General features: G+C 62.6%; 198 protein-coding genes, 1 tRNA gene and 2 pseudogenes. 82 read left to right on the top strand and 119 right to left on the bottom strand.

All coding sequences use genetic code 11. The features are described from left to right. Positions 1–76: 76 nt before the first annotated feature. From AC54AF_RS05465 to AC54AF_RS05485, 5 genes are all read right to left on the bottom strand, one after another. The gene (locus AC54AF_RS05465; RefSeq protein WP_496635702.1) at positions 77–418 is read right to left on the bottom strand and encodes a FlxA-like family protein; all 342 of its coding nucleotides are present in this window, start codon (positions 416–418) and stop codon (positions 77–79) included. Positions 419–529: 111 nt separating this feature from the next. Beyond that, positions 530–1,099: a dCTP deaminase gene (gene dcd, locus AC54AF_RS05470; RefSeq protein WP_035819543.1), complete on the bottom strand. Its 570-nt coding sequence runs from the start codon at positions 1,097–1,099 to the stop codon at positions 530–532. A gap of 133 nt (positions 1,100–1,232) precedes the next feature. Beyond that, complete coding sequence (locus tag AC54AF_RS05475) at positions 1,233–2,033, bottom strand: alpha/beta fold hydrolase (protein ID WP_496635703.1); 801 nt, start codon at positions 2,031–2,033, stop codon at positions 1,233–1,235. Between the two features lie 58 nt (positions 2,034–2,091). Continuing rightward, complete coding sequence (locus AC54AF_RS05480) at positions 2,092–2,799, bottom strand: HAD family hydrolase (protein ID WP_496635704.1); 708 nt, start codon at positions 2,797–2,799, stop codon at positions 2,092–2,094. A gap of 21 nt (positions 2,800–2,820) precedes the next feature. Further along, the gene (locus AC54AF_RS05485) at positions 2,821–3,582 is read right to left on the bottom strand and encodes a sulfite exporter TauE/SafE family protein (RefSeq protein ID WP_034756294.1); all 762 of its coding nucleotides are present in this window, start codon (positions 3,580–3,582) and stop codon (positions 2,821–2,823) included. Positions 3,583–3,733: 151 nt separating this feature from the next. On the opposite strand from AC54AF_RS05485, the gene AC54AF_RS05490 reads away from it, so the two are divergent. Next, positions 3,734–4,663, top strand: a complete 930-nt coding sequence (locus AC54AF_RS05490; protein WP_496635705.1) for a LysR family transcriptional regulator — start codon at positions 3,734–3,736, stop codon at positions 4,661–4,663. A gap of 67 nt (positions 4,664–4,730) precedes the next feature. Here the strand turns inward: AC54AF_RS05490 and AC54AF_RS05495 are convergent. The 5 genes and pseudogenes from AC54AF_RS05495 to AC54AF_RS05515 form a co-directional block, all read right to left on the bottom strand. Continuing rightward, positions 4,731–6,389, bottom strand: a pseudogene (locus tag AC54AF_RS05495) (DNA internalization-related competence protein ComEC/Rec2); the annotation flags it as partial. A 58-nt stretch (positions 6,390–6,447) separates the two neighbouring features. Then, a complete protein-coding gene (locus tag AC54AF_RS05500; RefSeq protein ID WP_494807625.1) occupies positions 6,448–6,702 on the bottom strand; it encodes a hypothetical protein in 255 nt (84 codons plus the stop codon). 21 nt (positions 6,703–6,723) lie between these two features. Then, complete coding sequence (locus tag AC54AF_RS05505; RefSeq protein WP_496635706.1) at positions 6,724–8,163, bottom strand: hypothetical protein; 1,440 nt, start codon at positions 8,161–8,163, stop codon at positions 6,724–6,726. Then, positions 8,150–9,292 (bottom strand): ATP-binding domain-containing protein, encoded by a 1,143-nt coding sequence (locus AC54AF_RS05510; protein ID WP_494807627.1) that lies wholly within the window; start codon positions 9,290–9,292, stop codon positions 8,150–8,152. The genes AC54AF_RS05505 and AC54AF_RS05510 overlap by 14 nt, the downstream gene beginning before the upstream one ends. A 14-nt stretch (positions 9,293–9,306) precedes the next feature. Beyond that, the gene (locus tag AC54AF_RS05515) at positions 9,307–10,680 is read right to left on the bottom strand and encodes a serine/threonine protein kinase (RefSeq protein WP_496635707.1); all 1,374 of its coding nucleotides are present in this window, start codon (positions 10,678–10,680) and stop codon (positions 9,307–9,309) included. A 194-nt stretch (positions 10,681–10,874) separates the two neighbouring features. Between AC54AF_RS05515 and AC54AF_RS05520 the strand changes: the two genes are divergently transcribed. Both AC54AF_RS05520 and AC54AF_RS05525 read left to right on the top strand, forming a co-directional pair. Then, complete coding sequence (locus AC54AF_RS05520) at positions 10,875–11,480, top strand: tyrosine-type recombinase/integrase (protein ID WP_496635708.1); 606 nt, start codon at positions 10,875–10,877, stop codon at positions 11,478–11,480. A gap of 570 nt (positions 11,481–12,050) precedes the next feature. Next, positions 12,051–12,380 carry a hypothetical protein gene (locus tag AC54AF_RS05525; RefSeq protein ID WP_496635709.1) on the top strand — a complete coding sequence of 110 codons (330 nt, stop codon included), beginning with the start codon at positions 12,051–12,053 and terminating at the stop codon, positions 12,378–12,380. A 752-nt stretch (positions 12,381–13,132) separates the two neighbouring features. Here the strand turns inward: AC54AF_RS05525 and AC54AF_RS05530 are convergent. Then, positions 13,133–13,564 carry a hypothetical protein gene (locus AC54AF_RS05530; RefSeq protein ID WP_496635710.1) on the bottom strand — a complete coding sequence of 144 codons (432 nt, stop codon included), beginning with the start codon at positions 13,562–13,564 and terminating at the stop codon, positions 13,133–13,135. A 490-nt stretch (positions 13,565–14,054) separates the two neighbouring features. On the opposite strand from AC54AF_RS05530, the gene AC54AF_RS05535 reads away from it, so the two are divergent. The 3 genes from AC54AF_RS05535 to AC54AF_RS05545 all read left to right on the top strand — a co-directional run bounded on the left by AC54AF_RS05535 (position 14,055) and on the right by AC54AF_RS05545 (position 16,255). Beyond that, a complete protein-coding gene (locus AC54AF_RS05535; RefSeq protein ID WP_496635711.1) occupies positions 14,055–14,243 on the top strand; it encodes a hypothetical protein in 189 nt (62 codons plus the stop codon). 326 nt (positions 14,244–14,569) lie between these two features. Then, positions 14,570–15,619: a hypothetical protein gene (locus tag AC54AF_RS05540; RefSeq protein ID WP_496635712.1), complete on the top strand. Its 1,050-nt coding sequence runs from the start codon at positions 14,570–14,572 to the stop codon at positions 15,617–15,619. Between the two features lie 57 nt (positions 15,620–15,676). Further along, positions 15,677–16,255 (top strand): hypothetical protein, encoded by a 579-nt coding sequence (locus tag AC54AF_RS05545; RefSeq protein WP_496635713.1) that lies wholly within the window; start codon positions 15,677–15,679, stop codon positions 16,253–16,255. 22 nt (positions 16,256–16,277) lie between these two features. Here the strand turns inward: AC54AF_RS05545 and AC54AF_RS05550 are convergent, their stop codons facing one another. The 3 genes from AC54AF_RS05550 to AC54AF_RS05560 form a co-directional block, all read right to left on the bottom strand. Beyond that, positions 16,278–16,688 carry an AbiU2 domain-containing protein gene (locus AC54AF_RS05550; RefSeq protein WP_496635714.1) on the bottom strand — a complete coding sequence of 137 codons (411 nt, stop codon included), beginning with the start codon at positions 16,686–16,688 and terminating at the stop codon, positions 16,278–16,280. A 177-nt stretch (positions 16,689–16,865) separates the two neighbouring features. Beyond that, positions 16,866–18,701, bottom strand: a complete 1,836-nt coding sequence (locus AC54AF_RS05555; RefSeq protein WP_496635715.1) for a recombinase family protein — start codon at positions 18,699–18,701, stop codon at positions 16,866–16,868. A gap of 164 nt (positions 18,702–18,865) precedes the next feature. Further along, positions 18,866–19,303: a hypothetical protein gene (locus AC54AF_RS05560; protein WP_496635716.1), complete on the bottom strand. Its 438-nt coding sequence runs from the start codon at positions 19,301–19,303 to the stop codon at positions 18,866–18,868. A 350-nt stretch (positions 19,304–19,653) separates the two neighbouring features. Here AC54AF_RS05560 and AC54AF_RS05565 point away from each other — a divergent pair, with 350 nt between their 5' ends. After that, a complete protein-coding gene (locus tag AC54AF_RS05565) occupies positions 19,654–20,025 on the top strand; it encodes a helix-turn-helix domain-containing protein (protein ID WP_496635717.1) in 372 nt (123 codons plus the stop codon). Between the two features lie 136 nt (positions 20,026–20,161). On the opposite strand, the gene AC54AF_RS05570 is transcribed toward AC54AF_RS05565, so the two are convergent. Further along, positions 20,162–20,953 (bottom strand): ComEC/Rec2 family competence protein, encoded by a 792-nt coding sequence (locus AC54AF_RS05570; protein WP_496635718.1) that lies wholly within the window; start codon positions 20,951–20,953, stop codon positions 20,162–20,164. A 195-nt stretch (positions 20,954–21,148) separates the two neighbouring features. Here AC54AF_RS05570 and AC54AF_RS05575 point away from each other — a divergent pair, with 195 nt between their 5' ends. Both AC54AF_RS05575 and AC54AF_RS05580 read left to right on the top strand, forming a co-directional pair. Further along, positions 21,149–21,982 (top strand): class I SAM-dependent methyltransferase, encoded by an 834-nt coding sequence (locus AC54AF_RS05575; RefSeq protein WP_496635719.1) that lies wholly within the window; start codon positions 21,149–21,151, stop codon positions 21,980–21,982. An 85-nt stretch (positions 21,983–22,067) separates the two neighbouring features. After that, positions 22,068–24,053, top strand: coding sequence for a helicase-related protein (locus AC54AF_RS05580; RefSeq protein ID WP_496635720.1), 1,986 nt, complete (start codon positions 22,068–22,070; stop codon positions 24,051–24,053). A gap of 3 nt (positions 24,054–24,056) precedes the next feature. On the opposite strand, the gene AC54AF_RS05585 is transcribed toward AC54AF_RS05580, so the two are convergent. From AC54AF_RS05585 to AC54AF_RS05640, 12 genes are all read right to left on the bottom strand, one after another. Further along, a complete protein-coding gene (locus AC54AF_RS05585; RefSeq protein WP_496635721.1) occupies positions 24,057–24,530 on the bottom strand; it encodes a T6SS effector amidase Tae4 family protein in 474 nt (157 codons plus the stop codon). 1 nt (position 24,531) lies between these two features. Continuing rightward, on the bottom strand, positions 24,532–24,921 hold the full coding sequence (locus AC54AF_RS05590) for a Rap1a/Tai family immunity protein (RefSeq protein WP_496635722.1): 390 nt from the start codon (positions 24,919–24,921) through the stop codon (positions 24,532–24,534). Between the two features lie 193 nt (positions 24,922–25,114). Continuing rightward, positions 25,115–26,356 (bottom strand): PQQ-dependent sugar dehydrogenase, encoded by a 1,242-nt coding sequence (locus AC54AF_RS05595; protein ID WP_496635723.1) that lies wholly within the window; start codon positions 26,354–26,356, stop codon positions 25,115–25,117. After that, a complete protein-coding gene (locus tag AC54AF_RS05600; protein ID WP_496635724.1) occupies positions 26,353–27,159 on the bottom strand; it encodes a TatD family hydrolase in 807 nt (268 codons plus the stop codon). The genes AC54AF_RS05595 and AC54AF_RS05600 overlap by 4 nt, the downstream gene beginning before the upstream one ends. A 25-nt stretch (positions 27,160–27,184) precedes the next feature. Next, positions 27,185–27,904 (bottom strand): lipoprotein-releasing ABC transporter ATP-binding protein LolD, encoded by a 720-nt coding sequence (gene lolD, locus AC54AF_RS05605; protein ID WP_496635725.1) that lies wholly within the window; start codon positions 27,902–27,904, stop codon positions 27,185–27,187. 16 nt (positions 27,905–27,920) lie between these two features. Then, the gene (locus AC54AF_RS05610) at positions 27,921–29,186 is read right to left on the bottom strand and encodes a lipoprotein-releasing ABC transporter permease subunit (protein ID WP_496635726.1); all 1,266 of its coding nucleotides are present in this window, start codon (positions 29,184–29,186) and stop codon (positions 27,921–27,923) included. A gap of 65 nt (positions 29,187–29,251) precedes the next feature. Continuing rightward, positions 29,252–30,529: a lipoprotein-releasing ABC transporter permease subunit gene (locus AC54AF_RS05615; protein WP_496635727.1), complete on the bottom strand. Its 1,278-nt coding sequence runs from the start codon at positions 30,527–30,529 to the stop codon at positions 29,252–29,254. A 94-nt stretch (positions 30,530–30,623) separates the two neighbouring features. Then, positions 30,624–31,916 (bottom strand): TolC family protein, encoded by a 1,293-nt coding sequence (locus tag AC54AF_RS05620; protein WP_496635728.1) that lies wholly within the window; start codon positions 31,914–31,916, stop codon positions 30,624–30,626. Continuing rightward, positions 31,916–33,229 carry an HlyD family type I secretion periplasmic adaptor subunit gene (locus AC54AF_RS05625; RefSeq protein ID WP_496635729.1) on the bottom strand — a complete coding sequence of 438 codons (1,314 nt, stop codon included), beginning with the start codon at positions 33,227–33,229 and terminating at the stop codon, positions 31,916–31,918. Before AC54AF_RS05625 ends, AC54AF_RS05620 begins: the two co-directional genes overlap by 1 nt. Further along, positions 33,226–35,379, bottom strand: a complete 2,154-nt coding sequence (locus AC54AF_RS05630; protein WP_496635730.1) for a type I secretion system permease/ATPase — start codon at positions 35,377–35,379, stop codon at positions 33,226–33,228. The genes AC54AF_RS05625 and AC54AF_RS05630 overlap by 4 nt, the downstream gene beginning before the upstream one ends. Before the next feature lie 96 nt (positions 35,380–35,475). Further along, complete coding sequence (locus tag AC54AF_RS05635; RefSeq protein WP_496635731.1) at positions 35,476–36,147, bottom strand: PEP-CTERM sorting domain-containing protein; 672 nt, start codon at positions 36,145–36,147, stop codon at positions 35,476–35,478. A gap of 101 nt (positions 36,148–36,248) precedes the next feature. After that, positions 36,249–39,761: an SdrD B-like domain-containing protein gene (locus AC54AF_RS05640; protein ID WP_496635732.1), complete on the bottom strand. Its 3,513-nt coding sequence runs from the start codon at positions 39,759–39,761 to the stop codon at positions 36,249–36,251. 393 nt (positions 39,762–40,154) lie between these two features. Between AC54AF_RS05640 and AC54AF_RS05645 the strand changes: the two genes are divergently transcribed. From AC54AF_RS05645 to AC54AF_RS05675, 7 genes and pseudogenes are all read left to right on the top strand, one after another. Next, the gene (locus tag AC54AF_RS05645; protein ID WP_496635733.1) at positions 40,155–41,207 is read left to right on the top strand and encodes a hypothetical protein; all 1,053 of its coding nucleotides are present in this window, start codon (positions 40,155–40,157) and stop codon (positions 41,205–41,207) included. Continuing rightward, complete coding sequence (gene recJ, locus AC54AF_RS05650; RefSeq protein WP_131689006.1) at positions 41,204–42,904, top strand: single-stranded-DNA-specific exonuclease RecJ; 1,701 nt, start codon at positions 41,204–41,206, stop codon at positions 42,902–42,904. Before AC54AF_RS05645 ends, recJ begins: the two co-directional genes overlap by 4 nt. A 263-nt stretch (positions 42,905–43,167) precedes the next feature. Beyond that, positions 43,168–43,743, top strand: coding sequence for an RDD family protein (locus AC54AF_RS05655; RefSeq protein ID WP_496635734.1), 576 nt, complete (start codon positions 43,168–43,170; stop codon positions 43,741–43,743). A 17-nt stretch (positions 43,744–43,760) separates the two neighbouring features. After that, positions 43,761–44,168: pseudogene (gene fos / locus AC54AF_RS05660) on the top strand (fosfomycin resistance glutathione transferase); the annotation flags it as partial. A 90-nt stretch (positions 44,169–44,258) separates the two neighbouring features. Continuing rightward, positions 44,259–44,696 (top strand): MbcA/ParS/Xre antitoxin family protein, encoded by a 438-nt coding sequence (locus tag AC54AF_RS05665; RefSeq protein ID WP_496635735.1) that lies wholly within the window; start codon positions 44,259–44,261, stop codon positions 44,694–44,696. 2 nt (positions 44,697–44,698) lie between these two features. Continuing rightward, on the top strand, positions 44,699–45,397 hold the full coding sequence (locus AC54AF_RS05670; RefSeq protein ID WP_496635736.1) for an RES family NAD+ phosphorylase: 699 nt from the start codon (positions 44,699–44,701) through the stop codon (positions 45,395–45,397). A 51-nt stretch (positions 45,398–45,448) separates the two neighbouring features. Next, on the top strand, positions 45,449–45,769 hold the full coding sequence (locus AC54AF_RS05675; protein WP_131689010.1) for a DUF2288 family protein: 321 nt from the start codon (positions 45,449–45,451) through the stop codon (positions 45,767–45,769). 64 nt (positions 45,770–45,833) lie between these two features. Here the strand turns inward: AC54AF_RS05675 and AC54AF_RS05680 are convergent, their stop codons facing one another. The 4 genes from AC54AF_RS05680 to AC54AF_RS05695 all read right to left on the bottom strand — a co-directional run bounded on the left by AC54AF_RS05680 (position 45,834) and on the right by AC54AF_RS05695 (position 50,668). After that, complete coding sequence (locus AC54AF_RS05680) at positions 45,834–46,556, bottom strand: ABC transporter ATP-binding protein (RefSeq protein WP_070219979.1); 723 nt, start codon at positions 46,554–46,556, stop codon at positions 45,834–45,836. Positions 46,557–46,566: 10 nt separating this feature from the next. Then, positions 46,567–48,519, bottom strand: a complete 1,953-nt coding sequence (locus AC54AF_RS05685; RefSeq protein ID WP_496635737.1) for a branched-chain amino acid ABC transporter ATP-binding protein/permease — start codon at positions 48,517–48,519, stop codon at positions 46,567–46,569. Positions 48,520–48,526: 7 nt separating this feature from the next. Further along, positions 48,527–49,417, bottom strand: a complete 891-nt coding sequence (locus AC54AF_RS05690) for a branched-chain amino acid ABC transporter permease (protein ID WP_496635738.1) — start codon at positions 49,415–49,417, stop codon at positions 48,527–48,529. Positions 49,418–49,510: 93 nt separating this feature from the next. Further along, a complete protein-coding gene (locus AC54AF_RS05695; protein ID WP_131689013.1) occupies positions 49,511–50,668 on the bottom strand; it encodes an ABC transporter substrate-binding protein in 1,158 nt (385 codons plus the stop codon). A 366-nt stretch (positions 50,669–51,034) separates the two neighbouring features. On the opposite strand from AC54AF_RS05695, the gene AC54AF_RS05700 reads away from it, so the two are divergent. Together AC54AF_RS05700 and AC54AF_RS05705 are read left to right on the top strand one after the other, a co-directional pair. After that, positions 51,035–51,943 carry a hypothetical protein gene (locus AC54AF_RS05700; protein ID WP_496635739.1) on the top strand — a complete coding sequence of 303 codons (909 nt, stop codon included), beginning with the start codon at positions 51,035–51,037 and terminating at the stop codon, positions 51,941–51,943. 24 nt (positions 51,944–51,967) lie between these two features. After that, positions 51,968–52,381 carry a hypothetical protein gene (locus AC54AF_RS05705; protein WP_496635740.1) on the top strand — a complete coding sequence of 138 codons (414 nt, stop codon included), beginning with the start codon at positions 51,968–51,970 and terminating at the stop codon, positions 52,379–52,381. A 22-nt stretch (positions 52,382–52,403) separates the two neighbouring features. On the opposite strand, the gene AC54AF_RS05710 is transcribed toward AC54AF_RS05705, so the two are convergent. The 3 genes from AC54AF_RS05710 to AC54AF_RS05720 all read right to left on the bottom strand — a co-directional run bounded on the left by AC54AF_RS05710 (position 52,404) and on the right by AC54AF_RS05720 (position 58,181). Further along, a complete protein-coding gene (locus AC54AF_RS05710) occupies positions 52,404–55,454 on the bottom strand; it encodes a heparinase II/III domain-containing protein (protein WP_496635741.1) in 3,051 nt (1,016 codons plus the stop codon). Between the two features lie 208 nt (positions 55,455–55,662). Next, positions 55,663–56,151, bottom strand: coding sequence for a tetratricopeptide repeat protein (locus AC54AF_RS05715; RefSeq protein ID WP_496635742.1), 489 nt, complete (start codon positions 56,149–56,151; stop codon positions 55,663–55,665). Beyond that, positions 56,148–58,181 carry a bifunctional 2',3'-cyclic-nucleotide 2'-phosphodiesterase/3'-nucleotidase gene (locus AC54AF_RS05720; RefSeq protein ID WP_496635743.1) on the bottom strand — a complete coding sequence of 678 codons (2,034 nt, stop codon included), beginning with the start codon at positions 58,179–58,181 and terminating at the stop codon, positions 56,148–56,150. Before AC54AF_RS05720 ends, AC54AF_RS05715 begins: the two co-directional genes overlap by 4 nt. 202 nt (positions 58,182–58,383) lie before the next feature. On the opposite strand from AC54AF_RS05720, the gene prfB reads away from it, so the two are divergent. The 3 genes from prfB (at position 58,384) to lysS (ending at position 61,734) form a co-directional block, all read left to right on the top strand. Further along, a protein-coding gene (gene prfB / locus AC54AF_RS05725) for a peptide chain release factor 2 (RefSeq protein ID WP_131689019.1) occupies positions 58,384–59,488 on the top strand; the annotation gives its coding sequence in 2 pieces (ribosomal slippage) (positions 58,384–58,464 and positions 58,466–59,488; 1,104 coding nt in all). A 2-nt stretch (positions 59,489–59,490) separates the two neighbouring features. Continuing rightward, positions 59,491–60,186: an HAD family hydrolase gene (locus AC54AF_RS05730; RefSeq protein WP_496635744.1), complete on the top strand. Its 696-nt coding sequence runs from the start codon at positions 59,491–59,493 to the stop codon at positions 60,184–60,186. Between the two features lie 18 nt (positions 60,187–60,204). Next, positions 60,205–61,734 (top strand): lysine--tRNA ligase, encoded by a 1,530-nt coding sequence (gene lysS / locus AC54AF_RS05735; RefSeq protein ID WP_496635745.1) that lies wholly within the window; start codon positions 60,205–60,207, stop codon positions 61,732–61,734. Between the two features lie 203 nt (positions 61,735–61,937). Here the strand turns inward: lysS and AC54AF_RS05740 are convergent, their stop codons facing one another. From AC54AF_RS05740 to ppnN, 11 genes are all read right to left on the bottom strand, one after another. Continuing rightward, positions 61,938–62,939 (bottom strand): Gfo/Idh/MocA family protein, encoded by a 1,002-nt coding sequence (locus tag AC54AF_RS05740; protein ID WP_496635746.1) that lies wholly within the window; start codon positions 62,937–62,939, stop codon positions 61,938–61,940. A 12-nt stretch (positions 62,940–62,951) separates the two neighbouring features. After that, positions 62,952–63,974, bottom strand: coding sequence for a porin (locus AC54AF_RS05745; RefSeq protein ID WP_496635747.1), 1,023 nt, complete (start codon positions 63,972–63,974; stop codon positions 62,952–62,954). Between the two features lie 27 nt (positions 63,975–64,001). Then, complete coding sequence (locus AC54AF_RS05750) at positions 64,002–64,961, bottom strand: 2-hydroxyacid dehydrogenase (RefSeq protein ID WP_496635748.1); 960 nt, start codon at positions 64,959–64,961, stop codon at positions 64,002–64,004. A gap of 20 nt (positions 64,962–64,981) precedes the next feature. After that, positions 64,982–65,968 carry a sugar kinase gene (locus AC54AF_RS05755; protein WP_496635749.1) on the bottom strand — a complete coding sequence of 329 codons (987 nt, stop codon included), beginning with the start codon at positions 65,966–65,968 and terminating at the stop codon, positions 64,982–64,984. Then, entirely contained in the window at positions 65,965–66,711 is a 747-nt protein-coding gene (locus AC54AF_RS05760) for a sugar phosphate isomerase/epimerase family protein (protein WP_496635750.1), read from the bottom strand. Before AC54AF_RS05760 ends, AC54AF_RS05755 begins: the two co-directional genes overlap by 4 nt. Continuing rightward, positions 66,708–67,442 carry an amino acid ABC transporter ATP-binding protein gene (locus AC54AF_RS05765; protein ID WP_496635751.1) on the bottom strand — a complete coding sequence of 245 codons (735 nt, stop codon included), beginning with the start codon at positions 67,440–67,442 and terminating at the stop codon, positions 66,708–66,710. Before AC54AF_RS05765 ends, AC54AF_RS05760 begins: the two co-directional genes overlap by 4 nt. Beyond that, positions 67,429–68,079, bottom strand: a complete 651-nt coding sequence (locus tag AC54AF_RS05770) for an amino acid ABC transporter permease (protein WP_489630688.1) — start codon at positions 68,077–68,079, stop codon at positions 67,429–67,431. Before AC54AF_RS05770 ends, AC54AF_RS05765 begins: the two co-directional genes overlap by 14 nt. Position 68,080: 1 nt before the next feature. Continuing rightward, positions 68,081–68,773: an amino acid ABC transporter permease gene (locus AC54AF_RS05775; RefSeq protein WP_496635752.1), complete on the bottom strand. Its 693-nt coding sequence runs from the start codon at positions 68,771–68,773 to the stop codon at positions 68,081–68,083. Positions 68,774–68,864: 91 nt separating this feature from the next. Further along, positions 68,865–69,671, bottom strand: a complete 807-nt coding sequence (locus AC54AF_RS05780) for a transporter substrate-binding domain-containing protein (protein WP_496635753.1) — start codon at positions 69,669–69,671, stop codon at positions 68,865–68,867. A 213-nt stretch (positions 69,672–69,884) separates the two neighbouring features. Next, on the bottom strand, positions 69,885–70,952 hold the full coding sequence (locus AC54AF_RS05785) for a LacI family DNA-binding transcriptional regulator (protein WP_496635754.1): 1,068 nt from the start codon (positions 70,950–70,952) through the stop codon (positions 69,885–69,887). A gap of 204 nt (positions 70,953–71,156) precedes the next feature. Next, the gene (gene ppnN, locus AC54AF_RS05790; protein ID WP_034782951.1) at positions 71,157–72,527 is read right to left on the bottom strand and encodes a nucleotide 5'-monophosphate nucleosidase PpnN; all 1,371 of its coding nucleotides are present in this window, start codon (positions 72,525–72,527) and stop codon (positions 71,157–71,159) included. Between the two features lie 367 nt (positions 72,528–72,894). On the opposite strand from ppnN, the gene AC54AF_RS05795 reads away from it, so the two are divergent. From AC54AF_RS05795 to AC54AF_RS05810, 4 genes are all read left to right on the top strand, one after another. Then, positions 72,895–74,343, top strand: a complete 1,449-nt coding sequence (locus tag AC54AF_RS05795; protein WP_496635917.1) for a peptide MFS transporter — start codon at positions 72,895–72,897, stop codon at positions 74,341–74,343. A 131-nt stretch (positions 74,344–74,474) separates the two neighbouring features. After that, entirely contained in the window at positions 74,475–75,161 is a 687-nt protein-coding gene (locus tag AC54AF_RS05800; RefSeq protein ID WP_496635755.1) for a UPF0149 family protein, read from the top strand. A gap of 12 nt (positions 75,162–75,173) precedes the next feature. Beyond that, positions 75,174–76,877, top strand: coding sequence for a hypothetical protein (locus tag AC54AF_RS05805; RefSeq protein WP_496635756.1), 1,704 nt, complete (start codon positions 75,174–75,176; stop codon positions 76,875–76,877). Positions 76,878–76,888: 11 nt separating this feature from the next. Continuing rightward, positions 76,889–77,041 (top strand): hypothetical protein, encoded by a 153-nt coding sequence (locus AC54AF_RS05810; protein WP_496635757.1) that lies wholly within the window; start codon positions 76,889–76,891, stop codon positions 77,039–77,041. 20 nt (positions 77,042–77,061) lie between these two features. Here AC54AF_RS05810 and AC54AF_RS05815 read toward each other — a convergent pair whose 3' ends face one another. The 5 genes from AC54AF_RS05815 to AC54AF_RS05835 form a co-directional block, all read right to left on the bottom strand. Beyond that, entirely contained in the window at positions 77,062–79,566 is a 2,505-nt protein-coding gene (locus tag AC54AF_RS05815) for a TonB-dependent siderophore receptor (RefSeq protein ID WP_496635758.1), read from the bottom strand. 95 nt (positions 79,567–79,661) lie between these two features. After that, on the bottom strand, positions 79,662–80,651 hold the full coding sequence (locus tag AC54AF_RS05820; protein WP_496635759.1) for a FecR domain-containing protein: 990 nt from the start codon (positions 80,649–80,651) through the stop codon (positions 79,662–79,664). 4 nt (positions 80,652–80,655) lie between these two features. Further along, entirely contained in the window at positions 80,656–81,177 is a 522-nt protein-coding gene (locus AC54AF_RS05825) for a sigma-70 family RNA polymerase sigma factor (protein WP_496635760.1), read from the bottom strand. A gap of 174 nt (positions 81,178–81,351) precedes the next feature. After that, positions 81,352–81,579: a hypothetical protein gene (locus tag AC54AF_RS05830; RefSeq protein ID WP_035819625.1), complete on the bottom strand. Its 228-nt coding sequence runs from the start codon at positions 81,577–81,579 to the stop codon at positions 81,352–81,354. Continuing rightward, positions 81,560–81,745, bottom strand: a complete 186-nt coding sequence (locus AC54AF_RS05835) for a hypothetical protein (RefSeq protein WP_496635761.1) — start codon at positions 81,743–81,745, stop codon at positions 81,560–81,562. The genes AC54AF_RS05830 and AC54AF_RS05835 overlap by 20 nt, the downstream gene beginning before the upstream one ends. Between AC54AF_RS05835 and AC54AF_RS05840 the strand changes: the two genes are divergently transcribed. Continuing rightward, the gene (locus AC54AF_RS05840; RefSeq protein WP_496635762.1) at positions 81,744–82,937 is read left to right on the top strand and encodes a hypothetical protein; all 1,194 of its coding nucleotides are present in this window, start codon (positions 81,744–81,746) and stop codon (positions 82,935–82,937) included. The two genes, AC54AF_RS05835 and AC54AF_RS05840, sit on opposite strands and share 2 nt — an antisense overlap. Next, the gene (locus AC54AF_RS05845; RefSeq protein ID WP_496635763.1) at positions 82,930–83,859 is read left to right on the top strand and encodes an AAC(3) family N-acetyltransferase; all 930 of its coding nucleotides are present in this window, start codon (positions 82,930–82,932) and stop codon (positions 83,857–83,859) included. Before AC54AF_RS05840 ends, AC54AF_RS05845 begins: the two co-directional genes overlap by 8 nt. Before the next feature lie 56 nt (positions 83,860–83,915). Here AC54AF_RS05845 and AC54AF_RS05850 read toward each other — a convergent pair whose 3' ends face one another. Beyond that, positions 83,916–86,183 carry an OPT family oligopeptide transporter gene (locus AC54AF_RS05850; protein WP_496635764.1) on the bottom strand — a complete coding sequence of 756 codons (2,268 nt, stop codon included), beginning with the start codon at positions 86,181–86,183 and terminating at the stop codon, positions 83,916–83,918. A gap of 211 nt (positions 86,184–86,394) precedes the next feature. On the opposite strand from AC54AF_RS05850, the gene AC54AF_RS05855 reads away from it, so the two are divergent. After that, entirely contained in the window at positions 86,395–88,719 is a 2,325-nt protein-coding gene (locus tag AC54AF_RS05855) for a penicillin-binding protein 1A (protein WP_496635765.1), read from the top strand. Between the two features lie 46 nt (positions 88,720–88,765). Here AC54AF_RS05855 and AC54AF_RS05860 read toward each other — a convergent pair whose 3' ends face one another. Beyond that, positions 88,766–89,422: a TetR/AcrR family transcriptional regulator gene (locus tag AC54AF_RS05860; RefSeq protein WP_496635766.1), complete on the bottom strand. Its 657-nt coding sequence runs from the start codon at positions 89,420–89,422 to the stop codon at positions 88,766–88,768. Between the two features lie 372 nt (positions 89,423–89,794). Between AC54AF_RS05860 and AC54AF_RS05865 the strand changes: the two genes are divergently transcribed. After that, a complete protein-coding gene (locus AC54AF_RS05865; RefSeq protein WP_496635767.1) occupies positions 89,795–90,709 on the top strand; it encodes a lipase family alpha/beta hydrolase in 915 nt (304 codons plus the stop codon). A 10-nt stretch (positions 90,710–90,719) separates the two neighbouring features. Then, on the top strand, positions 90,720–91,646 hold the full coding sequence (locus AC54AF_RS05870) for a lipase secretion chaperone (RefSeq protein ID WP_496635768.1): 927 nt from the start codon (positions 90,720–90,722) through the stop codon (positions 91,644–91,646). 3 nt (positions 91,647–91,649) lie between these two features. Here AC54AF_RS05870 and AC54AF_RS05875 read toward each other — a convergent pair whose 3' ends face one another. From AC54AF_RS05875 to AC54AF_RS05885, 3 genes are read right to left on the bottom strand one after another with little or no spacing between them, the layout of a single operon-like run. Then, entirely contained in the window at positions 91,650–94,427 is a 2,778-nt protein-coding gene (locus AC54AF_RS05875; protein ID WP_496635769.1) for an ATP-binding protein, read from the bottom strand. A gap of 51 nt (positions 94,428–94,478) precedes the next feature. Continuing rightward, positions 94,479–95,516 carry a putative bifunctional diguanylate cyclase/phosphodiesterase gene (locus AC54AF_RS05880; protein WP_496635770.1) on the bottom strand — a complete coding sequence of 346 codons (1,038 nt, stop codon included), beginning with the start codon at positions 95,514–95,516 and terminating at the stop codon, positions 94,479–94,481. A gap of 2 nt (positions 95,517–95,518) precedes the next feature. Continuing rightward, complete coding sequence (locus AC54AF_RS05885; RefSeq protein WP_496635771.1) at positions 95,519–95,851, bottom strand: MCP four helix bundle domain-containing protein; 333 nt, start codon at positions 95,849–95,851, stop codon at positions 95,519–95,521. Between the two features lie 59 nt (positions 95,852–95,910). On the opposite strand from AC54AF_RS05885, the gene AC54AF_RS05890 reads away from it, so the two are divergent. Next, positions 95,911–96,102 (top strand): hypothetical protein, encoded by a 192-nt coding sequence (locus AC54AF_RS05890; protein ID WP_496635772.1) that lies wholly within the window; start codon positions 95,911–95,913, stop codon positions 96,100–96,102. Positions 96,103–96,185: 83 nt separating this feature from the next. Here AC54AF_RS05890 and AC54AF_RS05895 read toward each other — a convergent pair whose 3' ends face one another. Continuing rightward, complete coding sequence (locus AC54AF_RS05895) at positions 96,186–97,949, bottom strand: methyl-accepting chemotaxis protein (protein WP_496635773.1); 1,764 nt, start codon at positions 97,947–97,949, stop codon at positions 96,186–96,188. Positions 97,950–98,291: 342 nt separating this feature from the next. Between AC54AF_RS05895 and AC54AF_RS05900 the strand changes: the two genes are divergently transcribed. The 7 genes from AC54AF_RS05900 to AC54AF_RS05930 all read left to right on the top strand — a co-directional run bounded on the left by AC54AF_RS05900 (position 98,292) and on the right by AC54AF_RS05930 (position 106,626). Then, the gene (locus AC54AF_RS05900; protein ID WP_496635774.1) at positions 98,292–99,227 is read left to right on the top strand and encodes a 5'-nucleotidase; all 936 of its coding nucleotides are present in this window, start codon (positions 98,292–98,294) and stop codon (positions 99,225–99,227) included. A 218-nt stretch (positions 99,228–99,445) separates the two neighbouring features. Further along, entirely contained in the window at positions 99,446–102,889 is a 3,444-nt protein-coding gene (gene mfd, locus AC54AF_RS05905; RefSeq protein WP_496635775.1) for a transcription-repair coupling factor, read from the top strand. A gap of 55 nt (positions 102,890–102,944) precedes the next feature. Beyond that, positions 102,945–103,787, top strand: coding sequence for a phosphoserine phosphatase SerB (gene serB, locus AC54AF_RS05910; protein ID WP_496635918.1), 843 nt, complete (start codon positions 102,945–102,947; stop codon positions 103,785–103,787). 98 nt (positions 103,788–103,885) lie between these two features. After that, entirely contained in the window at positions 103,886–104,614 is a 729-nt protein-coding gene (locus AC54AF_RS05915) for a hypothetical protein (RefSeq protein WP_496635776.1), read from the top strand. Beyond that, positions 104,611–105,528: a TIGR04222 domain-containing membrane protein gene (locus AC54AF_RS05920; protein WP_496635777.1), complete on the top strand. Its 918-nt coding sequence runs from the start codon at positions 104,611–104,613 to the stop codon at positions 105,526–105,528. Before AC54AF_RS05915 ends, AC54AF_RS05920 begins: the two co-directional genes overlap by 4 nt. After that, the gene (locus AC54AF_RS05925; protein ID WP_496635778.1) at positions 105,518–106,372 is read left to right on the top strand and encodes an MbnB/TglH/ChrH family RiPP precursor modification enzyme; all 855 of its coding nucleotides are present in this window, start codon (positions 105,518–105,520) and stop codon (positions 106,370–106,372) included. The genes AC54AF_RS05920 and AC54AF_RS05925 overlap by 11 nt, the downstream gene beginning before the upstream one ends. Then, complete coding sequence (locus tag AC54AF_RS05930) at positions 106,369–106,626, top strand: hypothetical protein (RefSeq protein WP_496635779.1); 258 nt, start codon at positions 106,369–106,371, stop codon at positions 106,624–106,626. Before AC54AF_RS05925 ends, AC54AF_RS05930 begins: the two co-directional genes overlap by 4 nt. Positions 106,627–106,642: 16 nt before the next feature. Here the strand turns inward: AC54AF_RS05930 and AC54AF_RS05935 are convergent, their stop codons facing one another. Further along, positions 106,643–108,532 (bottom strand): serine hydrolase domain-containing protein, encoded by a 1,890-nt coding sequence (locus tag AC54AF_RS05935; protein ID WP_496635780.1) that lies wholly within the window; start codon positions 108,530–108,532, stop codon positions 106,643–106,645. A gap of 86 nt (positions 108,533–108,618) precedes the next feature. Between AC54AF_RS05935 and AC54AF_RS05940 the strand changes: the two genes are divergently transcribed. Beyond that, complete coding sequence (locus AC54AF_RS05940) at positions 108,619–108,981, top strand: DUF4870 family protein (protein WP_496635781.1); 363 nt, start codon at positions 108,619–108,621, stop codon at positions 108,979–108,981. A gap of 37 nt (positions 108,982–109,018) precedes the next feature. Here the strand turns inward: AC54AF_RS05940 and AC54AF_RS05945 are convergent, their stop codons facing one another. Next, positions 109,019–110,185, bottom strand: a complete 1,167-nt coding sequence (locus AC54AF_RS05945; RefSeq protein WP_496635782.1) for a cystathionine beta-lyase — start codon at positions 110,183–110,185, stop codon at positions 109,019–109,021. 107 nt (positions 110,186–110,292) lie between these two features. Continuing rightward, positions 110,293–111,648, bottom strand: a complete 1,356-nt coding sequence (gene rimO, locus AC54AF_RS05950) for a 30S ribosomal protein S12 methylthiotransferase RimO (RefSeq protein ID WP_170846336.1) — start codon at positions 111,646–111,648, stop codon at positions 110,293–110,295. Positions 111,649–111,943: 295 nt separating this feature from the next. Between rimO and AC54AF_RS05955 the strand changes: the two genes are divergently transcribed. Continuing rightward, positions 111,944–113,476 carry a beta propeller repeat protein gene (locus AC54AF_RS05955; RefSeq protein ID WP_496635783.1) on the top strand — a complete coding sequence of 511 codons (1,533 nt, stop codon included), beginning with the start codon at positions 111,944–111,946 and terminating at the stop codon, positions 113,474–113,476. Between the two features lie 40 nt (positions 113,477–113,516). Then, complete coding sequence (locus AC54AF_RS05960; RefSeq protein WP_496635784.1) at positions 113,517–113,726, top strand: DUF1203 domain-containing protein; 210 nt, start codon at positions 113,517–113,519, stop codon at positions 113,724–113,726. A 72-nt stretch (positions 113,727–113,798) separates the two neighbouring features. Here AC54AF_RS05960 and AC54AF_RS05965 read toward each other — a convergent pair whose 3' ends face one another. The 3 genes from AC54AF_RS05965 to phaC form a co-directional block, all read right to left on the bottom strand. Then, complete coding sequence (locus tag AC54AF_RS05965) at positions 113,799–114,389, bottom strand: nucleotidyltransferase family protein (protein WP_176384465.1); 591 nt, start codon at positions 114,387–114,389, stop codon at positions 113,799–113,801. 198 nt (positions 114,390–114,587) lie between these two features. Next, on the bottom strand, positions 114,588–115,151 hold the full coding sequence (gene phaR, locus AC54AF_RS05970; RefSeq protein WP_131689498.1) for a polyhydroxyalkanoate synthesis repressor PhaR: 564 nt from the start codon (positions 115,149–115,151) through the stop codon (positions 114,588–114,590). A 224-nt stretch (positions 115,152–115,375) separates the two neighbouring features. Then, positions 115,376–117,100, bottom strand: a complete 1,725-nt coding sequence (gene phaC / locus AC54AF_RS05975) for a class I poly(R)-hydroxyalkanoic acid synthase (protein WP_496635785.1) — start codon at positions 117,098–117,100, stop codon at positions 115,376–115,378. Positions 117,101–117,226: 126 nt separating this feature from the next. Between phaC and AC54AF_RS05980 the strand changes: the two genes are divergently transcribed. Further along, positions 117,227–117,439 carry a hypothetical protein gene (locus AC54AF_RS05980; protein ID WP_327062285.1) on the top strand — a complete coding sequence of 71 codons (213 nt, stop codon included), beginning with the start codon at positions 117,227–117,229 and terminating at the stop codon, positions 117,437–117,439. 16 nt (positions 117,440–117,455) lie between these two features. Here the strand turns inward: AC54AF_RS05980 and pgeF are convergent, their stop codons facing one another. Then, complete coding sequence (pgeF, locus tag AC54AF_RS05985) at positions 117,456–118,241, bottom strand: peptidoglycan editing factor PgeF (protein WP_496635786.1); 786 nt, start codon at positions 118,239–118,241, stop codon at positions 117,456–117,458. Beyond that, positions 118,241–119,266, bottom strand: a complete 1,026-nt coding sequence (locus AC54AF_RS05990; protein WP_131689496.1) for an RluA family pseudouridine synthase — start codon at positions 119,264–119,266, stop codon at positions 118,241–118,243. Before AC54AF_RS05990 ends, pgeF begins: the two co-directional genes overlap by 1 nt. An 89-nt stretch (positions 119,267–119,355) precedes the next feature. Between AC54AF_RS05990 and AC54AF_RS05995 the strand changes: the two genes are divergently transcribed. Next, a complete protein-coding gene (locus AC54AF_RS05995) occupies positions 119,356–120,159 on the top strand; it encodes an outer membrane protein assembly factor BamD (protein WP_034781139.1) in 804 nt (267 codons plus the stop codon). 37 nt (positions 120,160–120,196) lie between these two features. On the opposite strand, the gene yaaA is transcribed toward AC54AF_RS05995, so the two are convergent. Next, the gene (gene yaaA / locus AC54AF_RS06000) at positions 120,197–120,967 is read right to left on the bottom strand and encodes a peroxide stress protein YaaA (RefSeq protein WP_496635787.1); all 771 of its coding nucleotides are present in this window, start codon (positions 120,965–120,967) and stop codon (positions 120,197–120,199) included. Positions 120,968–120,997: 30 nt separating this feature from the next. Here yaaA and AC54AF_RS06005 point away from each other — a divergent pair, with 30 nt between their 5' ends. The 3 genes from AC54AF_RS06005 to AC54AF_RS06015 all read left to right on the top strand — a co-directional run bounded on the left by AC54AF_RS06005 (position 120,998) and on the right by AC54AF_RS06015 (position 123,838). Then, positions 120,998–121,432, top strand: a complete 435-nt coding sequence (locus AC54AF_RS06005; protein WP_131689493.1) for a putative toxin-antitoxin system toxin component, PIN family — start codon at positions 120,998–121,000, stop codon at positions 121,430–121,432. A gap of 83 nt (positions 121,433–121,515) precedes the next feature. Then, a complete protein-coding gene (locus AC54AF_RS06010; RefSeq protein WP_496635919.1) occupies positions 121,516–122,694 on the top strand; it encodes a pyridoxal phosphate-dependent aminotransferase in 1,179 nt (392 codons plus the stop codon). 40 nt (positions 122,695–122,734) lie between these two features. Continuing rightward, positions 122,735–123,838, top strand: coding sequence for an HD-GYP domain-containing protein (locus AC54AF_RS06015; protein WP_496635788.1), 1,104 nt, complete (start codon positions 122,735–122,737; stop codon positions 123,836–123,838). Between the two features lie 90 nt (positions 123,839–123,928). Here the strand turns inward: AC54AF_RS06015 and AC54AF_RS06020 are convergent, their stop codons facing one another. Beyond that, positions 123,929–125,026 carry a serine hydrolase domain-containing protein gene (locus tag AC54AF_RS06020; protein ID WP_496635789.1) on the bottom strand — a complete coding sequence of 366 codons (1,098 nt, stop codon included), beginning with the start codon at positions 125,024–125,026 and terminating at the stop codon, positions 123,929–123,931. Between AC54AF_RS06020 and AC54AF_RS06025 the strand changes: the two genes are divergently transcribed. Further along, the gene (locus AC54AF_RS06025) at positions 125,025–125,210 is read left to right on the top strand and encodes a hypothetical protein (RefSeq protein ID WP_496635790.1); all 186 of its coding nucleotides are present in this window, start codon (positions 125,025–125,027) and stop codon (positions 125,208–125,210) included. The genes AC54AF_RS06020 and AC54AF_RS06025 overlap by 2 nt on opposite strands. A gap of 152 nt (positions 125,211–125,362) precedes the next feature. Here the strand turns inward: AC54AF_RS06025 and AC54AF_RS06030 are convergent, their stop codons facing one another. Next, entirely contained in the window at positions 125,363–125,980 is a 618-nt protein-coding gene (locus AC54AF_RS06030) for an FMN-dependent NADH-azoreductase (protein ID WP_496635791.1), read from the bottom strand. Positions 125,981–126,095: 115 nt separating this feature from the next. On the opposite strand from AC54AF_RS06030, the gene AC54AF_RS06035 reads away from it, so the two are divergent. Next, a complete protein-coding gene (locus AC54AF_RS06035; RefSeq protein WP_496635792.1) occupies positions 126,096–127,040 on the top strand; it encodes a LysR family transcriptional regulator in 945 nt (314 codons plus the stop codon). Between the two features lie 38 nt (positions 127,041–127,078). Here the strand turns inward: AC54AF_RS06035 and AC54AF_RS06040 are convergent, their stop codons facing one another. From AC54AF_RS06040 to AC54AF_RS06115, 16 genes are all read right to left on the bottom strand, one after another. Continuing rightward, positions 127,079–127,981, bottom strand: coding sequence for an alpha/beta hydrolase (locus AC54AF_RS06040; RefSeq protein ID WP_496635793.1), 903 nt, complete (start codon positions 127,979–127,981; stop codon positions 127,079–127,081). Between the two features lie 26 nt (positions 127,982–128,007). Further along, positions 128,008–129,051, bottom strand: coding sequence for a tetratricopeptide repeat protein (locus tag AC54AF_RS06045; protein ID WP_496635794.1), 1,044 nt, complete (start codon positions 129,049–129,051; stop codon positions 128,008–128,010). Positions 129,052–129,068: 17 nt separating this feature from the next. Beyond that, a complete protein-coding gene (locus AC54AF_RS06050; protein ID WP_496635795.1) occupies positions 129,069–129,974 on the bottom strand; it encodes an ExeA family protein in 906 nt (301 codons plus the stop codon). Beyond that, entirely contained in the window at positions 129,975–131,762 is a 1,788-nt protein-coding gene (gene mshL / locus AC54AF_RS06055) for a pilus (MSHA type) biogenesis protein MshL (RefSeq protein ID WP_496635920.1), read from the bottom strand. A gap of 38 nt (positions 131,763–131,800) precedes the next feature. Further along, the gene (locus tag AC54AF_RS06060) at positions 131,801–132,184 is read right to left on the bottom strand and encodes an MSHA biogenesis protein MshK (protein WP_496635796.1); all 384 of its coding nucleotides are present in this window, start codon (positions 132,182–132,184) and stop codon (positions 131,801–131,803) included. Next, positions 132,169–132,858: a type II secretion system protein M gene (locus AC54AF_RS06065; protein WP_496635797.1), complete on the bottom strand. Its 690-nt coding sequence runs from the start codon at positions 132,856–132,858 to the stop codon at positions 132,169–132,171. Before AC54AF_RS06065 ends, AC54AF_RS06060 begins: the two co-directional genes overlap by 16 nt. Continuing rightward, the gene (locus AC54AF_RS06070; RefSeq protein ID WP_496635798.1) at positions 132,858–133,520 is read right to left on the bottom strand and encodes an MSHA biogenesis protein MshA; all 663 of its coding nucleotides are present in this window, start codon (positions 133,518–133,520) and stop codon (positions 132,858–132,860) included. Before AC54AF_RS06070 ends, AC54AF_RS06065 begins: the two co-directional genes overlap by 1 nt. Beyond that, positions 133,517–134,476: an agglutinin biogenesis protein MshI gene (locus AC54AF_RS06075; protein ID WP_496635799.1), complete on the bottom strand. Its 960-nt coding sequence runs from the start codon at positions 134,474–134,476 to the stop codon at positions 133,517–133,519. Before AC54AF_RS06075 ends, AC54AF_RS06070 begins: the two co-directional genes overlap by 4 nt. Positions 134,477–134,607: 131 nt before the next feature. After that, complete coding sequence (locus AC54AF_RS06080) at positions 134,608–135,066, bottom strand: agglutinin biogenesis protein MshP (protein ID WP_496635800.1); 459 nt, start codon at positions 135,064–135,066, stop codon at positions 134,608–134,610. Next, positions 135,063–135,950 (bottom strand): prepilin-type N-terminal cleavage/methylation domain-containing protein, encoded by an 888-nt coding sequence (locus AC54AF_RS06085; RefSeq protein WP_496635801.1) that lies wholly within the window; start codon positions 135,948–135,950, stop codon positions 135,063–135,065. Before AC54AF_RS06085 ends, AC54AF_RS06080 begins: the two co-directional genes overlap by 4 nt. Before the next feature lie 7 nt (positions 135,951–135,957). Beyond that, positions 135,958–136,503 carry a type IV pilus modification PilV family protein gene (locus AC54AF_RS06090; protein ID WP_496635802.1) on the bottom strand — a complete coding sequence of 182 codons (546 nt, stop codon included), beginning with the start codon at positions 136,501–136,503 and terminating at the stop codon, positions 135,958–135,960. After that, entirely contained in the window at positions 136,493–137,146 is a 654-nt protein-coding gene (locus tag AC54AF_RS06095; RefSeq protein WP_496635803.1) for a pilus assembly FimT family protein, read from the bottom strand. The genes AC54AF_RS06090 and AC54AF_RS06095 overlap by 11 nt, the downstream gene beginning before the upstream one ends. 44 nt (positions 137,147–137,190) lie before the next feature. Then, positions 137,191–137,661: a prepilin-type N-terminal cleavage/methylation domain-containing protein gene (locus tag AC54AF_RS06100; RefSeq protein WP_496635804.1), complete on the bottom strand. Its 471-nt coding sequence runs from the start codon at positions 137,659–137,661 to the stop codon at positions 137,191–137,193. Positions 137,662–137,740: 79 nt separating this feature from the next. Further along, the gene (locus AC54AF_RS06105) at positions 137,741–138,247 is read right to left on the bottom strand and encodes a type II secretion system protein (protein ID WP_496635805.1); all 507 of its coding nucleotides are present in this window, start codon (positions 138,245–138,247) and stop codon (positions 137,741–137,743) included. Next, positions 138,247–139,482 (bottom strand): type II secretion system F family protein, encoded by a 1,236-nt coding sequence (locus AC54AF_RS06110; protein ID WP_496635806.1) that lies wholly within the window; start codon positions 139,480–139,482, stop codon positions 138,247–138,249. The genes AC54AF_RS06105 and AC54AF_RS06110 overlap by 1 nt, the downstream gene beginning before the upstream one ends. Before the next feature lies 1 nt (position 139,483). After that, the gene (locus AC54AF_RS06115; protein WP_496635807.1) at positions 139,484–141,187 is read right to left on the bottom strand and encodes a GspE/PulE family protein; all 1,704 of its coding nucleotides are present in this window, start codon (positions 141,185–141,187) and stop codon (positions 139,484–139,486) included. Between the two features lie 208 nt (positions 141,188–141,395). On the opposite strand from AC54AF_RS06115, the gene AC54AF_RS06120 reads away from it, so the two are divergent. The 17 genes from AC54AF_RS06120 (at position 141,396) to AC54AF_RS06200 (ending at position 162,246) form a co-directional block, all read left to right on the top strand. Beyond that, positions 141,396–142,124 carry an ABC transporter ATP-binding protein gene (locus AC54AF_RS06120; protein ID WP_496635808.1) on the top strand — a complete coding sequence of 243 codons (729 nt, stop codon included), beginning with the start codon at positions 141,396–141,398 and terminating at the stop codon, positions 142,122–142,124. Next, entirely contained in the window at positions 142,121–143,563 is a 1,443-nt protein-coding gene (locus AC54AF_RS06125; RefSeq protein WP_496635809.1) for an ExeA family protein, read from the top strand. The genes AC54AF_RS06120 and AC54AF_RS06125 overlap by 4 nt, the downstream gene beginning before the upstream one ends. A 107-nt stretch (positions 143,564–143,670) precedes the next feature. After that, positions 143,671–145,629: a secretin GspD/PilQ domain-containing protein gene (locus tag AC54AF_RS06130; protein WP_496635810.1), complete on the top strand. Its 1,959-nt coding sequence runs from the start codon at positions 143,671–143,673 to the stop codon at positions 145,627–145,629. Continuing rightward, on the top strand, positions 145,626–147,059 hold the full coding sequence (locus tag AC54AF_RS06135; protein ID WP_496635811.1) for a tetratricopeptide repeat protein: 1,434 nt from the start codon (positions 145,626–145,628) through the stop codon (positions 147,057–147,059). Before AC54AF_RS06130 ends, AC54AF_RS06135 begins: the two co-directional genes overlap by 4 nt. Positions 147,060–147,066: 7 nt before the next feature. Then, positions 147,067–148,770 (top strand): GspE/PulE family protein, encoded by a 1,704-nt coding sequence (locus AC54AF_RS06140; RefSeq protein WP_496635812.1) that lies wholly within the window; start codon positions 147,067–147,069, stop codon positions 148,768–148,770. Beyond that, on the top strand, positions 148,770–149,975 hold the full coding sequence (locus AC54AF_RS06145; protein WP_131689351.1) for a type II secretion system F family protein: 1,206 nt from the start codon (positions 148,770–148,772) through the stop codon (positions 149,973–149,975). Before AC54AF_RS06140 ends, AC54AF_RS06145 begins: the two co-directional genes overlap by 1 nt. Positions 149,976–149,982: 7 nt before the next feature. Then, entirely contained in the window at positions 149,983–151,545 is a 1,563-nt protein-coding gene (locus AC54AF_RS06150) for a hypothetical protein (RefSeq protein WP_496635813.1), read from the top strand. Then, positions 151,542–152,225 (top strand): hypothetical protein, encoded by a 684-nt coding sequence (locus AC54AF_RS06155; RefSeq protein ID WP_496635814.1) that lies wholly within the window; start codon positions 151,542–151,544, stop codon positions 152,223–152,225. The genes AC54AF_RS06150 and AC54AF_RS06155 overlap by 4 nt, the downstream gene beginning before the upstream one ends. After that, the gene (locus AC54AF_RS06160) at positions 152,222–152,644 is read left to right on the top strand and encodes a hypothetical protein (RefSeq protein ID WP_496635815.1); all 423 of its coding nucleotides are present in this window, start codon (positions 152,222–152,224) and stop codon (positions 152,642–152,644) included. The genes AC54AF_RS06155 and AC54AF_RS06160 overlap by 4 nt, the downstream gene beginning before the upstream one ends. Continuing rightward, entirely contained in the window at positions 152,641–153,363 is a 723-nt protein-coding gene (locus AC54AF_RS06165) for a hypothetical protein (RefSeq protein WP_496635816.1), read from the top strand. The genes AC54AF_RS06160 and AC54AF_RS06165 overlap by 4 nt, the downstream gene beginning before the upstream one ends. Beyond that, complete coding sequence (locus tag AC54AF_RS06170; protein WP_496635817.1) at positions 153,360–154,070, top strand: prepilin-type N-terminal cleavage/methylation domain-containing protein; 711 nt, start codon at positions 153,360–153,362, stop codon at positions 154,068–154,070. Before AC54AF_RS06165 ends, AC54AF_RS06170 begins: the two co-directional genes overlap by 4 nt. Further along, positions 154,070–154,843 carry an ABC transporter permease subunit gene (locus AC54AF_RS06175; protein WP_496635818.1) on the top strand — a complete coding sequence of 258 codons (774 nt, stop codon included), beginning with the start codon at positions 154,070–154,072 and terminating at the stop codon, positions 154,841–154,843. Before AC54AF_RS06170 ends, AC54AF_RS06175 begins: the two co-directional genes overlap by 1 nt. Continuing rightward, complete coding sequence (locus tag AC54AF_RS06180; protein ID WP_496635819.1) at positions 154,843–155,565, top strand: hypothetical protein; 723 nt, start codon at positions 154,843–154,845, stop codon at positions 155,563–155,565. Before AC54AF_RS06175 ends, AC54AF_RS06180 begins: the two co-directional genes overlap by 1 nt. 89 nt (positions 155,566–155,654) lie before the next feature. Then, a complete protein-coding gene (locus AC54AF_RS06185) occupies positions 155,655–156,227 on the top strand; it encodes a prepilin-type N-terminal cleavage/methylation domain-containing protein (protein ID WP_131689344.1) in 573 nt (190 codons plus the stop codon). A gap of 27 nt (positions 156,228–156,254) precedes the next feature. After that, positions 156,255–156,617 carry a YgiW/YdeI family stress tolerance OB fold protein gene (locus tag AC54AF_RS06190; RefSeq protein WP_496635820.1) on the top strand — a complete coding sequence of 121 codons (363 nt, stop codon included), beginning with the start codon at positions 156,255–156,257 and terminating at the stop codon, positions 156,615–156,617. A gap of 233 nt (positions 156,618–156,850) precedes the next feature. Then, positions 156,851–161,326, top strand: coding sequence for a PAS domain-containing protein (locus tag AC54AF_RS06195; RefSeq protein WP_496635821.1), 4,476 nt, complete (start codon positions 156,851–156,853; stop codon positions 161,324–161,326). After that, positions 161,323–162,246: a diguanylate cyclase domain-containing protein gene (locus AC54AF_RS06200; protein ID WP_496635822.1), complete on the top strand. Its 924-nt coding sequence runs from the start codon at positions 161,323–161,325 to the stop codon at positions 162,244–162,246. Before AC54AF_RS06195 ends, AC54AF_RS06200 begins: the two co-directional genes overlap by 4 nt. Here AC54AF_RS06200 and AC54AF_RS06205 read toward each other — a convergent pair whose 3' ends face one another. From AC54AF_RS06205 to AC54AF_RS06225, 5 genes are all read right to left on the bottom strand, one after another. Beyond that, positions 162,247–162,702 carry a MaoC family dehydratase gene (locus AC54AF_RS06205; protein WP_496635823.1) on the bottom strand — a complete coding sequence of 152 codons (456 nt, stop codon included), beginning with the start codon at positions 162,700–162,702 and terminating at the stop codon, positions 162,247–162,249. Then, positions 162,695–163,183, bottom strand: a complete 489-nt coding sequence (locus AC54AF_RS06210; RefSeq protein ID WP_496635824.1) for a MaoC family dehydratase — start codon at positions 163,181–163,183, stop codon at positions 162,695–162,697. The genes AC54AF_RS06205 and AC54AF_RS06210 overlap by 8 nt, the downstream gene beginning before the upstream one ends. After that, positions 163,180–164,325 (bottom strand): acyl-CoA dehydrogenase family protein, encoded by a 1,146-nt coding sequence (locus AC54AF_RS06215; protein WP_496635825.1) that lies wholly within the window; start codon positions 164,323–164,325, stop codon positions 163,180–163,182. Before AC54AF_RS06215 ends, AC54AF_RS06210 begins: the two co-directional genes overlap by 4 nt. A gap of 16 nt (positions 164,326–164,341) precedes the next feature. Continuing rightward, positions 164,342–165,532: an acyl-CoA dehydrogenase family protein gene (locus AC54AF_RS06220; protein ID WP_496635826.1), complete on the bottom strand. Its 1,191-nt coding sequence runs from the start codon at positions 165,530–165,532 to the stop codon at positions 164,342–164,344. Positions 165,533–165,696: 164 nt separating this feature from the next. Then, entirely contained in the window at positions 165,697–166,284 is a 588-nt protein-coding gene (locus AC54AF_RS06225) for a TetR/AcrR family transcriptional regulator (RefSeq protein WP_496635827.1), read from the bottom strand. Positions 166,285–166,440: 156 nt separating this feature from the next. On the opposite strand from AC54AF_RS06225, the gene AC54AF_RS06230 reads away from it, so the two are divergent. Continuing rightward, positions 166,441–167,649, top strand: a complete 1,209-nt coding sequence (locus AC54AF_RS06230) for an MFS transporter (protein ID WP_496635828.1) — start codon at positions 166,441–166,443, stop codon at positions 167,647–167,649. A gap of 12 nt (positions 167,650–167,661) precedes the next feature. Here AC54AF_RS06230 and AC54AF_RS06235 read toward each other — a convergent pair whose 3' ends face one another. From AC54AF_RS06235 to alaC, 4 genes are all read right to left on the bottom strand, one after another. Then, the gene (locus tag AC54AF_RS06235) at positions 167,662–169,251 is read right to left on the bottom strand and encodes an aspartate:alanine exchanger family transporter (protein WP_496635829.1); all 1,590 of its coding nucleotides are present in this window, start codon (positions 169,249–169,251) and stop codon (positions 167,662–167,664) included. 238 nt (positions 169,252–169,489) lie between these two features. Continuing rightward, positions 169,490–169,996: a hypothetical protein gene (locus tag AC54AF_RS06240; protein WP_496635830.1), complete on the bottom strand. Its 507-nt coding sequence runs from the start codon at positions 169,994–169,996 to the stop codon at positions 169,490–169,492. Positions 169,997–170,235: 239 nt separating this feature from the next. Beyond that, the gene (gene metE / locus AC54AF_RS06245; protein ID WP_496635831.1) at positions 170,236–172,524 is read right to left on the bottom strand and encodes a 5-methyltetrahydropteroyltriglutamate--homocysteine S-methyltransferase; all 2,289 of its coding nucleotides are present in this window, start codon (positions 172,522–172,524) and stop codon (positions 170,236–170,238) included. 364 nt (positions 172,525–172,888) lie between these two features. Beyond that, positions 172,889–174,106, bottom strand: a complete 1,218-nt coding sequence (gene alaC, locus AC54AF_RS06250) for an alanine transaminase (protein ID WP_496635832.1) — start codon at positions 174,104–174,106, stop codon at positions 172,889–172,891. A gap of 309 nt (positions 174,107–174,415) precedes the next feature. Here alaC and AC54AF_RS06255 point away from each other — a divergent pair, with 309 nt between their 5' ends. Continuing rightward, positions 174,416–175,099, top strand: coding sequence for a pentapeptide repeat-containing protein (locus AC54AF_RS06255; RefSeq protein ID WP_496635833.1), 684 nt, complete (start codon positions 174,416–174,418; stop codon positions 175,097–175,099). A 163-nt stretch (positions 175,100–175,262) separates the two neighbouring features. Here AC54AF_RS06255 and AC54AF_RS06260 read toward each other — a convergent pair whose 3' ends face one another. Continuing rightward, complete coding sequence (locus AC54AF_RS06260) at positions 175,263–176,477, bottom strand: MFS transporter (protein WP_496635834.1); 1,215 nt, start codon at positions 176,475–176,477, stop codon at positions 175,263–175,265. 119 nt (positions 176,478–176,596) lie between these two features. Between AC54AF_RS06260 and AC54AF_RS06265 the strand changes: the two genes are divergently transcribed. Next, complete coding sequence (locus AC54AF_RS06265) at positions 176,597–177,523, top strand: LysR family transcriptional regulator (protein WP_496635835.1); 927 nt, start codon at positions 176,597–176,599, stop codon at positions 177,521–177,523. A gap of 198 nt (positions 177,524–177,721) precedes the next feature. Here the strand turns inward: AC54AF_RS06265 and AC54AF_RS06270 are convergent, their stop codons facing one another. Then, positions 177,722–179,989, bottom strand: a complete 2,268-nt coding sequence (locus AC54AF_RS06270) for a carboxy terminal-processing peptidase (protein WP_496635836.1) — start codon at positions 179,987–179,989, stop codon at positions 177,722–177,724. A 521-nt stretch (positions 179,990–180,510) separates the two neighbouring features. Between AC54AF_RS06270 and AC54AF_RS06275 the strand changes: the two genes are divergently transcribed. Together AC54AF_RS06275 and AC54AF_RS06280 are read left to right on the top strand one after the other, a co-directional pair. Beyond that, complete coding sequence (locus AC54AF_RS06275; protein WP_496635837.1) at positions 180,511–182,481, top strand: methyl-accepting chemotaxis protein; 1,971 nt, start codon at positions 180,511–180,513, stop codon at positions 182,479–182,481. 51 nt (positions 182,482–182,532) lie between these two features. Continuing rightward, positions 182,533–182,805 (top strand): putative signal transducing protein, encoded by a 273-nt coding sequence (locus tag AC54AF_RS06280; RefSeq protein WP_496635838.1) that lies wholly within the window; start codon positions 182,533–182,535, stop codon positions 182,803–182,805. A 126-nt stretch (positions 182,806–182,931) separates the two neighbouring features. Here AC54AF_RS06280 and AC54AF_RS06285 read toward each other — a convergent pair whose 3' ends face one another. Continuing rightward, positions 182,932–183,480, bottom strand: a complete 549-nt coding sequence (locus AC54AF_RS06285; protein WP_072453233.1) for a thymidine kinase — start codon at positions 183,478–183,480, stop codon at positions 182,932–182,934. Positions 183,481–183,770: 290 nt separating this feature from the next. Here AC54AF_RS06285 and AC54AF_RS06290 point away from each other — a divergent pair, with 290 nt between their 5' ends. Both AC54AF_RS06290 and AC54AF_RS06295 read left to right on the top strand, forming a co-directional pair. Next, the gene (locus tag AC54AF_RS06290; protein WP_496635839.1) at positions 183,771–185,162 is read left to right on the top strand and encodes a pyridoxal-phosphate dependent enzyme; all 1,392 of its coding nucleotides are present in this window, start codon (positions 183,771–183,773) and stop codon (positions 185,160–185,162) included. Further along, positions 185,159–186,340, top strand: a complete 1,182-nt coding sequence (locus AC54AF_RS06295) for a trans-sulfuration enzyme family protein (protein ID WP_496635840.1) — start codon at positions 185,159–185,161, stop codon at positions 186,338–186,340. The genes AC54AF_RS06290 and AC54AF_RS06295 overlap by 4 nt, the downstream gene beginning before the upstream one ends. 104 nt (positions 186,341–186,444) lie before the next feature. Here the strand turns inward: AC54AF_RS06295 and AC54AF_RS06300 are convergent, their stop codons facing one another. Next, positions 186,445–188,646, bottom strand: a complete 2,202-nt coding sequence (locus tag AC54AF_RS06300; protein ID WP_496635841.1) for a penicillin acylase family protein — start codon at positions 188,644–188,646, stop codon at positions 186,445–186,447. A 14-nt stretch (positions 188,647–188,660) separates the two neighbouring features. Beyond that, positions 188,661–189,500 (bottom strand): hypothetical protein, encoded by an 840-nt coding sequence (locus AC54AF_RS06305; RefSeq protein WP_496635842.1) that lies wholly within the window; start codon positions 189,498–189,500, stop codon positions 188,661–188,663. Positions 189,501–189,612: 112 nt separating this feature from the next. Between AC54AF_RS06305 and AC54AF_RS06310 the strand changes: the two genes are divergently transcribed. The 9 genes from AC54AF_RS06310 to AC54AF_RS06350 all read left to right on the top strand — a co-directional run bounded on the left by AC54AF_RS06310 (position 189,613) and on the right by AC54AF_RS06350 (position 202,777). Beyond that, positions 189,613–190,059 carry a DUF2939 domain-containing protein gene (locus AC54AF_RS06310; protein WP_131689435.1) on the top strand — a complete coding sequence of 149 codons (447 nt, stop codon included), beginning with the start codon at positions 189,613–189,615 and terminating at the stop codon, positions 190,057–190,059. A 125-nt stretch (positions 190,060–190,184) separates the two neighbouring features. Next, positions 190,185–190,688, top strand: coding sequence for a DUF2939 domain-containing protein (locus tag AC54AF_RS06315; protein ID WP_496635843.1), 504 nt, complete (start codon positions 190,185–190,187; stop codon positions 190,686–190,688). An 86-nt stretch (positions 190,689–190,774) separates the two neighbouring features. Then, positions 190,775–190,987 carry a hypothetical protein gene (locus AC54AF_RS06320; RefSeq protein WP_326456655.1) on the top strand — a complete coding sequence of 71 codons (213 nt, stop codon included), beginning with the start codon at positions 190,775–190,777 and terminating at the stop codon, positions 190,985–190,987. A gap of 484 nt (positions 190,988–191,471) precedes the next feature. Beyond that, positions 191,472–193,202, top strand: a complete 1,731-nt coding sequence (locus AC54AF_RS06325; RefSeq protein ID WP_496635844.1) for a methyl-accepting chemotaxis protein — start codon at positions 191,472–191,474, stop codon at positions 193,200–193,202. Positions 193,203–193,637: 435 nt separating this feature from the next. Beyond that, positions 193,638–195,920: a TonB-dependent receptor gene (locus AC54AF_RS06330; RefSeq protein WP_496635921.1), complete on the top strand. Its 2,283-nt coding sequence runs from the start codon at positions 193,638–193,640 to the stop codon at positions 195,918–195,920. A gap of 102 nt (positions 195,921–196,022) precedes the next feature. Further along, a tRNA-Leu gene (locus AC54AF_RS06335) sits at positions 196,023–196,106 on the top strand. 91 nt (positions 196,107–196,197) lie between these two features. Further along, positions 196,198–196,542 (top strand): hypothetical protein, encoded by a 345-nt coding sequence (locus AC54AF_RS06340; protein WP_496635845.1) that lies wholly within the window; start codon positions 196,198–196,200, stop codon positions 196,540–196,542. Positions 196,543–196,930: 388 nt separating this feature from the next. Further along, positions 196,931–197,332, top strand: coding sequence for a hypothetical protein (locus AC54AF_RS06345; protein WP_496635846.1), 402 nt, complete (start codon positions 196,931–196,933; stop codon positions 197,330–197,332). Positions 197,333–197,734: 402 nt separating this feature from the next. After that, positions 197,735–202,777: a diguanylate cyclase domain-containing protein gene (locus AC54AF_RS06350; RefSeq protein WP_496635847.1), complete on the top strand. Its 5,043-nt coding sequence runs from the start codon at positions 197,735–197,737 to the stop codon at positions 202,775–202,777. Positions 202,778–202,804: 27 nt separating this feature from the next. Here the strand turns inward: AC54AF_RS06350 and AC54AF_RS06355 are convergent, their stop codons facing one another. The 16 genes from AC54AF_RS06355 to AC54AF_RS06430 all read right to left on the bottom strand — a co-directional run bounded on the left by AC54AF_RS06355 (position 202,805) and on the right by AC54AF_RS06430 (position 221,164). Next, positions 202,805–204,304, bottom strand: a complete 1,500-nt coding sequence (locus tag AC54AF_RS06355) for a nucleobase:cation symporter-2 family protein (protein ID WP_496635848.1) — start codon at positions 204,302–204,304, stop codon at positions 202,805–202,807. A gap of 464 nt (positions 204,305–204,768) precedes the next feature. After that, on the bottom strand, positions 204,769–205,023 hold the full coding sequence (locus AC54AF_RS06360) for a hypothetical protein (protein ID WP_496635849.1): 255 nt from the start codon (positions 205,021–205,023) through the stop codon (positions 204,769–204,771). 113 nt (positions 205,024–205,136) lie between these two features. Then, entirely contained in the window at positions 205,137–205,487 is a 351-nt protein-coding gene (locus AC54AF_RS06365; RefSeq protein ID WP_496635850.1) for a hypothetical protein, read from the bottom strand. After that, the gene (locus tag AC54AF_RS06370) at positions 205,484–205,981 is read right to left on the bottom strand and encodes a glycoside hydrolase family 19 protein (protein WP_131689414.1); all 498 of its coding nucleotides are present in this window, start codon (positions 205,979–205,981) and stop codon (positions 205,484–205,486) included. The genes AC54AF_RS06365 and AC54AF_RS06370 overlap by 4 nt, the downstream gene beginning before the upstream one ends. Positions 205,982–205,995: 14 nt before the next feature. Continuing rightward, complete coding sequence (locus AC54AF_RS06375; protein WP_070313495.1) at positions 205,996–206,424, bottom strand: hypothetical protein; 429 nt, start codon at positions 206,422–206,424, stop codon at positions 205,996–205,998. A gap of 67 nt (positions 206,425–206,491) precedes the next feature. Next, complete coding sequence (locus tag AC54AF_RS06380; protein WP_496635851.1) at positions 206,492–208,318, bottom strand: hypothetical protein; 1,827 nt, start codon at positions 208,316–208,318, stop codon at positions 206,492–206,494. Then, complete coding sequence (locus AC54AF_RS06385) at positions 208,318–209,148, bottom strand: hypothetical protein (RefSeq protein ID WP_496635852.1); 831 nt, start codon at positions 209,146–209,148, stop codon at positions 208,318–208,320. Before AC54AF_RS06385 ends, AC54AF_RS06380 begins: the two co-directional genes overlap by 1 nt. Beyond that, the gene (locus tag AC54AF_RS06390; protein ID WP_496635853.1) at positions 209,145–209,633 is read right to left on the bottom strand and encodes a DUF4376 domain-containing protein; all 489 of its coding nucleotides are present in this window, start codon (positions 209,631–209,633) and stop codon (positions 209,145–209,147) included. Before AC54AF_RS06390 ends, AC54AF_RS06385 begins: the two co-directional genes overlap by 4 nt. Continuing rightward, entirely contained in the window at positions 209,633–211,627 is a 1,995-nt protein-coding gene (locus AC54AF_RS06395) for a hypothetical protein (protein ID WP_496635854.1), read from the bottom strand. The genes AC54AF_RS06390 and AC54AF_RS06395 overlap by 1 nt, the downstream gene beginning before the upstream one ends. Beyond that, a complete protein-coding gene (locus tag AC54AF_RS06400; RefSeq protein ID WP_496635855.1) occupies positions 211,624–213,093 on the bottom strand; it encodes a hypothetical protein in 1,470 nt (489 codons plus the stop codon). Before AC54AF_RS06400 ends, AC54AF_RS06395 begins: the two co-directional genes overlap by 4 nt. Continuing rightward, complete coding sequence (locus tag AC54AF_RS06405; RefSeq protein ID WP_496635856.1) at positions 213,090–217,727, bottom strand: phage tail length tape measure family protein; 4,638 nt, start codon at positions 217,725–217,727, stop codon at positions 213,090–213,092. The genes AC54AF_RS06400 and AC54AF_RS06405 overlap by 4 nt, the downstream gene beginning before the upstream one ends. A 51-nt stretch (positions 217,728–217,778) precedes the next feature. Next, positions 217,779–218,189 (bottom strand): phage tail assembly chaperone, encoded by a 411-nt coding sequence (locus AC54AF_RS06410; protein WP_496635922.1) that lies wholly within the window; start codon positions 218,187–218,189, stop codon positions 217,779–217,781. Further along, positions 218,123–218,566, bottom strand: coding sequence for a hypothetical protein (locus tag AC54AF_RS06415; RefSeq protein WP_496635857.1), 444 nt, complete (start codon positions 218,564–218,566; stop codon positions 218,123–218,125). Before AC54AF_RS06415 ends, AC54AF_RS06410 begins: the two co-directional genes overlap by 67 nt. 73 nt (positions 218,567–218,639) lie before the next feature. Further along, entirely contained in the window at positions 218,640–219,845 is a 1,206-nt protein-coding gene (locus tag AC54AF_RS06420; protein WP_496635858.1) for a phage tail tube protein, read from the bottom strand. A gap of 341 nt (positions 219,846–220,186) precedes the next feature. After that, on the bottom strand, positions 220,187–220,729 hold the full coding sequence (locus AC54AF_RS06425) for a hypothetical protein (RefSeq protein ID WP_496635859.1): 543 nt from the start codon (positions 220,727–220,729) through the stop codon (positions 220,187–220,189). 24 nt (positions 220,730–220,753) lie between these two features. Next, positions 220,754–221,164: a FeoC-like transcriptional regulator gene (locus tag AC54AF_RS06430; RefSeq protein ID WP_496635860.1), complete on the bottom strand. Its 411-nt coding sequence runs from the start codon at positions 221,162–221,164 to the stop codon at positions 220,754–220,756. A 149-nt stretch (positions 221,165–221,313) separates the two neighbouring features. On the opposite strand from AC54AF_RS06430, the gene AC54AF_RS06435 reads away from it, so the two are divergent. Continuing rightward, positions 221,314–222,027, top strand: coding sequence for a S24 family peptidase (locus tag AC54AF_RS06435; RefSeq protein WP_496635861.1), 714 nt, complete (start codon positions 221,314–221,316; stop codon positions 222,025–222,027). Positions 222,028–222,071: 44 nt separating this feature from the next. Here the strand turns inward: AC54AF_RS06435 and AC54AF_RS06440 are convergent, their stop codons facing one another. The 6 genes from AC54AF_RS06440 to AC54AF_RS06465 form a co-directional block, all read right to left on the bottom strand. Next, positions 222,072–223,958: a propionate--CoA ligase gene (locus tag AC54AF_RS06440; protein ID WP_496635862.1), complete on the bottom strand. Its 1,887-nt coding sequence runs from the start codon at positions 223,956–223,958 to the stop codon at positions 222,072–222,074. A gap of 76 nt (positions 223,959–224,034) precedes the next feature. Then, a complete protein-coding gene (prpF, locus tag AC54AF_RS06445; protein WP_496635863.1) occupies positions 224,035–225,225 on the bottom strand; it encodes a 2-methylaconitate cis-trans isomerase PrpF in 1,191 nt (396 codons plus the stop codon). 122 nt (positions 225,226–225,347) lie between these two features. Continuing rightward, on the bottom strand, positions 225,348–227,942 hold the full coding sequence (acnD, locus tag AC54AF_RS06450; protein WP_496635923.1) for a Fe/S-dependent 2-methylisocitrate dehydratase AcnD: 2,595 nt from the start codon (positions 227,940–227,942) through the stop codon (positions 225,348–225,350). 11 nt (positions 227,943–227,953) lie between these two features. Next, the gene (gene prpC, locus AC54AF_RS06455) at positions 227,954–229,108 is read right to left on the bottom strand and encodes a bifunctional 2-methylcitrate synthase/citrate synthase (RefSeq protein WP_131689781.1); all 1,155 of its coding nucleotides are present in this window, start codon (positions 229,106–229,108) and stop codon (positions 227,954–227,956) included. An 81-nt stretch (positions 229,109–229,189) separates the two neighbouring features. Beyond that, positions 229,190–230,077, bottom strand: coding sequence for a methylisocitrate lyase (gene prpB / locus AC54AF_RS06460; protein WP_496635864.1), 888 nt, complete (start codon positions 230,075–230,077; stop codon positions 229,190–229,192). A gap of 331 nt (positions 230,078–230,408) precedes the next feature. Beyond that, entirely contained in the window at positions 230,409–230,657 is a 249-nt protein-coding gene (locus AC54AF_RS06465; RefSeq protein WP_076571626.1) for a hypothetical protein, read from the bottom strand. Positions 230,658–230,686: the final 29 nt, after the last annotated feature.

Here is a 230,686-nt window from a genome sequence, read left to right on the forward strand (position 1 = left end):
ACGTTATTGAAAGCAACGCTGGGAGCGTTCCCACATCTGACGGTGACATAGCCTTTTTTTATGCCTGGAGATGCTGTTAGGCCTGCGTATCGATGATGCTGCCCAGGGTCGACGCGCTTGACTTGGCCGGACTCGTTGCCGTATCGGCGCTACTGGCCGGCTGAGACTCTTGCTGCGCCGCCTTCTGCGCGGCGGCCGCCTGTAACTGGGCAATTTGCGCCTGCAAGGCCTGGATTTGCTGCGCCAGCTGCTGCTGCAGCTTTTGCGACGCCTCCGTCTGCTCACCCTTCTGCGATTCCGTCAACTGCTTTTGCGCCGCCGTGATCTGCTTTTGCAGCGCCGCGATCTGCGCACCGCTGCCTGCACTGGCGCTACTGGCCGCGCTGACTGCGCCGCCTGAACCGATTGCCGCTACCATACTGCCTCCTCAGTGTTTCGATACCAAGGTTAACGGCAGGCATGGGGGCGGATGTAGGGCGGCAGGTGTAAAGGCAGGTAAAGACGGCTGGCGCCGCGCCCTTCACGACAATCAGGTCTTCGGCAATGTCACGCCGACCTGGCCCTGGTATTTGCCGCCGCGGTCCTTGTACGAGGTTTCGCACACTTCATCGGACTCGAAGAACAGCACTTGCGCCACGCCTTCGTTGGCGTAGATTTTCGCCGGCAACGGTGTCGTATTCGAAAACTCCAGGGTCACAAAGCCTTCCCATTCCGGTTCGAACGGGGTGACGTTGACGATGATGCCGCAGCGCGCATACGTGCTCTTGCCCAGACAAATCGTCAGCACATTGCGGGGAATGCGGAAATACTCGACCGTACGGGCCAGCGCGAACGAATTCGGCGGGATGATGCAATAGCCCTTGCCCGACACGTCGACGAAGTTATTCGCGTCAAAATCTTTCGGGTCGACGATGGTGGTGTTGATGTTGGTAAACAACTTGAACTCGTCGGCGCAGCGGATGTCATAGCCATAGCTGGAGGTACCGTAGGAGACGATGCGGTTGCCGTCGCGTTCCTTGACCTGGCCCGGTTCGAACGGCTCGATCATGCCCGTTGTTTCCGCCATGCGGCGTATCCATTTATCGCTTTTAATCGTCATCGCAGGGGTATCTTTCTAGAATATCAGAATGGCTGGAGCCGCACGTCTGCTGCAGGCGCGGCCCGGATGGCAGGATTTTACGCGAAAATCCGCCACTGTTGGCCCTGGCAAGATGAAAATCGTTGGCGTCAGGCTACTGTTTCGTCAGCAAGGAAGTGATCATCTCGCGCACCACTTGCGCCGTCAGTTCCGGGTTTTCCATGGGAAACAGATGCCCGCCCGGCACCTGGCGGAAAAACTTGCCGACCAGCTTGCGCGTGGCCTTCAACCCTGCCTGGCGGCATTCCACCGATTCCGTGCCGCCGATAAAGCCGATGGGAACGGGAAAGCCATCCTTGACGAGGCCGCCGATATGATGCGGCAGGCTGCGGTAGACCTGCGTTTCCACTTCGCGCGTAAAGCGCAGCTGCACCCCGTCCGGATGGGGAACCAGGCCGCTGTCTATATAGTCGCGCAACACGTGCGGGGCCCAGATGGCGAACATGTCCTTGGCCGCGAAGTGTTCATAGGCAGCCTGCGCGTCGGGCCACAGCTTGCGCCGCCGGGCGGAAAAACGCGATGGCGAGAACCGTTCGCCCAGCGCCGTATTGCGCGCCAGGCGCACCAGCAAGGCGCGCCAGCCGGCCACCACGGGCGAATCGAGCAAGACCACGCAGCGCACGAGATCGGGACGCTGCTTGGCCACCATCACGCTGAGCATGCCGCCGAGCGAATGGCCGACGAGGATCACGGGCGCGTTGTAGCGGCGCTCGAGGTCGTCTATGTACTCGCGCACCAGCTCGGGCCAGCCCGTGCTGACGGGATAATCCGGGTCGTGCGCATGCATGTCGAGCGCCTGCACGGTGTAATGCTGGCCCAGCAGGCCGAACAGCTTGCGGTAGGTGCCGGCAGGATAACTGTTGGCGTGGGCGAAGTGCAGTTGCGGGAGGGTCATCGTGGGACGGAGCCGGTGAATGCGATAAACAATTGTAATGGCATGCCGGCAAGCCGTATCAGAGGAAGGCCTCTAATTTCCCAGGTGCCAGCGGGCGCGCTGGCGCCATGCCGGGCACGAACGAAGCCAGCACTTCGCCCAGCTCGACGTATGAATCGACCACGCAAAAGGCGTCGTCAAACGCATGGTGATGGTTCATCTGATTGCGCACGATGATGCATTCCAGTCCGGCCGCGTTGGCGGCGCGCAAGCCGCGCGGCGAGTCTTCCACGGCCACGCAGTCGGCCGCAGCCAGGCCCAGGCGCTGCAAGCCCAGCTGATAGCCGTCGGGCGCCGGTTTGCTCTCGCCATACATTTCACGCGTCAGCACGAAGTCGAAGTGGCGCAACAGGCCCGTGGCCGCATGGCTGATCTGGAAATGCTGTGCGTAGGCGCTTGTCACCACGCCCATGGCCACATGCGGGCGCAGCGCCGCCAGCAACGGCTCGATGCCGGGCATGGCCAGCTGGCGCGCCTGGCGCAGGCGTTGCGCAAACAGCTCGGTGCGCTCGGCCCGCAGGCGCTCGACCAGCTCGATGGCGTGGCCTTGTCCCAGCAGCACATGCCAAGCGCCGTAGTTATTGTCCAGGAACCAGTCAAAAAATTGCTTCGGTGTCAAGTCTATGCCATAGGGCAAGAGCAAGTCGCGGTTGCTTTCGTAAAACAGCTGCTCGGTATCGACCAGCACGCCATCGTTGTCCCACAGCACGCCCCGGATGGTTTTCATGGCTTGTTGTCGTTCAAAAACTTACTTGAAGAAGATGTCGTAGGACAACTTGACGATCAGCAGCACCAGCAGCACGAGGAAGAGGATGCGCACGAAGGCGGCGCCGCGGCGCACGGCGATCCAGGTGCCCGTCAGCGCGCCCAGGATGTTGCACACGGCCATCGGTGCGGCCACGGCATACACGACGTGGCCGGCAGGAATGAAGAAGGCCAGCGCCGCCACGTTGGTAGCGATATTCACCAGTTTCGAGCAGGCCGAAGCGAGGATGAAATCGAAGCCGAAAACGCGGATAAACAGGAAAATCAGGAAGCTGCCCGTGCCCGGCCCGAACAGGCCGTCATAAAAGCCGATGGCGCCGCCAATGACGATGGCCAGGATGCGTTCACGCGGGCCGATGGGGCGCGCTTCGCGCGTCGTGCCGAAATCCTTCTTGATGAAGGTGTAGATGGCCATGATGATGATCAACACCAGCACCATGGGGCGCACCACCTGCTGCGGCACATACGACACGGCGGCCGCGCCGATGAAGGACATGACGAAGGCGCTGGCCACGGCGGGCAGCACCAGCAGCCAGGGGATGTGCACCTTGCCGACAAACGAGCGGGCGGCAAACGTGGTGCCGCAGGCCGATGCCAGTTTATTCGTGCCCAGCAAGGAGGTCGACGCCATGTTCGGCATCAGGTTGAACAGGGCCGGCAGCTGTATCAGCCCGCCCCCGCCCACGGCGGCATCGATCAGGCCGGCAAAGAAGGCAAATAAACACAGCAGTGAGATGGTCAGCATGATAGGCAATATGGAATGGGCGACAGCGGCAGTATAGGCGCCATGGATTTTTCCGGATGCAACTTCAAATTGCGGAAAACGCAATCAGGCGTAACGCTTGACGGAATGCGCCCCATGCGGTCTACTGGCCTCTTTTGCCAGGAGCCGCACGATGTCGATGAAACTGATGTGGGAAATCCGCGCCTTCTGCACTGTGGTCGAAAAGCGCAGCTTCATCCACGCGGCGCGCATGCTGGGACGCTCGCCGTCGGCCGTCACGCGCGCCATCCAGTTCCTCGAAGACGCCATCGGCGCCGAGCTGATCCTGCGCACGCAAAAGCAGTTCACCCTGACGACGGCCGGCGAGACGTATTACGCGTCGGCCAGGCACTTGCTGGAAACGCAGGCCGAGGCGGAAGAGCAATTGGCGGAATTGAGCAACTCGCCGCAAGGCTGGGTGCGCCTTTCCGCGCCGGAAATCCTGTCGCTGGGCTTCCTGCCGAAAGTCGTGGCGCAATTTTCGCGCGACTACCCGAACGTGTCCGTGGACATCCATTTCTCGGATAAATCGATCGACCCCATCCAGGAAAAGCTGGACTTCGCCATCCGCGGCGCCTTCCCCCAGTCCAGCGAGCTGATCGGATACCCGCTGTGGAATTACCGCCGCTACATGTACGCCTCGCCCGACTATATAGCCCGCATGGGCGCGCCCGAGGAACCGGAAGAGCTGGCCGGCCACGACATCATCATGCACTCGGCCCCGCGCATCCTGCGCGACTGGCATTTCGTTTCCACCGAGCGCAACGTGCGCTACCAGGTGCAGCCGCGCTTCCGCTTCACGTCCGGCATCGCCACCTTCCAGGCGGCCCTGGAAGGCGCCGGCATTGTGCGCCTGGCCAGCTGGCTGGCCGAACCCGCCGTGGCTGCAGGAACGCTACGCCGCGTCTGCACGGCGTACCGGCTCACCTCATCGAAGGAGCTGGACCCCAGCATCCATGCCGTCTACGGCACCTCGCGCATGGCCAAGGGCGCGCGGCTGTTTCTTGAGTACGTGAAGAAACGGGGGATGGAGATACCGGATGAGCGGGTAACTAGCATCTGACAGGGCGTGCTGGAAGCGTTCAAGCCCCGACTCCAGTCACGATGTTTTCAAGCCTGACTCGAAGGCATTAGCGCCCATGCCAGTAACGCGGCCGACTTGCCCGATACAACGTCACGCCGATACCGTCGCCAAACGCCAGCACCACCGCTCCTTCCACATCCGTGCGCAGCCGCGCAATGCCCATCTCGCCATAGCGGGCATACACCTGCGCCTTCGGATGTTTGTAACGATTCCTGTGTCCGACCTGGAAAATCGCCAGGGTCGGATGGACGGCGTTCAAAAACGCCGGCGTGGATGACGTGCCGCTGCCGTGGTGCGGCGCCAGCAGCACGTCGGCCGCCAATTCACCGTCTGCCGAGCGCGCCAGCAATTGCGCTTCCTGCGCCGCTTCGATGTCGCCGGCCAGCAAGATCGCATGCTTGCCCGCCGTGATTTTCACAGTGCAGCTGCGGGCGTTCGGCTTCAGGGCAATGTCCGTGTGGCTGGCGGACAAGGGATGCAGCATGGCGAAGTGCACGCCTTCCCACGTCCAGCGCTGGCCCGCCATGCAGTGCAGATAGGGCCTGTGCAACTCCCGCCGCGCCTCGACGGCCGGGTGGCCATCGAACAGCGACGAGGCCAGCCAGCCCACTTGCACATTTTCCAGCAGGGACATGGCGCCGCCCGCGTGATCGAGGTCGCTGTGCGAAATGATCACGCCATCGAGCTTGCCTATTCCACGCGCGCGCAAATACGGCACGATGACCCGGCTGGCGCCATCGGAGTCGAGGCTGTAGGCGGGACCCGTATCGTACAGCAGACGGTGGCCATGCGTTTCCACCAGCACGGCCATGCCCTGCCCCACGTCGAAGGCCGTCACCCACATGTGTCCCGGCGGTGGGCTGGACGGCAAGGCCGTCAGCAGGGGAAGCCAACCCAACATGCCGGCCCAGCGATGGGGCCATCCGCGTGGCGCCAGCAGCCAGGCCGTGCCAAACAATGCCCAGCAAAAACTCCACATTGGTGGCACGGGCGCCGTCCACACGGCAAAGCGGCGCGCGCCCAGCCATTCGAGCACCTGCGCCAACATCTGCACGATGGCGTGCGCCAGCAACAGCACCCCGTCAGACAGGGGCGCAGGCAGCAGGCTGCCGGCCAAGGACAAGGGCGTGACGAGCAGGCTGATGACGGGGATGGCCAGCGCGTTGGCCACGGGGCTGACCAATGACACTTGCGAGAACAGCAGCATCGTCAACGGTACCAGCCCCACCGTCACCACATACTGCGTGTGCGCGCCCAGCGCCACGGCGGCGCGCAAACGGCGCCAGCGTCCAGCCTGCAGCGGCATGGGCGCCGTGGTGCGGCCTGCCGTCGCATACAGTATGGTGGCGACGGCGCCGAACGACAGCCAGAAACCGGGCCACAGCACGGCCCACGGATCGAGCAGCACTACCACACCCAGCGCCAGGCACAGCACGTGGACTATGCTGGTGATGCGTCCCAGCCACAGGGCCAGCGCCACCACCAGCAACATATATAAAGTGCGCTGCGCGGGCACGCCGAAGCCGGCCAGCAGCACGTACAGGAACGCGGCCAGCGCGCCGGCCAGCGCCGCCACCTTTTGCGCCGGCAACCGCAAGGGCAATTGCCAGTCGGTGAAAAACGAGCGCCGCCACAGCGCGCCCGCGCCCAGCGCAAACAAGCCCGCGATCATGGTGATGTGCAGACCCGATATCGAGATCAGGTGTCTATGAATACATAAACACTAAACGAAGCCACTTCTACGATTTTCTTCCAATTAGTTTCTAAGGAACAAGTATCAGAGAGTCCGATTCAGTAACGCGCGCAGCCCTTGCAGAATAATCAACATATTGTTTTTCAGCTGCGGAGCGTTCCTGAATCCCGCCATGCATCGTTCCTCCTATCTCCTCCGAAGATATTGCAGAGAGCCATCCGCTGCCATCTTGCGTCTTGGCAAGGATGATTTTGATTGGTCCTTTTCCACTTATCTCAAACGTAGCCGATTTCACCACTGCTAACTCATGTCCGCCTAACTTCATACTCGCCTCCAATGCGAATTGTTACGTTGATTTTTTGCTTGCCCGCTTACGCGGAGGTTTCTTTTGCTCATTAATAGGTTGTGATCCGAATAAGCCTGGCTGTATAGGGGGGTAAATCGTAGCATCTTGCGGCAAAAGCGCTTGAACATCAGCCAACAGTGTTGTTAGCTTACGAACCACATCTTCAACTTTTCCAGTATCCAATAATGGTAAAGCCTCTACTTTTTTCTCTTCCGAGGCTACTACATCGATCCGTGATTGATTTTTTCGATTTGCATCATCCGCATCGGCCAACCGAAGCTGGCATGTCGCGCCAGGAAATACCTCTATGGATACAAGCCTTGGATAAAGCTTCGGTAATTCACGTAGCCATGGCAAAGTCACACGTTGAGAAGCTATCCATTCATATTCGGCCCAACATATGTCAGCGCTAGGCGGATCTAGCTGCCTGAACCCAGCCCTAAGTTGGCGCTCCACAGACGTACAGGAACGAGCCCAGTGGGAATCCCACGCTGTTGGGCCGGCAAGACCGGCCAGAAGTCCAAACCACAAGTAAACCGCTGGGAAACCGGTGGCGTATTCGTCCAGCAAAGTTATATGGCTGGTGCCACCCCCGACGAGGAAACAAAGGCCTGCAATGACCAAAGGAATATCACCTCGCACATCTGGGTTTTTATTAAGATAAGGCATGAAATTTTCCACCGCACGCTCAAACTCTAATACCCTTTCCTCGACACCACCTTGCGCCAAACGAGAGACGGAAATATCTAAATTCTTAAATAAACTATTAAATATTTTTGGTGAAGTCTTCGCCTCCGTTATTTCAATAATTTGACGAATCCACTCCTTCTGAAAAATACTACTTGCAAAAAAATCATTGACGAAATTCCAAGCCGACCGCAGCTCACGGACGCCAACTGGACGACGAATGAATGAACGCTCCGATTCGAGCTGCTCTAATCTCTCAGCGCAAAGTTTAGATACTTTGTTATTCCGACCATAGAGGATATCTGATCGCGCTTGACAATAACTAAAGCTAGCAGTAATTCTAGAAAGCGGTAGCGACTGAAGTGATTGTGAAGCTTCGCCCTGAGCCAGTGTTTCGCCAATGATCAGAGAGGGCCAAACCAATTCTCGACCAAGAACTTGCACAGCATTTTCACAACCATTTAGTTCCGAAAAATCCTGCCAAGACAACAATCTCGCCACCTGGCTTAATGGGAATATTTCTGATGCAAAAGTAGCTATCCAAGCAAGAACCTCTTGCTTAGACCTATCATTAATAATTATTTGACTTAATACCCAATTATCTGGCCCTTGGGCAAAGCCAACATTTATATCTTCGTCAGATTTTGGTTTAGCCAAGCCGTTGCTCTCTGGAGCACTCCGCTCCAAAATTGATGGCAAATCTGTCTTGCGAACAGCAAACCATTTCATCGGGAATTCTTTAGAATATTGCATCAATATCTCCGACCTTTTCTTCTGCAAATGCGGACACAATAAATGACGGCAAACGACCAGTGTGATATACGCGCAATGACGTTTTAGCTCTAGTTACAGCCGTAAAAACTAACGTGCGCTTTCCTAAATGACCAACAAATTTTTGTGAATCTAAAATATGCACTGCCCTAAATTCCGTCCCCTTAGCGGAATGACAAGTCATTACGAAAATTCGTTTAGCTCCATCGAATTTTCTACTATCAGAAGTATGATAACCAACAAGATCAGAAAATTCTGTTTCTCCCAGCACTTCTTGAATCCTATCTAATATACCATGCTTAAAGGATGGTACCAAGATGCCTATTGTCTCATCAACAAATGCTCTTAATTGGGTTCTTATATAACCGCACATTTTCTCCAATTGCTCATCAAAGCTATCGCAAGGTTCACATGAGGCCGTAGATGGATTTTTCTTTTCCGGATAATGACTAGTGGATAGCAGCGGACTGACTCCATCTGTCGGCGGCAATATTTTATCTGCGATTTTACATATTTCAAATCCGATACGATAATGATAATTCAACCTAATCGTATTAAAATCAAATTTTTCGGCTGAAGTTATACCTTCAGCCTGAAATATACTTTGGCGATGATCTCCCGCCATGTTCAACCGAGTTGTTAGTCGGGATAAAACTTGTAGTTCCTCAAACCCAAAATCTTGCACCTCATCGACGAATATTGAATCATAATAATCCTTGGGTAAATTTACCAAGGCTTTTTGGAGTTCTTCGATATACCAGTGGCGGACTTTTTCATACAATTCGTCAGGCTCACTTTTCAAAGATGCTGGAGAAAACTCGCCCAGCATACGTTTCGCCCACCATCGAAAAGTCATAATCGATGATTCTTCTATAAGCTGCTTTGGCCCAATCCCTGTTTTAATAAATTCCGCCAACGTGCGCCCATACGTCAAGAAAAGGATATTGGTTTTTCCAGCACTACTTAAAAACTTAGAACGTAGCAATAACAAATTCGTTTTCCCGCAGCCCGGTGGACCAACCAAAAGATGATTTCCGTCCGGCTGAAGAACGATCACTCTTTCTTGTTCGGGATCTAGGTCTTTCCGTTCCTTCCACCAACTTTCCTGCATAACCCCTCCCTATCTTAAAGCACGCCTTGCTCTGGCATTTCGCCTGATGCATGACAGTCCATTGCTTTTACCAATGCATCTGCCGTGGTATTTTTTAGCTCGTGGACCGCATTCGGATCATTAGGCACATTTATATCGATTTCAATAATTTCTTTATTTGGATCAAAGAAGTGAACTGGAACATTATCATTATGCAATATTGCTTTCGATAGTAAAATACCCTTATGATCCTCATCGCGCCAATCAATCCTAAGAGATAGTCCTACAGTCAACCCAAGCCTTTGCAATTTAATTAAAATTAAAGCACTATCTTGAGGGATGTTGACGGATATTTCCTCACAAAGAACCTCATCGTACTCTTCATGCAATTGGAGTTTAAATTCTCTAACCAACGATGCGAAACAATTACGTCTAGCCAACAACACTTTACTTTTTTCCAATTCAATACCGACAGTATCTGTGCTCGAAATGGCACCTAGCCTATTACGCAATTTATCTCTAGAGCTCAATTTCGGCTGAAAATCATTCCAATTGACAACATTAAGGCGATGTGACAAATCTTTTGTCAGACAACGCATCGCTAAAGATTTAAGCCCCACATCCACATCCGTAATAGAATCAAATAAGGGCATAGTTCGGAGCACTGCCATTGCCACAACATATCTATTTTCTGACTTTATTTGATCAAAAAAAAGCGGTTGACGGGCAATTAGATCATGAAGCACTCCACCGATTTGGTAAAATGTCAAACCAAGCCAAAGTTCTGCACAAGGCTCAATCAAACGAAAAAGGTATTCTGGAGAACTATACTGCGCTGTTGCTATAAAAGGCTTCCTGCCCCCATGATCAGTTCCATCATAATCTTCTTTACTGTCGACCTCACGAACAACGCCTAAATCGATAAGAGTAAGTTTCTGAAAATCGCCAGAAACCATAACATTATGAGGTTTAATATCTCTATGCACGAGGTTAATATCGTAAAGATACCTTAACGCAACTGATAATTGACAAATCAGTCCAAAGATACTTTCACGTGGAATTCTATCTAAACATTTGCTTAGCTCGACGCCCTCCACGAATTCCATCGTAATAAAGCAAGTATCAAACTCATAATCAATACCAATAATTTCAACTAAACTGACACAACCATGGCCAATTAATTTTCTTTGCAAGTCTATTCTGTGGCGCTCAGCAGGGCCGTCTTTTTCGTCAAAAAATGACGGTTCGTATACTTTAATAGCAAAAACATTCTTTCCATGAGTGTATTTGAATACGGCCGCAGAGCCTCCAGATCCGAGATCGCTGCCAATGTTGCCCCGTCGAGAGTGGGCAAACTGTTCCGCAAGCGTTCTTAACCGCTTAAGCTGAGCTTCCGGCATTTCGGGCATATCGACAACTTTCGTTACATTGAAGAGTTATCAAGCCTACCAGAAAAATGATGTTAGTCAACATCAAATGTTTACAAATTGCATTTGTAAAACATTGCTAATGAATTCAATAACTTAGAACCAATTCAAAAAAGTGTGTACTCTCAATGTGTTATAATTTATAGTAGATATATTAATAACACTTTGAGATTTTAATGACTGCAGAAAAAAAGGCACCAGTTCTGTCTGAACAGGAATTTCGACGATCGGTCGCCACAGCCCGTATCCACGGCCAGGCGAACCGAAACGTAGCACTCCTCTACTTTTCCACAGCGCTTGGCCTACGCGCAAAAGAGATGAGCCTGCTCAAAGTAGGAGACGTACTCGCCAATAACGGAACAGTCAAAGACGAAGTTTTACTCACCAGGAACACTACAAAAGGTAGAAGGCAGCGCCTGATTTACCTCACAAACAAAGATGTTCGAAAAGCACTGATCGCTTATCTTCAGGAAAGGCGCAAAGAGGGTACGATTGCTCTCCACCCAGAAGCGCCTCTGTTCAGATCAAGAAAAGGCGGTAGTTTTACCCCTAATACAATGCAGATGCTCTTCAAACGGATATATCTCTGGACTGGACTTGATCAGGCATCTAGTCATTCTGGCCGTCGAACGTTCGCGACATCGCTGATCGAGCGCGGAGCTGACATAAAAGCTGTATCAACCCTTATGGGCCATGGGTCTATTGCTATGACTGCACACTACGTTGAGGATAATCCAGTACGCCTCCGTCGAATGTGTGAGGACGTCAAGATCGGAGTATAGACTGGCTACTTCCCCTCTCCAAGAGTTGCGCCTTCGCAAGCTAGATCTGTGTTAGCGGAGCGAAGCCAGTTACCTCGTTGAGCTTTCATATGCTTGTTTTCGCAAAATGTAGATGAAAGGTTAGACCCCTGACACCTAAGTACATGTTGGATAAGGACGTTGGAGCAAATCCGACAACACAACGCTTGACTCGAATTGCCGACTATACATGTTCGACTGAGACACACGACGAACATAGTCATAGACACGCATCTCATAGCACCATTCCAGAACAGCTTTTATGCGCCAACTGTTCGAGGATCTTTTAGTTTTAGCCCGCACTTGCTAAGTTTCAGCACCTTTAACGCTGCAAAAGATTGTTGAACGACGTTTCATAGATTCCTTTTATTGCCTAAAATTTAATTAGCTAACAAAGGGGGACGAGGGACACAAATTTATCGACGGTCAGCATTTAGACGATCACGTAACTTTGCTAGTCCCGTTACAATTTTCCTGTGTACATGCAAGCCAATCTGTATAAATTAGCAACAGAAGCTCTCGATCCTGAGAGACAACTGATCAAGGAAATTTATGAACGACCAAGATTCTCACACCGCATCTCCGAACACGACCGGGAAGAACGCACAGGACGACACACCGGTGGGGCGCATGACGTTGGCGGAGGTAGACAATGCATTGATTGAACAGGAAAAGAAAGTCAAGTTGAGTGCAGACACTATCAAGGCAAAGCTTGCTGCAAACTCTCCAATCCCGACAGCGGTGATGCGTGAACTATCTCGGGGAAATTCTCAAAAAGCACGGCTTGTAATGCGGCGTATTGCCTTGCTGGTCGAGCATGGCGATCAATCCGCAAATGAACTGATTGAAAAGTTGCTTAAAATTAAAATTTCCAAGAATTAAAAGAAGTATTTTTGCGATCTGCCTGAGATGGCGCAGGCAGACGCATAGCTCAAAGCTAGAGTCGCCCTCCTCTAGAAAACTCAGTTCTAGCACATCGAGAGAACATTTTCTAAACCGTCTCCGGCTCAGGCATTTCAACATCGTCCGCGCATAGCCAGCAATGTGCGCCCCCGCACACACCCGCGCTCGACGGGCCCCATGAGCGTCAAGGTCGCAACGCTAATGAGCACCCACTGGAAACCCTCGCTCGGTGCCGACAAGACGATTCGCGAAATCAAAAAGGCCATGCTTCATGAAGACAGCATGGCCTAACTCAACTAGAACAAACTTAGTTGATGCGGATGCGACCGCCAGTGTTGCCTAACATTCTCAACACGATTAAACCTAAACCGTGTGTATTGAGTAACGAACACGTCCTTCACTCTGCTTTGGTTGCGCATAATGCACTCCTCTAACAGTGTTAGAGGGAAATTAGCCCTTGCCTACCACAAAATCTTGTCGTAAACTCGTGATACTTATAAAGTTTGTGTAGTAGCGATGACGGCTCACCCCCAACTCGCCGAAATAAACAGGAAGCGTCAACTTCCTGCGCAAGTCAGTGAATCATTTCGCAAGTATTATCATCAAGCGAAATTTAAGATTCGCCGCTCGCAACACGTAGTACATCATGCTTTACCTCCTTTCTCATGTTCGCCTACCACGGCGTGGATTGGAACCTTGAATGCCCCTTGCCTGAGAACAAGGGGCATTCTTCATTTTTCTTCAATTTTTTGGTAACGGTGCGCGACGTTACCGCCACCTTGAAACACTTGCTTGATGTACTTCTCGTCCACAAGCTGGCCAACCAGTACAGCAACCCGATTCTGTGGCTTCTCACCCGCAAACCCATTTCCTGCCTCAACAAGGGCTTCGTGAACCTTGTTAACCGTGAACTCACGGCTACCAAGTTTTGTGATCGCAATCTTCAACAATTCCTTTTGAGGAAGGTTCTCATTCCTTGGAAGTCGGGTACGGGTGATACGTTTCACTGGGTGTGGGCCATCATTGCTGACTGGCGAAACCTTCGTCGCATGCCCCCCGTTTACCAGCTGTTCGACTAGGTCCAAAGCACGCTCTTGCTCATCGAGCAGCTTTCGATTTTCCGCAATCTTCGCCCTAAGTGCACTAAAGTTTAAGTCTTCCATTTCCTCATCCTTCACTTCAATATTGCAATGGTACTGTCGATCGGCGCCAGGAGCAATCGAAATCTCATATTTTTTTTCGACCAGGAATTAAAAAAGCATGGCATGGTATGGCCGGCTACAAAGATTGGGCATGGCCTGTGCCCACGCCCATCATTGGTCATCATGCATACAGCTCGCCCTCCCGAGAGAAGTAATAAACATAGAGCTGTATGCTGCTGATCGACCAGTGAATAGCGGATAATTTTTCTGTGTCAAAGAAGTAATAAACATAGAGCTATAGCTAAGTAAGCGCTCTAACATAACGGGGAAAACCGCAAAAAAATTTGCATGCAGGTGTATGGCGTCGTTCTTAGATCATCTGCAATACATTTGACAATGAAAAAAATCATGCAGCTCCGAGCTTCCTGAAAACCATCTATACTCCCCATTCCCTGTATATAAAGTAGTAAAGTTTGCAATTATGCACATTACACAACTACAGGAGAACACCATGAACAAAGAAGAAATAAACTCGCTGGACGACTTGAAACTGTCTGCGCTGCTGACCAACGTATTGAATGAACTGAAAGGCCGCGATTTGGTTGGCCCCTATCAGGGTCAAGCACGTAGCTTTGCGGGCTACGTCGGTAAGCTGTCGATGGCACGCTTCGCAGACAACGTGGGTGTCAAGGACGACTAAAACCGAGCTGGCTCTCATCAAGGCCAAGGAACTTACACTGAAGCGCGGATGGAAGGTTCGAGGCTATAAGACGGATGATCCCGAAGTCTTGAAGATTAGGCTCGTAGCTGGCCGAGGGCTCAGGTTCATCAACCTAAACGCCTTCGCGGCCGGTTATGATCACGTCAGTGATAAGAAAATCGCAGAAGCGAAACACGAAGTGACTATTGCGCTGGAATCTGGCGTACGCACAGCGGTTCTGAAATGGCACTGATGGGCCAAATTGGTAATGCAAGAAGTAGGAATTACCTAAGAAGATGTGCTCGAAGCATTGAAGAAAGATTGGAATGGCATTGAAGCTCACCAAACCTAACGAGGCGTACACCCCTAACCTGCATGATAAGCGGGTTCGGAAACGTGTGTCGTCTGTCCTCGCTTGGTGTGACTCAAATCTGTTTGAACACCATCCTACAAATATTCGGGCTGTCCCGAGTACAAAGAAGGGTTCGCCTTTAGCAAAAAAGCTGTCGATCACTGACGTGTTTGGCCAACAGCAAAACCCACTGTCGAAGTGGCTGCGCTACAACCTGTTGATTCAGACTGGCATCTACCAGCCAGGCAAATTGGTGTACGGTTATAGGCTTCGCGAAGGTGCTGTTGCACGTATCCGCTCGATGATGGGCGAAACAGCAATTGGACTCACCGATTTACAGAAGTACGAAAAAAACTATCAGCATGAACTATGCACCCTTGAGTTCAAGTATCGCGAGAAATCTGAGCGCCTCTGGCACGGACTACAGAACATGCGCCGCAGCGAGAAAGAAAAATTCTGGTCGAAATATTTACCTTACGACTACGACATTTCTGCCTGCGCACCTAATCTATTGGCGCAGACAGCACGCATCAGTGGACTTCCTGCTGAAAAGCTGACCGGCGTGCAAAAGTACCTCGATGAAAAAGCCGCGTTCCGTAAGCATTTCTCTGAGCTATCGGGATTGACACTGCAGCAATCAAAAGCGGTTATCAATAGCCTCTACAACGGTGCCCGTCTGATCCCGCACTACACCTGTTCCACGTTCGAACAGTTGGGCTATAACCGCGATACGCTTGAACGAATCAAAGGAGACCCGCAAGTGCAGGAAATGCTCGCGAGCATCAAAGAGATTTGGAACATGCTCAAGCCGATTGTACAAGTCGGCAAGGAAGCGAAGTGGAACATCTACTTCCGTCTTGAGCGCGAAGTCATCGACGTCGTACACGAATACCTCCGCAGCACTTCTAACGCATTTTTCAGCGAACACGACGGATGGCGTTGCGCCAAGCCTGTCGATACCGCTGCCTTATCCGCGCTAGTCCTGGAACGCACAGGCTATGACCTCAAGTTCGATAAAAATTAAAACTGCTCAGCACGTTTTCAAGTAGACTTATTTTTTTACACAGATTTCACCAAGGCTATGCCAGTTGACCAAAATCCCGACGATCCTGATGACGAAGGTTCACTTAAAAACCTGAATCGATTCCTACGATTGGTCCACAGCCAGGACGACCATGCGATGGTACTGTCTCTAGCGACCTTTATCGAGGACACGCTAGGCCGCCTTTTACTGGCTTATTTCAGAGATTGTAAGGCCACTCGTGAGCTGATCTCCGGATTTAATGCGCCAATTGGCACCTTAAGCAGCCGTATCAAAGCGGTGTACGCATTTGGTCTTGCAACTGAGGATCAGTTTAAAGACATGGAGATACTGCGAAAAGTGCGCAATCGATATGCCCATAATTGGGAAGGCGTTTCGTTGGAGCAAAATGACATTAGAGCAATGATAGGGCAGTTAAGTGGATACACCTTCGATCAAAAGCCGATCGAAGGTAGCGACCGAGAAAAGCTTTGGTCCACCTTGTCGAACGTTTGTGTTGAACTGCAGCTCTTCCTAAGTCGACTTGAGGATGGCAAAGTCAGGAAAGCCCCGGATGTAAGTCACCGCCTTACTGTCACGAAACCTACAGAGGCACCACGCCCAATTCACCTGAGCTAACCCGCACCCAATAGCCCAAGAGCTAAAGCGGTAGCTTTGGTGCGAGGTAGTTTGGATGACCTTCGGTTCGCTCACCGCGTGCGTTTGCCCAGAAGAATTTTGCATGGTGGCGATAGACGCCTGCAGCCTCCGTAAGATCAAAAGCTGTTGCCATCACTAGCGAAAGAAGAAGGCTGACAAGCTCTAAATTGTCTTTGTAGAAAGCTTCAATTTCTTGATCGGAAGCATCCACTCTCGTCTCGCTTGACTGCAATGTTTGCCGATGCGCTAGGCGCTCATGCTGCAGCGCTCGGAGCTTCTCAATCACGACGAAACTTGATCCGCCCTCGGAATATTTCTGAACTAGCTTGACGACAGCGTCCCTCTTTGGCTCTAGGGCGTCCCTCATACACTGATTGACGCCATTCGACGATTGCCCAGTGCCGCCACCCACTCAAGCCACATTTAATATGTTTGTATCATCATCCAGGATGACCTGAACCTTAGTCGTAGTTTAGGGCTATAACCCTATAGAAAGAACCTTCTTTAAGTCAAGAGGCCTCATCAGGAGACTCCAAAGAGGTTATAAACATTGCCATAGGCAGTAACTGTTTCCAGAACTTAGGACAGGTTATGCTTCGCCTAAATTTACCAGCACCTTTGACGGATCTTCAAAATCTGGAAAGACAACCCTCGTGCTACCATTTCGAGCTTTAATAACAAAAAATCGTCCTATATCAGCACGTGAAGCATAACGCCCTCGGATTCCCCGGCCTGTGCGCAGTGGTTTGGTTCGGTAAGTAGTAGCGAGATACTCATCAACCCTTCCCTCTTCCCATCCATTAGCAAGCAACTCACTTCGCAACGAAGCTAACTTCTCTGGCGCAATAAGTCTTCCTGCAGGGTATAATTTTACAGCCTCAATCAAATTCCGGATGTTTTCGGAAAGCATAGACCTAGTTATTAACCGTTGTTCACCAGTAAGCGAATTAATCGTTTCTATTGCATTCTGAATAGACTCAGCATGAGCTGAAATGTTATGCTTCGTTGTCATGAGAGAAGAAAATTCACGCTCTAAGACTATTTTTTCAGCAGACATTTTAGACAAATCTAATTCGACCTTTTTTATTCGTCGAACAATTGCGTCAGAACCTTGAGCGGTTTCGAGCGCAGATAATAATTTATCCAACCTCGACTCACAATCAATTATTGATACATTTACGGAAATTAGACGTTCCGAGACATTCATTTCTCGTTTTTTATCGACCTCTAATCTTTGCGAATCATTGAGCAACATCGGAAGATCTATCGATGAACAAAAGGAAAGAAAACTTTTCTCAATCGCATTATAATCCCACTGAACTGCATAACACCCCAATCCCCGCCTTGCACCATCACAAACAAGCACCTTCTTTGAAGGGCGCATAACTCCGCCACTATCTTCCGACCTAATTCTTTTTGCTGAAGTAGTAGTTAAAACCATAGTACTACCACAATAACCACACTTAACAATACCACTTAGCAGGTTAGGTATATCGGTGCTTTTTTTTGCTCTAGCACCTGGAAAACGGCGCTCTGATCGTAAATTTTTTAGAAGATTAAACTCTTCTTTTGTAATCAATGCCGGAAAATAGTTTTGAATCGCTTCGCCCTCCGCGCTACTCTCTCCTCTGTTCCAAATATGGGGTTGGAATTCACCATAAAGTGCAACACTGTTAATAATTTTCTGAATATATGAAGAATGCCAACCTTTTCCATGACCAAATGGCTTTTCATTTCTTTGGTTAAGCATTTTTGCAATTACTGATTGACCTAGACCAGATTTGTGCCAAGACAAAATTTCGATCACTAACGCAGCACGTTCTGGAACAAATAAAAATTCTGTTTTTTCCTCGTTGAGCTTAAGCCAACGAGGACATTGAGCCGTAAGTTTTTTCCGGTCAATATTTGATCGTTTGGCCTCCCATGCGGCTAGAATTCGACGGCTCTTAGTTACAGACTCTTCATGCGCACGAGCCATTACTGTAATTGATATTATTAAATTTCCAAAATTACTTCCGACCGACTCACTACTATAAATCATACGATCTGCCAAAGTCACGATCGTTATTCCATGACTCAAAATTGAAATAAAAATCTCAAGGGCCGCCAAGACTTTATCCCTCGAAAGTCGGTCTAACGATTCGACTAAGAGATAAGAACCTGGTGATATCCGGTGCTGTTTAATTGCTTCTAAAAAACCACCCAATGCACCGCGATCAATATTAGATCTATCGAAAGCTGATAACCCAAGATCATGCAAATGAAAACTATTATCTAATGTAAGGGAATTCTCGATAGCATACTTCTCCGACAACTCTAACTGCCTACGAAGTGAATCACCTCTTTTTTGCTCAGCCGTTGAAAAACGAACATAACTATACGCAACTGGCACGCGCCCCCCTAAAATAATAAATTCACCCCACAACTCTCCTATGCATTATAACATATTATAATTTACAATAAATCCCTATAAAAAAACAAAAAAATGGAGTGACTTTTCAGTCACTCCAATATTATTTTTAAATTTAATTTTTACGCAATTATTTCATCTCAGGCACAACATTAATCTCTTTAAGCAAAACCATTTTATTAACACCCCTCTTCGGTTGCACGTCCAAGCGCTTGAAGAAATCGCGTATCATTACCAAAACGTTCTGCCATTTGAAGCTCGTTCCTAAGAGCGAAAGCGTGTTGAGCACACCTGCCTCCCTTTGCGCTCATAGCATCAATTATTTGCCTATTCGCTTGAGCGGGCGATATTGGAGTCAATACTACTTGTTCGGCCATAACATCAGCTTGGACAGAAGAAGCCTCGTGACTACTTGATGTATGTTTTGGCGCCATGGCTCCAATTACAACCAAACCCATCCACGAAAAAGCCAGAATACGTACTAGTTTGCTATACCCACTTTTAAGCGTGAACCATGCGCCAATATACGGGATTGCTACAATTGCCCCAATCAACAACCAAGACGGTCGCCTTTTCATTTCACTCCCTTGCCCATCATTACTTATTTTGTCGTTCACGATACATTTTCCCTTCCCTAATAAACGAATGATTTATTAATAAATCAATAACAATTAAATATTATCTTCGGACTTTATCATCCAATTTAATCACTACAAGAAATATTGACCGTCGAAATTGCATTCCTCCCAACTACTACCATTTTGAAGTTTAAAAACCGAGATACACACAAGATATTTGCCAAAAAGACATTTTTTGACGCGCATACCTCAAAATCAACCCGTAGGGTTGTATTGCAACTATATACCTGTATTTTTTAGATGTAAATAGTTGATTATCACCCTTTATAGTCGTTACGAAGAAAGAGTCGATAGACCACCATTCGAGTTGGATAAAATTTGAGGTGGTTATGGCAAACGAACAAGCGATCAACAAGAAGATTGGCGACACCATTGCTCGTAAGAGAAAGATTGCAGGTCTAACGCAAGAGGAAGTGGCAGAGGGATTGAGGATTGGTACCGAGGCGTTTTCCCGTATCGAACGGGGATTAGTAAGTCCAGGGATTTTAAAACTTTATGAACTGGCTGATTTGTTTGACTGCGGCGTTGAGACCTTTTTGATCGAAGGGAGCCAAAGACCATCAGATCAAGCTGCGTACATCGATCAGATGCTCATGCGCAACTCTGTCGTAGACAGGCAGGTCATTGTTTCTGTGGTTGAAAAGCTATCGAATCATCTCAGTAAGAATGGTAGGCAAAAAGAAGGTGTCTCCTCAACATAGGTCCATGCTTTTAGCAGTCATGCGGCCATGCGGCCATGCGACTTAAGCTAAGCACTTAACGCTCCACATCGGCCTACACGATTCGAAGGACTTTTCAGCTGAATACAACTGGAGGTGAAGCACTAAAAATATGTATTCATAGACACCTTATTGAGATCAAATGGCTCACGCCCGTGCGATTGAACACTTGCCAGTCCGACTGGGCAATGGCGCGCTGGTCGCCCACCACCAGCGCCACGATCACGCCCGCATACTGCTTGCCTTCCAGGCTGCGCTGGATGCGTGCGCGCAGGGCCGCTCGGCTGGCTTCCACCACATTGCCGAAGCCGGGCACGAAGGCCGCCATGCGCACATTCGGCGTATCGGCGCGCGGCTGCGGCCGCACATAGCCCGTGGCGCGCACGCCCTGCTCCAGCAGCCACGCCTCGTAGTCGAAGCCCATGGGATTCGCATTGCCATGCGGGCGCTGCAGCCGCACCGTGAGGCGCCAGCGCTCGCCCGGCTGCACGTCGCCCACCGCGTTCGTCACTGCATCGCGAAACCCCGCGTACCAGGACAGGGCGATCAGGGGCGGCACCTTGGCGCCCACCGCCTTCTCCACGGCAAAATTGAAGCGCACGCCCTGCTCGAAGCGGTACGGCAGACTGGCGATGGTGCCCGCGACGATGAGGTCCTGCCCTTCATCGGCCAGCGCCAGTTGCGGCGCCAGGGCGGCCTGGGCCAGCCAGGCTGCCCAATAAAAGCCCAGTCCCACGCCAGTGGCAAGCGCGACAACGCAGCGCCAGCGCGCGTGGCGGCGCAGCGTCAGACTCACCATGAACCCTAAGCCAGCGATCACCCACAGCAGCGCGCCCGCGTGCGATGGCAAGCTGGCCTGCGTCTGCAAGCAGGCGGCGCCAGCGGCAAAGCCGAGTATCAGGGTGCGCATGAGAAAGCAAAATCCGCTCGCTGCGAAAGGGACTCAGATACTCTGATCGCTTTCGACTCGTTGCCATCTGATCTGGCGCAATGGTGGCGTAGATAAGAACACGCATGCACGCCATCCGGCACCACCGCAGTCGAAACTTTCCGCATGCTAAGATGACCATCCTGCGCCATGGCGCCACGACTTTGCGGACCTTGCATGACCCTACTGACAGCGGCCGAAACCTATTTGCAGGACTTTCATCAAAGGCAAGTCGGCGTCACCAGCGCCGCGTTTGCCCATCTGCCGGCCAGTTCCCGCGCCAGCAGCTGGACCTCGTCCTACGACGTGCTGACCAGCCTGATACCGGCCGTGGACACGCCATTAACCGTGCTGGACCTGGGCTGCGGCGATGGCCATCTGCTGGGTTTGCTGGCAGCCAGGCAGCAGCCTGGGCTGCAACTGCTCGGCGTCGACATGAGCCAGGCGGAACTGGCCGCCGCGCGCGCCACCCTGCCCGCCTCCGTGCATCTGCAGCAAGGCCGCGGCCAGGCGCTGGACCTGCCATCGGCCAGCGTCGATTATCTCGTCTCGCACATGGCGCTGATGCTGATGGACGACATCGAACAGGTCGTGCGCGAAATGCGCCGCGTGCTGCGCCCCGGCGGCCAGTTCGGGGCAATCGTCGGCCGCACTTTCCTGTTGGGCGAAGTGAACGACGTTTTCATGCGAGTGTTCAAGCCCATCGCCAGCACCGCGCTGCCGCCGCTGCGCTTCGGCGACCGGCGCGCAGGTTCCGAATCCGGCTGGCGCGAGCTGCTCGATGGCGCTTTCACCCATGTCGCCTTTGCCGACATCGACGTGCCATGGACGCCCACGCCCGACGAACTGTGGGCCGCCCTGACGGACACCTACGACATCGACCGCCTGGACGACGACGCCAGGCAGCGCCTGCGCGGCGCGTTTCTGGATGCCGTGGCGCCGCTGCAAGACGGCGATGGCAAGATCGCCACCGGCTGGGGCCTGCGCCTGGTGCGGGCGCGTGCCGCCTGAACGTGCAAGCGCCGAGGCCAGTCAGCACCGGCCACCGCCATCGACGGTATAATCGGCCTCGCTTACTTCAACACCCAGGCACGACATGACTTCCTCCGCACTTCCTCCCGACACTTCCACCGACATTTCCGACAGCACCGAAGACAATAACGACGCCACCCTGGTCGCGGAACTGGGGGAGCTGGCCGAGCATATCCGCCTGGTCAAGATGGAAGGCCGCGTCTTCGTGCGCTTTTCCGGCGTGGTCAAGGCGGGCCACCTGGTGGTGCCGTATGCGCTGGTGCCCGCGCAGGGCGTGCTGGCGCGGCCGGCCAAGTGGCGCAAGATGGAACGCGAAACAAAGCTGGCCCTGGTGCGCGAACGGGCCAGCGCGGCCGTCTTCGAGGAGCTGCGCCAGCATGTGATCGATTTCGTCGCCGATATCGCGGGCCTGAGCGAAGACGTGGACACGGACCCGATGGTCTTCCTGCACACCTTGGCCGACATGCAGACGTCGGAGCCGGCCGGCATGGTCTTCGACCGCATCCGCCAGCGCTTCCATCACGCCATCGAGCGCCAGCAGGAAGAACAGCACGCGGCGCGCACGCGCCAGAGCATCAACCTGGCCGAGTATCCCGCCTCGTTCGAGATGGCCCGGCGCCTGCCGCGCCGCTTCATCGCCCTGCTGGGGCCCACGAATTCCGGCAAGACGCACCGCGCCATGGAAGCGCTGGTGAAAGCAAAGAGCGGCATCTACCTGGCGCCATTGCGCTTGCTGGCCCTGGAAAACTACGAACGCCTGCAGGAAGCCGCGCCGCACGGCAAGCCGCTGGCCGTGAGCCTGATCACGGGCGAGGAGCGCAGGGTCGTCGACGGCGCCACGCACGTGGCCAGCACGGTGGAAATGCTGGACACGAAAACCGTCGTCGAGGTGGCCGTCATCGATGAAATCCAGATGCTGGCCGACCCGGACCGGGGCGCCGCATGGACGGCGGCCGTCTGCGGCGCGCCCGCCCACACCGTGTACCTGGTGGGAGCGCCGGAAGCGCGGCGCGCCATCGAGGCGCTGGCCGAGCGCCTCGACTGCCCGCTGGAGGTGCATGTCCTGAAACGCATGGCGCCGCTGTCGATGGAGCCGAGCGCCGTGCGCAAGGTGCGCAACCTGCGCCGCGGCGACGCCGTCATCGCCTTTTCGCGCCGCGAGGTGCTGATGTGGCGCGACATGATCACGGAAACGGGGCTGTCCGTGGCCACCGTCTACGGCAACCTGTCGCCCGAAGTGCGGCGCGCGCAGGCGCAGCGCTTCCGCGATGGCACGGCCGATATCGTCGTCGGCACAGACGCGCTGGCGATGGGCCTGAACATGCCGATCGCGCGCATCGTCATGACCACCTGCGTCAAATACAATGGCCGCGAAGAGGAAGAGATTTCCGCCGCGCTGGCGCGCCAGATCGCCGGACGCGCGGGCCGCTACGGCGTACATGAAGAGGGCCTGGTGGCCGGCTACGACAACGAGACGCATGAAGTGATGCGCGCCCTGCTCAAGGAAAAGCTGCACCCGCTGAACACCAGCGGCTTTGCCGTGGCGCCTTCGCTCGAACACCTGCACCGCATTTCGTCGGTGACGGGCGAACTGTCGCTGTCAAAACTGCTGCGCCGCTTCATCCACAATATCGACGTGCCGGACGGCTTCTTCTTCCCGCGCATCACGGAAGACCAGAAGGAGCGCGCCGTCTGGCTCGACACCCTGCCCTTGTCCGTGGCCGACAAGTTCACGCTGTCGCTGGTGCCGATATCGAGCAAGGTGCCGTCCTTGCAAACGGCGTGGGAACACTGGTCGAAGAATCTGTCTCAGGGAAAAACGAGCACCTTGCGGCAGCACGCGTATGGCGCAAGCACGCAGAATCTGCAGCAGGTGGAAGACACTTGCCGCTACTACTCGGCGTATGCCTGGCTCAGCTACCGCCTGCCCGAGTTCTTCCCCGATATCGCCGTGGCGCAAAACCTGTCACGCGATGCGTCGGAACGGGTCGACTCCATCCTGCGCGCGCACAATGCGGCTTCGCGCGGACGGTCGAAGAAGTTCAAATAGGCGTCAGCGCAATTCCCAGAACCACACTTCGGCGCAGGTCCAGTAGCACTCGCTGCCGCACACCTGTACGCCGATGGATGGCAGCAGGATGTCGATATGCCCGCCCGCGCCGCCCAGGTAGCCGGGAATGCGGAAGAAGGCGACGAGACCCTTGCGCTGGCCGATGCCGGCGATGGCCGCGTCCCTGCCGAACTTTTCGGGTGCGCCAAACATGGACGGGCTAGCCAGCATGTGCGCCAGCTTGGCCTGTCCCGGCTCGATCAGCGCGCCCTTGAACGGCCCCTTGCGGATGGCTATGCGGCCTTTGACCTGGACGCCGGCCTTGATCAGGGCCAGGCTGACGCGGATGGCGCAGGTATTGGCAAAGCTGTCCTTGCCGATCAAGTCTTCCCAGCCGATTTCGCCGAACAGGGTGGCCTGGTCGACGGCGGCCACGCTCGAATAGTTCTCTCGCAGCTTGATGAATGCAGGTTTCACGTCAGCCTCCCGTGGGTGATGGAGTGGAACAGGGAAAACGCCGCGCCAGGATGGCGACGACCAGGGCCGATGCGTCGCCCTGGCGGGTTCTGGCAGGCAATTTCTTCAAGTCAGCAACGACCTGCGCATCGATTTCCAGCGACTTCACGCGGCCCGTGTCGCACCACAGACGGCCCTGCGCCGCATCGGATACGCCGGCCAGGTAGCCTTTGGCGTAGCGCTGATCGAGCAGGAAGACAGCATCGGCCATCGCTCCCTTGGCCGGCCCTTCCTGGTAATACGCGATCAGCTGGTCGGCACTCAGGCGCGGCGCCGGAGGATAGGCCACGCCCTGCCCGCGGGCGCCGGGGAGGCCCAGGCTCAATACAATGAGAAGGGAGGAGACATGCATGGCCATCCATGGTCAGTGGGGAAGGTCTGGCCGATTGTAGAAGGATGCGGCTGTCCCGCACTGAGCGAGGTCAAGCGTAGGTCGGATTAGCGCGTCCGAAGGGCGCGCGTAATCCGACGACATTGTTGGCGCTACGGTTGTCGGGTTACGGCCTTTGGCCTAACCCGACCTACGTCTGCGAGGCCGGTGAACGTTACGGCGTGCCCGGCCCCGCGTAATGCAGCTTGAGGACCAGCCCATTATGGTCATCGGCCATATAGATATCGCCATCCTGGCCCTGCTTCACGTCGACGGGCGCGCCCCTGCCCTGCTTGCCCTTGCGCTCCCAGTTGCCGATCAGGTCGACGGACTTGCCCAGCGGCGCACCGGCCTTGTCGGGCAGCAGGGCCACCAGGCGGTGGCCATTGCTGCGGTAACCGTGGTAGCCGATGATCAGGCTATTCCTGTACAACGCCGGGAAGCGGCTGGCCGTGTAAAAGGTCATGCCCAGCGGCGCGGCGTGGCCGGGCAGCAAACGCTGCGGCGCCGCGTACTGGACGGCGCAAGCCGTCTTCGGATATTCGGGACTGGCGACGTTGTCGTCGTAGCAGTACGGCCAGCCATAGTGCCGGTCGGCCTTGATCAGGTTGAGTTCCTCGTGCGGCAGGTTTTCGTCGCTTTTCAGCTGCGGCATGGCGGCCTGGATGGCGTCGCGCGAATTCTCCGCCTGCCACAGCTCGCCCGTGGCCGGGTGGAAGGCCAGCGCCATCGAATTGCGCAAGCCGCGCGCATGCGTGCGCCAGCCCGTCACCGTGCCGGCCGGCCAGGCCATCGCGTACTCGCGGATGGCGCCCAGCGCTTCCGGACCTTCCGCCGAAGGACAGGCCTTGGCCGGATCGGGCGCCTTGCCATCGTTCTCGCAATGGTCGGTGCTCGAGCCCACGTTCACATACAGGTCGCCCTTGGGGCTGAAACGCATGGTCGTCAGCAGGTGCAAACCGAGGCCCGGCAGGCGCGGCGTCTTCGCCGTGCCGCCGATGATGTCGGTGAGCGCGCGCGAGGGATCGCGCAGGTCGAAGCGGAAGATGCGTCCCACCTCGCCCACGTAGACCATGCCGTCCGGTCCCTGCACGATGCCGTTCGGGCGATCGAGCTTGTCGAACAGGAGCTTGCGCTCGTAGCCGGCGCCGGCCGCCCTGCGCTGCAACAGCCACAATTTACCCTGCTTCGCCGCCCAACCCGCCATGTCCGTGACGAGGATGTCGCCGTTCGTCAGCGGCAGCACGCCACGCGGAAATTTCAGTCCGTCTGCCAGCACGGCCACGCAAAAACCGGCCGGCGTGGCGACGTCGAGGCGCGGCATGCCGTCGCACAGGGCATTTACGGCCGCCAGGGCGGGCGCCAACATGGTGGACATGCAGGCTGCCAGGGCGCCCGCGATGATCTTCTTGTTCATGAGGGTGTTTCCATCAGGGGTAATCGGGGCAGCACGGCGCGCGCGTTGGCGCTGGTGGCAAGCGCCACTTGTGCAATATCGAGGCCGCGCAGTTCGGCCAGCACGGCGCCGATGCGCGGCAATGCTTCCGGGCTGTTGCGGCCCGGGTGGATCCAGCTTGGGGAAATGTCGGGCGCATCCGTCTCCAGCACGATGGCGTCGAGCGGCAATTCCGTCGCCATGCGGCGTATCTGCAGCGCGCGGGTAAAGGTCATGGCGCCACCGAAACCGAGCTTGAAACCGAGGTCGATGTAGCCCTGCGCCTGCTGGAAGCTGCCGTTGAACGCATGCGCGATACCGCCGTTCGGGCGGATCTGGCGCGCGTGCTTGAGGACGATGTCCTGCGAGCGGCGCACGTGGGCCAGCACGGGCAGATCGAAGTCGCGGGCAATCTTCAGCTGCTCGCGCAAAAAATGCTCCTGCCTGGCGCGCATGGCCGGTTCGCACAGCATGGGGAGGAAGAAGTCGAGGCCGATTTCGCCGATGGCCACAAAATTCGGATCGGCCATCGCAGCTTGTACGGCATCGCGCAGGGCGATCAGATCGTCCTCGGTGGCGTGCGGCACGTAGATCGGGTGGATGCCCAGCGCATAGCAGGCGTTGGGCGCCGCTGCCGCCAGGTCGCGCACGATGGCGAAATTGGCCCGCTCGACGGCGGGGATGACGATCATCGCCACGCCCTGCTGCCGCGCGCGCGCCGCCACCTGCAGCGATTCGCTGCCGAATTCATGCGCGTCGAGGTGGCAATGCGTGTCGATCCACATGGCGGACTCCTGGTATTGCTCAGTATCAATAAGGCTGCAGCCCTTCGTCCGTCAGGCGCAGCACGCGGTCGCAGCGCTTGGCCAGTTCGATATCGTGCGTGACGATGACGAAGGCCGTGCCCAGAGTGCGCGACAGTTCCAGCATCAGGTCGAAAATCTGTTCGGCCGTGGCGTGATCGAGATTGCCCGTCGGTTCATCGGCCAGCACGCAGGCCGGCTGCGTGACGAGGGCACGGGCCAGGGCCACGCGCTGGCGTTCGCCTCCCGACAATTCGCCCGGCGTGTGCGTGACGCGCCTGGCCAGGTTCACGCGCGTCAGGATCTGCTGCGCCAGGTCGGTAGCGGGCGCGCGCTTCATGCGCCGTATCATCAAAGGCATGGCGACGTTGTCGAGCGCGGAAAATTCGGGCAGCAGGTGGTGGAACTGGTAGACGAAACCCAGCGAGGCATTGCGCAAGTCGCCGCGCGCCTTTTCGCTGAGGGTGGCGAAGTCCTTGCCCAGCAAGGTCACCTTGCCGCTGGTGGGCGTATCGAGGCCGCCCAGCAGGTGCAGCAGGGTCGACTTGCCGGAGCCGGAGGCGCCGACGATGGCGACGCGCTCGCCGCGGTGGACGTCGATGTCGATGCCGGCCAGCACCTGCACCTTGTAGCTGCCCTGCGTAAAAGTCTTGCCCAGGCCACGGCAGGAAAGGACAGCAGAATCAGCGGAAGCGCCGTTGGAGGCAGGTTTGTTCAGATCGGTCATGGTAGTCGTCAGTGGTTTATTCATAGCGCAGGGCTTCCGCAGGTTTGACGCGGGCAGCCCACCAGCTTGGGTACAGGGTCGCCAAAAAGGCGAGGATCACGGCCAGCACGCCGATCTTGGTGACGTCGGGCCAGCGCAGGTCGGACGGCACGGTGCTGATGAAATAGATGTCCTTGGAGAGGAACTGCACCCCCAGCAGGTGCTCGATGAAGGGCACGATGACGTCGATGTTCATGGCCACCAGCACGCCGCCGCCCACGCCCAAAATCGTGCCCAGGATGCCCACCAGCGCGCCCTGGATCATGAAGATCTTCATGATGGAACGGGGCGAGGCGCCCAGGGTGCGCAAGATCGCGATATCGGCCTGCTTGTCCGTCACCGTCATCACCAGGGTCGACACGAGGTTGAAGGCGGCCACCGCGATGATCAGGGTCAGGATGATGAACATCATGCGCTTTTCCGTCTGCACGGCGGCGAACCAGTTCGCGTTCAGCTTGGACCAGTCGCGCAGCCACAGGTCGCCCGGCATGGTTTTCTTCAATTCTGCTGCCACTTGCGGCGCCTGGTTCATGTCGGCCAGGCGCAAACGCAGGCCGGACGGGCCATCGATGCGCAGCAAGCGCTGGCCGTCTTCGATGTTGATGAAGGCGAGGCCGGCGTCGAATTCATTGTGGCCCGCCTGGAAGATGCCGCTGACGGTAAAGCTGCGCATACGCGGCAGCACGCCGGCCGGCGTGACCTGCCCCTGCGCCAGCATCAGGGTGACTTTCTCGCCGAGGTTAACGCGCAGGGCGCGCGCCAGCTCGATGCCCAGCACGATATTGAAGGTGCCCGGCTGCAGCGCCTTGAAGCTGCCCATGCGCGTCTGGCCGGCCACGTCGGACACGTTCGGCTCTTCCTCGGGCAGCACGCCGCGCACGATGGCGGGGCGCAGCGCATCGTCGCGCAGCAGCATGCCCTGTGTTTCCACGAACGGCGCGGCGCCTTTCACGGCCGGATTTTTAAAAGCCTGCGCCGCTTCCGCGCGCCAGTCCGGCATGCTGCCGCTGTTGTCGAATACTTCCACGTGGGCCAGCACGGACAGCATGCGGTCCGTCACTTCCTTCTGGAAGCCGTTCATCACGGACAGCACGACGATCAGCGCCGCCACGCCCAGGCCGATGCCGGCCATGGAAATGAGCGAGATGAAGGAGATAAAACTGTTGCGGCCACTGCGCTTGCCGGCCCGCGTGTAGCGCAGGCCGACCAGCCATTCGAAGGGAATATTTTTTAACATGCTCATTGATTCGTTAATTCTCAGGGGTCCGACCCGCCGGGTCTGACCCCAGCAGTTTGTTGATCAGCCAATTACTCATACCGCAGCGCCTCGGCCGGCTTGACGCGCGCGGCGCGCCAGCTGGGGTAGATGGTCGCCATCAGCGCCAGGCCAAAGGCGATCAGGCCGATCTGCGCCACGTCCAGCCAATGCACGTCCGACGGCACGGCGCTGATCTGGTAGATTTCCTTCGAGATGAAATGCAGGCCGAAGATGCCTTCGATGAAGGGCACGATGACGCCCACGTTCAGCGCCAGCACGACGCCGCCGATCACGCCCAAAGCACTGCCCAGCAAGCCGACCAGCGCGCCCTGGATCATGAAGATCTTCATGATGGAGAACGGCGAGGCGCCCAGGGTGCGCAAAATCGCGATGTCGGCCTGCTTGTCGGTGACCGACATCACCAAGGTCGAGACGAGGTTGAATGCGGCCACGGCGATGATCATGCTGAGGATGATGAACATCATGTTCTTCTGGCTTTGCACCAGCGCATACCAGCTGGCACTGGCGCGCGACCAGTCGCGCATCCACAGCTGGCCCGGCATCGACGCTTTGAGTTCGCGCGCCACCTGCGGCGCCTGGTTCATGTCATGCAGGCGCAAGCGCAGGCCGGACGGGCCATCGAGCTGCAGCAGCTGCTCGGCGTCCTGCATGTTGACGAAGGCCAGGCTGCCATCGAGTTCATTGTGGCCGGCCTCGAAGATGCCGGCCACCTTCAACGCGCGCATGCGCGGCATGACGATGCCATTGGCCGGGTCGCCCGCCCTTGGCTCGCGTTCCAGCATCAGGGTGACGTTCTGCCCCACTTTCACGTCGAGCGCCTTGGCCAGGTCGATGCCCAGCACGATGTTGTAGGAGCCTGGCGTGAGGTCCTTGAAACTGCCCTGCTTCATCTGGCTCGCCACGCTGGAGACGGTCGCTTCCTGCTGCGGCAGCACGCCGCGCACGACGGAAGGGCGCATGGTTTCGTCGTTGAGCAGCATGCCCTGGGTTTCCACGAACGGCGACACGGCCTTGACTTGCGGGTTGGCGTAGGCGGCGCGCTCCTGCGCCTGCCAGTTCGGCATGGAGCCGCTGGTATCGAACACCTCGACGTGGGCCAGCACCGACATCAGGCGATCCGTGACTTCCTTCTGGAAGCCGTTCATGACGGACAGGACGACGATCAGGGCGGCCACGCCCAGGCCGATGCCGGCCACGGAAATGAGGGAGATGAAGGAAATGAAGCTGTTGCGGCCACTGCGTTTCCCGGCGCGCGTATAGCGCACGCCGACCTGCCACTCGAAGGGAAATTGTTTGATGATGCTCATGCGCTCCCGCGACAACGATGATATGCGAGCGCGCAGTGTGCCACACAATGGGCATTTCATGCATCAAGTCTGCGTGAAACAGCGCACGCCGGCCCTATTTTGCCTCCTGGGCCAGGCCGAACGCGGCCAGCAGCTGCCCCGCCAGCGCATATTGCCGCATCTGCGCCAGGGTCAGACGGTGCAGCTGATCGATCCGGCGCTGCTGCAGCGTGAAGTAGCTGTCGCGCGTCTGGATGACCTGCTGCAGGTTGCGCCGGCCCGCCTCGTACTGGATGCTCCCGCCGCGCACGACGAAGGCCATCTTCCTTTCCTGCTCGTCGAGCAGGGCCAGGGTGCGCTGCGCGTTGGCGATGCGCGGCAGCATGCTGGCCAGGTCGGCGCGCGTGCCCTGCTCTGCGCGCGCCACGTCCGCCTCGGCCGCCTGGGCGCGGCTGATGCTCTCGTCGCGCTGCGCCAGGCTGCCGCCGCCGAGCGGAAATTCCCAACTCACTCCCACCGACCAGCCCCGCTGCTGGATGGTCGACGGCGGCGGCGTGGTCTTGTTATTGAGCAGATGGCTGACATTCAGATCGATTTTAGGGGCCAGGGTGGCCGCCACGCCGCGCACGCGCAACTGGGCCGCCGCCGCCCGCTCGCGCACGGCGCGCAACTGCGCCTGCTGCGTGTCGACATTCTCCAGGGCCTGCGCCGGCAGCGGCGCAAAGGCGAAATCGGCAAACTGCGCCACCGGCTCGAAGGCCAGCGCGTCGAGCTTGATGCGCGCCGCCAGCTCGTCCGTCAGCAAGCCGTCGTGCACCAGTTCCGCGTCCAGCTGGGAACTTTGCGCCAGTTCGCGGTCCACTTCCGACGATTTGCCCAGTTCCGCCTGGCGCGTCACCTGTTTCACCAGCAGTGTCACGTCGTGCAGGCGTTCCTGCGACTGCAGCAGGCTGCGTTCCAGGCGCTGCATGTCGAAATACGCTTCGGCCAGCTTTTCCGCGCTTTCCGAGCGCGCCCGCTGCACGTCGAAGGCGGCGCCCGCCATCTCGCGCTCGGCCGCATCGAGTTCGGCGCGGTCGGCGCCGCCGTTGTACACATTCCAGCGCACGCTCGCTTCCACCTGGTGCGTGCGCCGTTGCACGTCGAGCGCGCCATCGAGGTCATTGCTGCGCCCCCGCGTCGCCTGCAGCGCCGCCGTCGGGAACAGGCGCGAGCGGGCCTGCTTGTAGCGCGCTTCGGTGGTGGCCAGCGCCGCCTGCGCCGCGATCACCTGCGGGTCGCGCGGCACGGCGCGCGCCAGCAAGGCAGGCAAGCCGCGCGCGGACTGCGCCTGGAAAGTGGCCGGCGGTACCGGCTGGGCCACCGCGTTTGCGCAGGCGAATGCCATGCAGAGTAAAAAAGCACGCATCAACGCTCCTGCAGGGAGGATTGCAAGCCGCGCAGCACGGGCTTGAACACATATTGCAGCACCGAGCGGCGCCCCGTCAGGATGCCCACGTCGACGGGCATGCCGGGCGTAATCGGCAGCACCTTGCCGTGCGCCGTCAACTGGCTGCGGTCGGTACTCAGCTGCACCTCGAAATACGGCTCGTTGCGTTCATCGGGAATCGCATCCGCCCCCACGCGCACCACCTGCGCCTGCATGCGTCCATAGGTGGTGGCGTCATATGCCAGCACATTGGCCGAAGCACGCTGCCCCACGTGGATAAAACCGATGTCCGAAGGTTTCACGCGCACGGAGATCAGCATTTCCGAATCGGCGGGCACGATTTCCAGGATAGGTTTGCCCGGCTGCGCCACACCGCCGACAGTCGCCACCAGCACGCGGTTGACGACGCCGTCGACGGGCGCCGTCACGTCGCGCCGGCTCACCTGGTCCTGCTGGCCTTTCACGGTGCTGGCCAGGGCGCCGGCCTTGGTTTCGTATTCGCTGCGCTGCGCGCCCCACTGGCCGCGCATGCGCGCTTCCACTTCGCCAGCCTGCGCCTGCGCTTCGGCCAGGGTGGCCGCCAGGCGAGGCATGGAGCTGCGCAGGCTGTCGAGCTCCGTGCGCTGCTGCTGCACGCGCTGCTGCGCATTCAGGTAGTCGCCGCGCGAACCGGCGCCCTCCTTGAACAGCCTCTCCTCGATCGACAGGCTCTCCAGGGCAATCTTCAGGCCAGTGTCGAGCTGGGCGATGCGGCTGTGCGCCTCGGCCAGCTCGCCGCGCCGGCGCGTCACGCCTTCGCGCGCGGCCGCCGTGGCGGACGCGAACTCGCGCTGGCCATCGCGCCACAACTGCATTTCCTTGGCGATCAGCTCGGGCGCCTCTTTCTGCCATTCCGGCGCGAACTGGGGCGTGCCGCCCGTCAGCAGCGCATCGAGGCGCGCCCTGCCCGCCAGCGCGGCCAGGCGGTTCTGCACGCTGGCGCCCAGGTTGGCCTCGTATTGCGCCGTATCGAGGCGCAGCAGCAAGTCACCGCGGCGCACCCGCTGGCCCGGCTTCACCAGCATCTCGCGCACGATGCCCCCTTCCAGGCTTTGCACTTCCTGCAGGTGTGACGGCGGCGTGATGGCGCCCCGGCCATTCACGGACACGTCGAGCTGGGCGAAGGTGGCCCAGGCCAGCACCAGCACCAGCAATACGGCAATCAGCGCCAGCATGCGCAGAACGATGCGCTGCGGTTCGCGTTCCGGGTCCGGGTGAGCCACTGGCAGCGGACGGGCGTTCAGGGCGCTCATGCTGTGGCTCCCTGCTCCACCGCAGGCTTGGCGGCCTGGCTATTGAGCACGCGCATGACCTCATCGCGCGGGCCGTCGGCCACGATGCGCCCCTTGTCGAAGACGATCAGGCGGTCCACCAGCGCCAGCATGGCCATGCGGTGCGTGACGAGCACGATGGTCGTATCTTTCAATGTACGCAGGCGGCCGATCAAACGCTGCTCGGTGGCCGGGTCGAACATGCTGCTCGGCTCATCGAGCAGCAGCATGGGCGGTTTCGCCAGCAGGGCGCGGGCCATGGCCACGGCCTGGCGCTGGCCACCGGACAGGCGCTCACCCCGCTCGCCCACTTCCGTCGCCACGCCGTTGGGCAGTTGGGTGATGATGTCATCGAGGCAGGCCAGGCGGATGGCATCCAACAGGGCCGCATCGTCGGGCTGGCTGCGCCCCAGTTCGATGTTTTCGCGCAGGGTGCCGTGGAACAGGGTCACGTCCTGCGGCACGTAGCCGATCTGGCGGCGCAGGCTCAATGGGTCGAGCTGGGTGCTGGCCAGGTCGTCGAACAGCACGCTGCCGCTCTGCGGGCCATATTGATTCAGCAGCAGGCGCAGCAGGGTGCTCTTGCCGGAGCCGAGCTTGCCGATCACGCCGACCCGTTCGCCGGGGCGGATCTGCAGATTGAGTTTATCCAGCAGCGGCGGCGAATTCGGGTAGGCAAAGCCCACGTCGCGAAACTCGATGCGCCCGGACAGGGGCGGCGCCTGCAGGCTGGCCGCGTCGTCGTCCGTGGGCGCTTCCATGATTTTATTGAGGGCGTGGTACGACAATTTGGTCTGCTCCCAGCGTATGATCAAGCCCGCGATCTGGCTCACGGGCGCCAGCGCGCGCCCCGTCAGCATGCTCACGGCGATGATCTGGCCCAGGGTCAGCAGGCGTTCGCCCATCAGCATGGCGCCCGTGGCCACCACGGCCACGCCAGACAGCGCCAGCACGGCCGTGTTGATGTAGTTGACTCTGCTGACGATTTCGCGCGTCTCGACGCTGTTGGCGGCGATGGCCACCGTCAGGCTTTCCCATTTGCGCCGGCTCCACGCCTCGGCGCCCAGCGCCTTGATGGTGTCGAGGCCATTCATGGTTTCAAACAGGTGCGCCGTGCGCTGCGCGCTCTCCTGCATCGAGGCGGCCACGTGGCGCGCCAGGGCGGCGCGCGAGGCAAAGGCGACGAGCAGCAGGATCGGGATGGCGGCCAGGGGCACGAGCACGAGCCAGCCGCCCACCAGGGCGATCACCAGCAGGAACAGCAGCAAAAACGGCAGGTCGCCCAGGGTCGTCAGGGTCGTCGAGGCAAAGAATTCGCGCACGGATTCGAAATCGCGCACGGTATTGGCCAACGTCCCCCCGGAAGCGGGACGGCTGGCCGCGCGCAGGCGCAGACACTGGGCGAAGATGTTCGACGACAGCGCCACGTCCATGCGGCGCGACGCCGTTTCCACCAGTTCGCCGCGCAGCAGGCGCAGGGCCAGCTCGAACCCCGTCAGCACCACCACGGCGATCGTCAGCACCCACAGGCTGGACGTGGCATTATTCGGGATCACGCGGTCATACACGGCCATCGCATAGAACGGCACCAGCGCGCCGATGACGTTCAGCACCAGGGTGCCCAGCAGGGCCCAGCGGAAGACCCAGCGGTTGCGGTTGAAGACATCCCAAAACCAGCGCCCCGCCTGCGGCATGCTGTAGAGCAGGCTGCGCTGGTCGAAAAACATCACGGGCCGCACGGCCACCCAGCGCCCATCGGGCACTTCCTGGGACACTGCGGCCGCATCGAGCCAGGCACTGCCTTCGATGCCGGGCACGTGGCATTCATATTTACCATCGGTAATGGCCAGTACCACCAGCACCTGCCCTTCCCCGTTGAGCAGCAAGGCCGGCATTTCCGTGGTGCGGCGCGGCTTGTCCATCGGCAGCGCGGTGCCGGCCAGGCTGGCATGGCTGAGCGCCTGGTCGAGAAAATCGGCGGCAGCCTGGTCGCCATGCGCGCTCATGCTGGCGCGCAGGCGCTCGGCTTGCACTGCCACGCCGAAAAAGCGCGCCAGGAAGACGATGGCGTCGGCGACGGCATGGGTGGAGATGCCGGCAGAAGCTGTGGAGGTATCGGGGGATGGGGTCATGATGGATTCACAATAAAACGCTGCGGCGCGCCGGTTGGGCGCGCCGCAGCGGGAACGCTATCGCTTGCGCGATGCGCGTTAAGCGATGAGCGTTGATTAATTCAGCGCGGAGGCGCCCTTGCGGCGGCGCGCCATGAAGCCCAGCAATCCCAGGCCGGCGACCAGCATGGCCCAGGTTTGCGCTTCCGGCACCGGCGACACGCTGAGCAGGGTTTGCGAAGCTGGGTTAACGCTGCTCAAGCTGGTGTAGTTGTACAGGTTCTGGATGGCGCCATTGCCCGTGGCCACGCCCAGCATGCTGTTCGCCTGGCTGACGACGGCATTGCTCAGGTTTTTGAAGCGCAGGTCGCCCGTCAGCAGGTTGGTGTTGTCGTTATTCAATTCCCACAGGGCCAGCTGAAAGGCGGCGGCGCTGTTGGCGCTGGTCGACACATTCGCGATGGACGAGGCGTAATACCCTTCATACAGGCGCTTGACGGCATCGCTGGCGGCAAAGGCGCCGCTGCTGTAGCTATTCGAACTATTGCTCAGTGCGACATGGGGATCGAGGCAAAACGCCAGGAAAGTGTTGCTGTCATATTTGACTTCCCACAAGGTCGGCGAGATGGCGCTGCCGGAGCCAAAGGCGCCACCGGCAGCCGTAAACAGGCTGACGCTGTGCGAATCGACGACTTGCAGGTTGGAGGCGGCCAGGGCGCTGCCACTGGCAAGGGCGAAAACGGCCGCTGCGATGCTGGCGCGGGCGATCAGGTGCATGGATTTTTTCATTGCGTATTCTCTTTAAAGTGATTGGAGAGCGCCGGAGCCGCCTGCGGACAGGGGCGCCGGAACACATCAGCCAGGCGGGTACGGCCTGGTACAACAGGACATCAGGCAGCCATTTCCTGGGGCTGGGCATTCGCGTGGGCCATGGCGCGGCGCAAGAGGTCGGCCATCTCGCACTGAGCCTGGGCTTCGGCAGCAGGAGCTGCAGCGGCCGGCGCGGCGGCCACCGTGCTCACCGTGCCATCCTGGCCCAGCACCACATCGAGCGTGCTGTCGTCGCGCAGCAGGTCGGCCATGCTCGGCAAGGTGATGCCGGCCTTGGCCGCATCCTTGGCGTCGACGTTGAAATACACGTCCGTCATGTCGACCGTCTTGCCGTCGGCCAGAGTGGCGCTGCTGCGCTCGAGGTGCAGGTTGTCGTTGGCGTCGAGGAAAGGCAGTTCCGTGTAGGTCACCGTCAGGCTTGCCACGCCCGCGTCGTACAGCGACATCAGTTCGCCATCGTCCGTCACGCCGTTGCTGTTGGCGTCGCGCCAGATGCGCAGTTCGGCGAACTTGTCATCCTTGGCATCGACCACGCCGTCGTGGTTCGAGTCATAGCTGGACAGCTTGGCAAAGCCCGTGCCCTTTTCGCTGCCGCCGAACAATTCGGAGATATTGTCGATCTTGCCATTGCCATTGCTGTCGATGGCCAGCAAGCCGTCCTGGGCCGAGACCCAGCCCGACTGGATGGCGCTGCCTGTGCCCAGCAAGTCGAAGCTGCCGTGGAAATCGGCGCGGGCGATGGTGTGCACGCCGTCGCCGTTGAGGTCGATCACGATAGGTGTGATGGCCGCATCCCAGCTCATGTCGTTCTGACCCGACGCCAGTTTCAGGATATCCGTGTAGACCACGTTGGCATAGGAACCATTGCTGTTGACGTCCGAATCGATGTTGTCATTGCTGCCCACGTTCTTGGCGCCCCACTTCCAGCTGTTCATGGCGTAACCAGCATGCATGACGTTGCTCTTGTCGAATTTGAGCGAATAGCTGCCCGGATCGAGGTTGCTGAACAGATAGTTGCCGCTGGCATTCGTGTAGGTGGTAGCCAGCAAGGCACCGCTGCCGGAGTACAACTGCACCTTGATGTTGGCGATGCCTGCCTCGTTGTAGTCCTGCACGCCATCATGGTCGGCGTCGCGCCATACCTTGTCGCCCAGGCTGGCCTTGCGGTAGATGCCCGCATCCCAGCTCATGTCGTTCTGGCCGGCGGCCAGGTTGATCAGGCCCGAGCGCCCCGTGCTCGTATCGACGTCGGAATCGGCCGTGTCGCTGCCCAGATTGGCCTTGGTATAGTAAAAGCCCGATGGACGGATGACTTCCACCTTGTAGCCGCCGGCGGCCAGCTTGTCGAACAGATAATTGCCGCTGGCATTCGTCGTCGTCGTGGCGATGACCTGGTTGTACGCATTGAGCAGGTTGACTTTCACGCCCGCCACGCCCAGTTCGCCCGCATCCTGCACGCCGTTGTAGTTATTGTCTTCCCACACGCGGTCGCCGATGGAGGCCGTGTTGAGTTTCACCAGACCCGCATCCCAGTCCAGCTGAACGTCGCCCGATTTCAAGGTGACCCAGGTGGTGGTGAGGCCGCTGGCAGGATTGACGTCCGAATCGGTGGCATAACCGCCGATATCGGCCTTGGTGAAGCCGTAGCCGGCCGGCGGCACGAAGCCCAGATAGTAACTGCCGGGGACCAGGTTGCTGAACAGATAATTGCCGCTGGCATCCGTGGTGGCGCTGGCCACCACCGCACCCGAGGCGTTGTACAGATTGACTTTCACGCCGCCCACACCCGCCTCGCCCGCATCCTGCGTGCCGTTGCCATTCGCGTCGAACCACACGCGGTCGCCAATGGCAGCCGTTTTGTACAGGCCGGCATCGAGGTCCTTGTAGTTCTGGCCAGCGGCAACCGTGACCAGGCCGCTCTGGCCTGCGGCATTGATGTCGCTGTCGAGCGCATCGTTGCTGCCCGCATCCTTGACCGTCGTCAAATAGCCAGCGGGGGCGACAACGGCGATCGAATACGTGCCCGGATCGACATTGAAGTTGTAATAGCCGGTGGCATCCGTGACGGTCGAGCCGATCACGCTGCCGGCTGCATTTTTCAGCTGCACCGTGACGCCGCCGATACCGGCCTCGCCCGTATCCTGCACGCCATTCAAGTTGGCGTCGTGCCAGACACGGTCGCCCAAGGAGGCCGGCAGGGCCACGATGCCCGCATCCAGGCTATGGTTGCTATCGCCGGAAGCAAGCAGCACTTGCGCCGTCTTGCCATCGATGGCGCTGGCATCGGAATCGCGCTGGTCGTCGCCGCCCTGGTCCCGGCCCGTGAAGCCATAGCCGGCAGGCAGGCTGGTCTTGTCGAACTGGACACTGTAGGCGCCCGGCTTCAGATTCGTGAACAAATAGTTGCCATTCGCATCCGTGACGAGCGGGCTGCCGACGGCGTTGCCCGACGCATCGAGCAGGGTCACTTTCACACCGGCCACGCCCGCCTCTCCGGCATCCTGCACGCCGTTCTTGTTGGTATCGAGCCAGACCCGGTCGCCCAGCTCGGCCGTGCGGTACAGACCCGCATCGAGGCTCAAATTGGTCTCGCCCGGCGCCAGGGTGACGGGCGCCATCTTGCCGCTGGCATCGATATTGCTGTCCTTGCCCGTGTCGCCGCCCTGATTCGCCGCCGTCGGCACATAGCCGGCGGGCGCCACCACGGTCACCGAATAGGTGCCCGGATTGACGTCGAAGTGGTAGCCGCCGCTGGCGTCCGTGTTGGTGGTGGCCACCACATTGCCGGCCGTATCCTTCAGTTGCACGACGACATTGGCGATGCCCGCCTCGCCCGCATCCTGCACGCCGTTGGCATTCTTGTCTTCCCAGACGAAATCGCCGAGGTGGGCCATCGGCACCTTGAAGGTCAGGTAATGGGGCGCCAGGCTCAGGTCTTGCGCATTGCAGCCTTCCGTGCCGCCATCATCGCGCACCTTGAAACCGAGGTCGAAGTCGCCGGCCACGGTCTGGCTCGGCACGAAGACCAGGTGGCCCGCGCGGATATCGTCGATGGAAATCTCCGTGCCCACCGCAACGGCCACGCCGTTCAGCAAGACCTGGCCCGCCGTGGTGGTATTCGTGATGACGACGGACTTGAAGCCGTTGTGCTCGACGTCGTCGTGGAAGCCGAAATCGCTTTCGCTCAGCACGACGCTGCCGCCATCGACCAGGGTGAAGGTCTTGTCGGCCGCATCGGGCGCGTCATTGACGGGATCGATGATGACTTGCAGGCTCAGCTGGACGATGTCGCCATTGCCCTTGTCGATCGTCACCTGGATGGTCGAGAAGCTGCCGTTGTAGTTGGCGGCCCAGTCGCCGGGACGCACGTACACGGTGTCCGCGTCAAGCATGCCGAACAGCGGCGTGTTCTCGGTCGATTCCGTATCATCCGGCAACAAAACCGTAAAATTCTTGATATTCAGTTCGCCTTGCACCGAGTAGCCGGCCTGGATCAGCAGGTCGCGGATATCGAAATTCTTGTTGATGTCTTCGCAGACGTGGACCGTGGTCGACAGGTTGTACGTAGTCATGCGGCCTCCTGACGGCATGCCACGGCGGCGGCAGGAGCGGAAATACGGGGGGCCAGCGCGTGATCAGCCTGGCCGCGCAAAGCGGCGAATGTATACATAGGTGGGCTTCCAAGAAAGGACTTGTTTAAAAAATGAAGCCGGCAGATCTTGTATACAGTTTCGAGGGACACAGGAGCCAGACGACGCAACCACGCAGCAGGGGGTGATTGTAATTCTGATATTTAAGTTGTCGCAATTATATCCAATATATTTGCAAAAGCAAATTGATTTCTATCGGTATCAATAAAATTTTCATAATTTTTTGCGCCTTCCCGCCGCCGCCGGTGTTGCCATCTGGGGCCTGAAAATACATGCGCCTTCTCGGCCCGCACCACAATCGCCTACAATCTCGGGATGAATCAACTTACCCTCGTCCTGCCCTTCGCCTTGCCCAATGCCGAACTGGCTGCCGACCTGCTCAAGGTCTTGCAGGCGCCCGCGCTGGCGGCCCTGCTGTCGCGCACATCCACTTGCAATTTAGAAATTTTTGACAACGCCAACCGCCTGCTGCCGCATGAAGCGTGGCTGGCGCATGCCTTGGGCCTGGCGTCCGCACCCAACGGCGAGGCGGCGCAGGCGGCCTTTGCGGCCCAGGCCATGCGCGGCTATGGTCTGACGCCGGAACCGGGCGGGCGCTACTTCCTGCTGCATCCGGCCCACCTGGCGATTGCCCGCAGCCATATCAGCCTGGAAGACTTGCGCCAGCTCAAGCTCAGCGAGGCCGACGGCCGCGCCCTGTTTGACATTGCGGCCCCCTATTTCGACGAGATCGGCCAGCCCCTGGCGTATGGCGACGCAGGCACCTGGTTCATGCGTGCCGACGCTTGGCCCGACTTGCAGTGCGCCACGCCGGATGCCGCCACCACGCAAGACCTGTCCGTCTGGATGCCGGAAGGCGAGCACGCGCGCGCCGCGCGCCGCCTGCAGAACGAAGTGCAGATGCTGTGGCATGAACATGCCGTCAACGCGGCGCGCGAAGAACGGGGCTTGAAAGCCATCAACGCCTTCTGGATCTGGGGCGGCAGCCTGGCCACGGCGCAAGCGCCGCGCTGCGCCGCCAGCCTGCATACCAGGGACGCTCCCACCTGGCTGGCGGCACTGGCGGAACCATCACGGCGCGATGCCACTCCAAGCAGTGTGCTGGCAGACCAGTCCGACGCGATCATCGTGCTGGGCGGCTTGACCCAAACGGCGCAGGCGCAGGAATGGGGCATGTGGCTGCAACAGTTGCAAGCGCTGGAAGCGGACTGGTTCGCGCCCCTGCTGGCGGCCGTAAAAGATGGCCGCCTGGGCCAGTTGCGCCTGGTGCTGAGCCACCGCGACGCCTGGCTGGATTGCACCACCAGCAAGCATGCGCAGCGCAAATTCTGGCGCGCGATTACCCTGAACAAGTTGAAAGCATCATGACCCGTACCCGCATCGCCACCCGTCCCTGCCCTTACCGCGAATCCGAACTGCTGCGCCAGGGCGGCATCCACCCCGTGCTGGCCCGGCTGTACGCCTCGCGCGGCCTGTCCGACGCGAAAGAACTGTCGAGCGAACTGGCGGCCCTGATGCCGCCGTCCGGCTTGCTGCACATCGGCGCGGCCGGCGTCTTCCTGGCCGACGCCATTGCCGCCAAGAAACGCATGGTCATCGTGGCGGACTATGATTGCGACGGCGCCACCGCCTGTGCCGTGGCCATCCGCGGCTTGCGCGCCATGGGCGCCGATGTCGACTTCATCGTGCCCAACCGTTTTGAATACGGCTACGGCCTGACGCCGGAAATCGTCGAACTGACGGCGCGCGAAAAGTCGCCCGACATCATCATCACCGTCGACAACGGCATCGCCAGCATCGACGGCGTCGCCGAAGCCAACCGGCGCGGCATCCAGGTAGTTGTCACCGACCACCATTTGCCGGCCGACACCCTGCCCGACGCGGCCGTCATCGTCAACCCGAACCAGCCCGCCTGCGGCTTCCCCAGCAAACACCTGGCCGGCGTGGGCGTCGTGTTCTACGTCTTGCTGGCCCTGCGCGCAGAGCTGCGCCGGCGCGGCATCTTTGATGCGCAAACGCAACCCAAGCTCGACAACCTGCTCGACCTGGTCGCGCTGGGCACGGTGGCCGACGTGGTGCGCCTCGATACCAACAACCGCATCCTCGTCGCGCAAGGCTTGAAACGCATGCGCAAAGGCAATATGCACGCGGGCGTGGCCGCCCTGTTCCGCGTGGCGGGCCGCGAAGCGCGCAGCGCCACGCCGTTCGACCTGGGCTTTGCCCTGGGACCGCGCCTGAATGCGGCCGGCCGCCTGCAAGACATGTCGCTGGGCATCGAATGCCTGATCACGGACGATGAAGGCCGCGCCTGGGCGCTGGCGCAGCAACTGAACGACATCAACCTGAAGCGCCGCGAAATCGAGGCGGAAATGCAGGATACGGCCCTGCTGCACCTCGACGCTTTCGAACCGGCCAACAGCAGCACCATCAGCGTGTTCGATGCATCGTGGCACCAGGGCGTGATCGGCATCGTCGCCTCGCGCCTGAAAGAAAAATTCTATCGCCCGACGATTACGTTTGCACCGGGCGCGGACGGCTGGATCAAGGGTTCGGGCCGCTCGATTCCCGGCTTCCACTTGCGCGACGCGCTCGACCTGGTATCGAAACGGGCACCGAGCCTGATCGACAAGTTCGGCGGCCACGCCATGGCGGCGGGCCTGACCATCCGCGCCGACGCCTTCGAGGCGTTTTCGCAAGCGTTCGAAGCCGTGGGCCAGGCCTGGCTCAGCCAGCAGCAGCTGGAACGGGTGGTGGAAACGGACGGCCCGCTGGAAGACGCGTATTACACGACGGCCTTCATCGAGCTGATGGATGGCCAAGTGTGGGGCCAGGGCTTCGCCCCGCCCGTCTTCTGCGATGAATTTCGCGTCGTCAGCCAGCGCATCCTCAAAGAGCGTCATTTGAAACTGCTGCTGGAAAAGAACGGCGTGCGTTTCGACGCCATCTGGTTCGGCCACACGGACGCGCTGGGCGAACGCACCCGGGTCGCGTTCCGGCTCGATGCGAATGAGTATAACGGCACGACCAAGGTGCAACTCATGGTAGAGCACGCCGAACCTGCGTAGTAGCACCTGACAGTACCTACTGCGCGAAGCGCTTTGCAGCCGGCGATGCTCACCGGCTCGGGGCCCCCGTGCCCTGAAGTGCTACGTGGCCACAAGGAGCCACCGAGCCTCACTGTCGTTCGCTACGGTGTTGTCAAGTGTCGCAATGTTTCTAGTGTTATTGCCCCACCTCAATGGCGCGCCGGATAGCCAACATTTCCCATAAACAATAGCGTATCTAGTCATACAGGCAGCCGCCGGTTGCCATGATTAGGAGACATAGCATGGAATACGGGGGATTTTGGCGCCGGCTGGGCGCGTTTTTTATTGATATGGCCATCATGCTGCCGCTCGTGGTACCCATCGTTTATCTGGGAATGCCCTGGAGCCAGTCTTTCCTGCTGTACTGGCTCCTGCCTAGCCTGGCACTGAGCCTGGCCTACAATGTGGTTCTCGTCAACCGATTCGGCGGCACGCCCGGCCAGTTGCTGTGCAAATTGCGCGTGCGTATGCTCGATGGCAGTCCCGTCACGCGCCAGGCGACGCTGCTGCGCTACTCCGTACTACTCACACTAACGACACTGATCGCCATTGCCGGCATTATCGGCATCTTGCGCATCGACGAAAACGCCTACGCGGCCATGACATTCACGCAAATATCCACCCACATGGCCCGTTTTAAACCAAGCTGGTCCGGGACGCTCGAGACGCTGGCGCAACTATGGATATACAGCGAATTCGTGGTGCTATTATTTAACAAGAAGCGCCGCGCCCTGCAAGACTTCATGGCCGGCACGATCGTCGTCAAACTCCCCGCCCGCGCAGCGCAAACGCCGCCGCTGGCGACCACTCCCACCTGAAAGCAGTCCAAACTGCCATGTTGACCGGCCTGAACCACCTCACCCTGTCCGTGCGCGATCTGGCGCGCAGCATCATCTTTTACCGCGACACCCTGGGCCTGTTCCTGCATGCGCGCTGGGACAGGGGCGCGTATCTGTCGGCCGGGGATTTGTGGCTATGCCTGGCGCTGGACGGGCAAGACACGCCTGTGCTGACCAGCCCCGGTTACACGCATTACGCGTTTTCCATCACGCCCGCCGACTTCGCCCCGTTTGCCGCCCGCCTGCGCGCCGCCGGCGTGTCTGAATGGCAGCAAAACAGCAGCGCCGGCGACTCGCTGTATTTTCTCGATCCTGACGGCCACCGGCTGGAAGCCCATGCGGGCAGCCTGGCGCAGCGGCTGGCTGCATGCCTGGCAGTGCCCTATGCCAGCATGCAATTCTTTGACGGCCATGGGGCGCTGGCGCGCACAGTTGGCAGAGGACAGCAAAAATTCCCGAAAAGGAGTAATATTAATCCATAAAAGGAGTTCATCATGAATCTTGCCTATGCCTACCCCAAGAGCCGCTTCGAGCCGGCCGTGCTTGTCGACCTGAATGCCAAAGCCGAGCGCGAGCGATTGTCGCAGGCGGCATTGAAGGGTTTTTTCAAGCTGGCCGCCGCCTGGAAACTGCGCGACGACGATGCGCGTGAATTGCTGGGCGGCCTGTCCAGCAGCGCCTATTACGAGTGGAAGAAGCACCCGGACCGCGTGCTGGAGGTGGACCGCATCACGCGCATTTCCTATTTGCTGGGCGTCTACAAGGCATTGCACATCCTGTACGGCGACAAACTGGCCGACGAATGGGTGAGTTTGCCCAACAAAAATCCCGTGTTTGGCGGACGCACGCCCCTGTCGCAGATGCTGGCCGGCGGCTTGCTGGCCATGCAGACCGTGCGCAAGCTGCTCGACGCGCGCCGCGGAGGGCTGTAATCTTGCCCGCCACCGCCCATGACCAGCTGCCGCCGCTTGCCGCCCTGCGCCAGATCGACACCTGCCGCCTGATTCCCTCGCGCTTCGCCGACATGGAGGACTCCGTGCTGGCGCCTCTGGCCGAAGACGACAATCACCTGCGCGAGCTGTTCGAACTCGATAACGCAACCAACGCGCGCCTGGTGGCCGAGTACGGCGGCGCGCCAGGAATTGGCGTGGACGAGCTGGTTTTTGGCGTGCCGCACTTTCGTATCATCAACGCCGCCTACACGTATGCGCGGCCGGAAGGGGCGCGTTTCAACGATAGCGAACGCGGTGCCTGGTATTGCGCCTTCGACATGCAAACGGCGCTGGCCGAGATCATTTTCCACAAGACCGTGGAATACCAGGAAATCGACTATTTCGACGACAGCGTCAGCTACCAGTCGCTGCTGGCCGATTTTTCCGCCAGCTTCCACGACTTGCGCGGCCAGCAGCGCTATGCGGCCTGCCTCGACCCGGCCAGCTACATCGCTTCGCAAGACCTGGCCGCCATCCTGCTCGAAGCCGGTTCCATGGGCGTCATCTTCCCCAGCGTGCGGCACGCCAGCGGCACCAACCTGGCCTGCTTCCGCCCCGCGCTGGTGGGCAATGTTCGCAAAGGCGCCGCCTATCGGTTAACATGGCGGGGTACGCCGACGCCGCAGGTGGAAGCCCTGTAAGACTACGCAAGCGCGCAGCGGCACCCGACTCACCGCAACCTGATATTTCGCATGCAAACCAATCCTGAAAAAGACACCGAACTGCGCCTCAAAGTAAACAGCGAAACGGCCCGCCTGGCCTGGAGCGAACTGGAAAAACACTTCGCCCAGGGCAATGTCGTCTGGGTCGCCAATGAACTCGATCTGGTCGAAGTGGCCGTGCGCATCTCGCACGACGACAAGGCCACCATCACGCAATGGATGACCGGTGGCAAAGTGGCCAAGGTGTCGGACCAGCAGGCGCTGGACTGGCAGGCGGCCGACGCCGCGCTATGGGCCGTTGTCGTCAGCCCGTTCATCCTGGTGCAGCAGGAAAAACCGACCAAGCACTGACACTTACAGGCTGCGCTCGGGCATCGGACGCAGCCTGATAAGTTTGATAATGCGCCAGCCCGCGTCAGTGCCCGCCGCCCAGATAAGCCGCAATCACCTTCGGATCGGTTTTGAGACTCTCGGCCGGTCCATGCACGGAAATGCTGCCGTTTTCCAGCACGTAGCCGTAATCGGCCACGTTCAGGGCGGCGGCGGCGAATTGCTCGACCAGCAGCATGGTCACGCCTTCGGCCTTCAGGCGCGTGATGATGCGGAAGACTTCCTCCACCAGGATGGGTGCCAGGCCCATCGACGGCTCGTCCAGCAGGATCACTTCCGGGTTCAGCATCACGGCGCGCGCCATGGCCAGCATCTGCTGCTCGCCGCCCGAGAGCGTGCCGGCCAGCTGGTCGCGCCGCTCCTTCAGGCGCGGGAACAGCTCCAGGGCCTTGTCCAGGTCGCCCTTGATGTCGCCTTTCGGGCGCGCGCGCGTAAAGCGGGGGAAGGCGCCCAGCAACAGGTTGTCCGTCACCGACATCGAGGCGAACACGCGCCGGCCTTCCGGCGAATGGGCCAGGCCGGCACGGGCGATGCGGTGCGAATCGAGCCCCGTGACGTCCTTGCCGCCCAGGGTGACGGTGCCGGATTTGGGTTTCAGCATGCCGGAAATGGCGCGCATGGTGGTGGTCTTGCCGGCCCCGTTCGAGCCGATCAGGGTCACCAGCTTGCCCTTCGGGACGTCGAGCGAGATGCCGTGCAGGACTTCGACTTTGCCGTAGGCGGCGTGCAGATTATGAATGGTCAGCATGGTCTTCCTCTCAGTGCGCCGCTGGCGCCAGGGTTTCGGCGCTGCCGCCCAGGTAGGCTTCGATCACTTTCGGATCGCTCTGGACCAGCGCGGGCGCGCCTTCGGCGATCTTCTGGCCGAAGTCCAGCACCGTCACCACGTCCGACAGGGACATCACCACGTCCATGTGGTGCTCGATCAGGATGATGGTGATGCCATGCTCGCGGATCTTGCGGATGATGGCCATCAGTTCCTTGATGTCGGGCGCCGTCAGGCCCGCCGCCGGTTCATCCAATAACAGCAGGCGCGGATTGAGACCCAGCGCGCGGCCGATTTCCAGCAGCCGCTGCTTGCCGTACGGCAGATTGCGCGCCTCTTCGTTGGCCAGGTCCGCCAGGCCCACGAACTCGAGGATGCTGGCGGCCCGCTCGCGCGCGGCCGCCTCTTCGCGCTTGTAGCGCGGCGTGTGCAGCATCACGTCCAGCACGTTCGACTTGAAGGTGTTGTGCAGGCCCACCAGCACGTTTTCCGTGGCCGTCATCTCGCCGAACAGCTGCACGTTCTGGAAGGTGCGCGCCACGCCGCCCAGCGCGATTTCGGACGGAGTGCGGCCGGAGATCACGGCGCCGGCAAACTCCACCTTGCCCGCCGTCGGCTTGTAGATCCCCGTGAGCACGTTCATCATCGTGCTCTTGCCCGAGCCGTTCGGCCCGATCAAGCCGTGCACGGAGCCTTGCGTGACGGTCAGGTCCACCTGGTTCAGCGCCTTCAGGCCGCCGAACTGCATCAGGGCCTGGTCCACGCGCAGCAAAGGCGCTCCGTGCGATCCGCCCTGCGCAGGGTCGATCTGCGCGAACGGCGCCACGCCGTGCGAGGCGACGGCCTGCACATGGCGCCGCCCCTTGCCGATAAAGCTCATCAGGAAGCCCACGATGCCGTCCTGCAGGTAGTACACGACAAACAGCGTCATCAGGCCGAAGATGGTCAGGCGCCAGTCGACCATGTTCTCCAGTTTGTAGGAAAACGCGGCCAGGCCAATGGTGGCGACCAGGGGCACGATCACGCCGCGCACGGTGGAGCGCTTTTTCGCCAGCATGAAGGCCGAGCCGATCACGCCCAGCACGGCGGCGCTGACGGCGATCTTGCGGAACAATTCGATGTCGGCCAGCAGGCTGGGCAGCATGACGACGATCAGGGCGCCGATCAAGGCGCCCGAGCGTGTCTTGCGTCCGCCCATGATGACGGCCAGCAGGAACAAGATCGTCAGTTCGAAGTTGTAGGTATTGGGCGAGATGTATTCTTCCGAATACGCATACAGGCTGCCGGCCAGGCCCGCGAAACCGGCGCTGATGACAAACGCATACACTTTGTAGCGGTACACGGACACGCCCATGCAGTCCGAGGCGATCGGGCTGTCGCGCAAGGCTTCAAACGCCCGCCCCAGGTTCGATTTCAGGATACGGTGCACGACGATCAGCGAGACCACCAGCAGCGCGGCGACCATGTAGTAGTACTCCACCTCGGAGAGCTTGTGGCCGAACAGGACGGGCTTGTGGATCTTGATGCCCATCGGCCCTTCCGTCAGGAAGCTCATTTCATTGATCAGGATTTGCACGATGGTGCCGAAGGCCAGGGTCACCATGGCCAGGTAGGGCCCCGTCACGCGCAGGGCCGGCAAGGCCAGGATGGCGCCAAACACGGCCGCGCCCACAATACTGGCGGGGATGGCCAGCCAGAACGACACGCCCAGCTTGAATACCAGCACGCCCGTGACGTACGAGCCGATGCCGAACAGGCCCGCATGGCCCAGCGACACCTGCCCCGTGTAGCCGACAACGATATCGAGGCCGAACAGCAGGATGGCGTAGATCAGGATGGTCTCGGCCAGGTGAATGTAGTAGGGGTTCGGAATGACGATGGGGAACAGCGCGAGCGCGGCCAGGCCCGCCGCGCTCAATGCCAGCATGGTGATTTTCTTGTTCATGTGGTCCTCAGACTTTCTTGATCGCGGCTTTGCCGAACAGGCCGGACGGCTTGACGGCCAGCACCAGCAGCAGGAGCAGCAGGCCAGGCACTTCCTTGTAGCCGGTGGAGATGTAGTAACCGGTGGTCGTCTCGGCGATGCCCAGTATCAGGCCGCCGACGATGGCGCCCATGCCCGAGGTCAGGCCGCCGATGATGGCCACGGCAAAGGCTTTCAAGCCAAGTGACGCACCCATGGTGGCACCCGTCAGTGTCAGGGGCGCCACCAGCACGCCGGCAAAGGCGGCCGTGGCCGACGACAGCGCGTAGGAAAAGGTGATGACCATGCCCGTGTTGATGCCCATCAGGCCGGCCGCGTCGCGGTCGTTGGCTGTCGCCACCACGGCCTTGCCGTAGATCGATTTACGGTTGAACACTTCGACGGCCAGCATGATGGCCAGCGCGCCGACGATGACGGCCACCTGCATCTGCTGCACGTTGGCGCCAAATACCTGGAACGGCGCGGCCGACAGCGGCGACGGGAACATCAGGTCGTCCTTGCCCCAGATATTTTCCGCCACGTTCTTGAAAATGATGGCCAGCGCGATGGTCGACATGATCCAGCCGAATTCGGATTTGATCTTGATGGCGGGCCGCACGCCTATCCATTCGACAAACACGCCCTGCAAGGCGCCGAAGACGATGACGATGGGGATCATCAGGAGATAGCTCATGTACGGGCCGCCGTGGATGGTGCCCACCAGGGACAGGCCCACGAGCGCGCCCAGCATCAGCGATTCGCCCTGGCCGAAATTGAGGGTGCCGGAAGTGGCAAAGGTCAGCTGGTAGCCGAAGGCGATGACGGCATAGATCATGCCCAGCGCGATGCCGCTGAAGACGAGCTGCAGGAAGATTTCCATGGTGTTCCCCGGAAGACGAAAGATGAAAAAATGGCCAGTCCTGATTCCTCAAGGCTGGCCATTTCGCGGCGAGAGACTTGGAATTAGCCGGACTTATTTGGCAAGAACGACCTTGCCGTCCTTGACTTCGCCGAACACGGTCAGCTCGGCGCTGATCGCTTCATGGTTGGTCTTGCTGAACGGCTTGTTGTAGGTGGTGACGGCGCCTTCCACTTTTTCATTCAGGTTTTCCAGCGCGGCGCGCACTTTCGGGCCGTCCGTGCCGCCGGCCTGCTTGAAGGCCGCAGCCAGCAGGTAGATGGAATCATAGCCTTGCGCGGCCGAGACGGCCGATGGCATGCGTCCGCCCGATGGCTTGTAGGCGGCCACGTAGGCGTCGATGAAGGCCTTGCGTTTCGGCGTGCTGGCATCCTGGATGAAGGTTTGCGGCATGCGCGTGCCGTTGCCATTCTTGCCCGCGTTGTCGATGAAATTGCCCATGGCCAGGGTCCAGCTGCCGATCAGCGGCACTTTCCAGCCCAGTTTTTCCATGCCGTTGGCGATCTGCGCCAGTTCCGGTCCGATGCCGTAGGTCAGCACGACTTCCGCGCCCGCCTGCTTGGCTTTCAGCAGCTGGGCCGTCATGTCGACGTCCTTGATGTTGTATTTTTCAACGACGACGGGCTTGATGCCCTTCTTGTCCAGCGCCTTTTCCAGGTCTTCGCGGCCCAGCTGGCCGTAGTTGGTGGAGTCGGCCAGGATCGCCACTTTCTTGAACTTGCGGTTATCGATCGCCTCATGCACGATCATGCCGGACTGGATGGTGTCATTGGCCGCATTGCGGAAGATGTAGTTTTCCGGCTGGTCGGCGAATTGCTTGGTGACGATGGAGCCCGTCGCCACATTGTTCATGACGGGAATTTTCGCTTCCTGATAGAAGCGCTGCGAAGCGAGGGCCACGCCCGTGTTGATATAGCCGACGGTGGCGGCGACCTTTTCCTTGTTGATCAGCTCCTGGGCGATCTGCACGCCGCGTTCGTTCTTCGCTTCGTCATCGCGCTCGATCAGCAGCAGGGAACGGCCCAGCACGCCACCTTTGGCATTGATTTCCGCGACGGCCAGCTTGACGCCGTCGCGCATCGACACGCCCATCGGCGCGGAACCGCCCGTGAACGGACCGGACACGCCGATCTTGATGGGGTCGGCTGCCACCGCCGCCTGCGAGAAACCCAAAACCAAACTTGCCACAAGCAATTTCTGTTTCAAATTCATTGTCATCTCCTCTGATACAACGTTTTGAATGCCACGTATTTTTATAGTCGTACGCTGGATAACCGCCCCATCGATAAATCATTGTAGGTGAGTAAACATGCACCAGCAACAACTACATATGACGCGTCGCAACATGCGGAAAAGACCGAATTACCGGTCCGCTGTCAGTCTTTTGTAAGGAAAATATGACGCAAATTGGAACACACTGCACCATTTGGCAACAGCCCTGCCGCCGATGCTGGCCGCCAGGCGGCTTCGACAGCGAGCTGATCTGGCGCAATACTGCCAATGCTCAGCATGCTAACGTCGGCCATGCCAGCGCGTGCGCGCCGGTCCCATCAGCCACTGCTACCGCTTGGAGGCCCTATGCAGCGCCCGTCGAACTCATCCATTCCCCCGCTGCTACTTGGCGCCATCGCCAGCCTGCTGCTGGGCGGCTGCGCCACCAATCTGGCGCCCGTGCGCACCTTTGCCGAACAGACGCACAAGATGTCGATCCACTTCGAACCCATGCTGGCGGGCGGCGTCCATAGCTGCATGGACAAAGCCATGCGCAAGCGTTTGATCCTGGCAGAGCGTTTCGATGCGCAAGCGAGCGAACAGGCGGCGCGCGCCGATTGCGCCGCCATCGCGCAGGCCAGCGCATCGGTCGCCCGCCTGAACGACGTCCTGCTGCGCTATGCCCACACCCTGGCGGCGCTGGCCGATGACAAGCTGCCCGTCTACCAGACAGAGCTTGGCGGACTCGGCGATGCGCTGGGCGGTCTGGCGCAGCCGGGCGGCGGCGCACCCCTGCTCGATGCGGGCAAGCTGGCCAAGGTCGTCAAATTGAGCGAGCACCTGAGCCGCCTGGCCACGCAGCGCCTGCAGAAATCGGCCTTGCGCGAACTGCTCGACGAGCAGGAAGCCGTCGATATCGTCAGCAATGCGCTCAAGGAGTATGCGCAGCGCAGCTACCGCGCCGGCTTGCAGGATGAATTGCGCGACCTGGACCTGCTGCGCGGCGCCGTCGATAACGCCGCGCCGCGCGAACCGCTGGCCGCCAACTACATCCGCACGCGCTTGCACTTGGAAGGCCGGCAATTGCAGGAAAGGGAAAAGATCGTCGCCGCGTACGTTGCCGCCGTCGACGCCCTGCAAGCCAGCGTGGCCGCGCTGCGGGCCAATCTCGACCGCATGCAGGCGCCCGAGCTGGAACGGCAACTGGCGCAGTTTTCACGCAACGTAGAAGCGCTGCAGCGGCAAGCGGCGTTCTATGCCCCGGCCCGCTGGTAAGCGGCGCGCACACTGGAGTATCCCATGGCCCAACTGACCGAACTGACGAAAGACCAAAGCTACGCCATCGCCGACAGTCTGGCGCAGGCGTCAAGCCTGGTGCTGGAATTGCGCATCCGCGAACGCGAGGCGCTGGCGCCGGACGAGCGCGCGCTGCTGGAGCAATATGAGAACCACCTGGACCAGATGGTGGCCCTGTTTCGCGCGTACGGCATCTACCTGACGGCCGCAGGCGCGGAGCAGGCGCGCAGCGATATCGAGGGCGCCATCGCCAAAGGCAAGTCGCAGCTCAAGCGCATCGCCGACGTGAAGGCCGCCATCGTCGCGGCGGCCAGGCTGGTCGACCTGGGCGCCGCCATCCTGTCGCGCGACCCGTTCGCCATCGGCGAGGCGGCGGCCAGCCTGCGGGCCAGGCCTAAAAAAGACGCTCAGGCTTGACCCAGCAGGCAGGCAAGTGGGCTTACTCGATGCTGAGCACGCCCTGGTCCGAACTCAGGTGCGTGCCCGTCCCTTCCTGCGCCTCCACCAGGCTCCTGGCAAAGACGCTACCCGCCGGTACCGACGTCAACGCATAATGGGCGCCCGGCTTCAATCCCGTGGCCAGGATGGCGCCGGCGGCCAGCGGCGAGGTCCAGTCCATGCGGGCAGCGGGCGCCACGTCGCGGTTGAACAGCACCTGCAATTGTTCACCCAGCAACAACGCTTCGGTAGCGCCAGTCGCGGTCAAACGCAAGGCAGCCGGTGTGCCGGCAGGCCCCGTGCCGCCATCATTGTCAGCCACGGCCAGCACGTGCAGGAAGTACTCGGGCGCGTTCAGGGCGGGCGCCACAGGAGCCGCCACTTCCAGACGCCAGGCGCCGACATCGCTGGTCAACGATTGTTGCTTGCTGACCAGCGGCGTCTGATTGCGCCACAGGTAACTGCCATCGGCTTGGCGCCGGCGCACGGTGAAACGGCAATCTGCGCCGTTACCGGCAACCTCGCCAGTGTCGAGATTGGTCTGCGCGCAGCCATTTCCCCCTTCCTGCGCGCCACCCACCTTGCGCACGCTGGCATCGAGCGGCAGGATCGTCTGCGCCGTCAGCATGCCGCCGCCATTGCGAATGGTAACGATGCGCTCCTGGCCTGCGCTATAACCGAGCTGGTACTGGCCATTGCCCAGCGCCGTCAGGCCAGGTGCAGCGGATACGGGATCATTTGCCGTATGCAGCAGGAAGGTGGCCGGCAAAGACTGCTTGCTGCGCACGCTATCGAAGACGACAGTGACCGGCTTGCCCCAGAACGATGGCGAGCGCAGGAACAGCACATTGCGCACAAAACCGTTGGCCATATCAAGCTTGCTGGACGCATAGGCCTTGCTTGCGTTGCCGCTGGTGTAGGTGTACTGCGGCGTATTTTCGTAGCGGATGATGCCGTCCAGCGCATTCGTCCCCCCAGGGCTGATTTCCTCGATCGTCGGATAGCCCTGTCTTGGCGCATAGAACCATTGACCGCCGTCATTGCTAAATTCTCTATCGGCGCGCGCAAAACGCTCGTTCTTGTCGAATATCAGCAGCGTATTATGGGCAATGCTGCGCGTGTAGTAATTCCACCAGTGGCTGCTGCCATATTCTTCATACGAGCCGGTGTCGAGCAGCAGCGGCGCCTTGTAATTGAGCGAGAAACTGTTCTGGTCGAAGTGCTGGTGATTTTCCGCAATAAAGGACGTCGATTTGAATTCCAGTAACGTGGCATTCGCATAGTCCCAGGTATCGCGCATCAGCACCTGGCCCGACGTCCTGAAATGGCGCGACAGTTCCAGCGACTCGAGCGGCGCCGCAGGCAGTTGAACAGGCCACAACAGCCGCTCCAGTATCAAGGCATCGTGCGAACTGCGCGACGCCACGATATGCTCGCGATAAAACTTCCCGGCCACGCCATCGGCCGTATCCGTGACTGCGCCAAGGGCCAGCTGTCCTATCAGTGTGCTGCCGAGCGGCGTCGTGAAATTATCGCCACTGGCGGGAAAACTGCCGTCATGGCGCAAGCCGTAGATATACGGATAAATCAGCCTGGCTTGCCAGTCGGCCTGCAACAGGGGCGCCGTCCCCGTGCTTTCCAGCGCGCTGCGCCACAGCAGCAGGCGCTCGGGGATGCTCGATACGCCATAGGCAAAGCCCATATGGTGGCCGCCATCGACTGAAATCCGGGCGCGTGCCGCAAGAAAGCCTTTTTCGTAGTGCGCATATGACGTTTCGATCATCGGCAACACTTCCGGATGCTCGTCAACGATGGCCAGCAAGCCAACCGTGACATTATTGACGGCGCTGAACGGGTGGCCGCTGATATAGAAATTGGCGATGGAAGGCTTCGATTCGCTGCGATCCCACTGCTCATACACGGGTTTTTTCTTGCAATCAAAACTGGTGCTGGTGATATACAACTGCTGATAGCCACACATCGAGACGAACAGATTTTCGTATCCCTTGCCCGTATCCGCAGCTATCGTTTCCTTGATTCTCTGCGCCGTCAAGTCACGGTAGGTGCCGAAACCCACGGCATCGGGAACGGCGCGGGCGCCCGTTTCGGCAAACAGCCAGTCGTACAGGATGCCCATGGCCCCCACCCGTCCGCCCATAGACCACTCCCCGCCAGCGACGGGGGCCGTCACCAGCAGCTTGTCGAGATAATTCAGGGCGCCATCCAGATACTTCGCATTGCCCGTCAGGCGGTACGCCATGGCCAGCATTTGCGCACTTTCATAAATCGTGCCGCGACTGCCGGTGGCCACGTTGCACAGGTCCGGCGCGCCGCCGGCAGGAGGAAGCAGCGGGCAGGACTGAATCGTGGCCACCCGTACATTGACACGTTCGACGAAGCTGTACCATGCCTTGTTGAGCGATGCATCCATCGCCGGTGACTGCCACAATTCCTGGCCGCCGCCATCGAGCAAGCGGAAATTGCGCATGGTTTCATTGCGCCGCATGCCTATCCTGCTTATCTGCCCATCCGCCTGCCACTCCATCGGTGGCGTCGCGCCGGTGCCGTCGACCGTTCTCCAGCCCGTGGGCACGACAACGCCATTGACTCTCAGGTCAATTTTATGGGTCTGGCTATTCCATGACAATTGGATGTTCGACCAGACATCGGGTTTTAAATCGATCCTGGCGACTGACAAATATTGGGCCAGTCCATTCGCCTGGAAACCGACCTGGAAACCAATGCGTTCCCCCACCGCGCCGGCCGGGCTATCGTAGGAATCAACGTGGCGGATAAAGAAGCCATTGCGGCTCGCATTGAATTCACCAAAAATCGCCTGGTTGACGCTATCGAGTGGATCCTTGCGCTTGGCGAACAGCTCCAGGCTGATGCTGCCACCTGCGGCGGGAAATGCAGCGGGCAGATTCGGCAACTGCGGTTTCAGCACATCGAAACTGGCCTGATTGACAAACAACCGTGGATGGCCCTGCTTGATGGGCGCGGGCAATTGCGCCATCGCGGAAGTGGCAAGCAGGCAAAAAGCGCCCAGCATGGCATGCGCCATTTTCCTGGGCAAGAACGGCGCACCGCTTCCGCGGTGCTTGAACATTGTTTTCTGTTGACGAATCATTTGACTGTGCACACGGGCTCCCAGAATTATCCAGTTAATAAAAAAATCATATGGCAAATAGTGCCACATAATTTTATAAAAAAGCCAATAAGGACCGCCAAATGACAAACTCGGATAGCCGGCGGTGCTCTCAGGGTTCCGGCGGGCGGTGCCCCATCGCGTGCGTGGCCATTTTCAGGTACAGGAACGATTGCTCCTCATTGTGCGCATAACCCATGCGTCCCTCCGCCAGGGCCACGGATTTTTGCTGCAGCGCTTCCGGGTACTCCAGGTCGCAGGCCGCGTCGAGCCAGTAGCGCGCCCTGGCTTCGTCGCTGTCCTGCAGCAGGTTCGCCACGATGAACATGGCCGGCGCCACGCCGCGTTGCGCGGCCAGCTCCAGCTGCCGCAGCGCGGCGGCCGCGTCCTGCGATCCGCCCATGCCGTTCTTGTACATCAAACCCAGGTAATACGCGGCAGGCCCGCTGCCCTGCCCCGCCGCCTGCTCGAACAGGGCGCGCGCCTGAGGCTGGGTCGCGTCTCCCGCGCGCATCAGGGTCTTGGCCTGGGCCGTGACGTCCGGCCCTGCCGATGCCAGCGGCGAAACGCCCAAGGCGATGGCAAACAACAATGCCTTCATTTCGACAGGTCCACTTGATACAGCGCAAAGCCCTTGCCTGCGCCATCATCGGCCTTCAGCTGCGTCACATTGGTGATGCCGGCCGCCTTGGCCAGGTCGATCACGTTCGGCGCCGAATGGAAGACCACCGGGCCTTTCGTGGCGACTGTGGCGAAGCGCCAGCTGCGCGCCGAACCGTTTTTCGCGCGCGTGAGGTTTTTCTGCTGCGTGACGTAGGCAATCAAGAGTTCGCGGTTGTTGTCGGGCGACGCCACCACCGTCTTGCTGCCGTCGAGGCCAGGGAAATTGCCGCCGCCGCTGGCGCGGTAGTTATTCGTCGCGATGAGGAATTCCTGCGTCGCGTCCACCGGCTTGCCCTTGTACGTGAGCGCCTTGATGCGCCGGCCCGGCGGTTGCGTGACGTCGATCTGGTAGCGCACATCGGCGCTGGTGATGGCATCGAAGTTGTAGCTCGGGTGCGCCGTGTTGACCAGCTCCTGCGCTTCCAGCTTGTTCGGATCGATGGTGTTGAAGCGCTGCGCCGACTGTTCCAGCCAGGCTTTCAGGTCTGCGCCCGTCATCTTCACGCCGTACAGCGCGTTCGGATACAAATACAGGTCGGCCGCGTTGTTCAGCGCCACGTTGCCCGCCTTGACGTCCGTGTAGTCGGACACGCCGGCCGAGCCGCTCTTGAACGGCGACGACATCGACAGCACGGGCAGGTGCGCGTACTGCGGCAGGTTCGCCTTTACATACGCGGCCAGGTAGCCCGCTTGCGCCTGGTTCACCACCTCGATGGCGCTGACGTCGCCCACGTCGGCGAAATATGTCGACATGCGGAAGTCCGTGGCGCCCACGGGCGTCTGCACGTAGGCAATCGTCGCCGCGTGTTCCTCGGCCACCAGCTTGGCGATGGCCACATCTGGCGCGACATAGCTCTTGTCCGCATTCTGGATGCCGCGCGCTTCCACCGTGGTGGCGCTCTTGTCGATGACCCACCGCTTGCCGTCATGGCGCAGGCGCAAACCGATCACGCCCAGGTGTTTGCCCCACAAATTGGCCATCACGGTGGGCACGCCGTTAACCAGCCCCTTGACCTTGTCGACGCCGGGCAGATTAAACTGCGGCACCGTGCTGGCGGCGTTCGGGAACAGCTGGTGCGAGTGGCCGATCAGCATGGCGTCCACGCCCGGCACTTGCGACAGGTAATAATTGCCGTTCTCCATGGTGGGCGAATACGGGCTGTCATCGAGGCCGCCGTGCGAGATCGCCACCACCAGTTCGGCGCCTTTGGCGCGCATCTCGGGGATGAACTTTTCCGCCGTCTCGCGCACGCCCTGCGTGTAGACACGGCCTTCGAGCCAGCGCTTGTCCCAGGCCATGATGGTGGGCGGCGCAAAGCTGATGATGCCCACCTTCACGCTGCTCGTCACCGGCTTGCCATCGGGGCCGGTCGCCGTGATCTGCTTGGCGATGATGTGATATGGCGCAAACAGGGGCTTGCCCGTCTTGACGCTGTAGACGTTGGCCAGCACTTGCGGGAACGCGGGACCGGCGCAGCGCGGTTTGCTGGCGTCGACGCTGTCGACGTCAAAACGGTTGCCCGTCACCTGGCTCAAGAACGCCAGGCCGTAGTTGAATTCGTGGTTGCCGATGCCGCCGCCATCGACCTTCAGCAGATTCATGGCCTTGTAGATGGCCAGGGTCTGGTCGCAGGCCAGCGGTTTTACCAATGCCTGGTAGTCGGCCAGGGCCGTGCCCTGGATGGTGTCGCCGTTGTCGAGCAACAGGTTGTTCGGAAATTGCGCGCGCGCCTGCGCGATCAGGGCCGCAGTGCGTTCCAGGCCAATCGACGGCTCCGCCTGCAGCTTGTAGTAGTCATAACTGAGCACATTCGCATGCAAGTCCGTCGTCTCCAGCAGGGCCAGGGTGGCGCTGCTGCCGGCTGGCGTGGCCGATGGTGCCAGGGCAGGCCCGGTGGCGGCGGGCGGCAAGGCGCCGCAGCCGGCCAGCAGCAGCGGTAACAGGGCGAGACGGGGAGATTGAAGCATGATGTATTCCTGTGGAAAGACAATATCGCCAGCATCATACGCAGCACGGTAGCCATCATCAAGGCAAAAATATTGTCGCAAATACAGCAAAATCGTCATTTTATTGCCCCGTGCAGCAGCAATTGCGCGGCGGCGGCAGCGGAAACGCGCCGCGCTCGCGTATAATTCAAGGTTTGATTTCACCATAGAAGACCAGAACATTATGGAAGCCGAACGCATCAATATCATCTCCGCCCTGCTCAACGACCTGACGGTCCGCGAAGCCGAACTTCGGAGGTATCTTTGACTTCACTGTCAAGTCGGAGAAACTAGAGCAAGTCAACGAAGAACTGGAAGATCCCACCGTCTGGAACGATCCCAAGCGCGCCCAGGACCTCGGTAAAGAGAAGAAGGCGCTGGAAGCGATCGTCTTCACGCTGACCAAGGCCGATGCCGACCTGCGCGACACCCGCGACCTGTTCGACATGGCCCGCGAAGAAGGCGACGATGAGACGCTCGAAGCGATCGAGCAGGACGTGCAGGAAATCCGCAAGGTCATCGAAAGCATGGAATTCCGCCGGATGTTCAACAATCCGATGGACGCGAACAACTGCTTCATCGACATCCAGGCTGGCGCAGGCGGCACGGAAGCCCAGGACTGGGCCTCGATGCTGCTGCGCCAGTACCTGCGCTATTGCGAACGCAAGGGTTTTAAAGTTGAAATCCTCGAGCAGTCCGACGGCGAGGTTGCCGGCATCAAGACGGCCACCCTGAAGGTCGAGGGCGATCACGCCTACGGCTTCCTGCGCACGGAAACGGGCGTGCACCGCCTGGTGCGCAAGTCGCCGTTCGACTCGGCCAACGGCCGCCACACCTCGTTTACGTCGCTGTTCGTGTATCCCGAGGTCGACGATTCGATCGAGATCGACGTCAACCCGGCCGATATCCGCGTCGATACCTACCGCGCGTCGGGCGCCGGCGGTCAGCACATCAACAAGACCGACTCCGCCGTCCGCATGACCCATGCGCCGACCGGCATCGTGGTGCAGTGCCAGAACGACCGTTCGCAGCACCGCAACCGCGCCGAAGCGATGGAGATGCTGAAAGCGAAACTGTACGAGCATGAACTGCGCAAGCGCATGAGCGAGCAGCAAAAGCTGGAAGACTCGAAGACGGACGTGGGCTGGGGTCACCAGATCCGCTCCTACGTGCTGGACCAGTCCCGCATCAAGGACTTGCGCACCGGTTTCGAGACAGGCAATACCAAGGGCGTGCTCGATGGCGACATCGACGAGTTCATTTCCGCCTCGCTCAAGCAAGGCGTGTAAGGATGAACGCATCCGCTCCAGCGCAGCGCGCCTTCCTGTTCGACATGGATGGCACGATCGTCGACAACATGGCCTTCCACACGACCTCGTGGCTGGCGTTCTTTGAACGCCACGGCCATGCGCTGGACGCGGACGCCTTTTTCCGCGACACGGCAGGACGGCAAGGCCGCGAAATCATCGCCAAGTACCTGGGCGAGGAAGCCGACCATGCTACCTTGCTGGCTGAAAAGGAAGTCGTCTACCGCGAACTGTATGGTCCGCACCTGGCCACGGTGCTTGGCTTCGACCGGCTGATCGCCAGCGCGCGCCAGGCTGGCGTGGGGCTGGTGGTGGGCACGGCCGCGCCGGACGAGAACATCGCGTTCACGCTCGATGGCCTGGATCTGCGCCACCGCTTCGACGCCATCGTCGGCGCCGCCGACGTGGAACGGGGCAAGCCGCACCCGGACATTTTCCTCAAAGGCGCGCTGCTGGCCGGCGCGCTGCCTGAGAACTGCATCGTCTTCGAAGACGCGCCCCTGGGCGTGGAAGCGGCGCGCCGTGCCGGCATGCGCGTCGTGGTGCTCACCACCACCCTGCCGGCCGAAGCGTTTGCCGCCTTCGACAACGTCATTGCCATCGTGCCGGATTTCTCCGCACTCGACGTCGACGCACTGTTTGCCAGCGTGGCGCCAGCGCTGGCGCCACATCATCAATAATCACCAACGAAGAACACCATGACTACGGATATCCAAGAACAAGCCGCCGCCCCCGATGAAAACAAGATCATCGCCGAGCGCCGCGTCAAGCTGGCAGCACTGCGCGAACAAGGCGTCGCCTTCCCGAACGATTTCCGCCCCGAGCACAAGGCGGCCGATCTGCACGCGCAATACGGCAGCAAGACGCGCGAAGAGCTGGAAGCCGAACCTGTCACCGTGGTGCTGGCAGGCCGCATGATGCTCAAGCGCGAAGCGGGCAAGAAAGCCGCTTTCGCCACCCTGCAAGACGCGTCCGGCCCGAAGGCCGACGGCCGCATCCAGATCTACGCCACGCTTGACCTCACCGGCGAAGCGGCCATGGCCGCCCTGCACCACTATGACCTGGGCGATATCCTGGGCGTGACGGGCACCCTGTTCAAGACCAAGACGGACGAACTGACCATCAAGGTCGCGCAACTGCGCCTGATCACCAAGTCGTTGCGCCCCCTGCCGGACAAATTCCACGGCCTGGCCGACCAGGAAACAAAGTACCGCCAGCGCTACGTCGACCTGATCATGAACGAAGAGACGCGCCGCACCTTCAAGGCGCGTACCGCCGCCATCTCGTCGATCCGCCGCTTCATGGAAAAGAACGAGTTCATGGAAGTGGAAACGCCGATGCTGCACACGATTCCCGGCGGCGCGGCGGCCAAGCCCTTCATCACGCACCACAATGCGCTCGACATGGAAATGTACCTGCGCATCGCTCCCGAGCTGTACCTGAAGCGCCTGGTCGTGGGCGGCTTCGACCGCGTGTTCGAAATCAACCGCAACTTCCGCAACGAGGGCGTGTCGATCCGCCACAACCCGGAATTCACGATGATGGAATTCTACGCGGCCTACACCGACTACAAATGGCTGATGGACTTCACGGAAGCCGTCATCCGCCAGGCCGCCATCGACGCGCACGGCACCGCCACCCTGACCTACGGCGGCCGCGAGCTCGATCTGGCAAAACCGTTCCACCGTCTGACCATCGTCGAAGCGATCAACAAGTACGCACCGGGCTACACGCCGGAGCAGTTGAACGATGCGGAATTCATCAAGGAAGAGCTGAAGAAATTCGGCGTCAAGCCGTTCGCCACGGCCGGCCTGGGCGCGCTGCAACTGGCGCTGTTCGAAGAAACGGCTGAAGCGCAGCTGTGGGAACCGACCTACATCATCGACTACCCGGTCGAAGTGTCGCCACTGGCGCGCGCTTCCGACACGGTGGCCGGCATCACCGAACGTTTTGAATTGTTCATGGTGGGCCGCGAGATCGCCAACGGCTTCTCCGAGTTGAACGATGCAGAAGACCAGTCGGCCCGCTTCCTGGCGCAAGTGGCCGCCAAGGACGCCGGCGATGAAGAAGCGATGTTCTACGACGCCGACTACATCCGCGCGCTGGAATACGGCATGCCGCCAGCTGGCGGCTGCGGCATCGGCATCGACCGCCTGATGATGATCATCACGGATTCGCCGAACATCCGCGACGTACTCCTGTTCCCTCACTTGCGCCGGGAAGAGTGATGAACACCTGAAAAATCTACTGCGCGTCGCGATTTGCGGCCTGCGATGCTCACTGCCTCGGCGGCCCCGTGCCTAGCACAGTTGCGCTTCTTAGCCGCAACTCCCATCCGCTCGCTACGATTTTTCAGGCGTTCGATGCTCCAAGGCAAAAAAAGCCGCCTGGTCTTGCGATCAGGCGGCTTTTTTACGTCTGCCGCAGGCCGTCAATCGGCCAGGGTCACGCGCTGGTGGCTGCGGCTGGCCTGCTGCGCCGCCAAGGCCGCGGCCAGCGCGCGCATGCCGTCGTCGCCGGTGGCGGCTGGCTGCCCTTCGCCACGCATGGCGCGCTGGAAGGCGCGCACCGAGCGCACGTACAGGTTTTCATGCTCGACGGGGATGTCGATGCTGCCGCCGTCGCGCGTCAGGCTGATAGTACCGACGGGACGCTGCATCATCACGCCGGTGGCGAAGATGGTGCCCCTGGTGCCGATGATTTCCACGCCGGACAGCGAATGCGGCGCGTTGAACGCGTCGTGCACCTGCACCAGGGTGCCGTTGTCGAACTCGATGATGGCCATCAGGCCCTCCTCCAGCCCGGCCACCGTCATGCCGCCGCTGGTGGCGCAGGCCGTGACGTGGCGCGGTTCCGAGTCGAGCAGGAAGCGCAGGGTGTCGACGTCGTGCACGAACATGTCGAGCGTGACGCCGCCCGACTCCGGCGCGTCCAGGCGCCAGCCGCGCAGGTGCTGCGGCAGGTTGTTCGCGTGCAGCACGCGGCAATACAGGGGCTGGCCAATCTCGCCGGCGCGTATCAGCTCGCGCACCTTGCCGTGGCTGGCGGCATTGCGCAAGTGGTGGTTAATTCCCAGCACCACGCCCGCTTCGGCGCAGCCGTCGACCATGCGGCGGGCGTCCTCCAGGTTCAGCGCCAGCGGCTTCTCGCACAGCACGTGCTTGCCCGCGCGCGCCGCCTGCAAGGTCTGCGCCATATGCCATTCGTTGGTGGTGCTGATGTACACGGCGTCCGCGCCCGGATGGGCCAGCGCCGCATCGAGGTCCGTATAGCTGGCGGCGATGCCGAACTGCGCGGCAAAGGCGGCGCCGCGCGCGGCGTCCCTGCTGACCACGGCCAGCACTTCCGCGTCGCCCTGCTGGCCGATTGCGTCGACCATCCATTCGCGCGCCACGGTGCTGGCGCCGACCAAAATCCATCCGATCTTCTTCATTCGATTCTCCCGTTAAAAAGTGTGGCGCAGGCCGAGGTTCCAGGCCTGGTTGCCGCTGCCGTTGTCGGTCGCGTTGCCGACCACATAGGCGGCGCCGTTGCGGTTGTCGATGTGCGCGTAGGCCGCGTACAAGGTGCTGCGTTTCGACAGCGCATAGGTGTAGCCGATGCCGATCTGGGCAGCGTCGCCGTTGGCGGCGCGCCGGTCGTCGCGCCGCACGTACGAGAACAGGACGCGATGCGGGCCCACCGGCGCGGTGGCGCCCAGCATCAGGTCCGCGCTGTCGACCGTGGTGGCGGCGCCCGCCGTGCTCTTGCTGACGGCGACGGCGCCATGCGCCTTGACCACGCCGAAGTCCCAGGTGGCCCCAAGCACCGTGTTCCTCGCCGTCCCCGCCACCTGCGCGCTTGACAGGGTGTTGGCATCCTGGTGCGCCATGCGCACGTACAGCGGCCCGCTGGCATAGGTGGCCGCCGCGCCCGTGTAGCGCCTGGCCGAGGCATCCCCTGGCACTTCGCCGAAGCCGTACGCCAGTTCACCGGAAATGCCGCCGCGCACGGGCGAGCTGTAGGTGATGCTGTTGTCGACGCGGCTGATGTAGCCGGCCGTGAAGACATTGCTCATCCTGCCCGCAAAACCCAGGTAGAACGGGTCCAGCGCCCCCAGGCTGCTATCGATGAAGGTGTACTGGCGGCCCAGGCGCAAGGTGCCCGCCGCGCCGGCGAGGCCGACGAAAGCCTGGCGCCCGAACAGCAGGCCGCCCTGGGCCGAAGCGCCCGTGTCGGCCAGGATGCCCGCATCCATCGTAAAGATCGCCGTCATGCCGCCGCCCAGGTCTTCGCTGCCCTTGAAACCCAATCGCGAGCCGTTGGCGATGCCGCTGGTCACCTTGAGCACCCTGCCGCCGGCGCCGCCGCTCTCGGACACCACGCCCAGGTCCATGATGCCGTACATGGCCACGTTCGACTGCGCCGAGCACAGGCCGCCGCAGGCGCCGGCGCCGATGATGATTGCCCTTGCTACCTTGTTCTTCATCTCTTTTCCTGTCTGTGGATACTGCGCTTAGCTGACCAGATGGCGCGGACGCTCGCCGCGCAAGCCGGCCAACAGGTTGTCCACGGCCTGCTGCGCCATGGCGTAGCGCGTTTCGTGCGTGGCCGAGCCGATGTGCGGCAGCGCCACCACATTTGCCATGCGCGGCAGCGGATTGTCCGGCGCCAGCGGTTCGCGCTCGAACACGTCGAGACCGGCGCCGTGAATGGTGCCCTGCTGCAGCGCCTCGATCAGCGCCGCCTCGTCGACGATGCGCCCGCGCGAACCGTTGATGAAGATGGCGCCGGGGCGCATCAGCGCGAACTCGCGCCGGCTCATCATGCGTTCCGTCTGCGCCGTCAGCGGCAGCACCACGCAGACGAAGTCCGACCCGGCCAGCAAGTCGTCGAACGCCACCTGGCGCGCGCCCAGCGCCGCTTCCACCTCGGGCACCGCCTCGCCGTTCACGTACAGCACCTGCATGCCGAAGCCCAGCGCGGCGCGGCGGGCGACGGCGCGGCCGATGCGGCCCATGCCCAGCATGCCGATGGTCTTGCCGTGCACGTTGACGCCGTACTGGCTCTCGCCCACGCTGCGCGTCCAGCGCCCCGCCTTGACGAATTCGGCCAGTTCGACGACGCGCCGCGCGCTGGCGAGGATCAGCGCGAAGATCGTGTCGGCCGTCGTTTCCGTCAGCACGTCCGGCGTATTGGCCAGCAGGATGCCCCGTTCGCGCAGGTAATCGACGTCGAACTGGTCGACGCCCACCGAGATGGTGGAGATGATGCGCAGGTCAAAGGCCGGGTCCAGCAGTTCGCGGTCCAGGCGCACGCTGGCGCCCAGCAAGCCGTGCGCGCCGCGGATGGCGGCGGCGAACGCGGCGCGGTTGCCCGCATCGATCGATTCGAAGTACGTCACCTCGCATTCGGCGCGCAGGCGCGCCAGCAGCGGCTCGGCCAGTTTTTTATAGACAACCACATGTTTTTTCACGCGTATTTCTCCTGTTCGATTCAAGATGGGACCCGCGCGTCAAGCTGGGCGCGGGTCGGCAAGCCTTCCATGTCGCCGGCCACCTGGATGGCGAAGGCGCCGACCCGGTTGCCGCGCCTTACTGCCTGCGCCAGCGGCAAGCCTTCCAGCAAAGCGCTGACCAGGCCGGCCGCGAAGCCGTCACCGGCGCCCACGGTGTCGACCACATTGGCCACGCGCTCGCCCGGCACCATGCCGCTGTCGCCATCGGCCGTGCGGTAATAAGCCCCTTCGGCGCCCAGCTTGATGACCACCAGGCGCGCCCCTTGCTGCAGGTAAAAACCGGCGACGTCGTGCGGCAGGTCGTGGCCGGTGAGGATTTCGCCCTCCCCCAGGCCGGGCAGCACCCAGTCGGCCTTGGCGGCGAGGCGGTTGATCTGTTCAACCATGACGGCTTGCGACGGCCACAGCGAAGGCCGCAGATTAGGATCGAAGGACACGCTGCGGCCGTTGGCGCGCATGAAGTCGAGCGCCTGGCCGGCGAACGCCAGGCTGGTGGCGGACAGCGCCGCGGCCACGCCCGTGGCGTGCAGGTGGCGCGCGGACAGGAAATAGGCGGGGTCGAAGTGTTCGGGCGCCAGCCGGCTGGCGGCGGAACACTTGCGGAAGTATTCGACCAGCGGATCGGCGCCGTGCTCGGCCTTCTCCTTGAGCAGGAAGCCGCTGGTCTGGCCGGCGACGGTGACGACCCGGCTGCAATCGACACCCTCGGCCTGCACGCTGGCGCGGATGAAGCGGCCAAAGGAATCGTCGCCCACGCGGCTTAGCCAGCCGACCTTCAAGCCCAGGCGCGCCAGGCCGATGGCGACGTTGGTTTCAGCGCCGGCCAGGCGGCGCGTGAAGTGCGCCACGGCCGCCAGGTCCCCCGTTTCCTCGGCAACGAACATCGCCATCGCCTCGCCATAGGTGACGACGTCGAGCGCGTGCCCCCCTTGAATTTCCTTTTGGCGCGGTTCTTGTTCCCTCATGCGGCCTCCAGCATCTGGATGTAGCGGCCCGTTTCGGCCACCAGGTCGGCGCCTTCGAGCGGGAATTCGATGGCCCGCTGCACGCCTGGCGCGAAATGCGCGAAGACGGCGCGCCAGGTGGGATCGGCATCGGAAACGGCGCACGCCGACAGCCGGCCCGTATCCTCCAGAACGGCCTTGCAATGCACATAGCGCACGTATGGCGCCAGCAGGCGCGCCGCCTGCTGCGCGTCCTCGCCCACCCAGCGCCAGTTGCCGATGTCGAACGTCAGCCCCACGGGCAGCCCGGCTTCGTGCGCCGCCGCCAGGAAGCGCGCCATCGTCGCCAGCCTGCCGCCATGCGCCGTCTGGTCGTTTTCCACCAGCAGCGCCACGGGCGCCGACGCCAGCTGTGCGCTCAAGGCGAGCAAATCCGGCGCGGCCGGGTAATGGCCCAGCGACACTTTCAGGTAGCGCGCGCCCAGGCGCGCCCCCTCGTCCAGCATCTGCCGCAGCAGCGCGTGCTGCAGCACCCCGTCCGCGCCCCACAATTCGATGGGCGTGGAATACACGGAGTACATGCCGCGCCCGGCCACCGCCGCGCCCATGCGCGCCAGGTCGGGCAAGTCGGAGGTGAACAGTTCGCGGCGGATCTCGATGCCGGCGCCGCCCGCATCGGCCACCACGTCGATGAAATGGCTTTGCCCCAGCTGCCGGACCCTGCTTGCGCCGTAGGCCGACGCGGCCACCAGGACGGGGCTCATTTGATCGCTCCCGCGCCGACGAATTGGCGCGCTTCGGGCGTTTGCGGGTTGCTGAAAAGGGCTTCCGACGGCCCGCTCTCCCACACCAATCCCTGGTGCATGAAGACGGTGACGTCGGCCATGCGCCGCGCGAACTCCATCTCGTGCGTCACCAGCAGCATCGTCATGCCGGCCTGCGCCAGCTCTTCCATCACCTTCAGCACTTCCTGCGTCAGTTCCGGGTCGAGCGCAGACGTGACTTCGTCGAACAGCATCACCTGCGGCTCCATCGCCAGCGAACGGGCGATCGCCACGCGCTGCTGCTGGCCGCCCGACAGCTGCTCGGGATAGGCGTCGCGCTTGTGCTCCAGGCCCACCTGCTTGAGCACGCGCAGCGCCGTGGCGCGGCCCTGGGCATCGGGCACCTTCTTGACGATGCGCGGCGCCAGCATGACGTTTTCTTCCACCGTCAGGTGGGGGAACAGGTTGTAGCTCTGGAAGACCATGCCGACATCCTTGCGCAAGTCGAGCAGATGCTCCTGGCGCGCCGTCAGCGTGTGGCCGGCCACGGCGATGCTGCCGCTGTCGATGGTTTCCAGGCCGTTGATACAGCGCAGCATGGTGCTCTTGCCGGAGCCGCTGCGGCCGATCACGGCGATCACCTGCCCCCTCTCGACGGCGAACGAGACGCCCTTGAGCACGTGATTGGCGCCGAAGCTCTTGCTGATATTGTCGATTTCAACGATGGGCATGGAATTTCCTTTCCAGTGAATGGCTGTAGCGCGACAGCGGATAGCACAGCGCGAAGTAGATCAGGGCGACGACGGGGAAGACGATGAAAGGCAGGAAGGTCGCGTTGCTGACCAGTTGCCCCGCCCGCGTCAGTTCCACCACGCCGATGATCGAGGTGATCGAGGTGTTCTTGATGATCTGCACCATGAAGCCCACCGTCGGCGGCAGCGAATGGCGCAGCGCCTGCGGCAGGATGACGTAGCGCAGCTGCTGGTAGCGGTTCAGCGCCAGCGCGGCCGATGCTTCCCACTGCTGCCGCTGCACGCCTTCGATGCAGCCGCGCCAGATCTCGCCCAGGTAGGCGCTGGCAAAGATCGTCATCGCCGCGCCGGCCGCGATGAGCGGCGACAGCTTGTAGCCGAACAGCGCCAGGCCGTAATAGGTCAAAAACAGCACGATCAGCACGGGCGTGCCCTGGACCAGCTGGATGTACAGGGCGCTGATGCAGCGCAGGACCGGACTGCGCGCCGTGCGCAGCAGCGCCACCGCGAAGCCGGCGATGCCGCCCGTGATGAAGACGAGCAGCGACAGGCCGATGGTCCAGCGCGTGGCCTCGAGCAGGAATTGCAGGTTATCCCAGGAAAAGTCACTGATCATGTCATGCTCCCATGCGCGCCGCGCCCAGACGGCGGCGGCGTTTGAAGACGATCTGGCCCAGTACCCAGAAGCTGAAGCGGAACAGCAGGGCCAGCAGGATGTACAGCACCATCACGACGATGTAGATCTCGAAGCTGCGGAAGGTTTCCGAGTCGAGCAGGTGGGCGGCGGCGGTCAGCTCTTCAGCGGAAATGGCCGACACGACGCTCGAGGCGAGCATCATCAGCGTGAACTGGCTGGCCAGCGCCGGATACACTTTTTCCAGCGCCGGCAGCAGCACCACGTGGCGCATCACCTGCCAGCGCGTCATGCCCAGCGCCTGCGCCGCCTCCAGCTGCGACGGATGCACGGCGCCGATGCCGGCGCGCACGATTTCCGCCGCGTAGGCGCCCAGGTTGACCGTCATGGCGACGAGCGCGGCGCCGTTGGCGTCCAGTTGCAGGCCCAGCGACGGCAAGCCAAAGTAGATGATGAACAGCTGCACCAGGAACGGCGTGCTGCGGATGATCTCCACATACGCGCGCACCACGGCGCGGGCATAGGCGGGACCGTTCTTCAGTATGACGGCGGCGCACACGCCCACCGCCAGCCCCAGCACCATCGCCAGGGCGCTCAGGCGTATCGTCAGCGCCGCGCCCCACAGCAGGCGGTCCAGCGATTGCATGACGAGTTCGAAATGAAATTCATACGGCATACTCAACTCCTTGTCTACGTGCGCATCCCCGGCCGCGCCACCGTGGTGGCGCGCCGTATGGATCTACACTTTCGCTATGCGGGTTGCGGTATCAGAAGGTCGGCAGCGCCGGCAGCGGCGCGCCGCTCCACTTGCGCGCGATGGCGTCGAGTTCGCCATTCAGCTTGACGTAGTAGATGAAGTTGTTGAGCCACTGGTGCAGCTCGAAGTCGCCGCGCCGCACGGCCATCGAATTCGGTTGCACGGAATACGTGAACCGGACCTCGATCTTGCCCGCGCCGCGCGTCTTGATGATGTCGAGCGCCATCGTGCTGGGGATCGAGACGGCGTCGACCTGCTTGCTGAGCAAGGCCTGGGTGACGGTGGCGTCATCCTCGAAACGCACGATATTGGTGCCGGCCGGCGCCATGCGGCTCAGCGCCGTGTCATTCGTGGTGCCGCGCGTCACGCCCACCTTCTTGCCTTTCAGGTCGGCCAGGGCCTTGAACTTGCCGCCGACCGGCGCGACGATGGCCAGCTCGAAGGCGCTGTAGGGCATGGTGAACATCAGGGTCTTGGCCCGTTCCGGCGTGGGCGCCAGGGTCGCCACGAGGAAATCGACCTTGCCCGATTCCAGCGACGGCACGCGCGACGGCGCCGTCAACGGCACCACGTCCACGGGCAGGTTCAGGTATTTGCCGATCAGGTTGGCGACGTCGACGTCATAGCCGACGGGCGCGCCCTTGGCGTCGATGCTGCCGAACGGCGGCGTGCCGCTGACGACGCCGATGGTCAGCTTGCCTTTCTTGATCAAGTCGCCAAGCGTCTGGGCGCCGGCGTCGGCGGCAGCACCCAGAGCGCACGTGGCTGCCAGTGCGCAAGCCAGTATCTTCGAATAGAACAGTGTCGTCATCTTCATGTTTCCGTCTCCTGTGATCCCGGTACCGGCCTCGTCGAGGCACTTCCGGGAATAGTGTCAAATGGACGATTTATTTCGTCTCTTGCCGTATCGCTCCAACTTCATGCCAACCATTGCCCTGCCTGACTATTCACGCCCCTTTCCAGTGTGAAGAAATTCCATGAAACCGGTTCCAAAGCTTGCCAAAAAAAAAGGGCAACGCCCTCTTCCCAGTCAATCGCCGTTCTTGCGCACTGCGTTCCCCTGGGTGGAATTGCGCACAATCAGCTTGCCTGGCAACAGCACCTCGCGCGGCGGGCATTGCTCGCCCTGCAGGCGCGACAGCATGCACGTCATCGCCGAAAAGCCGATCTCGTACGTCTGCTGCTCGATCGTGCTCAGGCCCGCCAATGGCGACCACGGCAATTCGTCAAAGCCCAGCAGGCCCACGTCCTCCGGCATGCGCAGATCAAGACGCTGCAGCATCAGCGCCAGTTCCAGCGCCACCATGCCATTCGAGGCCAGCAGCGCCACGCGGCGGCCGCGCCACTGCGCCAGGCAGTGCCGCACCTGCGCGTCGATCGAGGGCCGGTCGTCCAGGTCCACCGCCAGCACTGCGCCCACGCAGCCGGGATGCTCGGCCATCACGGACTGGAAACCCTCGGCGCGCATCAGCCGCGAACTGACGCCCGTCAAGGGCGGCGCGACGAAGGCGATGGCGTCGAAACCCTGTTCGATCAAGTGTTGGGTTGCCAGGCGGCCCGCCTGCACATTGTCCAGGCCAACCAGGTCGAAATCGACGCCCTCGATGCGGCGGTCGACCAGCACGATGGGCATGTCCGCCTGCTGCAAGTCGGACGACTCGATGTTGCGCCCCTGCGTGTTGACGATCAGCCCTTCCACGCTGTACGAGCGCAGCGCGGCCAGCGACTGCCGTTCGCGCTGTTCGTCATTGCCGGTATTACACAAGATCAGGGTATAGCCATGCTGCTGGCAAGCCGCCTCCACGCCTTGCAGCACGGCCACCGTGTAGGGATTGAGCATGTCCGCCACGACCATGCCGATCAGGCGCGTGCGTCCGCGCTTGAGACCGCGCGCCATCTGGTTCGGCTGGTAGCCGAGACGCGCGATGGTGCTGCCGATCTGCTGGCGGATGTGCTCGGACAGGGCATCGAGTTCGCCGCCGAGAAAGCGCGACACGCTCGTCTTCGACACGCCCGCCTCGCGCGCCACCTGAGCGATGGTCACGGGCCGGGCCGGCTCGCCGGAGAGGGTTTTTTTGCTGCCGCGTACTGAATCCAAGGTTGATCTCCACTGCCTGTTGACATGCATATTTTTATTTTGGAACCGGTTCCAACGATAGCACCCGCGAATCGATGACGCAAGCGATTTGATTGCCTGTGGCGGCGAAGGAACACGCTGGGTGCATGGATGGTAACGCGGAAGAAAAGACGCCGCCCGCCCCCGGCAAACGCAGGGAACGGGCGGCGCTGGCTGAAAGACAGCCTACTGGACTACTGTGTAGCAAGGCACGTATGCCGTACCCGCCAGTTTCATGCGGTGCTGCGCCACGAACGACGCGAGCAGCGCATCCATCGGGCCGGCGATGGATTTGTCGCCGTGGATCTCGAAGTTGCCGTGCTCTTCGATCGAGCGGATGCCGTCATCCTTGACGTTGCCCGCCACCACGCCGGAAAACGCGCGGCGCAGCTGGGCCGCCAGCAAGTGCGTGGGCTGGTTCTTGTGCAGGCTCAGGTTGCGCATGTTTTCATGCGTGGGCTGGAACGGCTTCTGGAACTCGTGGTCGATCTTCAGCAGCCAATTGAAGTAATACGCGTCGCTGTGCGCCTTGCGGAATTCGCGCACCTGGCGTATGCCTTCGAGCATTTCGCGCGCCACCAGTTCCGGGTCGTCGATGATGATCTTGTAGCGCTGCTGCGCTTCCGGTCCCAGCGTGTCGCTGATGAACTGGTTGATCTGCACGAAGTACTCGCGCGAGGTTTCCGGTCCCGTGAAGATCAGCGGGAACGGGATCTCGGCATTGTCCGGGTGCAGCAGGATGCCCAGGATATACAAAATCTCTTCGGCCGTGCCGGCGCCGCCGGGGAACACGACGATGCCGTGGCCGGCGCGCACGAACGCTTCCAGCCGTTTTTCGATGTCCGGCATGATGACGAGGTCATTGACGATGGGGTTCGGCGACTCGGCGGCGATGATGCCCGGCTCCGTGATGCCGAGATACCGTCCATTGTGCAGGCGCTGCTTGGCGTGGCCGATGGTGGCGCCCTTCATGGGGCCCTTCATGGCGCCCGGACCGCAGCCGGTGCAGATGTCGAGGCCGCGCAAGCCCAGCTGGTAGCCCACTTCCTTCGAATAATTGTATTCGGCGCGGTTGATCGAGTGGCCGCCCCAGCATACGACCAGGTTCGGATTGAGCTGGGTTTGCAGCACATTCGCGTTGCGCAGGATGTGGAAAACGGCGTCCGTCACGCCTTCCGTGCTCTGCAGGTCAAATTTCGGGTTGCCCGTGACTTCATCGCTGACGAAGATGATGTCGCGCAGCACGGCAAACAGGTGCTCGTGGATGCCCTTGATCATCTTGCCGTCGACAAAGGCGATGGCCGGCGCGCCCTTGATGTCGAGCTTGATGCCGCGCTCGCGCTGGATGATGGAGATTTCAAACGATTGGTAGCGCTCCAGCAGGGCGCGGCCATCGTCGATGGTGCTGCCGCAATTCAAGACCGCCAGCGCGCAGCGGCGGAAGGTGTTGTACAGGCCGCCCTGACTGGTGTCGAGCAGTTTGTTGACTTCAGTCTTGGAGAGCACGTCCAGGCGGCCTTCCGGTGAAACCAGAGTATCGATAACGTCGTGTTCCATAATGCGAAAATCCCTTTAAAAATCGATGCTCGAAGGTCTTGCAGCCTTAATATACGACAAGTCAGGCAAGTTGTGCTGTGCCGCCACAAAATCGCCGGGGCCGCCCTTGCCTGCAAACCGGTTTGACTAATATGAAACAGTCATTCTTGCTAATGCGAATCGAAATCTTCGCTCAGCGCAATTTGTAGATTAGAATGCCAGCCTATTGGAATTCCCGTGCGTGAGGTTCTTCATGAGAGTCCCCGCCGCCCGCAGACTTCCATAAGTTTGTTGTATCGATTGACTATAATAATTTTTCAGGAGGAACCGCATGAGCGGTGCGACTACGCCCAACAAGGAAGCCGTTATTCCCGAGTTCAAGCAGATTATGGGCCATCCAAGCCCATTGTGGATGTTGTTCATGACTGAATTCTGGGAACGCTTCGCGTTCTACGGAGTTCGCTGGGCGCTGGTACTGTACATCGTTGCCCAGTTCCACGGCGGCGACGGTTCGGGACAGGCAGCGGCCAACCTTACCTACGGTTCCTTCCTCGCGCTGGTGTACGCCGGCGCCCTGTTCGGCGGCTACATCGCCGACCGGGTCATCGGTTACCAGCGTTCCATCCTGCTGGGCGCCGTCTTCATGGCTGCCGGCCTGTTCTGTATCTCGGTACCGAACCAGGACATCTTCAACCTGGGCCTGGCCACCATGATCGTCGGTAACGGCATGTTCAAACCGAACATCTCGACCATGGTCGGCAAGCTGTACACGACAGCCGATCCGCGCCGCGACAGTGGCTTCACGATCTTCTACATGGGCATCAACATGGGCGCCATGGTCGCGCCCGTATTCACCCAGTGGCTGGCCGAGTCGATCTTCGGCACCAGCGCCATGCCATCGTACAAGATGGTCTTCATGGCGTCCGGTTTCGGCATGCTGATCAGCCTGGTATGGTTCGCCATCGGCCGCCGCGCCCTGAAGGGCATCGGCGCTCCGGAAGCCGGTTCCGGCAACCCGATGCGCGTCGTCTGGGTGGCTGTCGGCTCGCTGTGCGTGATCCCGCTGATGTACTTCCTGCTGACCGTCGGCGCTGAAAAGCTGCAAATCGTCCTGACCGTGCTGTTCGTCGGCCTGGCCGTGATGCTGATGATCGAAGGCATACGCAACGGTAAAGTTGCGCGCGACCGCGTCATCGCCATGCTGCTGATCTTCGTCTTCAACATCCTGTTCTGGATGTTCTTCGAACAGGCTGGCAGTTCGTTCACCTTCCTGGCTGACAAGATCGTCAACCGCGACCTGGGCTTCTGGATCTTCCCGACCGCCTATTTCCAGACCGTCAACTCGGTCGCCATCATCGTCTTCGCGCCGATCATCGCCGCCGTCTGGGTCTACCTGGCGCGCCACAACGTCAATCCATCGATCCCGCGCAAATTCGGCCTGGGCTTGCTGGGCAATGCCCTGGCCTTCGGCCTGCTGATCTTCGCTCTGTCGAGCCTGGTTGGCGCCGATAACAAGATCCCGTTCTGGACCCTGGCAACCGTGTACGTGCTGCAATCGATCGGCGAGCTGTGCCTGTCACCTATCGGCCTGTCGATGGTCACCAAACTGGCGCCAGTGCGCCTGGTCGGCCTGGGCATGGGCGGCTGGTTCCTGTCGACCGGTATCGGCAACAACCTGTCGGGCATCTTCGCCAGCCACGTCAGCGGCACGAGCGGCATGTCGGTGCAATCGGCCCTGTCCGGCTACACCTTCGGCTTCTGGTCCCTGCTGGGCGCCGGTGTCGTGCTGTTCCTGATCGCACCGCTGATCAACAAACTGATGCATGGCGTGAAGTAAGCGTCTTGCCTTAGCTGACAACGGCGGCCTGCGGGCCGCCGTTTTTCATTCTGGCGCCGCTTGTTGCCTTGGCGGACGGTACAATACGGCCAGGGCCGATGGCCACCTCAATCAAATTACAGAAAAATCCCATGTCCAGCATCTCCACCACCTCGCCCCTCTCCGACGACGAATACGCCGAACTCGACACCCTGCTGGCCGCGCCCGCCCTGGCCGGCGCCGCCATGGACGTGTCGATGCTGGAAGGTTTTCTCACGGCCGTCGCCCTGAGCCCGAAACAGATCGCGCCTGAACAATGGCTGCCGTGGGTGTGGGACAAGGCGGCCGGCAGCGCCTTGCCGGCACAGGACGCGGACAGCGAACGGGCGGCCAGCCTGACGCAGCGCCACCATGCCTACATGGTCGAATGGCTGGCGAAGGACCCGGACAGCTTCGAGCCCATCTATGTGTGCGGCCCCGAATGGAGCGTGTCCGCCTGGTGCGCCGGGTTCATCCTTGGCACGACCCTGGACAAGCCCCAGTGGGCGGCCCTGGCCGTCAGCCACCCGCAGTACCTGGCGCCGTTCCAGCACCTGGCCGCTGCCAGCGAGCTCGACGACGATGCGGCCGAAACGGCCATGGATGGCGTAATTCCTGCCGTCATCGCCATCAATGCGGCCTGGGCACGCCAGCGCCACCTGAAAAGCCAGGCACACAGCCAGTCCGGCGCCACCGTCTTGCGCGAGATACCCAAAACGGGCCGCAACGACCCGTGCCACTGCGGCAGCGGCAAGAAGTACAAGAAATGCTGTGCCGATGCCGATAGCGCGGCGAACTAAGGCAGCACCTCCTTGCGCCAGCTGCTGACGGCCATCCTGCGCTTCCTGCTGCGCCACGCGCTGCAGTTCGCGCTGTTCATCGTCATCCTGCTGGCCGGACGCTTGCTGCTGGCCGAATGGCGCGCCTACAGCGCCGGCAGCGAGGCCGTCGCCGCGCTCAGGCTGGCCGCCGATGGCGCCGACAACCACGGCGCCGGCCTGGCCGCTGCCGCCACGCTCCGTGTCCACACCCTGCAGCACGCCTCCCAGACCGCCATCGCCACCCGCCTGGCGCAAGTGCAGGCGCACCTGCGCCAGCTGCGCGCGCAACAGCAGCCGTCGCTGTTTACCATTCCCCTGCCCGACACAAACACCCTCGCCCTGCACGCGCAGGAGGAAGCGGCGCGCCGCGTGGAAATCGAAGTGCTGGCGCAGGAAGCCCGTTATCTGACCTCTTTGCAAGCAGCGATCAGCGGCGAAGATGCGCGGCACACGCTGGTGCGCCTGCATGCGCAGCACGTCAGCGCGTATGCCGCGCTGCAAGCGAATGTGCGCCAGCGCCGCGAACTGGAAGCGCAGCACCCCGTGGCGGCGCGCCTGCCCGGCAGCGACGCCTACGCGCAGCTGTCGCGGCTCGAAGCCGAGGGCCAGCGCCTGCGCGACATCAACCTGCAAGCCTACCAGGCGTGGCAGGCGCAGCGCGCCCGTACCGGCGATGCCGCGCATGCCGCCCATCCCGCGCCATTCGCCATCGACGAGCAAGCCTTGGCCGGCGCGCTGGCGCCCGTGCAAAAGGCCATCGCGGCCGGCGAAACACAGCTGTCGCGCAACTGGATCGCCCGCTGGCGCGCGCCCGTCATGGACGTGGCGCCCACGGCCGCCCTGCTGGTGCTGTCGGCCATCCTGCTACCCCTCGCCATCAAGGCCTTCTTTTACTTCGTGCTGGCGCCCGTCGCCGCGCGTTTGGCGCCGCTGTCGGTCGCACGCGAGCTGCAGCTGGCGGGCAGCTCCCTGCCCCTGCCGCCGCAGGGTGAGTCGCGCATCTCCGCCGTCTCGCAGGCATTGCTGCTGCAGCCCGGCCAGCAGATGCTGATCCACCCCGCATACCTGCAATCGTCGCCCGTCAGCAGCACCAAGCGCACGCAGTGGCTGCTGGACTGGCGCTTCCCGTTCACCAGCCTGGCCGCCGGCATGGTGGCGCTGACCCGCCTGCACAGCGACAAGGAAGCGTGCGTGACGATTTCCGCCAGCGACGATCCGCTGCTGGAAGTGGCCATCGTCCATGTGCCCGCCGGCAGCGCATTGGTCTTCCAGCCACGGGGCCTGGTGGGCCTGGTCTGCGACGCGAATCGGCCGCTGGCGCTATCGAGCCACTGGCGCCTGGGCAGCCTGCACGCCTGGCTTACCCTGCAGCTGCGCTTCATCGTCTTTCGCGGCCCCGTCACCCTGATCGTGCGCGGTTGCCGCGGCGTGCGCCTGGAGCGGGCCGGCCAGGGCCGCTCCATCAGCCAGTCCGCCACCCTGGGTTTCACCACCGACGTGCTGTACTCGACCCTGCGCAGCGAAACCTTCATCCCCTACCTGCGCGGCCAGCAGGCGCTGCTCAACGACCGCTTCGACGGCGACAACGGCGTCTACCTGTACGAAGAAACCCCGCGCAACGGCAAGCAGCCGGGCAAGGTGGGCAGCTGGTTCGAGGGTTTCACGGACGCGATCCTGAAAGTGTTCGGCATCTAGCCGAAGAAACCATGATGAACGACTTCCTGTTTGCCGATTTTCCCGAGGACCATGCCGCGTATGCGGTGGTAGAGGCGTACTGGCGGGCGCGGGAAAAGCTCATCGTGCTGACCCTGAGCAGGCAACGGCGAGGCGCGCCGAAGATGAACTGCGCGCCTGGTTGACGCCTGCGTAAGGCAGCGCGCTACCAGAGGTAGGCCACGCGCACGCCGACGTTGCGCTGCTCGCCATAATTGCAGGCCCGTGCAGAGAAACACGAGGCGACATGGTATTTGTCGAACAGATTCTTGACCGTCATGCTGACGCTCAGGCCGCGCCAGTGGCTGCGTGCCTGGCCCAGGTCATAGCGCAGCGACAGGTCGGCCAGGGTGAACGCCGGCGCCTGGAAGGTATTCTCCGCATCGCCCCAGCTGGCACCGACATGGCGCACGCCGGCGCCGGCCGACAGGCCGCGCAAGCCGCCCGCGAACGCGTAGTCGGCCCAGGCGGACGCCATCTGCCTGGGCACCTCGTACGGCGACTTGCCCTGCACGTTCGTGCCCCACCTGTCCGGATTCGCCTTCGTCACCTTCAGGGGATTGTAGGTCAGGGATGCCAGCAGTTTCAGCTGGCTGCTCGGCTGCGCCGCTACCTCCAGCTCGATGCCGCGCGAGCGCACCTCTCCCTGCTGGATGGAATAGTTCGGGTCATCGGGGTCCGTCGTCAGTACGTTCTGGCGGCGCAGTTCGAATGCGGCGGCCGTCACGGACAGATGCGCGCCGGGCGCATATTTCACGCCGACTTCCACTTGCCGGGCCGTTTCCGGCTCGAACGGACGTTCAAGGCGATCCGCGCCGGAGACGGGCGAGAACGATTCGCTGTAGCTGGCGTAAGGCGCCAGCCCGTTCGCCGCCAGGTAAGTGATGCCGGCGCGGCCCGTGAATGCCCTGGGCTTGCGCACGGTCGTGGTCGATGGCGATGCCAGCAGATTGCGCTGCTCCTGGCGCGTCCAGTCCTGGCGCCCGCCCACGGTGAAGACCCAGTTGCGGTACTGCGCACGGTCTTGCAGGTACGCGCCCAGCTGCCGGTTATGCTCGCGGCGCAGGGCATCGGGCGCCAGCGCCGCCAGGTCCAGCCCGCTGCCATAGACGGGGCGGTAGATATCGATCTGCGGACCGTCGGCGATATACGAACTGAACGACGTATTGCTGCGGCTGTAATCGATGCCGGCAACGACCTCATGGCGCAGCGCGCCGGTCGCCACCTGGCCCGTCACGCTGGTGTCGAGCGAGTACACGCCACCCTTGCCGTCGCGCGTGTCGATTTCGCGGTTGGTGAGCGCATGGTCGATTAAGTTGCCATAACGAAACATATACTGTTCATGGTTATCCGCGTGCAGGTAGCGGAAGTTCTGCCTGACCGTCCATCCGCTGTCAAACGTGTGGCGCGCCGCATAGCCAGCAGAGGCGACGCTTGTCTCCTCGTGGTCGAAGCCGGGCTCCCCCAGGAAACGCGTCAGCGGCAGGCGGCCGTTGGGATTGCTGCCGTTCAAGGCCTCCCACTGCACATTCGACGATTGCATGGCGCGATTCTTCTGGATAAAGCCCAGCAAGGTGATGCTGGTGCGGGCGCTCGGCGCCCACGTCAGGCTGGGCGCCAGATAATAGCGGTCGTCCTGCATGTCATCGATCTGCTGGTCCGCCTGGCGCGCCAGCCCCACCAGGCGGTACTGCAGGCTGCCATCGTCCGCCAACTTGCCGCCCACATCGAGGGCCAGCTGCCTGCGCGCGTAGCTGCCGAGCGACAGTTCTACCTGGTTTACCTGGTCCGCCGTGGGGCGCTTGGCGACGAAATTGACGATGCCGCCCGGCGCATTCTGGCCGTACAGCACGGACGAGGGACCCTTGAGCACTTCCACGCGCTCGGCGCCGTATGGCTCGACGCCGAAGAAGCCCAGCGTCCCCATGGGCATCAGGCGCATGCCATCGAGGTAGAACGCGCCCGAAAACTGGCTGAAGCCACGCACCGACAGGCTGTCATCCGCAGGATTGGCGCCTGCCGTGTTGCTGCGCAAGCCGGCCGTGTACTGGATGGCGTCGTTCAGGGTACGCACGCCCTGATCATCCATGCGGTCGCGCGTGATGACGGATACCGATTGCGGCACTTCCAGCAGGGATGCATCGGTCTTGGTGGCCGTGCTGCCCCGCCGCGCCACATAGCCGCTGACCTTGCCCCACGGATTTTCCTCTTCCGCCTGCGCGCTGACGGTCACGGGCGCCATCGTCTGCACCCCGTCCGCCGCCGCGCCAGCAGCTGACGCGGTGGCGGCGCGCAGCGCAAAGCCGCCGCCGGCCGTGCGCACGGCAGCGAGCCCGGTGCCGGCCAGCGCCCGCGCCAGCGCGTCGTCCACCGTATAGCTGCCGCTGACGCCGCCGCTGCGCAGCCCTGCCGTCGTGGCCGAGCCAAAAGCGATCAGCAAGCCTGCCTCACGCCCCAGCCGGTTCAATGTCGCTTCCAGCGGCCCCGCAGGGATGGCGTAGTGGCGCAGGGCCTCTGCCTGCCCGACCGTCTGCGCCTGCGCCGGCGCGCCGGCCAGGCTGGCCAGTGCGCCCAGGCACAGGGCGTGCACGAGGTGGGCCAGCGGTTTCATGGCCAGCAGGCCCGGTGCGCGCACGCGCGTGGATGGATGGAGTGTGCTGCGGTTGTTCATGGCATGCCTTCATATCATGGGATGGGTGGAACGGGCCAACACCTGCGCCCTCACTTCCCTTGACAAGGCAGCGTGCAAAAACAGTCCATGTATTTTCAATATATTTTCGCGCGCGGCCGCAAGGTGACCCAGTAGCGCGTCAGGTAATGCAGCTCGACGGGCAAGGCTTCCACCAGCGCCAGCAGCACCCTGTCGGTATCGGCCAGCGGATAGGCACCCGACACCAGCAGATGCGCGAGCGCCGGATCGCATCCCAGGTGGCCGCGCCGGTGGCGCGACAACTCCAGCAGGAAATCGTCCAGGCGCATGTGCGCGGCGACCAGCATGCCGTCGGCCCAGGCGCCCGCGCCGGCATCGAGCGCATGCGCCCCACCCACGCCGTCGCGGGTAAAACTGCCCTCCTCGCCCGCCTGCAGTATGCGTGACTGGGCCTGGGCCGCCGCAGGCCGCAGCTCGACGGCGCCTTCCAGCACGCCGACCTGCACGAAGCCGTCGTGCTGGCGCACTATAAATCGCGTGCCCAGCGCCCGCGCCGTGCCGTCGGCGGTGTGCACGAGGAAGGGCCGCCACTGCGCATCGGACGCCGTCTGCAGCAGCACCTCGCCGCGCAGCAGCTGCACCGCACGCGCGCTGGCGTCATAGCGCAGCTGGATGGCGCTATCGGTATTGAGCACCAGCGTGCCGCCGTCCGGCAGGCGCACCGTGCGCCGCTCGCCCGTGGCCGTGCTGGCATCGGCGTTCCACGCCTGCCACGCCGGTGCCTGGCGCAACAGGGCTGTGCTGCCGCCCGCGACCACCAGCGCCGTCAGCACGCGCAAGGCGCGGCGCCGCTGTGCGCCTGCTGGCGCGGCCAGGGCGGCGCTGGCCAGCGGCGGCGGGATGCCGGCCAGCTGGCCGCTGACCGCCTCGATACGCTGCCAGGCACGTTCATGGGCGGCGTCCTCGGCGCGCCAGCGCCGCCACGCATTGAGTTGTGCGGCAGTGGCGTCGCCGCCCTGCAGCGCCAGCCACCACTGCACGGCCCGCCGCGCCACGGCGGGCGCCACGCGTGCGGCAGCGGCCGCGCCGCCCAGAGGAATCAGCATCTCTTCATCCATCGTGCTGCTCCGGGAAAAAGCAGCGCAAAGCCGCCCTGGCCAAATGCCGCTTGACGGTGGACAGGGAAATGCCCAGCTCGGCGGCGACCTCCTGCTGCCCCATGCCGTCGAGCTGCACCAGCAGGAAGGCTTGCCGCGCCTGCGCAGGCAGCGCGGCCAGGCGCCGGTCCAGTTCCACCAGCCGTTCGAGAAACATCAGACGCACCTCGGGCGGCGGCGCCACCGGTTCAGGCATCAGGGCCAGGGCATCGAGGTAAGCCTGCTCGATGGCGCGACGGCGCACATGATTGATCAGCAGGTTGCGGGCGATCGTCGTCAGGTAGGCGCGCGGTTCCTGCACGCCCCGCATGCCCTGCGGCGCAAGCACGCGCACGAAGGTGGCCTGCGCCAGGTCGGCCGCGTCGAAGGCGTTGCCCACCTTGCGCTGCAGCCAGCCGCGCAGCCAGCCGTGGTGCTGGCGGTACAGAATGGCGATGTCATCGAAGTCATGCAGGGAGAGGTGGTCGGCGGACATGGAGCGGCGAGTCTGGCGGAGAGCGCAAACTTAATGAGAATTATTCTCAATTATAGGCAGAAGTGCACATCTCGGCAAGATCAGTGCCGACCATGGCACTGGCATTTCCGAAGTAACAACCGATTCCGCTCTCGCGCTCCGCAGCGTCGCCAAAGCCAGACAGGAAGAAGCGCGCTACGCCGCAATCGAATGCGACACCGTCAGCCACTCGCCCGGCTGCAGATTCGCCGCCGCCTCGCGGGTGGCCAGCACGCTGTCCGGGTCCAGGTCGGAGCGGTTCAGCTTGTAGGAATAGGCAAAATCGTCGGCATCGAATGCCTGCCCCGCCTTGACGTAGTACTTGAAGCCGACAAAGGAATCGGGATTGGTGACGACCGAATACTCAAGCGTGACATTGTTCATGGCGGGCCTCGTCGACGACGGTGAAGTAGCCATTATGCGTCAATTCCGACGGCAGCGACGCGCCGGCAAATCCTTGCGGCAGGTCAATAGCCCTGCCGGCGGCCAGCGCTACAGTGGCCAAAGCCCACCACCACGCCATTGCTGCCATTACTGCGATTACTGCCATGCACACCTTGCTCACCAAGATCCGGAACACACTGGCGCAGCAGGCGGGTCTGCCGGCGGCGGCGCGCCTGGCGCGGCTGTCGGACCGGCGCGGCTTGCCCGCCTTTGACCCCGGGCCGCAAGCCGTCGTCCATGCCTGCACGGCCTGGCTATGCGCGGCGCAAGACCATTCCAGCTCAAACGACGGCGGCGTCGCGCGCGACTACAATTTGCTGACAGGCTGGTCGAGCTCCTACCCGGAGACCACCGGCTACATCATCCCCACCCTCATCGCCCTGGCGCAGCGCACGGGTGACGAAGGTGGGGATGATGCGCTGCACCGGCGCGCGCGGCGCATGCTCGACTGGTGCGTGGCCATCCAGTTCCCGCAAGGCGGTTTCCAGGGCGGGAAGATCGATTCGACGCCGCGCGTGCCCGTCACCTTCAACACGGGCCAGATCCTGCTTGGCCTAGCCGCCGGCGTGCAAGCGTACGGCGCGGCATACCAGGACGCCATGCATCGCGCGGCAAGCTGGCTGCGCGACAGCCAGGATGACGACGGCTGCTGGCGCCGGCATCCGACGCCGTTCGCCAGCGCCGGCGAGAAGGCCTACGAAACGCACGTGGCATGGGGCCTGTTCGAAGCGGACCGCATCGCGCCGGGCCACGGCTATGGCGCGGCAGGCCTGCGCCAGGTCGACTGGGCGCTGAGCAAACAGCGCCCCAACGGCTGGTTCGCATCGAACTGCCTGGACAACCCGCTCCTGCCCCTGACCCATACCATCGGCTACGCCTTGCGCGGCCTGCTCGAAGCGCACCGCTTTTCGGCGCGCGCCGACCTGCTGAACGCCGCCGCGCGCACGGGCACGAGCGTCGCCAGGGCCGTGGCGGCCGACGGCTACCTGCCGGGCCGCCTCGGTCCGGACTTCCAGCCGGGGGCCAGCTACGCCTGCCTCACGGGTTCCGCGCAAAACGCGCATTGTTTGTTCCTGCTGTACCAGCTCACGGGCGAGCGGCGCTATCTCGATGCGGGACGCCGCCTGAACCGCTACGTGCGGCGCTCGGTCAGCATCGACGGTCCCGCGCACACGCGCGGCGGCGTCAAGGGTTCGTTTCCCGTCGATGGCGACTATGGGCAATGGGCCTACCTGAACTGGGCCGCCAAGTTCTGCATCGATGCAAACCTGCTGGAAATGGACATTGGCGATGCTTGAAAAGGCAAAAAGCGCCGCCAGGGCCGCGCTGGAAGCGTGGCGCCGCGCCGCCGGCGCCCGGCACGTGCGCCACAATGCGCCCCACGTGACGCGCGCCGGATTGGCCGCCGATCTTGCACGGCTGGGCATCGCGCCAGGCGATACGCTGTTCGTGCATTCCTCGCTGAAAAGCCTGGGCTACGTGGAAGGCGGCGCGCTGGCCGTCGTCCATGCCCTGCAGGACGCAGTCGGCCCGCAAGGCACCCTGCTGCTGCCCACCTACTATCTGCCAGGCGGCACCGTGCGCGCCACCTGCGCCATGCCGGACTATGTGTTCGATCCGCGCCGCCATGGCACGCACATGGGGCGCTTGCCGGAAGCCTTCCTGGCCAGTGATGCGATCCATCGCAGCATCCACCCGACACACTCCGTGTCCGCGTGGGGCCGCCATGCCGCCGGTCTCACCGAAGCGCACCACCGCGCGCCCTCGATCTTCGGCATGGACTCGCCCTGGCAGCGCTTCATCGGCTGCGAGCACGCGAAAGTGCTGGGACTCGGCATTTCCATGGGGCCGGTGACGTTCTATCACGCGCTGGAAGACGCCATGGGCGACGCCTTTCCCGTGCCAGTGTGGGAAGACGATGCAACGCTGCTGGCCTGCCTGGACCACGCCGGCCGTCGCTGGGAGGTGCCCGTGCGCCCCTTCGATCCGGCAGTCGCGCAGCACCGCATCGACCATCCCGGCCGCGGCGACCTGCGCGATTATTTTGCGCGCGAATTCGATGCCGCCGGCCTGCGCGTGAATGGCCAGGTCGGCGATGCGGCGTCGTGGGCCATTCCGGCGCAGGCCTTCTTCGAACACCTGGGCCGGCTCGCGTCCGAGCACGTGACGATCTACGCCAGCGCGGCGCAACTGGCGGCGCGGCCCATCGGGCGCGCATAAAAAAACCGCCCGGATCGTGATGATACCGGGCGGTTTTCATTCGGTTGGCCAGAACATCAAGCCTGCGGGCGATCCGCCTTTTTCTCTCTTGCGACGAGATACAGCAGCACGATGATGGCCGCATACGGCAGCAGCGACAGCGCATCCGAGTGCAGGCCCGCATAGAACGGGTTGCCGTGCTCGGCCCAGTCGGCCATCATCTGGTCGAAGTGCGTGAGCACGCCGGCCGTGATCGCGATGATGATGCCGGCCAGCGCGCCGCCGGCGATGTAGCCGGACGCCAGCAGCACGCCCGAACTGCGGTCGCCCGCCAGCTGGCGCTCTTCCTCGTTCAGCTTGGCGTTGTGTTCCAGCTTGTTGTTGCGGCGGTCCGCCAGCCAGCGCACCAGGCCACCGACGAAGATCGGCAAGGTGGACGACAGCGGCAGGTACACGCCGACCGAGAACGCCAGCGACGGGATGCCGGCCATTTCCAGCACCACGGCGATCATCACGCCGAACAGCACCAGGGTCCACGGCAGCTGCTGGTCGAGGATGCCCTTGATGATGTAGGACATCAGCACGGCCTTCGGCGCATCGTATTTCTTCACTTCCGAACCATCGGGACGCTTGCTGTATTGGCCATTGATGCCCGGATCGACCAGGTAGGCCAGCTGGCCATCGTCCTTGACAAAATATTTGCCGGCCGGGCCGCCCACAGTGTCCGTCTTTTGCCAGACTTTATACGTATTGTGGTCGGTGTCGGCTTGCGGGCCATGCAGCTCGCCCGTCACCGTCAGCTTCGACGCGTCAACCGTCAGGCCAGGCGCCACTTGCGCGGCCGGCACGTAGACGGTGCTCGCTTCGTTCAGCTTCAGCAGAATCGGACCGAGGATCAGTGCCGACGACAGCGCGCCCGCCAGAATCGCGTATTGCTGCAGGCGCGGCGTGGCGCCCACCAGGTAGCCGGTTTTCAAGTCCTGCGAGGTGGTGCCGGCATTGCTGGCGGCGATGCACACGATGGCGCCCACCGACAGGGCCGTCACATAGTAGCGTCCGCCCGTCCAGCCCATGATGAGGAAGATCAGGCAGGTAAACAGCAAGGTGGCCACGGCCATGCCGGAGATCGGGTTCGACGAGGAGCCGATTTCGCCCGTCAGGCGCGACGAGACGGTGGCGAACAGGAAGCCGAAGACGAGGATCAAGAGCGCGCCGAGGAAGTTCATGTGCAGCGGCGTGGCGAAAGTGATCACGGCGATGATCGACAGGCAGCCGATGACGACCCATTTCAGGGGGATGTCCTGGTCGGTGCGCAGGGTGGAATTGCTCTTGACGCCCTTGCCGATGCCCTTCAGGCCGGCCGACAGGCTGCGCCAGATCATGGGCATGGCGCGCACCAGCGAAATCAGGCCGCCGGCGGCCACGGCGCCCGCGCCGATGTACAGCACGTAGGCGCTGCGTACGTCGTCGGCGCCCATTTCGCTGATCAACTTGGTGCCCGGTGACAGGACCGTGGTCAGGCTGTCGCCGAAAAACTTGATCATCGGGATCAAGAGCAGATACGACAGCACGCCGCCGGCCGCCATGGTGGCGGCGATGCGCGGGCCGATGATGTAGCCCACGCCCAGCAATTCAGGGGAAATCTCGGCGCCGATGGAGCCGCCCTTCAGCGGCGCGGCAAATTCCACGCCCGGCGTGTCTTTCCAGCCCTTGAACGAGATATTGAATACCTTGTACAGCAAGCCGACGGCAAAACCGCCGAAGATGATCTTCGCGCGGCGCTTGGCGTCCAGCGCGGCGGCCGAATCCTTCTCGATGCTTTCGCCGGCGGCGATGCGTGATTCTTCCGTGGCGGCCGCCTTCAGCACTTCAGCGCAGGCCGTGCCTTCGGGGAATTTGAGTTCCTTGTGCTGGTCGACGATCATGGTGCGGCGCATGGGGATCATCATCAGGATGCCCAGCAGGCCGCCGAGGACGCCAACCAGCATGACTCTGGAGATTTCCAGGTCGAAGCCGAGGATCAGGATGGCCGGCATGGTCACACCCAGGCCGAAGGCCAGCGATTCGCCGGCCGAACCGGCCGTCTGCGTGATGCTGTTTTCCAGGATCGACGAATCCTTGCCGCCCATCTTCTTGGCCAGGCCGAACAGGGTGATGGCGATCACGGCGACGGGGATCGAGGCGCTGACGGTCAGGCCCACCTTCAGCACCAGGTAGAGCGAAGAGGCGCCAAAGACCATCCCGAGTATCACGCCCATGAACAGCGCGCGGAAGGTCATCTCGGGCAGCTTCGCATCGGCCGGAATATACGGCTTCACGGCGCTCGGCATTGCATCTTTTGCCATAAATAAATCCTTAATTGTATAAAATAAACAGCCCGGATCGAGATCCGGGCTATTTGCTTGAAGCCGAGACTATCGCACAGCCGCGTTTCGATGAAAAGGTTTTTTGCTCCCGCTCCCGGAGGCCCGCCCCGCCACCCGCCCGCGCCGGAACGGCTGGCGCATTGGTCTATAATCGCTGCCACCGTGCCCTGCACGCTACCGTGAGACTGCCTTGACTGCCAAACGAACCGGATTCCCCTGGCCTTCCCGCCGCGCCACCGTGCGCGCTATCATCCTCGCCGGCTGCGCCGCGCTGGCCGCCGCCATGCTGCTGGCCGCCTACCTGTTCCTGTATGTGCGCCCCCGCCTGCCCGAGCTGGACGTCATCACCGACTACCAGCCGAAGATACCGCTGCGCGTGTACACGGCCGACAATGTGCTGATCGGCGAATTCGGCGAGGAGCACCGCGACTTCGTGCCGATCGCGCAAGTGCCGGAAATGATGAAAAAGGCCTTGCTGGCCATCGAGGATGGCCGCTTCTACGAACACCACGGCATCGATTTCGTGCGCGCCGGCGGCGCCGTGCTGTCGAACCTGCGCCACGGCTTCGGCCACGGCGGCGGCTCCACCATCACCATGCAGGTAGCGCGCAATTTCTTCCTGACGCGCGAAAAGGTCGCCTCGCGCAAGCTCAATGAAATCATGCTGGCCCTCAAAATCGAGTCGGCCCTGTCGAAAGAGCAGATCCTCGAGCTCTACATGAACCAGATGTACCTGGGCCAGCGCTCGTTCGGCTTCGGCAGCGCGGCGCAGACCTACTTCGGCAAACCACTGAATGAACTGTCGATCGCGGAAATGGCCATGCTGGCCGGCTTGCCGCAAAACCCGTCGCGCCACAACCCGATCAGCAATCCGAAGAAGGCGCACGCGCGCCAGCAGCTGGTCTTGAAACGCATGCGCGAACTCGATTACATCAGCGAAGGCCAATACCGGCAGGCGCTGGCCCAGCCGCTGCATATCAATACCCGCGGCAAGCAGGGTTTCGACACGCACGCCGAGTATGTGGCCGAACTGGCGCGCCAGGCCGTGTTTGCGCAGTTCAAGGAAGACAGCTACACCAAGGGCATCAGCGTCTACACGACGATCTTGAAAGCGGATCAGGATGCGGCCTATGCTTCGACGCGCCGCAACGTCATCGCCTACGATCAGCGCCACGGCTACCGCGGCCCGGAAACCTTCATCGACATGCCGGCTGACCCCGAGCAGCGCGACGACGCCATCGACGCGGCGCTGCAAAAACGCCCGGACAGCGACGGCCTGATCGCCGCCGTCGTCCTTAACGTGGCCAGCGGCAAGGTGGTGGCCGACACGGGCGACGGCGACGCCAAGGCAATCACGGGCGACGGCTTGCGCTTTGCCGCCCCTGCCCTGTCCGCCAAGGCGAGCGCCGGCATCAAGCTGCGCCCGGGCGCCGTGATCCGCATCAGCAAAGATGCCAAGGGCAACTGGGCCATCACGCAAGTGCCGCTGGTGGCCGCCGCCTTCGTTTCGCTCGATGCGGATACGGGCGCCTACCACGCCATGGTGGGCGGTTTCGACTACAACCTGCAAAAGTTCAACCACGTCACGCAAGCGTGGCGCCAGCCCGGTTCGGCCATGAAGCCCTTCGTGTATTCGGCGGCGCTGGAAAAAGGCTTTTCGCCGGCCACCCTGATCAACGACGTACCCCTGGAAATGCAGGCGGGCGGCAAGGTGTGGGCGCCGCAGAATGACGACTTCAAGTTCGACGGCCCCATCACCATGCGCTACGCGCTGGCGCAGTCGAAGAACGTGGCCTCGGTGCGCATCCTGCGCGCGCTGGGCGTGTCGTACACGCACGACTTCCTGGAAAAATTCGGCTTCGACCCGGCCCGCCAGCCCAGCAACCTGACCATGGCGCTGGGCACGGGTTCCGTCACGCCCGTGCAGATGGCGGGCGCCTATGCCCTGTTCGCCAATGGCGGCCACCAGGTGGAACCGTACCTGATCGACCGCATCATCGACGCCAAGGGCGCGATATTGATGCAGACCAAACCACCCGCGCCGAACGACGACAAGACCCTGGCGCTGGACCCGCGCAACGCCTTCGTGATGGACAGCATGCTGCGCGAAGTGGCCCGCACCGGCACGGGCGCGGCGGCGACGAAAAAACTGGGGCGCAGCGACATCGCCGGCAAGACGGGTACCACCAGCGACGCCGTCGACGGCTGGTTCGCCGGCTACGGCGGCGGCATCGTGGCCGTGGCGTGGATGGGCTATGACGAGCCCAAGTCCTTGGGCGGACGCGAATTCGGCTCCACCCTGGCCATGCCGATCTGGATCGACTACATGCGCACAGCGCTCTCCACGCGCCCGCAAGTGACGCGCGCCGTGCCGGCGGGCCTGAGCCAGGTCGATGGCGAGTGGCTGTACGATGAATTCATCGACATGAATGGCGTGAAAACGCTGGACATGGAGGTGGAGACGCCGACGGACCCGGCGGCGCTGCCGGAGACGGTGCCGGTGGAAACCAACTAGTGAAAAAGCCAGGAGCGATCCTGGCTTTTTTTTCGGCCGCGTTTTTTTACGGCGCCTTGACCATGCTCAGGTATCCGCGCACCGTACTGACGACGCTATCGGCGAAATCGTCGACATGGACCTTCGCCGCGCGGTACTTCCAGCGTTTCACGTACCAGTCCTGGAACAGGGCCAGGCAGTGCGCGGCCAGCAAGGTGGGGTCGCCCTGCGGCTTCGGGTCGATTTCCCCGATGGTGGCGGCGATCAGGGTCTGCACATACAGCTCGGAATTTTTCGCCATGCTGCGCTGCTCCACCTGCAGCACGCGCGAATCCATGAAGACAAAATAAAACCACGGCTGCAGCACTTCGGACAGGTAGATCGACGAGCGTATCATCGCCTCCAGGCGGTCCAGCGGCGACTTCACGTCGGCGAATAGCAACGGCAAGGCTTGCGTGGCGTGGCGCACCACATCCTCGATCATTTCGGCCAGTTGATCCTTGCTGGTGATGTAGCCATACAGGCCGCCCATCGACAGCCCCGTCTCGCGGCACAGGTCGCGCAAGCTCATGGCGCGGAAGCCCACGTCATTGGCCAGGCGAAAGGTCGCGACGAAGATGCGTTCAAGATTTTCCAGCGCCGGCTTGCGGCGCTTGACGCCGATACGTTCCGCGTGGCGGTCAAGTATATATTCCCAGATGTTTTCGCCATTTAAAGGCGTCATCTGCTGAAACTGTTCAAAATTAAAATGGGTCGACAAGTGCATTCCCAAGTAACGGTGTAAGAGCAATATCCATGCAATGCCTGGACACGGCATGGCAAGACGGCGGGACGGCTGATGCCGGGCCGATTATAGCTCAGGAAAACAACTGTGACTTTTCAACTATGCAATAGGCGTGTAAGCAACGCCAAATACCCACAGTTATTGCGCTGCATCATGCAATTCAAATGCAATTTCAATCCAGCAGTGCTACATTTAAAAGACCGAGCGCTCGCTATTTTTAATGCATCGAGAATCTCAAGGGCGCACGGTTCATCGCTACAGCATCGACATGTCCACTCATTTCCACTATTAATAATACATAACGGAGACAAAATGAAGACTCGCTTCTGGCAACTGCTATCCACCCTGCTGCTTTCCCTCGCCCTCCTGCCCGGCAGCGCCAGCGCCGCCGGCTACACGCAAACGAAGTACCCGATCGTGCTGGTCCACGGCCTGTTCGGCTTCGACAAGCTCGGTCCCGTCGAATACTTTTATGGCGTCCCCGCCGCCCTGCGCAGCGGCGGCGCGCAAGTGTATGTGACCACCGTGTCGGCCGCCAACAGCACCGAAGTGCGCGGCGAGCAGCTGCTGTCGCAGGTGCGGCAAATCCTCGCCGCCACGGGGGCAAGCAAAGTCAATTTGATCGGCCATAGCCACGGCGGCCCCACGGCCCGCTATGTCGCCTCCGTGCGCCCCGATCTGGTGGCGTCCGTCACCAGCGTGGCCGGCGTCAACAAGGGTTCGAAAGTAGCCGACATCCTCAGTGGCGCCATCCCCAGCACCAGCGGCGCGCTGGGCAATGCGCTCGCCTCGCTGATCGGCATTTTGTCGGGCAACAAGGGATTGCCGCAAAACGCGGGCGCCTCGCTGGCGTCGCTGTCGACGGCCGGCTCGCTGGCCTTCAACAGCCGCCACCCGCAAGGCGTGCCCACCTCCGCCTGCGGCGAAGGCGCTTACCAGGTGCAAGGCGTGCACTATTTTTCGTGGAGCGGCGCGCAGCCGTACACGAACGTGCTCGACGTGGGCGACCCGGCCCTGGCAGCCATCAGCCTGGCCTTCGGCGGCGTCAAGAACGATGGCCTGGTCAGCAGCTGCTCCAGCCACCTGGGCAAGGTGATCCGCGACGACTACGCCATGAACCACCTCGATGAAGTCAACCAGTTCGTCGGCATCGTCAACCTGTTCGAGACGAACCCCGTCACCGTCTTCCGCCAGCAAGCCAACCGCCTGCAAGGCCTGGGACTGTAAGGAGGCGACGATGCGCACAAACGCGAAATGGAGCATCGGCGCCAGCCTGGCGGCCCTGGCCCTGTACCTGCTGCTGCGCCCGGGCGAACCGCCCGCGCCGCCGCCGGAAAAGGCGGAACCGGACCTGTTCGCGTTCGTGCGCTCGATGCAAGGCACGCGGCCCGACGGCAACGTGACGGTGGCCGCCGGCGACAAGCTGGTGGTCGACGCGGAACTGGGCCACCTGTTCGACTACTATCTGGCGGGCCTGGGCGAAAAGCCGCTGGCCGCCATCCGCAGCCAGATCGAGGCGGAGCTCGATAAACGCCTGGCGCCCGTCCCCGCGCGCGAAGCCAAGCGCCTGCTGGGCGCTTACCTGGCCTACAAGCAGGCGCTGGCCGGTGCGGAACAAGCGCTGCCGGCGCAAGCCAATGCGGCCCTGGCGGCGCGCGCGCGCCTGCAAGCCATGCGCGCCCTGCGCGGCAATTACTTTACGTTGGAGGAAAGCGCGGGCCTGTTCGGCGCCAGCGACGCACATGACGACGACGCCGTGGCGCGCATGGCCATACTCGGCGACACGTCGCTCGATGAAGCGCAGCGCCAGGCGCAACTGGCCGCGCTGGACCAGAAAATGTCGCCGGCCCAGCGCGCCGCGCGCGATGCGCCGCTGCAGGTGGCGCAGCTGGACGCATCCGTGAAGACCTTGCGTGCCCAGGGCGGCGGTGAAAATGAAGTCTACCGCCTGCGCGCCAGCACGTTGACGCCGGCGGCGGCGGCGCGCCTGGCGGAACTGGACCGCGAAGAGTCGCAGTGGCAGCAGCGCATCATCGCGTATCAGGCACAGAAGGCGCAGCAGGCCGGCCTGCCCGGCGGCGCGCAGGATGCGGCAGCCCTGCAGCGGCTGCGCGACGCCAGTTTCACGCCGGAGGAACAGCGCCGGCTGGGCGCCTACGAATAGCCATCAGGCCAGCTGCGCCAGCAAAGCTGCTGCCGCCAACACGTCCGTGCTCTCGCTCCCTTGCCGGTAGCCGGCATGGACAGGGGCCAGCACGGCATGCGCGGCGGCGCGGCAGCCTTGCGCCTGCAGCACGGCCGCCAGGCTGGTGGCGCAGCGCAGTTCCCAGCCTTGCGCCTGCTGGCCCCTGGCCAGCTGCAGCGCTTCTTCCAGCTGCAGCCGCACCGCTTCCAGGCCGGCCACATCGTCTTGCGCCAGCGCCCGCCAGCGGTGGTGCGCGTCGCGGCGCAGCACTTCCGGTGCGCTCCACGGCGCCAGGCCCATGCGCGCGCGCCGCAGCGCCTGGCTATCGGCGGCCGCGTCGTGCAATGTAGCCATCAAATCGACCTGTATCGGCCAGCTGCGCACCGAAGGCCAGGGAAACTCCGTCATCGCCTCGCCCCCATCGAGCAGGCGCTGGTAGGCGGCGCCCCAGGCGCTCCAGTACAGCAAGCCATAGCGGGCGGCGTGCTCGCACAGCAGGCAAGTCCACGCATGCGCCAGTCCCCGCTGCCCGCACCACAGGGCGACGGGAATGGCATTGATGGCCAGCGCCACGCACAGCGTGACGCCATTGTGCTCGAAGCCCATGGCCACCGCCTCGCGCACCAGGGCCAGGGCGTCGTCGGGGCGGCCCTGCATCCACAGGCAGCGCGCCAGCGTGCCGCGCAGGCAAACCTGGTGATCGGCCAGCAAGGCATTGTTGAAGCCGAGCCGCCCCGCGCCCTCGGGATGGGCGAGCACCATGCGCGCCAGCGCCGCCGACTGCGCGTAGCGTCCCTGCACATACTCGCCCACGGAGCGCATGCGCGCCAGCACCAGCCGCATCGCCGTGTCGTCGCGCGTGTCGCACAAGACGGCAAGCTCGGTGACATAACTGTCGGCGCGCTGGAAATCGGCCAGCTTCAGGCTGCATATCCACATGCCGCAAATCGCCTCAAAGCGGCGCCTGCCATCGTCGGTGCGCATGGCCAAGGCATAGCCGCGCTGGAACGAACGCAGCATGGTGCCGGTGACGCCCTGCGTATGCAGCAGCAGGTGCGCCTGCGAGGCATGCAGCCGCATCTCGCTGTCCGGGTCGTCCAGCGCATGCGTGGCCATGCGCTCGAGCGCGCGCTCGACGCGCACGCGGTACTCATCCATCAGCGACAGCTGGTAGAACAGGGTTTGCGCGGCCAAGGTCAGCGCCACCCCCAGCGCCACGTCGCCCTCCTCGCCGAAGGACCAGTCGATGGCGGCGCGCAGGTCGTCGACATGGCGGCCATAGCGCGCGCTCCAGTGGGCCGGCGGCATGCTTGCCCAGCCGGCGGCGATGCGTCCGGCCAGGCCCAGGCAATGGCGCGCATGGCGCAGCAGCACGGCGCCCGCGCCACCGCCCGCCGACAGCTGCGCGCTAGCATACGCGCGCGTGGTGTCGAGCAGCCGGTAGTACACATGCTGGCAGCAAAACTCGATGCTGACGAGGGACTTGGCGGCCAGGTCCGCCAGCGTATCGAACACGTCGCATCCCGCCACGGCGCTGGCCGACTCGAGGCGGAAGCGGCTCTTGAACACGCTCAGCGCCTGCAATACCTGGCGCTCTTGCGCGTCGAGCAAGCCGTAGCTCCAGTCCAGCGTGGCGCGCAAGGTCTGGTGGCGCAGGGGCATGTTGCGCGCGCCGCGCGTGAGCAGGCGAAAGCGGTCGTCGAGCTGGCGGCGCAATTCGTGCAAGCCGAAATGGCCGATGCGCCCGGCCGCCAGCTCCAGCGCCAGCGGAATGCCATCGAGGCGCCGGCAGATATCCACCACCACGGGCACGTCGGCGTCGGCCAGCACGAAAGCATCGTCGACGGCCGCGCAGCGTTCGCAAAACAGCTGCACCGCAGTGAAATGGCGGGCCGCCGCCGCATCGGGCGCGGCATCGGCCGGCGGCAATTCCAGCGCGGGCAGGCGCTGCAGCTGCTCGCTGGTGAGGCGCAGCGGCTCGCGGCTGGTGGCCAGCACATGCAGCAACGGCGCGCCCTTGAGCAAGGCGTCGGCCAGCGTGGCGGCCGCGCCGATCACGTGTTCGCAGTTATCGAGCACGAGCAACATGTGGCGCGGACGCAGATAGGCCAGCAGGAGCGGCATGGCGTCGCCCGCTGGCACCGCCACGCCCAGCGCCGTGGCCAGCGCCAGCGGCACCAGGCGGCCCTCGTCCAGCGGCGACAGGTCGACGAAACACACGCCGTCGGCATAGCGGCGCAGCACGCGCGTGGCCAGGACGACGGCCAGGGTGGTCTTGCCGATGCCACCCGGACCGGCAATGCACAGCAAGCGCAATTGCAGCAGCTGGTTGGCCATCGTTTGCAGCACCTCGGCGCGCCCCAGCATGCGCGTCAGCATGACGGGCAGGTTGTGCCGCGGCTCGGCACCCGCCGCACCCGACGCCGGCCGGCCCGTGTGCGCCAGCGGCGCCAGGAAGCCGTAGCCGCGCCCGGGGATGGTGGTGATGTAGCGCTGGCCGTCGCGGCCATCGCCGAGCGCCTTGCGCAGCGCCGCCAGATGCACGCGCAAAGTCGCGTCATCGACCACGGCGTTGGGCCAGACGATGGCCACCAGTTCATGCTTGTCGACGATGTCGCCGGCGCGCTCCAGCAGCGCCAGCAACAAATCCATGGCCCTGCTGCCCAGGCGCAGCGCGCGGTCGCCCTCGAACAGCATGCGTTCTAGCGGCAATAGGCGAAACGGGCCGAAGACATAGGCCGGGACAGGACTGTTTATCATTCTTGCGTGGGGGAGTAGGTGTTAAAGCATGCGGCTTGCAGTGGCCATATTCTACTGAGCATCCACGCCAGGCCGCATGGCGCCGTCTTTCGGCACTATTACAAGGCCAGCGGACAGCAGCGCGCCCACCTCGGCCGCGGGCGCCGGGCGGTGCAGATAAAACCCCTGTACCTGCGGGCAGCCCAGCCGCCGCAGCTGCGCCAGCTGTTCGCCGTTTTCCACGCCCTCGGCCAGCATCTGCAAGCCCAGGCCGCGCGCCAGTGCAATGGTCGAGGCGACGATGACGGCGTCGCTGCCGCAGCTATCGACGTCGCGGATGAAGGAGCGGTCGATCTTGATGGTGTGAATCGGCAGCATCCTGACATGGCTCAAGCCCGAATGGCCGGTGCCGTAATCGTCGAGCGAAAGGGACAGCCCCAGCGCGCGCAGCCGGCGTAATCCCTGCACCGCCTGCGCCATGTCGTCGATGCAGCAGCTTTCCGTCACCTCCAGTTCCAGCAGGCCGGGAGGAATCGCGTGGCGCTGCAGGCAGCCCAGCACGAAGTCGGGCAAGTGCGGCTGGCACAGCTGGCGCGCCGAGACATTCACCGCGACCGGCACCAAAGACAGGCCCGCCGCGCGCCACTGCGCCAGCTGGCGGCAGGCCGCATCGATGCCCCAGTTGCCCAACGCGGCGATGGCGTCAGTCCGCTCGGCCAGACCGATGAATTCGTTCGGGGAGATCAAGCCGTGACGCGGATGCTCCCAGCGCAGCAGCGCTTCCAGGCCGACCAGGCGCAGCTGCGCCGTATCGAACTTGCCCTGGTAATGAAAGCGGAATTGACCGTCGCCGATGGCGCTGGCCAGACCCGCCAGCAGCTCGCGGCTGCGCGCCGACATCCCGGACATGCCGCTGCGCCCCTCCCGCGCCAGGCGCCGCGCCCACCACAGCATGGCGCCGCCCGGCGCCAGCGCCATCAGTGCCGCCAGCGCCACCGGCGCCACATGCCGCAGCCGCGCGCCGTCCAGCCAGATGCCCAGCGGCAGGCAGGCGCCCAGTGCAGTGCACAGCAGCGCGCGCGCGCCGTGCCGGAACCTTGCCAGGCGCACCACTAGGCCAGCATCGCGTCGCGCGCCGCGGCGTATTCATGGCGTACCGGAATGCCCGCCGCTTCCTGCAGGGCCAGTCCCTTTGCCGTTTCGGTGCCCGCCCTGGCGATGCTGGCGCGTTCCTGCGCCAGCTGTTGCGGCTCCGCCATCGGCAGCAGCTGGCGCGAGGAGCGCGCGATGCAGTTGAGATTCTTGATGATGTCGCTGGCCGGCACGGTTTTCGGATAGTTGCCATCGATCACGTCGCGCATGCACAGCGCGGCAGTGGCCAGTAGCAGCAAGGTCAACAACGCAAAGGAGCAGCGCAGGCGCGTGCCGATTTTCATATTTGCCATCTGTTCGCATCCTTCAGTGTGGTGCATCGGTCATCGCGCCGGGCTCGCATGCAAGGCTGATGGCAATGGCCGCCGCCTGCCACGAATGGCTGGACGCGGCAGGCGAAGGGGTCAGCCGGGATGTGGCCGAGGCGGGACCATGGGGTGGTACGGCAGGCAGTGTGAGTTATCTCACAAGCAATGTCGCGTTAAGTTTTGAAAAGATTTGCTTAGATGGCAAAACAGCCATTCTTGTAACGATGCTTTTTTAGCAATACACAACCTTTGTGCGCGCCACGTAAAAACGGCCGCGCAAGGCGGCCGTCCGGAAACGCATGCTGGCGCCGTCAAGCCGTCAGAACACTTCCCACTCGTCGTCGCGCGGCGCGCTCTGGCGCTGGGACGGCACGGCGCGCAAGGCTGGGCGGCCTGCGGCGGGACGCGGTGCAGGACGCTTCAGCGCCGCGCTGGCCACCACGGCGCGCGGCGCGGCCGGCTTTGCGTTCGCGTTCACCCGCGCGGCAGGCGCCTGCGCGCCATCGATCCTGAAGACGCTGACCACGCCGGCCAGCTGGCCCGATTGCTCCTGCAGCGATTCGGCAGCGGCCGCAGCCTCTTCCACCAGGGCCGCGTTTTGCTGCGTCACCTGGTCCATCTGGCCGATGGCCTGGTTGATCTGGTCGATGCCCGAGCTTTGCTCCTGCGTGGCCAGGCTGATTTCCGCCATGATGTCCGTCACGCGCTGCACGCTGGAGACGATTTCGGCCATCGTGCTGCCCGCCTCGGCCACCAGCTTGCTGCCCGCGTCGACCGCCACCACGGAGTCGCCGATCAGGGTCTTGATTTCCTTGGCCGCCGCCGCCGAGCGCTGCGCGAGGTTGCGCACCTCGGTCGCCACGACGGCGAAACCGCGTCCCTGCTCGCCCGCGCGCGCCGCTTCCACGGCCGCATTCAAGGCCAGGATATTCGTCTGGAAGGCGATGCCGTCGATGACGGAAATGATGTCGACGATCTTGCGCGACGAGTCGTTGATGGCGTCCATGGTCTCGACCACCTTGCCCACCACGGCGCCGCCCTTCACCGCCACGCCCGAAGCGCTCAGCGCCAGCTGGTTGGCCTGCTGGGCATTGTCGGCGTTCTGCCGGACTGTCGACGTCAGCTCTTCCATCGACGATGCCGTCTCTTCCAGCGAACTGGCTTGCTCTTCCGTGCGCGAGGACAGATCCAGGTTGCCGCTGGCAATTTCCGACGAGGCCGTGGCGATGGTGTCCGTGCCGCTGCGCACCTGGCCGACGATGTTGACCAGGCTGGAATTCATGTCTTTGAGCGCCTGCAGCAGCTGCCCCGTTTCTTCCGTCGTGTGCACCTCGATGTGGCTCGTCAGGTCGCCCGAGGCCACCGTCTGCGCCACTTTCACGGCCAGATTGATCGGCCGCGTGATGGCGCGCGTGATATAGGCGGCACAGCCGATGCCCAGTGCGCAGGCCAGCAAGCCGAGGATGACCATCAGGCTTTCCGCGCGGATCACGGCCGCGCTGCCATCCTTGACGCTGGCATCGGCCACCCCGTTGTTGAGCTTGATGATCTCGTTGAGCGTGCCTTCGGCCTTGCCGAACAGGCTGCGTGTATCCTGGTACTGTTGATAGAACGCCACGAACAGCTCTTTCTGCCGCGCCTCGTCGCGGTTGTCGGCCAGCTGACGCAAGATGGCGCGCACCTTGTCGTCGTCCGCCTTCCAGGCCATCCACTCGCCCTGGAAGCGCTGCCACAGCACGGCTTCCTGGGGCGTTTGCGGCAGCGGTTCGTACAGCTTGCGGCCCGCCTCGATATTGGTCCAGGCCTTGGTGCGCAGCTGCAGCGCTTCCGCGAACTTGTCCTGTGCCTGATAATTGTTTTCATGGATGGCGGCCGTCAGGGTGGCGGCGGCAACGGCCGTCTGGCCTTCGCTGATCATCATCAAGCCCTGGATCGACGGCAGGCGCACCACGCCAATTTCATTGACGGCGCGGCCCACGGTGGCGATGCCCGTGTAGCCGCAGATACCCACCACCAGCAAGGCCACCATCATCACGGCGACGAGGGTCGCCAACTTCCATTTGATCAGTAAATTCTTAAACATGGCTAGGTCCTTTATAAAGTCACGACGGCTGCTGGCGAGGTTAGGGCTGGCATGTTCGAGTAAAACAGCTGACACTTGTATAAAGGTGGCGGGGGTGGGGCGTACGCTTCGTTACAATTGGCGAGAATTCATAAGTGGAAGCATAGTGGAAAATGGGCGCGCTGGCTGTCAAATACTTGACACAAAACAAGATTTCTTTCTTTACTGTGGCGCGTATTGCACAGGGGGCAAAAAAATTGACAGGGCGCCCAGCTTTGGTGCAAAAAAAATCCCCGCGCGCCACTATTGGCTACGCAGTTGATAGTCGTATAAGATGGGCAACAAGCAAACAACAGGCAGACCATGGCTTATCCTATCGAACACAAACTGGTGATCGGGGTCGCTTCCAGCGCCCTGTTCGACCTGGCCGAATCGCACCAGGTCTACCTCGACAACGGTCCCGAGGAGTACCGCAAATACCAGGAAGCGCATATCGACACCGTCTTGCCGCGCGGCGTGGCCTTCCCCTTCATCCGCCGCTTCCTGAACATCAACAAGCACTATCCGCGCCAGTCGCCCGTCGAAGTGGTGCTGTTTTCGCGCAATTCGCCGGAAACGGGCTTGCGCGTGATGCACTCAATCGCCCACTACGGCCTGGATATCTCGCGCGCCGCCTTCATGACGGGCAAGTCGCCCTACCCCTACCTGCCCGCCTTCAATGCCTCGCTGTTCCTCAGCGCGAATGAAGACGACGTGCGCAGCGCGCTGGCCTGCGACTATCCGGCCGGCCTGGTGCTGCCGTCGCGCACGGAAGACGACGAGAGCGACGAAGAACTGCGCGTGGCCTTCGATTTCGACGGCGTGATCGCCGATGACGAAGCCGAAACCGTCTTCAAGCGCAACAATGACGTCGATGAATTCCACGCCCATGAAACCCTGAACGTGGGCACGCCGCACCGCCCCGGCCCGCTGGCCGGCCTGTTCCAGAAGCTGGCCACCATGCAGCGCCTGGAAGAAAGAGCGCAACGGCGCGACCCCGGCTACAAGAAGATCCTGCGCATCGCCATCATCACGGCGCGCAACGCGCCCTCGCACGAGCGCGTCGTGACGACCCTGAAAAGCTGGGGCGTGGCGGCCGACGAGACGTTTTTCCTCGGCGGCATGGACAAATCGCGCGTGCTGGCCGTATTCAAGCCGCATATCTTCTTCGACGACCAGCTGAGCCACCTGAAATCGGCGGGCGGCACGATACCGATGGTGCATGTCCCCTTCGGCATCGCCAATGTCCGCGCAGGATAAAACCTGCTGCGCGTCGCGCTTTGCGGCCTGCGATGCTCACCGTACTAAAGTACGGTTGCGCTTCTTGACCACAAATCACTGCCGCTCGCGACGGTTTTCTCAAGCGCGGAGATATAAGTGATGGTCTATAATCTCGCCTGTCGGCGCCGTCATTGGCGGCGCTGCGCGCACCACAGCCGTCCCACTCAACTGCCTCTGCCACTAGTGTCATCGCCTGCATGTCCTTAGACTTAACAAAAGCCCTCCCCAAGCCCGGCAACCGCTACGCGCTGCCCGCCCTGTATGGTTCATCCGACGCCTATGCCCTGGCGCTGGCCGCTTTGGCCTTGAAAGCGCGGGGCCAGATGCTGGCCGTGGTGGTGGCGCAGGCCAGCGACGGCCAGCGCCTGCTCGATGAAATCCCGTGGTTTGGCGGCAAGGAACTGCGCTGCCACCTGCTGCCGGACTGGGAAACGCTGCCCTACGACGCCTTTTCGCCGCACCAGGACCTGGTCTCCGAGCGCCTGGCCACGCTGCACGAAATCCAGACGCGCCAGTGCGACGTGCTGATCGTGCCGGCCACCACGGCGCTGGTGCGCCTGGCGCCGCCGTCCTTTTTGGCCGCCTACACCTTCTTCTTCAAGAAGGGCGAAAAGCTCGACGAAGCGCGTTTGAAGTCGCAGCTGACCCTGGCCGGCTACAGCCATGTCTCGCAAGTGATGTCGCCCGGCGAATACTCGGTGCGCGGCGGCCTGCTCGACCTGTTCCCCATGGGCTCGGCCCTGCCCTACCGCCTGGACCTGTTCGGCGACACCATCGAGACCATCCGCACGTTTGACGCCGACACCCAGCGTTCGCTCTACCCCGTGCATGAAGTGCGGCTGCTGCCCGGCCGCGAATTCCCCATGGACGAAGCGGCGCGCACCACCTTCCGCAACCGCTGGCGCGAACAGTTCGAAGGCGATCCATCGCGCTCGGTCGTCTACAAGGACATCAGCAGCGGCATCGCCTCGGCCGGCATCGAATACTATCTGCCCCTGTTCTTCGAGCAGACGGCCACCCTGTTCGACTACCTGCCGGAAGACGCCTCGCTGGCCCTGGTGGGCGAGATCGACGCGGCCATCGGGCGCTTCTGGACAGATACCCAGTCGCGCTACCGCTTTTTAAAAGCGGACCGCGAGCGGCCGATTTTGCCGCCCGAGTCGCTGTTCCTGTCCGACGAGCAGTTCTTCGGCCTGGCCAAGCCCTATCCGCGCCTGGCGATAGCGAAGTCGAACGATGCGCTGGCCTCGGAACTGTCGGCGCCCGTGCCGAACATCGCCGTCAACCGCCGCGCCGACGACCCGCTGGCCAACCTGCGCAGCTACCTGCTGCAAGCGGGCCGCCGCGTGATGATCTGCGCCGAATCGAACGGCCGCCGCGAAACCCTGCAGCAGTATTTCACCGAATACGATCTGCACCTGACGCCGGTGGAAGGCAGCGACGGTTTTCTGCAGTCCGACGCCAAGCTGATGCTGGGCGTGGCGCCGCTGCACGCGGGCTTCGAACTGTTTACGCCCGAGGGCAACCTGGCTTTCATCACGGAAACGGAGCTGTATGCCGGTTCCGGCCGCCGCGTCGGCACAAAAAAACAGGAAGGCGTGACGCAGGTCGAATCGATGGTGCGCGACCTGTCGGAGCTGAAAATCGGCGACCCCGTGGTGCACATCAACCACGGCATCGGGCGCTACATGGGCCTGACCAGCATGGACCTGGGCGAAGGCGAGACGGAATTTCTGCACCTCGAATACGCGAAGGACACGAAACTGTACGTGCCCGTATCGCAGCTACACGTCATTTCCCGCTATTCGGGCGCCTCGCCGGAAGACGCGCCGCTGCATTCGCTCGGTTCGGGCCAGTGGGAAAAGGCGAAGAAACGCGCGGCAGAACAGGTGCGCGACACGGCCGCCGAGCTGCTCAACCTGTACGCCCGCCGCGCGCTGCGCCAGGGCCACTCGTTCGAATTCTCGGCGCACGACTACCAGCGCTTCGCCGACAGCTTCGGCTTCGACGAAACGCCGGACCAGGCCGAGGCCATCCACAATGTCATCAAGGACATGACCTCGGGCAAACCGATGGACCGCCTGGTGTGCGGCGACGTCGGCTTCGGCAAGACGGAAGTGGCGCTGCGCGCGGCCTTCATCGCCGTCATGGGCGGCAAGCAGGTGGCCATCCTGGCGCCCACCACCCTGCTGGCCGAGCAGCATGCGCAAACCTTCGCCGACCGCTTCGCCGACTGGCCCGTGCGCATCGCGGAATTGTCGCGCTTCCGCAGCGGCAAGGAGATCACGCAAGCGTTCAAGGGCATGGCCGACGGCACCATCGACATCGTCATCGGCACGCATAAACTGCTGTCCGACGACGTGAAATTCACGCGCCTGGGCCTCGTCATCATCGACGAGGAGCACAGGTTCGGCGTGCGCCAGAAGGAAGCCTTGAAAGCCTTGCGCGCGGAAGTGGACGTGCTGACCCTGACGGCCACGCCGATCCCGCGCACCCTGGGCATGGCGCTGGAAGGCTTGCGCGACTTTTCCATCATCGCCACGGCGCCGCAAAAGCGCCTGGCCATCAAGACGTTCGTGCGCAGCGAGGGCGAAGCCATCATCCGCGAAGCGTGTCTGCGCGAACTCAAACGGGGCGGCCAGATCTACTTCCTGCACAACGAGGTGGAAACCATCCAGAACCGCCTGGCCATGCTGACGGAACTGCTGCCCGAGGCGCGCATCGCCGTGGCGCACGGCCAGATGCACGAGCGCGACCTGGAAAAAGTCATGCGCGACTTCGTCGCCCAGCGCTTCAATATTTTGCTGTGCACGACGATCATTGAAACGGGCATCGACGTGCCGACGGCGAACACCATCATCATGCACCGCGCCGACAAGTTCGGCCTGGCGCAGCTGCACCAGTTGCGCGGCCGGGTCGGACGTTCGCATCACCAGGCCTACGCCTACCTGCTGGTGCACGACGTGCAGGGCCTCACCAAACTGGCGCAGCGGCGCCTGGACGCCATCCAGCAGATGGAAGAACTGGGCAGCGGCTTTTACCTGGCCATGCACGACCTGGAAATCCGCGGCGCCGGCGAGGTGCTGGGCGAGAGCCAGTCGGGCGAGATGACGGAAATCGGCTTCCAGCTGTATTCGGACATGCTCAACGAAGCCGTGCGCTCGCTGAAAGCGGGCAAGGAGCCGGACCTGGCCGCGCCGCTGGCATCGACCACCGAGATCAACCTGCACGTGCCAGCCCTGCTGCCGGCCGATTTTTGCGGCGACGTGCACGAGCGCCTGTCGATCTACAAACGCCTGGCCAATTGCGCCACGCAGGAAAAGATCGACGACATCCAGGAAGAGCTGATCGACCGATTCGGCAAGCTGCCCGACGCGGTGAAAGCGCTGGTCGAGACGCACCGTCTGCGCATCGCGGCGAGAACCGTAGGCATCGTCAAGATCGACGTGCATGGCGAGGCGGCCACGCTGCAATTCATGGCCAAGCCGCCCATCGACCCGATGCGCATCATCGACTTGATTCAGAAAAACCGCCATATCAAGCTGCATGGCCAGGACAAGCTGAAAATCACGGCCGCCATGCCGGACCTGGCCGCGCGCGTGACGCAGATCAAGACCACCATCAAGCAATTGACGGTGTAAACTATTAGACAACTTTACGCAGGACTGCTCCATGACCAATACGACTTCCATCACCATGAATCTGATCCTGCAGGGCCTGGACGGCGATAGCGCCCGCCTCGATCGCATCGCCGCGCTGGCCGCGCCCACGTCCATCACGCGCCTGGGACCGAACGCCGTGCGCTGCGAACAGATCGCCTATTCGCCCGCGCTGCGCCCCACCATCGAAGTGGCGGCCCAGGCGGCGCAGCTGGACGCCACCTACATGATGGGCCAGCGCGAACTGGCCGAATTCAAGCTCGTGGCGATGGACATGGATTCGACCCTGATCACCATCGAGTGCATCGATGAAATCGCCGACATGCAGGGCTTGAAACCGCAAGTGGCGGCCATCACGGAAGCGGCCATGCGCGGCGAACTCGATTTCGCGGCCAGCCTGAAGCAGCGCGTGGCCCTGCTCGAAGGCCTCGATGCGTCGGCCCTGCAGCGCGTCTACGACGAACGCCTGAAACTGTCGCCGGGCGCGGAAGCCATGCTGGCGGCCGTGCAAAAGGCCGGCCTGAAAACTTTGCTGGTCTCGGGCGGTTTTACCTTCTTCACCGAACGCCTGAAACAGCGCCTGGGCCTCGACTACACGCATGCGAACGAACTGGAAATCGTCGACGGCAAGCTGACGGGCAAAGTCATTGGCGGCATCGTCGACGCCGAGGAAAAGCAGCGCACCGTGGAGCGCGTGTGCGCGGAACTGGGCATTGCGCCAGCGCAGGCCATCGTCATGGGCGACGGCGCCAACGACTTGAAAATGATGGGCATCGCCGGCCTGTCGGTGGCCTTCCGCGCCAAGCCCGTGGTGCGCTCGCAGGCCGACGTGGCGCTGAACTTCGTGGGACTCGATGGCTTGCTGAACGTATTGACCTGAGTTGCGGCTATCTGGCGGGCGGTGCGCGCACGATGGCATAAGTTTGCTATATTGCAAACTTATGCGCATCCCGCCACCCGATCGTGAAAGAACACCGCATGCCGCCACCGCTGCCAGAAGAGATACAACGCCACCTGGATGTGTTTGTCGCTGCCGCGCAAAATACCTTCGGCGCCGACCTTGCCGCCGCCGTGCTGTTTGGTTCGGCCGCGGACGGCCAGTTGCGCGCCACCTCCGACGTCAACCTGCTGTTGCTGCTCAAGCGCTTTACGCCGCAGGCGGCCGATGCGCTGCGCGGGCCTTTGCGTCTGGCGCACGCCGCCATCGATTTGCAGGTGATGTTCCTGCTCGACAGCGAATTGACGCAGGCCGCCGACGCCTTCGCCGTCAAGTTCGCCGACATCATCGCGCGCCATCGAGTGCTGCTGGGCAATGATCCTTTCGCCAGCCTGCATACCAGCCGCGACGCCGTGCTGCGCCGACTGCGGCAAGTGCTGCTGAACCAGCAGGTGCGCATGCGCGAACGGTATATGCTATTGAGCCTGCATGAAGAACAGCTGGCTGGCGCCATCGCCGAAGCAGCCGGTCCGCTGCGTGCGGCGGCGGCCTCGCTGGCGCAGCTGGAGGGTAAATCTGCACAGTCCGGCAAGCAGGCGCTCGAAGCGTTTGTCGACCGGCTGGGCGACCCGGCCCTGCACGCGGCTCTGCAAGCCATGTCAAAGGCGCGCGAAACGGCGCGCCTGGCGCCGGGGCAAGCCCTGCCCGCCTTCACAAGCCTGATGACGATTACCGGACGCTTGCGTGAACATGCGGAGTCGATGCGGTGAACGGCTACAATCCGTTTGACTGGAGCGGGCCGTGGTTCCTGCTGGCCTACCTGATCCTCGGCGTGCTCGTGTACTACCTCGCGCGCGAGCTGCTGATCCGCCAGGAACAGCGTAATCCGCACGCGCAGCTGTCGCTGGCCGATGATCCCTACCGCATCGCCTTCCTGCGCGGCGGCGCCCTCGAAGCCGTGAAAATCGCCGCCGTCGTGCTGGTCGACCGCGGCTTGCTGCGCGCCGATGGCCCGCTGCTGGAAACGGCCAGCGCCGACAGCCTGCGCTTCGTCAATCACGACATCGAACGCGACGTGCTGCGGCTGTACCTGGGCCGCCAGGGCCACAGCAGGGAGCTGGCCGAGCAGGCCGAGACGCTGCCGTCGTGCCGCGCCTACCGGGACACCTTGACGCAGCAGGAATTGCTGGTCGGCCCGCCGCTGCTGCGCCGGCGCGAACGCATCACCGGGGCCGCGCGCTACCTGCTGCTGACGGTGGCCGCCGTCAAGGCCGTCATCGCCATCAGCCGCCAGCACGACAACCTGCTGTTCCTGGCGCTGCTGCTGGTGATATTCCTGCTCATGCTGCGCGGCTTGCGTACCCAGGCGATCAGCTGGAGCGCGCAGCGGCTGCTGACCGACTTGCGCATGCTGTTTGGCCGCCTGAACATGCGCTCGTCGCGCCTGCACCCAGGCAGCAGCAGCGGCGACATGGCACTGCTGGCCGCCATCTTCGGCATCGGCGCCCTGCCCTTGTCCGTGTACGCGTATGTCGCCGCGCTGTACCCGGCGCCCCGGCAAAACACGGGCGGCGACTCCTCGTCCGGCAGCACGGGCGACTCGGGCGACTCTTCATCGGGCGGCGACGGCGGCTCTTCCGGCGGCTGTGGCGGTTGCGGTGGTGGTGGCGGCTGTGGCAGCTAGCAAGGACGCCACATGCGACCGCGTCGGCCTGGGCTGGCGCGGCGAACTGGCTGGCGGCATCCTGTCCAACCTGGCGCAGATCGACGTGCTGGAAGTGATCGCCGACGATTACTACGGCGCCGCGCGCGCCGGCATCGCCGCCTTGCGCAGCCTGGCGCGCCAGGTGCCCGTCAGCCTGCACGGCGTGGGCATGGGCCTGGCGTCGACGATTCCCGCCGATCCGCGCCGCCTGCATGCGATGGCGCGCCTGATGAAGGAGGTGCAAGCGGAATCGTGGTCCGAGCACCTGAGTTTCGTGCGCGCCGGCGGCGTGGAAATCGGCCACCTGGCGGCGCCGCCGCGCACGCCGCACAGCGCCGCCGGCGCGATCGCCAATATCGCGCTGGCCACGCGCATCGTCGGCAGCGCGCCGCTGATGGAAAACATCGCCACCCTGGTCCAGCCGCCCGCCAGCACGCTGGACGAGGCGGCATGGCTGGCGCGCATCATCCACGGCGCGCAAGTGCCGCTGCTGCTCGACCTGCACAACCTGTATGCGAATGCCGTCAATTTTGGCGAGGACCCTGAGGAATTGCTGCTGCGCCTGCCCCTGGCCAGGGTCGGCGCCGTGCACCTGAGCGGCGGCCACTGGATCGCTGCGCCTGGCGGCGGCCAGCGCCTGCTGGACGACCATCTGCACGACGTGCCGCCCGCCGTCTTCGCTTTATTGACCGTGCTGGCGCGCCATGCGCCCCGGCCCTTGACGGTGATCGTCGAACGCGACGGCAATTACCCGTCGTTCGAGCATGTGCTGGGCCAGCTGGAGCTGGCGCGCGCGGCCTTGCGCGCAGGACGCAGGGCATGAGTTCGCCCGCCCTGGAAACTCTGCTGGCAAAGCTGTACACGGACGACGCCTTGCGTGCAGCCTTCCTGCTCGCACCCAGGGCGCAAGCCTTGCGGCATGGCTTGTCGCCGCAGGAAGCGGACGCGCTGGCGGCAATGGACCACATCGGCCTGCAGATGGCGGCGGCCAGCTATCGCGCCAAGCGCACCGCGCGCGGCCACCAGCCCAGGCCGGCGCAGCGCTGGTGGCGCCGGTTGCTGCAAGTGTGGCGCTGAGCGCCCGCTACAGCGGCTACAGTTGCCACAGCCGCAGCGGCAACAAGCCCCACCAGGCCAGCACCAGCAGCAGTTGCAAGACCGCCAGCAAGGCGATCCAATCCCATTTCGCCCACGAGCCGGCCTCGGCCGCCGTGCCGCGGCTGCGCCAGCAGCGCGCCAGGCCGAACGCCGCGGCCAGCGGCAGCGCGCCCGTGACCAGTGCCAGCAGCACGCTGGCGATGGTGACGTCGCCCAGGCGCAGGAACGACTGAAAATAGAAAAACGGCAGCGGCAAGAGCAGCGCCAGCAGCGACAGCAAAGGCGCGAACAGATGGTCGCCCCGCTCCAGGCTGCGCAGCGCCGCGCGCCACACACCCACCAGCAGCACGTACAGCAAGCCCGCCATGCCCAGCGCCAGGCTGCCCCACAGCACCAGCATGCGCAGCATCGACGCGCGCTCATAGCTGCGCAAGCCGTCGCTGAGCACATGCTTGCCATCCTCCTGCATCAGCACGTGCGACGGCGTGCTGCGGTCGCTGGCGCGGAACAGCAAGCCGCCCACCGGTTCCAGCTCCTTCGGCTCGCCCTGGAACGGGATCAGGAACAGCGATTCGCCATCCCATTTCAGGCGCGTGAAGCCGAAGACGGCATCGACCCATGCCATGCTGGCCATGGGGCTGGGCGACGGCACATACACGCCCTGCCAGTTTTCCACCGTGGGCGCGGGCGTGCCGCGCGGGGCCGGCGCGCGCAGCGGCAGTTCCAGGTCGCGCAGCAGCAGGCGGTTGAAGCGTTCATAGTCGGCTGCTTCCGCATCCGTATTGAAGGCCACAAAGAAGGCGCTGTCCTGTTCCGGATAGATGCACAGCATGGCGCGGAAACCCACGGCCGTGCCAGGGTGGCAGGCGCCCACCACATTGTGGCGGTCGCGCACGGCAAGGGCCAGGCCGTGGCCCGTTGCCAGGCCTGCCTGCGCCGCGTCCGTGCCGGCCGGTTCGGACAAGGCCCCCATCAGCGCCAGGTCGATGAAGCGCTCGCCCTGCAGCTTGCCGTCACCCATCAGGAATTGCGCCAGCCTGGCCATGTCCGCCGCCGTGGTGGTGAACTGCGCGGCCGGACGCAAATACTGGGGCACGGCCGGCTGCGCCACGCCATGCTCGAAGTGGCCCATGGCCAGGCGTGGATCGCGCTGCGCGCCCGCCTGCGTGCTCATTTGGGTGCTCATTTGCGTGACGAAGCCAAACGTGCTGTCCGCCATGCCCAGCGGCTGCAGCAGCTGCGCATCGAGGTAACGCTCATACGGCTGACCCGTGACCTTCTCGATCACCATGCCCAGCAAGCCATAGCCCATGTTCGAATACGCATAGCGGCTGCCTGGCCGGGCGCGCACGCGCAGCAGATTGCGCCCGCCATCAAAAGCGGCGGCCAGCGGCGTGTCCGGCGCCGGGTTCAGGCTGAACGCCTGCCAGAAGCGCGCGTTATCGAGGCCGGACGTGTGCGCCAGCAGGTGGCGGATGCGCACGGGATCGCTCGCTTGCCACGGGTTTTTCAGCGCCAGCTCCGGCAGCACTTGCTGCAAGGGCGTGTCGAGCGTGAGCCGGTCTTCGCTGACCAGGCGCAAGACACCCAGCGCCAGCGCCACCTTGCCCACGGAACCCACCTGTACGCGCGTGTCCGCCTGCATGGGCATGTGCTTAGCGGTATCGCGCAAACCGGCGGCGCCCGTGCGCACTGTGCCATCGGGCAAGACTTCGCTCCAGACGGCGCCCGCCAGGCCCTCGTCCTTCAAGCCGGCGGCAAACTCGGCCTCCAGAGGCGCGGCGGCGGCATGCGCCGCAGTGGCGCACAGCAGCAAGGCTGGCACAGCGCACCGCAGCCATGACATGGCGCGCGCGGCCAACGTGGGATAGCGATCTCGTTTCAACAATGTATTCCGCCTTTTTGCATGGACTGCGCTGCCGCGCCGCTTTGCTTGTTACAATTAAAAATTGCGCAACGACGGGAGCTTTCATGTCACAAGATATTGTTTTGGATACCCAACTTCAGCAGACCAAGAACCTGGCCTGGTGGTTGTACCTGATACATGGCGCCAGCTTTGTGTTTTCGCTGGGCGCGTTTTCCTTCATTCCGCTCATCATCAATTATGTGAAGCGGGACGAGGCGGCCGGGACCTTCGTGTATAGCCATCACAGCTGGATGATCCGTTCCTTCTGGTGGTATGTGGCCTGGATCGTCGTCGGCGCCATCCTGTGGGTCACGCTGATCGGCATTCCGCTGGCGCTCCTCGTGTGGGGCGTGGCCTGGCTGTGGAAAGCTTACCGCTTGCTGCGCGGCTTCCTCGACCTGAACAACAACAAGCCCGTGCCCATGTAATGACTTGTGGGCAAGCCCACGTGCTTGCCCACTGCCGCTACAGCGCCGCGAACGCCCGTTCGATATCGGCGATCAGATCCTGCGGATCTTCCAGTCCCACATTCAGCCGCACCAGCTGGCCCGGCAATTGCCAACCCTTGCGCATGGCGGCGATACGGTACGGCATCACCAGGCTGTTCGCACCGCCCCAGCTGTAGCCTATCTTGAAAAACTGCAAGGCATCGACGAAACGGTCCGTCTGCGCCTCCGTGTAGCGGGCGTCGAACAGCACGGAAAACAGGCCGCCCGCACCCGTGAAATCGCGCTGCCAGATGGCGTGACCCGGGCAATCGGCGAAAGCCGGATGCAGCACGGTGGCGATTTCCGGCCGGCTCTTGAGCCAGGCGGCCACCGCGCGCGCGCCCGCATCGTGGGCGTCGAAGCGCAGCTTCATGGTGGGCAAGCCGCGCAGCACCAGATAGGCGTCGTCCGCGCCCACTCCCATGCCCAGACGCATGTGCGCCTGCGCCAGGCGCTCGTGCAGCGCCCGCTCGCGCGTGATCAGCGCCCCCATCAGCACGTCCGAGCCACCCGACTGGTATTTCGTCAGCGCCTGCATGATGATGTCCACGCCCAGGTCAAAACCGCGCAGGGCCAGGCCGGCCGACCAGGTGTTATCCAAAGCCACCAGCACGCCGCGCGCATGGGCCGCCGCGCAGATGGCGGGCAAGTCCGGCACTTCCATGGTCACGGAGCCGGGCGCTTCCGTCCAGATCAACTTGGTATTCTCCTGGATCAGGGCGGCGATGCCGGCGCCGATGAGCGGATCGTAATAGCGGGCCGTGATGCCGAAATCCTGCGCCAGCCAGCGTCCCAGTTCGCGGTTCGGGTTGTAGATGTTTTCCGGCAGCAAGACATCATCGCCCGTCTTCAGCAGGGCAAAGTCCGCCATGGCGATGGCCGCCAGGCCCGACGGCGCCAGCAGGCAATATTTTCCCCCTTCGATCTCGGCCAGGCGCGCTTCCAGGGTGAACGTGGTGGGCGTGCCGTGCAAGCCGTAGGTATAGGCGTTCTTCTCTTTCCAGTCGCCCGAGCGCATGGCCGCCACGTCCTTGAACAGCACGGTCGACGCGTGATGGATGGCGTTCGGAAAGGCGGCAAAGCCCTGCGGCGCCTGGTAATCGCTGTGGATCAGCGCGGTTTGCGGAGATTTGATAGTGGTCATGGCGTCGGCAAAGTGCGTGGGCAAATAAAAAGGCGGGCCAGCAATTGCCGGTCCGCCTTGATTGTAAGGGCTTATGCCCTTGCCTGCCGTACTGTTGTTACACCTGCTTACTCGGCCGCGCCCCACAGGTCGTGCGCGTCAGCGGAAGTAATCGTCACGTCGACAAACTGGCCCACGGCCAGCTTGCGATGCGGTTCGAATGGCGGCTTGACGTAGACGACGCCGTCGATTTCCGGCGCGTCGGCGGACGAGCGGCCCACGCCGCCGGAGCGGGTGACTTCATCGATCAGTACGCGCACGGTCTTGCCGACCTTGGCTTGCAGGCGTTTTTTCGAGATTTCTTCCTGCAGCAGCATCACGCGGCCGCGGCGCTCTTCGCGCAGCTCTTCCGGCACGGGGTTGGCGATGGCGTTGGCCGTCGCGCCTTCGACAGGCGAATAGGCGAAGCAGCCGAGGCGGTCGATCTGCGCTTCCTTGAGGAAGTCGAGCAGGTACTCGAATTCCGCTTCCGTTTCGCCTGGGAAACCGGCGATAAAGGTCGAGCGGATGGTCAGGTCCGGGTTTATGGCGCGCCAGGCCTGGATGCGGTCGAGGTTTTTCTCGCCGCTGGCCGGACGCTTCATGCGTTTGAGCACGTCAGGATGCGCATGCTGCATCGGAATGTCGAGGTAAGGCAAGATGTGGCCGCCGCTCATCATCGGGATGATCTGGTCCACGTGCGGGTATGGATACACGTAGTGCAAGCGCACCCAGGCGCCGTAGGACTTGGCCAGTTCGCCCAGCGCTTCCGTCAGCTGCGTCATGTGGGTTTTCACGGGACGGCCATTCCAGAAGCCGGAGCGGAATTTCACGTCCACGCCATACGCCGAGGTATCTTGCGAAATGACCAGCAATTCCTTGACGCCGGCCTTGAACAGGTTTTCCGCTTCGATCATCAGTTCGCCGATCGGGCGCGAGACGAGGTCGCCGCGCATGGACGGGATGATGCAGAAGCTGCAGCGGTGGTTGCAGCCTTCGGAAATTTTCAGGTAGGCATAGTGCTTCGGCGTCAGCTTGACGCCTTGCGGCGGCACCAGGTCGAGGAACGGCGCATGCGGTTTCGGCAGGTGGAAGTGGACGGAATCCATCACTTCGGCCAGCGCGTGCGGGCCCGTGACGGACAGCACTTTCGGGTGCACCTTCATGATGATGTCGTCGCCGGCAGCATCTTTCTTGGCGCCCAGACAACCGGTGACGATGACTTTGCCGTTTTCGGCCAGCGCTTCGCCGATGGCGTCGAGCGACTCTTGCACGGCAGCATCGATAAAACCGCAGGTATTGACGATCACCAGATCGGCGCCAGCGTAGGATTTCGCCGTTTCGTAGCCTTCGGCGCGCAGTTGGGTCAGGATTTGTTCGGAGTCGACTAGCGCTTTCGGGCAGCCGAGCGAGACAAAGCCCACTTTCGGCGCCGCACCTGGCATGGCCAGCATGGCCTCGGGCCGGGCGGAAGGAACGGGAATACGGTGAATTTCAGACATAGTTGGCAGCTAGTAAAATGGTGAGGCGAATCGGCTATTGTACCCCGAGCCGCCCTTAGCTGTCAGTGGCGGTCTGGTTTTGCTGCGGGATATGCAACGGTGGGAGCCACGGGCGACCTGCCCTGAGCATATTCTTTCACGCATTCCATATCTGGCTGCAGCCCATACTTGACTAATATACTTGTTATTTCATACACAGTCTCGCTATAATAAGATTTTATTGCACTGTGGAAATAAAATGTTCATCAAAAATTTCGTTGCCAACGTTTTTGCAGGAGCCGTCTCTGCGCTGATGCTCGGTGGCTGTGTCACAACGCATGTGCAGCGCCCTCTCAGCGTCGGCGTGCCCTCCGAAGGTACAGCCGTTACTGTCAGCATTACTGCCAACACTGATGCGGTGAACGGATTGGGCCAGATCACCTTGGGCCGCCTGAGTAGCGGAGACGCAGTATCCAGCCTGGTCCTGCAGCAATATATCCTGAACCAGGTTGCCAAGGATATGGCGCGCGACACGACTCTTTTCATGGGGACCCTGCCACCGGGGAAATACTACTTCAGTCAACTGGCCGACGCCGGCAAATCAAACCGCTACATCAAAATGGGCAGCGGCCTGGGCTTATTTACTGTGGAGGAAGGCAAGCCGGTCGATCTGGGCCGCCTGATCGTCACTCCTCTTTATGGCGAGCGTGTACTGGTCGGCCGCAGCGTGCGGGTGCGAGACAACCGCACCCTGCTCGAACGCTATTCTCCCGAGCACCTGAAGCTGTTTGCACCCGAAAAGACAGTCAGCTGGTCCGGATCGCGCAGTGATACGGATCGCGCTGAGGAAGTCGCCATGGCCCGCCCCACCGGCGCCGAATGCGTGACGGAGCTACCAGACGGCAGCGTGGCGGCCGCAACCCGCATGGGCACAGTGCTGTGGCGCAGCCCTGAGGGAACATGGAAACAACTGGCCAGCGACAAAATAGAGACGCTGAACTGCGTGCAGCCGGTGCAAATGCCGGATGCAGACTTGCTGGCCTTCGGCGAGTTCGGCACCCTGCTGCGCCATTCGCCGGGACAGAACAAGCTTGAACCGATTGACACTGGCAACCTTCCCTATGGCAATCTGGTCGGACTGGCTGGCAATATGGACGCTGGCTGGTATGTCGCCGTCCAGCGTAACAATGAAGTCACGATTTATCATTCCGCCCGTCTCGAGCGCGGCGAGTGGAATCAGGTACGCAGTGAGAAGCTGGGGAAGTGGCTCCTGAACCAGGACACCTGGTTCTGGCTGCGCGATATCGGCACAGGCTTTGCCTACACGTCGACGAAAGGAACGCTGCACCTCTACGACTACGCCAGTGGCCATTGGTCAGAGCGGGCAATGCCCGATCGCCGTGTGGATGCGATGCGCATCAGCGGCAGCGGCATGTGGAGCCTCATAACACAAGGTTACGGGCCATTTGCGATCACCTCCAGAGATGCTTTCGTTTCAGTGAATCAAGGTCAAACCTGGCAAGAGGTCACCGCTAGCCACATTCCGCTGGTTCAGCGTACCGATGGCACCCTGCTGCGTTTTGAAAGCAGTCTGATGAGCGATACGACCTTACATGCCAGTAGCGACATGGGCAAAACGTGGACACTGGTGGATGCCAAACCGAAATCACGCGAGTTGACCCCGCTTAAATCGGGTGCGATTCTGGGAAAAATAATGCGCTGGAGCGTGCCGGCGCAATTTGAAATATCGAACGACGGCGGTAAAAGCTGGACTGCCGAAAGCATGAAGTGAAAGTTCTGACCGTCAGTCGACAATGCCATGCCCACCCGATGTGAACGATGACTACCAGGCGGCATCCGTGCCGTCTGCCTGGATCGACTTGCAGAGCAAGAGCCGGATGGCGGACGCGCCTGAATATGTGGTGGAAGGCACGTCGATTGAAACCCTGATTGAGCAGATCTTTGGCAATCAGGAAGTCAGCTATATCCACGTCCACAATGCCAGACGCGTTTGCTACGCTGTCCGGGTTGACCGGGCATAGGTAGCAATGGATTGCATGTGCGATTCTCAGGCTCCAGCATCGCTTATCATCAAATGCAGGCTATGAGCTTGCTCAGTCCGGTTCCAAAGCACGGCAGGAAGCAGCACCTGGGAATTCAATACGTAGCTTGGGCCAGGTACCTTGCCAATTCTTGCCACGCACGCGGCCTGCGTAGACCGATTGCTTCGCTGTCAGAAATCGCTCTGTCGGCCGGACCACCAGATCGAAAAGATCATGCAGGCCGAAAGGAGCCGCTATATCGATGTCTGCAAGGTCATTGAGTCGCACACCCACGGCAGTGGCGGTTTCCGGCCAGTATCTCATGGCATCGGAAGCGGTCAGGTAAGGCAGGTCCGCATTGCGTTCATGCATACGCGCCTGATTCTTTACCGACCAGCCCAGCGTGCCGTCCCGTGCTCTTAAACTCGACTCAAGCATGGCGTCATGCGCCTGTGTCGCCTTGCTTGGGTCGTACCAGATGACGTCGATATCGTGAGGCAGAGGCGAAGGCGAACGTTGGTGCAAATGATCCCAGACACAGCATCGCACAAATCCCGCAGCAACCCAGCAATCGGGCAGATCAAGTTCCCTGACAAGACGAAGGACATGCATACGCTCATTATCGGCTGCAATCATTGCCTGCAATTGCTCAAGCAGCGCCATATATACTCCTCGTGGACCTGCAGTTGCATATCAAACGAACGCTGCGATGTCATCCTTGCCGGACAGCGTCTGCCCATCAAGGAAAAATGGTTGCACCATGCTCCGATCAAAACCCGGCACACCGAGGCGATATGGCGCCTGAATGCACAACGGCACAGGAACTCCTGTGCCGTTGTGCGACGTAAAAACCGGATCAGCTTATTTTTTGTCCGTCGGCGGTACCGGCGGAACAAACGGGAACGTGCCGAACAGATTCTTGCTCTGGCTCTGCATCTGCTCCTGCATCTGCACGAACAGGCTCTTGCTCTGGTCGATGTAGTTGTTCATCATGCCTTGCATCATCGGGCCCTGGACGTTCATGAACTGGGTCCACATTTCAGGGCTGAATGGCTTGCCTTCGAAACTGCCAGCCGACGTGCCCGTGAATTTATGCTGGATATCGGTGAACGCTTGCACGTTCTTTTCCAGGTAGGATCCCATCATGCCCTGCATGGCGTGGCCATAGTAGCGGATGATCTGCGACAACACGCTGCTCGAGAACATGGGCGCGCCATTCGCTTCCTCTTCCAAAATGATTTGCAGCAAGATGCTGCGCGTCAAATCTTCATTGGATTTGGCATCGACGACGGAAAACACCTCATTGTCCAACACCAGCTGCTTGACGTCCGTCAAGGTGATGTAGGAACTGGTTTGCGTGTCATACAGACGGCGGTTGGGATATTTTTTAATCAGGCGGTCTATACTTTTTTTTGCACTACTCATCACAAGTTCCACTTATTGCGCCGCAGCGCATACTGAGTTAATCCGAAAAAAAAGCGAACGTGGGTCCGCTTTCGCACCTGCCTACTTTTTCCATTATAGAGTGGAAAACGGCTCCATTGCACATCAGGGTAGTAGATTCCCGCATTTATTGCAACGCAACTAAAAGTAGATTCCTGACAAGACCGGAGATTACGCCGGCCCTGTCAGGCAAAACGCTTTGTGACTTAATCCACCCTGACTTTAACATACCGCCCCGGCGCCGCTTCGATTGCCGCGTGGCGCTTGTTGCCAGGCTTGCCTGGCGCCTTCACCTGCGCGCCGCCGTGTTCGGCCAGGAAGGCCGCCCATTCGGGCCACCAGCTGCCCACGTGCTCAGTCGCGCCCTCCATCCATTGCTCGGCGCTCAAGGGCTTGGCTTTCGCCGTGCGCGCGCCTTTACCTGCGTCATTGCTCCAGTAGCTGCGCTTTTTCTTCGAGGCTGGATTGATCACGCCGGCGATGTGGCCCGAGGCACCGAGGATAAAACGGTTGGCTTTCGGCTTTTTCGGGTTCAGCAAGGCCGTGCTGGCATAGGCTGCTCCCCAGGGCACGATATGGTCTTCGCGCGAACCGTAGATGAAAGCGGGCGCGTCGATGCTGCCCAGGTCGACCTGCTCACCGGCCACCGTCAGCTTGCCCGGCACTTTCAGGCTGTTTTCCAGGTAAGTGTTGCGCAGATACCAGCAGAACATGGGGCCTGGCAAGCCTGTGCCGTCGCCATTCCAGTACAGCAAGTCGAACGCGGGCGGCTCCTTGCCCTTCAGGTAGTTCGACTGCACGTAGTTCCACACGAGGTCGTTTGGCCGCAGGCTGGAGAAAGTGCTGCCCAGGTCGCGCCCCGTCATCAGCCCCCCCTTGGCCAGGCTCTGCTCGCGCAGCGCCACTTGCGGCTCGTCAATAAAGACGTCGAGCGCGCCCGCGTCGCAAAAATCGAGGAAGGTGGTCAACAGGGTCAGGCTGGCGGCCGGATTCTCGCCCCGCGCCTTGAGCACGGCCAGCGCCGTCGAGACGATGGTGCCGCCCACGCAAAAGCCGAACATGTTCAGCTTGTCCTGGCCGGAAATCTCCTGCGTCACCTGGATGGCCTCGATCACGCCTTGCTCCACGTAGTCGTCCCACGTCAGGTGCTGCATGCTCAGGTCCGGATTGCGCCAGGACATGAGGAATACGGTATTGCCCTGCTCCACCGCATAGCGCACGAGCGAGTTTTCCGGCTGCAAGTCAAGGATATAGAATTTATTGATGCATGGCGGCACCATCAGCAGGGGACGCTGGTGTACCGTGGCCGTCGTCGGCGTGTACTGGATCAGTTGGAACAGCGCGTTCTCGAACACCACCGTGCCTGGCGTGGTAGCCACGTTGCGCCCCACTTCGAAGGCCGCTTCGTCGGATTGCGAGATGCGGCCCTTGCCCATGTCGACCAGCATGTTGCTCAAGCCCTTGGCCAGGCTTTCGCCCTTGGTCTCGATCAGGGTTTGCTGGGCGTCGGGATTGGTGGCGAGAAAGTTGGCGGGCGACATGGCGTCGACGATTTGCTGTACGGCAAACGCAATCTTTTGCTTCTGGTGCGGCGTCGCTTCCACGGCATCGGCCATGGCGCTGAGGAACTCCGCGTTCAGCAGGTAAGCTGCCGCATTGAAGGCCGACAGGGGGCTGGCGTGCCAGGCTGGCGCGGCAAAGCGGCGGTCTTTCAGCTCCGGCACCTTGCCGGCCATGAAATCGGCCCACAAGCCCGTCAGCTTGGCCACGTAGGCATTCTTGAGTTGCTCGATCGCTTCCGGCTTGATGCTGGCGCCCGCATCCTGCAAAATGCCGGCAATCGGATTGCCCTGGGGCTGCGGTACCATGTTGAACCACGTCTTCCACTGCTCAGGATTGCTGATCTGCGCCATCCATTCCTTGGTCATCATTTGAGGATCGGGCATATTCATAAAATGTAAGTCCATTCAAGAATTAAAACGTAGTCAAAAAATAAGTAATTACTTCCGGGCCACCTGCATGCAAACTCTTACTGACTGCCAATACCAATGATGCTCATGACCGCTGTTGCCTGGATCTATGTCGTCGGCCTCATGGCGCTGACGGAACCATCCATCGTCGCCGGGGTGATGACCTTCGTGCTGTACTGCGTCATCCCGCTGTCCATCCTATTCTATCTGACGGGCTCGCGGCGACGCAAACGCAAGGCTGAGCTAAAAGCGCGCGCTCTTGCCTCAGCAGACGATAAAACAAAAACGGCAGACACATAAGTGTCTGCCGTGCAAATTATTTGCGCCAGATCAAGCTGGCCTGTCTTCCCGTGACACCATCGCGCCGGTACGAGTAAAACTGCGCTGCGTCGCTGACGGTGCAATATTCCCCGCCTGCCACTTGCGCCACGCCGTCGCGCAGCAGCATGGTGCGCGCCAGCGCATAGATGTCGGCCAGGTACTTGCCCGGCTTGCCATCGATGGCGACGAAGGAAGCGCTGAGCACTTGCCGCTCGGCATCGTCGCGCGCGCCGTCGCGGAACGCTTGCAGCACGTCCTGCCCCACTTCGAATTGCTGCGGACCGATGGCCGGTCCCAGCCAGGCAAGGATGTCCGTCGCGCCCTGGGCACGCATGCTGGCCACCGTGCGCTGCAAGACGCCGTTGGCCAGGCCGCGCCAGCCCGCATGGGCCGCGCCGACGACCAGCCCATCCGTCGAACAGAACAGCACAGGCAGGCAATCGGCCGTCATCACCACGCACACAGCGCCAGGCTGCATTGCCACGCTGGCATCGGCGTCGGGCACGCAGCCGTCCAGCTTGCCGGCATCGGCCACCGTCACGCCATGCACCTGCGACAGCCAGGCAGGCTCGGATGGCAAGGCGCCCGCCAGCCGCGCGCGGTTGGCGGCCACCTGCGCGGCCGCGTCGCCCACGTGCGTGCCGAGATTCAAGCCACCGCCGCCCTGCCCGTCACCATATGGCCCCTGGCTGACGCCGCCCGCGCGCACGGTCGCCAGCGCACCCACGTTCGCGGGCAGGCCGGGCCAATGGGGTATCAGGCAAGGCAACGGTGAGGTCATCAGACCTGTTCCGGCTCGGGAATGCCGGCCGTGGCGATCAGTTGCGCGAAATCGTCGGCCAGCGGCACGATCCACTCGCACGCTTCCAGGGTACCCGGATGCACGAGGCCCAGGCGGCGCGCCTGCAGCGCCTGGCGCGAAAAGACGGACACCAGGTGCTGCTTGCCGTACACGGAATCGCCGACCAGCGCGAAGCCCAGATGCTGCATGTGCACGCGGATCTGGTGCGTGCGGCCTGTTTCCAGACGGCATTGCATCAGGCTCACGGGACGGCGGTCGAGTTCGCCGCTGCCGATCAATTCATAGTGCGTGATCGCAGGCTTGGCCGTAAAGTTTTCCGAGACGGCCATCTTGACGCGGTCGCGCGGGTGGCGCGCGATGGACGCATCGATGGTGCCCGCCATTTTCGGCGTGCCCCACACGAGCGCGAAATATTCGCGCTTGACGGTGCGCGCCTGCAACTGGCGCACCAGGTCCGTTTGCGAGGCGAGGGTCTTGCCGACGACCATCAGGCCGCTCGTATCCTTGTCCAGGCGGTGCACGATGCCGGCGCGCGGCACGCCGGCCAGCTGCGGACAGTGGTGCAGCAAGCCGTTGAGCAAGGTGCCCGACCAGTTGCCGGGGCCCGGATGCACGACCAGTCCGGCCGGTTTGTTGATCACGATGATATGCTCATCTTCGTGCACGATGTTCAATTCCATCGCTTCCGGCTTAAAAGCCTCGTCTTCCGGCGCGCTTTGCGGCAGAATGACGATCTTCTCGTCGCCATAGGCGGTCATGTTGCGTTTGGCAACTTTTCCATCGACGGTCACGAAACCGGCTTCCAGCCACAATTGCAGGCGGCTGCGCGAGTATTGCGGCACCAGCTGGGCGATGACTTTATCGAGGCGGTGGCCGCAGGCGTCCGGCGTCAGTTCCAATGTAATCGGGGCCATTTCCTCGAAGACGTCGTCGGCGGTAAAATCGCCGTCAAACGCCTCTTCGGCAGCATGGTCAGAAAGGGAGTCAAACGCGGGGTCAGCCAAATTAGGCTTCGGAGTTAATATCACAGCATTCCCATCGGCTATAATCAGCCTATTGTAAAATCTTGGTTAAAACCTTCTTGCAAAACGTCATGCAAAAAAAATTATCGTTGGTAGTCGCTTCAGTCGTTCTGCTCGGCATGTCCGCTTGCAGCTTGTTGCCTGAAAAAGTGGATGAGACCAAAAACTGGTCCGTTACGAAATTATACTCGGAGGCGCGTGAAGAAATGGCCGGGCAGCACTATGAAGCTGCAATCGGCCTGTTCCAGAAGCTGGAGGCTAACTATCCTTTCGGCAACTATGCTCTGCAAGCGCAGATGGAGATCGCTTACGCGTATTATAAGTCGGGAGACCAGGCGCAGGCACTGGCTGCCGTCGAACGCTTCATCAAGTTGCATCCGAACCACGCCAATGTAGACTATATGTACTACTTGCGTGGCCTGATCAGCTTTAATGACCAGATCAGTTTCCTGAACTTCCTGTACGAGCAAGATCCGACCGAGCGCGATCCGAAAGCCACGCGCGAAGCGTTTGCGGCCTTCAAGCAACTTGTCGACAAGTTCCCAAATAGCAAATATGCGCCCGATTCGCTGGCCCGCATGAACTATTTGATCGATGCCATGGCGAAATACGAAGTGCACGTGGCGCGCTATTACTTCCGCCGCGGCGCCTACCTGGCCGCCGCCAACCGCGCGCAAACGACGGTCAGCGACTTCCGTGCCTCGCCGGCCATCGAAGAAGCGCTGTTCATCATGTACCGCTCGTATGACAAGCTGGGCTTGACCGACTTGCGCGACGATGCCTTGCGCGTGCTGACCAAGAACTACCCGAACACGGCCTTCCTCAGTCCGGAAGGGGTGAACAAGGAACGCAAGTGGTGGAAATTCTGGCAGTAAGCTGCAATAAAAAACCGGGCTAGCCCGGTTTTTTTACTTATTCGCCAACCTTGCGCCGGAACACCCAGCTCGTATCGTTCGACGCTTCCGGCACGAAACCGTAGCCATCGACGTCGAACTGTTTCAGCTGCTGCGGATCGCGGATATGGTTGACCGCCGCGTAGCGGGCCAGCATGCCGCGCGCGCGCTTGGCGTAGAACGAGATGATTTTATACTTGCCGTTCTTCCAGTCCTCGAACACGGGCGCGATGACGGGCACGTCCAGCTGGCGCGGCTTGACGGATTTAAAATATTCTTCGGAAGCAAGATTGACCAGCACCTTGGCGCCCTGCTCCTGTGCTGTACGGTTCAGGCCGTTGGTGATGGTGTCGCCCCAGAACGCATACAAATCCTTGCCGCGCGTGGTCGACAGGCGCGTGCCCATTTCCAGGCGGTGCGGGTGGATCAGGTCCAGCGGGCGCAGCAAGCCGTACAGGCCCGACAGGATGCGCACGCGCGACTGGGCATAGTCGAGCTGGGCCGGCTGCAGGCTGCGCGCCTCGAACCCGGCATACACGTCGCCATTGAACGCCATGATGGCCTGGCGCGCGTCGTCCAGCTGCGGCGTCCAGGACGCGTAGCGGGCCACGTTGAGGGCCGACAAGGCGTCGGAAATACCCATCAGGCTGCCCACTTCGGCCGGTGAAAACTGGCGCATGCGCTCGATGAGCTGGGCAGAATGGTCGAGAAAATCGGGGGTGCTGTGCAACGAGGTTGTTGGCGGCGTCTCCAGGTCGAGACTCTTGGCGGGCGAAAGCACGATCAACATAAATTATCACTACAGAATAGAATTGCCGACATGATACCTGCTCCACAAAAACTCGTCCTCGACACCAACGTCTGCCTCGACCTGTTCGTCTTCAACGACCCACGCTGGGCGGGCCTGCTGGCGGCCATGGAAAGCGGCGCCGTGCACGCCATCACGCGCGAAGATTGCCGCGCGGAGTATCTGGTCGTCTTGCACTACAAGCATCTGCCGCTCGATGAAGCCAGCCGTCTGGTCGCCGCCGCCCGCTTCGACGCGCACATCAGCGTCGTGGCGCCGCCCGTGTCCGGCGTGCGCCTGCCCGTCTGCACGGACAAGGATGACCAGAAATTCCTCGAACTGGCGCGCGACGCCAACGCCGACATCCTCATCACCAAGGACAAGGCCCTGCTGAAACTGGCCCGCAAGACGGCCAAGGCCGGCATGTTCAAGATCATGGTGCCGGAAGGCTGGACATTGCCAGGCTGAGCCGCCAAAGCCCCACACGCAACGGGGCGCGCTGCGCTAGAATGGGACACGATTCCACTTTCCGCACCGCGCCCCTACCGTTCATGAACAGCCCGTCCCTGCCCTGCACGACTCCCACCCTGTCCACCCGCTTGCCTCTCGTCGGCACCACCGTGTTTACCCGCATGTCCAGCCTGGCGGCCCAGCATGGCGCCGTCAACCTGGGCCAGGGCTTTCCCGATTTCGATTGCGACCCGGCGCTGGTCGATCTGGTCAGCGACGCCATGCGCGCCGGCCACAACCAGTATCCGATGATGACGGGCGCCGCGCCCTTGCGCGAGGCCATCGCCGCCAAGATCGCCAGCCTGTACGGCCACAACTATGATGCAGGCACGGAAATCACCGTCACGGCCGGCGCCACGCAGGCGCTCACCACGGCGATCTTGTGCTGCGTGCATCCGGGCGACGAAGTCATCGTCATCGAACCGGCCTACGACAGCTATCTGCCCGCCATCGCCCTGGCCGGCGGCGTGCCCGTGCTGGTAGCCATGCAAGTGAGTGAACAGGGCTACAGCGTGCCGTGGGACAAGCTGGCCGCCGCCGTCAGCCCCAGGACACGCCTGATCATCATCAACACGCCGCACAATCCGACGGGCACGATCTTGCGCCCGGCCGACGTGGCTGCGCTGGCCGACATCGTGCGCGGCACGCAAATCCTCATCCTCTCCGACGAGGTCTACGAGCACATGGTCTACGACGGCGTGCCGCACGCGTCGCTTTCGCGCAATCCGGAACTGGCGGCGCGCAGCTTCATCGTTTCCAGCTTCGGCAAGACATATCACGTGACGGGCTGGAAAGTCGGCTATGTGGCGGCCCCGGCTGCCCTGACGGCGGAATTTCGCAAGGTGCACCAGTACAATGTATTTAGCGTCAACACGCCGATGCAGCACGGCCTGGCCGGCTACATGGCGAACCCGCAGCCCTGCCTGGACTTGCCCGCGTTTTACCAGCGCAAGCGCGACCTGTTCCGCGATGGCCTGGCGGGCAGCCGCTTCAGCCTGCTGCCGGCCGACGGCACGTATTTCCAGTGCGTGCGCTACGATGCCATTTCGCAAGAGACCGAAGCGCAGTTCGCCGAATGGCTGACGACGGAAATCAAGGTGGCCGCCATTCCCGTGTCCGCGTTTTACGCGCAGGGCAAGGAGTCAAGCATCGTGCGCTTCTGCTTTGCCAAGCAAGACGAAACCTTGCGCCTGGCGCTGGAGCGCCTGCGCAGCATATAACCGAGCACGGCGCCGCTTCGGCGCAGCAAAGGATGACAGCATGGTACAGCGTCGCATCGGCCCGGCCGACCTGGTTCCCGGAGAACCCCTGCCCTGGGATTTGTTTCTGGCTGATCATAGTGCCGGCCCGCAACTGCGCAAGGGGCAGATCATCACGGATGGCGCACAGCTGGGGCGGCTGATGCAGCTGGGCCTGTACGTGGGCGCGCCCGAGCAGCCGTCCGTCCTGCGCATGCTGAACCAGGCGGCGCGGCGCCTGGAACGGCTGCTGCTGGCCTTGCGCAGCGAAAACAATGCCGAGCGCGACGTGCGCGACATCGCCCGCGAACTACTGCGCGCGCTCGAACACAATGCCGACATCGCCCTGGCCAGCATCCTGCTCAACCAGATCGCCGGCAGCTATGCCGTGCGCCACTGCATCGAAACAGCCTTGCTGGCCATGCTGGTGGGCCGCAGCATGCACAAGTCCCACGATGAATTGCTGCTGATCGGCGCCGCCACGCTGACGATGAACGTGGGCATGCTGCGCCACCACGACAGCTTCCAGGACCGGCGCGGCCCCCTGAATGACGACGAAATGCGCATCGTGCGCCAGCATCCGCAGGAAAGCGCGGAATTGCTGCGCTGCGCCGGCGTCGACGACGAGGAATGGCTGAGCTGCGTGCTCTTGCACCATGAAAACGACGATGGCAGCGGCTACCCGCAAGGGCGCACGGCCGATGAAATCCTGCAAAACGCCAAGCTGATCGGCCTGGCCGACCGCTATTGCGCCCGCGTTTCCGCGCGCAACTACCGCCGCTCCATCGTGCCTGACCAGGCGCTGCAACATATCTTCCTCGACCAGGGCGTGCCCATCGACCCTCTGCTGGGCGAACAGTTCGTCAATCTGCTGGGCAAATATCCGCCTGGCACCCTCGTGCGCCTGCGCAGCGGCGAACTGGGGGTGGTGACGCAACGGGGCGCCAGCCACGTGCATCCGCTCAGCGACTCGCTGGGCGCACCGCTGGCCGCCGCCGAACTGGCGCAGATGCTGCCGCGCGACACGGCAGACAGCCAGTTCGCCATCGTCTCGTCGCTGCATGAAGACGATGCTGGCGTGCATTTCAGCATGCGCAATGTGTGGGGCGATGAGGCGCGCCTGTAGCGCTGATGGACCGCCGGTGAAGGCGTGGCCGGCCGTGATGGCAAGTTCATGGCCACCACCTCGCGCAAGGGGGGGGCGAGACAGCCCCTGTTATCTCAGTAGATTGCTATTCGTCACTATCTCTCGTATTTTTATTTCAAAATAGTAATGAAGACTACTCTCTTCGCTATACTGATTTTCCAGCACAACCACATCGACGGCTTTTTCCGGAAAATACATTTTAATTGAGGCAAACCCCAGCCCCTTTCCGGAGTGGCCTATGTATTTAACTGGCGTCTTGTCGCTCACGTACACACCATAGCCATAGCCATGTTTTTCATCGCCGAAGGCGACATGCTGGCTGGATATATCATAGCTCGTCATCAGCTTGTAGGTTTCCGGCCTTAAAATCTTCCCCTGATGAAGTTTTTCATCCCAGATATTCAAATCTATTGCGTTTGAAACGATTCCTCCTGCCGGAATGAAGTCAACCCAGCCTGTCCTCTGAGCGGGATGCTCCCTCAACGTGAAAACATTATTGGAATTGACATATCCCTTGATGACATTATTGTCTTTATTTTCCTCATAGCAAAAGCTGTTGTGCATTCCCAGTTCCTGGAACAAATCATTTGCAGCCACGATAAATTTTTTGCCGCTGACTTTTTCAAAAATCCTGCCCAGCATTGAGTAGGTTGTCACACCATATAAAAAGTCCGTCCCGGGCTTGAAGCTGAGCGGCTCGTCAATTTCGGTTATTCCTGCCGAAAAGTTGAGCAGCTGATGCACGGTCACTGTATCGGCCCAAGCCTGCGGCAAATCGGGCAAGTATCGCCTGACGGGACTGTGCAAATCGATCTTGCCTTTTTCAACTTCCCTCAAAATCAATACAGCAGTGATCTGCTTGCTGTTCGACATGATCCTGAAATTATCGTCCAGCTTCAAGGGTATTTTATTTTCAACATCCGCATAGCCATAGGCTTTTGAATACTTCGTTTTCCCATGTTGCGTGATAAGAATGACGCCATTGAAACTTCTTGGACTTGTTTCCTGTACCAGGCTGTCGATCTTGGCGGCGTAATCGTCTATCTTTTCCACGGATGAATTATCACCAGCCCAGGCATGCGCGAACGTGGAAACCATCCATAAAATAGAGAGCGCACATATCTTTAGCGATGAAACCATTTTTCCGCCAGCATCAGAAGTTTTCATGGGAGATATTATTGGTTGGTTTATTTGCAAGGAAGCGCTGGGCAATGCAGATTCGGGCGTTTCCACGTGGATGCAAGCCGCAAATTGGCGTCAGCAAGCAGCCAATACCGCTGCGCGATTTTTCCTCATGCGCATTCCTGTGAATTGGCATGTTGACCGCCTCGCATGTATAGCCTATCAGTGAATGAGAACCCGGGCCAGCGAAAGCGTACTGAGATCACCTGAGTCACCGTCGCCTGCGCGATCGCGCCGTCCGCGAATGCCTTGAGCGACGCCAGCAGCCTGCCAATGACAACGACGGCGTCCCGGCCATTGACGGCCGGCTTCATCGACGCATCAAACTCCGGCAGCGCGTCCGATATCCGCGCCGAGCTTTTTCACAAAGCGTTCCATGCTTTCCTCGCCCAGGTCGACCGCCTTGGCCCCGCCACCGGCAACGAAGGTCACGTCGCTGATACCCATCACGCCAAGCACAAGGCGCAAATATTGGCTGGCGATGTCGCGATTCCGGATCGGCGAACCCTCCGTATAGACGCCGCCCGATGCGATCAAGACGGTTGCCTTCTTGCCAGTCACCAGGCCGCGTCCATCGAAGCCCAGCGTCAATCCCTTGCGCACCACATGGTCGATCCATGCCTTGAGGACCGCCGGAACATTATAGTTATAGACCGGTGTTGCAATGACAATGTGATCGGCGGCGAGCAATTCCGCAACCAGTTCGTTCGACAGCTGTAACTCGTCCGCCATCGCGGGGGTATGCTGTTCCGCCGGGGTGAAGTAGGCTTGCAGCCAGGCGGCGTTGACAAACTGCAGCCCGGCATCCATGAGGTCGCGTTCGATCACCTCGCCACCCGGATGCGCGGCACGCCAGTCCTGCACGAAACGGCGCGTCATGTTGCGCGATATGGAGTGTGCGCCACGAGGGCTGGTCTCGATTACCAATAGCTTAGTCATACAATCATCCTTGAAAATAGCACTGCGGGGAAACGCCTGAAGCGAGCTTGTCGATCAGGCTGTTGATGTGCCTACAATATATCGCCGCGAATTTATTCCCGATAGAGATTAAAATATGATGAGATCCATCGATAATTATGATGGAATGCCTCATGGAGAAGCTATTTTGATTGGAAGTCTGACGCTTGATCAGTTGCGCGTCCTGGTAACGATCGCCGACACGGGAAGCTTTTCTGCCGCCGGTCGACGACTTGGCCGTGTGCAATCGGCCATCAGCCAGGCCATAGCAACGCTCGAGGATGTGCAAGGCATATTGCTGTTTGACCGCAGTGGGCACCGTCCGAGCCTGACCGAGACTGGCAGGGTTCTGGTGGAGCAGGCGCGACTGGTCCTGGCCAGCGCTGCCCGCTTCGAGGGAGTGGCCATGGGTGCGCGCTCGGGTCTGGAACCGGAACTGGTCATTGCGATCGATCCCCTGGTACCGACGGCGCCATTGATCGAAAGCCTGTCCGCGCTGAGCCGGGAGTTTCCCAATCTGCCCGTCAGCTTTTCGACGGAAGGTCTGGGCGGTTCATTGCGACGCCTGCGAAGCGACCCTGCCGCCATCGGCATCTGCCTGCTGCTCCCTTCCATTCCGGACGACATTGCCGCCTATCCGCTGCTGCGCGTGGGCATGCAGGCTGTGGTGGCGTCGGGGCATCCACTTGCTTCCCTGGGACGTCCGGCGACGCAGACCGATCTGGAGCCGTATGTCCAACTCGTGCTGTCGGACCCCGTCAATCCGGGCAGCGAAAACTTTGGGCTGGCAAGTGGGAAACTTTGGCGCTTCGTGGATCTGGGACGGCGAATGGACTTCCTGCTCGGCGGTTTCGGATGGTGCCGCATGCCCGACCATCTCGTGTCCCGATTGATTGCCGGCGGGAGCCTGGTGGCGCTGCAAATCGAGCACGATCCGACGCCCCGCGAGGGGTTGACGATTTATGCGGCGCATCAGCGCAGCCGCACGCCCGGACCTGCCGGGCGATGGTTGCTGGACGACCTCACACGGCGTCTGTCGTGAGGCGCTCGTTCGACGACCGCTCCTGGCCGCTGGCACCGTCAGTTTGACGACTTCAGGTACGCCCGCAATCCATGCGTCAGCACAAAGGGAAACACGCTCGCGTGATCTTCATCCTCGAAGACGCGCAAACGGGTTTTCAAGCCGGGGAACTTGCGCGATTTCAACTTCCCGTCAAACTCGCGCACGTCGGCCAGCATGTCGGCCTCTTTCTCCAAACGCGAACGCTTCTTGCCCGCCGCCAGCTTTTCCAGGCCGCCGATGCCGAAGAACACGGAGGCCGGCAAGTCCTTGTGGCTGGCCGCATAGGCCTGCTCGCGGTCGAACATGACGCCGGCGTCGTACCACAGCGACGGGCTGCCGAGGATGTAATGCTCGAAGGTGCGCGGTTCCGTCAGCAAAAATTGCAGACCCAGCAGGCTGCCGTACGAATGGCCGATGAACACCTTGCGCTGCATGTTCACGCGATACTGTTGCGAAATAAAGGGAAACACCTCGCCCGAGATGAACTGGCCATACGCCTTCGCTTCGCCGAACGCCGGTTGCCGCCCCGGCATGTCCGAGCGGTAGTCATGCTTGCGCGGCGTGGTGGGCGTGTAGTCGCGGCGGCGGCTGTACACCCCGCCGTCGCCATTCGCGTACGACAAGCCGACCACGATGACCTCTTCCATCCCCGCATGCTTGTTCAGGCGCTGCGCGATATTGCGCACGACGGGAAACGCATAATTGGCGTCGGTGACGAATAGCACCGGATAGCGCTTATTGCCCTGCCGATAGGAATCGGGCAAGGCGACATACAGCTGATAGTCGCGCTTCAAGGCTTGTGCGCGGATGTCGCGCACTTCCGTGTTCTCAAGAACGTAGCTGGCAGGGGCGCTGGCGGGGGCGGCCGGTGCGCTGCCTGCCAGGCAGCAAAGGACGATGAGCAGATTGAGAGGCTTCAAGCTGATTTCTTTCATTAAGGTAAAAGTTACTTCGCCGCAGACGCCGTCAGCTGCACCAGCTTGCGCTCGACAAACGCCTGCAGCTGGGGCGACAGGGTTTGCAAGCCCTTGGCCCGCTCGAATGCCTGGCGCGCCTGGGCCGGGTGGTTGTCCGCTTGCAAGGCGATGCCGAGACCCATCCACCAGACGCTGTTGTCGGGTGCCGCCTGCAGGGCCAGCTGGTAGTGTTCGGCCGCTTCGCGGTAGCGCTGCTCGCGCTGCAGCACGCCGGCCAGGAAGGCGTGGTACTCGCCGCTGTCGCTGGCGTACGGCAAGCTGCGCATGAGGGTATCGAGGGCCGCCACGCCGCCGTTGGGTTTATCCAGCTGCAAACGGGCCAGCATCATGGCTTGCGCCGGCTGTTTCGGGTCCAGCGCCAGGCTCAGCTGCAACTGGCGGACTGCCTCGTCGGGACGCTGCGCTTCGAGCAGCAGGCGCACCAGCGTTTCGCGCGCGCCCTGGTGGCGCGGGTCCAGCTGCAGGGTCTGCTGCAAGGCCAGCATGGCGTCGGAGACGCGACCATCCTGCAACTGGGCCAGCGCGCGCCGGTATTCATTCTCCACGCGCTGCTGCGCAGTGACTTGCTTGCCGTCAAGGATGCGCTCGCTGGCCGCCGGTGCTGGCGTCTTCACCACGGGCGCGCCAGCAGGCTGGGCGGGTTTTTCCGTGATGCGGCGCTGCGCCTTGCTCGGCGCGGGGACGGCCTCCTCGGCCAGGAACACGGGCTCGGGTTCCGCCACCACGACGGGTACGGGCGCGGGGGCAACGGCGGCAGGCGCCGGGGCCGATACGGGCGCCAAAACAGGCGTGCTGGCCACGCTGACCAGCACGGGCGGCACGGCCGGGCGCTTCAGGTAGACCCAGCCCAGGGCGATGGCGGCGGCCGTCAGGCCGGCCGCGCCGCCAAAGACCAGCGCGCGCGACACGCCCCGCTCGCGTTCGGGGACGGAGCGGATGCCGGCCGCGTCGCCGCGTCCATCGGGGGTGCCGCGCGCATCGAGGTCTTGCAACATCTTGTTAATCAGGCTCATCTACAGGCTCATCTTCGTCATCGGTTCAATAAAGTCCAGCTCACGCCGCAGGCGGCGGCCAGCACGCCGGCGCCGGCCAGCCACGGCCATGGCCGCTGCCAAAAACGGCGCGGCTTGCTGGCCAGGGTATCGCTGGCGGCCAGCGCCACGTGGCGGCCGCTGACCTGCTGCCGCCCTTCGCCATACGCCACCATCAGCGCCTTGTGCGCCATGATGTTGATCAGGCGCGGGATGCCGCCGGAAGCCTGGTACAGCTTGCCCACGCCGCTGCGGCTGAACAGGCGCGCGCCGTCGAAACCGGCCACGCGCAGGCGGTGCGCCACATAGAAATCCACGTCGTCGCGCGACAACGGTCCCAGGTGGTAGTGAAAGGTGATGCGCTGCGCCAGCTGGCGGATTTCCGGCAGGGCCAGCTTGACGTCCAGTTCCGGCTGGCCGAACAGCACGATTTGCAGCAGTTTGCGCTTTTCCGTTTCCAGATTCGTCAGCAGCCGCAGCGCTTCGAGGCTGTCGACGGGAATCGCCTGCGCTTCGTCCAGGCACAGCAGCACGCGCTTGCCCTGCGCCGCCAGGTTCAGCAGGCGCAGGTTGAGGGACTTGAGCAGTTGATGCTGGTCAGCATCTTTCTCCAGCAATACATCGAGGTCGTCCGCCAGCGCCAGGATCAGCGAACGGGGCGGCAGGTTCGGATTCGGGATGTAGGCCGTGACGAAATCCGGCCCCAAGGATTGCATGAACTTGCGGCACAAAAAGGTTTTACCAGTCCCCACTTCGCCAGTGATCTTGATGAAGCCCTCGCCATTGCGCGCCGCCACCAGCAGGGTGTTGAGCGCCTTTTGCGACTGCGGGCCGTTGAAGAAGAAACTGGTATCGGGCGTGAGGCCGAACGGCGCCTCGCGCAAGCCGAAATGGGTCTGGTACATTTAGCGCCGCTCCGACGGCCGGCGCGGGTCGAGCGCCTCGATGCGCTTGCCCGAATCGAGCAAGTCCTCGTTCCAGCTATTGGCGCCATCGACGATGGTCGGCTTGATCAGCACCACCAGCTCGCGCTTCTGGATCACCTGCCCCGTGTTGCGGAACAGCGCGCCCAGCACGGGGATATCGCCCGCGCCCGGCACTTGCGAGCGGTCCGCCGTGGTGGCCTGACGCATCAGGCCGCCGATGGCGACGATGCGGCCATCCTGGCTGCGCACCATGCTGTCCATCTCGGACGTGCTGGACGCGGCCAGCGGCAGTTTCAGCGAACCGGCGCTGCCCAGGTCGATTTCCTTGCTGATGGTCGACACCTGGCTGACGGACGGGTGCACGTGCAGGATGATGTTGCCATCCGCATCGATCTGCGGCGTGACGTCCAGCACCACGCCGGAAAAGAACGGCTGCAAGGTCACGTTGGGGCTGGTCGTCGCGCCGCTGGCCGTCGTATTCGTCGTCGTTGACACGCCCGTCACGTAAAACTCGTCCGTGCCGATCTTCAGCACGGCCTTCTGGTTATTCATGGTGGCGATGCGCGGGCTCGACAACACGTGCACGGAGCCTTGCGATTCCAGGAAGGAAATCATGGCGGCAAAATTGGCCGTCTGGAAAGCCAGGCCGAACATGGAACCGGCCGAGGTGGCCGCCGAACTGAGGCCAAAGCCGCTGCTGGCCGTCAAGCCGCTGCCATTCGTCATGTTGGGCGGCTGGCCGCCGTTGAACGGCAGCGGCGCCAGGGTGCCGCCCGGCTGGATGAAGCCCGTCGAAATGCGGTTCGTGTGGCCGCTCTTGATCGAGGCGAACGAGGCCCAATTGATGCCCGTCTGCGTGTTGTCGTTGAGCTCGACTTCGAGGATTTTCGCTTCCAGGATCACCTGGCGGTCGACGGACAGCTGCGTGGCCTTCAGGTACATGTCGACATTGCGCAACTCTTCCGGCATGGCGCGGATGACGATCACGCCCGACTGCGGGCTGAGCACCACTTGCCGGCCCCCTTCGCTGCTGCCGACGATGGCTTCCAGCGCCGCCCGCAATTCCGGCCAGAAATCCGCCGTCGACGAGGTGGTCAGGTTGCTGCTGTCCAGGGTGCGGCCGCCCTGGCCGCTATTCGTTTGCTGGTTCTGCTCGTTATTGTTGCCCTGATTGTTATTGCCGCTATTGCCGCTATTGCCCGAGCCGCCCGAGTTGGTCGAACCGACCGAACCGACCGACGTCGACGACACGCGCAGGTTGGAACTGCCGCGGCGCGCGCCCGTCAGGTAATTGACATGGAACAAACGCGTCTGCATGGTCAGGGGCTTGATGTAGATCTGCGTGCCCTCGACCTTGTAGTCATAGCCATACAGTTCGCGCACGGCGTCGAGCGCCTGGAACAGGGTCACGTCCTTCAGGTTGGCGGAAATCGTGCCGCCGATGTCGGGATGGACCAGCATGTTGTAGCGCGTGCCAGCCACGATGGAGGTAAAGAACTGGCGCGCCGGCACATTGTTGAACGCCACGTTGAAGCGCTCGTCGAGCGCGGCGCGGGCCTTCGGCAATTGCTGGGCCAGGGCCGCCACGGGCGGCAGCAGCGCCGCTTCCACGGCGTCCGGCTGGGCCGCCGGCGCCGTGGTGGCCGCCGCGCCCTTGACGGCATCGGTAATCGCATTATAGGTGTCGCGCTTGACGGGCGCGACATTGCAGCCGCCCAGGCCCAGGCTGACGCTGATGACAGCCGCCATCGTACTGATCTTGAACATGCTCGCCTTGTATTGATTGAGTTGCTTGGCCACTTCTTCTACTCCTGCTTGCGGTCGGTCTTGCTGTCAGACTTATTGTCGGTCTTGCTGCTCGGGTACAGCTTGAAGGTTTCCAGTGATTTACCACGCCGCAACACTACGGCCGTGTCGTGGATTTCCGTCACCACGGCGCCGCCCACCTTGCTGCCGACCTTGACTGTCTGGCCATCGATGACGGCCAGGCGGCGCCCGCCCGGCCGGGTGGAGATGAGCACCGATTGCAGCTGCGGCCGGGCCGCGACGGCGGGCGCGGCGCTGGCGGGCGCCCACAGGGCCGCCGGCGGGCGCGTCGGATCATCGAACGCCTGCGCCTGCGCCTGCGCGCCCGGCCATGCCAGGCCCAGCGTCAGGCTCAGCGCCAGAAAGGTCAGAGTGCGATCCATGTGTCGTCCATGCTGAGGGTATGTAAGGTCAGGGTCAGGGTCAGGGTGGCGCCCGGGTAGCTGGCAGAGTCGAGGTGGGCGGCGCCCCAGAAGACGCGGGTCGGCATCGCTTGCAGCGCCTGCATGTATTGCACCAAGTCGGCATAACTGCCTTGCAGCACCACTTCCACGCCATGCTGGTGCAGCAGAGGCGCCGGGGGGGGCGACTTGGCCGCCGCATCGCCGTTCGCGGCATCGGCCTGGCGGGCGCCCACGGCGCTGCCGGGCAAGGTTTTCAGCGACACCACGCGCAATCCCGCATGCCGGCGCAGCAGGTGCTCGAGCAAGGTGACCATGCGCTCGGGCGCCACCAGGCCATGCTGCTTCTCGCGCAGCGCCTGCGCCAGGGACGTCGTTTCCGCCTGCAAGGCCAGCAGGCGCCTGCGCGCTTCCTGGTCGGGATCGGTGGCGTGGGCCAGCATGGTCAGCGCGATTTCCTTGTTCGTGGCGCTCAACAGGCTTTGCTTCTGCGCAATGCTCGCCTCCAGCGCTGCGCGTTTCGCCAGCAAGGGATTGAAGCTCATGAAATAAAACACGAACAGGACGGCGGCCGCGGCGGCGCCAAACACCATCAGCCGCTCGCGCAGGCTGAGGGCATCGAAGGCGGTGGCCCATTTTTTCAGCAAGGGCAGCATCAGCGCGTTCCTCCGGCGCCAGCTTGGGGCGGCGTGGCAGCCCGGTCGGCCGACTGCAGGCTGAATGCAACATACGGCAGGCTGGCCGCCTTGCCTTCGGCTGCGGCCGGCTGCGCGGGCTGGCCGATGTCGAAGCTGGCGAAGGTCTTGCCTTTGAGTACCTCCTGCTGGCCCAGGCGCGTGATGTAGGCGGGCAGCAGCGAGGCGTGCAAGGCGCGGCCCTGCAAGCCGAAGTCATTGCCGGCGCCGGCGATGTCCACGCCCGTCAGCCAGACGCCCTCGACCCTGGCATGCGCCAGCGCGCGGAAATAGCCGGCATAGCCGAGCGTATTGCCCAGCTTGCCGCTGTCCAGCACGTTTGACGCATCCTGCAGCAACTGGCGCTGCGCCTCGACGGCAGCCAGTTCCTGCGCCAGGGCCGGATCTTTCTTGCGCGGCGGAAAATCGCGCAAGATCTGGTCTCGCTTCGCCTCGCCTTGCGCCAGCGCCGCCTTGACGCCCGCTTCGCGCTGCTCCAGGCCGGCTATTGTCCGCTGGGCCAGCACGCCCAGCGCCAGCAAGAGCAGCGCCAGCCCGCCCAGGCCCAGGCCGGCCGTGCGCGCCGACATATGGTGTTGTTTCAGTTCAAACTGGGGATTGAACAGGTTGATCTGCTGGCTCATGCGCCCTTCCCTTCGTGCTTGCCCGGGTGCGGGCCAAGCTCGCGCAAGGCGGCGCCGATGGCCAGGAAGTAGCGCGCCTGCATGGCAGGGTCGCGCAGTTCGGCGGCCTGCGACAAGTCCAGCACCGTGGCCAGGTCCAGCTGCTCGACCGGCATGTACAGGTTGTCGGCCAGATACGCGTGCAAGCCGTCGGCCGCGCCCGTCATCAGCATCAGGCGGGCCAGCGAAATGAAATGGAACTGGCGGTCGAAGTGGTCGAACGAGCGCTGCAGTTCCAGGGTGACGCGGTCGTAATACTGGCTCGCGTCGGGCGACTGCAATTGCGTCAGGGTCACGTCGATGCGGCGTGCCTGGTACAGCTCGCCATTGAAGCTCATGGTCAGCAAGCCGCCGTCGCCATCGAAGAACAGCACGGCGATACCGCGTCCCGGCGTTTCCAGCAAGGTGGCGATATTGCGCTGCGCCATCTCGGGGATATCGATCACAGACAGGCCGATCTTGCATTCGGCGTACTGCGCCTGGCGGCGCGACACGGCGCTGTTGCGCGCGGCGACGGCGAACACGCTGCTGCCCCGCTGGGTGCCGTTCGGGTCGCCGGGGATGTCGAACACGTCGATGGTGGCGTCGGCCAGGGGAAAGTCCAGCATGTCCTTCAAGCGCCAGCCCACGGCCGTCTTCAGCTCCTCGCGCGGCACGGCCGGCGCTTCCAGCGACAGCAGCTGGTATTCGCCGCCAGCCAGCACGCTGGTGCAGTGGCGCGCGGCCGCCTGCAGCTCCTTGCCCAGTTTTTCCAGCACCTCGGCCGGCGCCGGGCGCGCGGCCGCCTGGTAGCTGGCGCCCAGCACGCGCGGCATGCCGCCGGCGGGACGCTCGACAACGACGGCGCTGACGCCTTCGCGGCCAAACGCCGTGGCCAGCCAGCCATCGTACTTCTTTGCTCTTGCGAATAAACCCATGCGAACTATCCAGTGTAAGTGCCTGCCCGCTCTTGTCGCGCAGTGTATCCATGCAGCCAATTTTAATTCATGAAGCCAACTTTATTGTGTAAAAACAATAAATTAGCGATCTTTTTTGCACGCAGTTGACCTTACTGCGACAGCACGGCTTGCAGGCGGCGCTGGACGTAGTCGGGGTTGTTGCCCGCGTGCGGGCAGCGCGGCTCGACAGAGGCCGGCTGGTTGCACGCCGTGGCCGTAATGGTCCAGCTGGTCAAGGTGCCGGGCCCCGTGGCCGTGCTGCATTGCACGCTGACGCTGAACGCCGACAAGGTCGTGCCCGACGGCAAGCTGAACGTGGTGGCGCCAATGCATGGCGCGCCAACGCTCAAGCCCGCGCTGATCTGTTTCTGCAAACCCCATTCGAGGCCGGCGCGCGCGGCCTGCTCGGCGCGCACGCCCTGCACGTCCATCGCCGATTCCGTCTGCTGGAAAGTGGAGACATTCACCATCACGGCCGCCAGCGCGGCCAGCACCACCAGCAGGAAAATGGCCGTGACGAGGCTGAAACCGCGCATGCGGCCCGTGCGCTGGCGCAGCAAGCGCGTCATGGCGTATTCCTCGCCTGCACCTGTTGCACCAGGCGCAGCACGCCCGTATTGCTGTTCGCCGCGCCCAGGCTCAGGTCGATATTCACCAGGCCCCGCTGCACATTGGCCAGCACGGTGTAGCTGAAGGCGCAGCCCGTCACCTGGCGCGCCAGCAAGGCGCCATCCGTCAAGTCAGCCGCAACCGGCTGAGTGGCCTGGATCGCATAGCCCGCGTAACGGGTCAGGGTACCGGTCTTCAGATCGCACGCATAGGTGACGGGCGTCGACACCACCTGGAAGCGGTTCGATGGCGACGGCAGCGGCGCCGGCGCCGTCGCGAAAGGATAGCTGCCCAAGGTGACGACATTGCCGGCCACGCCCGTCACTGGCGCGCGGTTGCAGCCATTCGCCGGACTGCATGCATACGCATTGTTCGGCGCAAAAGCGCCCCCCAGGTTGTAGACGACGATCTGGTCGCCCACGCTGATCGCCTGGCGCGCGCCCAGGGCATCGGCGGGCATGGCGCCGACGACGGTAAAGCTCGCCGGAACGCCGGGCGCGGGAGGGCTCTCGAAGCTCAGCACATTGCCCAGGCCGGCCGGGTCGCTGTCGCTCAGGTAGCGTCCGCCCGTCTTGGTCAGCAGCAATTCCAGCAACAGGCCGCCGTCCGACACGCGCACGCTGTTGGGCAGGGCCAGGCGCACGTCGCGCGTCAGGCGGCGCGCCGCCGTATCGGCCGTGTCGGCCAGCGCCGCGCGCGCGGTGGTGTCGATATAGCCTTGCACGGGCACGCGGATGAAGACGGCGACCATGGCGCCGATGATGCCCGTGATGACGATCACGATGACCATCTCGACGAGGGTAAAGCCGCGCGGGCGGCGCCTGGCGTGGAGGAAATTTCTCATGGGATGCTCATGGGATACTGTTCGGCGCATAGCGCACGCGATAGCCGTCGAGCACGATCTTCTGGTCGGCATACGGCACGACCACCTGGATATGCAGGCTTTCCGTGGCAGGCAGGCCGTTCAGGGCTGCCTGGGTGATCGTCACCGAGGCAGTGTAATTCTGAGCCCAGGCGTTACCCTGAGCATCCGTCGTGTACTGCGTCGGCGTGCCATACGCGCTCACGTAATCGTTGACATTGTCGAAGGGACGCGGCATGCCGCCCGCCTCTTGTCCGGCCACTTCCGGGATGGCGCAGCCGGCCGGGCTGGTCGCCGTTTCCGCGGCAGGGTCTTGCGGATCGCAAAACGTAAACCGCGCCAGCGCGATTTCTTCCAGCATGCCTTCGGCAATGGCCAGCGCCTGCTTGCGCAGCTGCGGGTCGGCGCTGTGTTGCGTCGTCAGGCTCATCACGCCCAGGATGGCGGCCGAGGCCAGGCCGACGATGACGATGAACAGCACCAGTTCGATCAGGGTCACGCCGCGCTCACGCCGGCGATGCTGGCTAATGGACATAGCCCGTCTCCCTTTCGACCGTGACGTTGCGCGGCGTGCCGTCCCGCTGGATGCTGATCGTCAGCCGCGCCGGGAAGGTCGATGCGGCAGGAAACACATTGAGCCGCGCATACGGTTTGCCCAGCGCGTCGAAATAAAAACCCGCCGTATCGACGGGATCGGTGGACAGGGTGACGCCGGACGGACGGCCTTCGCACAGCCAGTCGGTTTGCGCGCAATATTGCAGCGTCTCCTTGCTGCCGCTGTTACTGCCAGTGGGCGGCACCACTTTCTGCTCATCGCTGCAATCGGCATCGAAGCACAGGGCCACCTTGTTGGCATCGATGCGCACAAACACGGCACGGTTTTGCGCCACCGCCAGCTTTTGCCCGTAGCGCACGATATTCGTCACCTGGTCGGCAAAACCGCGCGCGTCAAAAGTGTCGCGCTGAAAAAACCGGTTGACGGCAAAGGTCGCCAGCAAGCCCGCCAGCACCAGCACGGCCACCAGCTCGATCAAGGTGAAGCCGCGCGCAGCCGTACGCCGCAGGAAGCCTGGCGGCCCTGCGTGGCGATGCGGAAAGACTGTCGGTGGCTGCTGCAATGGATGGCCCGTAAAAAAGCCCAACGGGCTGGCGCCTGGGGTTGGGCTGGTGGTGCGCAAGGAAGGCCGAGTATTACCTGACCCTCCTTGCAGATCAGTGCAACTTATTTACAATCTGCATTCGCCAGAGCAGGCGTGATGGTCGGCGCGCCACCTGCAGCAGTAGGGGCGACATAGGTAACCTTGCACCCTGTACGCGTTGCATCAGGCGTCACTACACCACCGGAAAACTTGTAATCAGGATCGGTCAAGCCTGCGGCCACAATGATGGAATCAGCAGTTGGATAGCCATAAATACCGGCAATGTCCGTGCCTTCCATCTTCGCGCTAGTGACACCATTGGCATCGGCAACCGCGCCGCCGACCAGCCACTGCGCATGGTACAGCGCCGCACCCGCCTTCATGGCGCCTACAGCCGCATTCATCTTAGCGATGCGCGCATCGGTCGACATGTCGATGAATTTGGGAATCGCCGTTGCCGCCAGGATGCCGAGGATCACGATGACGACGATCAGTTCGATCAGGGTAAAACCTGCCTGGGCGCCGCTTTTCATACTACGTAAAGACTTGTTCATTCTTGCTTTCTCCAAAATCAAATAAAAAACTTCAAAACCAACGCCATGAAACTGTCGCTGCACCGGGCCAGGAAGCGCGTCACTTTGCTGCCGAGTCCGGCGATTTCCACACCACGATATCGGGTTCCTGGGCGAGCTTGTCAAGATCGGCATCCGCACCTGGCAAGATTACCTTAAATTTCACTGCATCAACCCCTGTACTGGGAAAAATATTGCCATTACTAAACAAATAGATGATTTTTTGTTCTTTTTTGTCGTACAACCAATTCCCTGTTGGTAATTTCGCAAGGTCCGGCTGCGCGAACTCGCCCAGGTAATTGGCTGGCTTGTCGGCCAGCCAGTCGAACGGGTTCTGCCCTGCCAGCGCCGGCAAGCTGTCGCGCCGGTCGGCCAGGTACAAATGCAGCACCTGCACCCGCAAACTGGTGCGCAGGACGCCGAGCATCTGCGCCACGGCCACCTGCTGCGCCTGCTGCTGATAGTAGCCGACGCGGTTCAGGAACACCGCCATCAGGATGGCGAACACGCCCGCCACCACGGCCAGCTCGAACAGGGTGAAACCGCGCTGGCGCAACGGTGTTGCCATCAGTGCAGGGCCGCCCGGCCCAGGTCCCAGATCGGCAGGAAGATGCCCAGCGCCAGCACCAGCACCATGGCGCCAAGGAAGACGATCAAGATCGGCTCGATCTGCGCCGACAGGGTTTTCAGCTCGTAGTCGACTTCGCGCTCGTACATGTCGGCGATTTCGTCCATCAGGTCGTCGAGCGAACCGGATTCCTCGCCCACGGCGATCATCTGCAGCACCACGGGCGTGAATACGCCGGCCGCCACCGAGGTGCGCAAAATGCTTTCGCCCCGCTCGACGCCGTCGCGCATCTGCTCCACGCGCGCGCTCAGATATGTGTTGTCGACCGTTTGCGACACCACCGTCAGCGCCTGCACGATGGGCACGCCGCTCGTGCTCGACAGCGCGAAGCTGCGCGCGAAGCGGGCCATCGTGCCCTTCAGGATGATCTTGCCGGCGATCGGCAGACGCAGCTTGGCGCGGTCCCATTTATACAGGCCCTCTTTCGTGCGCAGCCAGGCGCGCCAGCCGAAAAAGCCGCCCACGCCCAGCAGCAGCAGGATGGGCCAATACGCCACCGTAAAGCGCGAAGTGCCGATCAGGATGCGCGTCATCAAGGGTAGTTCCGCATGGAAACTGGCAAACACCTTCTCGAACTGGGGAATGACGAAGATATTCACCACCACCATGGCGGCCAGCATGGCGAAGACGACGAAGGTCGGATAGCGCGTCGCCGTTTTCACGCGCGCGCGCATGTCGCGGTCGAATTCCAGGTGATTGAACAGGCGCAGGAACACTTCGTCGAGGCGGCCCGTCATTTCGCCCACGCGCACCATCGACAGATAAAACGGCGTGAAGATGGCCGGATGGCGCGCCATGGCGGCCGACAGTTCGCGGCCCGCGTCGAGCGACTCGCGCACATCCTTGATGATGCGTCCGAACGCGGGGCTGATGGCGGACTCCTGCAAGCCGGCCAGGCCGCGCATGATGGGCACGCCTGCCTTGAGCAAGGTGTACAGCTGGCGGCTGAACAGCTGCACGTCCATGGGCGTGACTTTTTTCTCCGTCATCCTGGCCCACCAGCCCAGTTGCTTGGCGCCAGCCCCCGTCACCGTCTGTTTCGTGGCGCTGATGTCGACAGGCGTGCTGCCGCCCGCCATCAACTGGTCGGCCACGGCGCCGCTGTCGGCGCCTTCCATCACGCCGGTCAGCAGTTCGCCGCTGGCGCTGCGCGCCTTGTAAGAGAAAAACGGCACCTCAATCCTCGCTCTGGTTGCTGATGCGCATCGCTTCCATCACCGTCGTGCGGCCCTGTACCACCAGCTGCACGGCGTGGCGGCGCAGGGTCTCGCCCGCCATCTGCGCCATCGCCACCTTCATGAAGTGGGAAGGATCGGCATGGTTGGCAGCATCGGCCACGGCGCGCGTGATTTCCAGCAATTCATACACGCCCGTGCGGCCCCGGTAACCCATGCCGTTGCAATGCGAGCAGCCCTTGCCGTGGAAATACTGGTTGCGCTCGACCAGCTCGCCCAGTTCCAGGCGCAGCCATTCATATTCGTTCGGCGTGGGCACGTACGGCGTGCTGCAGCTTTCGCAGATCACGCGCACCAGGCGCTGCGCCAGCACGGCTTGCAGCGAGCTGCCCACCATGTAGCGCGGCACGCCCATGTCCATCAGGCGCAGCGGTGTGCTGATGGCGTCGTTCGTATGCAGGGTCGACAGCACCAGGTGACCGGTCATGGCGGCGCGCAAGCCGATCTGCGCCGTTTCCTGGTCGCGCATCTCGCCGACGAGCACGATGTCGGGATCTTGCCGCAGGGCCGAGCGCAGCACCCTGGCAAAGCTCAGCTCGATCTTGTCATTGACTTGCACCTGGTTAATACCTGGCAAGCGGTATTCGACCGGGTCTTCCACCGTGATGAGCTTTTTTTCCACGGAGTTGAGTTCGGACAAGGCGCAGTACAAGGTCGTCGTCTTGCCGCTGCCGGTCGGCCCCGTCACCAGCACGAGGCCGTTCGGGCGGCTCACGATGGCGCGGAACTGCTGCACCAGCTTGGGCGGCATGCCGATGGCGTCCAGGCGCAAGGTCGTGCCGCCCTGGTTCAGCAGCCGCATCACCACCGATTCGCCATACTGCGTCGGCATGGTGGAAATACGCACGTCGATGCGCTGGTTTTTCACGCGGATGGCGAAGCGGCCGTCCTGCGGCAAGCGCTTCTCGGAAATATCGAGATCCGACATCAGTTTTAGCCGCAGCGCCAGCGAACTGGCGATCTTGCTGTCCGCTTCCGTCTGCAGGTGCAGCACGCCGTCGATGCGGAAGCGGATCTGCAGCCGGCCTTCCTGCGGCTCGATGTGGATGTCGGAGGCGCGCACCTGCGTGGCATCCTCGAACACCGATTGCAGCAGCTTGACGATGGGCGCCTCTTCCAGGCCCGGATTGGCGGCCAGCGCGCCGAAGTCGACGGACACGTCGCCCAGATCCTGCTCCAGCTCGCGCGTCAGGGTGGAGATATCTTCCGTGCGGCGGTAGATGCGGTCGATGGCGGCCAGCACTTCCGTTTCATTGACCACGGCCAGCTCGATCTGGCGCTTGACCAGGCGCGAAATTTCATCGTACGCGAACAGGTCGGTGGGATCGGACATGCCGACCAGCAAGCCCTCGCGGCGGTCTTCCAGCACCAGCGCGCGGAAACGCCGCGCCTGGGTTTCCGGCAGCAGCCGCACCAGTTCGGGATTGATGTTGAAAAACTTCAGGTTGATGTAGGGAATGTCGAGCTGGCGCGCCAGCGCGCCCGAAATCTGCTCTTCCGTGACAAAGCCGTGCTCGACAAAAACACGGCCCAGCTTGCGCCCCGAGCGTTTCTGTTCCGTCAAGGCCTGGCCCAACTGTTCTTCCGTCAGCAATTTCTGCTGCACCAAAATTTCACCGAGCCGGACTTTCTCTGGCCTTGCCATGCTTGCTCCTCGACAGATTCTTCAGACGATGCACGCCAGCGGCGCGCGCAGGTATTTTATTCCAGAACCTGTTGTTTCTTAAAGAAAATATATTCCCTGGCTTGATTTTTGCGCATTTCAACACTCTGCAAGGAAACACTTGCCGCCCACCTGCGCCCATGACAATAATGGCGGTCGTACACCGTCTTGCCTGCCGACCATTGCCCCTATGAACGCCTGCGCCATCGAGTTCCACAACGTGCATCTGCAGCTGGCGGACAGCGCCGTGCTGCGCGGCGTCGACCTGCAGGTGCGCGCAGGGGAACTGTTCGGCCTGGTCGGCGTGAATGGCGCGGGCAAGACCAGCCTGTTGAAATGCCTGCTGGACTTCTGCACTCCCGAGCGGGGCGAGATCGCCATTTTCGGCCAGCCGCACCGCCACGGCGCGGCGCGCCAGCCCCTGTCGTTTCTGCCGGAACGTTTCCAGGCGCCGTATTACCTGACAGGCGGCGACTTCCTGCGCTACCTGACGCGCCTGCACAATGTGCGCCCCGATGCGCAAGCCGTGCAGCACGCCCTGGACGCGCTGGATCTGGCGCCGGAAGCCTTGCTGCGCCCCGCGCGCGAGTATTCGAAAGGCATGATGCAAAAACTGGGACTGGCCGCTTGCTTGCTGTCGGGCAAGCCGCAACTGGTGCTCGATGAGCCGATGAGCGGACTCGATCCGAAGGCGCGCGCGCAGTTCAAGCAGGTGCTGCGGCAGGCGCGCGCGCAGGGCCGCGGCGCCCTGTTCACCTCACATGTGCTGGCCGACGTGGAAGAATTGTGCGACCGCATGGCCATCCTGCACGGGGGCCGCATCGTTTTTACGGGCACGCCCGCCGAATGCCGCGCGCGCCATGGCGGTGCGGCCGGCGCCAGCCTGGAACAGGCTTTCCTCCATTGCATCGCGGCATGAACACCCCGCTCTCCGCACCGCCCGGGCGGCCTTACGCGCCTTCCCCGCACGGCATGTACCTGCGCCATTTCGGCTTGCGCACGGCGCCGTTCGGCATCACGCCGGACCCGGCCTTCTTTTACGCGGGCAACACACGGGGCGAGCTGCTCGACGCGCTGCTGTATGCCGTCACGCAGGGCGAAGGCATCATCAAGCTGACGGGCGAAGTGGGCAGCGGCAAGACCATGCTGTGCCGCATGCTGGCCGAAGGCCTGCCGCCCCAGGTCGACGTGCTGTATCTGCTCAATCCCCGCCTGGAGCCGGATGACGTTCTGCACGCCATCGCCGCCGAACTGGGCCTGGCGCTGGACGGCTGCCGCGCCGATGCCGTGCTGCGCGCCGTGCACGGCGAGCTGATCGCCCGGCATGCGGCCGGGCGCCAGGTGGTGCTGCTGGCCGAAGAGGCGCAAGCCATGCCGGGCGCCACGCTGGAAGCACTGCGCCTGCTGACGAACCTGGAAACGGCCAGCCACAAGCTGCTGCAGATCGTCCTGTTCGGCCAGCCGGAGTTACAGCACACCCTGGACTTGCCCCAGTTCCGCCAGTTGAAGGAACGCATTACCCACAGTTTTAGCGTGCCGCCCCTGCCGCAAGCGTTGCTGGGCGACTACCTGGCATGCCGCCTGGCCGCCGCCGGCCGCGTGGCGCCGCTTGTTTTTACACCGGGCGCGCTGCGCCGGCTGGCGCGCGCCGCGCAGGGCATCGTGCGCAGGGTGAATATCCTGGCTGACAAGGCCTTGCTGGCCGCGTTTGCGGACGATGCGCAAGAAATCAGCGCATGCCACGTGCGCCTGGCCATTGCCGACAGCCCCTTCCACCGCCTGCCCTGGCATGCGGGCAAGCTGCTGGCGGGCGCCTTGAGCGCGCTGATGCTGCTGCTGGCCGCAGCGCTGCTGTGGCAATGGCTGGCGCCGGGGCTCACAGCGGGCATCGCGGCCACGCACGCCGACACGACGCCAGGCGCGTTCCAGGCAACCGCTGCGCACGTGCCGCTGCCAGCGCCGTCAACGCTGCTCGACAGCAAGCTGGCTGAATCGCGCGCCTGGCTGGCAAGGCAAGGGCCGCGGCAACTGGTGCTGCAAATCGCCAGCCTGCCCGCTGCCGAGACGGCCGCGGCGGAAGCGTTCTTGCAGCAGGCACAGCAAGCCATTGGCTTGCGCGACATCCACGTATTTCGCCTGCCCGGCGCGCGACAACAGACGCATCAGCAGTCGCCCGCCAGCGCCGCCCAGCGGCTGCTCATCGTCTACGGCAGCTTTGCCGACCCGGCCAGCGCCGAAGCCGTGAGAGTCAGAATGGCTCCGGCGTCGCTACAGAAAATATTGCCGCGCGACATAGACAATATCCGCACGGAAATGAAAGCCATGGCAACGGTAAAACCGGGGCGTGGCGCTCCCTGACTTTATTTCGGCATATTGCCTCCCAGGCCTGCACAGCCGATTGCTTTTAGGCGATCATGCTGGGTAAAATTACAAAAGCACAACACGACTCCAAGGGCGAACTTTTCATGACTCAACACCCTATTCCTGTGCTGGCCTCGTGGGTCGCCCTCGCCTGCAGTACCGTGCTGGCCGGCTGCGCCACGCATCAAACGCCGCTGTCGCCTGCCCACCTCAATGCCACGCCCCTCCCCGCCGGCGTCATTCCGGAACCGGTGCAGCAAAGCAGTGCGCTGGCCGCACCCCTGCCCGCGCCCAAAGTGGAAACCTACAGCGTGACCGTGCACAAGGTGCCCGTGCAATCGCTGCTGTTTGCGCTGGCGCGCGACGCCGGCATGAATATCGACATCCACCCACAGATCGAAGGCAGCGTCACCCTGAATGCGCTGAACCAGACCCTGCCGCAGCTGCTGGCGCGTATCGGCAAGCAAGTCGACATGCGCTACGAAATCGATGGCAAGAACCTGACGGTGTTGCCCGACGCGCCCGTATGGCGCAATTACAAAGTCGATTACGTCAACATGGCGCGCAGCACCAACAGCAGCGTGAATATCGCCACGCAAATTTCCACAGCCGGTGGCGGGTCGAACAATGCCAGCAACCCCGTTGGCAGTACGCAAGGCAGCGGCAGCAACGGCAATAACAATTCGACTACCCTGGTCGTGAATCGTTCGGAAAATAATTTCTGGTACAGCCTGGAAAAAAATATCCGCGACCTGCTGCGCGAAACCACGCTCAACGACGTGCAGGTGGACCCGCTGGCGCAGCTGAACCAGCAATTGACGAACATGCCCGGGCAGCAAGGCCAGCCTGGCCAGCAGCAGAACCAGGCCGGCACCTTCCCTGCCACCGGCGCCACCGGCCAGTACGGCGCCCAGCCGCCGATGCAGAATGGCAATCCGAATGGAGGTCAATACGCGCCGGGCCAGCAGGTGCCCAGCCAGAACGCCAACCCCGGCCAGCCGCTGGACGCGAACGGCATGCCGCTGTTAAAACTGGCCAACAAGGGCAGTCCCTCGTCCGTCGTCGTCAACGTGGAGGGCGGCCTGATCGCCGTGCGGGCCACGGGGCGCCAGCATGAAAAGATCGCCGAATTCCTCGACGCGGTATTGCACAGCGCCAAGCGGCAAGTACTGATCGAGGCGACCATCATCGAAGTGCGCCTGAGCAATGAATACCAGCAAGGCATCAACTGGGCGCGCCTGACGGGCAGCCTGAGCCTGACCCAGAAGCAAGTGGGCTCTGCGGCCCTCAGCAGCGGCGTGACACCGGGCGCCACGCCCGGCATCTTCGTGCTCAATTACCTGAAGGACAGTTTTTCCACCACCATTCAGCTGCTCGAATCGTTCGGCAAGGTGAAAGTGCTGTCCAGTCCGAAGATCAGCGTGCTCAACAATCAGACGGCCATGCTGAAGGTGGTCGACAACAATGTCTTCTTTACCATCAAGGTGACGCCCGCCGTGATCAGCTCGACGGGCACCATCACGACGCCGGCCACGTATGAATCGAAACTGGAAACGGTGCCTGTCGGCTTCGTCATGAGCGTCACGCCGCAGATTTCCGACAGCGATGAAGTGACCTTGAACGTGCGCCCCACCATCACGCGCATCGTGGGCTACGTGCAGGACCCGAATCCGGCCCTGGCCACCGCCAGCGTGGTCAGCCGCGTGCCCGTGATCCAGGCGCGCGAACTGGAATCGATCATGAAAGTGGGCAATGGCCAGATCGCCGTGATGGGCGGCCTGATGCAGGATTCCATCGACAACGCCAAGGATGGCGTGCCGGGCCTGTCCAGCCTGCCGTTGGTGGGCAATCTGTTTACCTATCGCAATGAGGCGAGCAGCAAGACGGAGCTGGTGATCTTCATGCGCCCCGTGGTGGTCAAGGATGCCAGCGTCGAAGGCGACTACCGCGACTACCGCTACCTGCTGCCCGGCCAGGCGCCGCTCAACAGCCAACCTTACACGGATGGCCCGCCAGCGCCCGCCGTCCGGCCGCAGGCGCGCCTGCAGGGAGACTTCCCATGAGCTTGCTGATGCAGGCGCTCAAGAAGGCCGAGCGCGCCAAGCAGAACAGCCTTTCCGACGAGGAACTGGAAAAACCGTCCGAAGCCTATGACCAGGTGCTGGAACTGGCGCCGGCCGACGCCCTGCCGCCCCGTCCCACGCCCGCCGCGCCAGCACCTGTGCAGCCGGCAAGCACCTTGCGCCTGGAACCGCTGACGGACGCGCCCGCGTCGCAGCCGGCGCAGAATGCGACCCCGCCAGGTCCACAGCCAGGGTCACAGCAAGGCGCGCAGCCTGGCCCGCCTCCCGAGCCGCCACGCGCGCGCCCGGAACCGCCGCCCGCCCGGCCACGCGCCAGTCGCAGCAATCCGCCGCCGAAAGGCCCCACCGGCCCCATCAGCGTCGACCCGGCCACCGTGCGCCTGGCCGTACTGCTGGCGATCCTGCTGCTGGTGGCCGGTTCCATGGCGTATTGGTACTGGCGCGCCAGCAGCAGCCCCGGCGCGGGCGCCAACCTGCCCGGCGTGCCCATGCCGCTGACGGACGCGCCGGGCACGGCTGGCGTTGCCGGTCCCGTGCTGGTGGTGCCTGCGGCGGGCGGCGCCATGCCGGACGCCCCGGCGCCCGCACCGATGCCGCAGGATATGCCGAGCGAACAGCGCCCTGCAGCCGGCGCGGCGGAACAGCAGGCGATGATCCAGGCGGCAGCCCAGGCCGCCGTGGCGGCGCAGCTGGCGCAGATGGCGCCGCCCGCGCCGCCCAGCCTGCCACCGGTGGCCGCGCCCGAGAATAGCCAGATCCAGGTGCAGCGCAGCGTCGCCGCGCCGCAAGTCAACCCCGGCGTGCAGCAAGCCTACCAGGCCTTCAACGGGGGACAGCTGGGCCTTGCTCGTCAGCAATATGAAACGGTGCTGCGGCAGGATGCCAACAACCGCGACGCGCTGCTGGGCCTGGCGGCCGTGGCCCTGCGCGAGCAGCAGGGCGCGCAGGCGGCGGCGCTGTACGTGCGTTTGCTGGAAATCAATCCCGACGATGGCGAAGCGCTGGCCGGCCTGATCGGGCTGCGCCAGGGCGACGTGGCGCAGAGCGAGGCAAAACTGAAGGCTATCCTGGCGCGCAGCCCGGACAGCGCGCCCGTGCTGTTTGCACTGGGTAATGTGTACGCCAAGCAGCGCCGCTGGAACGAAGCGCAACAGCAATTTTTCCGTGCCTACGGCGCGGCGCCCGGCAATCCCGACTATGCCTTCAATCTGGCCGTGGGCCTGGACCGGCTGAACCAGCCCCGGCTGGCCGCCACGTATTACCAGCGCGCCCTGACCCTGGCGCAAACGACGCCAGCCGCGTTCGACCAGGCCGTCGTGCAAACGCGCTTGCGCGAACTGGCGGCCCCCGCGCCCACGGCAGGGGCGGCCACGGCCGAGCCGGCCACCATCACACCCCGTCAGGAATAAGCATCACATGGCAGAACAGGCAAAACTTCCCCTCGGCAAGCTGCTGATCCAGAAAGGCGTGATCAGCGAAGACCAGCTGCGCATCGCCCTGATCGAGCAGCGGCGCAGCAGCGAACCGCTGGGCAAGCTGCTCATCACCCTGGGTTTTGTGACGGAAGCGACCGTGCGCGAAGCGCTCAGCGAAAACCTGAAACAGGTCAGCGCGGACCTGTCGAGCCTGGTGGTCGACGCCATTGCCCTGAAACTGATCCCGAAAGATGTAGCCAAGCGCTACCGCGTCTTCCCCATCGTCTACGAGCGGCAGGCGGACAATCTGATCCTGGCCATGGCCGACACCAGCAACATCGTCGCGCTCGACCAGATCAGCGCCATGCTGGTCAAGGGCATCACGATTTCCACCGTGCTCGTCAACGAATCGGACATCTCGCGCGCCATCGACCAGTACTACGGTTTTGAGCTGTCGATCGATGGCATCCTGCACGAAATCGAAACGGGCGAAGTCAGCTATCAGAGCATGGCGTCGCCCTCGGACGAATACAGCCAGCCCATGGTGCGCCTGATCGACGCGCTGTTGGCCGATGCCGTGCAGAACGGTGCTTCGGACATCCATTTCGAGCCGGAACAGTCGTTCCTGCGCATCCGCTACCGCATCGACGGCATCCTGCGGCAAATCCGCAGCCTGCACAAATCGTACTGGCCGGCCATGGCCGTGCGCCTGAAGGTGATGTCGAACATGAATATCGCCGAGGCGCGCGCGCCGCAGGATGGGCGCATCAGCATCAAGTTTTCCGGGCGGCAAATCGACTTCCGCGCGTCGGCGCAGCCCACCACGCATGGCGAAAACGTCGTGCTGCGCGTGCTGGACCGGCAAAAAGGCATCGTGCCGCTGGACGCCCTGGGCCTGGCCGACGCGGAATTGAACCTGCTCAAACTGATGATCGCGCGCCCCGACGGCGTCATCCTCGTCACGGGCCCGACGGGCAGCGGCAAGACCACCACCCTGTATTCGATACTCAACCATATCAATACGGAAAGCGTCAACATCATGACCCTGGAGGATCCGGTCGAATATCCGATGAACATGATACGCCAGACCTCCGTCAACGAATCCGTCAAGCTGGGCTTTGCCGACGGCATCCGCTCGATGATGCGGCAAGACCCGGACATCATCCTCGTGGGCGAGATCCGCGACCGCGAAACGGCGGAAATGGCCTTTGCCGCCGCCATGACGGGCCACCAGGTGTATTCCACCCTGCATACGAGCTCGGCCATCGGTTCCGTCGCGCGCCTGCTCGACATCGGCATCCTGCCCGACATCATGGCCGGCAACGTCATCGGCATCGTGGCGCAGCGCCTGGTGCGCCGTTTGTGTCCGCATTGCAAGGAAACCGTCATCGCCGACGACGTCGAGCGCCGCCTGCTGGGACTGGCGCCGGACGACGCGCCCGTCTCCATCTGCCGCGCCGCCGGCTGCGAGCGCTGCGCGCATCAGGGCTACAAGGGCCGGCTGGCCATCATGGAAATCCTCAAGATGACGGCCGAACTCGATGAATTGACGGCGCGCCGCGCCAGTAGCCGCGAATTGAAGAACGCGGCGCGCGCGGCCGGCTTCAAGGGCATCGTCGACGATGGCATGCGCCGCGTGCTGGAAGGCGTGACCACCCTGGAAGAAGTGGGCCGCGTGGTCGACCTGACGGAAAGGCTGGCCTGATGGCGCAATATGTCTACCGCGCCATGGATGCCGCCGGCGCCCTGATTCCCGGCAGCATGGAGGCGGCCAACGTGCCGGACCTGGAAGCGCGCCTGCACCGCATGCAGCTCGACTTGATCGACTGCAAGATCACGGGCCAGTATCTGGTGCTGCTGGGCAAGCGGGTCATCCATCGCCGCGACCTCATCAATTTCTGCTTCCACATGGAACAATTGACGGGCGCGGGCGTGCCCATCCTGGAAGGCTTGAACGACTTGCGCGAAAGCACGGACCACCCGCGCCTGCGCGAAGTCGTCACGGATCTCATTGAAAGCATCGAGGGCGGCCTGCCCCTGTCCGGCGCGCTGGCCCAGCATGGCGACATCTTCGACGCCACGTTTACCAGCCTGATCCTCGCTGGCGAACAGAGCGGCAGGATCGCCGACGTCTTCAAGAACCTGTCGGAAAGCCTGAAATGGCAGGATGAGCTGGCCTCGCAGACACGCAAGATCATCATGTACCCCATCATCGTGGCCATCGTCGTGGCGGCCGTGACGTTTTTCCTGATGATCTATTTGGTACCCCAGCTGACGGCGTTCATCCGCAACATGGGCGGCGAGCTGCCGCTGCATACGCGCGTGCTCATTGCCGTGTCGAATGTGTTCATCGATTACTGGTATCTGCTGCTGGCCTTGCCCGTGCTGCTGTTTTTCGGCCTGCGCGCCCTCGTCCGCCGCAGCGAGGCGGCCCGTTATGCGTGGGATGGTCTGAAACTGCGGCTGTGGCTGGTCGGCCCCGTGCTGCACAAGATCATCCTGGCCCGCTTCGCCACGTTTTTTGCCCTGATGTATGCTTCCGGCATCACGATCCTCGACTGCATCCGCCTGTCCGAAGGCATCGCCGGGAACCAGGTGGTGGCGGCCGGCCTGCGCCGCGCCGCCCAGCTGATCAGCGAGGGCCATGGCGTCACCGCCGCCTTCCAGCACACGGGCATCTTCCCGCCGCTGGTGATCCGCATGCTGAAGGTGGGCGAGGCAACGGGTTCGCTGGACACGGCCTTGCGCAATGTCAGTTACTTTTACAACCGCGAAGTAAAGGAATTGATTGAAAAAGTACAAGCCATGATCGAACCGGCCATGACGGTCATCCTGGGCCTGCTGCTGGGCTGGATCATGCTGTCGGTGCTGGGGCCGATTTACGACACCATCAGTACCATCAAAACCTGAGACCGCCGTGTTCCGCAAACAATTACTCTACATCACCAGCGACGCCCTGTGCGCCTACGACTGGGACCACGGCGTGCTGGGCCAGGGCCAGGTCTTTCCTGCCAGCGCGGCCGGGCTGGACGGCTTCGCCGCGTGGCTGGAGGACCCGCAGCAGCAGCGGTCAGGCGTGCCCGCCTACCTGCTGACGGACCTGATCGAGGAAGATTTCCAGCGCCAGCTGCTGCCCCACGTGCGCGGCAAGGCGGGCCGTGCCTTGCTGGAGCGGCGCAAGCAGCAATTGCACCGCGACACGCCCTACCGGGGCAGCACCCTGCTGGGACGCGAAAGCACGGGCCGCCACGACGACCAGGTGCTGTTTTACGCCCTGACCAATCCGTCGCTGCTGCAGCCGTGGACGGAGGCACTCGAGCACTTGCGCGTGCCCGTGGCCGGCATCTATTCGACCAGCCTGCTGAGTATCGCGCTGGTAAGGAAACTGTCGATCGCGCATGAACATTTGCTGCTGGTGACGCAGCAATCGGGCGGCTTGCGGCAAAGTTACTATGAAAAGGGCCAGTTGCGCTTTTCGCGCCAGACGGCCACCATCGCACTCGACGGCGTGGCCGTGAATATTGCGCTGGAAACGGAAAAAACGCGGCAATTTCTCACCAGCACGCGCATGCTGGCGCGCGGCGACGTCTTGAATACCGTCATCCTGGCGCCGGCAGCGCAGATCGCCAAGCTCGAACTGCTGTGCGACAACGGCGTCGAAGTGGCCTACCACTTCATCGACCTGCAACTGGCCGGCGCACGGGTGGGCTTGCGCCGGACGCCGGCGCTGGCCGACGAATTGCTGCTGACCTTGCTTGGCAAGCATCCGCCGCCCAGCCACTATCCGCCCGGCGCACTGGCCCGCTATTACCACTTCCAGCGCGCGCGCAAGACGCTGTATGGCGCCAGCGCGCTGATCGGCGCGTCAGCCGCCCTGTGGTGCGTGATTAATCTGCTTGGCGGCATAGCCGACGGGGCCGCCACGCAGCGCCTGGCGCAGGAAACGGCGTCCTACCAGCAGCGCTACCGCAGCGTCATGTCGACGCAGCCGCCGGCGCCGGCCAAGACGCAGAACATGAAAGTGGCCGTGACCCTGGGCCAGATGATCGCCGGCCAGGCGCCGGAACCGGGCCGCTTGCTGGGCATGCTGAGCGCCGCGCTGGATCAGGCGCCGCAAGTTGCGCTGGGCCAGCTGCACTGGCATGCGGGCCGGGCGCCCGCGCGCGCGGCCGGTGGCCAGCCGCCGCAGCAGCAGGGTGCCAGTGCGCCGCCCCGCAGCGCCCTGGCCGGCATCCCTGTCGCGCCGCCACAGGCGCTGCGCCTGGAGGCGGACGTGGCCATGCCGAACAATGACTACCGCGCCGCGCTGGCCGCCATCACGGCCTTCGCGCAAACCCTGGCACGCCAGCCGGGCATGCAGGTGACGATCGAGGAAACGCCGCTCGACTTGCGTCCCAGCGTGGCCCTGTCCGGAAAAAGCACCGCACCGGCGCCGGACAGCCAGGCCCGCTTTACCCTCTTGCTGGAGTGGCAGCCATGAGCGGCCCCGTCAAGCAGCCACCGCTGCCCGGCATGCAGCGCGCTGCCACGCCCGCGCGCACCCTGCCCGCCTGGCTGGGCGAACTGCACCTGCTGCGCGGCGCCCTGCTGTGCTTTGCCCTGACCCTGCTGGCCAGCGTGGTGCTGCTCAGCCTGAGCGCCGCCTACCGCACGCGCGAAGCGCAACAGCTGTACCTGGCACAGCACACGCGCGCCGCGGCGGCCACCCTGTTCAACCACGCGGAAGCGGAAAAGCAGGAAATCCGCGCCTACGAACCGCAATTCCTGGCCCTGCGCCAGCGCGGCCTGATCGGCGAGGAAAACCGCCTGGGCTGGATCGACGCCATCCGCCGCAGCCAGGAACAGCGTAAATTGCTGCCGATCAGCTATGACATCAGCCCGCAGCAAGTGCTGCACGTGCCGTTGCCCATGGTAATGGGGCAGTATCACCTGCGCGGCAGCCGCATGCGCCTGCAGATGGATCTGCTGCACGAGATGGATTTGCTGAACCTGCTGGACGATTTGCGCCAGGCCGGCTATTTCGCCGTGCAGGATTGCACGCTCAAGCGCCATGGTGCGGCCAGGGCAGGAGCTGGCGGCGCGGCGGTGCCTACCCTGGGCGCCGAATGCGAGCTGCTGTGGCTGACCGTCAACAGCGTACCCGTGCCGGGGCGGCCATGAGCGACACCGTCGTCCTGCGCCCCCTCGTCCTGTGCGCGCTGCTGGCCGGCGCCGCCCTCACGGCCCAGGCACAAGCACAGCAGCTGGGGCGATTGTTCCTGTCGCCCCAGCAACGCGCCCAGCTCGACGCGCAACGCTACGGGCCGCCGCCGCCCGATCCCGCCCTGGCCGCGCCACCGCCGCCACCGCCGCCCGCCCCACCCGTGGAACTGAATGGCGTGGTGCAGCGCAGCAGCGGCCGTTCCACCGTCTGGCTGAACCAGGAAGCGCAGAACGAGCCGCACAACCGCCTTGACCGTGGCAAGCCCGGCACATTGACCCTGCGGCTGTCGAACGGCCAGGTCGTGCTGCTGAAGCCCGGCCAGCGCTACGACCCGGCCAGCGGCACGGTCACCGACGTGCAGGAGACGCCGCCATGACGCCACGCCAACCTCGTCGCCAGCGCGGCGCCGCCCTGCTCCTGCTGGTGGCCGTGCTGGGCCTGGGCACAGCCAGCCTCCTGATCAGCGCCTTCGGCCGCCAGTCGGGCGAGGCCGAACGCCAGCAGCGCACCCTGGCCACCCTGGCGCAGGCGCGCGAAGCCTTGCTGGGCTTTGCCGCCACGCAAGGCCGGCTACCCCGTCCAGCCGCCTCCGCCCTCGACGGACGCGAGCGGGCCGCCGACTGCGCCGACGACGCCGGATGCAGCGGCTTCCTGCCGTGGGTGGCGCTGGGCGTGGACGGCGTGGATGCCTGGGGCAAGCTGCTGCGCTACAGCGTCACGCCGGAAATGGCGCGCGCCCCCATCGTCTCGTTTTCCGCCGTCGCCGACCGGGTCGTCCTCGCGCGCGACGCGCGCGGCGATTTCACTTATGTCGCGGGACAGGATCAGTGTGACGTCAGCGCGCAATGCCTGCCCGCCGTGCTGTTCTCGCAAGGAAAGAATCACTACGGCACGGCCGCCAGCGGCGTAACGCAGCTCAATCTGGCACGCGGCAACATCGACGAAGCCAGCAACCACGGGGCCAGCCGCCGTTTCATCATCCGCCCCGCCACCGAGCTTGCCACGCTGCCCGGTGGCGCCTTCGACGACATGCTGACGTGGATTACCTTGCCCACCCTGTATCAACGCATGCGCGCCGCGCGCAACCTGCCATGAGCGCCCTCCATCCGCGCCGCCAGGGCGGCTTTTCCCTGATCGAGATCGCCATCGTGCTCGTCATCGTGGGACTGATGATCGGCGGCCTGGTCACGCCATTGACGGTGCAACTGGAACAGCGCAAGGTGGCCGAGACACAACAGGCGCTGAATGAAGCGAAGGAAGCGCTGACGGGCTACGCGCTGCGCTACGGCTACCTGCCCTGTCCCGCCGTCTCCGCCATGAGTGGCCTGGAAGACCGGCGCGGCACGCGCTGCACGGGCGAAAAACGCGCCGGCTTCCTGCCGTGGGCCACCCTGGGGCTGCGCCAGGGCGACAGCTGGAACAATCTGTTCCGCTACAGCGTGACGCCGGCCTTCAGCGACAGCGGCCAGCAGTTCAACCTGGGCACGCCGCGCGACATCAGCGTCGTCACGCGCCAAGGCGGCGCGCTGCAGCAGGCGACGGCCTTGAGCGATATCCCCGCCATGATCATGTCGCACGGCAAAAACGCTTTCGGCGCCACGAGTGTGCAGGGCCAGCGCCAGGCTGTGCCTTTCGGCAACAATGTCGACGAGCGCAACAATGCCTCGAACGCCACCACCTTCATCAGCCGCGCCGCCAGCGGCCCGCAGCAGCCAGGCGGCGAGTTCGACGACCTCGTCGCCTGGGTGTCGCCGAACATCCTCTTCAACCGCATGGTGGCGGCGCAAAGGCTGCCCCGCTGATGCCAACATTCTTTCCCGCCCTCACCATCGCCCGCTACACGCTGCTCGAAGCGCTGCGCAGCCGCCTGCTGTGGCTGTTCGTGCTGGCCGCCTGCGGCGCCGCCGGCCTGGCCGGTTTCCTGCAGCAACTGGCGCTGACGGAAAGCGGCGCCGTACAGGCGGCCCTGCTGGCGGCCACCCTGCGCCTGGCCAGCACCTTCCTGCTCGCCACCTTCATCATCACCAGCATGGCGCGCGAAGCGGCCGACCGGGGCCTGGAACTGCTGCTGGCGCTGCCCATGCCGCGCGCCGCTTACCTGCTGGGCAAGCTGTTGGGCTACGGGGCGCTGGCGGCCGTTCCCGCCTTGCTGTTCGGCCTGTTGATGGCGCTGTTCGCCGCGCCCGCGCAAAGCGCGCTGTGGGCGCTGTCGCTGCTCGGTGAATTGTGGATCGTCGCCGCCTTCAGCCTGCTGTGCGCGGCCAGCCTGCAGCAAGCCTTGCCGGCCTTGGCTGCCACGGGCGGCTTCTATGTGCTGGCGCGCATGCTGGGCAGCCTGCAACTGCTGGCCCATGCTCCGCAGGCGGGCGACTCCCTGGCGCAGCGGGCCACGGCCGGCGCCATCGACGTGCTGGCCCTGCTCCTGCCGCGCCTCGACGCCTTTACGCGCACGGAATGGCTGCTGTACGCTACCGGCGACTGGCAAGCATTGGTGAGTGTGGCGGCGCAAACCGGCATCTATGTCGGCTTGCTGGCCAGCTGCGCGCTGTGCGACTTTTACCGCAGGAACATCTGATGGCCGCCGCTCAGCGTCCCTGGTCGAGCGTGCCGCGCCCCCTGTGCTGGCTGCTGGCGGCCAGCCTGCTGCTGCAGCTGGGCTGGCGCCTGGCGCAGCAGCAGGCTCCCGCCCAGGCACGTCCGCTGCCTGCCGCGCCGCCTGCCAGTGTGGCGCGCCTGGCCAGCCTGGGCGAGCCGCTGGCCATGGCCAAGGCCATGCTGCTGTACCTGCAGTCGTTCGAGGACCAGCCCGGCGTCAGCCTGCCCTGGCGAGCGCTCGACTATGACCGCCTGACCGGCTGGCTGGAGACGGCGCAAACGCTCGATCCGCGCAGCCAATATGCGCTGGTGGCCGCCAGCGAAGTCTACGCGGGCGTGGCCGACCCGCAACGCGCGCGGCGCATGCTCGATTTTGTCGCCACCAGCTTCGCGGCCGACCCGCAGCGCCGCTGGCCCGCCATGGCGCAAGCGGCGCTGCTGGCAAAACACCAGCTGCACGACCTGCCGCTGGCGCTCAGCTACGCGCGCGCCCTGCGCCGGCTGGCGACGGGGCCGCACGTGCCGCCATGGGTGCGCGAAATGGAAGCGTTCATCCTGGAAGACATGGACCAGCTCGACAGCGCCCGCCTGGTGATCGGCGGCCTGATCGCCAGCGGCCAGATCAGCGATCCGCACGAGCTGGCTTTCCTGGCGCGCCGGCTCGACGAACTGGCCAGGAAGAAAGCAAGGGCGGCGCCATGAGCCGCTGCCTGAAATGCCATGCGCGCCCGGCGCCAATTGCAGTAAACTGCCATGCCAAGCCCCTGCACTTTTTTTTCCAAGGAAATCCCATGCCCCCACGCCGCCAGCACGGCTTTACGCTCGTAGAAATCGCCATCGTCCTGGTCATCATCGGCTTGCTGCTCGGCGGCGTGCTGAAAGGACAAGGCTTGATCGACAGCGCCAAGGTGAAAAACATCATCCAGCAATCGAATGCGCTGACGGCCGCCGTCAATGCCTACCAGGACAAGTTCCGCGCCCTGCCCGGCGACGATATCCAGGGCACCACCCACGTGCCCAATTCGGCCGGCAACGGCAATGGCGACGGCCAGATCGGCGACGGCCAGCCGCGCGAATTCACGCTGGCGCCGCAGCATCTGGCGCTGGGCGGCTTCATCACCGGCTCCTACAATGGCACCTCGCAATTCATGACCAGCGCCCAGGGCGGCGCCGTCTACCTGTACAACGACGAAGTGGGCGGCCGGGCCGGCAACGGCATCCGTTTCGACAACCTGCCCGAGAGTTACGCGGAGCAGATCGACAGCAAACTCGACGATGGCGTGGCCAGCACGGGCAGCGTGCGGGCGAACATGCCATATGGTAATGCCGGTGCTATCATTCCCCGCACCGCCGTCTTCTTCTGACACGCCAGTCACTATCAAAGGAATACCATGTCACTGCACCGCAAACTCATCGTCTCCCTGGCCGCCTGCGCCTTGCTGGCCGGCAGCGCGCAAGCCCAATATGTGGGGCCGACAGCCGGCCCGGCCGCGCCCGCCAGCGTGGCCGCCATCCTGAAAAATCCCGTCGACGACCAGGCCGTCGTGCTGCGCGGCCATTTGCTGCGCAAAGTGGGCAACGAGAAATATACGTTTTCCGATGGCACGGCGGAAATCCGCGTGGACATCGACGACAAGGTCTTCATGAACCGCAAGATCGACGCCAAGACCCGGGTGGAAATCCGCGGCGAAGTGGAAAAGGACTTCATGGAAAGCCCTGAAATCGATGTCGACGTACTGACCCTGGTTCCTTAAGCCGCCTTGCCGTCCCGCCGCCGCGGCGGGATGGGTGTTACCCCTCTTCTGTATACCTTGCGCAACCTTTTTTCCATGCCGGAAACTTGGCTTGTCAGAACAATCAATTTCGTCTAGCATCTTTTCATTCCAGGTCAGCCAGCGCCAGCGTGAGCCTGCCTGTCGACTCATCCATTCTGGGAGCTTTCCGGGTGCAAGATTTGCCTTCGATACGCTCAAGAATTTCATGGCTGGTGCTCGCCTGGGTCATTCCGACGGCACTCGTGTTTCTCTTGCTCGTGGCACAAAGCTACACACGCGAACGCGACCATGTCGTCAGCGAAACGGCGCAGGCGGCGCGGGCGGTGGCCGCCGCCGTCGAACGCGACCTGAGCGGGGCCCAGATGGCGGCGCGCATCCTGGCCGACTCGCCCGCCCTGCAAGCCGGCGACATCGGCGCCCTGCGGGCCCTGGCCGCCAGCCTGCTGCAGCCGGGCCAGGCCGTCAGTGGCTTCATCGTCTCCGACGCCAGGGGCGGCCAGCTGGTCAATACGACCCTGCCGGCCGGCCAGGCGCCGCCCCCCTTGCCGCAAAAATGGGCCGCCAGCATGGAGCGCACGCGCGACTATGGCAAGGCGCGGCTGACCAGCCTGGCAGAGACACCCGACAGCGTGCCGCAACTGGCCCTGAACCTGCCCTTGCCGCGCAACAAGGGAACCGCCTATGTGCTGACGGCCCTGTACCCGCCCGACTACCTGCCCGTGCTGCTGCGCGAGCTGCGCCTGCCCGCCTACCTGGGCGCGGTCCTCATCAATGCCGACGGCATCAACGTGGCGCGTACCCTGGCGCCGCGGCGCTACGTGGGCCAGCGCAGCGCGGCGCCCCTGCTGGAACAGATACGCCAGGCGCGCGAAGGCGTGCTGCGCCATGCCACGCTGGAGGGCATCGACGTGTATACGGGCTTTCGCCGCGCCCCGGACGCCGCCTGGACGGTGGCCGTCACCATGCGCACCAGCACGGTGGCAGAAGCCCTGCTGCGCTCGGTAGTCACGGGGTCCATCATCCTGGCGCTGCTGCTGGCTGCCGGCTTCGCCCTGGCCTGGCGCGTGGGCGGCCGCCTGGCCCGTACCCTGCAGGAACTGACGCAGCAGATCCACGCGCTGGCGCAGGGCAAACCCTTGCTTTCGAACAAGCACGCGGACCGCGAATCGGCCGACATGGCCGGCGCCCTGGCCGCGCTGGAACGCGACCTGCGGCGCCACCGCACGCAGCTCGAAAGCCTGGTCGCCGAACGCACGCTGGCCCTGGAAAAATCCACGCGCCTGCTGGAAACCGTGTATGCGACGGCCCCGATCGGCATGCTGTTCGTGGGCCTGGACTTGCGCATCGTCATGATCAACCACTACCTGGCCGCCATCAACGGGGCCAGCGTGGCGCAGCACCTGGGCCGTCCCGTGGGCGCCATGCTGTTCGACGAGGCCGTGCGCGCGGAGGTGGAGCGCCGCGTGCGCCAGGTGCTGGAAACGGGCTCGCCCATCGTCGACATCGAATTGCAAGGCCATAGCGGCCAGCAGCACGCGCAACTGAGTCAATGGATCGTCTCGTATCACCCGATTTTCGGCCCGGAACGGCAGTTGCTGGGCGTATCGGGCCTGTGGCTGGACATTACAGAACGCAAGCGCAGCGAAGCGGAATTTCGCCGTTCGAAACACCTGTTTGGCACCATCATCGAAAACATCCCGGCCATGGTCTTCGTCAAGCGCGCCGACAAGCTGAGCTTTGAAATGGTCAACCGCCACGCGGAACTGACGCTGGGACGCTCGCGCGAGCAATTGCTGGGCAAGACGGACCACGATTTCTTCCCGCCGCAGCAGGCCTCCGCCTTCGTCAGCGCCGACCGCAAGCTGCTGGCCACGGGGCAGATGGTGGAAATCGAACAAGAGGCGATCAATACGGCCGACGGCACCACCCGCCACTTCACCACGCGCAAGGTGGTGCTGCGCGACGATGCGGGCCGCGCCAGTCATGTGCTGGGGGTATCGATCGACATCACGGAACGCAAGCGCGCCACCGAGGTGCTGCACGCCGCCACCTGGCGCCTGGAACAGAACGAGCGCTTCATCCGCACCGTCACCGACAACCTGCCCGGCATGGTGTCGTACTGGGGCGCCGACTTACGTTGCCGATTTGCAAATAAATTCTATAACGAATGGTTTGGCCGCAGCAGCGCCGAGCTGGCCGGCATCCACATGCGCGAATTGCTGGGGCAGGAACTGTTCGACGTGCATGCGCCCCACGTCGAAGGCGTGCTGGCGGGCCGGCCGCAAAGCTTCGAGCGCGACCTGCTCGACCCTGCGGGCCAGGTGTGCCATACGTGGACCAACTACATCCCCGATGTCGATGATGGCGGCGGCGTGCGCGGCTTCTTCGTGCTCGCTTCCGACGTCTCCGAACTCAAGCGCACGGAATTGCGCCTGCATGAGCTCAACGAGCAGATGGTGCGCGCGCGCGACAAGGCCGAGGCGGCCAGCACCGCAAAGAGCGAATTCGTCGCCAACATGAGCCATGAAATCCGCACGCCGATGAATGCCATCATCGGCCTGGCGCGGTTGCTGGAAGAGTCGCCGCTGGAACGGCGCGAGCGCAGCTATGTCGGCAAGATCCAGATGGCCACGCAATCGCTGCTCAATATCGTCAACGACGTGCTCGATTTTTCCAAGATCGAGGCGGGCCAGATGGTGCTGGAACAGCGCCGCTTCCAGCTCGAACGCATGCTCGATAGCGTAGGCGTGCTGCTGGCCAGCAGCGCCTGGGCGCGCGGCGTGGAACCCGTGTTCGTGCTGGCCCCCGGCGTGCCGGACGAACTGATCGGCGACGCCCTGCGCGTGGAACAGATCCTCATCAACCTGGTGGGCAACGCCGTCAAGTTCACCTCGCATGGCGAAGTGGTGCTGGCCATCGCCATGGTGGCCGAGGATGCGGCCAGCGCGACCCTTGAATTTTCCGTGCGCGACACGGGCATCGGCATCGGCGCGGCCGAGCAGGAACGCATCTTCGACGCGTTTTCCCAGGGTGACACCAGCACCAGCCGCAAATATGGCGGCACGGGACTGGGGCTGGCCATCTGCCGGCGCATGGTGGAATTGATGGGCGGCACCCTCAGCGTGACCAGCGCGCTGGGCCAGGGTTCCGACTTCCGCTTCCGCTGCCGCTTCGACAAGGTGGCGCCGCCGCCCGAGCCGCCCGGCCGAAGCGCGCCCAGGGCTCTGTCGCTGCTGATCATCGACGACAACGCCAGCGTGCGCGCCATGCTGGAAGACTGGTGCGGGGCGCAGGGCTGGCACAGCCGCAGCGCCGACAGCGGCGCGGCCGGCCTGGCCCTGCTGCGCCGCCACGCTGCGGGCCTAGACGGCTTGCCGGCGGCTGACCTGGTGCTGCTCGACGCGGCCATGCCCGGCATGGATGGCATTTCCATGCTCACCGAGGCGCGCGCCGACGCGCTGCTGGCGCTGCCGCCCGTGATCATGCTGGTGGCCGACCAGGATAGCGAAAACCTCGAACGCCTGGCCAACAGCCTGATGCTGGCCGGAATCGTCTCGAAACCGGCCACCCCGGCGCGGCTGCTGGCAGCCGTGACGGCCGTGCGCGAAGGCCGCAGCACCCCTTCCGCGCTGCCCGTTTCCACGCCCTTGTCGGGTTTGCTCACAGGCATGCGCGTGCTGCTGGTGGAAGACAATGAAATCAACCAGGAAGTGGCGCAGTACATTTTGCTGCATTCGGGCGCGCGCGTGGCCGTGGCCGCCAACGGCCAGCTGGCCGTCGACTTGCTTGCCGCCACGCCGGACGCCTGGGACGCGGTGCTGATGGATTTGCAGATGCCCGTCATGAACGGTTTCGACGCCACCCTGGCGATCCGCGCCCTGGGCTTGCCGGACCTGCCCATCATCGCCATGACGGCCAATGCCATGGACGAAGACCGTCTGCGCGCCATCGCCAGCGGCATGAACGCGCACGTAGCCAAACCCATCGATGTCGACGAGATGATCCAGACCCTGACCCGGCTGGTGCGGCCGCCCTTGGCTGGCGGCGGCGTCCAGGCGGGCAATGCCGTCACGCCAACGCTGGACCTGCCGGCCACAGTGCCCGGCATCGATCTGGCGGCCGCCCTGCACCGCTTCGGCGGCGACTACGGCGCCTTCCTGGCCCTGCTCAAGCGCTTTGAAAATTCGCAAGGCGACGCCGTCGAGGAAACGCGGCGCCTGCTGACCGCTGGCCAGACGCAGCAGGCGGCGCAACTGCTGCACCGCGTGTGCGGCGTGGCGGCCAACCTGGGCGCCACGCACGTCGCCAGCCTGGCCGCCGAGACGGAAAAGGCGCTGAAAACGGGGCAATCGCACGCCACGACCGCCTTGCTGGGCCGCCTGGAACACGCGATGGCCGAAGTCATCGAAGCGGCGCGCACCCTGCCTTCGCCCCTGCGGCGCAGCCAGCCGGCAGCGGCCGCGTCCGGCAGCGGGCCGGTCGACCTGCACGCGGGCCTGACCGAGCTGCTCGTCTTGATCCACAACAATAATCTGAAAGCGCTGGCGCAATTCCACGCCCTGCATCCCGCCCTGCAACAGTCAGACCGGGAAGCGGCCCTGGCGATGGCACATGCGATTGACACCCTGAATTTTGCCGAGGCGGAAAAACTCGTGCTCGATCAGCTGAAACGAGAGGAAAACAAGTGAGCTGGACCAACCTTGCCATGAACGGGCGCATCCTCATCGTCGATGACGCCATGGAAAACATCCAGATCCTGCACCAGCTGCTGCGCGAGGAACACGACGTGCTGTTCGCCCTGAGCGGTGAAAAGGCGCTGGAAATTGCGAATAATCAACTGCCGGACCTGATCCTGCTCGACGCCGTCATGCCCGGCATGGATGGCTATGCCGTGTGCAATGCGCTGCGCGAATCGGCCCTGCTGAGCGCCATTCCCGTCATCTTCGTCACGGCCCTGAACCAGCCCGAAGACGAGACGCGGGCGCTGGAAGCGGGCGCCGTCGATTTCATCACGAAGCCGTTCAACGCGGCCGTCGTGCGGGCCCGCGTGCGCAGCCAGCTGACCATCAAGCGGCAGGCCGACGCCATGCGCGAACTGTCGCTGACGGATACGCTGACGGGCGTGGCCAACCGGCGCAGCTTCAACGACACCATGGACAGCGAATGGCGGCGCTGCGCGCGCGACGGCGTGCCGATGGCCATCATCATGGCCGATATCGACCACTTCAAGGATTACAACGATACGTATGGCCACCAGGCCGGCGACCTGTGCCTGCAGCAGGTGAGCGCCGCCCTGCGCCGCTGCGCCGTGCGACCGCCCGACCTGCTGGCGCGCTATGGCGGCGAGGAATTCATCATCCTGCTGCCGCAGGAAACGCGCGACGGCGCCGAAGTGGTGGCCCAGCGCATCCTCGACGAAGTGCGCGCCCTGGAAATTCCCCACGCCAGATCGGGCGTCGGCCCGCACGTCACCGTCAGCCTCGGCATGGCCAGCGTCATGCCCACCGAAGGCATGGACCCCAGCACCCTGATCCGCGCCGCCGACGCCCTGCTATACCGCGCCAAGCATACGGGGCGGGACAGGTATTGCGCGTCGCAGGGGGAGTGATCAGGGATAGCAGCGCATCAAAAACTCCGCCACGCACACGGGTTTCGCGTCACCTTCGCGCTCCATGGTGACGGCCCAGTTTACCTGTGCCCCGTCCGGCACGTCGTCGACGGAGAGAATGTCGAGCCGCGCGCGCAGGCGGCTGTTCACGGGCACGGGCGAAGGGAAGCGCACCTTGTTCAGGCCATAGTTGATGGCCATGCGGATGCCGGCCATGTGCAAGGCGCCCGCCAGCATGGCCGGCAGCAGCGATAACGTCAGGAAGCCGTGCGCCACGGTGCAGCCGTACGGCGACTCGCGCGCGCAGCGCCCGGCGTCCACGTGGATCCATTGGTGGTCATCCGTGGCGTCGGCGAAGGTGTCGATGCGCTGCTGGGTGATGGTGATCCAGTCGGAGACGGCCACGTGCTGCCCCGCCAGCGCTTGAAAACCGGCAATGCCGGCAATGTCACGCATGGTGCTCTCCTGCCGGACGGCGGCCAAACATGCCCATGCCTTCGACGGTGGTCACCACTTCGCCATGCTGGTTGCGCACGCTCCACACGGAAATGACGATGCCGCGGTCCGGTTTCGACGTGGACGGACGCACTTCCTTGACCTGGTAGGTCAGCTGCAGGGTGTCGCCGGCGCGCACGGGTTTCAACCAGCGGATGCTGTCCAGGCCGGGGGAGCCCATGCTGGACGAATGCTTGAGCAGATTATCCACCACCAGGCGCATCATCATGCCGCACGTATGCCAGCCGCTGGCGATGACGCCCTTGAAGATGGTTTTTTCCGCAGCCGCATGGTCGACGTGAAACGGCTGCGGGTCGAAATCCGTGGCGAAGGCGATGATTTCCGCCTCCGTCACGTGGCGCTGGCCCAGGTCGATTTCCAGGCCCTGCGTAAAATCTTCGAAATACCAGTGCTTGGGTTTGATTCCGTTCAATGCGGTCATGCGGTCTCCGTCGGCAAAAAGCCCGGTTGGGCGATAAAGCGCTCGATATGGTGCTCCACGTCGCCCAGGGTCAGGGCGATCATGCTCAAACGCTTGAAATGGTGGGCGGCGGGCAATTCGTCCGTCACGCCCATGCCGCCATGCAATTGCACGGCTTGCTGCCCGACAAAGGTGGCTGCCAGCCCGACTCTCGCCTTGGCGGCGGACACCGTGCGGCGGCGATCAAACAGGTCGGTGCTATCGACCTTGGCGGCGGCCAGCATGGCCATCGAACGGGCCTGCTCCAGGTGGATGAACATGTCGGCCATGCGGTGCTGCAAGGCCTGGAACTTGCCGATCGGGGCGCCGAACTGCTGGCGCGTCTTCAGGTACTCCAGCGTGGCGGCAAAGATGGCGTCCATGGCGCCCACGGCTTCCGCGCACAGCAGGGTGGCGCCATAGTCGAGCGCTGCGTCCAGCACGGCCCAGCCCTGCCCCTTTTGTCCGATCAGGGCGTCATGCCCCAGCACCACTTGCACGAGGGTCACGGTGGCGGCGCGCTGACCATCGATGGTGCGGTAGTCGCGCACGGAAACACCGGGCGCGTCAACAGGCACGAGGAACAGCGAGATGCCGTCCGTGTCATCCTGGCCGCCACCGCTGCGCGCCGAGACGATCAGCGCACCCGCCTGCGCGCCATGGATGACGACGGTTTTCTCGCCATCGAGCACGAAACCGTCGCCACTGGCGCTGGCCGTGGTGGCGATATCGTGCATGTCGTGGCGCGACTGGCGTTCGCCCAGCGCGCACGCGAGCTTCAGGCCGCCGCTGGCGACCTGTTCCAGCATGGCATCGTGGCCGCCCGTCAACGTGAGAAAGCGCGCGCCCAGCACGGTGGCCAGGTACGGTTCGACCACCAGGCCGCGGCCAAGTTCCTGCATCACCAGCAGCATGTCGACGGCCGTGCCGTCGAAGCCGCCCGCAGCGGCCGGCAGCGGCAAGGCCGTCATGCCCAGCTCGGCCAGGGTGGCCCAGGCGGCGCTGGAGACGCCCGTGGCCGAGTGGACGATCTGCTTGCGCGTTTCGAATGGGTAATCCTTGTCGACCCAGCGCTTGAGCGCGTCGGCAAATTGCTGCTGTTCCTGGTTAAAATGGAAGTCCATGTCGTCTCCTTCTGGCTTACAGGCCCAGGATCATCTGCGTGATGATGTTTTTCTGGATTTCATTCGAGCCGCCATAGATCGATGTCTTGCGGTAATTGAAGTAGTACGCCGCCAGCGGCGCGGCCAGGTCGTCGCCGCCAGCGCCGTGTGGCGCGCGGCCGTCGAGGAAGTCAGGATCGAAGGGCAAGGCTTGCGGGCCGATGGCTTCCACCATCAGTTCCGTCAGTTGCTGCTGCAGCTCCGAACCGCGCACCTTCAGCATCGAGGCCTGCGGTCCCGGCCCCTTGCCTTCTTCGCTGATGACGCGCAAGACTGTCATTTCCAGCGCCATCAGTTCGATTTCCAGGGTGGCGACCTTGGCGGCGAAGGCGGGATCGTGCAGCAGCGGCGCGCCGCGCTTGGTTTGCTGCATGGCCAGCTGCTTGAGGAACGTCAGCTCGCGCTTCGAGCGGCCCACGGCGGCGATGCCCGTGCGCTCGTGCCCCAGCAAATACTTGGCATAGGTCCAGCCCTTGTTTTCCTGGCCGACCAGGTTGCTGACGGGCACCCGCACATTGTCGAAGAAGACTTCGTTCACTTCATGTTCTTCATCGAGCATGATGATGGGGCGCACGGTGATGCCCGGCGTCTTCATGTCGATCAACAGGAAACTGATGCCTTCCTGCTTGCGCACCGTGCTATCCGTGCGCACCAGGCAAAAGATCATGTCCGCGTGCTGGCCCAAGGTGGTCCAGGTTTTCTGGCCGTTGACGATGTAATGGTCGCCGTCGCGCTCGGCCGTGGTTTTCAGGGAAGCGAGGTCGGACCCGGCGCCCGGCTCGGAATAGCCCTGGCACCACCAGTCGTCGCAATTCAAAATGCGCGGCAGATAATAGGCTTTTTGTTCGGCGTTGGCGAAAGCCATGATGACGGGCGCCACCATAGTGACGCCGAAAGGCAGGATGGGCGGCGTGGCGGCGCGCGCGCACTCGTCTTCCCAGATATGGCGCTGCACGGACGTCCAGCCCGTGCCGCCATGTTCGACGGGCCAGGCCGGCGCGGCCCAGCCTTGCTGCGCGACAATCTTGTGCCAGCGCACGTAGTCATCCTTGACCAGGCGCAAATGCTGGCGCACCTTGCGCTGCAAGTCCGCCGGCAAATGGGTGTCGAGGAAGGCGCGCACCGTGTCGCGGAAAGCGCTCTCCTCTGCCGTGTAATGCAGGTCCATGTCTGTCTCCTTGTTCTTATGAGTTGCCGTGATGACTGCACGCAAGGAAGCTCAGCGCACAAAAAAGCACGACCGTTCTCAAGGATTGTACAACAGATTGGGAGACGCGCCAGGGGTTTTACACAGGCTCAAGGTTCATCGTGAGGCCATACCACTTTTCGCAATTACCTTTGAAGCAACATCCCCCGTAACAGCAATTCCAATGCCGCCACTCCTTTTATCAGGCGCGCATTGCCTTGGTCACCTTCTGCGATCCAGAACGCCGCTTCTGCCAGACTGCCGTAGATCATCGAAGCCAGTGCTTCTGGGCAAGCGTCAGCCACGATGCCTTGCTGAATCAGCTGCTGGATAAGCTTTTGCATCGACTCGAGGCAATGGCGCTGCGAGTCCGGTGAAGCGCCACCCAGGACTGCCCTCGCATCGCGTAAAACGATGCGCTGAATTTCCGGTTCCAGGGCCATCTCCAGATAGGCACGGCAGCGGCTGCGAAAGCCTTCCCACAAGTCTTCGGCGCTGTCGGAGATGGCTTGCAGGCGGCCATCCATTTCCGCATCGATTTGCTCCACCACGGCCAGCAGCAAGCCCTTCTTGTCGCCGAAGTGATGATACAGGGCGCCACGCGTCAGGCCTGCCTGCGCGGTAAGGTCGTCCATTGACGTGTCGGCATAACCGCGCTCACTGAACACTTTACGGGCCGTGGCCAGCAACGATGCTCGGGTTTCTTCCATTTCCACACGGGTGCGGCGAACCATTGCTTCCTCCTTGCATACGCAGCGTATGATTATTTACATACAGTGCGTATGAATATATACTATTCATACGCGATGTATGTATTATCACTGCGACGTATCTCCATTGCAAGCAGGGCATGCGCCGTTTACCGAATGATCACATGAAGGATATGCACCATGAGTACATCCGCCTGCGCTGCCGCAGAACCCGCTGTCCGCCACCCGTGGCTGGCGGTCTCCGCTGTCGGCATGGCCACCTTTTCGGTCGTGACGACAGAAATGCTCCCGGTCGGCCTGTTGACGCCGATTGCCGACACCCTGGGCACCTCCACGGGAACCGCCGGCCTGATGATCTCGCTGCCAGCATTGCTGGCGGCAATGTTCGCGCCGCTGGTCGTGCTCGTATCGGGCAGCCTGGACAGGCGCAAGATTCTCTGTGGTTTGCTGACACTATTGGTAATCGCGAACATTGTTTCGGCCCTGGCGCAGAACATGGCGTGGATGCTGGCGGCACGTGTTCTCGTCGGTTTTTGCATGGGTGGCATCTGGGCCATCGCCGGTGGCCTCGCTTCCCGGCTGGTTCCCGCCCGCTCGACCGGCCTGGCAACGTCGATCATCTTCGGTGGCGTGGCGGCCGCTTCCGTGCTGGGCGTGCCGCTAGGCGCACAAATCGGCGACGTTGCGGGATGGCGCTGGGCCTTCGGCGCCATGGCGATGTTCAGCAGCCTGGTGCTGGCACTGCATCTGGCCGTCATTCCCGCACTGCCCGCTGCAGGTTCCACAACCTTGCGCCAATTCGGCAAACAGCTGCGCAACAGGCAATTGCAGGCGGGGCTGCTTCTGACGCTGTTGCTGGTGACCAGCCATTTCATGGCCTTTACCTTCGTGCGCCCGCTACTGCTGTCCGTGTCGGGGTTTGCTACGCAATGGCTGGGCGCACTGTTGTTTGCCTATGGCTTCGCGGGCATCATTGGCAACTTCCTGGCCGGTGTCGCGGCGGCGCGGCGCACGGTGCCAGCCATCATCGCCATCTCGGGCGGCCTGCTGCTCACGCCGCTGCTATTCCTGGCTGTCGGCGACTCCGGCATCGGCGGCGGCGTGGTGTTGCTGGCTTGGGGACTGGCCTACGGCGGCGTATCGGTCGGCCTGATGACCTTGGTGATGAAGGCGGCGCCCGGGGCCGTGGAGATCGTCGCCGCGCTGTATGTCGGTGTCTTCAATGTCGGCATTGCGCTCGGGGCGTGGACCGGTGGCCAGGCCGTGGACAGGCTGGGCCTCTCAGCCAACCTGTGCCTTGCCGCAGGATGCGCCGCTGCCGCCTTGCTGCTGTCTTTTGGCATCGGCTTGGTTGACGCCAACAAGCAGCCTGGCCCTGCAAGAGACTGACTGTGAACGCCATCAGCCGTACACATGCAGCAGCACCTGCACGGCGACGATCTTGACGATGGTCATGCTGGGAAAAATCATCGCGTAGCCGAGGTTCGGACGGTCCGACTTGGCCAGGCGGTTGGCGAACACCAGCACGGCCGGGTTGCCCGTGGCGCCAGCCGCGATACCGAGCAACTCGGGAAACGGCAGGCGCAGGAAGACCTTGCCCAGGATCACCACGAGCGCCACCACCACCAGCACCGTCACGGCACCCAGCGCCAGCATGGGCAAGCCATCGGCGCCCACCTGCTGCACGAAGGGCAAGCCGGAGGCCATGCCGACGGAAGCGAGGAAAATCGTCAAGCCATAGTTGCGCATGACCAGATTGGCGGACAGGGGCAAGCGCCAGCTGATCTTGCCCACCCTGCCCAGGCGCCCCAAAATCAGCGCCATCACCAGCGGGCCGCCAGCCAGGCCAAGGCTGAACGAACCGATCCACGGTAACGGGATCGGCACGAGGCCCAGCAGCACGCCCAGCACCATGCCCATGCCCAGCGACACATAGCTGAACTCGGCAGTGGCCGTGATGGAATTGCCAAACAGCTTGCGCACGTCGGCCGCATGTTTCGCCGGCGCAATGGCCATCACGCGATCGCCAAATTCCAGGGTCAGGAAGGGATGGGGCAGGATCATGGCGTCGCCGCGGCGAATGAAGGCGATCTGCAGGGGGAAGTCTTTCGCCAGGCTCAGCTCGCCCAAGGGCACGCCGACGATTTCCGCGTCCGACACGAACACTTCCGTGCCATCGAACGCGCGGCGGTCCTTCATCAGCCGGCCCGGGTCCAGGTGGCCCAGCGCCGTGCGCGCCGCTTCCACGCCCGCCACCGTGCCCGACACCATCAAGGCGTCGCCCACGCCGAGCAGCAGCGATGGATCGGGCAGGCGGTTCTGGTGGCCCTGGCGCACGCCGATCACTTGCACCCCAGCCAGCGGGCCGTCGGCCAGTTCGGACAGGGCCGCGCCCGCCAATTTCGCTGCATCAATGGTGATTTCCGACACGACGATGGGCGCCGGCGGCGGCGTCAGCACGGGTTTTAATATGCGCCCGGCCAGGTACAGGCCCAGCATGGGACCGACGACGCCAAACGGATAGGCGACGGCATAGCCGACGGCCGCATCGCCATTGCCGTGCGATGCTTCCAGCGCCGCCTGCAGCGCCGCCGTGCTGGTCATGGCGCCGGCAAACACGCCGCTGGCCATGCGCAGCGAAATATCGATCCACTGCCCGCCCCAGACAGACACGGCCAGGCCGCCCATGACGGCAGTAAAAGCGATCAGGTTATGTTTCTGCCCCGCGCCGCGCAAGCCGGCGAAAAACTGCACGCCGTACTGCACGCCGATGCCATACAGGAACAGCAGCAAGCCGATGGAGCCGACCATCGGCGGCGGCACGGCACCGGGAGCAAACGCGCCCAGCGCCAGCCCCGCGAACAGCACGCCGCCCACGCCCAGCGAAAAGCCGAACACGCTGAGGCGCCCCAGCGCATAACCGGCGCCGATGACGAGAAACAGGGCGAGAATGGGCGTGGACTCCAGCGTGTGGCGAAATAATTGAAGCATCAAACAACCTTGGTCTGGGGAAGGCCCAGTTTAGCATGCACAAAAGCAACACCATGCCTGGATGACAAGCAAGCGTGTGCGGCGTGGGGCAGTCAAAACCGGGCAAAAAAAAGCCCGCTGCGGGAGCGGGCTGAATCTAATTCCTGTGAGGAAGTAGAGGAGACAGGTGCAATGATGCCGCATCGCAGCATCGTTATCCAATTGCATGTTGTGATGATAGAAATATGTTTTATCAATATCACGTCCGGGCCGTTCCAAAAACGATCAACGTTCGATCCGATCTTTGCGGGCGAATGACCAGCACGCGGGCGCGCTCCACCGGTACGCAGGTCTGCGGCACAAACTCCGTTGGCAATGTCCCGGCATCGCGCTTGAGCATTTCCGGCTCGTTGATCACGTCATAATCTGCGCGCCTGAAAAACAATTGCTCGATGCCGGCACTGGCATTTTCCGCAGGCTGCGGCTTGACGACGATGAGTACCCAGTGGCCTTCATCCCCCAGAAATTGCTTTTGCTTCAGAAAGGCGTTGACCCTGTCCGCAGGAGGCGCCGAACCGGGCAGCTCGCTCTGATACATGGTCAGCGGGCACAGCAGCGTGCCGGCCGGCCAGCCCATCTCAGGCAACGCTGAGACCGTGTCCGGCCGCAATTGGGCCAGATGGCGGTCGAGCGGATGGCGCTCGACCGAGCAGGCGCCGAGCGCCATCAGCGCGAGCATGCCGACGGCGCGAAACAGAGGAATCATCAGTTGGCTTCCTTCTTGAGGGTAGGATTACGTGAAGGTATGTTAAGCGATAAGCCGATGAAAACGGGCAAAAAAAAGCCCGCTATGGAAGCGGGCTGAATCTAATTCCGGTGAGGAAGTAGAGGAGACAAGTGCAATGATGCCGCATCGCAGCATCACTATCCAATTGCATGTTGTGATGACAGAAATACGATTGTTCTATATCTCAGCCATATCGGCCTGCCCTGTCCTTGCCATTCTCAGGCCGCGTTGTCGCCGCGCAAGGTTTTCGCTGCCGCCACCATGTTGGCCAGCGCAGCAATGACTTCTTTCCAGCCACGCGTCTTCAGGCCGCAATCGGGGTTGACCCACAGGCGCTGCGCGGGGGTGCGCTCGGCCGCCTTGCGCATCAGTGTCACCATCTGTTCCTGGCTCGGAATGTTGGGCGAGTGGATGTCGTAGACACCGGGACCGATTGCGTTCGGATAGTTGAAGTCATCGAAGGCGTCCAGCAATTCCATGTCGGAGCGCGACGTTTCGATCGTGATGACGTCCGCATCCATGTCGGCGATCTGCGCGATGATGTCGTTGAATTCCGAATAGCACATGTGCGTATGGATCTGCGTTTCATCGGCCACGCCATTGGCCGTGATCCGGAACGATTCCACGGCCCAGCGCAGGTACTCGGCCCACTGGGCTTTACGCAGCGGCAAGCCTTCGCGCAATGCCGCTTCGTCGATCTGGATCACGCGGATGCCGGCCTGTTCCAGGTCCTGCACTTCGGCGCGCATCGCCAGCGCCAGCTGGTGGCACGACACGGAACGGGGCTGGTCATCGCGCACGAAGGACCAGTTCAGGATGGTGACGGGGCCCGTCAGCATGCCTTTCATCGGCTTGTCCGTCAGCGACTGGGCGTAGATGCTCCACTCGACCGTCATGGCACGGGGGCGGCTGATGTCGCCGAACAAAATGGGTGGTTTCACGCAGCGCGAACCGTACGATTGCACCCAGCCGAACTGGCTGAAGGCGTAGCCGTCGAGCTGTTCGCCGAAATATTCCACCATGTCGTTGCGTTCCGCTTCGCCGTGCACGAAGACGTCCAGTCCCAACACCTCTTGTTCCTGCACGCAATGGGCGATTTCCGCCTGCATCAGCTTTTTATAGCCGGCTGCATCCAGCTGGCCGCTGCGGAACTGGCTGCGGGCCTGGCGGATTTCCGCCGTTTGCGGGAAGGAACCGATGGTTGTCGTCGGATACAGCGGCAGTTGCAGCAACGCAGCTTGCTTCGCGGCACGTTCGGCATAGCCGCCGGCGCGCTGGCCCAGGCTTGCGTCGATGCGGGCCACGGCCGCTTTCACGTCCGGATTATGCACGCGCGGCGACTGGCGGCGCGCTTCTATGGCGGCATGATTGGCGTCCAGCGCCGCCTGCACGGAGGCGCGGCCCTGGTTCAGGGCGCCGGCGATGGTGTGCACTTCATCGAGCTTTTGACGGGCAAAGGCCAGCCAGGATTTGATATCAGCATCGAGCTTTTGTTCGCTGGCCAGGTCGACGGGCACGTGCAGCAGCGAGCACGACGGAGCGATCCACAGGCGCGATTGCAGGCTGGCATGCACGGGTTCCAGCCATGCCAGCACTTCATTCAAGTCCGTCTTCCAGATATTGCGGCCATTCACGACACCCAGAGACAGCACGCTGGGGGCAGGCAACTGGGCAATCACCTGCTCGACTTCCTCGCGGGCGTTGATGGCGTCAAGATGCAAGCCTTGCACCGGCAATTTGCACGCCAATGCCAGATTGTCTTGCAGCTTGCCGAAATACGTGGCCAGCAACAGTTTGACGTGATTGACTTTGCTCAAGGCATCGTAGGCCGTGACGAGCGCCTGCTGCCAGGCGCTGTCGAGCTCCGTGACCAGTATCGGTTCGTCGATCTGCACCCACTCTACGCCCTGGGCGGCCAGTTCCTGCAGCAGTTGCACGTAGACAGGCAACAAGCCTTGCAGCAGCGCCAGCTTGTCGGAATCGTCCTTGGCCTTGCCCAGCCACAAGTAGGTGACAGGGCCGATCAGCACCGGCTTGGTTTTCACACCGAGCTGACGCGCTTGCGCCAGTTGCTGCAGCAAGCGGCTGCTGTCGAGCTTGAATTGCGTGTCGGCCGCGAATTCCGGCACGATGTAGTGGTAATTGGTGTCAAACCATTTCGTCATTTCGCCGGCGTGGATGCAGCTGCAATCGCTGTCGCTGGCCGAGCGGCCACGGGCCACGCGGAAATAGTTATCGAGCGCCGCGCCGCTCAGGCCGTGCACGCGCTGCGGCAAATTACCCAGGGTAAAGCTCAGGTCCAGCACCTGGTCATAGAAGGAAAAGTCGCCGACAGGCGCCAGATCCAGCGCGTTCTGGTCTTGCCAGTGGCGCTGGCGCAATTGCGCGCCATGGCCTTCCAGCGTTTCCAGGCTGCTCTGACCCTTCCAGTAATCTTCCAGGGCGAATTTCAGTTCGCGTTTGGCGCCGATGCGCGGGTAGCCCAGATTGTGTGTCGTGACGGTCATGATGGTAGTGCCTCCTCGTGAAGTATGGAGACATCATAGAGACTTCCATCCATGAAAAATAATGGTAAAACTTCATATATTCATTATTAATATTCATGTGAACTCATGTTCGAACCCATCCACCCGGCCGTGCTGCGCGAACTCGACCGCCTCGTTCGCCGAGCATGCCGTCCGAAAGCCAGGGTCAAATCGACGAAAAAAAAAAGCCCGCTACAGGAGCGGGCTGAATCTATTTCCTTGGAGGAAGATAGAGGAGACAGATGAATGATGCCGCTTTGCAGCATATAAAACCACTTTATATTCGTGATGTCAGAAATACGCAGCAGTGATATTAGGGGCAACACTTCATTCCGTGCGGCAACTTTTATGCCGCCGCTTCCCCTTTCCCGTCGCCAGAACGCAACATATTCTTGATGCCGCGCAAGGCTTGCCGCACCCTCGCCTCGTTTTCGATCAGGGCGAAGCGCACGTATTCATCGCCGTATTCGCCGAAACCGATGCCGGGCGAGACGCTCACCTTGGCTTTTTGCAGCAGCAGTTTGGCAAATTCCAGCGAACCCAGGTGGCGATACGCTTGCGGGATATGCGCCCAGATGTACATCGACGCCTTCGGCTTTTCCACCATCCAGCCCGCTTCATGCAAGCCTTTCACCAGCACGTCGCGGCGGCGCTGGTACTGGGCGCAGATGTCCGTCACGCAGCTCTGGTCGCCTTCCAGCGCGGCAATGGCCGCCACCTGCACGGGCGTGAAACTGCCATAGTCGTGGTAGCTCTTGATGCGCGCCAGGGCCGACACCAGTTCCGCATTGCCCACCATGAAACCGATGCGCCAGCCCGCCATGTTGTAGCTTTTCGACATGGTGAAAAACTCGACGGCCACGTCGCGCGCACCGGGCACCTGCATGATGGACGGCGCCTTCCAGCCATCGAAGGTGATGTCGGCATACGCCAGGTCATGCACCACCAAAATATTGTGCTGCTTCGCCAGCGCCACGACTCTTTCGAAGAATTCCAGTTCCACGCACTGCGCCGTGGGGTTCGACGGGAAGCCCAGCACCATCATCTTCGGCTTCGGGTAGCTTTCGCGGATGGCCCGTTCCAGTTCGGCAAAGAAATCCACGCCCGGGCCCATGCGCACGGAGCGGATGTCGGCGCCCGCGATCACGGCGCCCCAGATGTGGATCGGGTAGCTGGGGTTCGGCACCAGCACCGTATCACCCCGGTCCAACGTTGCCAGCATCAGATGGGCCAGGCCCTCTTTCGAGCCGATGGTGACGATGGCTTCGCTGTCCGGGTCGATGTCGACCTCGTAGCGCTTCTTGTACCAGTGGGCGATCGCGCGGCGCAGCCGGGGGATGCCCTTGGAGGTGGAATAGCCGTGCGTGTCGGGGCGTTTGACCGTCTCGACCAGCTTGTCCACGATGTGGGCCGGCGTGGCGCCATCGGGATTGCCCATCGACATGTCGATGATGTCCTCGCCACGGCGGCGGGCGGCCATCTTGAGCTCGGCGGTGATATTGAAAACGTAGGGGGGAAGGCGATTGATGCGCGAAAAACTGCGCGGAGCTTGGCTGTCGGTCATGGTAGATATCTTTACGTAAGCGCCCGGATCCGTCCGAGCGACGTTGGCACAATGCGTGTGCCTGCAACGATACTAACCCGGTTTATCCAGCACTGGCAAGGGTGCTGTAGAGCCGTTACAATGCAAGCTGATCGAAAATGAGCGCACCGGTTGGTAACCCGGTAAGTGCCTGGCACCGTCCGGCATGCTCCCGCCCACGCGGACCCACGGCGCTGACCTTTGGCTGTTACACCAGCCGGGGAGGTGTTCTGGTTCGTGCATTTTCCCGCCGCGCCATCCCTCCCCTGCTTCACTTTAGGAATGAGACGGATGGCAACACAAGACTCAACAGTAACCGGCATGACCCTGGACCGCGCCGGCATCGGGGAGCAGCTGGCGCAATCGGTGCGCCACTTCATCGAGTGCGCCTTCGACGGCGACGACTTGTCGCGCCTCGATTTGCAAGGCTGCACCTTCGAGCGCTGCACCTTTGCCGAAACGAATTTGTTCGCCAGCAAACTGGCGCGCAGCACCTGGCGCCGCTGCCGCGCGGGCAGCGCCGACTTCGAATCCGTCGATGCCGTCGACGCCTGTTTCGAAGGCTGCGACCTGAACAATACGAAATGGCGGCGCGCCAAGCTCGCCTCGGTCATCTACCGCGGCTGCAAGCTGACGGGCGCCTCGTTCGAAGAAGTGGCGCACCTGGGCCTCACCTTCGAAGACAGCCTGCTGGTGGGCGCCGATCTGCGCGGCTTCTCGTTCCGCAAGGCAATACTAAAGCAGCTGGATTTTTCCGACGCCTACTTGGCCGGCTGCGACTTCAGCGACGCCGTCTTCGAAGGGGGCAGCTTGCGCAATGCCACCATCAAGCTGGCGAAGTTCCAGGGCGCGGACTTGCGCGGCGCCGATATCGACGGTTTCAAATTGAGCGAGGCGGCGCTGCTGAAAGGCGCCGTCATCACGCATGCGCAAGCGGCCAACTTCATGCGGGCACTGGACCTGGTCGTGATTTAATGTGAAAAAGCAAAAAAAAGCCCGCTACGGGAGCGGGCTGAATCTATTTCCTTGGAGGAGATAGAGGAGACAAGTGCATCTTGCGGCATCGCGGCATATCACGCCACTTTATATTCATGATGATAGAAATATCTATCGGTGATAATGAGTCGCCATCAGGGTTTCAAACCGTGCGGCGCGTGGCCAGCGGCAAGAATTCTCCCAGCCACACCAGCAGGGCCAGGCCCGGAAACGCCATGCCGGTCAGCAAGGTTGCTTGCCAGCCGTAGCTGGCATACACCCAGGCGCCGATGGCCGAGCCGGCCGCGCCGCCAGCAAAGAACAGCGCGAAATACAGGCCATTCAGGCGGCCCCGCACTTCCGCACCCAGGCTGAAGATGGCGCGCTGGCCCAGCACCAGGTTGGCCGCCACGCCCATGTCGAGCACGATGGAAGCGACCACCAGCAGCCCCAGCGCCAGGTGTTTCGACGTTGGCGCCAACATCGGCAAGGCAAACGCGACGATGCCCAGCGCCAGCGCGGCGGCCGTGGCGGGCAAGGTGTGGCCCGCATCGGCCAGGCGGCCGGCGATCGGCGAGGCGACGGCGCCCGCCATGCCCACCAGGGCAAAGATGGCGATGCCCGTTTGCGACAGGCCGAACGCGGAGCTGGACAGCACCAGCGGCGTGACGGTCCAGAACAGGCTGAAGGCGCCAAACAGGCCTGCGTGATAGGCGGCGCGGCGGCGCAGCACGGGCGTGCCCAGCAGCAAATGCCACAGCGAAGCCATCAAGGCCGGATATTTCATGCTCGACACGGGCTGGCGCACGGGCAAGGCGCGGCGCAACACCAGCGCCAGCAGTACCATCAATACGGCGGCGCCGCCAAACACCACGTGCCAGCTGGCGTGGGCCGCCACCAGCGAGGCGACGGGACGGGCCAGCATGATGCCCAGCAACAAGCCACTGACCACCTTGCCCACCGTCTGCCCCCGCGTCGCTTCCTGCGACAAGTGGGCGGCAAACGGCACGATCACTTGCGCCGCCACGGAGCCCAGGCCGATGGCCAGCGCGGCGGCCAGGAACACGATGGCGCCAGTGGAAAGGGCCGCCACCACCAGCGCCGTGGCCGTCACCAGCAAGGCCGTGACGATCAGGCGGCGGTTTTCCAGCAAGTCGCCCAGGGGCACGACAAACAGCAGACCCAAGGTGTAGCCGACTTGTGTCAGAGTGACGATCAGCCCGGCCGCCTTGGCCGACAGGCCCGTCGATGCGCTGATGGGCCCGACGAGGGTTTGCGCATAATACAGATTGGCGACTATCAGGCCGGAAGCGATGGCCAGCAGCAGCACCATGGCGGGCGAAATGTCGTGGGGAGCGGTAGATGAGGCCTTGTTCATGTTGTTTCCTCGTTTCGATAGGGATGTGGCCATTCTAGGCAAACCTGAGGCAAAGATAATTAGGGCATAATCTACCTACACTTTTCACATAAGATGAACAATTAACCGAAAGCTATCCCATGGACAAGATCAAGGCCATGCAGACCTTCGTGCGGATCGTTGAGGCCAACAGCTTTTCCAAGGCGGCCGAAACCTTGAATTTGCCGCGCGCAGCGCTGACGGCCACCCTGCAAAAGCTGGAAGCCTACTTGGGCACGCAATTGCTGCAGCGAACCACGCGCCGTTTGTCCCTGACACCGGAAGGGGCCGAGTATTTTCGCCATTGCCTCGACATTTTGAAAGCCGTCGATACGGCGGAACTGGCCTTCCGTGGCCCGGACGCGAAAAAACCGCGCGGCCTGTTGCGCATCAACCTGCCCAATACGGTGGGCCGGCGCCTGATCATTCCCCATATCGCGCAGTTCCACGCCGCCTGGCCGGACGTGCAATTGCAGCTGAGCCTGACAGACCGCCTGGTCGACCTGACGCAGGAAGGGATCGATTGCGCCCTGCGCGTGGGCACCTTGCAGGATTCCGCCTTCATCGGCAAGCAGGTCGGCCTGATGCGCTTTGTCACCTGCGCGTCCCCTGCTTACCTGGCGCGCCACGGCACGCCGCACACCCTGGCCGACCTGGCCGCGCACCAGGGCATCATGCATTATTCGGGCCGCACGGGACGCGCCTTCGACTGGGATTTACTTCAAGGCAAGGAAGTCGTGCGCGTGCAAATGGCCGGACCCATCGCCGTCAACGATGCGGACGCCAGCGTCGCCTGCGCGCTGCAGGGACTGGGCCTGGCGCAGGCGGCCGTGTACCAGGTACGCCAACATCTGGACAGCGGGGCGCTGGTGGCCGTGCTGCCCGATTGCTCGCCGACACCCATGCCGATGTCGCTGCTGACGCCGCAAGGCCGCCTGGCCACGCCCAAGCTGCAGGCATTTGCCGGCTGGATCACGGCCCTGCTGGCTGCCCACCCAGACGTGCAACTGCCCACGCACAAAATCTGAAGAAAAAAAAAGCCCGCTACAAAGAGCGGGCTGAATCTATTTTCTTGGAGGAGAATAGAGGAGACAGGTGCATTATGCTGCATCGCGGCATATCAATCCAATTGATTGTTGGAATGATAGAAATACGCCAGACAGATAACTGATCGGGACGAAAAAAACCGGCTCCGCAGGAACCGGCTTTTTACTGCGCGAAACGCCTTACTTCGCTGCCGTCACCGGCGTCGCCCTGGTGTCCGCGCCATATGGCAAGACCTTGGACGCCAGGCGGGTGTCAGCCTTGATCAGCGCCACTTCGTCGGCCAGGATGCGCGCCGCTTCGTTGAGCAGCACGTCCTTGGCGCTCTTCGCGGCCGTTTCAGCGTCCAGTTCGGCACTCAGGGCCCGCTCGTCGCCCTGCAAGCCGTCGTCGGTGCGCAAGGCGCCTTTCACGGCGGCGATCTGCCTGGCCGTCTTGCTGGCCGCTTTCGCGCCCTTCAGCACGTCTTTCGGATCCGGAATCACCACCAGGTCGTCGGCAGGATTCGAAATCTGCGCGATCAGGCGTTTTTCACGGGCCTTGGCGCGCGCTTCCTGGGCATCGCGCTCCTTGCGGCGCACGGTTTCATTGAGCGAAATCTGGTTTTCCTTGCGCTGCTTGACGACGAGGGCGATGTCATCGAGCAAGTACTGAAAATCCTTGTCTTTGGCCACGCGCGCATCATGCTTCTTGTCCAGCAACGGCACGATGTCCTTCAGGTCGCCGGTCGGCATGTACGGCGCCGGCTTGATGGCCACCCATGGCAGGGCATTGTCATAGCTCGATTCGCCGAAGTTTTCCGTGTCCGACATGGCCGGCAGCTTGATGTCGGGGGTGACGCCGCGCAACTGCGTGGTGCCGCCGTTGATGCGGAAGAACTGGGCGATGGTCATTTTCAGCTCGCCGAAACGGGCTTTCTCGCTGCCGCCGAAACGGTCGAGGTTGAACAAGGTTTGTACCGTACCCTTGCCGAAGCTGCCTTCGCCGATGATCACGCCACGGCCGTAATCCTGCACGGCGGCGGCGAAAATTTCGGAAGCGGAGGCCGAGCCGCGGTTGATCAGCACGCCCATCGGGCCATCCCAGGCCAGGCCGGCACTGGTATCGCTTTCCACTTCGACCTTGCCTTCGGCATTGCGCTGCATCACGACAGGGCCCTTGTCGATGAACAGGCCCGTCAGTTCGACGGCTTCGTTCAGCGAACCACCGCCGTTGTTGCGCAAGTCGATCAGCACGTTGTCGACCTTATCCTTCTTCAACTCGCCCAGCAAGCGGGTGACGTCGCGCGTGGCGCTCTTGAAGTCTTTGTCGCCACGACGGCGCGCTTCGAAGTCCTGGTAGAACGTCGGCAAGGAAATCACGCCGATGCGGCGCTTGACGCCGTTTTCACGCACTTCGATGATCGATTTCTTCGCCGCCTGCTCTTCCATGCTGATTTTCTTGCGCACCAGCGGCAAGACCACGTGCTTGGCGTCGGGGCCCGCATCGGCCGGCAGGATGTCGAGGCGCACCACGGAATCCTTGGCGCCGCGGATCAGCTGCACCACGTCGTCGATGCGCATGCCCAGCACTTCGGTGATGGGGCCGCTTTCGCCCTGCCCCACGCCGACGATGCGGTCGCCCACTTTCAGCTTGCCCGACAAGCCGGCCGGGCTGCCCGGCACGATTTCGCGCACCACCGTGTATTCGTCGCGCGTCTGCAGCACGGCGCCGATGCCTTCGAGCGACAGCCGCATGGCGATGTCGAAGTTGTCCGAGGCGCGCGGGCCCAGATAATTCGTATGCGGCTCGATCGACATGGCGTACGAGTTCATGAAGATCTGGAACACGTCTTCGCTGTTGAGCTTGCGCGCGCGGGTCGTGTAGCCTTCATAACGCTTGTCCAGGGTCTCGCGGATGGCCTTGTCTTCCTTGCCCGCCAGTTTCAGACGCAGCCAGTCATTCTTGACGCGCTTGCGCCACAGGTCGCGCACTTCCTCGTCGTTCTTCGGCCAGGCGGCCTTTTCGCGGTCGAGCTGGTAGCTCTCGTCGGCCGTAAAGTCGAACTTGGTTTTCAGCAATTCACGCGCATACGCCATGCGCTCGTCGAAACGCTGCTGGTACAAGTTATAGATGGCAAACGGCGCCGTCAGGTCTTCATTGATGATGGCGTCGTCCAGCTTGGTGCGCAGCGGGGCGAAACGGTCGATATCGGCCTGCACGAAAAACAGCTTTTCCGCGTCCAGGGACTTGAAGTAACGGTCGAAGATTTTCTCCGACATGGCGTCGTCGAGCGGCGTGGCCTTGTAATGGACGCGCGTCAATACGCGCGATGCCCACAAGGCGGCCTGCGTTTGCTGGGCCAGCGGCTTCATGGGTAGCGGAGGAGCGGCGCTCTTGTCCGTCTGGGCTGCGCCAGCGTGGGCTGACAGGGCAAGCACCAGGGTGACCAGCATCATTTGCTTCTTCATCGGCTTCTCCGAAAATTAGTTGAATCAATTCCAGGCGGCGCAGGGATGCATGCGCCAGCCAGCAAGACAGTAAGGGGAATACACGACTGGTCTGCATATTATTCTACAGGATACGGCCTGGCAGTCTCCCATGGAATATCAGTTTCTTCCCGGAAGCTTAAACGCGGATTAAGGGCGGCGTCTCATTCATTACAAAGTGAAACATTCGTGACAAAAATTGTATCGCCCCTCGGCGACGAAGATCAACACGACCCATTGACATCAAAAAAGTCAATGGGCAGTTTTTACAATCATTGATGCAGATAATGTTTTCACACAAAAATTTGATTCCTGCGGGAAACACTTAGTAACAAAACACAAGCAACATGCTATCATCGCGCCCTGAAATCCAGCTTGCCTGTGCGCGGCTCCCACAGCCGGCGCGCCTCCGTTTCAACAGTATTCCCCACCAGATCCCCTCCCCGCGTGTCATGTCATGACCAGGAATGGCCGAGCTGATTACCCTTTGCCAGACGCACACTATGCCTACAAAATCATTCTCCCCCCGCCACTGGAGTGTCGGCGGCAAGATCACCGTCTTCACGTTTGCGCTCGTCAGCCTGATCCTCGCCAGCCTGACGACCTTGATCAGCATCCGCACCTCAAATGCGCTGGAACAACGCGCCGAAGCGGCCGTCACCAGCGAACTCAATAGCGTCATGACGACCACGGAAGTGTTCCACACGGCCATGGTCAACGAGGCGGCCAGCTTTGCGCGCCTGTTCGCGGCCGAATTTCCCGGCCCGTTCACGGTCGACACGGGCGCCATGGTGGCCGTGGCCGGCAAGGCCACGCCGGCCCTGGCCAACGGCGGCAAGGTACTCAATCTCGACACGGCCGTGGTCGACCGCTACACGGCCCAGACGGGTGTGATCGCCACCATTTTTGCCGCCAATGGCGATGAATTCGTGCGCATCAGCACTTCGCTGAAGAAGCAGGACGGTGAACGGGCCATCGGCACCCAGCTCGACCACAACCACCCCAGCTATGCGCCGCTGCGCGCCGGCCAGCGCTTCATTGGCATGGCAACCTTGTTTGGCAAGCAATACATCACCCAGTATGATCCCGTGCGCGATGCGGACGGCAAGGTGGTGGGCGTGCTGTTCATCGGTCTCGATATCAGCAAGAATCTGGCCATGCTGAAAGAGAAGATTCGCCAGGTCAAGATCGGCCAGACAGGCTATATCTATATCGTCGACACGGCGCCCGGCACCAATTACGGCCACCTGGTGCTGCACCCGAACAGCGAAGGCAAGAGCGCGCTCGAGTTCAAGGCCAGCGATGGCCGTTTGTTCATCCAGGACATGCTGGCGCAGAAAAACGGCGCCATGCGCTATACGTGGATGGCGCCGGGCGAAACGGCTGCCCTCGCGCGCGAAAAGCAGCTGTATTACCGTCAATTCAAGGAGTGGCAATGGCTCATCGCGGGCGGCACGTTCACGGACGAGATCACCTTGGAAGCGCGCCAGCTGCGCAAGCAGCTGGCCATTTCCGGCTTCATCGCCCTGCTCGTCTTCGCCCTGCTGCTGTACTGGCTGGTGCGCACCCTCGTGTCGCGCCCGCTGGCCGCCGCCGAAACGGCCGCCGCGCAAATCGCCGCCGGCGACTTGACGGTACACCTCGATACCAGCAGCCTGGACGAAATCGGCCGCCTGCTGCTCGCCATGAACCGCATCAGCGACAACCTGTCGCAAGTGGTCGGCAATGTGCGCGGCAGCGCCGGGCAGATCGCCACGGCGTCCGGTGAAATCGCCAGCGGCAACCTGGATCTGTCGAGCCGCACGGAACAGCAAGCCAGTTCGCTGGAAGAGACGGCCGCCTCGATGGAAGAACTCAGTTCCACCGTGCGCCAGAACGTCGATCACGCGCAGCAGGCAAGCCGGCTGGCGCATGACTCGTCGACCCTGGCAGCCGAAGGCGGCGCCGCCGTGGCGCAGGTGGCCAGCACCATGGACGCCATCCGCAGTTCATCGGGCAAGATCGCCGACATCATCGGCGTCATCGACGGCATCGCCTTCCAGACGAATATCCTGGCCTTGAATGCGGCCGTGGAAGCGGCCAGGGCCGGCGAACAGGGACGCGGCTTTGCCGTCGTTGCCACCGAGGTGCGCACCCTGGCGCAGCGCTCGACGGCCGCGGCGAAAGACATCAAGGATTTGATCCAGGCGTCCGCCAGCACGGTGGATCTGGGCCACGCCCAGGTGAGCCAGGCCAGCGCCACCATGGACACGGTGGTGGCCAGCGTGCAGCAAGTGAGCACCATCATGGCCGAAATCGCGCAGGCGAGCGAAGAGCAGCGCAGCGGCATCGAGCAAGTCAACCAGGCTATCTCCCAGATGGATCAGGTGACCCAGCAGAACGCGGCCCTGGTGGAAGAAGCGGCCGCGGCCGCCGACGCCTTGCAGGAGCAGGCGCAGGAGCTGAACCAGGTGGTGGGCGTGTTCAAGCTGTAAGGGCTAGCCTGGTGCTAAGATGGGGACGAATTCACCATGCCAGGAGGCACCATGCACGACGACTATGTTTTGATTGCCCGGCTGATGATCCCCACGGATGCCCACGTCATCCGCGGCTGCCTGGCAGCGGCCGGCATCGACGTGCTGCTGACGGACGACCAGCACATGCAGGCCGACATGCTGCTGGCAGCCGCCATCGGCGGCGCCCGCGTCATGGTGCGCGAACACGACGTGGCGCGCGCCAATGAGATTCTGGCCGCCTTCGAGCGCGGCGATCTGGCGCTGGCGGACGATGCCGATGTAGGCGTGCCCGTCGCCGAATAAGAACACCTGTCAAAACCTACTGCGCGTCGTAATTTGCGGTCTGCGATGCTCACTGCACCTTCGTACAGTTGCGCTTCTCAACCACAACTTCCTTCCGCTCGCTACGGTTTTGCTAGGCGTTGTAAATCAGGCATAGAAACAGCGCCCGCACGCCTGGCGGTAACTCTCGTTGCCGCCAATACTGATCTGCTCACCTTCCTTGATGCGGCGGCCCTGCTCATCCACGCGGATGTTCATCGTGGCCTTCTTGCCGCAAGTACAAATATTCTTCAATTCCTCGATATCGTCGGCCAGCGCCAGCAGATAGGCCGAGCCGGGGAACGGTTCGCCCTTGAAATCCGTGCGCAAGCCGTAGCAGATGACGGGCACGCCCTTCACTTGCGCCAGCTGGTGCAGCTGCTGCACCTGGGCCGTGCTGAGAAATTGCGCCTCATCCACCAGCAAACAGGCTACTTGCGGGATATCGTCGAGGAAATTCGTGTCGGCATGGAAGATATCGACCTGGCGCTGCGGGCCCAGGCGCGAGGTGACTCTGCCCACGCCGTAGCGGCTGTCGATGGCGGCCGTGTACAGGCGCACCTGCTGGCCTTGCTCTTCATAGTTGTGCGCGACCTGCAACAAGGCCGTCGACTTGCCCGCGTTCATTGCGGAATACCGGAAATAAAGTTTTGCCACTGCCGCCTGCCCTGTCTGAGTAATTTCAATACTATTTAGTATCTTTTCGAGGCGTGATTATAAATCGCAATGGTGAGCTTGCGGCAGCTTAATACGCGTGTCGTTGGCGCGGCAAGCGGGCAAAAAACGGCGCATACTCGAAGCGCGCACCTTGCCGCCGATATGCGCAGGGCGCATATGCAAGCATATAAACATTCGTTCGCCGCACTCGTCCACCCGCCTACACTGCGCGGCACGGAAGGCGGCTCTGGGCACAATCCGGAGCGGCTGTTTCTCTGACAGGAGCCACCATGAATGATCGAATGCCATCCCCATCCCAGCCGCCAGCGCTATACAAGCTGATCGGCAATACCCCGCTGGTCGAAGTGACCAGGCTCGACACTGGCCTGTGCCAGCTGTTCCTGAAACTGGAATCGCAAAATCCCGGCGGTTCCATCAAGGACCGCATCGGCCTGTCCATCATCGAAGCGGCCGAAGCGGACGGCCGCTTGCGGCCGGGCGGCACCATCGTCGAGGCGACGGCCGGCAACACCGGCATCGGCCTGGCCCTGGTCGGCCGCATCAAGGGCTACCGCGTGATTCTCGTCGTGCCCGACAAGATGTCGACGGAAAAAGTGCTGCACTTGAAAGCCCTGGGCGCGGAAGTGCACACCACGCGCTCGGACGTGGGCAAGGGCCATCCCGAGTACTACCAGGATTACGCGGCGCGCCTGGCGCGCGAACTGCCGGGCGCCTTCTTTGCCGACCAGTTCAACAACCCCGCCAATCCGCTGGCCCACGAAACGACGACGGCGCCCGAAATCTGGGAGCAAACTGGCCATGACGTGGACGCCATCGTCGTCGGCGTCGGTTCGTCCGGCACCCTGACGGGCCTGACGCGCTACTTCCGCAAGGCGCAGCCCCAGCTCGAATTCGTGCTGGCCGACCCGCAAGGCTCCATCCTCACCGAGTACATCGACACGGGCAAGGTGTCGGACACGAGCGGTTCGTGGGCCGTGGAAGGCATCGGCGAAGATTTTATCCCGTCGATCGCCGACATGGACAGCGTGAAAAAAGCCTACACCATCAGCGACCAGGAAAGCTTTGATTCCGCGCGCGCCCTCCTGCGCGCCGAAGGTATCCTTGGCGGTTCATCCACCGGCACCCTGCTGGCCGCCGCCCTCAAATACTGCCGCGAACAGACCACGCCAAAGCGCGTCGTCACCTTCGTGTGCGACACGGGTACGCGCTATCTATCCAAGGTCTACAACGATGGCTGGATGCGCGACCAGGGCCTGTTGCAGCGGGCCGTGTCGGGCGACTTGCGCGACCTGATCGGGCGCCGCTACGACGAGGGCGACGTCGTCAGCGTGGCGCCGGGCGACACCCTGCTCACGGCCTTCAACCGCATGCGTGCCAGCGACCTGGCGCAGCTGCCCGTCATCGACGGCGGCCAGCTTGCCGGCATCCTCGACGAATCGGACTTGCTGCTGCACGTCTCCAGCGACGCCGCGCATTTCGCCTCGCTGGTGGGCGCCACCATGACGACGCAAATTGAAACGCTGGCACCATCTGCGGGACTACCTGCCCTGCGCGCCACCCTGGACCGGGGCTTGACGGCCGTCGTCGCCGACGATACCGCCTTCTATGGCCTGATCACCCGCTTCGACCTTCTCAACCACTTACGCAGGACACTATCTTGAGCCAGCACATTCCCCGCAAGAGCCGCCTCGCCACCCGCGTCATCCACGCCGGCCAGTCGCCCGACCCGTCGACGGGCGCCATCATGCCGCCCATTTACGCCACCTCCACCTTCGTGCAGGACAGCCCCGGCGTGCACAAGGGGCTCGATTACGGCCGCTCGCACAATCCCACGCGCTGGGCGCTCGAGCGCTGCGTGGCCGACCTGGAAGGCGGCAGCGCGGCCTTCGCGTTCGCCTCGGGCCTGGCGGCCATTGCCTCCGTGCTGGAATTGCTGGACGCGGGCAGCCATATCGTCGCCGGCGACGATATGTACGGCGGCACCTACCGCCTGTTTGAGCGCGTGCGCCGGCGCTCGGCCGGCCACGCATTTACGTATGTCGATTTGACCAATCCCGAGAACCTGCTGGCCGCGCTGCGCCCGGAAACGAAGATGGTGTGGGTCGAGACGCCCACCAACCCCATGCTGAAACTAGCCGACCTGCGGGCGATTGCCGACATCTGCCGCGCGCGCGGCATCATCGCCGTGGCCGACAACACGTTTGCCAGCCCGCTGGTGCAGCGGCCTTTGGAACACGGCTTCGACATCGTCGTGCATTCGACCACCAAGTACTTGAACGGCCACTCGGACATCATCGGCGGCATCGCCATCGTGGGCGCGGAAGAACGCCAGGCGGAATGGCGCGAGCAGCTGGGCTTTTTGCAAAATTCGGTGGGCGCGATCGCCGGGCCGTTCGACAGCTTCCTGGCATTGCGCGGCGTGAAAACCCTGGCCATCCGCATGCAGCGCCATTGCGAAAGCGCCCTGGCGCTGGCGCAGTGGCTGGAGCAGCAGAAGGAAGTAAAAAAAGTGTTTTATCCGGGCTTGCCATCGCACCCGCAGCACGCGCTGGCGCGGCGCCAGATGGACGGTTACGGCGGCATCATCTCCATCGACCTGAATACCGATCTGGCGGGTGCGCGGCGCTTCCTCGAACGCTGCGAGGTGTTCGCCCTGGCCGAAAGCCTGGGCGGCGTGGAAAGCCTGATCGAACACCCGGCCCTGATGACACACGCCAGCATCCCGGCCGAGCAGCGGGCCAAACTGGGCATCGGCGACGGCTTGATCCGCCTGTCGGTGGGGATCGAGGATATCGACGATCTGCGCCATGACTTGCGCACGGCGCTCGATGCGATTTGAGGGCGGGTGTCGGGTTACGCGCTGCGCGCTAACCCGACCTACAAGCTGGCGTAGGTCGGATTAGCGAAGCGTAATCGACACATTGTTAGCATAACGAACACCACTCACTCCCCCGGCCGGTACCTGCGCTCCAGGTGCTTCGCCACGTCTTCGGGATAAAACAGCACGTCCTTGAACTCGCCGCGCGCATACATGGCCGCCTGGTCCTGGAAGTGCGGCGACTTCGGGTCGCCGCTCTGGCCACCGGCGAGAATGCTTTTCGCCTTGATGCGGGGGCCGAATTCCACGGCGGCCACAAAGCTGTTGCCGCGTTCGCCGTAGATGCGTCGCGTCGTGCTCTTGCTGCTCTGGCCATACGCGGCCAGCGCGCCCCAGTTGCCCGACGCGTAAGGCACGGGCAAGCTGGGCTGCGCATCGTCAAATGGTTGCGCCACGTCGCCCGTCAGGCGCTGGAAGCGGTTGATCTCGCCCCACGGCGTTTGCCAGTTGCCGAAATCGCGCTGTAATTTGTCCGCCGCCGTCGCCAGCGCCGCCAGTCGCTGCGCCGCCGTGACCCTGTCCGTCGCCAGAAAATCGACCACGGGCACGCCCTGCTCGCGTGCCTGTTTTCCAACCAGTTCGGCCAGTTCCTGGCCCCAGAACACGGCCAGCGAAGTGGCCGTCGACGTCAGCGCATAGCGCCAGTCCCATGACCGCAGCAAGACCACCTTGTCGGCCAACGCCAGCTTGTGCGCATCGCCCGCTGGCAGCGCATCCCAGGCCGCGAACAGCGGCGGCAGCAGCGCCTCGAAGGCCGTCAGTTCGCTGTCATACGAGGCGGCGATCAGCTTGTCGAGCGTGAAATCCTTCTGGCTCTGGAAAACCTTGACGGCATGCAGGCCGCGCGCGTTTTCGCCGTAGACCGACATGTAGGCGGGATAGTCCTGCTGGCGCGGGCTGCTGCTGCCGGCCGCCGAATACGGCCAGTTGTTCGTGTTCTGTATCCAGCCATTTTTCGGATTGAACAGGGTGATGGTTTGCGCCACCGTGTGCAGCCCTTGCCATTCCGTGGCCGGGTCGCTGCCGTCGACGGGCCGCTTCCAGTTGAAGCGCTGGTCGCGCACGGGGATGAAATTGCCATGAAAATAGGCGATATTGCCGTCCGCATCCGCATACACGGTATTGTTCGACGAATTCGTGCGCAGCTCCATCGTCTTGTAGAAGGCCGCGTAATCGCGCGCCTTGGTGCGCGTGTACGACTGCGTGAGCGCCTTCAACGGTTCATGCATCAGGCGCACGGCCACCCATTTACCATCCTGCGCGCGTACGATGGGGCCGTGGTGGCTGTAGTAGACGGTGACGGTTTTCGAGCCCATGGCGCCATCGGCCAGTTTATATGGCAAGGTAATCGGCACGGCTTTCAAGGGCCGCAAGCCGCCGTCATAGCGGTAGAACCAGGCGCCATCGTGGTCGACGATGCTTTCCAGGTATTCGTCGATGACGTCGCCGCCGCCCGAGGTATGCATCCAGCCGAGGCGGTCGTTGAAGCCCTGGTAGACGAAGAACTGGCCCCAGGTGACGGCGCCATACGCGTTCAGGCCTTCGCCGCTGGTCACCTGCACTTCGGGGCGGAAGTAGAACGAGGTGTGCGGGTTGATCATCAAGAGCGCATGGCCATTTTTCGTGATGGCGGGCGCGATGGCGAAGCCGTTCGAGCCGCTCGGCTCGGGATCCAAGCCCGTCTCCACGCTGGCCAGCGCCACCGCTACGGTTTGCTGGCCGTAGAACGCTTCGAGCTGCGCCAGGTTGACCGATTCGATATCGCCGCCGATGCTGCCTTCGCTGAAGCTCAAGGCCATCCACGGCTCGAAATGCGCGATCAGCTTTGGCTTCACGTGCGGATGCGTGGCCAGGTAAAAATTCAGGCCGTCGGCAAACGCATCCATCAATTTGCGCAGCCACGCCGGGCTGGCGCGGTACTGCGCCTGCAAGTCAGTCGGGTCGATGAAGAGCTTCATGCGCAGATCGCGGTACAGCTCCCGTTCCCCCTCCACTTCCGCCAGGCGCCCCATGGCATTGATGTAATTGAGTTCCACGCGGGGGAAATCGTCTTCCGCCTGCGCATACATCAGGCCAAAGACGGCATCCGCATCGCTCTTGCCCGTCACATGGGGCACGCCCCACGTGTCGCGCGCGATGCTGACGTTGGCGGCCTGCGCCTGCCAGCGGGCCATGTCCGCAACAGAAGCAGCGGGCGAGGCCAGCACTGGGGGAGCGGCGACGGCGCCGCAGGCGATGGCGGCGAACAGGGCACGGCGAACTGGCATGCAATACTCCAGGGTCAGGATGCGTCGATTAAAGTGGCGATGCGCTGGTTGAGTTCCACATTTTCCGCCTGCAGCTGCGCCACCTGCTGTTTCAGGCTGGCGATCTCGCCGCGCAGGCGTTCCGCTTCGGACGGCGCCTGGGCAGCAGTGTCGGCCCACGGTTCGTTGCCCGTTTCCGGCGTATCCTGCGACACGTGGGGCGCCTTCGGCTCGCGCGGCGTGCGCGTGGCGGCGCGCTGTTCGCGGATTTCCTTGGCCGCCTGGCGCAGCAGTTTTTTTCCGCCGGCGACGGCCGCCACCTGCTCTTCCGGCGGCAGGGACGCCACGGTGGCCGCCGCATTGATGGAAATTGTGCCCGAGCGGACGGCTTCCACCAGTTCCGGCGAGGCTGCCTTCTGGATCTTCTCGATCTGGCTGATCTGGTTGCTGCTCAATCTCGCCGCCTTGGCCACTTCTTCGCGCGTGCTCATGGGTGGCTTCGGCGCGTTTTCGCCTTCGGGCGCATCCTGGGCGCTGACGGGCGCCGGGCTGCGCGCGGCGACGATTTCCTTCTTGCGCAGGGCCAGCACGCCGCGCTGGAAGTCCGATACGCTGCGGCGGGCCAGGTGATTGTCGATCATCCACAGCATGACGTCGTCGAGCGAGGTAAAGCTGGTGTTCTGGATGGTCTTGAATTCGATGCCGTGCTGGCGGCAGATGGCGTAGCGGTTATGCCCGTCGATCAGCACGTCGTTCCACAGCACCAGCGCGTCGCGGCAGCCTTCGGCCAGCAGGCTGCGCTCGAGCGCCGCGTATTCGCTGGCGGTGAGCGGATCGATATACGACTGCAGCACCTGATTGATAGTGATATTCATGGTTGTCCTCAATATTGCGGCGCGATGGTCCGCGCCGGCACGAATGCTACACCATCCGCCACCCCTGGCCGGGTAAAATCACGGCGGCACAGCTCATACAAAAACACGGATCATGAAAAGAAAGTACGCCACCGCGATCATTTTTGCCGTCGCCGCCATCGGCTTCACCTGGGTCAGCCCCTACATCGCCATGTACCGCATCAGCATCGCGGCGAAATCCGTGCGCCTGGAAACCCTGGCGCAGCAGGCGGACCTGCCCGCCATACGCGCCAGCGTGGCGCGTCAGTTGCGGGCGGCCGGAGAAACGGCCAGCGAAGACGATTTCAAGGAAATGCTCGACACCATCGTCTCGCCGCCCGGCATCACGGTATTGATCTTGCACGGCAAGCAGGGGGCGGACGGCAAACGCCACGACTTCGGCATGGCGTACCGCTCGTGGAACGAAGTGGTGCTGCGGCGCAGCGGCGCAGGCCCCGCCGCCAGCCAATTTTTGCTGCGCCGCCATGGCATCTGGGACTGGAAACTGACGGATATTAGCTTGCCGCCAGAATTACTCTGACCAAACTTGATCTAAAACAACACTTACTTAAACCGATATATTGATTTTGGGAAATATTATGTAGAATGCCAACACTTCAGGCGCACCGGGTCGCCAGGCATCCGAGAGATTGCACGATGAAAAGAATGATGCTTCTCGCTGTAGTGGCACTGGTCGCGCTGGCCGGCGTCTTCTATGGCAGCCCGTATTTCACCATGAACAAGATCCGCGCGGCGACCATGGACGAGGATACCCAGGCCCTGGCTGCGCATATCGACCTGCCCCAGCTGCGCGGCAGCCTGGGGCAGCAACTGCACGCCCTGTTCTCGGCACCGGAAGTGGCCGACGACATCAGCCCCGACGTCATCGCCCCCCTGCTCGATACCATGCTGATGCCCGAGGGCATCGTCGCCTTGATGAAGCTCAATGACCGCTACGAAAAACCGATCGCCAAGGTCAGCGATATCAGTGGCCGCAAGCGTACTACCAAACCCGACTACAAACTGCGCTACACCTCCTGGGACAGCGTCGTGGTGCAGCGCGCCCACAGCAAAAGCCATATCGGCGAGCTGACCCTGACGCGCGACGGCCTGTGGCACTGGAAGCTGGTGTCGGTAGCCCTGCCAAAGAACTTGCTGGCCGACGCGTAAGGCGCCCGCCCTTCGTGTCGTCAATCCAGCGGCTATCCGACACCTTGCACTGCTATCATCGGGCTTTGATTTCCATCGGAGGCTCCATGTCAGACCTGGTACAACACGCATTGACCCACGCGGGCAAACCGGCCACCACGCCCTGGGTGGTGACCCTGATCAGCGGTGAAAAGCTCACCGGTCCCATTTCCCCGCTCAGCGACGGCTGTTACGCCATCGGCCTGGGACAGATCAAGTATTTTTCCAGCGATAAGGTCGCCTGCCTGAATGTGTCGGGAGCGGGCGCGTTTCCCATCTGAAGACCTTGGCAGCGAACCTTACTCAGGCCCGCTAGCTGGCCGATGCGCTTGCCTTGCTTGCCTGCCGCCCGCAGCGGCATGCCGGCGGCGCCAGCTTGCGCAGTTTGCTGTGGCAGTAGCGCGTTGCGCGCTGGCACATAGTTTTTCACCAGGGCACGCCCAATCCCGCCTGATACGCCTCCCCCAGATGCTTTCCCGTGCCCGCTCCGGCGGTGCCGGAACAAGCCTTGTGCGCCAAAAGTTGTTTTTGGGCACGAAAATTTCATTGATTTACTGAATTTTTTGTGCAACAATGAATTTAATAAATAAAACAAATAAATTATTGAAATCGGTTTTTTAAATTAATTCGATCCTCACACCACGAATCCGTGTTCTGGATAGAAAAGCACTGCGCAGGAAACGATCCGCTGCCAGGCAAGCGCCTGCCACCGGTCCCACGCAAGCCCCCTTTCTAATCGTTACCACGTATTTTGGGAGAGACATCATGGATAAGTTCACCGTACGCACCCAGCTCACTCTGGCTTTCGGCCTGCTGGTTTTTTTCCTCATCGGCATATCGATCCTGTCCGTGCGGAGCTTTTCCACCTTCAACGCGGGCTTCGAGCAGTATGTCAACGGCATCACGGCCCGCGCCAATACGGCGCACCGCGTGCGTGACGCGATCGACATGCGCGCCGTGGCGGCCAGGAACCTGGTGCTCGTCACCAAGCCGGAAGACCTGGAAACCGAACGCAAACAAGTCTTGCAGGCGCACGCCGATGTCGCCAAGAACATGCAACAGTTGCTGCAGCTGGCACGGCAGCAGGAGGTAACGGACGAGGAGCGCAGCAGCATCAACAAGATCGACAACATCGAAAAACGCTATGCCCCCGTGGCGCTGGCCATCGTGGACCTGGCGCTGCAAAAGAAAACCGAACTGGCCATCGTCAAGATGAACGAGGAATGCCGTCCGCTGCTGGCCGCCCTCGTCGCCGCCAGCGATGAATATTTCGCCCTGACGGAACAGCGCTCCACCCTCATCCTGCAGGAAGACGACGCGCAGTACATTCTCAACCGGAACATCCTCATCGGCGCCAGCCTGCTGTCCATCGCGCTGGCGGCCCTGGCTGGCTGGCTCATCACGCGCCACTTGCTCAAGGCCCTGGGCGCCGAACCGCGCCAATTGTGCGACGCCGTCAGCCTGCTTGCCGCCGGCGACCTGACCGGCAAACTCAGTGTTGCAGCGAACGATAGCGTCAGCGTGCTGTCGGCACTGCAGCGCATGCAGGTGTCGCTGACGTCGGTAGTGTCCTCCGTGCGCCAGGATTCCGACACGGTGTCCCTTGCCGCCGAGGAGATTTCCACCGGCAACAATGACCTGTCCTTGCGCACGGAACAGCAAGCCAGTTCACTGGAAGAAACGGCTTCCTCGATGGAAGAACTCACCAGCACCGTGCGCAAGAATGCGGAAAATGCCCGTGAAGCCAATGTGCTGGCGACGACCGCAGCGGACGTCGCCAGCAAGGGCGGCGCCGTGGTGGGGCAAGTGATGGGCACCATGGACCTGATCAGCGAATCGTCGCGCAAGATTGTCGACATCATCAGCGTCATCGACGGCATCGCCTTCCAGACCAATATCCTGGCACTGAATGCCGCCGTGGAAGCGGCGCGTGCCGGCGAACAGGGCCGCGGCTTCGCCGTCGTCGCCACCGAAGTGCGCGGCCTGGCCCAGCGCAGCGCCAGCGCGGCCAAGGAAATCAAGACGCTGATCGACGACTCCGTCAGCCGCGTCGATGCAGGCGCCAGGCTGGCGGCGCAAGCGGGAACGACGATGTCCGAGGTGGTCGCCAGCGTCGCCCGCGTCAGCAACATCATCGCCGAAATCACGACGGCCAGCCAGGAGCAGTCCGCCGGCATCGAGCAGATCAATCAGGCCGTGGCCCAGATGGATAGCGTCACGCAACAAAACGCGGCACTGGTGGAAGAAGCGGCGGCGGCGGCCGAATCCCTGCGCGACCAGGCCAGCAACCTGGTGCAGACCGTGAGCATCTTCAAGACGCATGACGGCCATGCGGCAGCCCCTGCGGCCGTGCCAGCGCCAGCGCGCGTCAGCCACAAGCCGCTGCGCCTGGTGCCGGCTCCGGCCAGCACCACCATCAAGCGCCAGGCCGCGCCGGCAAAACACCGCGCGGTGCAAGCGGAAGCCGTGACAGCCGGCGATTGGGAAGAGTTTTAAGCAGATCGGGCATGCGGCCACGCCTGCCCCGCTTCACGCGCACAGGGGATAGCCACCTCCGGCACCCTCCCCTGTCGCGCAGCAACAACACGCCCCCCTTCCGAAAAAATCCGCAGCAACTGTTGTATTTCCAGTACCCGCAATCTGGCAACACTGCAAAAACCATCGCTCTTTTTGCGTTCCCGCAGGAAACTCCATCGCCATACCCGGCCGCTGTTGCACCCGCGCAAGCCTGCCGGCACTCCACTATGCACCCGCCAGATATTGACGACAAATACGATTTTATTCGCGTATTGAGTCGAAACAGATATGAATAGCCGTCACTGGAAAATGGCATGAATACCAAAACTTTCCGTGCTAGCATGACTTTTCGTCCAGCTGGCCAGCGCCAGCTTGCTTGCCCCAATAACCTTGACCGACAGGAGCCGTTTCATGATGACACCGCATGCCAGCACAGTACGCCATACCCTGATTACCCTGGCAATCACTGCCGCCTTTCCCTTGCAGGCGATGGCGCAGGCACAGGCACAGGACAGCGTCCCGGCGCCTGCCGCTCCGGTGGCGCAGGCCGGTCCTGGCCAGCTGGAAACGGTGATCGTGACGGCGCAGCGGCGTGCGGAAAACATCAAGGACGTGCCCATGTCCATCGCCACCCTGAAAGGCGACAAGCTCGACACCCTGACGGCCGGCGGCGCCGACATCCGCTTCCTCAACAGCCGCTCGCCCAGCGTGTCCGTCGAATCGGATTACGGCCGCACCTTCCCCCGCTTTTACATTCGCGGCCTGGGCAATACCGACTTCGACCTGAATGCCTCGCAGCCGGTAGGCCTGGTGATGGATGACGTGGTGCAGGAAAACGCCATGTTGAAAGGTTTTCCCGTGTTTGACGTCGACCAGGTCGAGGTGCTGCGCGGCCCGCAAGGCACCCTGTTCGGCCGCAACTCGCCGGCCGGCGTGATCAAGTTCGATTCCGCCAAGCCCGTCTTCAAGACGGAAGGCTACCTGAGCGGCGGCTTCGGCAAGGATGGCATGAAGAACCTGGAAGGCGCCTTCAACGTGCCTGTCAGCGACACGGTGGCCCTGCGCTTTTCCGGCCAGACGCAGCGCCGCGACGACCGCGTGCACAACCCGCGCCCCACCGGCACGCGCGACTTCGAAGGCTATGAAGACAGCGCCGCCCGCCTGCAGGTGCTGGTCAAGCCCACGCGCGATTTGACCGCCCTGTTCAACGTGCACGCGCGCAACCTCGACGGCACGGCCACGCTGTTTCGCGCCAACATCCTGAAACAGGGCACCAACGACCTGGTCGACGGCTTTGATTACGATAACTACCCGACCGACGGCATCAACCGCCAGCACCTGAAAACCAAGGGCGGCAGCATGCGCCTGAAATGGGACTTGCCCGGCGTCACCCTGCATTCGATCACCGGCTACGAAAAACTCGATTTCTTCAGCCGCGCCGACGTCGACGGCGGCTACGGCGCCGTGTACGCGCCGCCGATGGGGCCCGGCTTCATCCCCTTCGTCGTCGAAACGGCCGACGTGATCCCCAACCACAAGCAGATTTCGCAGGAGTTCCGCGCCGAATCGTCTGCCCGCGGCCCGCTGCAATGGATAGCCGGCTTGTTCTACTTCAAGGAAGATATCCAGATCGACAGCATCAGCTTTGACAGCCTGGCGCCCGGCAATCCGCAAAACAGCGCCTATGCCACGCAAAACCAGAGTTCGAAGTCGTATGCGGCCTTCGGCTCGCTCAACTACACGGTCTCGGACGCACTGAAACTGCGCGCCGGCCTGCGCTACACGACGGACAAGAAGGATTTCTCCGCCAAGCGCGTGGAGGCGACCACGGCCGGCCCATTCAACCTCAACGACACTTCGCACAACGTCAGCTGGGACTTGAGCGGCACGTATGTGCTCACGCCGGCAACCAATGCCTATGCGCGCATCGCCACCGGCTACCGCGCACCGTCGATGCAGGGACGCCTGAACGGCCTGGCCGACCGCCCCTCGTTTGCGGGCGCCGAGAAAGCCCTGTCCGTCGAGGCGGGCATCAAGCAGGACCTGTTCGACAAGCGCGCGCGCCTGAGCGTGGCCGTGTTCCAGTACCGTGTCAAGGACAAGCAACTGACGGCCGGCAGCGGCGCCGTCAACATGAACCAGCTGATCAACGCCGACAAGGCCACGGGCCGGGGCGTGGAACTCGATTTCCAGGCGAACCTCAGCGATTCGCTCAGCATGACCCTGGGCGGCAGCTACAACCACACGGAAATCCAGGACAAGAAGCTGTTCGTGCAAAGCTGCGGCAACGCGCAAAACAACCCGGCCAGCGGCTGCACCGTCACCGACCCGCTGGGCCCGTTCAAAGGCACGGCCTACATCGACGGCAACCCGCTGCCGCGCGCACCGGAATGGCAAACCAACTTCACTTTGAAATACAGCATTCCCCTCGCCAATGGCGAGTTCTACGCCTACACGGACTGGGCCTACCGCACCAGCTACAACTTCTTCCTGTATGAAGCGAAGGAATACAAGGCCAAGGAACTGCTCGAAGGCGGCTTGCGCGTCGGCTACAAATGGGACCGCTATGAGCTCTCCGCGTATGGCCGCAACATCACCAACCAGATCCAGTCGCTGGGCGCCATCGATTTCGACAACCTGACGGGCATCGTCAACGAGCCGAGGACGTATGGGGTGCAGTTCAAGGCGACGTTTTGATGGCGGATAGATAAAACCATGCTGTCCGGCGCGAACCTGACAGCATGGCTCAGGCACAAGATGGCGTGATGCGCATCACCTGTGCTAGAATCTCGCCGCGCTGCCCGGATGGTGAAACTGGTAGACACTGGAGACTTAAAATCTCCCGCCTGTAAGGGCGTGCCGGTTCGATTCCGGCTCCGGGCACTCAGAACAAAAATCGCATAGTAGTACAAAACCCGCTTTTCTCTATTTTCATAGGGGGAAGCGGGTTTTTTTCGTCTGTAGAAAAAGCAAAATGCGTCATAAGACACCGAAATGCTGCTACCATTTGCCAAAATTTACCAATGAATTTACCAAAATGGCAGCTCCGGTCAAGGATGGCAAGATTTGGCGACATCGCCTCATGGTCAAGGGTGTTCGGGGATCCGGCACCTTTGAAACCAAGGCGGCCGCTCTCGCCTGGGAGGCCGGCCAGCGCGTGCAGCTGGCCGACGGCAATCCACAACTGAACATACTTGATTTGCGTCTCGTCGACCGATTCAATCTCATGGCCTCACTAAATGTAGACCTTTGCCATTCAGTATTGGCACTTCCGGCTCAAACAACGGACCGCAACTACGGATTCGTATGTTGCCCCTGATCTTCCCCCAACAAGGATTGTGACCAGGTGATGCACAAGGCCCAGGCCTTCCCCTTAATAGTGAACAAGCCTTCGAGCGATACAAAGTCTCCCATTTCCTGCCTGATGATTTTGCGTCCTTGTATCGCCCCCCGTTGGGAACCACAACCTGGCGAGTATTTGACTGCAAAAAATGGGCATGGGGAAAGCCACCTTCAAAAAACACAGGCAACATGGCATAGTTGCTACCGGCGAAGTCGTTTTTGAATTGATTCCGCTCAATATGGATTATCCAACGCCCTGAAACGATAAACACGCCTGGTCACTATCGGCATTGTGGCGAAGCATGGTCGGAAGACAAGGCGCCGGCAAACATAGTGATTTTTCACAATAGCAAGCTGAGGAAAGTATGAATTTAGAAAAAGAAATACCATCATCCGCCGATGGCAGCATTGTTCCTGCTGTAGATAGAGCATTTGTCAGAAACCTGGCGGTTAAAAACTTTGAGGCGCTACAGGCAGCCGCCATCGCTGGGAAAAATACTCATCAACTAGCCCTTGACCAAAGCGATGAAATAGAGACCTTCATCAAAACTCTGCCGCCTGAAGATAGATCAAAATTCTCCGCTCTCTACGAACAGGAGTTGAATGCGGCTACCCAAGCCTCGATCGACAAGACCGCGGCGATTAATTCACAAACTGCCAATCAACTTTTAGATAACGTCGCAAAAACCAATAACGTCTCTATATGGATCAGCCTTATTGCCTTTTTCATTGTCCTAATCGGCTTCGTAAAGATGATAAAGAGCTAAAGCCCCCCGCCACCGCGCGCGTCCGCATGCGGATGTCGGCATCATGCATTGCGTGAACACCGACCTGTCCGGCCAAGCCACCACCCTGGCCGTGCCCGTAAAACAAGCAGGCGTCGCATGCGCCCCCATCGATCTCGCCAGTTGCCGGCACTCTGCGTGGCGGGAGTGCCGGACGTCGAAACCATCGCCGCAGCGGGCAAGGAACATCTGGTCAGGCTGCTGCGGGAAGCCCGGCACGCGGCCGTCACAGCCCTGCCGGCTTTTATACAACACCGCCCACCGCACCACGTGCCCGGCGCTCACTCCATGGCGGCCTACTGATATAATACTTACAATCAAGTAATACTCCGAAATGTGCGCCTCAAGGCTCCCGCAACCGTCTGTGTACTGCTAGCCCAGCCCATGCGCTCCCTTTTCGACCACGAGATCATCAGACAGCTGCACAGCGGTGCCCGTTCGCGCGTTTACCGCGCCAGGGCCGCAGATGGCACGGCGCTGATCGTCAAGATGCCGAATCAGCAGTTCCCCTCTTTTCAGCAACTGGCGCAATTCAAGCGCGAATATGCGATCGCGCGCCGCTGCCGCCATCCGGGCGTGGCGCATCCGCTGGCGCTGCAACTGCACGGCGGGCACTGGACGATGATTCTGGAAGACACCGGCGGCCAGGCGCTCGACCAGGTATTGCGCGCGCAGGTGGCGGCGCGCAGGATGGCGTCGCAGCCTGCATTGGCGCTGGACGATTTTTTCGACATCGCGCTGCAGCTGTGCGCGGCGCTGGACGAGGTCCATCGCCAGGGCGTGATCCACAAGGACATCAATCCCTCCAACCTGGTATGGAACGATGAGCGGCGCCTGCTGCAGCTGATCGATTTCGGCATCGCCTGTGAACTGCCCTGCGAAAGCCACGGCATCGGCAATCTCCAGACGCTGGAAGGCACGCTGCGCTACATGGCGCCGGAACAGACCGGGCGCATGAACCGGCGGGTCGATTGGCGCGCCGATTTCTATGCGCTCGGCGCCACCCTGTACGAATTGCTGACCGGGCAGGCGCCGTTCGAGGCGGGCGACGAGATGGAACTCGTACATTGCCACATTGCGCGCAGTCCCGACTGGTCACACCCGGCGCTGGCAAGCTTGCCTGGCCAGCTGCTGCCGATCATCCAGCGCCTGCTGGAAAAGAATGCCGATCAGCGCTACCAGAGCCTGCAAGGCTTGCGCAGCGACCTCGAAGCATGCCGCGCGAAAAAGCCGGCGCAGGCGCTCAAGCTGTCCGACCACAACGGCCGCTTCCTGGTGCCACAGACGCTGCATGGGCGCGACGATGCCATCGCCGTGCTGCTGGCGGCGTTTGAACGCAGTGCCGCGGGCGCCTGCGAGATGCTGCTGGTGGCCGGCCATTCGGGCATCGGCAAGTCGGCAGTCGTCAACGAAGTGCAAAAGCCCATCATCGCCCGGCGTGGCTGCTTCTTGTCCGGCAAATTTGACCAGCTCCAGCGCGACGTGCCATATGCCTCGCTGATCCAGGCCTTCCAGGGGCTGGTGCGCCAGTTGCTGGACCAGCCGGAAGAAACGCTGCGGCAATGGTCCGCAAAACTGCACGAGGCCCTGGGCAGCGGCGTGGGCGTGATCGTCGAGCTGATTCCCCAACTGGCCTTGATCGTCGGCCCCACCGACGCGATGCCCGCGTCGGCGCCGGCACAGGCCCAGCTGCGTCTGGACCGGCTGTTCCCCCGCTTCGTCGAAGTCTTCGCCTGCGCCGGGCATCCGCTGGTGCTGTTCCTCGACGACCTGCAATGGGCCGATGCGGCCACGCTGCGGATGATCGAACTGCTGATGGTCTCCTGCGACAAGAGCTGCATGCTGGTCATCGGCGCGTACCGCGACAACGAAGTGGGCGCCGCGCACCCGCTCATCGCGCTGCGCGACAAGCTGCTCGCCCGTGACGTGCGCCTGTCGACGCTGTTGCTGAGCGCACTGACCGTGCCGCAGGTTGCGCAAATGGTCTCGGCCACCGTACGCGTGGCGGCCCCCGACTGCGCGCCACTGACCCGCATTTGCTACCGCAAGACGGCCGGCAATCCCTTTTTCCTCAACCAGTTCCTCGCTGCGCTCAATGAGGCGGGCCATCTGCGCTACCGGCCCGCCAACGATTGCTGGGACTGGGACCTGGCGGCGATAGAACAGGCCAAATACACCGACAACGTGGTCGATGTGCTGCTGGAAAAAATCCGCCGCCTTCCCGGCGTGACGCAGCACCTGCTGCAACTGGCCGCCTCCAGCGGCAACCGCTTCACGCTCGACACGCTCGCGCTGGCAGTGGCCCGCGCGCCCCGGCAAACGCAGCATGACCTGTGGCCGGCGCTCAGGGCGGGTTTGATCCAGCCGCTCGACGAGCGCTATAAATACGTCAATGGCGACACCGATGCGGGCAACAGCGGCGTCGCTTACCGCTTCCTGCACGACCGGGTGCAGCAGGCGGCCTACCTGGTCGCCGATGCCGGTGCGCGCGTGGCCAACCATCTTCTCATCGGCCGCCTGCTGCTGCGGCATACGCCGTCGGAACGCCAGGACGAGACACTGTTTGACATCGTCGAACAGCTCAACGCGGGCCGTGCGCTGATCGACGATGCCGGCGAGCGCGTGCAGCTGGCGGCACTCAATCTCCAGGCCGGCGTCAAGGCACGACGCTCCGCCGCGTTCCAGTCCACCCTGGAACACATGCGCATTGGTCTCGATCTGTTGGCGGCGGACGCAGGGAGCGTCCATGCCCCCCTCTGGCTCGAACTGCAGCTGGGCGCGGCCGAAGCGGCCTACCTGTGCGGCCAGTTCGATACCGCCGAGGCGATCTATCCACTCGTGCGCGCCCGTGCCTTGAGCCCCTTGCAGCACGTGCGCTGCATTGCCATCCAGGCGCACCAGTATCAATTGCAGGGCCGCCTGCACGACGCCATCGCCGTGCAGCGCGACGGCCTGGCGCTGCTGCACATCGACATTCCGCACGATGTGACGCAGATGAAGGCGCACTTCGCCGACATTCTCGCCGACACCGGGCGGCAGCCTGGCGCGCATGCGCCCGAGGCGTTGCTGGCAGCAGCCGACATGTGCGAGCCGGAGGCGGTGGCCGCGATGCAGATGATGCAGGGTCTGTGGATGGCCAGCTACTACGCTGGCCAGCAGGACCTGAGCGCGCTGATGGTAGTGTCGATGACGCGCCTGTCCATGCAGCGGGGGAACAGCGATTTCAGCGCTGTCGCCTATATCGGCTACTCCATGATGCTGGCGCTGTACGACGGCGACGTCGCGCGCGGCTACGCCTTCGGCGCGATGGCCATGGCGCTGGCCAGGCGGCGTGCCAACCTGCAGACACGCACGCTCACTGGCCTGATGTTCGGTGCGCTCAGCAACCACTGGACGCAGCCGCTGCGCAGCTCCGACGCCCTGTACGAAGAAGCGTTTGGCTGGGCGTTGGAAATCGCCGATTTCGTGCAGGTCGGCGTGGTGGCGGCCGTGCGCGCCACCGACCGGATCATCCTCGGCGACTACCTGCCGCACCTGATGCACGACATCGAGCACGATCTGGCGCTGATGCGCGCCAACGGCCAGCAGGCGATGGCCGATTGCTGCGTCGCCGCCGCGGTCCAGCCGATCAAGTGCCTGATGGGCCTCCTGCCCCATCACGACAGCTACGACGATGCGCTTTTCAGCGAGGCGCGCTTTCTCGCACAGTATGGCGCCTCGCAGCTGTACCGCGCCTACATCTTGCAAGGGAAGATCCGCAACGCCTACCTGTTCGACAGCACCGACGCCGAGCTGCTGGCCAGCCAGCTGGGCATGGTCACCCAGATCATGCGCGGCCAGGCCAAGGTTGCCGAGTGCAGCTTCTACGCCGCGCTGATCCTGATCCGCGCGTTGCGGCGCGCTCCCGCGCGCCCCGATGGGGGCGCCGTGCTGACCATGATCGGCACGCTGCAGGCGAGCCTCACCGAGTGGGCCAGGCAAGGCTCGGACAATAGCGCCGCCAAACATCTGCTGGTGATGGCCGAGATGGCACGCAACCGGGACGACCTGCAGCTGGCCACGCGCCTTTACCAGCAGGCGATCGACGCGGCCGGCCTGGCGGGCTACGTCAACATGCAGGCGCTGGGCAATGAACTGTGCGGCGAATGCTGGTCCGACCAGGGCCACGCGCGCGTGGCCGCCGTCTTCATCCAGGACGCCATCGCGCACTACTGCCAGTGGGGCGCGGACGGCAAGGTGGCTCAGCTGCGGGAGCGCCACGCCGCGCTGCTGTCAAGGATGGACGGCCGCGGCACGCAACGGCATTCGGTCTCCCACACGCAAGGCAGTTCCGCGCTCGACCTGGTGTCGCTGCTGAAGGCGGCGCAAATCCTGTCGAACGAAGTCGGCCTGCGCAACGTGCTGACACGCCTGATTGGCATCGTGTGCGAGAACGCCGGCGCGCAGGTAGCGCGCCTGCTGCTGCTGTCCGGAGGTAGCTACCAGCTGGAGGCCAATCTCGATGGCGACGTCACCACCGTCCTGCAAGCGCGCCCGCTCGACCTGAACGCCGCCAGCGACCCGCAGTTCCCGCTGTCGCTGCTGCGCTACGTCATCCGCACTGGCGCCGAGGTGATCGAAGACTGCATCACGGACGCCTCGCGCTTTGCCGCCGACCCGTACGTGCAGCTGCAGCGGCCACGCGCCGTCATGTGCCTGCCGATCCGGCACGGCGGCCAAATCGACGGCATCCTGTACTTCGAGAACCGGCTGGCCGAGGCCTCGTTCACGGAAGAACGCATCGCCTTCCTGCGCATGCTCGGCGCGCAGGCGATGATCTCGATCTCCAGCGCCAGGCTGCATGACAGCCTGGAACGGCGCGTCGCCGAGCGCACGGAACAGCTGGAAGACGCCAACCGCAAGCTGGCGACCCTGTCCATCACCGACGGCTTGACGGGCCTGTCGAACCGGCGCCATTTCGACGACGTACTGCGCACCGAATGTGCGCGTGCCACGCGCGTCGGCCAGCCGCTCGCCGTCATCATGCTCGATGTCGACTACTTCAAGCTATTCAACGACCGTCACGGCCACCAGGCCGGCGACGCATGCCTGACCCGGGTCGCGCAGGCGCTGGCGGCCGGCATGCGGCGCGCAGGCGACCTGACGGCGCGCTACGGCGGCGAAGAGTTTTCGATCGTGCTGCCGAACACCGGCGCGGACGAGGCGCGCCAGACCGGCGAAGCGCTGCGGCGCGCCATCGAAGACCTGGGTATCGTCCACGCGAGCACGCAGGCGCGGCAGGTGACCATCAGCGTCGGCATCGCGGTGCAGCCGGCGCCGGGCGCCGCCGATCCGGACGCCCTGCTGCGCCTGGCCGATGCCGCGCTGTACCAGGCCAAGGATGCGGGGCGCAATTGCGTGGAGCTGAGGATTCTGGCGCCTGGCTGACCGGCATTCACGATGCAGGGCGGCGCCTCAATCGCTGCCATGACTGTTCTCGCGCGCCTGCTCCTGCGCCTTTTCCTGCGACGCCAAGCCGTTGAAGAACAGATTGAGCAGCACGGCGACGATGGCGGCCAGCAGGATGCCGCTGTGCAGCAGCGGCGACAGGGCTTTCGGCATGTGCTGCGCGTACTGTTCCGCCACCAGCGGCAGCATGCCGAAGCCGATAGCCAGGGCCACGATGAACAGGTTGTTGCGGTTGCTCTTGTAGTCGACGCCGGCCAGGATGCGGATGCCTGTGGCGGCGACCATGCCGAACATCACCAGGCCTGCCCCGCCCAGCACGAACGCCGGCACGGCTTCGGCCGTCTGCGCGATCTTTGGAATCACGCCCATGACAAGCAGGATGAGGCCGGCCGCCACGCAGACCCAGCGGCTGCGCACGCCCGTCACGCCCACCAGGCCCACGTTTTGCGAGAACGAGGTGTACGGGAAGGTATTGAAGATGCCGCCGATCAAGGTGCCCAGGCCATCGACGCGCAAGCCGCGGCTGATGTCTGCCCGCGTGATGCGCTTGTCCGTCATCTCTCCCAGCGCCAGAAACATGCCCAGCGACTCGATCATGACGACGATCATCACCAGGCTCATGGTGACAATGGCAACCACGTCGAACGTCGGCATGCCAAACTGGAACGGCGTGACGATGGCAAAAGCCTTGGCGCTGGCCACCTTGGCGAAATCGGCCTTGCCCAGCGCAAACGACAGGGCCGTGCCGGCGATGATACCGATCAACACCGCAATATTCGACAGGAAACCGCGGCCATACTTGGCCACCAACAAGATGACAGCCAGCACGAAGAAGGCGATGCCCATGTTATCCAACGCGCCGTAGCCGGGGTTGGCGATCAGGGGCGCGGGACCGGCCGGCGCCGGCAAGCCGGCCGCCGTAGCGGCAGCGGCCATCTTGAGGAAGGCGGGATCGGCAATCTGCGCCATGGCGGGCGGCCCGCCCATGGCCCAGTTCACGCCCACGCGCATCAGCGACACGCCGATCACGGCGATGATGCTGCCGGTGACCACGGGCGGAAACAGGGCCAGCAGGCGGCTGATGAAGGGAGCGATCAGCATGGAGACGACGCCGGCGCCGATCACGGCGCCAAAGATGCCGGTGATGCCCAGGGCCGGATTGTTTGCCATGGCCAGCATGGGACTGACGGCGGCAAAGGTCACGCCCATCATCACGGGCAGGCGGATGCCGAAGTACTTGCCGATTCCCAGGGACTGGATCAGGGTGACCAGGCCGCAACAGAACAGATCGGCACTGATCAGCGCCGCCACCTGTTCGGGCGGCAGCTTGAGGGCGCGGCCGACGATCAGCGGCACGGCGATGGCGCCCGCATACATGACGAGCACGTGCTGCAAGCCCAAGGTGAACAACTTGCCAGTTGGCAGCACTTCATCGACGGGCGATGGCGCGGCAGGCGTGGTGCCGGGCACGCTGCGGTGGATGGATTTCAAACGGGGAGTGGCCATTTACGCTCCATTTCCAGGGTTACTGCGGCCCGGCTGGGCGCAGATGAAAGGGAAAAGCAAGAGAGAAACGGAACGACAGGAACACACTGGCGGCGGATGATGCATGCGAAGCTCCTTGGATGGGACGACCAAGGTATGCCATGCACGCATCGTGCCAGGTGGATTGTATACAGAAATTGTGCCGAAATAGCATCATGGCCGCAAAAATCGCGGGCTGGACGTACTGCCGTGCACTGTTTTCTGGCGCGCCACCACGTGGCCGCACCAGGTGGACGCACCAGAACGCAGCATCGCCGGCGGCACCGTGACCTGGCACGGTGAAGCAGCATCAGGATCTGGCGCTCAGGCACGCCGAGCTGCACCAGGCGACGACCGCAGGGGATCACGCGCGGCGCAAATGCGCTGCAAACCAGCTGCAAACCAACCGTCGCGCAGCCGCCGACCCGGTTACGCAGCAGTCGACGCTAGCTGCCGGCACAACCATCCATCAGCGCTTCCAACTGCCGCGCATAGGCCGCGCGCAAGTGTTCGCGCGCCAGCAAGGCTTGCACTTGTTCAAAAATGCCATGCTGCGGCACGGTTGGCAAGACGGGTGCCGCTGGACGAACGGCGATACAAGGCACGCCGATGGGCAGCCTTTCCGCTGCGGCTTCCAGCCTTGCCCCACCTGCCGCGCAGCCGCCCAGCAGACCAGCCAGCACGCAGACCAATAAACACATCCGTGAGCAGACCAGTGAACAGGCTGGTGAGCACGCCCCTGAGCCGGCCCATGAACAAGTCCGCAAGTAACCCCACAGCCGCAACAGCGCCCGCGCACTCGTCATTGCCGCGCTCATGGCATCCCGCCAGCCGGTCTTCCGGCTATTTCACTGGCGATCAGCGCCTCGGCCGCGCGGCAAGCGTCGCCTTCCGGCTGCAATGCCAGGATGCGTGCCGCTGCCGCATGGGCCTCTGCTTGCCCGGCCTGCGCGCTGGCCAACGCTTGCCGGGCCCGTGCCGACCGCCGTGCGCCCTCCTCCCGCATCGCATTCAGCGCCTGGGTCTGGTGCCGCAACAGACCTTGTACCTCCAGCACTTGCGCCGCGCACGCGGCACGGCCCGCTTCGCGGCCCCAGCGCTGGGCGGAAAACACGGCTGCCCCCAGCAACAGCAGCATGGCCATAATGCTCAATGACGGCTTCATGCCAGCACCTTGCGCGCTGCCGCGTACAGGGCCAGGCGTTCGGCCAGGCCGTTCACGCCACCGTTGATGCGGCGCGTCACCCGTTCCTGGTCGCCCGCATCGGCCAGGCGGTTCAAGCCGCGCGATTGCCAGAACCAGCCCGCCGAGCGACACGCGAAAGTTGCCTGCTCCAACAACTGCGGCGCCGCCAGCAAGTCCAGGCCCAATGCCACGCCGCACGCCGCGTAATTGGCGCGCCCCGTCACCTGCAGCAAGCCGCGCCCCTTGAAGCGCACGCCATCGCCGGCGATCACATTGCCCAGGTCCGCCCGTCCTTCATAGGCAGCGCCGCTGGCCAGTTCGCGCACATAGCGCAACTGTCCCGATTCGTGCCCCACCTGCGCCAGGAACGACGCCTGGCGCAGCGGCGTATCGATGCCGAACTCGGCCATCGCCGCATTCAGTGGCGCCAGGAACAGCGTAGCGCGGCGGCCAGCCAATGGCATGATCTGCATCAATTGGGCGCCAGTCACAGCATGCCCCGCACATCCTTGACGGCAGCGGCCGCATCGGCCGCCAGTTCGCCGATATCCTTGCCGCGCCGCTTGTCGAACCAGCGCACGCAGGCGCCCAGCACCCACCAGGCGGGCAAGCCGGCCGCCACCATCAGCGGCGCGGCGATGAACAAAAACCCCGTGGCCGGATCACCGCCATACAGGCCCGCCACGGTCTTCGCGCTGTCGAACAGGCTGGGCCACCACGACAACACGGCGGCCACCAGCACGGGGCCGAGAAAGGTGGAAATGATGATGCTGGAACAAAAACGAATAAATGCCTCCTTGGTGGTTTGGGGCCACATGAACATGAAGCCCAGCGACGTGGCGGCGGCGCCGGCCAGCACAGGCACGCCAAACAATTTGATCAATGCGCCGCCGGCGGCGGTGGTTTCGAGGGCCATGGTTGCCTTTCAGATGGTGGAAATGAAAAAACCCGCCGAAGCGGGTTTGAGAGGGATTACTGCCTGGTCACACGGCCTTGACCATCACATAAGCCCGGCCGTCCGGCTCGATCGAGATCACGCGACCGACTGCATGCAGGTACTGCTTCATGCTGAGATCGTCCTCGTGCACGGCGATGCCCTTGATGCCGGCGCCGTCCTGCACCGGCACGATGTAATCACCAGGCTGGGTACCCAGCACGTTGACCGGCACGCGGCCAGCGATGGCGATGCGGTCGACCTTCTGGCGCTCGACTTCCAGCGCCGCGTCGAAGGCGGCCATGGCTTCGGCGTCCTGCTGCACGGCGATGCTATGGGCGGCCAGCGCGGCGGTGTAGGTAGCCTGCTTTTCCGCCCACTCGTCATCGGTGTCGCCGGGTTCGGTCACCACGTCCTCGTATTCGGGTGGGTTGGTGCCGGGTACTACCTGCTGCGTAAGCACGTCGGCACGGCGCTGCGACTGGGTCGGCACTGGGCCTGCCTGGGGCGATGGGCGTTGCCCGACGTCATTCGCCCAGGAGTCGCCACCGACAAACGAGGGCGCGGTCGATTTGATCGAGAACATGACGGCATCAGACCATTGGTCGGTGACTTTATTGTCGGCTGTGATGCCTACTATTTGACCGGGAGCGACGATGCCGCAGATTGGGCTTTTGAAAATGTATTCGGCATAGTCATTTCCCATGGTATTGACGGTGCCACGGTTGTTGCTACTACGTCCTGTGACAGTGTTTGCTCCAAGAAGTAGCGCGGCATGCGTTAAATTTCCGTAGCCCCCTTCACACGTTCTAAACCCCCCTGAGTCAACGAAAGTAACTATATCTGTACCTTGTGGGCCGCCCATGGCGAGAACGTGATGGGCAGTGTTCCCATTAGTCCCAGCGTTAAGAATAGGGATGAAGACTGCACCCGTCCCCTTCACCGCAAGAAGATCGCCACTCCAGTAATTTGACTGCGTGTCATACGCCTTAAGCACCATCCTGTAGCTTTCTTTGTACAGATTGTTTGGCGTACCATTGTTATTGCCCGCAGACGTGAACCAGCTAAAGCATCCGGGGTAGGTGGTTCCCGATACTCCACCAACACCGAGTCGCAAGCTGTCCCGATCCTGACCGGCTGCCATACCAACACCACCCGTAGATAAGAACGAGGTAGTTATTGACTCGTCACCTACTGATAGTATCTCACTAACCAGCATACCCTTACCGGAATTTGCCGACTTCCACCGTGGTGCAATGTAGCCGATGGTTCCCGGTATAGCCGACGTGTCAAATATCACTGTGCCTTCTGGGCCAGGACTACCTAATACAACTGGAGTTGCATATGTCGCTGTATTTATCCCTGTAAGATCAAAAGATGCATTGGCAAAACCGTCAAGAAAGGCGTAGACGCCATATGTTAAGTCCAGGTGCCTATAAACAATGATGCGTGCACTCCCCCGTGCCACACCTTCGAGATGCCAGTCCACATAAAATCCACCCCTTACGCCCATAAGAAGGGTAATAGCAGACGTATGTACTGAAAGCCACGTGTCATTTAACGTCCCGCGTATGAGAAGATTCTCTTGAGTCCCTGCGTCGTCCTGCGAAAACGTTGCGAGTTTGTACCAGTTCCGCAGCCCTACAGAGCTTGTGAACATGTACCCGTACTTGGCGGTGCCGCCAACACCGATAGGTCTGTCTGACCTGACCGGAATCGCAGGATCAAGCCACTCCGGGGTCATGTATCCATTCGGCCCGCCAAGTGGCGACCGCCCCACAGCTGGCGCATACGACGCCACCACGGCGCCGCGCCCGGCCAGCTCGTTCAAGCGCTGGATCGCGTCCTTCTGACCGTAGTAAAAAAAATCGCTCATTACAACTCCTCTATTTCAATGTTGGTGGCATATGCCTGGAAAGATGGCGTGGTGATGGCGGCCAGATTGGCCAGTCGGCCATACACCTGGTGCGCCTGCTCGAGCTCGACATCGTCGCTGTCCGGATACAGGCTGATGAAAAGCGGACGAGACAGGCCGTTGCCGCGCACGATGCGCCACAGTTCCGCACGATCCAGCGGCGTCATGTGATCGAGCGCCAGCGACAGCTTGCGATATATCGCGCCCCGCTCCACCTTCTGTTCGCCGGCGCCGTTGCGGTACTGGCTGCTGGTATCGATTGGCGTGATACCGGCGCCATACGATGCGTTCTGCTCGGGACTCCAGTAAGCCCCCGCCACCAGGCGGGGAGCCTCGATGTAGCCGGCAGGATTGTCGGGGTCGGCCAGGTCGATCACCAGTTTCCTGATGCTGCGCATCTGGAACCAGCAACGGGCATAGGTGTCGCCGCCGTAGCTGTAGGCATTCAAGCCCAGCGGCAATGCGCCCCAGTCCCACATGCCCAGCCGCGCATACTCGCACGCTGGCATGACGCCCGTATCGAATGCAGGGGCAGTGTGGCCAGGCTCGATGTAGCCGCGCACGCGGATGGTTGCCCCTGGGGTCAGGTTGCAAAACGGCAAGGCCGCGCCACCGACGATTTCCGGTGACGGCCACGTTGCCGTGATGCTCAGCGCTGTGCCAATTGAGCGCAATACCAGAGACTTTCCCTCGCGCTGCAGATTGGCCGGCCCCAACTTGCCGGCCTGGCTCGATGCCGTCAACATTGCACGGTCTGCGGCATTGTCGTAAATGATGCGCAAGTTGCTCATACGCCCCCCTGCACTGGCCAAACGATAGCCTCAAGCGCATCAAACGAAGTGGCAGCAGCGATCTGCCCCCGCAAGTGAAGAGCGATAGCGAACGCCTCGGCAACCTGTGCCCCCAGCGCGGCGCCGACGGCGATCATGCCGGCCGCATCGAGCGTCAAGTGGGTGTTATCCGACAAGGTCCAGTCAACGCTGTATGGCTGGCCGGCAGCCTGCGCCAGCAAGGCCAGCTGTGTGGCTCCAACGATACGATCCTTGTCTGCCTGATACGTGGCACCACAGCACACAAAATCCGCAGCCTCGGCAAGAGCACGCGCCTGCTTGATGCGCGCCCAGGTACGAGCTTTGACGCTGTCCAGCGTTCTTGCATCTATCCACATGTCTGCCTTCGCATCGTATTCGTGGTGCTCGCTGGGCTGTGGCGGCACGACCTTTCCTGTGCGCTCATTCGTGTGAGTGCCATCACTGTTGACAATGATTGTTTCCATTAAAAATTCCTTGCGATCACAGTCGCCTGACACTGTTTAAGATAAAGTTTCCCCATATCGGCAGCCCAGTAAGAGGCGTCGGTCGCAGAAACGCCAAACTGGATCGTGCTACCAGGACTGACCTCAAGCGTTAGCCCGTAGCCTGTCGCAGCAGGACCGTCGCCTCCCTGCCGCTCCCGGACTCCGCTCATCCAGGCCCACACCCCGCCATTGATGCGGTACCAGATGCTCAGTTGGTCATCAATCACTGCAGTGCAAATGATCGAAAAGAAGACCCTGCCAGAGCGGATGCGGCGCTCGGCAGGCCAATCTGGAGCGTTATGTTTGAACAGAACTTCCTGAGACGTAAATACAACTGCGGAACTGATCGCGTCATTTTTAATAAACACCCCGGACGCAGAAGATTGCAGCGAGACCGATGGGTAGCCAGGTTCGAAGAAGGCTGTTGCTGCAGCAGATGTACCTACAGATACCCGCGCGGATGAGAGGTCGCCGGAAAACGTTCCTGATGCACCTTTTAGCTCGCCGGTAAAAACTCCGCTCGCGACCTTCAACTCTCCCGAAAACGTTCCGGAAGCTGCTAAAAGTTTGCCTGAAAAGGTCGCCTGCCCACCATTGACGACCAGGCCTGGCATGGACACATAACCACCGCTTCCCAACTCTACGTAGCCACCTGTTGCAGGGTTACCAAGCAATAGGCCCCGCTCACTCAGGTGAAAGCCAATGCCGCCGTTGCTCGGCCAGCCATAGGCATTGCCTGGATAGCCTGAGCCGCCATGCAACGTCGTGCCGTACAAGTCGCCAGCGACCACACTCCCCAGGTTCGCCTTGATGGCGCCAAGCGTGTCGCCCACAATCGCCTTCGCCGCCACCGTCCCTTCGACCAGCAAGCTGCCATTCAACACCGTCCCCAGCACCATCCAGGCGCCATCAACGTAGAACTTCGTCACCGCATGCGTCGCGTCATACAAGGTCACCACGTCGCGGTTGACCGGCGCGCCATAGCCTGCGTGGCCCAGCTCATACACGGCCGAGGCATCCGACCAGGCGGAGTAGCCCGGCGCCGCTACCGTGACGGTGCCGCGCTGGCCGGTAGCGCCATCGGCGGCCAGGCGCGCGGCGGCGGCCCATTCGCCTGGGGCGATGTCGTCGGTCGCCGTGCGCGATGCGGCCGTGGCGCCCGACGTGAACAGGTAGGCGCCGCCCGCCGCCGGCACCTGGGCCGACCAGCCATTGTTCAGGCCAGTCAGCGTGCCGCTGGCAAACGTGAAGGTGCAGGCGGCCGAAGGCAGCGCCGGTGCTATGTTGGTCGCGCCGCGCTGGTAGATGCGCACGGGTGCCACGTTCAAGCCGTCGGTGCCGTCCTTGGCCAACTGCACCGCCGCCGACCATTCATTGGCGGCGATATTGTCCGTGGCATTGCGCGAACTGGCGGCGGCCACGCGCACGTACAGCGGCGCCGTGCCGGCCGGGATATTTTTCGACCAGCCATTGGCCAGGTCGTTGCCGGCCGGCGTCGTGATCGCGGCGGTATTAAAGGTAAAGATTACGTCGCCCGGTGAATCACCGGGCGCAGCGGCCGCGCGCTTGTAGGCGAAGGCCTGGCCCGTGTTCAAACCGGCCAGGCCCGTCTCGCCGGCGGCGCCGTCGAAGACCTTGCTGACCATGTAGTTGGCGAGGTAATCGACGCCGAATTCACGGATGCGTGCCTGCACCAGCGCCGTATCGGTAGTCATGCCGGCAAAATCGACGGTGGCCACGTTGCCGTTGACCCGCAACGCCGTGCCTGCGGATACGGAAAACACAATATCGCCCACCACATTGACCGGCTTGGCGGTAATGGCGATCGAGCCGGGCGCGCCAGTGCCGGCGCTATTGACGCGGAAGACGGGCGTGCTGGCAGACATCAGGAGCGCCTTGCCGTCGGCCGTCGTGCTGAAGCGCTCCGCCGTGGCCTGCAGCAGCGTATCGCGTTCTCCCACTATGGCGCTCATACGAGCACCCCCACCGTCACTCGGCCCGTCAGCCAGTAACGCGACAGCAGCACCACCACGCCCGGCACGCCATCCTGCAAGCCAAAGCGTTCAGCGCGCAGTTGTACGGGCTGTCCCAGTTCCAGCATCATCATCTCGGGTTCTCCATCAAATTCGTAAATGGTGCGCGGCACCTTGTTCAGGGCCAGGCGCCGCTGCGCTTCCGCGCGGGCGTCGGCGCGCGTCTTCAGGCAGGTATCGATCTGCAGCGGGTCGTCGGACAGGCGGTAACGCGCACGCACGGCTTCATCGACCACCGTTTCCGTCAGCCATTCCGTGGCATACAAATCCGCATGCACGGGTGGAATGCTGGTCGTCAGGGCAGCCTGCAGCGTGTAGTTGCGGTCGAAGCCGATCTTCACGGCGGCCGTCACGGGCACACGCTGCGCGGGACGCAGCGAGCGTTCGCGCATCTGTTCCGGACCGATTTCCACCGGCACGCCGGCGGCTGGCAGCGCGATCTGCACGAGGCGCAGCTGGCCGGTGCGCGACATGATCGCCTGGGCGCCCACGCTGGCCGCCAGTTGCTGGATGGCCTGCGCCTGGTTCGTGCGGTCCGCAACATGCAGACCCACCGGCTGCGGGTGCGACGCGTCGAAGGCGGCCAGGTTGTCCAGGTCCAGGTCGGCCAGGGTAAAACGGTCGGCTGCCTTGCCGTAGGCGGTGGCGATGCGCTGCACCAGCGGCGCGATGCGCGGCGCATAGCCGCCGCCCTTGTCGCCCTGCACACTGGCCGTGATCGTGGTGGAAAACGGATCGGTAGTCAGGTTGAAGCGCCCCGCCTGGTCATTCAAGGCCACGGCGATCGGCTTGCCGTTGGTGCGCACCTCGAACGTCGATTCGACGGCGCCGAGAAAACCGTATTCCAGCGTGGCGGGATTGGTCAGCAAGGGCGCCACGTTGTGGCACTCACCGAACGGAATCGGCAGGATGGCGTCCTTGTTCGGCGACGTGCCACCCAGCTTGGCTTCGGAGATCGGCGTATTCAGGCGCTGCAGCTTGTCGCGCAACACCAAGTTGACCGACTCGCGCCCCGCACTGGCCACGTCGGCGATGATGCCGTCGAAGACCAGCTGGAAGTCGGCACGCTGCCAGGAGGGATCGCCGGCCCAGGCCTTGATGGGCCGGTTCATCCAGACATCATCCAGCCAGCCATCGAGGGCGCCATCGGCGTTATCGAGTTCGATGTCGCCGCCCGACAACCCCGCCTCGCCGGACAGGCTGACCTGTTCCGTGAAGGCCAGGCCGCCTTTGGCCAGTGGCAGGTACGCAGTATTCGCCGGCACCTCAACCGGCCCGGTGACGTAGGGACGAGAGGCGATATACCGCGTCACCTCGCTGCCGGCCACGTTCACCTGCGCCTCGATCAGCACCATGCGGATGGCCGACGGGCTTTGCAGCCAATCCTGAAATTGCGCATCGGTCATGCGTATTCTCCTTTCACTGCATTGGCCCAGGCGGATGCCCGGGACGATTTATCCACGCCATCGACCACCGTCCTGGCGGCACTGGCATTCGATTCAAAGGTGGCCTGGATGGTGGCGCCCGTTTGCGCCCGCTGGTCGGCACGCAAGCCTTCCAGTTCCACGCGCATGGCCTGGTTGTCTTCGCGCAGGCCGCGGATTTCGGCGACCAGGACCTCGGAGCCGACGTTCGCCGCCGACGAGTAGCGCACGGGGTCGAAGACTGCCGCTGCAACAGAGGAAGTCATCGCAGCCAGTGCTGCGACCACGGGAGGATTACTGAGTTGCACACCCAGATCCGCCGCACCGCCCATCGCCGCCCGCAGGCCGGCAATGGCTTGCGCCACCGTCAGCACGCTGTCGTTGATGGTGATCAGGCCTGACACCTGGGCATTGAGCGCATCGAGGCTGGCCTGCTGCACGTCGACCTGCGCGGCCGCCCATTTCAACGCTTCCTTGTTCGCTTCTACCACGCGGGCATAGTCCGCGGCATAACGTGCGTCGGACGCGTTGACCACTTGCGATGCCGTCAAAAATGCCTGTTCGGCGGCGGACAAGCCCGATTGCGCCGTCGAATCGCCCGCATTCGCCGCCGCCAGGGTTTTCTCGAACTGGGCCCGAGCTTCAGCGTACTTCTGCTCAGGCGTCAGCGTCGACTGGGCTCCCAGCGCCATGCTGGAGTTCAGGCCATTCAGCGTCGTCACCCACGATTTCGATTTCTCCAGCGCCGACTTGGCCGCCGCCGATTCCGTTTCATACGCCTTGGCCAGCGCATCCTTCGCGCTGGTCACCGCCTTGAGCGCCTGGATCTGGTCGAACAATCCCCGATTACCGTCGGCGATGCTGGCGCGCTGGGCGGCCAGCAATTGCGCTTCAGTCTTCGTCAGTTCGTTCAACTGCTGCTGCAGCTCCTTACGCTCGCTTAAAATTTCCGCAGCGGTTTTACTTACCACACCAAATTCATCACCATAACGGGTCAACTGGATAAACGCTTCTGCTACGCTCATCAATGTCGCATAGCTTTTTCGTCCAGTATCAGTCGTCAGGTCCTGCGTCAATGCCAGTTCCTTGAATTGTTTGACATCGGTAACTGCCGCCCCCTTGCTGATAGGTTTGAGCACCGCATCAAGGCTACTCCGCAGGCTGTCTGCCTTCTCCTTATCTGTAAAGAAATTCTCAAGGAAGTAGCCACCTTGTGAGGTGAGGTTATCCAAACCACCAGACAACTTGATCAGCTCTTCCCTGGCATTGATCGACGCTATGCCAACGGAACCAAATGTCTTGCCAAGGGAGTGCATGACTGCATCAATAGTTGCGTAATCATTGGCGACACGGATTAACGTTTCAAACGCCCCCTCTCCAACTTTGGCAAAGTCAGTCAGATCTCCGACAGCAGACATGACCATGTCATCACCGACCTTTGAGAAAGCGGCCTCAAGCTTGGTTTGCGCCTCCGCACCTGTCAGTCCCTTCAGGCTGATGAGTCCGAGGTCAACCACGAAGGAGTTCAACTTCGCAGTAAATTCATTCCCCCCCACTCCGATCGCATTTGCCGCCGCGCGCACCCCATCTCCCAAGCCGGTAAGTATCAGACGGAACTGATTGCTAATTTCCTTAGGCAATGCCACCTTTTTAACTTCACTATCTTTGTCGTAGGTAAGTCCTAACATTTTTTTCTTTGTCTCAACATCGGCATAAGACTGAGCAGTGAACCGCCCGTTGCCTATTTCTTCCAGAGACATGGCTCCCGCTGTCAAGCCCTGGTCTTTTACGGACACCGACGTCCCAAACAACTTGCCCATTACGCCGCCCAGTAACTTACCGACGACAGCACCTACCGCCATTCCAATCGGCCCGGCAATGGCTCCAATTGTCGTGAGACTACTGCCAATAGCACCCATTGTCATAACGCCGGCGATACTGCCACCCAACAATGCCCCGCCATAGGCGCCCACGCCTTGTAGGGCGACAGATCCCAGCTTTCCACCCAACGGCGTCGTACCAGTCATCACGCTAGCTGCCGCAGCATCCGCACCGTCAGTGCGTGCAAGGAGTGCACCAAGTCCGCCAATACCACTTTCTATACTGCGCAGCGACGAAAGCATGCCAGCACTAATTTGCATACCTCGATAAGTATTGTCCTGAACCATCTCGAGCGACTTGGCGATAGATTCAGACTTTGCAGAGCTATCTCCCAGCACGGAACCCGTGCCAATAGAGGCCTGTCTTGCCTGTGAGTTGCTACCTACACCACCACTGCCTCCGCCAATCGCCACGCCCAAGCCAGCCACGATCGCCGCCATGGCCGCCATGCGGCCGAACGCCGTATAGGGATCACCCGATCCCTGGCTCAGTACTGCGCTGATACCCTTAGGTACCAGTTCGGCCAGGGTCATGGCCACTTCCGCAGCATGAAATACCTGGGAAACCGTGGTCAAGGCCTTGTAGCCGGCACTCTGCTCGTCAAAGAAGCCGGCCGCGGCACCGGCCATGTCGCTGTAACCTTTCATCTGTGCTTGCGTAGAATCAAGCTGCGCTTTCGATTTCGCGGCGATTTTCGCTGGTTCGTCCCCCTTGGCATCCTCTTTCGCATTCGCCAGGGTCCGTTGAATATCCTGCTGGGCCTTCTTGTGATCAACCAGCGCTGCGGTAACCTTGCCTATCGTGCCGCCCACCTTGCCGAAGGCCTTTTCCAGCGCATAGCCCAAGGCTTTAGCGCCATCGGCAGCCTCTTTCCATTGCTGCTCGTCGGCTGCCTTGGCATCGGCGCGGTCCTTGGCCGTTTTTGCCTTCGCGTCGTCTTCCTGCTTTTTCCGCGTGTCTGCTGCCTGCTGGCGGGCGATTTCTTCCACCTGCGCCAGCTCGGCCTGTATCTTCGGCTCCACCCTCGCTTTGGCGGCGCCAGCTTCGGCGATCTTGTTCTTGTTTTCCTGAACAGCTTGCGGCGTTTTCGCCTTAAAGGCGCTCAACACATCGATCTGCTTCTGGTAGGCATCCGCTTCCGCCTTGCCCCGCTCGCGAATGGCGTTTTGACGACGCTCAAAGTATTGCTCGTCGCTCAGTGCGCCCCCCTTGCGATACAATTCATCGAGCTTGGCGCTCTGCTCAAAGCCCTCCGTTTTCAAGCGCAACTCACTTTGAATGGCTTGCAACTGCCCGGCACGCTTTGCCTCGCGATCGTCAGAACCAAAGGCGGGCGGAGGTGACGCAACCTTGAATGCGGCATGAATACTGGCACGCATCTTTTCCTGCTCAGCAAAGGGAACCGCCAGTGGCGTTCCTTTTAGTGTGGCAACGTGTTTGTTGTAATTCTCAATTACTGCGGATTCCTGGCTAATTTTTTGGGCGTAAATCTTAGTGATCGCGTCGATGCCCTTTTTTGCTTCTTTTTCAGCATCATTTTTCTCTTGAGTCGCAAGCTGCGCATCGGCAACTTTTCTCTCCTGGGTTTGCTGATTCACCAGCACCTGTCGCACCTTTGCCATCTGTTCAAGAACCTGCTCCAATTGCTTGCCACTTATGCCCATGCCTTCATGCGTATCCAGGCTGGTATGGCCTGTGGCTTTTAACAACTCGACGCTCTCATCATGTCGAAGGATCTTGTCATCCACTGTGGTCCTGCGTCCGACTCCATTGACGCTATCGCTAGCATTCGACTGGAGGGTGTTAATTTCCCGCATCGCAGCGCCAACAGAGCTCAGGTTTTCGCCGCGTTTTTTCAGCTCCTCGTTGTAACTCTTCGCCGTCGCAATCATCGCTTCCTGGGTCTTGCCTTCCTCCTCGAGCGTCTTGATATGCTGATACTGGCTGGCATCCAGTGTTCGATACACCTCGGCATGGGTATCGACCCAGTTGACAACACCGCCAGCCATCGTGGCAAAGTTCGCGGCAACCTCCCCTGCTGGCTTATTTGTACGCTGCGCCGCGGCTACAGCGGCGGCGCCAACCGACAGAATGGCCTCGCCCGTAAACTCTCCCGTTTCCAGCAATGTTTGCAAGGCTACGCGTGCCTCGCCCATACCTGCATTCTCAAGCTTGGCAACCGACCTCACCATGTCATTGAACTGCCCTTCCGTGATGCCAGCCGAATTGCCTGTCAGTTGCATTGCCCTGGCAAAATTATCCGACTCTTGTTGCCCCTTCACGTAGGCATTCGCTGCAAATGCGGCAGCTTCCCCAAGCATTTGCAGCGCCAATACCGGCCCCGCACCCAGGCGCGTGATTGCTAGTTCCGTCAAGCCGGAGGCATTCGCCAGCTCCCCCAGGCCATCCTTGATTTTCCCGATGTCGGCGTTCATGCCGCCTTCACCGATCTTCAACGACGCCCTGGCAAAACCTTCGACCGCAGTCATGCCCTTGAACAAGGCATCCGAAGCGTCGCTGCTTTCGTCACCAAGGACTCTGGATGCGTCTGCCGCCGCGCGTACCGCTTCGGCCTGCGCACGCATGACTTGCTCAGAATCGCGCATCCTGATGTTCGCATCCTGGACTTGATGTCCAGCCTCGCCGCTGGCGGCGGCCAGGTCGCTTATCGCCTGCGTACCTGCCCTCACTTCCGCCGTATTCACAACAATTAATATTTCCGTTATATCTGGCATGGTTGGCCCATAAAAAAGGCCGCGCATGGCGGCCGGGTTGGAAAATGCGGGTCAGCCCGCCGCATGCTGGTGCGACAGGAACAGCGCGTCGAGCTGGTCCAGCAGCTGGTGCTCGAACGGCTCGATGGCGATGGCGTGGCGCGCCTGCCAGGCGAGGATTTCCGTGCTGGCGATGGGGTTGACGGCCATGCCGTTCTGCCGCTTGCGGTTCAAGTGCGCGAACCATTCCCACACGTGGGCCAGCTCGAACGGCATGGGCGGCACCTCCTCCTCGGGCGGCGCGCGGTACAGCGGATGGCGCCGGGCGGCATCGATATGATCGCCCTTGGCATGGCCGTCGGCCGCCCGCGCGCCGCGCTCGAACTGGTGCCCGGCGTAGCGCAGCAGGCTGGCCGTCAGAGTTTCAAAAAATTCGACTCGTTTTCCAGCGCCGTGGTGACCTTTTCCTGCCAGGTCGGGTATTTTTCAAAGGCCGCTTCCAGCAGTGCCGGATCGAGCGGCACAGGCGCGCCGTTGCTGGTGAAGCCGTACCAGCCCGTGACCACGGCCAGCGCCAGGCGCTTCTGGTTGCCGTCGATGGCTTGCACCAGCAGTTCCGCGCCTTCGTCGGTGGATGCGTCGATGGCCGTCTTGCGGCGCGCCGATTTCTTGTAGCCTTCGGCGCGCACGGCGTTGTTGGCCAGGCGGTATTGTTCGCTGTTCTTGCCGACGATGGTCAGGCCAGCCACCGCTTCGCCATCCGCGTCGAAGATGACGGGCACGTCGAACGTGACGGGAGCGGCGGCCGCGTGGATGTTGCCGATGTCGAAACCTGCCTGGATTTTTTGTGCGTTGTTCATGTGTGCTGCTTTCTGGATGAAGTAAAGGTAAAAAGGCCGCCATCACGGCGGCCCCGGTGCAACTGTCAGCCGCTTACAGCGCGCTGTCCTGGATGGTCAGGGTGGTCGCTTCGTGCTGCGCGTCGGTGCCCTTGTAGCGCAGGACGTCGAAGGAGCAGGTGACGATCTTGTTTTTCTCGCCGTCGTCGATCTTGGCCGAGGTGATCTTGATGCGGCCCATGGCCAGCGCCAGCACGTCGGCGGCCGGCGCCGTGCCCGACGCCATGGCGTAGGCCAGCGGAATTTCCGTCTCGGACTTGAAGTAGTCGAGGTAGGTGGCGTCCTGCAGCAGCACCGTGAACTGGCCCGAGCCCATCACCTTGCCGCGCGAGGCGGCCGTGGCGTATTTCGAGCCGATCACCGGGTCGACCTTGACCTGGCCGTCGAGCGAGACGGACATGCCGGTGCAGATCTGCGACGGGATGCCGTTCACGGACAGCATCGCCGTGGCGCCCGAAAACTTGCCGGAGCCCGGCGCGGCCAGCGGCGCGGCGAAATGCGGCACGGCCGTGGTCGGGCCTTCCGCCTTGCCCATCAGGGTGAAGTCCAGGCTGGTGATGCCGTTCGGCTGCACGGCGATATCCATCTTGCTGACCAGCTGGTCGACGAAGCTGCGGTGCACGCCGATGTTCGGGTCCTGCACTTCGGCCGTGAACCAGTCGGTGGTATGGCCCGTCAACGGGGTGAAACTGCGCTTGCCCACGGCCGCCACGCCGACCGAATCGCCGGCCGCCTTGACGATCATGGCCGAACCATCCATGAACTGGCCATTCAGGTTGGTGGCCGTCACCGACGTGACGAAGAAGTTCTTCGCGTTGTTGGCGGCGGCCGGCGCCGTCATGCCGGTGATGCGCACCACGCTGCCGGCACGGAAGCCTTCGGCCAGCCAGGAGCCGGCGCTGCGCGTCAGGCCCGTGGCGGCAGCGGCGATGGTGGTTTGCGCGGCAGCCACGCCGCCGGCCGTGAAATCGCGGCGCAGCAGCGCGGCCATCAGCGGTGCATACGTGCCGCACGCCGCCTCGGCCTTGATGGCGCCCGTGGTGCGGAAATTGCCCAGGCGGGTATCGCCCTGCTGCTGGCTGGCGTCGATTTCGGCGCTCGCGTATTTGTCCGCTTCCGTGTCGAACGTGGCCGTGACGCGGGGATAAATCTGGCCGCCGCCGGCGGCGGCCTTGCTGCCTTCCGCGCTTTGTTTGCTGATAACGATCAAGCTGTCGATGCCGTTTGCTGTCGATGCCATAGTTGTAAAACCTTTCGTGGGATGAAAACCGCCGGGGCGGTCTTGTGGGAGAAACTGAAAAATGGGAGATGAAACGAAAAAGCCCGCGCGGTGAGGCGGCGGGCTGGCGTCCGGATGGCGCGGGGCCATGCCGGACGGAAGTTGGGCGAAGGGGCCGTGAAAGCCATTCGCTGCGCTGATTTCCCCTATCGGTGTCGCGCCAAAAGCGCGTCTATTACGAGTGGAGAAGCATGTAGTGTACTGCGGTGTAACGTGTGTTGCCGGTGTTGCTGTTGCTGCGTGATCGAGACTCTATTCTAGGGGCGATTTTTTCAGCATCGGGCATATTGCAAAAAAACTTTTTAGTGACCGAGGCGGCGCATGGCGCGGGCGCCGTGCGACTGGAAGATGGCTTCCAGTTCGCTGACCATGTCCTTGATGCGTTCGAGCTCAAAGCCGCCGGAGCAGCTGATGGCCGCTTCGCCGGCGCCGTGGCACGCCTGGCAGACGACAGGCGCGCCGGCCTGCATGGCGGCGACGACGCCCGTGCCGTGGCAGACCTTGCATTTGCTGTCGAGCCAATGCGCGAGCGACGCTTCGGCCACGCGGCGGTACAAGGTATTGGCCGCCTGCGCATCCCAGGCCGTCTGCGCCTTGACCCAGCGGCGCGCGCGGCCCTTCCGCGCTACGGCCGCCGTCCAGGCGCGCAGCAGCTGCGCCAGGTTGCCCGCATTGCCTTCGAACAGGCGGCTGATGGTGCCGTCCGCGTACTTGACGCGGCACAGCAAGGCGCCCATGTCGCCAGCCAGCGCGGCCGCCGCGATGACATCCAGGTCGTGGTGGACGCCATCGTCGCGCAAGTTCTGCGACGACAGCGATGCGATGAATTTTTCTGCAAACCCCATGATTTCTCCTCGTTGATTCTTGTATCAGTTACTCGCCGGGCCAAACAGGGCCGCCACGAGCGGATCGCGGCGCGCCGTGCCGCGTGCCCAGCTGGCCGTGCGGCGCACCTGCGGCGGCAGTTCGGCCCAGCCATCGACCTCGTCGTCCTGTTCGCCCAGCGCGTACAGGGCGGGCCGCTGGCGCCCCGGTTCCGTGCAATGGCGCTGCGCCAGGTGGATCTGTCCCATGCCGCACATGTGGCGCAAATAGCGGCTCATGGTGCCCGCATCGAGTCCCAGCAAGGCGGACAATTGCGCCGCGCTGGTCTGGCCCTGCTCGCGGATGTACTGCGCGATGCGGGCGATATGCAGCTGCGACTTCTTGCTGCGTCCCTGTAACTGGCGCCCCTGCCGCGGCGCCTCCCTGCTTTCGACCAATTGACTGCTATTCAACATTTGCCTGACCTCCCGTGGTGCTGCCCGCCAGCAGACGCTGTAGTGCGTTTGCGACAGGCAACGAGTGGACTTTATCAATCGCTAATGTTAAAGTCAAGCATTTGGTAATTTATCAAACGGTAAATTTCAGGTTTAATGTGGAGATGAATATGTATCAATACAGACGCGACCGCCTGCTGGCCCTGATCCGCGAGCACTACGACAACACGCGCAAGAAAATTTCCGACGTCAGCGGCTGGAGCGAGGCGCGCATCTCGCAAATTCTCTCGCCAACCTACCGCGAAGGACGCGCCTTCAGCGAGAAGATCGCGCGCAAGCTGGAAGCGGACCTGCAGCTGGGCAGCATGTATTTCGACCAGGGCGCGGCGCCCGACCAGGCGGCGCTGGCCGCGCGCACGCTGGCTGGCGTGCAGCCGGTGGTCGTGGATGATGGCGAGGATGAACGCTTTTACGCGATCCGCAAGGTGAAACTGCGCCTGTCGGCCGGCATCACGGGCTTTGCCATCGAACCGGAAACGCACGATGGCAGCACCATCAGCGTGCCGCGCAGCTGGGTCGAGCGCAATGGCTACCACCCTGAAAAACTGGTGGCGATCAAGGTCAAGGGCGAGAGCATGGAGCCGGCCCTGTACGAGGACGACGTGGTGATCATCAATACGGCCGACAACCGGCCGGCCGATGGCATTGTGTTTGCCATCAATTACGAAGGCGAGCCGGTGGTCAAGCGCATGGCGCGCGATATCGGCGAATGGTGGCTGACGTCGGACAACCCCGACCAGCGCAAATACCACCGCAAACTGTGCAGAGGCAACGAATGTCTGATCGTGGGCAGGGTCGTGCGCAAGGAAAGCGACCGCATTTGAAAACGAAATTTATCGATTGATAAACTTCGCTCCCATCATGACGCTTACGCCAGCGCCGCCTGGATCTGCTGCAGCGATGCCGGATCATCCATCGACGTCAGGTCTCCCGGGCTGCGCCCTTCGCAGATGGCCTGGATCGAACGGCGCAGCAGCTTGCCCGACCGCGTCTTCGGCAGCTGTAGCACGAACAGCACGCGCGCGGGCCGCGCCACGGCGCCCAGCTGACGGTCGACGACGGCCATCACTTCGCGTTCCAGCAGCGCTTTCGCCTCGATGCTGTCGACACCCTGCGGATTCTTCAGGATCACGAAAGCCATCGCCACCTGCCCTTTGAGCTTGTCTTCCACGCCCACCACGGCCACTTCCGACACGTTCGGATGGCTGCTGATGCTTTCCTCGATTTCGCGCGTGCCCAGGCGGTGGCCGGCCACGTTGATCACGTCATCGGTGCGGCCCAGGATAAAATAATAGCCATCCGCGTCGCGCACGCCCCAGTCGAACGTGGAATACACTTGCCGGCCGCTGAAGGTGGACCAGTAGGTGTCGACGAAGCGCTCGTCGTCGCCGTACACCGTTTGCATGCAGCCGGGCGGCAGCGGGCCCTCCAGCACCAGCACACCCTTCTCGTTGGCGCCGCACTCCTCGCCCGTCGCTTCGTTGAGCAGCTTGACCTGGTAGCCGTACATGGCCATGCCCGGGCTGCCCAGGCGCGTCGGCGTATCGGCCACGCCTTTCGCCACAGACAAGATTGGCCAGCCCGTCTCCGTCTGCCAGTAGTTGTCGATGATGTCCACTTTCAGCTCATCGGCGATCCACTGCGAGGTGGTTTCATCGAGCGGCTCGCCCGCCAGGTACAGCGCCTTCAGCGAGGACAGGTCGTATTTGCGCATCAGTTCCACCGGGTGCTTGCGCAGCACGCGGATGGCCGTCGGCGCCGAGAACATGCGCGTGACCTTGTATTTTTCAACGATGCTCCACCAGACGCCAGCATCGGGACAGATGGGCAAGCCCTCGTACAGGATGGTGGCCATGCCGGCGATCAGCGGGCCATACACGATGTAGGAATGGCCCACCACCCAGCCGATATCCGAGGTGGCAAAGAAGGTCTCGCCGGGCTTGCCGCAGAAGTTGTACTGCATCGACGACGCCAGCGCCACCGCATAGCCGCCCACGTCGCGCTGCACGCCCTTCGGCTTGCCCGTCGTGCCCGAGGTGTACAGCACGTACGACGGCTCGTTCGATTCGAGCCAGGTGACGGGCACCTGCGCATCCAGGTGCTGCTCGCGCAGTGTCGCGTAATCGACGTCGCGGCCCGCCGTCAGTGCCATCGGCACCAGGTGGCGATCGACCAGCAATACCTGCTGCGGCTTGTGCGCGGCGATGCGGATGGCTTCGTCGAGCAGCGGCTTGTAGGCGATCGCCTTGCCATTGCGCGAACCGGCATCGGCGGAAAACACCAGCTTGGGCTGCGCATCGTCGATGCGGCTGGCCAGGCTGTTGGCGGCAAAGCCGCCGAAGACCACGGAATGCACGGCGCCGATCCGCGCGCAGGCGAGCATGGCGAACGCCGCCTCGGCGATCATCGGCATGTAGATCAGGACGCGGTCGCCCTTGACGACGCCCAGCGACAGCAACATGGCGGCGCAGCGCTCCACTTCGCGCTGCAGTTCGCGAAAACTGTAGCTGCGCTCGGTGTTCGTCTCGGTGGAAATGGCGATCAGCGCGGCCGCATCGCCCTGGCTGTCCACCCAGCGGTCGACGGCGTTGTGGCACAAATTGGTGGTGCCGCCGACGAACCATTTGGCGAACGGCGGCCGGGAATAGTCAAGCACTTGCGAAAACGGGGCATGCCAGTCGATCTTTTCCGCTTCCTCGCGCCAGAAAGCATCAGGCGTGTCGATCGAGCGTTGATAAAATGCTGCGTAATTCATGTCTCCTCCGGTGTGCGTGCAATCTGTAGCGGGCCTGGGCGCCGCTGATGTGTACCACCTGCCTGCGTATTTCTTCCTAAAACGCGTCGCCGGGCACGCGCACGCACCCTTCCATCAGCACGCGCGCGCTGCGGCTCATGATGGCCTTGGTGACGCTCCATGCGCCATCGGCCTGCTGCGCTTGCGCCCCCACCGTCAGGGTGCCGGACGGATGGCCAAAGCGCACGCTGGTTTTTTCGCCGCCGCCCGCCGCCAGGTTGACCAGGGTGCCGGGGATCGCTGCCGCCGTGCCGATGGCAACAGCGGCCGTGCCCATCATGGCGTGGTGCAGCTTGCCCATGGACATGGCGCGCACCAGCAGGTCGATATCGCCCGCTTTCACCTGCTTGCCGCTGGACGAGACATAGCCGGCCGGCTTGGCGACAAACGCCACTTTCGGCGTGTGCTGGCGCTTCGCCGCCTCGTCGAGATGCGCGATGAGCCCCATGCGCAGCGCACCATGCGCGCGGATGGTCTCGAAACGGGCCAGCGCCGCAGGATCGCCATTGATGGCGTCCTGCAGCTCCGTGCCCGTGTAGCCGATGGCCTGCGCATCGACAAAAATCGTCGGGATGCCGGCGTTGATCATCGTGACTTTCAACACGCCGATGCCAGGTACGTCGAGGTCATCGACCAGGTTCCCAGTAGGGAACATGGCGCCACCGCCGCCCTCTTCCTCCGCGGCCGGATCGAGAAATTCCAGTTTTACTTCGGCGGCCGGGAAAGTCACGCCATCGAGCTCGAAGTCGCCCGTTTCCTGTACTTCGCCATGCGTCATGGGCACGTGGGCGATGATGGTCTTGCCGATATTGGCTTGCCAGATGCGCACCGTGGCGATGCCGTTTGCAGGCACGCGGGCGGCGTCCACCAGGCCACTGGCGATGGCGAACGAGCCGACGGCGGCCGACAGGTTGCCGCAATTGCCGCTCCAGTCGACAAAGGGCTTGTCGATGGAGACCTGGCCGAACAGGTAGTCGACGTCGTGCTCCGGCTTGCTACTTGTCGCCAGGATCACCGTCTTGCTGGTGCTCGACGTGGCGCCGCCCATGCCGTCGATCTGCTTGCCGTACGGGTCGGGGCTGCCGATCACGCGCAGCAGGAGCGCATCGCGCGCCGCGCCCGGCACTTGCGCGCTGGCGGGCAAATCCTGCAGGCGGAAGAACACGCCCTTGCTGGTGCCGCCACGCATGTAGGTGGCGGGGATGTTGATTTGGGGAGTATGGCTCATGTCATTTTCTGGAAAGAGGTAGGTCGGATTAGCGGGGCATCGCCACGCGTAATCCGACACATTGTTGGCGGGTTTTTCACAAACATTGTCGGATTACGCTACGCTAATCCGACCTACCCGATTTATGCTGCCTTGGACGACTCGAGGAAATCCTGGGCGAATCGCTGAAGCACGCCGCCCGCCTCGTAGATCGACACCTCTTCCGCCGTGTCGAGGCGGCAGGTGACGGGCACGTCGAGCGTTTCGCCATTCTTGCGGTGAATGACCAGGGTCAGGGTGGAGCGCGGTGTGCGCTCGCCGACGACGTCGTAGGTTTCACTGCCGTCCAGGCCCAGGGTCTTGCGGTTCACGCCAGGCAGGAATTCCAGCGGCAGGACGCCCATGCCCACCAGATTGGTGCGGTGGATGCGCTCGAAGCCTTCGGCCACGATGGCTTCCACGCCAGCCAGGCGTACGCCCTTGGCGGCCCAATCGCGCGACGAACCCTGGCCATAGTCGGCGCCGGCGACGATGATCAGGGGCTGCTTGCGCTCCATGTACACCTCGATGGCTTCCCACATGCGCGAGATCGTGCCTTCCGGCTCGATGCGCGTGAGCGAACCCGCTTTCACTTTACCGTCTTCGGTGACCATCTCGTTTTTCAGGGTCGGGTTGGCAAACGTGGCGCGCTGCGCCGTCAAATGGTCGCCCCGGTGGGTGGCGTAGGAATTGAAGTCTTCCTCCGGCAAACCCATCTTCGCCAGGTATTCGCCGGCCGCACTATCGAGCATGATGGCGTTCGATGGCGACAGGTGATCCGTGGTGATGTTGTCGCCCAAAACGGCCAGCGGACGCATGCCTTTCAAGGGGCGCGCGCCAGCCAGCGCGCCTTCCCAGTACGGCGGACGGCGGATGTACGTGGTATTCGGACGCCAGTCGTACAGGGGGCTGACCTTGATGCCGTCATCCGCCTGCGCGGCAAACATCGGTATGTACACCTTGCGGAACTGCTCCGGCTTGACGCTGGAGGCGACGATGGCGTCGATCTCCTCGTCCGATGGCCAGATATCCTTCAATAAAATCGGCTTGCCGTCCGGGGCGATACCCAGCACGTCCTTCTCGATGTCGAAGCGGATGGTGCCGGCGATCGCATACGCCACCACCAGCGGCGGCGAAGCGAGGAAAGCCTGCTTCGCGTACGGGTGGATGCGGCCATCGAAGTTGCGGTTGCCCGACAAAACGGCGGTCGCGTACAGGTCGCGCGACACCACTTCTTCCTGGATCACGGGGTCGAGCGCGCCCGACATGCCGTTGCACGAAGTGCAGGCAAACGCCACGACGCCGAAGCCCAATGTTTCGAGCTCCGGCAGCAGGCCCGCTTCCTGCAGATACAGTTCCACGGTTTTCGAGCCGGGCGCCAGCGACGATTTCACCCACGGCTTGCGCGTCAGGCCCAGGCGGTTCGCATTGCGCGCGATCAGGCCGGCGGCGATCATGTTGCGCGGGTTGTTCGTGTTGGTGCAGCTGGTGATCGCTGCGATGATGACGGCGCCGTCCGGCATCTTGCCCGGCTCGTTTTCCACCACGCCGGAAATCCCGCGCGCGGCCAGTTCCGACGTCGGCACGCGGTTGTGCGGATTCGACGGCCCGGCGATATTGCGCACCACGGACGACAGGTCAAAGCTCAAGACGCGCTCGTATTGCGCGTCGGCCAGGCTGTCGGCCCACAGGCCCGTCTCCTTGGCGTACAGCTCCACCAGTTTCACCAGTTCGTCGTCGCGGCCCGTCAGTTTCAGATACTTGATGGTTTGCGCATCGATGTAGAACATGGCGGCCGTGGCGCCGAATTCCGGCGCCATATTCGAGATCGTGGCGCGGTCGCCCAGGGTCAGGTGCGAAGCGCCCTCGCCAAAGAATTCCAGGTAGGACGAGACGACCTTCTGCTGGCGCAGAAATTCCGTCAGCGCCAGCACCGTGTCGGTGGCCGTGATGCCCGGCTGCGGCTTGCCCGTCAGCTTGACGCCGATGATGTCGGGCAAACGCATCCACGAGGCGCGGCCCAGCATCACGCTTTCCGCTTCCAGGCCGCCCACGCCGATGGCGATCACGCCCAAGGCATCGACCATTGGCGTATGCGAATCGGTGCCGACCAGGGTATCGGGATAGGCCACGCCATTTTGCACCTGGATCACGGGCGACATGCGCTCCAGATTGATCTGGTGCAGGATGCCGTTACCGGGCGGGATCACGTCGACGTTCTTGAAGGCTTTCTTGGTCCAGTCGATGAAATCGAAACGGTCTTCGTTGCGGCGGTCTTCGATGGCGCGGTTCTTGGCGAAGGCATCGGGATCGAAGCCGCCGCATTCGACGGCCAGCGAATGGTCGACCACCAGCTGCGTAGGCACCACCGGATTGACCAGCGCCGGGTCGCCGCCCTGGGCCGCGATGGCGTCGCGCAGGCCGGCCAGGTCGACCAGGGCAGTCTGGCCCAGGATGTCATGGCAGACGACACGGGCGGGGAACCACGGAAAATCGAGGTCGCGGCGGCGCTCGATGAACTGGCTCAGCGAAGCGTTCAGTGTCGCCGGATCGCAGCGGCGCACAAGGTTCTCGGCCAGCACGCGCGAGGTGTAGGGCAAGGTGGCGTAGGCGCCTGGCTGGATCGCATCGACGGCGGCGCGCGTGTCGAAGTAGTCTAGCTGGGTGCCTGGCAAGGATTTGCGGTACAGGGTATTCATCGTCGTAACCATTATTTGCGGTCCTTGATCGGCACGAATTCCAGGTCTTCCGGGCCCACGTAATTGGCGCTCGGGCGGATGATCTTGTTATCGATGCGCTGCTCGATGATGTGGGCGGCCCAGCCCGAGGTGCGCGAGATGACGAACAGCGGCGTAAACATCGCCGTCGGCACGCCCATCATGTGGTACGACACGGCCGAGAACCAGTCCAGGTTCGGGAACATGTTCTTGATTTCCCACATGACCGATTCCAGGCGCTCGGCGATATCGAACATTTTCGTGGAACCGGCTTCCTGCGACAGCGAACGAGCCACTTCCTTGATGACCACGTTGCGCGGGTCCGAGATCGTGTAGACGGGGTGGCCGAAGCCGATCACCACTTCCTTGTTGGCCACGCGCTCGCGGATGTCCGCTTCCGCTTCATCGGCGTTGTCGTAGCGTTTCTGGATATCCAGCGCCACTTCATTCGCGCCGCCGTGTTTCGGGCCGCGCAGCGCGCCGATGGCGCCCGTGATGGCCGAATGGATGTCCGAACCCGTGCCGGCGATGACGCGGCTGGTGAAGGTCGAGGCGTTGAATTCGTGTTCCGCGTACAGAATCAGCGAGGTGTGCATGGCTTTTTCCCACGACGCCGATGGTTTTTCGCCATGCAGCAGGTGCAGGAAGTGGCCGCCGATCGAATCGTCGTCCGTTTCCACTTCGATGCGCTTGCCGTTATGGCTGTAGTGGTACCAGTACAGCAGCATCGAGCCGAACGACGCCATCAGGCGGTCGGCGATGTCGCGCGCGCCCGGCGCGTTATGGTCGTCTTTTTCCGGCAGGGTGCAGCCCAGCACGGACACGCCCGTGCGCATCACGTCCATCGGGTGGGCGGCGGCCGGCAGCGCTTCCAGCGCCGATTTCACTGCCGACGGCAGGCCGCGCAAGGATTTCAATTTGGCCTTGTAGCCTTTCAGTTCGGCGGCAGTCGGCAGCTTGCCGTGCACCAGCAGGTAGGCGATTTCCTCGAACTCGCAGCTGTCGGCCACGTCCAGGATGTCATAGCCGCGGTAGTGCAAATCGTTGCCGGTCTTGCCGACCGAGCACAGCGCCGTATTGCCGGCGGTGACGCCGGACAGGGCGACGGATTTTTTAGGCTTGAAAGTGGCGGCTTGCGGTGCGTTCATTGATTTCTCCAAAAATTGACTAGTCTCGGTTGCATCACTGCGGGGCCGGCATGCGGCCCCTGCTTCTTTACTTTTCTTTACTTATTTCTTTTGCGCGGCGAACAGCGCATCGAGCCTTTGCTCGAAGTCGTGGTAATTGATCGATTCATACAGTTCCATGCGCGTCTGCATGGTGTCGAGCACGTTCTTTTGCGTGCCATCGCGGCGCAGCGCGCGGTAGACGTTGTCGGCCGCCTTGTTCATGGCGCGGAATGCCGACAGCGGATACAGGGCCAGGCCCACGTGGGCGCTGCGCAGTTCGTCCAGGGTGAACAGCGGCGTGGAACCGAATTCCGTGATGTTGGCCAAAATCGGCACATTGACGGCCTTGGCAAACGTGGCGTACATCTCCAGGTCGGTGATGGCTTCCGGGAAGATCATGTCGGCGCCCGCCTCGACGCAGGCGACGGCGCGCTCCAGTGCCGCTTCCAGGCCATCGACGGCCAGCGCATCGGTGCGCGCCATGATGACGAAGTTCGGGTCCGTGCGCGCGTCGACGGCCGCCTTGATGCGGTCGACCATTTCTTCCTTGCTGACGATTTCCTTGCCAGGACGGTGGCCGCAGCGCTTGGCGCCCACCTGGTCTTCGATGTGCAGGCCGGCAGCGCCGAACTTGATCATCGATTTCACGGTGCGCGCCACGTTGAAGGCGGAGGAACCGAAGCCCGTGTCGGCGTCGACCAGCAGCGGCAGGTCGCACACGTCGGTGATGCGGCGGATATCGGTCAGCACGTCGTCCAGGCTGGAAATGCCCAGGTCCGGCAAGCCCAGCGAGCCGGCCGCGACGCCGCCGCCGGACAAATAGATGGCTTTATAGCCGGCGCGCTTGGCCAGCAAGGCGTGGTTGGCGTTGATGGCGCCGACCACTTGCAACGGGGATTCTTCCTGGACGGCCTTGCGGAATGCGGCACCTGCGGAGTATTGAGTCATGTGTTCACCTTATGGGTTTCGGATGGTCCCGAATGTTTCACGGAGTGGCTATGAGCATCAGTATTGCAAATGCCGTGCCAGGCCAGCGCTGCGCTGCGGAAAACCCGTGACGGCAGAGTGAAAACAGGGGCTGAGGCGCCAGCCAGCGCTGCCCCCTGGGCTGTCCCGCCAGGCAACAGCAATGTCACGTTTGGCGTCAAAAACGTTTCAATATTGTTTCATGCAATCCATTTTGAAACATTTCGTGGAACATGCAACAGGCGGCAGGACGCGCAATAAAAACAGCCGGCGGGCGCCGGCTGAGGAATACAACGGAAACGACAAGACCAAACTAGGCCAGGCGTACCAGCGGATTGGCGATGATGTTGTCGATCTGGCGCACGGCTTCCTCGCAGGCGGCGGCAATGGCGCCGTCCTCGTCGTCGCGCACGAACTGCATGGTCGAGCCTTCGAACACTTCCAGGCCTTCCGCGGTGGCGCGTTCGATGTCGCAACTGGCTGACCATTTGCCGTCGGTAGTGGGCACGGCCAGGGGAACGATTTCCCAGCCTTTATAGTGAATTTTAGAACTGTTATCCATGGGGTGCCTCCTTCGTGACTGACTCAATA

This window comes from Janthinobacterium sp. JF4, assembly GCF_059617925.1.

Bases quoted from the DNA above. Each gene is read 5' to 3' on its own strand.
- AC54AF_RS06415 (WP_496635857.1), bottom strand. From the start codon at position 218,566: ATGAACAACGCACAAAAAATCCAGGCAGGTTTCGACATCGGCAACATC.
- AC54AF_RS06005 (WP_131689493.1), top strand. From the start codon at position 120,998: ATGATACCTGCTCCACAAAAACTCGTCCTCGACACCAACGTCTGCCTC.
- AC54AF_RS05980 (WP_327062285.1), top strand. From the start codon at position 117,227: ATGACCGCTGTTGCCTGGATCTATGTCGTCGGCCTCATGGCGCTGACG.
- AC54AF_RS06010 (WP_496635919.1), top strand. From the start codon at position 121,516: ATGAACAGCCCGTCCCTGCCCTGCACGACTCCCACCCTGTCCACCCGC.
- AC54AF_RS05690 (WP_496635738.1), bottom strand. From the start codon at position 49,417: ATGGAAATCTTCCTGCAGCTCGTCTTCAGCGGCATCGCGCTGGGCATG.
- AC54AF_RS05900 (WP_496635774.1), top strand. From the start codon at position 98,292: ATGGCTTATCCTATCGAACACAAACTGGTGATCGGGGTCGCTTCCAGC.
- AC54AF_RS05890 (WP_496635772.1), top strand. From the start codon at position 95,911: ATGGCAATGGCCGCCGCCTGCCACGAATGGCTGGACGCGGCAGGCGAA.
- AC54AF_RS06345 (WP_496635846.1), top strand. From the start codon at position 196,931: ATGAATTTAGAAAAAGAAATACCATCATCCGCCGATGGCAGCATTGTT.
- AC54AF_RS05850 (WP_496635764.1), bottom strand. From the start codon at position 86,183: ATGGCAAAAGATGCAATGCCGAGCGCCGTGAAGCCGTATATTCCGGCC.
- AC54AF_RS06215 (WP_496635825.1), bottom strand. From the start codon at position 164,325: ATGGACTTCCATTTTAACCAGGAACAGCAGCAATTTGCCGACGCGCTC.
- AC54AF_RS05680 (WP_070219979.1), bottom strand. From the start codon at position 46,556: ATGCTGACCATTCATAATCTGCACGCCGCCTACGGCAAAGTCGAAGTC.
- rimO (WP_170846336.1), bottom strand. From the start codon at position 111,648: ATGCCAGGTGCGGCGCCGAAAGTGGGCTTTGTCTCGCTCGGCTGCCCG.
- AC54AF_RS05705 (WP_496635740.1), top strand. From the start codon at position 51,968: ATGGCCCAACTGACCGAACTGACGAAAGACCAAAGCTACGCCATCGCC.
- AC54AF_RS06355 (WP_496635848.1), bottom strand. From the start codon at position 204,304: ATGGCCACTCCCCGTTTGAAATCCATCCACCGCAGCGTGCCCGGCACC.
- AC54AF_RS05835 (WP_496635761.1), bottom strand. From the start codon at position 81,745: ATGGCAGTAATCGCAGTAATGGCAGCAATGGCGTGGTGGTGGGCTTTG.
- AC54AF_RS05760 (WP_496635750.1), bottom strand. From the start codon at position 66,711: ATGAGCCCCGTCCTGGTGGCCGCGTCGGCCTACGGCGCAAGCAGGGTC.
- AC54AF_RS05645 (WP_496635733.1), top strand. From the start codon at position 40,155: ATGAATCAACTTACCCTCGTCCTGCCCTTCGCCTTGCCCAATGCCGAA.
- AC54AF_RS05700 (WP_496635739.1), top strand. From the start codon at position 51,035: ATGCAGCGCCCGTCGAACTCATCCATTCCCCCGCTGCTACTTGGCGCC.
- AC54AF_RS06325 (WP_496635844.1), top strand. From the start codon at position 191,472: ATGGATAAGTTCACCGTACGCACCCAGCTCACTCTGGCTTTCGGCCTG.
- AC54AF_RS05695 (WP_131689013.1), bottom strand. From the start codon at position 50,668: ATGAATTTGAAACAGAAATTGCTTGTGGCAAGTTTGGTTTTGGGTTTC.
- AC54AF_RS06020 (WP_496635789.1), bottom strand. From the start codon at position 125,026: ATGAAAACTTCTGATGCTGGCGGAAAAATGGTTTCATCGCTAAAGATA.
- mshL (WP_496635920.1), bottom strand. From the start codon at position 131,762: ATGTTCAAGATCAGTACGATGGCGGCTGTCATCAGCGTCAGCCTGGGC.
- AC54AF_RS06225 (WP_496635827.1), bottom strand. From the start codon at position 166,284: ATGGTTCGCCGCACCCGTGTGGAAATGGAAGAAACCCGAGCATCGTTG.
- AC54AF_RS05865 (WP_496635767.1), top strand. From the start codon at position 89,795: ATGAAGACTCGCTTCTGGCAACTGCTATCCACCCTGCTGCTTTCCCTC.
- AC54AF_RS06190 (WP_496635820.1), top strand. From the start codon at position 156,255: ATGTCACTGCACCGCAAACTCATCGTCTCCCTGGCCGCCTGCGCCTTG.
- AC54AF_RS06380 (WP_496635851.1), bottom strand. From the start codon at position 208,318: ATGAGCGATTTTTTTTACTACGGTCAGAAGGACGCGATCCAGCGCTTG.
- AC54AF_RS05480 (WP_496635704.1), bottom strand. From the start codon at position 2,799: ATGAAAACCATCCGGGGCGTGCTGTGGGACAACGATGGCGTGCTGGTC.
- AC54AF_RS05565 (WP_496635717.1), top strand. From the start codon at position 19,654: ATGGCAAACGAACAAGCGATCAACAAGAAGATTGGCGACACCATTGCT.
- AC54AF_RS06075 (WP_496635799.1), bottom strand. From the start codon at position 134,476: ATGGGTTTATTCGCAAGAGCAAAGAAGTACGATGGCTGGCTGGCCACG.
- AC54AF_RS06330 (WP_496635921.1), top strand. From the start codon at position 193,638: ATGACACCGCATGCCAGCACAGTACGCCATACCCTGATTACCCTGGCA.
- AC54AF_RS05590 (WP_496635722.1), bottom strand. From the start codon at position 24,921: ATGCATGTCTCCTCCCTTCTCATTGTATTGAGCCTGGGCCTCCCCGGC.
- ppnN (WP_034782951.1), bottom strand. From the start codon at position 72,527: ATGGAACACGACGTTATCGATACTCTGGTTTCACCGGAAGGCCGCCTG.
- AC54AF_RS06160 (WP_496635815.1), top strand. From the start codon at position 152,222: ATGAGCGACACCGTCGTCCTGCGCCCCCTCGTCCTGTGCGCGCTGCTG.
- AC54AF_RS05475 (WP_496635703.1), bottom strand. From the start codon at position 2,033: ATGACCCTCCCGCAACTGCACTTCGCCCACGCCAACAGTTATCCTGCC.
- AC54AF_RS06165 (WP_496635816.1), top strand. From the start codon at position 152,641: ATGACGCCACGCCAACCTCGTCGCCAGCGCGGCGCCGCCCTGCTCCTG.
- AC54AF_RS05995 (WP_034781139.1), top strand. From the start codon at position 119,356: ATGCAAAAAAAATTATCGTTGGTAGTCGCTTCAGTCGTTCTGCTCGGC.
- recJ (WP_131689006.1), top strand. From the start codon at position 41,204: ATGACCCGTACCCGCATCGCCACCCGTCCCTGCCCTTACCGCGAATCC.
- AC54AF_RS06405 (WP_496635856.1), bottom strand. From the start codon at position 217,727: ATGCCAGATATAACGGAAATATTAATTGTTGTGAATACGGCGGAAGTG.
- AC54AF_RS05740 (WP_496635746.1), bottom strand. From the start codon at position 62,939: ATGAAGAAGATCGGATGGATTTTGGTCGGCGCCAGCACCGTGGCGCGC.
- alaC (WP_496635832.1), bottom strand. From the start codon at position 174,106: ATGACCGACAGCCAAGCTCCGCGCAGTTTTTCGCGCATCAATCGCCTT.
- AC54AF_RS06240 (WP_496635830.1), bottom strand. From the start codon at position 169,996: ATGATTCCTCTGTTTCGCGCCGTCGGCATGCTCGCGCTGATGGCGCTC.
- AC54AF_RS05915 (WP_496635776.1), top strand. From the start codon at position 103,886: ATGCCGCCACCGCTGCCAGAAGAGATACAACGCCACCTGGATGTGTTT.
- AC54AF_RS06385 (WP_496635852.1), bottom strand. From the start codon at position 209,148: ATGAGCAACTTGCGCATCATTTACGACAATGCCGCAGACCGTGCAATG.
- AC54AF_RS05505 (WP_496635706.1), bottom strand. From the start codon at position 8,163: ATGCAATATTCTAAAGAATTCCCGATGAAATGGTTTGCTGTTCGCAAG.
- AC54AF_RS06305 (WP_496635842.1), bottom strand. From the start codon at position 189,500: ATGAATATCACTATCAATCAGGTGCTGCAGTCGTATATCGATCCGCTC.
- AC54AF_RS06175 (WP_496635818.1), top strand. From the start codon at position 154,070: ATGCCAACATTCTTTCCCGCCCTCACCATCGCCCGCTACACGCTGCTC.
- AC54AF_RS05955 (WP_496635783.1), top strand. From the start codon at position 111,944: ATGTTCATCAAAAATTTCGTTGCCAACGTTTTTGCAGGAGCCGTCTCT.
- AC54AF_RS05870 (WP_496635768.1), top strand. From the start codon at position 90,720: ATGCGCACAAACGCGAAATGGAGCATCGGCGCCAGCCTGGCGGCCCTG.
- AC54AF_RS05465 (WP_496635702.1), bottom strand. From the start codon at position 418: ATGGTAGCGGCAATCGGTTCAGGCGGCGCAGTCAGCGCGGCCAGTAGC.
- mfd (WP_496635775.1), top strand. From the start codon at position 99,446: ATGTCCTTAGACTTAACAAAAGCCCTCCCCAAGCCCGGCAACCGCTAC.
- AC54AF_RS05485 (WP_034756294.1), bottom strand. From the start codon at position 3,582: ATGCTGACCATCTCACTGCTGTGTTTATTTGCCTTCTTTGCCGGCCTG.
- AC54AF_RS06140 (WP_496635812.1), top strand. From the start codon at position 147,067: ATGGCAGAACAGGCAAAACTTCCCCTCGGCAAGCTGCTGATCCAGAAA.
- AC54AF_RS05535 (WP_496635711.1), top strand. From the start codon at position 14,055: ATGAACAAAGAAGAAATAAACTCGCTGGACGACTTGAAACTGTCTGCG.
- AC54AF_RS06310 (WP_131689435.1), top strand. From the start codon at position 189,613: ATGAAAAGAAAGTACGCCACCGCGATCATTTTTGCCGTCGCCGCCATC.
- AC54AF_RS05625 (WP_496635729.1), bottom strand. From the start codon at position 33,229: ATGAGCGCCCTGAACGCCCGTCCGCTGCCAGTGGCTCACCCGGACCCG.
- AC54AF_RS05540 (WP_496635712.1), top strand. From the start codon at position 14,570: ATGGCATTGAAGCTCACCAAACCTAACGAGGCGTACACCCCTAACCTG.
- AC54AF_RS05610 (WP_496635726.1), bottom strand. From the start codon at position 29,186: ATGAGCATGTTAAAAAATATTCCCTTCGAATGGCTGGTCGGCCTGCGC.
- phaR (WP_131689498.1), bottom strand. From the start codon at position 115,151: ATGAGTAGTGCAAAAAAAAGTATAGACCGCCTGATTAAAAAATATCCC.
- AC54AF_RS06125 (WP_496635809.1), top strand. From the start codon at position 142,121: ATGAACACCCCGCTCTCCGCACCGCCCGGGCGGCCTTACGCGCCTTCC.
- AC54AF_RS06205 (WP_496635823.1), bottom strand. From the start codon at position 162,702: ATGCGTGACATTGCCGGCATTGCCGGTTTTCAAGCGCTGGCGGGGCAG.
- AC54AF_RS06375 (WP_070313495.1), bottom strand. From the start codon at position 206,424: ATGGCCCTCGAAACCACCGCCGCCGGCGGCGCATTGATCAAATTGTTT.
- AC54AF_RS06435 (WP_496635861.1), top strand. From the start codon at position 221,314: ATGTATCAATACAGACGCGACCGCCTGCTGGCCCTGATCCGCGAGCAC.
- AC54AF_RS06100 (WP_496635804.1), bottom strand. From the start codon at position 137,661: ATGAACAAGTCTTTACGTAGTATGAAAAGCGGCGCCCAGGCAGGTTTT.
- serB (WP_496635918.1), top strand. From the start codon at position 102,945: ATGAATCTGATCCTGCAGGGCCTGGACGGCGATAGCGCCCGCCTCGAT.
- AC54AF_RS05510 (WP_494807627.1), bottom strand. From the start codon at position 9,292: ATGCAGGAAAGTTGGTGGAAGGAACGGAAAGACCTAGATCCCGAACAA.
- AC54AF_RS05620 (WP_496635728.1), bottom strand. From the start codon at position 31,916: ATGCGTGCTTTTTTACTCTGCATGGCATTCGCCTGCGCAAACGCGGTG.
- AC54AF_RS06045 (WP_496635794.1), bottom strand. From the start codon at position 129,051: ATGAGCCTGATTAACAAGATGTTGCAAGACCTCGATGCGCGCGGCACC.
- AC54AF_RS06035 (WP_496635792.1), top strand. From the start codon at position 126,096: ATGATGAGATCCATCGATAATTATGATGGAATGCCTCATGGAGAAGCT.
- AC54AF_RS05965 (WP_176384465.1), bottom strand. From the start codon at position 114,389: ATGGCGCTGCTTGAGCAATTGCAGGCAATGATTGCAGCCGATAATGAG.
- AC54AF_RS06315 (WP_496635843.1), top strand. From the start codon at position 190,185: ATGATGCTTCTCGCTGTAGTGGCACTGGTCGCGCTGGCCGGCGTCTTC.
- AC54AF_RS05780 (WP_496635753.1), bottom strand. From the start codon at position 69,671: ATGAAGATGACGACACTGTTCTATTCGAAGATACTGGCTTGCGCACTG.
- AC54AF_RS06085 (WP_496635801.1), bottom strand. From the start codon at position 135,950: ATGAGAAATTTCCTCCACGCCAGGCGCCGCCCGCGCGGCTTTACCCTC.
- AC54AF_RS06395 (WP_496635854.1), bottom strand. From the start codon at position 211,627: ATGAGCGCCATAGTGGGAGAACGCGATACGCTGCTGCAGGCCACGGCG.
- AC54AF_RS05515 (WP_496635707.1), bottom strand. From the start codon at position 10,680: ATGCCCGAAATGCCGGAAGCTCAGCTTAAGCGGTTAAGAACGCTTGCG.
- AC54AF_RS05770 (WP_489630688.1), bottom strand. From the start codon at position 68,079: ATGATCAGTGACTTTTCCTGGGATAACCTGCAATTCCTGCTCGAGGCC.
- AC54AF_RS05575 (WP_496635719.1), top strand. From the start codon at position 21,149: ATGACCCTACTGACAGCGGCCGAAACCTATTTGCAGGACTTTCATCAA.
- AC54AF_RS05630 (WP_496635730.1), bottom strand. From the start codon at position 35,379: ATGACCCCATCCCCCGATACCTCCACAGCTTCTGCCGGCATCTCCACC.
- AC54AF_RS05530 (WP_496635710.1), bottom strand. From the start codon at position 13,564: ATGGAAGACTTAAACTTTAGTGCACTTAGGGCGAAGATTGCGGAAAAT.
- AC54AF_RS06400 (WP_496635855.1), bottom strand. From the start codon at position 213,093: ATGACCGATGCGCAATTTCAGGATTGGCTGCAAAGCCCGTCGGCCATC.
- AC54AF_RS05675 (WP_131689010.1), top strand. From the start codon at position 45,449: ATGCAAACCAATCCTGAAAAAGACACCGAACTGCGCCTCAAAGTAAAC.
- AC54AF_RS05710 (WP_496635741.1), bottom strand. From the start codon at position 55,454: ATGCTGGGCGCTTTTTGCCTGCTTGCCACTTCCGCGATGGCGCAATTG.
- AC54AF_RS05665 (WP_496635735.1), top strand. From the start codon at position 44,259: ATGAATCTTGCCTATGCCTACCCCAAGAGCCGCTTCGAGCCGGCCGTG.
- metE (WP_496635831.1), bottom strand. From the start codon at position 172,524: ATGACCGTCACGACACACAATCTGGGCTACCCGCGCATCGGCGCCAAA.
- AC54AF_RS06065 (WP_496635797.1), bottom strand. From the start codon at position 132,858: ATGCTGCCCTTGCTGAAAAAATGGGCCACCGCCTTCGATGCCCTCAGC.
- AC54AF_RS06050 (WP_496635795.1), bottom strand. From the start codon at position 129,974: ATGTACCAGACCCATTTCGGCTTGCGCGAGGCGCCGTTCGGCCTCACG.
- AC54AF_RS05795 (WP_496635917.1), top strand. From the start codon at position 72,895: ATGGGCCATCCAAGCCCATTGTGGATGTTGTTCATGACTGAATTCTGG.
- AC54AF_RS05945 (WP_496635782.1), bottom strand. From the start codon at position 110,185: ATGACCACTATCAAATCTCCGCAAACCGCGCTGATCCACAGCGATTAC.
- AC54AF_RS05940 (WP_496635781.1), top strand. From the start codon at position 108,619: ATGTCACAAGATATTGTTTTGGATACCCAACTTCAGCAGACCAAGAAC.
- AC54AF_RS06210 (WP_496635824.1), bottom strand. From the start codon at position 163,183: ATGACCGCATTGAACGGAATCAAACCCAAGCACTGGTATTTCGAAGAT.
- AC54AF_RS05815 (WP_496635758.1), bottom strand. From the start codon at position 79,566: ATGAACAACCGCAGCACACTCCATCCATCCACGCGCGTGCGCGCACCG.
- AC54AF_RS05500 (WP_494807625.1), bottom strand. From the start codon at position 6,702: ATGAAGTTAGGCGGACATGAGTTAGCAGTGGTGAAATCGGCTACGTTT.
- AC54AF_RS05860 (WP_496635766.1), bottom strand. From the start codon at position 89,422: ATGACGCCTTTAAATGGCGAAAACATCTGGGAATATATACTTGACCGC.
- AC54AF_RS05635 (WP_496635731.1), bottom strand. From the start codon at position 36,147: ATGAAAAAATCCATGCACCTGATCGCCCGCGCCAGCATCGCAGCGGCC.
- AC54AF_RS06070 (WP_496635798.1), bottom strand. From the start codon at position 133,520: ATGAGCCAGCAGATCAACCTGTTCAATCCCCAGTTTGAACTGAAACAA.
- AC54AF_RS06420 (WP_496635858.1), bottom strand. From the start codon at position 219,845: ATGGCATCGACAGCAAACGGCATCGACAGCTTGATCGTTATCAGCAAA.
- AC54AF_RS05715 (WP_496635742.1), bottom strand. From the start codon at position 56,151: ATGAAGGCATTGTTGTTTGCCATCGCCTTGGGCGTTTCGCCGCTGGCA.
- AC54AF_RS06230 (WP_496635828.1), top strand. From the start codon at position 166,441: ATGAGTACATCCGCCTGCGCTGCCGCAGAACCCGCTGTCCGCCACCCG.
- AC54AF_RS06030 (WP_496635791.1), bottom strand. From the start codon at position 125,980: ATGACTAAGCTATTGGTAATCGAGACCAGCCCTCGTGGCGCACACTCC.
- AC54AF_RS05885 (WP_496635771.1), bottom strand. From the start codon at position 95,851: ATGGCAAATATGAAAATCGGCACGCGCCTGCGCTGCTCCTTTGCGTTG.
- AC54AF_RS06280 (WP_496635838.1), top strand. From the start codon at position 182,533: ATGCACGACGACTATGTTTTGATTGCCCGGCTGATGATCCCCACGGAT.
- AC54AF_RS06145 (WP_131689351.1), top strand. From the start codon at position 148,770: ATGGCGCAATATGTCTACCGCGCCATGGATGCCGCCGGCGCCCTGATT.
- AC54AF_RS05570 (WP_496635718.1), bottom strand. From the start codon at position 20,953: ATGCGCACCCTGATACTCGGCTTTGCCGCTGGCGCCGCCTGCTTGCAG.
- AC54AF_RS05745 (WP_496635747.1), bottom strand. From the start codon at position 63,974: ATGAAGAACAAGGTAGCAAGGGCAATCATCATCGGCGCCGGCGCCTGC.
- AC54AF_RS06260 (WP_496635834.1), bottom strand. From the start codon at position 176,477: ATGAACAAGGCCTCATCTACCGCTCCCCACGACATTTCGCCCGCCATG.
- AC54AF_RS05520 (WP_496635708.1), top strand. From the start codon at position 10,875: ATGACTGCAGAAAAAAAGGCACCAGTTCTGTCTGAACAGGAATTTCGA.
- prpB (WP_496635864.1), bottom strand. From the start codon at position 230,077: ATGACTCAATACTCCGCAGGTGCCGCATTCCGCAAGGCCGTCCAGGAA.
- AC54AF_RS05525 (WP_496635709.1), top strand. From the start codon at position 12,051: ATGAACGACCAAGATTCTCACACCGCATCTCCGAACACGACCGGGAAG.
- AC54AF_RS05800 (WP_496635755.1), top strand. From the start codon at position 74,475: ATGTCCAGCATCTCCACCACCTCGCCCCTCTCCGACGACGAATACGCC.
- AC54AF_RS06025 (WP_496635790.1), top strand. From the start codon at position 125,025: ATGGGAGATATTATTGGTTGGTTTATTTGCAAGGAAGCGCTGGGCAAT.
- AC54AF_RS06430 (WP_496635860.1), bottom strand. From the start codon at position 221,164: ATGTTGAATAGCAGTCAATTGGTCGAAAGCAGGGAGGCGCCGCGGCAG.
- AC54AF_RS06135 (WP_496635811.1), top strand. From the start codon at position 145,626: ATGAGCTTGCTGATGCAGGCGCTCAAGAAGGCCGAGCGCGCCAAGCAG.
- AC54AF_RS06255 (WP_496635833.1), top strand. From the start codon at position 174,416: ATGGCAACACAAGACTCAACAGTAACCGGCATGACCCTGGACCGCGCC.
- AC54AF_RS06015 (WP_496635788.1), top strand. From the start codon at position 122,735: ATGGTACAGCGTCGCATCGGCCCGGCCGACCTGGTTCCCGGAGAACCC.
- AC54AF_RS06300 (WP_496635841.1), bottom strand. From the start codon at position 188,646: ATGCCAGTTCGCCGTGCCCTGTTCGCCGCCATCGCCTGCGGCGCCGTC.
- AC54AF_RS06115 (WP_496635807.1), bottom strand. From the start codon at position 141,187: ATGGCAAGGCCAGAGAAAGTCCGGCTCGGTGAAATTTTGGTGCAGCAG.
- AC54AF_RS06275 (WP_496635837.1), top strand. From the start codon at position 180,511: ATGCCTACAAAATCATTCTCCCCCCGCCACTGGAGTGTCGGCGGCAAG.
- AC54AF_RS06170 (WP_496635817.1), top strand. From the start codon at position 153,360: ATGAGCGCCCTCCATCCGCGCCGCCAGGGCGGCTTTTCCCTGATCGAG.
- AC54AF_RS06220 (WP_496635826.1), bottom strand. From the start codon at position 165,532: ATGGACCTGCATTACACGGCAGAGGAGAGCGCTTTCCGCGACACGGTG.
- AC54AF_RS06060 (WP_496635796.1), bottom strand. From the start codon at position 132,184: ATGGATCGCACTCTGACCTTTCTGGCGCTGAGCCTGACGCTGGGCCTG.
- AC54AF_RS05615 (WP_496635727.1), bottom strand. From the start codon at position 30,529: ATGAGCATCATCAAACAATTTCCCTTCGAGTGGCAGGTCGGCGTGCGC.
- AC54AF_RS06360 (WP_496635849.1), bottom strand. From the start codon at position 205,023: ATGTGTTTATTGGTCTGCGTGCTGGCTGGTCTGCTGGGCGGCTGCGCG.
- AC54AF_RS05765 (WP_496635751.1), bottom strand. From the start codon at position 67,442: ATGCCCATCGTTGAAATCGACAATATCAGCAAGAGCTTCGGCGCCAAT.
- AC54AF_RS05875 (WP_496635769.1), bottom strand. From the start codon at position 94,427: ATGATAAACAGTCCTGTCCCGGCCTATGTCTTCGGCCCGTTTCGCCTA.
- pgeF (WP_496635786.1), bottom strand. From the start codon at position 118,241: ATGACCTCACCGTTGCCTTGCCTGATACCCCATTGGCCCGGCCTGCCC.
- AC54AF_RS05580 (WP_496635720.1), top strand. From the start codon at position 22,068: ATGACTTCCTCCGCACTTCCTCCCGACACTTCCACCGACATTTCCGAC.
- AC54AF_RS05490 (WP_496635705.1), top strand. From the start codon at position 3,734: ATGTCGATGAAACTGATGTGGGAAATCCGCGCCTTCTGCACTGTGGTC.
- AC54AF_RS06465 (WP_076571626.1), bottom strand. From the start codon at position 230,657: ATGGATAACAGTTCTAAAATTCACTATAAAGGCTGGGAAATCGTTCCC.
- prpF (WP_496635863.1), bottom strand. From the start codon at position 225,225: ATGAGCCATACTCCCCAAATCAACATCCCCGCCACCTACATGCGTGGC.
- AC54AF_RS06350 (WP_496635847.1), top strand. From the start codon at position 197,735: ATGCGCTCCCTTTTCGACCACGAGATCATCAGACAGCTGCACAGCGGT.
- AC54AF_RS05775 (WP_496635752.1), bottom strand. From the start codon at position 68,773: ATGCCGTATGAATTTCATTTCGAACTCGTCATGCAATCGCTGGACCGC.
- AC54AF_RS05930 (WP_496635779.1), top strand. From the start codon at position 106,369: ATGAGTTCGCCCGCCCTGGAAACTCTGCTGGCAAAGCTGTACACGGAC.
- AC54AF_RS05655 (WP_496635734.1), top strand. From the start codon at position 43,168: ATGGAATACGGGGGATTTTGGCGCCGGCTGGGCGCGTTTTTTATTGAT.
- AC54AF_RS06340 (WP_496635845.1), top strand. From the start codon at position 196,198: ATGCGTCATAAGACACCGAAATGCTGCTACCATTTGCCAAAATTTACC.
- AC54AF_RS06290 (WP_496635839.1), top strand. From the start codon at position 183,771: ATGAATGATCGAATGCCATCCCCATCCCAGCCGCCAGCGCTATACAAG.
- AC54AF_RS06105 (WP_496635805.1), bottom strand. From the start codon at position 138,247: ATGGCAACACCGTTGCGCCAGCGCGGTTTCACCCTGTTCGAGCTGGCC.
- AC54AF_RS05685 (WP_496635737.1), bottom strand. From the start codon at position 48,519: ATGAACAAGAAAATCACCATGCTGGCATTGAGCGCGGCGGGCCTGGCC.
- AC54AF_RS06130 (WP_496635810.1), top strand. From the start codon at position 143,671: ATGACTCAACACCCTATTCCTGTGCTGGCCTCGTGGGTCGCCCTCGCC.
- AC54AF_RS05600 (WP_496635724.1), bottom strand. From the start codon at position 27,159: ATGTGGATCGACACGCATTGCCACCTCGACGCGCATGAATTCGGCAGC.
- lolD (WP_496635725.1), bottom strand. From the start codon at position 27,904: ATGACCGATCTGAACAAACCTGCCTCCAACGGCGCTTCCGCTGATTCT.
- phaC (WP_496635785.1), bottom strand. From the start codon at position 117,100: ATGATGACCAAGGAATGGATGGCGCAGATCAGCAATCCTGAGCAGTGG.
- AC54AF_RS05820 (WP_496635759.1), bottom strand. From the start codon at position 80,651: ATGCTGATTCCTCTGGGCGGCGCGGCCGCTGCCGCACGCGTGGCGCCC.
- AC54AF_RS06080 (WP_496635800.1), bottom strand. From the start codon at position 135,066: ATGACGCGCTTGCTGCGCCAGCGCACGGGCCGCATGCGCGGTTTCAGC.
- AC54AF_RS05595 (WP_496635723.1), bottom strand. From the start codon at position 26,356: ATGAACAAGAAGATCATCGCGGGCGCCCTGGCAGCCTGCATGTCCACC.
- AC54AF_RS05830 (WP_035819625.1), bottom strand. From the start codon at position 81,579: ATGAACAATGTCACGCTTGAGTATTCGGTCGTCACCAATCCCGATTCC.
- acnD (WP_496635923.1), bottom strand. From the start codon at position 227,942: ATGAATACCCTGTACCGCAAATCCTTGCCAGGCACCCAGCTAGACTAC.
- AC54AF_RS06440 (WP_496635862.1), bottom strand. From the start codon at position 223,958: ATGAATTACGCAGCATTTTATCAACGCTCGATCGACACGCCTGATGCT.
- AC54AF_RS05730 (WP_496635744.1), top strand. From the start codon at position 59,491: ATGAACGCATCCGCTCCAGCGCAGCGCGCCTTCCTGTTCGACATGGAT.
- AC54AF_RS05845 (WP_496635763.1), top strand. From the start codon at position 82,930: ATGCTTGAAAAGGCAAAAAGCGCCGCCAGGGCCGCGCTGGAAGCGTGG.
- AC54AF_RS06090 (WP_496635802.1), bottom strand. From the start codon at position 136,503: ATGTCCATTAGCCAGCATCGCCGGCGTGAGCGCGGCGTGACCCTGATC.
- AC54AF_RS06370 (WP_131689414.1), bottom strand. From the start codon at position 205,981: ATGCAGATCATGCCATTGGCTGGCCGCCGCGCTACGCTGTTCCTGGCG.
- AC54AF_RS06270 (WP_496635836.1), bottom strand. From the start codon at position 179,989: ATGAAGAAGCAAATGATGCTGGTCACCCTGGTGCTTGCCCTGTCAGCC.
- AC54AF_RS06155 (WP_496635814.1), top strand. From the start codon at position 151,542: ATGAGCGGCCCCGTCAAGCAGCCACCGCTGCCCGGCATGCAGCGCGCT.
- lysS (WP_496635745.1), top strand. From the start codon at position 60,205: ATGACTACGGATATCCAAGAACAAGCCGCCGCCCCCGATGAAAACAAG.
- AC54AF_RS06265 (WP_496635835.1), top strand. From the start codon at position 176,597: ATGGACAAGATCAAGGCCATGCAGACCTTCGTGCGGATCGTTGAGGCC.
- AC54AF_RS06365 (WP_496635850.1), bottom strand. From the start codon at position 205,487: ATGAAGCCGTCATTGAGCATTATGGCCATGCTGCTGTTGCTGGGGGCA.
- dcd (WP_035819543.1), bottom strand. From the start codon at position 1,099: ATGACGATTAAAAGCGATAAATGGATACGCCGCATGGCGGAAACAACG.
- AC54AF_RS06235 (WP_496635829.1), bottom strand. From the start codon at position 169,251: ATGCTTCAATTATTTCGCCACACGCTGGAGTCCACGCCCATTCTCGCC.
- AC54AF_RS05640 (WP_496635732.1), bottom strand. From the start codon at position 39,761: ATGACTACGTACAACCTGTCGACCACGGTCCACGTCTGCGAAGACATC.
- AC54AF_RS05825 (WP_496635760.1), bottom strand. From the start codon at position 81,177: ATGTCCGCCGACCACCTCTCCCTGCATGACTTCGATGACATCGCCATT.
- prpC (WP_131689781.1), bottom strand. From the start codon at position 229,108: ATGAACGCACCGCAAGCCGCCACTTTCAAGCCTAAAAAATCCGTCGCC.
- AC54AF_RS06185 (WP_131689344.1), top strand. From the start codon at position 155,655: ATGCCCCCACGCCGCCAGCACGGCTTTACGCTCGTAGAAATCGCCATC.
- AC54AF_RS06180 (WP_496635819.1), top strand. From the start codon at position 154,843: ATGGCCGCCGCTCAGCGTCCCTGGTCGAGCGTGCCGCGCCCCCTGTGC.
- yaaA (WP_496635787.1), bottom strand. From the start codon at position 120,967: ATGTTGATCGTGCTTTCGCCCGCCAAGAGTCTCGACCTGGAGACGCCG.
- AC54AF_RS06390 (WP_496635853.1), bottom strand. From the start codon at position 209,633: ATGGAAACAATCATTGTCAACAGTGATGGCACTCACACGAATGAGCGC.
- AC54AF_RS05840 (WP_496635762.1), top strand. From the start codon at position 81,744: ATGCACACCTTGCTCACCAAGATCCGGAACACACTGGCGCAGCAGGCG.
- AC54AF_RS05545 (WP_496635713.1), top strand. From the start codon at position 15,677: ATGCCAGTTGACCAAAATCCCGACGATCCTGATGACGAAGGTTCACTT.
- AC54AF_RS06320 (WP_326456655.1), top strand. From the start codon at position 190,775: ATGTCAGACCTGGTACAACACGCATTGACCCACGCGGGCAAACCGGCC.
- AC54AF_RS05720 (WP_496635743.1), bottom strand. From the start codon at position 58,181: ATGCTTCAATCTCCCCGTCTCGCCCTGTTACCGCTGCTGCTGGCCGGC.
- AC54AF_RS06120 (WP_496635808.1), top strand. From the start codon at position 141,396: ATGAACGCCTGCGCCATCGAGTTCCACAACGTGCATCTGCAGCTGGCG.
- AC54AF_RS05810 (WP_496635757.1), top strand. From the start codon at position 76,889: ATGATGAACGACTTCCTGTTTGCCGATTTTCCCGAGGACCATGCCGCG.
- AC54AF_RS06425 (WP_496635859.1), bottom strand. From the start codon at position 220,729: ATGGGGTTTGCAGAAAAATTCATCGCATCGCTGTCGTCGCAGAACTTG.
- AC54AF_RS05755 (WP_496635749.1), bottom strand. From the start codon at position 65,968: ATGAGGGAACAAGAACCGCGCCAAAAGGAAATTCAAGGGGGGCACGCG.
- AC54AF_RS05895 (WP_496635773.1), bottom strand. From the start codon at position 97,949: ATGTTTAAGAATTTACTGATCAAATGGAAGTTGGCGACCCTCGTCGCC.